The 220,742-nt window shown below is 64.7% G+C and carries 229 protein-coding genes, 1 tRNA gene, 1 other RNA gene and 2 pseudogenes (2 of these 233 running past the window's edge); 164 read left to right on the top strand and 69 right to left on the bottom strand.

The features are described from left to right. The 3 genes from speB to ACP150_RS11930 all read right to left on the bottom strand — a co-directional run. Positions 1-758, bottom strand: the 5' portion of a protein-coding gene (gene speB / locus ACP150_RS11940) for an agmatinase (RefSeq protein WP_424966861.1). It extends 202 nt beyond the left edge of the window; 758 of the gene's 960 nt are visible here — the first part of the coding sequence; the start codon lies at positions 756-758; its stop codon lies off the left edge, out of view. After that, positions 755-1,381, bottom strand: coding sequence for a LysE family translocator (locus ACP150_RS11935; protein ID WP_424966963.1), 627 nt, complete (start codon positions 1,379-1,381; stop codon positions 755-757). Before ACP150_RS11935 ends, speB begins: the two co-directional genes overlap by 4 nt. A gap of 78 nt (positions 1,382-1,459) precedes the next feature. Further along, entirely contained in the window at positions 1,460-2,026 is a 567-nt protein-coding gene (locus ACP150_RS11930; protein ID WP_424966860.1) for a carboxymuconolactone decarboxylase family protein, read from the bottom strand. Between the two features lie 159 nt (positions 2,027-2,185). Between ACP150_RS11930 and ACP150_RS11925 the strand changes: the two genes are divergently transcribed. Further along, a complete protein-coding gene (locus ACP150_RS11925) occupies positions 2,186-2,779 on the top strand; it encodes a TetR/AcrR family transcriptional regulator (RefSeq protein ID WP_424966859.1) in 594 nt (197 codons plus the stop codon). A 93-nt stretch (positions 2,780-2,872) separates the two neighbouring features. On the opposite strand, the gene ACP150_RS11920 is transcribed toward ACP150_RS11925, so the two are convergent. Continuing rightward, on the bottom strand, positions 2,873-3,487 hold the full coding sequence (locus ACP150_RS11920) for a hypothetical protein (RefSeq protein ID WP_424966857.1): 615 nt from the start codon (positions 3,485-3,487) through the stop codon (positions 2,873-2,875). Further along, a complete protein-coding gene (locus ACP150_RS11915) occupies positions 3,488-4,708 on the bottom strand; it encodes an acyl-CoA dehydrogenase (RefSeq protein WP_424966856.1) in 1,221 nt (406 codons plus the stop codon). Between the two features lie 157 nt (positions 4,709-4,865). Here ACP150_RS11915 and ACP150_RS11910 point away from each other — a divergent pair, with 157 nt between their 5' ends. Together ACP150_RS11910 and ACP150_RS11905 are read left to right on the top strand one after the other, a co-directional pair. Continuing rightward, a complete protein-coding gene (locus tag ACP150_RS11910) occupies positions 4,866-5,777 on the top strand; it encodes an AAA family ATPase (RefSeq protein ID WP_424966855.1) in 912 nt (303 codons plus the stop codon). A gap of 98 nt (positions 5,778-5,875) precedes the next feature. After that, positions 5,876-7,138, top strand: a complete 1,263-nt coding sequence (locus tag ACP150_RS11905; protein WP_424966854.1) for a vWA domain-containing protein — start codon at positions 5,876-5,878, stop codon at positions 7,136-7,138. On the opposite strand, the gene ACP150_RS11900 is transcribed toward ACP150_RS11905, so the two are convergent. From ACP150_RS11900 to ACP150_RS11890, 3 genes are all read right to left on the bottom strand, one after another. Then, entirely contained in the window at positions 7,135-8,277 is a 1,143-nt protein-coding gene (locus tag ACP150_RS11900) for an MFS transporter (protein WP_424966853.1), read from the bottom strand. The genes ACP150_RS11905 and ACP150_RS11900 overlap by 4 nt on opposite strands. Positions 8,278-8,366: 89 nt before the next feature. Beyond that, on the bottom strand, positions 8,367-9,536 hold the full coding sequence (locus tag ACP150_RS11895; RefSeq protein WP_424966852.1) for a DUF1501 domain-containing protein: 1,170 nt from the start codon (positions 9,534-9,536) through the stop codon (positions 8,367-8,369). Between the two features lie 18 nt (positions 9,537-9,554). Then, on the bottom strand, positions 9,555-10,901 hold the full coding sequence (locus ACP150_RS11890; protein ID WP_424966851.1) for a DUF1800 domain-containing protein: 1,347 nt from the start codon (positions 10,899-10,901) through the stop codon (positions 9,555-9,557). Positions 10,902-11,085: 184 nt separating this feature from the next. On the opposite strand from ACP150_RS11890, the gene ACP150_RS11885 reads away from it, so the two are divergent. Together ACP150_RS11885 and ACP150_RS11880 are read left to right on the top strand one after the other, a co-directional pair. Continuing rightward, positions 11,086-12,075, top strand: a complete 990-nt coding sequence (locus ACP150_RS11885) for an XdhC family protein (RefSeq protein WP_424966850.1) — start codon at positions 11,086-11,088, stop codon at positions 12,073-12,075. Beyond that, the gene (locus ACP150_RS11880) at positions 12,072-13,085 is read left to right on the top strand and encodes a molybdopterin-binding protein (RefSeq protein WP_424966849.1); all 1,014 of its coding nucleotides are present in this window, start codon (positions 12,072-12,074) and stop codon (positions 13,083-13,085) included. The genes ACP150_RS11885 and ACP150_RS11880 overlap by 4 nt, the downstream gene beginning before the upstream one ends. 9 nt (positions 13,086-13,094) lie before the next feature. On the opposite strand, the gene ACP150_RS11875 is transcribed toward ACP150_RS11880, so the two are convergent. From ACP150_RS11875 to ACP150_RS11865, 3 genes are all read right to left on the bottom strand, one after another. Continuing rightward, complete coding sequence (locus ACP150_RS11875; protein WP_424966848.1) at positions 13,095-13,460, bottom strand: HesB/IscA family protein; 366 nt, start codon at positions 13,458-13,460, stop codon at positions 13,095-13,097. Between the two features lie 76 nt (positions 13,461-13,536). After that, on the bottom strand, positions 13,537-13,899 hold the full coding sequence (locus tag ACP150_RS11870; protein ID WP_424966847.1) for an SUF system Fe-S cluster assembly protein: 363 nt from the start codon (positions 13,897-13,899) through the stop codon (positions 13,537-13,539). A gap of 63 nt (positions 13,900-13,962) precedes the next feature. Beyond that, positions 13,963-14,859 (bottom strand): LysR family transcriptional regulator, encoded by an 897-nt coding sequence (locus tag ACP150_RS11865; RefSeq protein ID WP_424966846.1) that lies wholly within the window; start codon positions 14,857-14,859, stop codon positions 13,963-13,965. Positions 14,860-15,136: 277 nt separating this feature from the next. Between ACP150_RS11865 and ACP150_RS11860 the strand changes: the two genes are divergently transcribed. Together ACP150_RS11860 and tgt are read left to right on the top strand one after the other, a co-directional pair. Then, a complete protein-coding gene (locus ACP150_RS11860) occupies positions 15,137-15,358 on the top strand; it encodes a hypothetical protein (protein ID WP_424966845.1) in 222 nt (73 codons plus the stop codon). 96 nt (positions 15,359-15,454) lie between these two features. Continuing rightward, a complete protein-coding gene (tgt, locus tag ACP150_RS11855) occupies positions 15,455-16,588 on the top strand; it encodes a tRNA guanosine(34) transglycosylase Tgt (RefSeq protein ID WP_424966844.1) in 1,134 nt (377 codons plus the stop codon). A gap of 61 nt (positions 16,589-16,649) precedes the next feature. On the opposite strand, the gene ACP150_RS11850 is transcribed toward tgt, so the two are convergent. Together ACP150_RS11850 and ACP150_RS11845 are read right to left on the bottom strand one after the other, a co-directional pair. Next, positions 16,650-17,306: a response regulator gene (locus tag ACP150_RS11850; protein WP_424966843.1), complete on the bottom strand. Its 657-nt coding sequence runs from the start codon at positions 17,304-17,306 to the stop codon at positions 16,650-16,652. Further along, complete coding sequence (locus tag ACP150_RS11845; RefSeq protein WP_424966842.1) at positions 17,303-18,763, bottom strand: cache domain-containing protein; 1,461 nt, start codon at positions 18,761-18,763, stop codon at positions 17,303-17,305. The genes ACP150_RS11850 and ACP150_RS11845 overlap by 4 nt, the downstream gene beginning before the upstream one ends. Before the next feature lie 210 nt (positions 18,764-18,973). On the opposite strand from ACP150_RS11845, the gene ACP150_RS11840 reads away from it, so the two are divergent. The 4 genes from ACP150_RS11840 to ACP150_RS11825 all read left to right on the top strand — a co-directional run bounded on the left by ACP150_RS11840 (position 18,974) and on the right by ACP150_RS11825 (position 27,313). Continuing rightward, positions 18,974-20,059: a TRAP transporter substrate-binding protein gene (locus ACP150_RS11840; protein WP_424966841.1), complete on the top strand. Its 1,086-nt coding sequence runs from the start codon at positions 18,974-18,976 to the stop codon at positions 20,057-20,059. Between the two features lie 115 nt (positions 20,060-20,174). Beyond that, a complete protein-coding gene (locus ACP150_RS11835; protein ID WP_424966840.1) occupies positions 20,175-21,128 on the top strand; it encodes a TRAP transporter small permease subunit in 954 nt (317 codons plus the stop codon). 18 nt (positions 21,129-21,146) lie between these two features. After that, positions 21,147-23,501 carry a TRAP transporter large permease gene (locus ACP150_RS11830; RefSeq protein WP_424966839.1) on the top strand — a complete coding sequence of 785 codons (2,355 nt, stop codon included), beginning with the start codon at positions 21,147-21,149 and terminating at the stop codon, positions 23,499-23,501. 515 nt (positions 23,502-24,016) lie between these two features. Further along, on the top strand, positions 24,017-27,313 hold the full coding sequence (locus ACP150_RS11825) for an Rne/Rng family ribonuclease (protein WP_424966838.1): 3,297 nt from the start codon (positions 24,017-24,019) through the stop codon (positions 27,311-27,313). A gap of 73 nt (positions 27,314-27,386) precedes the next feature. On the opposite strand, the gene ACP150_RS11820 is transcribed toward ACP150_RS11825, so the two are convergent. Then, complete coding sequence (locus ACP150_RS11820) at positions 27,387-27,614, bottom strand: sulfurtransferase TusA family protein (protein WP_424966837.1); 228 nt, start codon at positions 27,612-27,614, stop codon at positions 27,387-27,389. A gap of 133 nt (positions 27,615-27,747) precedes the next feature. Between ACP150_RS11820 and ACP150_RS11815 the strand changes: the two genes are divergently transcribed. Both ACP150_RS11815 and ACP150_RS11810 read left to right on the top strand, forming a co-directional pair. Next, positions 27,748-28,932 (top strand): hypothetical protein, encoded by a 1,185-nt coding sequence (locus tag ACP150_RS11815; RefSeq protein ID WP_424966836.1) that lies wholly within the window; start codon positions 27,748-27,750, stop codon positions 28,930-28,932. After that, on the top strand, positions 28,929-30,329 hold the full coding sequence (locus tag ACP150_RS11810; RefSeq protein ID WP_424966835.1) for a cytochrome P450: 1,401 nt from the start codon (positions 28,929-28,931) through the stop codon (positions 30,327-30,329). The genes ACP150_RS11815 and ACP150_RS11810 overlap by 4 nt, the downstream gene beginning before the upstream one ends. On the opposite strand, the gene ACP150_RS11805 is transcribed toward ACP150_RS11810, so the two are convergent. The 14 genes from ACP150_RS11805 to ACP150_RS11740 form a co-directional block, all read right to left on the bottom strand. Further along, complete coding sequence (locus ACP150_RS11805; protein ID WP_424966834.1) at positions 30,296-30,532, bottom strand: ribbon-helix-helix domain-containing protein; 237 nt, start codon at positions 30,530-30,532, stop codon at positions 30,296-30,298. The genes ACP150_RS11810 and ACP150_RS11805 overlap by 34 nt on opposite strands. Continuing rightward, the gene (locus ACP150_RS11800; RefSeq protein WP_424966833.1) at positions 30,525-30,704 is read right to left on the bottom strand and encodes a DUF4169 family protein; all 180 of its coding nucleotides are present in this window, start codon (positions 30,702-30,704) and stop codon (positions 30,525-30,527) included. The genes ACP150_RS11805 and ACP150_RS11800 overlap by 8 nt, the downstream gene beginning before the upstream one ends. A gap of 60 nt (positions 30,705-30,764) precedes the next feature. Further along, a complete protein-coding gene (locus tag ACP150_RS11795) occupies positions 30,765-31,364 on the bottom strand; it encodes a 2-hydroxychromene-2-carboxylate isomerase (RefSeq protein WP_424966832.1) in 600 nt (199 codons plus the stop codon). Between the two features lies 1 nt (position 31,365). Beyond that, positions 31,366-32,757, bottom strand: coding sequence for a class II fumarate hydratase (fumC, locus tag ACP150_RS11790; RefSeq protein ID WP_424966831.1), 1,392 nt, complete (start codon positions 32,755-32,757; stop codon positions 31,366-31,368). A 127-nt stretch (positions 32,758-32,884) separates the two neighbouring features. Then, the gene (locus ACP150_RS11785) at positions 32,885-33,415 is read right to left on the bottom strand and encodes an SspB family protein (protein ID WP_424966829.1); all 531 of its coding nucleotides are present in this window, start codon (positions 33,413-33,415) and stop codon (positions 32,885-32,887) included. 96 nt (positions 33,416-33,511) lie between these two features. Next, positions 33,512-34,771, bottom strand: coding sequence for a chromate efflux transporter (gene chrA / locus ACP150_RS11780; protein ID WP_424966828.1), 1,260 nt, complete (start codon positions 34,769-34,771; stop codon positions 33,512-33,514). A gap of 40 nt (positions 34,772-34,811) precedes the next feature. After that, positions 34,812-35,156 carry an antibiotic biosynthesis monooxygenase family protein gene (locus tag ACP150_RS11775; protein WP_424966827.1) on the bottom strand — a complete coding sequence of 115 codons (345 nt, stop codon included), beginning with the start codon at positions 35,154-35,156 and terminating at the stop codon, positions 34,812-34,814. Between the two features lie 24 nt (positions 35,157-35,180). Beyond that, positions 35,181-35,843 carry a DUF1194 domain-containing protein gene (locus tag ACP150_RS11770; protein ID WP_424966826.1) on the bottom strand — a complete coding sequence of 221 codons (663 nt, stop codon included), beginning with the start codon at positions 35,841-35,843 and terminating at the stop codon, positions 35,181-35,183. Between the two features lie 97 nt (positions 35,844-35,940). Next, positions 35,941-36,570 carry a phage tail protein gene (locus ACP150_RS11765; RefSeq protein ID WP_424966825.1) on the bottom strand — a complete coding sequence of 210 codons (630 nt, stop codon included), beginning with the start codon at positions 36,568-36,570 and terminating at the stop codon, positions 35,941-35,943. 90 nt (positions 36,571-36,660) lie between these two features. Then, positions 36,661-37,353, bottom strand: coding sequence for a VPLPA-CTERM sorting domain-containing protein (locus tag ACP150_RS11760; RefSeq protein ID WP_424966824.1), 693 nt, complete (start codon positions 37,351-37,353; stop codon positions 36,661-36,663). A 229-nt stretch (positions 37,354-37,582) separates the two neighbouring features. After that, positions 37,583-37,933, bottom strand: a transfer-messenger RNA (tmRNA) gene (ssrA, locus tag ACP150_RS11755). Between the two features lie 2 nt (positions 37,934-37,935). Next, positions 37,936-38,286 (bottom strand): DUF4345 family protein, encoded by a 351-nt coding sequence (locus ACP150_RS11750; RefSeq protein WP_424966823.1) that lies wholly within the window; start codon positions 38,284-38,286, stop codon positions 37,936-37,938. Positions 38,287-38,389: 103 nt separating this feature from the next. After that, the gene (locus ACP150_RS11745) at positions 38,390-39,436 is read right to left on the bottom strand and encodes an extracellular solute-binding protein (protein ID WP_424966822.1); all 1,047 of its coding nucleotides are present in this window, start codon (positions 39,434-39,436) and stop codon (positions 38,390-38,392) included. Positions 39,437-39,531: 95 nt separating this feature from the next. After that, on the bottom strand, positions 39,532-40,260 hold the full coding sequence (locus ACP150_RS11740; RefSeq protein WP_424966821.1) for a FadR/GntR family transcriptional regulator: 729 nt from the start codon (positions 40,258-40,260) through the stop codon (positions 39,532-39,534). A gap of 79 nt (positions 40,261-40,339) precedes the next feature. On the opposite strand from ACP150_RS11740, the gene ACP150_RS11735 reads away from it, so the two are divergent. From ACP150_RS11735 to ACP150_RS11685, 11 genes are all read left to right on the top strand, one after another. Further along, a complete protein-coding gene (locus tag ACP150_RS11735; protein ID WP_424966820.1) occupies positions 40,340-41,095 on the top strand; it encodes a DUF2182 domain-containing protein in 756 nt (251 codons plus the stop codon). Positions 41,096-41,133: 38 nt separating this feature from the next. Further along, positions 41,134-41,838, top strand: a complete 705-nt coding sequence (locus ACP150_RS11730; protein ID WP_424966819.1) for a DUF1326 domain-containing protein — start codon at positions 41,134-41,136, stop codon at positions 41,836-41,838. Next, positions 41,835-42,341, top strand: coding sequence for a DinB family protein (locus tag ACP150_RS11725; protein WP_424966818.1), 507 nt, complete (start codon positions 41,835-41,837; stop codon positions 42,339-42,341). Before ACP150_RS11730 ends, ACP150_RS11725 begins: the two co-directional genes overlap by 4 nt. Continuing rightward, positions 42,338-43,444, top strand: coding sequence for a dimethylsulfoniopropionate demethylase (locus tag ACP150_RS11720; protein ID WP_424966817.1), 1,107 nt, complete (start codon positions 42,338-42,340; stop codon positions 43,442-43,444). The genes ACP150_RS11725 and ACP150_RS11720 overlap by 4 nt, the downstream gene beginning before the upstream one ends. A gap of 48 nt (positions 43,445-43,492) precedes the next feature. Next, on the top strand, positions 43,493-44,479 hold the full coding sequence (gene acuI / locus ACP150_RS11715; RefSeq protein WP_424966816.1) for an acryloyl-CoA reductase: 987 nt from the start codon (positions 43,493-43,495) through the stop codon (positions 44,477-44,479). 193 nt (positions 44,480-44,672) lie between these two features. Then, complete coding sequence (locus ACP150_RS11710; protein WP_424966815.1) at positions 44,673-46,103, top strand: cryptochrome/photolyase family protein; 1,431 nt, start codon at positions 44,673-44,675, stop codon at positions 46,101-46,103. A 97-nt stretch (positions 46,104-46,200) separates the two neighbouring features. Then, complete coding sequence (locus tag ACP150_RS11705) at positions 46,201-47,445, top strand: class I SAM-dependent methyltransferase (protein WP_424966814.1); 1,245 nt, start codon at positions 46,201-46,203, stop codon at positions 47,443-47,445. A gap of 19 nt (positions 47,446-47,464) precedes the next feature. Further along, complete coding sequence (locus tag ACP150_RS11700; RefSeq protein WP_424966813.1) at positions 47,465-47,905, top strand: TrgA family protein; 441 nt, start codon at positions 47,465-47,467, stop codon at positions 47,903-47,905. Positions 47,906-47,918: 13 nt separating this feature from the next. Further along, positions 47,919-49,049 (top strand): gamma-glutamylcyclotransferase, encoded by a 1,131-nt coding sequence (locus ACP150_RS11695; protein ID WP_424966812.1) that lies wholly within the window; start codon positions 47,919-47,921, stop codon positions 49,047-49,049. 134 nt (positions 49,050-49,183) lie between these two features. Further along, complete coding sequence (locus tag ACP150_RS11690) at positions 49,184-50,221, top strand: cysteine synthase A (RefSeq protein WP_424966811.1); 1,038 nt, start codon at positions 49,184-49,186, stop codon at positions 50,219-50,221. A gap of 190 nt (positions 50,222-50,411) precedes the next feature. Beyond that, positions 50,412-50,501 (top strand) — tRNA-Ser (locus tag ACP150_RS11685). A gap of 120 nt (positions 50,502-50,621) precedes the next feature. On the opposite strand, the pseudogene ACP150_RS11680 reads toward ACP150_RS11685, so the two are convergent. Beyond that, positions 50,622-51,004 (bottom strand): annotated as a pseudogene (locus ACP150_RS11680) (transposase); the annotation flags it as partial. Between ACP150_RS11680 and ACP150_RS11675 the strand changes: the two are divergent. From ACP150_RS11675 to ACP150_RS11635, 9 genes and pseudogenes are all read left to right on the top strand, one after another. After that, on the top strand, positions 50,998-51,516 hold the full coding sequence (locus ACP150_RS11675) for a DUF2254 family protein (protein WP_424966962.1): 519 nt from the start codon (positions 50,998-51,000) through the stop codon (positions 51,514-51,516). The pseudogene ACP150_RS11680 and the gene ACP150_RS11675 overlap by 7 nt on opposite strands. Then, positions 51,429-52,070 (top strand): annotated as a pseudogene (locus ACP150_RS11670) (DUF2254 family protein); the annotation flags it as partial. The gene ACP150_RS11675 and the pseudogene ACP150_RS11670, both read left to right, overlap by 88 nt. A 662-nt stretch (positions 52,071-52,732) precedes the next feature. Beyond that, positions 52,733-53,038 (top strand): hypothetical protein, encoded by a 306-nt coding sequence (locus tag ACP150_RS11665; protein WP_424966810.1) that lies wholly within the window; start codon positions 52,733-52,735, stop codon positions 53,036-53,038. 584 nt (positions 53,039-53,622) lie between these two features. After that, the gene (locus ACP150_RS11660; RefSeq protein WP_424966809.1) at positions 53,623-53,997 is read left to right on the top strand and encodes a hypothetical protein; all 375 of its coding nucleotides are present in this window, start codon (positions 53,623-53,625) and stop codon (positions 53,995-53,997) included. After that, positions 53,990-56,557 carry an HWE histidine kinase domain-containing protein gene (locus ACP150_RS11655; protein ID WP_424966808.1) on the top strand — a complete coding sequence of 856 codons (2,568 nt, stop codon included), beginning with the start codon at positions 53,990-53,992 and terminating at the stop codon, positions 56,555-56,557. Before ACP150_RS11660 ends, ACP150_RS11655 begins: the two co-directional genes overlap by 8 nt. A 232-nt stretch (positions 56,558-56,789) precedes the next feature. Beyond that, entirely contained in the window at positions 56,790-58,454 is a 1,665-nt protein-coding gene (locus tag ACP150_RS11650) for a mechanosensitive ion channel family protein (RefSeq protein ID WP_424966807.1), read from the top strand. 86 nt (positions 58,455-58,540) lie between these two features. Then, positions 58,541-58,783: a hypothetical protein gene (locus ACP150_RS11645; RefSeq protein ID WP_424966805.1), complete on the top strand. Its 243-nt coding sequence runs from the start codon at positions 58,541-58,543 to the stop codon at positions 58,781-58,783. 5 nt (positions 58,784-58,788) lie between these two features. Then, a complete protein-coding gene (locus tag ACP150_RS11640) occupies positions 58,789-58,950 on the top strand; it encodes a hypothetical protein (RefSeq protein ID WP_424966804.1) in 162 nt (53 codons plus the stop codon). A gap of 341 nt (positions 58,951-59,291) precedes the next feature. Beyond that, the gene (locus ACP150_RS11635) at positions 59,292-60,167 is read left to right on the top strand and encodes a YihY/virulence factor BrkB family protein (RefSeq protein WP_424966803.1); all 876 of its coding nucleotides are present in this window, start codon (positions 59,292-59,294) and stop codon (positions 60,165-60,167) included. A 96-nt stretch (positions 60,168-60,263) separates the two neighbouring features. Here the strand turns inward: ACP150_RS11635 and ACP150_RS11630 are convergent, their stop codons facing one another. The 3 genes from ACP150_RS11630 to ACP150_RS11620 all read right to left on the bottom strand — a co-directional run bounded on the left by ACP150_RS11630 (position 60,264) and on the right by ACP150_RS11620 (position 62,107). After that, positions 60,264-60,461 carry a CsbD family protein gene (locus ACP150_RS11630; RefSeq protein WP_424966802.1) on the bottom strand — a complete coding sequence of 66 codons (198 nt, stop codon included), beginning with the start codon at positions 60,459-60,461 and terminating at the stop codon, positions 60,264-60,266. Positions 60,462-60,577: 116 nt separating this feature from the next. Further along, positions 60,578-61,531: a zinc-binding metallopeptidase family protein gene (locus tag ACP150_RS11625; RefSeq protein WP_424966801.1), complete on the bottom strand. Its 954-nt coding sequence runs from the start codon at positions 61,529-61,531 to the stop codon at positions 60,578-60,580. Between the two features lie 129 nt (positions 61,532-61,660). Then, positions 61,661-62,107, bottom strand: coding sequence for a hypothetical protein (locus ACP150_RS11620; protein ID WP_424966800.1), 447 nt, complete (start codon positions 62,105-62,107; stop codon positions 61,661-61,663). A gap of 422 nt (positions 62,108-62,529) precedes the next feature. Here ACP150_RS11620 and ACP150_RS11615 point away from each other — a divergent pair, with 422 nt between their 5' ends. From ACP150_RS11615 to ACP150_RS11600, 4 genes are all read left to right on the top strand, one after another. Beyond that, positions 62,530-62,922: a hypothetical protein gene (locus ACP150_RS11615; protein ID WP_424966799.1), complete on the top strand. Its 393-nt coding sequence runs from the start codon at positions 62,530-62,532 to the stop codon at positions 62,920-62,922. Beyond that, positions 62,919-63,317, top strand: a complete 399-nt coding sequence (locus ACP150_RS11610) for a phage holin family protein (RefSeq protein WP_424966798.1) — start codon at positions 62,919-62,921, stop codon at positions 63,315-63,317. Before ACP150_RS11615 ends, ACP150_RS11610 begins: the two co-directional genes overlap by 4 nt. Continuing rightward, the gene (locus ACP150_RS11605) at positions 63,310-64,083 is read left to right on the top strand and encodes a hypothetical protein (RefSeq protein ID WP_424966797.1); all 774 of its coding nucleotides are present in this window, start codon (positions 63,310-63,312) and stop codon (positions 64,081-64,083) included. Before ACP150_RS11610 ends, ACP150_RS11605 begins: the two co-directional genes overlap by 8 nt. A gap of 72 nt (positions 64,084-64,155) precedes the next feature. Continuing rightward, positions 64,156-65,118 (top strand): AI-2E family transporter, encoded by a 963-nt coding sequence (locus tag ACP150_RS11600; protein ID WP_424966796.1) that lies wholly within the window; start codon positions 64,156-64,158, stop codon positions 65,116-65,118. Between the two features lie 71 nt (positions 65,119-65,189). Here the strand turns inward: ACP150_RS11600 and ACP150_RS11595 are convergent, their stop codons facing one another. Further along, positions 65,190-65,351, bottom strand: a complete 162-nt coding sequence (locus tag ACP150_RS11595) for a DUF1328 domain-containing protein (protein WP_424966795.1) — start codon at positions 65,349-65,351, stop codon at positions 65,190-65,192. 157 nt (positions 65,352-65,508) lie between these two features. On the opposite strand from ACP150_RS11595, the gene ACP150_RS11590 reads away from it, so the two are divergent. The 7 genes from ACP150_RS11590 to ACP150_RS11560 all read left to right on the top strand — a co-directional run bounded on the left by ACP150_RS11590 (position 65,509) and on the right by ACP150_RS11560 (position 69,486). Next, positions 65,509-65,817, top strand: a complete 309-nt coding sequence (locus tag ACP150_RS11590) for a hypothetical protein (RefSeq protein ID WP_424966794.1) — start codon at positions 65,509-65,511, stop codon at positions 65,815-65,817. A 95-nt stretch (positions 65,818-65,912) separates the two neighbouring features. After that, positions 65,913-66,194, top strand: coding sequence for a hypothetical protein (locus ACP150_RS11585; RefSeq protein ID WP_424966793.1), 282 nt, complete (start codon positions 65,913-65,915; stop codon positions 66,192-66,194). 153 nt (positions 66,195-66,347) lie between these two features. Next, positions 66,348-67,199 (top strand): mechanosensitive ion channel family protein, encoded by an 852-nt coding sequence (locus tag ACP150_RS11580; RefSeq protein ID WP_424966961.1) that lies wholly within the window; start codon positions 66,348-66,350, stop codon positions 67,197-67,199. Positions 67,200-67,243: 44 nt separating this feature from the next. Further along, positions 67,244-68,200: an amidoligase family protein gene (locus ACP150_RS11575; protein WP_424966792.1), complete on the top strand. Its 957-nt coding sequence runs from the start codon at positions 67,244-67,246 to the stop codon at positions 68,198-68,200. Next, positions 68,197-68,919, top strand: coding sequence for a gamma-glutamyl-gamma-aminobutyrate hydrolase family protein (locus tag ACP150_RS11570; RefSeq protein WP_424966791.1), 723 nt, complete (start codon positions 68,197-68,199; stop codon positions 68,917-68,919). The genes ACP150_RS11575 and ACP150_RS11570 overlap by 4 nt, the downstream gene beginning before the upstream one ends. A 74-nt stretch (positions 68,920-68,993) precedes the next feature. Next, positions 68,994-69,188: a hypothetical protein gene (locus tag ACP150_RS11565; RefSeq protein ID WP_424966790.1), complete on the top strand. Its 195-nt coding sequence runs from the start codon at positions 68,994-68,996 to the stop codon at positions 69,186-69,188. A 124-nt stretch (positions 69,189-69,312) separates the two neighbouring features. Next, positions 69,313-69,486 carry a hypothetical protein gene (locus ACP150_RS11560; protein ID WP_424966789.1) on the top strand — a complete coding sequence of 58 codons (174 nt, stop codon included), beginning with the start codon at positions 69,313-69,315 and terminating at the stop codon, positions 69,484-69,486. Between the two features lie 82 nt (positions 69,487-69,568). Here ACP150_RS11560 and ACP150_RS11555 read toward each other — a convergent pair whose 3' ends face one another. Further along, positions 69,569-70,423 (bottom strand): formate/nitrite transporter family protein, encoded by an 855-nt coding sequence (locus tag ACP150_RS11555; protein WP_424966788.1) that lies wholly within the window; start codon positions 70,421-70,423, stop codon positions 69,569-69,571. Between the two features lie 152 nt (positions 70,424-70,575). On the opposite strand from ACP150_RS11555, the gene ACP150_RS11550 reads away from it, so the two are divergent. The 5 genes from ACP150_RS11550 (at position 70,576) to ACP150_RS11530 (ending at position 73,475) form a co-directional block, all read left to right on the top strand. Further along, positions 70,576-72,033, top strand: coding sequence for a TrkH family potassium uptake protein (locus tag ACP150_RS11550; RefSeq protein WP_424966787.1), 1,458 nt, complete (start codon positions 70,576-70,578; stop codon positions 72,031-72,033). 5 nt (positions 72,034-72,038) lie between these two features. Then, positions 72,039-72,689 (top strand): potassium channel family protein, encoded by a 651-nt coding sequence (locus ACP150_RS11545; protein WP_424966786.1) that lies wholly within the window; start codon positions 72,039-72,041, stop codon positions 72,687-72,689. 77 nt (positions 72,690-72,766) lie between these two features. Then, the gene (locus ACP150_RS11540; protein ID WP_424966785.1) at positions 72,767-73,039 is read left to right on the top strand and encodes a DUF7218 family protein; all 273 of its coding nucleotides are present in this window, start codon (positions 72,767-72,769) and stop codon (positions 73,037-73,039) included. Between the two features lie 7 nt (positions 73,040-73,046). Beyond that, positions 73,047-73,259, top strand: coding sequence for a DUF2945 domain-containing protein (locus ACP150_RS11535; protein ID WP_424966784.1), 213 nt, complete (start codon positions 73,047-73,049; stop codon positions 73,257-73,259). A 21-nt stretch (positions 73,260-73,280) separates the two neighbouring features. Beyond that, positions 73,281-73,475 carry a PLDc N-terminal domain-containing protein gene (locus ACP150_RS11530; RefSeq protein WP_424966783.1) on the top strand — a complete coding sequence of 65 codons (195 nt, stop codon included), beginning with the start codon at positions 73,281-73,283 and terminating at the stop codon, positions 73,473-73,475. 214 nt (positions 73,476-73,689) lie between these two features. Here the strand turns inward: ACP150_RS11530 and ACP150_RS11525 are convergent, their stop codons facing one another. Continuing rightward, complete coding sequence (locus tag ACP150_RS11525; RefSeq protein WP_424966782.1) at positions 73,690-74,418, bottom strand: Crp/Fnr family transcriptional regulator; 729 nt, start codon at positions 74,416-74,418, stop codon at positions 73,690-73,692. Between the two features lie 61 nt (positions 74,419-74,479). Here ACP150_RS11525 and ACP150_RS11520 point away from each other — a divergent pair, with 61 nt between their 5' ends. The 5 genes from ACP150_RS11520 to ACP150_RS11500 all read left to right on the top strand — a co-directional run bounded on the left by ACP150_RS11520 (position 74,480) and on the right by ACP150_RS11500 (position 78,235). Further along, positions 74,480-74,845, top strand: a complete 366-nt coding sequence (locus ACP150_RS11520; RefSeq protein ID WP_424966781.1) for a hypothetical protein — start codon at positions 74,480-74,482, stop codon at positions 74,843-74,845. A gap of 203 nt (positions 74,846-75,048) precedes the next feature. Then, entirely contained in the window at positions 75,049-75,267 is a 219-nt protein-coding gene (locus ACP150_RS11515) for a DUF1328 domain-containing protein (protein WP_424966960.1), read from the top strand. Further along, positions 75,264-76,028 carry a hypothetical protein gene (locus ACP150_RS11510; protein WP_424966780.1) on the top strand — a complete coding sequence of 255 codons (765 nt, stop codon included), beginning with the start codon at positions 75,264-75,266 and terminating at the stop codon, positions 76,026-76,028. The genes ACP150_RS11515 and ACP150_RS11510 overlap by 4 nt, the downstream gene beginning before the upstream one ends. After that, positions 76,028-77,683, top strand: coding sequence for an acetolactate synthase large subunit (locus tag ACP150_RS11505; protein ID WP_424966779.1), 1,656 nt, complete (start codon positions 76,028-76,030; stop codon positions 77,681-77,683). The genes ACP150_RS11510 and ACP150_RS11505 overlap by 1 nt, the downstream gene beginning before the upstream one ends. Positions 77,684-77,740: 57 nt before the next feature. Further along, positions 77,741-78,235, top strand: a complete 495-nt coding sequence (locus ACP150_RS11500) for a Dps family protein (protein WP_424966778.1) — start codon at positions 77,741-77,743, stop codon at positions 78,233-78,235. Positions 78,236-78,294: 59 nt separating this feature from the next. On the opposite strand, the gene ACP150_RS11495 is transcribed toward ACP150_RS11500, so the two are convergent. After that, complete coding sequence (locus tag ACP150_RS11495) at positions 78,295-79,110, bottom strand: response regulator (RefSeq protein ID WP_424966777.1); 816 nt, start codon at positions 79,108-79,110, stop codon at positions 78,295-78,297. Between the two features lie 68 nt (positions 79,111-79,178). On the opposite strand from ACP150_RS11495, the gene ACP150_RS11490 reads away from it, so the two are divergent. The 11 genes from ACP150_RS11490 to ACP150_RS11440 all read left to right on the top strand — a co-directional run bounded on the left by ACP150_RS11490 (position 79,179) and on the right by ACP150_RS11440 (position 89,564). Then, positions 79,179-79,403 carry a NepR family anti-sigma factor gene (locus tag ACP150_RS11490; protein WP_424966776.1) on the top strand — a complete coding sequence of 75 codons (225 nt, stop codon included), beginning with the start codon at positions 79,179-79,181 and terminating at the stop codon, positions 79,401-79,403. After that, complete coding sequence (locus tag ACP150_RS11485) at positions 79,400-79,963, top strand: RNA polymerase sigma factor (RefSeq protein ID WP_424966775.1); 564 nt, start codon at positions 79,400-79,402, stop codon at positions 79,961-79,963. Before ACP150_RS11490 ends, ACP150_RS11485 begins: the two co-directional genes overlap by 4 nt. Positions 79,964-80,014: 51 nt before the next feature. After that, positions 80,015-81,682 (top strand): histidine kinase dimerization/phosphoacceptor domain -containing protein, encoded by a 1,668-nt coding sequence (locus ACP150_RS11480; protein WP_424966774.1) that lies wholly within the window; start codon positions 80,015-80,017, stop codon positions 81,680-81,682. Continuing rightward, on the top strand, positions 81,672-83,102 hold the full coding sequence (locus ACP150_RS11475) for a phospholipase D family protein (RefSeq protein WP_424966773.1): 1,431 nt from the start codon (positions 81,672-81,674) through the stop codon (positions 83,100-83,102). Before ACP150_RS11480 ends, ACP150_RS11475 begins: the two co-directional genes overlap by 11 nt. A gap of 71 nt (positions 83,103-83,173) precedes the next feature. Continuing rightward, the gene (locus ACP150_RS11470) at positions 83,174-83,356 is read left to right on the top strand and encodes a hypothetical protein (RefSeq protein ID WP_424966772.1); all 183 of its coding nucleotides are present in this window, start codon (positions 83,174-83,176) and stop codon (positions 83,354-83,356) included. A gap of 3 nt (positions 83,357-83,359) precedes the next feature. Then, positions 83,360-83,875 carry a pyridoxamine 5'-phosphate oxidase family protein gene (locus tag ACP150_RS11465; RefSeq protein ID WP_424966771.1) on the top strand — a complete coding sequence of 172 codons (516 nt, stop codon included), beginning with the start codon at positions 83,360-83,362 and terminating at the stop codon, positions 83,873-83,875. A 179-nt stretch (positions 83,876-84,054) separates the two neighbouring features. After that, positions 84,055-84,231: a YqaE/Pmp3 family membrane protein gene (locus ACP150_RS11460; protein ID WP_424966770.1), complete on the top strand. Its 177-nt coding sequence runs from the start codon at positions 84,055-84,057 to the stop codon at positions 84,229-84,231. Then, positions 84,224-84,619, top strand: coding sequence for a DUF4112 domain-containing protein (locus ACP150_RS11455; RefSeq protein WP_424966769.1), 396 nt, complete (start codon positions 84,224-84,226; stop codon positions 84,617-84,619). Before ACP150_RS11460 ends, ACP150_RS11455 begins: the two co-directional genes overlap by 8 nt. 511 nt (positions 84,620-85,130) lie before the next feature. After that, on the top strand, positions 85,131-86,336 hold the full coding sequence (locus ACP150_RS11450) for a glycosyltransferase (protein WP_424966768.1): 1,206 nt from the start codon (positions 85,131-85,133) through the stop codon (positions 86,334-86,336). Positions 86,337-86,415: 79 nt separating this feature from the next. Beyond that, positions 86,416-87,813, top strand: coding sequence for a mechanosensitive ion channel domain-containing protein (locus ACP150_RS11445; RefSeq protein ID WP_424966767.1), 1,398 nt, complete (start codon positions 86,416-86,418; stop codon positions 87,811-87,813). A gap of 365 nt (positions 87,814-88,178) precedes the next feature. Beyond that, positions 88,179-89,564: a phosphomannomutase gene (locus ACP150_RS11440; protein ID WP_424966766.1), complete on the top strand. Its 1,386-nt coding sequence runs from the start codon at positions 88,179-88,181 to the stop codon at positions 89,562-89,564. Here ACP150_RS11440 and ACP150_RS11435 read toward each other — a convergent pair. Beyond that, positions 89,558-90,112 (bottom strand): helix-turn-helix domain-containing protein, encoded by a 555-nt coding sequence (locus ACP150_RS11435; protein WP_424966765.1) that lies wholly within the window; start codon positions 90,110-90,112, stop codon positions 89,558-89,560. The two genes, ACP150_RS11440 and ACP150_RS11435, sit on opposite strands and share 7 nt — an antisense overlap. Positions 90,113-90,490: 378 nt before the next feature. On the opposite strand from ACP150_RS11435, the gene ACP150_RS11430 reads away from it, so the two are divergent. From ACP150_RS11430 to ACP150_RS11385, 10 genes are all read left to right on the top strand, one after another. Continuing rightward, entirely contained in the window at positions 90,491-92,950 is a 2,460-nt protein-coding gene (locus ACP150_RS11430) for a GcvT family protein (protein ID WP_424966764.1), read from the top strand. 177 nt (positions 92,951-93,127) lie between these two features. Beyond that, entirely contained in the window at positions 93,128-94,450 is a 1,323-nt protein-coding gene (locus tag ACP150_RS11425; RefSeq protein WP_424966763.1) for an ABC transporter substrate-binding protein, read from the top strand. Between the two features lie 88 nt (positions 94,451-94,538). Beyond that, on the top strand, positions 94,539-95,411 hold the full coding sequence (locus ACP150_RS11420; RefSeq protein WP_424966762.1) for a carbohydrate ABC transporter permease: 873 nt from the start codon (positions 94,539-94,541) through the stop codon (positions 95,409-95,411). Positions 95,412-95,416: 5 nt separating this feature from the next. Next, positions 95,417-96,244, top strand: coding sequence for a carbohydrate ABC transporter permease (locus ACP150_RS11415; RefSeq protein WP_424966761.1), 828 nt, complete (start codon positions 95,417-95,419; stop codon positions 96,242-96,244). Next, positions 96,244-97,302 (top strand): ABC transporter ATP-binding protein, encoded by a 1,059-nt coding sequence (locus ACP150_RS11410; protein WP_424966760.1) that lies wholly within the window; start codon positions 96,244-96,246, stop codon positions 97,300-97,302. The genes ACP150_RS11415 and ACP150_RS11410 overlap by 1 nt, the downstream gene beginning before the upstream one ends. A 4-nt stretch (positions 97,303-97,306) precedes the next feature. Next, the gene (gene hisD, locus ACP150_RS11405; RefSeq protein WP_424966759.1) at positions 97,307-98,617 is read left to right on the top strand and encodes a histidinol dehydrogenase; all 1,311 of its coding nucleotides are present in this window, start codon (positions 97,307-97,309) and stop codon (positions 98,615-98,617) included. Positions 98,618-98,622: 5 nt separating this feature from the next. Beyond that, positions 98,623-99,717, top strand: coding sequence for a LacI family DNA-binding transcriptional regulator (locus ACP150_RS11400; protein ID WP_424966758.1), 1,095 nt, complete (start codon positions 98,623-98,625; stop codon positions 99,715-99,717). Between the two features lie 11 nt (positions 99,718-99,728). Continuing rightward, positions 99,729-100,700 (top strand): cupin, encoded by a 972-nt coding sequence (locus tag ACP150_RS11395; protein WP_424966757.1) that lies wholly within the window; start codon positions 99,729-99,731, stop codon positions 100,698-100,700. Beyond that, entirely contained in the window at positions 100,697-101,392 is a 696-nt protein-coding gene (locus tag ACP150_RS11390; protein ID WP_424966756.1) for an alpha/beta fold hydrolase, read from the top strand. The genes ACP150_RS11395 and ACP150_RS11390 overlap by 4 nt, the downstream gene beginning before the upstream one ends. Then, positions 101,377-102,087 (top strand): RraA family protein, encoded by a 711-nt coding sequence (locus tag ACP150_RS11385; protein WP_424966755.1) that lies wholly within the window; start codon positions 101,377-101,379, stop codon positions 102,085-102,087. Before ACP150_RS11390 ends, ACP150_RS11385 begins: the two co-directional genes overlap by 16 nt. Positions 102,088-102,229: 142 nt before the next feature. Here the strand turns inward: ACP150_RS11385 and ACP150_RS11380 are convergent, their stop codons facing one another. After that, on the bottom strand, positions 102,230-102,616 hold the full coding sequence (locus ACP150_RS11380) for a YciI family protein (protein WP_424966754.1): 387 nt from the start codon (positions 102,614-102,616) through the stop codon (positions 102,230-102,232). A 98-nt stretch (positions 102,617-102,714) separates the two neighbouring features. Here ACP150_RS11380 and ACP150_RS11375 point away from each other — a divergent pair, with 98 nt between their 5' ends. The 7 genes from ACP150_RS11375 to ACP150_RS11345 are packed head-to-tail and all read left to right on the top strand — an operon-like array spanning position 102,715 to position 108,567. Beyond that, the gene (locus tag ACP150_RS11375; protein ID WP_424966753.1) at positions 102,715-103,602 is read left to right on the top strand and encodes a fumarylacetoacetate hydrolase family protein; all 888 of its coding nucleotides are present in this window, start codon (positions 102,715-102,717) and stop codon (positions 103,600-103,602) included. Beyond that, the gene (locus tag ACP150_RS11370) at positions 103,599-104,264 is read left to right on the top strand and encodes a malonic semialdehyde reductase (RefSeq protein WP_424966752.1); all 666 of its coding nucleotides are present in this window, start codon (positions 103,599-103,601) and stop codon (positions 104,262-104,264) included. The genes ACP150_RS11375 and ACP150_RS11370 overlap by 4 nt, the downstream gene beginning before the upstream one ends. A gap of 3 nt (positions 104,265-104,267) precedes the next feature. Then, positions 104,268-104,723, top strand: a complete 456-nt coding sequence (locus ACP150_RS11365; protein WP_424966750.1) for an OsmC family protein — start codon at positions 104,268-104,270, stop codon at positions 104,721-104,723. Between the two features lie 26 nt (positions 104,724-104,749). After that, complete coding sequence (locus tag ACP150_RS11360; protein WP_424966749.1) at positions 104,750-105,838, top strand: C4-dicarboxylate TRAP transporter substrate-binding protein; 1,089 nt, start codon at positions 104,750-104,752, stop codon at positions 105,836-105,838. Positions 105,839-105,854: 16 nt separating this feature from the next. Then, on the top strand, positions 105,855-106,376 hold the full coding sequence (locus ACP150_RS11355) for a TRAP transporter small permease (protein ID WP_424966748.1): 522 nt from the start codon (positions 105,855-105,857) through the stop codon (positions 106,374-106,376). Next, on the top strand, positions 106,373-107,677 hold the full coding sequence (locus ACP150_RS11350) for a TRAP transporter large permease (protein WP_424966747.1): 1,305 nt from the start codon (positions 106,373-106,375) through the stop codon (positions 107,675-107,677). Before ACP150_RS11355 ends, ACP150_RS11350 begins: the two co-directional genes overlap by 4 nt. Positions 107,678-107,694: 17 nt before the next feature. Further along, positions 107,695-108,567 (top strand): dioxygenase, encoded by an 873-nt coding sequence (locus ACP150_RS11345; protein ID WP_424966746.1) that lies wholly within the window; start codon positions 107,695-107,697, stop codon positions 108,565-108,567. 4 nt (positions 108,568-108,571) lie between these two features. Here the strand turns inward: ACP150_RS11345 and ACP150_RS11340 are convergent, their stop codons facing one another. The 6 genes from ACP150_RS11340 to iolD all read right to left on the bottom strand — a co-directional run bounded on the left by ACP150_RS11340 (position 108,572) and on the right by iolD (position 115,028). Continuing rightward, entirely contained in the window at positions 108,572-109,276 is a 705-nt protein-coding gene (locus tag ACP150_RS11340; RefSeq protein WP_424966745.1) for a GntR family transcriptional regulator, read from the bottom strand. Positions 109,277-109,493: 217 nt separating this feature from the next. Next, positions 109,494-110,483: an inositol 2-dehydrogenase gene (gene iolG, locus ACP150_RS11335; protein WP_424966744.1), complete on the bottom strand. Its 990-nt coding sequence runs from the start codon at positions 110,481-110,483 to the stop codon at positions 109,494-109,496. Further along, a complete protein-coding gene (locus ACP150_RS11330) occupies positions 110,480-111,322 on the bottom strand; it encodes a class II fructose-bisphosphate aldolase (protein WP_424966743.1) in 843 nt (280 codons plus the stop codon). The genes iolG and ACP150_RS11330 overlap by 4 nt, the downstream gene beginning before the upstream one ends. Continuing rightward, complete coding sequence (locus tag ACP150_RS11325) at positions 111,319-112,161, bottom strand: 5-deoxy-glucuronate isomerase (protein WP_424966742.1); 843 nt, start codon at positions 112,159-112,161, stop codon at positions 111,319-111,321. The genes ACP150_RS11330 and ACP150_RS11325 overlap by 4 nt, the downstream gene beginning before the upstream one ends. A gap of 3 nt (positions 112,162-112,164) precedes the next feature. After that, a complete protein-coding gene (iolC, locus tag ACP150_RS11320) occupies positions 112,165-113,163 on the bottom strand; it encodes a 5-dehydro-2-deoxygluconokinase (RefSeq protein ID WP_424966741.1) in 999 nt (332 codons plus the stop codon). Then, complete coding sequence (iolD, locus tag ACP150_RS11315; protein WP_424966740.1) at positions 113,163-115,028, bottom strand: 3D-(3,5/4)-trihydroxycyclohexane-1,2-dione acylhydrolase (decyclizing); 1,866 nt, start codon at positions 115,026-115,028, stop codon at positions 113,163-113,165. The genes iolC and iolD overlap by 1 nt, the downstream gene beginning before the upstream one ends. A 125-nt stretch (positions 115,029-115,153) precedes the next feature. Here iolD and ACP150_RS11310 point away from each other — a divergent pair, with 125 nt between their 5' ends. The 6 genes from ACP150_RS11310 to ACP150_RS11285 all read left to right on the top strand — a co-directional run bounded on the left by ACP150_RS11310 (position 115,154) and on the right by ACP150_RS11285 (position 124,098). Further along, entirely contained in the window at positions 115,154-116,272 is a 1,119-nt protein-coding gene (locus tag ACP150_RS11310) for a Gfo/Idh/MocA family protein (RefSeq protein WP_424966739.1), read from the top strand. Continuing rightward, the gene (locus ACP150_RS11305; protein ID WP_424966738.1) at positions 116,269-117,165 is read left to right on the top strand and encodes a TIM barrel protein; all 897 of its coding nucleotides are present in this window, start codon (positions 116,269-116,271) and stop codon (positions 117,163-117,165) included. The genes ACP150_RS11310 and ACP150_RS11305 overlap by 4 nt, the downstream gene beginning before the upstream one ends. A gap of 10 nt (positions 117,166-117,175) precedes the next feature. Then, positions 117,176-118,312, top strand: coding sequence for a Gfo/Idh/MocA family protein (locus ACP150_RS11300; protein WP_424966737.1), 1,137 nt, complete (start codon positions 117,176-117,178; stop codon positions 118,310-118,312). 269 nt (positions 118,313-118,581) lie between these two features. After that, entirely contained in the window at positions 118,582-120,228 is a 1,647-nt protein-coding gene (locus ACP150_RS11295; RefSeq protein WP_424966736.1) for a hypothetical protein, read from the top strand. A 260-nt stretch (positions 120,229-120,488) separates the two neighbouring features. Then, on the top strand, positions 120,489-122,138 hold the full coding sequence (locus tag ACP150_RS11290; protein WP_424966735.1) for a hypothetical protein: 1,650 nt from the start codon (positions 120,489-120,491) through the stop codon (positions 122,136-122,138). Between the two features lie 283 nt (positions 122,139-122,421). Next, on the top strand, positions 122,422-124,098 hold the full coding sequence (locus tag ACP150_RS11285) for a hypothetical protein (RefSeq protein ID WP_424966734.1): 1,677 nt from the start codon (positions 122,422-122,424) through the stop codon (positions 124,096-124,098). 30 nt (positions 124,099-124,128) lie between these two features. On the opposite strand, the gene ACP150_RS11280 is transcribed toward ACP150_RS11285, so the two are convergent. After that, positions 124,129-125,136, bottom strand: a complete 1,008-nt coding sequence (locus ACP150_RS11280; RefSeq protein WP_424966732.1) for a LacI family DNA-binding transcriptional regulator — start codon at positions 125,134-125,136, stop codon at positions 124,129-124,131. Between the two features lie 279 nt (positions 125,137-125,415). Here ACP150_RS11280 and ACP150_RS11275 point away from each other — a divergent pair, with 279 nt between their 5' ends. From ACP150_RS11275 to iolB, 6 genes are all read left to right on the top strand, one after another. Continuing rightward, positions 125,416-126,366 (top strand): sugar ABC transporter substrate-binding protein, encoded by a 951-nt coding sequence (locus ACP150_RS11275; RefSeq protein ID WP_424966731.1) that lies wholly within the window; start codon positions 125,416-125,418, stop codon positions 126,364-126,366. A gap of 69 nt (positions 126,367-126,435) precedes the next feature. Beyond that, the gene (locus ACP150_RS11270; protein WP_424966730.1) at positions 126,436-127,563 is read left to right on the top strand and encodes an ABC transporter permease; all 1,128 of its coding nucleotides are present in this window, start codon (positions 126,436-126,438) and stop codon (positions 127,561-127,563) included. A gap of 1 nt (position 127,564) precedes the next feature. Then, entirely contained in the window at positions 127,565-128,359 is a 795-nt protein-coding gene (locus tag ACP150_RS11265) for an ATP-binding cassette domain-containing protein (protein ID WP_424966729.1), read from the top strand. Then, complete coding sequence (locus ACP150_RS11260; RefSeq protein ID WP_424966728.1) at positions 128,343-128,633, top strand: hypothetical protein; 291 nt, start codon at positions 128,343-128,345, stop codon at positions 128,631-128,633. Before ACP150_RS11265 ends, ACP150_RS11260 begins: the two co-directional genes overlap by 17 nt. Further along, on the top strand, positions 128,630-129,799 hold the full coding sequence (locus ACP150_RS11255) for a phytanoyl-CoA dioxygenase family protein (protein ID WP_424966727.1): 1,170 nt from the start codon (positions 128,630-128,632) through the stop codon (positions 129,797-129,799). The genes ACP150_RS11260 and ACP150_RS11255 overlap by 4 nt, the downstream gene beginning before the upstream one ends. Positions 129,800-129,809: 10 nt before the next feature. Beyond that, positions 129,810-130,616: a 5-deoxy-glucuronate isomerase gene (iolB, locus tag ACP150_RS11250; RefSeq protein WP_424966726.1), complete on the top strand. Its 807-nt coding sequence runs from the start codon at positions 129,810-129,812 to the stop codon at positions 130,614-130,616. A 175-nt stretch (positions 130,617-130,791) separates the two neighbouring features. On the opposite strand, the gene ACP150_RS11245 is transcribed toward iolB, so the two are convergent. Together ACP150_RS11245 and ACP150_RS11240 are read right to left on the bottom strand one after the other, a co-directional pair. Next, complete coding sequence (locus ACP150_RS11245; RefSeq protein WP_424966725.1) at positions 130,792-132,039, bottom strand: aminotransferase class V-fold PLP-dependent enzyme; 1,248 nt, start codon at positions 132,037-132,039, stop codon at positions 130,792-130,794. Then, entirely contained in the window at positions 132,039-132,515 is a 477-nt protein-coding gene (locus tag ACP150_RS11240) for a PaaI family thioesterase (protein WP_424966724.1), read from the bottom strand. The genes ACP150_RS11245 and ACP150_RS11240 overlap by 1 nt, the downstream gene beginning before the upstream one ends. A 344-nt stretch (positions 132,516-132,859) precedes the next feature. On the opposite strand from ACP150_RS11240, the gene ACP150_RS11235 reads away from it, so the two are divergent. The 12 genes from ACP150_RS11235 (at position 132,860) to ACP150_RS11180 (ending at position 145,689) form a co-directional block, all read left to right on the top strand. Further along, positions 132,860-134,557: an NAD(P)H-dependent oxidoreductase subunit E gene (locus ACP150_RS11235; RefSeq protein WP_424966723.1), complete on the top strand. Its 1,698-nt coding sequence runs from the start codon at positions 132,860-132,862 to the stop codon at positions 134,555-134,557. After that, the gene (locus ACP150_RS11230; RefSeq protein WP_424966722.1) at positions 134,554-134,925 is read left to right on the top strand and encodes a VOC family protein; all 372 of its coding nucleotides are present in this window, start codon (positions 134,554-134,556) and stop codon (positions 134,923-134,925) included. The genes ACP150_RS11235 and ACP150_RS11230 overlap by 4 nt, the downstream gene beginning before the upstream one ends. Before the next feature lie 45 nt (positions 134,926-134,970). Then, positions 134,971-137,766: a formate dehydrogenase subunit alpha gene (fdhF, locus tag ACP150_RS11225; protein WP_424966721.1), complete on the top strand. Its 2,796-nt coding sequence runs from the start codon at positions 134,971-134,973 to the stop codon at positions 137,764-137,766. A 363-nt stretch (positions 137,767-138,129) separates the two neighbouring features. Next, complete coding sequence (locus tag ACP150_RS11220; protein ID WP_424966720.1) at positions 138,130-139,797, top strand: formate--tetrahydrofolate ligase; 1,668 nt, start codon at positions 138,130-138,132, stop codon at positions 139,795-139,797. A gap of 91 nt (positions 139,798-139,888) precedes the next feature. Continuing rightward, positions 139,889-140,188 (top strand): chorismate mutase, encoded by a 300-nt coding sequence (locus tag ACP150_RS11215; RefSeq protein WP_424966719.1) that lies wholly within the window; start codon positions 139,889-139,891, stop codon positions 140,186-140,188. Next, positions 140,185-140,754, top strand: coding sequence for a hypothetical protein (locus ACP150_RS11210; RefSeq protein ID WP_424966718.1), 570 nt, complete (start codon positions 140,185-140,187; stop codon positions 140,752-140,754). Before ACP150_RS11215 ends, ACP150_RS11210 begins: the two co-directional genes overlap by 4 nt. After that, positions 140,751-141,644: a bifunctional methylenetetrahydrofolate dehydrogenase/methenyltetrahydrofolate cyclohydrolase FolD gene (gene folD / locus ACP150_RS11205; protein ID WP_424966717.1), complete on the top strand. Its 894-nt coding sequence runs from the start codon at positions 140,751-140,753 to the stop codon at positions 141,642-141,644. The genes ACP150_RS11210 and folD overlap by 4 nt, the downstream gene beginning before the upstream one ends. A gap of 88 nt (positions 141,645-141,732) precedes the next feature. Next, the gene (locus ACP150_RS11200; RefSeq protein WP_424966716.1) at positions 141,733-142,050 is read left to right on the top strand and encodes a hypothetical protein; all 318 of its coding nucleotides are present in this window, start codon (positions 141,733-141,735) and stop codon (positions 142,048-142,050) included. 3 nt (positions 142,051-142,053) lie between these two features. Further along, positions 142,054-142,737 carry a helix-turn-helix transcriptional regulator gene (locus ACP150_RS11195; protein ID WP_424966715.1) on the top strand — a complete coding sequence of 228 codons (684 nt, stop codon included), beginning with the start codon at positions 142,054-142,056 and terminating at the stop codon, positions 142,735-142,737. A 243-nt stretch (positions 142,738-142,980) separates the two neighbouring features. After that, positions 142,981-143,664, top strand: a complete 684-nt coding sequence (locus tag ACP150_RS11190; protein ID WP_424966714.1) for a GntR family transcriptional regulator — start codon at positions 142,981-142,983, stop codon at positions 143,662-143,664. Then, positions 143,657-144,502 (top strand): HpcH/HpaI aldolase/citrate lyase family protein, encoded by an 846-nt coding sequence (locus ACP150_RS11185; RefSeq protein ID WP_424966713.1) that lies wholly within the window; start codon positions 143,657-143,659, stop codon positions 144,500-144,502. Before ACP150_RS11190 ends, ACP150_RS11185 begins: the two co-directional genes overlap by 8 nt. After that, positions 144,499-145,689, top strand: a complete 1,191-nt coding sequence (locus tag ACP150_RS11180; protein WP_424966712.1) for an amidase family protein — start codon at positions 144,499-144,501, stop codon at positions 145,687-145,689. Before ACP150_RS11185 ends, ACP150_RS11180 begins: the two co-directional genes overlap by 4 nt. Here the strand turns inward: ACP150_RS11180 and ACP150_RS11175 are convergent. From ACP150_RS11175 to ACP150_RS11155, 5 genes are read right to left on the bottom strand one after another with little or no spacing between them, the layout of a single operon-like run. After that, entirely contained in the window at positions 145,686-146,528 is an 843-nt protein-coding gene (locus ACP150_RS11175; protein WP_424966711.1) for an FAS1-like dehydratase domain-containing protein, read from the bottom strand. The genes ACP150_RS11180 and ACP150_RS11175 overlap by 4 nt on opposite strands. After that, entirely contained in the window at positions 146,525-147,319 is a 795-nt protein-coding gene (locus tag ACP150_RS11170) for an enoyl-CoA hydratase (protein WP_424966710.1), read from the bottom strand. The genes ACP150_RS11175 and ACP150_RS11170 overlap by 4 nt, the downstream gene beginning before the upstream one ends. Beyond that, entirely contained in the window at positions 147,316-148,101 is a 786-nt protein-coding gene (locus ACP150_RS11165; protein WP_424966709.1) for a short-chain dehydrogenase/reductase, read from the bottom strand. Before ACP150_RS11165 ends, ACP150_RS11170 begins: the two co-directional genes overlap by 4 nt. 24 nt (positions 148,102-148,125) lie before the next feature. Then, positions 148,126-148,509 carry a cupin domain-containing protein gene (locus ACP150_RS11160; protein WP_424966708.1) on the bottom strand — a complete coding sequence of 128 codons (384 nt, stop codon included), beginning with the start codon at positions 148,507-148,509 and terminating at the stop codon, positions 148,126-148,128. Continuing rightward, positions 148,493-149,833, bottom strand: coding sequence for an MmgE/PrpD family protein (locus ACP150_RS11155; protein ID WP_424966707.1), 1,341 nt, complete (start codon positions 149,831-149,833; stop codon positions 148,493-148,495). The genes ACP150_RS11160 and ACP150_RS11155 overlap by 17 nt, the downstream gene beginning before the upstream one ends. Before the next feature lie 365 nt (positions 149,834-150,198). Here ACP150_RS11155 and ACP150_RS11150 point away from each other — a divergent pair, with 365 nt between their 5' ends. From ACP150_RS11150 to ACP150_RS11115, 8 genes are all read left to right on the top strand, one after another. Continuing rightward, on the top strand, positions 150,199-151,362 hold the full coding sequence (locus ACP150_RS11150; protein ID WP_424966706.1) for an ABC transporter substrate-binding protein: 1,164 nt from the start codon (positions 150,199-150,201) through the stop codon (positions 151,360-151,362). An 8-nt stretch (positions 151,363-151,370) separates the two neighbouring features. Beyond that, positions 151,371-152,285 (top strand): ABC transporter permease, encoded by a 915-nt coding sequence (locus tag ACP150_RS11145; protein WP_424966705.1) that lies wholly within the window; start codon positions 151,371-151,373, stop codon positions 152,283-152,285. A gap of 9 nt (positions 152,286-152,294) precedes the next feature. Then, positions 152,295-153,185: an ABC transporter permease gene (locus ACP150_RS11140; RefSeq protein WP_424966704.1), complete on the top strand. Its 891-nt coding sequence runs from the start codon at positions 152,295-152,297 to the stop codon at positions 153,183-153,185. 18 nt (positions 153,186-153,203) lie between these two features. Further along, a complete protein-coding gene (locus ACP150_RS11135) occupies positions 153,204-154,307 on the top strand; it encodes an ABC transporter ATP-binding protein (RefSeq protein WP_424966703.1) in 1,104 nt (367 codons plus the stop codon). Positions 154,308-154,315: 8 nt separating this feature from the next. Beyond that, positions 154,316-155,248, top strand: coding sequence for a polysaccharide deacetylase family protein (locus ACP150_RS11130; RefSeq protein WP_424966702.1), 933 nt, complete (start codon positions 154,316-154,318; stop codon positions 155,246-155,248). Further along, positions 155,245-156,420, top strand: coding sequence for a CaiB/BaiF CoA transferase family protein (locus ACP150_RS11125; RefSeq protein WP_424966701.1), 1,176 nt, complete (start codon positions 155,245-155,247; stop codon positions 156,418-156,420). The genes ACP150_RS11130 and ACP150_RS11125 overlap by 4 nt, the downstream gene beginning before the upstream one ends. A gap of 9 nt (positions 156,421-156,429) precedes the next feature. Then, complete coding sequence (locus tag ACP150_RS11120; RefSeq protein ID WP_424966700.1) at positions 156,430-157,620, top strand: acyl-CoA dehydrogenase family protein; 1,191 nt, start codon at positions 156,430-156,432, stop codon at positions 157,618-157,620. A 132-nt stretch (positions 157,621-157,752) separates the two neighbouring features. Next, positions 157,753-159,036 carry a DUF3422 family protein gene (locus ACP150_RS11115; protein ID WP_424966699.1) on the top strand — a complete coding sequence of 428 codons (1,284 nt, stop codon included), beginning with the start codon at positions 157,753-157,755 and terminating at the stop codon, positions 159,034-159,036. Here ACP150_RS11115 and ACP150_RS11110 read toward each other — a convergent pair. After that, entirely contained in the window at positions 158,969-160,066 is a 1,098-nt protein-coding gene (locus ACP150_RS11110; protein WP_424966698.1) for a YeeE/YedE family protein, read from the bottom strand. The genes ACP150_RS11115 and ACP150_RS11110 overlap by 68 nt on opposite strands. Before the next feature lie 344 nt (positions 160,067-160,410). Here ACP150_RS11110 and ACP150_RS11105 point away from each other — a divergent pair, with 344 nt between their 5' ends. Then, on the top strand, positions 160,411-161,577 hold the full coding sequence (locus ACP150_RS11105) for a M20 aminoacylase family protein (RefSeq protein WP_424966697.1): 1,167 nt from the start codon (positions 160,411-160,413) through the stop codon (positions 161,575-161,577). Between the two features lie 49 nt (positions 161,578-161,626). Next, positions 161,627-162,367, top strand: a complete 741-nt coding sequence (locus ACP150_RS11100; RefSeq protein WP_424966696.1) for a glutamine amidotransferase — start codon at positions 161,627-161,629, stop codon at positions 162,365-162,367. A 72-nt stretch (positions 162,368-162,439) separates the two neighbouring features. Here the strand turns inward: ACP150_RS11100 and moaA are convergent, their stop codons facing one another. The 6 genes from moaA to glmU form a co-directional block, all read right to left on the bottom strand. Next, the gene (moaA, locus tag ACP150_RS11095; protein WP_424966695.1) at positions 162,440-163,450 is read right to left on the bottom strand and encodes a GTP 3',8-cyclase MoaA; all 1,011 of its coding nucleotides are present in this window, start codon (positions 163,448-163,450) and stop codon (positions 162,440-162,442) included. Between the two features lie 154 nt (positions 163,451-163,604). After that, positions 163,605-164,300 carry a DNA alkylation repair protein gene (locus ACP150_RS11090; protein ID WP_424966959.1) on the bottom strand — a complete coding sequence of 232 codons (696 nt, stop codon included), beginning with the start codon at positions 164,298-164,300 and terminating at the stop codon, positions 163,605-163,607. Positions 164,301-164,308: 8 nt separating this feature from the next. Beyond that, complete coding sequence (locus ACP150_RS11085) at positions 164,309-164,899, bottom strand: GNAT family N-acetyltransferase (RefSeq protein ID WP_424966694.1); 591 nt, start codon at positions 164,897-164,899, stop codon at positions 164,309-164,311. Further along, positions 164,896-165,444 (bottom strand): pyridoxamine 5'-phosphate oxidase family protein, encoded by a 549-nt coding sequence (locus ACP150_RS11080; RefSeq protein WP_424966693.1) that lies wholly within the window; start codon positions 165,442-165,444, stop codon positions 164,896-164,898. The genes ACP150_RS11085 and ACP150_RS11080 overlap by 4 nt, the downstream gene beginning before the upstream one ends. A gap of 3 nt (positions 165,445-165,447) precedes the next feature. Beyond that, positions 165,448-167,268: a glutamine--fructose-6-phosphate transaminase (isomerizing) gene (gene glmS, locus ACP150_RS11075; RefSeq protein WP_424966692.1), complete on the bottom strand. Its 1,821-nt coding sequence runs from the start codon at positions 167,266-167,268 to the stop codon at positions 165,448-165,450. Beyond that, entirely contained in the window at positions 167,269-168,648 is a 1,380-nt protein-coding gene (gene glmU / locus ACP150_RS11070; protein WP_424966691.1) for a bifunctional UDP-N-acetylglucosamine diphosphorylase/glucosamine-1-phosphate N-acetyltransferase GlmU, read from the bottom strand. It abuts the gene before it with no gap. 126 nt (positions 168,649-168,774) lie between these two features. Between glmU and ACP150_RS11065 the strand changes: the two genes are divergently transcribed. The 4 genes from ACP150_RS11065 to ACP150_RS11050 all read left to right on the top strand — a co-directional run bounded on the left by ACP150_RS11065 (position 168,775) and on the right by ACP150_RS11050 (position 172,414). Next, positions 168,775-169,449, top strand: a complete 675-nt coding sequence (locus tag ACP150_RS11065) for an HAD-IA family hydrolase (protein ID WP_424966690.1) — start codon at positions 168,775-168,777, stop codon at positions 169,447-169,449. Between the two features lie 42 nt (positions 169,450-169,491). After that, positions 169,492-170,703: a DegT/DnrJ/EryC1/StrS family aminotransferase gene (locus tag ACP150_RS11060; protein WP_424966689.1), complete on the top strand. Its 1,212-nt coding sequence runs from the start codon at positions 169,492-169,494 to the stop codon at positions 170,701-170,703. 151 nt (positions 170,704-170,854) lie between these two features. Beyond that, positions 170,855-172,018, top strand: a complete 1,164-nt coding sequence (locus ACP150_RS11055) for an acyl-CoA dehydrogenase family protein (protein WP_424966688.1) — start codon at positions 170,855-170,857, stop codon at positions 172,016-172,018. A 57-nt stretch (positions 172,019-172,075) separates the two neighbouring features. Next, a complete protein-coding gene (locus ACP150_RS11050) occupies positions 172,076-172,414 on the top strand; it encodes a hypothetical protein (protein WP_424966687.1) in 339 nt (112 codons plus the stop codon). Positions 172,415-172,482: 68 nt separating this feature from the next. Here the strand turns inward: ACP150_RS11050 and ACP150_RS11045 are convergent, their stop codons facing one another. Beyond that, positions 172,483-173,097: an OmpW/AlkL family protein gene (locus ACP150_RS11045; protein ID WP_424966686.1), complete on the bottom strand. Its 615-nt coding sequence runs from the start codon at positions 173,095-173,097 to the stop codon at positions 172,483-172,485. Between the two features lie 149 nt (positions 173,098-173,246). On the opposite strand from ACP150_RS11045, the gene ACP150_RS11040 reads away from it, so the two are divergent. The 34 genes from ACP150_RS11040 to ACP150_RS10875 all read left to right on the top strand — a co-directional run bounded on the left by ACP150_RS11040 (position 173,247) and on the right by ACP150_RS10875 (position 204,257). After that, on the top strand, positions 173,247-174,851 hold the full coding sequence (locus tag ACP150_RS11040; RefSeq protein WP_424966685.1) for a carboxyl transferase domain-containing protein: 1,605 nt from the start codon (positions 173,247-173,249) through the stop codon (positions 174,849-174,851). Between the two features lie 117 nt (positions 174,852-174,968). Further along, complete coding sequence (locus tag ACP150_RS11035) at positions 174,969-175,637, top strand: hypothetical protein (RefSeq protein WP_424966684.1); 669 nt, start codon at positions 174,969-174,971, stop codon at positions 175,635-175,637. Continuing rightward, positions 175,619-177,571 carry a biotin carboxylase N-terminal domain-containing protein gene (locus tag ACP150_RS11030; RefSeq protein WP_424966683.1) on the top strand — a complete coding sequence of 651 codons (1,953 nt, stop codon included), beginning with the start codon at positions 175,619-175,621 and terminating at the stop codon, positions 177,569-177,571. Before ACP150_RS11035 ends, ACP150_RS11030 begins: the two co-directional genes overlap by 19 nt. Then, positions 177,568-178,263, top strand: coding sequence for a glutathione S-transferase family protein (locus ACP150_RS11025; RefSeq protein WP_424966682.1), 696 nt, complete (start codon positions 177,568-177,570; stop codon positions 178,261-178,263). Before ACP150_RS11030 ends, ACP150_RS11025 begins: the two co-directional genes overlap by 4 nt. After that, positions 178,260-179,108, top strand: coding sequence for a hydroxymethylglutaryl-CoA lyase (locus tag ACP150_RS11020; protein WP_424966681.1), 849 nt, complete (start codon positions 178,260-178,262; stop codon positions 179,106-179,108). Before ACP150_RS11025 ends, ACP150_RS11020 begins: the two co-directional genes overlap by 4 nt. Before the next feature lie 67 nt (positions 179,109-179,175). Further along, a complete protein-coding gene (locus tag ACP150_RS11015) occupies positions 179,176-179,589 on the top strand; it encodes a hypothetical protein (RefSeq protein ID WP_424966680.1) in 414 nt (137 codons plus the stop codon). Continuing rightward, positions 179,582-180,112, top strand: coding sequence for a DUF6653 family protein (locus ACP150_RS11010; protein WP_424966678.1), 531 nt, complete (start codon positions 179,582-179,584; stop codon positions 180,110-180,112). The genes ACP150_RS11015 and ACP150_RS11010 overlap by 8 nt, the downstream gene beginning before the upstream one ends. Continuing rightward, positions 180,099-180,893 (top strand): crotonase/enoyl-CoA hydratase family protein, encoded by a 795-nt coding sequence (locus ACP150_RS11005; RefSeq protein WP_424966677.1) that lies wholly within the window; start codon positions 180,099-180,101, stop codon positions 180,891-180,893. Before ACP150_RS11010 ends, ACP150_RS11005 begins: the two co-directional genes overlap by 14 nt. 676 nt (positions 180,894-181,569) lie before the next feature. Beyond that, positions 181,570-181,935, top strand: coding sequence for an NADH-quinone oxidoreductase subunit A (locus ACP150_RS11000; RefSeq protein ID WP_424966675.1), 366 nt, complete (start codon positions 181,570-181,572; stop codon positions 181,933-181,935). Beyond that, entirely contained in the window at positions 181,926-182,459 is a 534-nt protein-coding gene (locus tag ACP150_RS10995) for a NuoB/complex I 20 kDa subunit family protein (protein ID WP_424966674.1), read from the top strand. Before ACP150_RS11000 ends, ACP150_RS10995 begins: the two co-directional genes overlap by 10 nt. An 18-nt stretch (positions 182,460-182,477) precedes the next feature. Next, positions 182,478-183,086 carry an NADH-quinone oxidoreductase subunit C gene (locus ACP150_RS10990; protein ID WP_424966673.1) on the top strand — a complete coding sequence of 203 codons (609 nt, stop codon included), beginning with the start codon at positions 182,478-182,480 and terminating at the stop codon, positions 183,084-183,086. A gap of 3 nt (positions 183,087-183,089) precedes the next feature. After that, on the top strand, positions 183,090-183,968 hold the full coding sequence (locus ACP150_RS10985) for a sulfotransferase family protein (protein ID WP_424966672.1): 879 nt from the start codon (positions 183,090-183,092) through the stop codon (positions 183,966-183,968). A gap of 7 nt (positions 183,969-183,975) precedes the next feature. Continuing rightward, entirely contained in the window at positions 183,976-185,187 is a 1,212-nt protein-coding gene (locus ACP150_RS10980; protein ID WP_424966958.1) for an NADH-quinone oxidoreductase subunit D, read from the top strand. Continuing rightward, positions 185,187-185,453 carry a hypothetical protein gene (locus tag ACP150_RS10975; RefSeq protein WP_424966671.1) on the top strand — a complete coding sequence of 89 codons (267 nt, stop codon included), beginning with the start codon at positions 185,187-185,189 and terminating at the stop codon, positions 185,451-185,453. The genes ACP150_RS10980 and ACP150_RS10975 overlap by 1 nt, the downstream gene beginning before the upstream one ends. Continuing rightward, positions 185,453-186,655 (top strand): NADH-quinone oxidoreductase subunit E, encoded by a 1,203-nt coding sequence (locus ACP150_RS10970; protein ID WP_424966670.1) that lies wholly within the window; start codon positions 185,453-185,455, stop codon positions 186,653-186,655. Before ACP150_RS10975 ends, ACP150_RS10970 begins: the two co-directional genes overlap by 1 nt. Before the next feature lie 31 nt (positions 186,656-186,686). Beyond that, the gene (locus tag ACP150_RS10965; protein WP_424966669.1) at positions 186,687-187,397 is read left to right on the top strand and encodes an endonuclease; all 711 of its coding nucleotides are present in this window, start codon (positions 186,687-186,689) and stop codon (positions 187,395-187,397) included. Next, on the top strand, positions 187,394-187,624 hold the full coding sequence (locus ACP150_RS10960) for a DUF5337 family protein (RefSeq protein ID WP_424966668.1): 231 nt from the start codon (positions 187,394-187,396) through the stop codon (positions 187,622-187,624). The genes ACP150_RS10965 and ACP150_RS10960 overlap by 4 nt, the downstream gene beginning before the upstream one ends. Positions 187,625-187,627: 3 nt before the next feature. Further along, positions 187,628-188,929 carry an NADH-quinone oxidoreductase subunit NuoF gene (gene nuoF, locus ACP150_RS10955; RefSeq protein WP_424966667.1) on the top strand — a complete coding sequence of 434 codons (1,302 nt, stop codon included), beginning with the start codon at positions 187,628-187,630 and terminating at the stop codon, positions 188,927-188,929. A 27-nt stretch (positions 188,930-188,956) separates the two neighbouring features. Further along, positions 188,957-189,232, top strand: coding sequence for a hypothetical protein (locus ACP150_RS10950; RefSeq protein WP_424966666.1), 276 nt, complete (start codon positions 188,957-188,959; stop codon positions 189,230-189,232). A gap of 26 nt (positions 189,233-189,258) precedes the next feature. Beyond that, the gene (locus tag ACP150_RS10945; protein WP_424966665.1) at positions 189,259-189,630 is read left to right on the top strand and encodes a DUF5333 family protein; all 372 of its coding nucleotides are present in this window, start codon (positions 189,259-189,261) and stop codon (positions 189,628-189,630) included. Then, a complete protein-coding gene (locus ACP150_RS10940; protein ID WP_424966664.1) occupies positions 189,627-190,130 on the top strand; it encodes a DUF3291 domain-containing protein in 504 nt (167 codons plus the stop codon). Before ACP150_RS10945 ends, ACP150_RS10940 begins: the two co-directional genes overlap by 4 nt. Positions 190,131-190,133: 3 nt before the next feature. Then, a complete protein-coding gene (nuoG, locus tag ACP150_RS10935) occupies positions 190,134-192,152 on the top strand; it encodes an NADH-quinone oxidoreductase subunit NuoG (protein ID WP_424966663.1) in 2,019 nt (672 codons plus the stop codon). Positions 192,153-192,424: 272 nt separating this feature from the next. Further along, positions 192,425-193,462, top strand: a complete 1,038-nt coding sequence (nuoH, locus tag ACP150_RS10930) for an NADH-quinone oxidoreductase subunit NuoH (protein WP_424966662.1) — start codon at positions 192,425-192,427, stop codon at positions 193,460-193,462. 2 nt (positions 193,463-193,464) lie between these two features. Continuing rightward, a complete protein-coding gene (gene nuoI, locus ACP150_RS10925; RefSeq protein ID WP_424966661.1) occupies positions 193,465-193,959 on the top strand; it encodes an NADH-quinone oxidoreductase subunit NuoI in 495 nt (164 codons plus the stop codon). After that, positions 193,956-194,366 (top strand): carboxymuconolactone decarboxylase family protein, encoded by a 411-nt coding sequence (locus ACP150_RS10920; protein WP_424966660.1) that lies wholly within the window; start codon positions 193,956-193,958, stop codon positions 194,364-194,366. Before nuoI ends, ACP150_RS10920 begins: the two co-directional genes overlap by 4 nt. Continuing rightward, entirely contained in the window at positions 194,363-194,977 is a 615-nt protein-coding gene (locus tag ACP150_RS10915) for an NADH-quinone oxidoreductase subunit J (protein WP_424966659.1), read from the top strand. The genes ACP150_RS10920 and ACP150_RS10915 overlap by 4 nt, the downstream gene beginning before the upstream one ends. Positions 194,978-195,091: 114 nt before the next feature. Beyond that, a complete protein-coding gene (locus tag ACP150_RS10910) occupies positions 195,092-195,568 on the top strand; it encodes a hypothetical protein (protein WP_424966658.1) in 477 nt (158 codons plus the stop codon). Positions 195,569-195,650: 82 nt separating this feature from the next. Further along, entirely contained in the window at positions 195,651-195,956 is a 306-nt protein-coding gene (gene nuoK / locus ACP150_RS10905) for an NADH-quinone oxidoreductase subunit NuoK (protein ID WP_012177998.1), read from the top strand. A gap of 4 nt (positions 195,957-195,960) precedes the next feature. Further along, positions 195,961-198,054 (top strand): NADH-quinone oxidoreductase subunit L, encoded by a 2,094-nt coding sequence (nuoL, locus tag ACP150_RS10900; protein ID WP_424966657.1) that lies wholly within the window; start codon positions 195,961-195,963, stop codon positions 198,052-198,054. Further along, entirely contained in the window at positions 198,054-199,604 is a 1,551-nt protein-coding gene (locus tag ACP150_RS10895; protein ID WP_424966656.1) for an NADH-quinone oxidoreductase subunit M, read from the top strand. Before nuoL ends, ACP150_RS10895 begins: the two co-directional genes overlap by 1 nt. 11 nt (positions 199,605-199,615) lie before the next feature. Next, positions 199,616-201,055, top strand: coding sequence for an NADH-quinone oxidoreductase subunit NuoN (gene nuoN, locus ACP150_RS10890; RefSeq protein ID WP_424966655.1), 1,440 nt, complete (start codon positions 199,616-199,618; stop codon positions 201,053-201,055). After that, entirely contained in the window at positions 201,045-201,800 is a 756-nt protein-coding gene (locus ACP150_RS10885; RefSeq protein WP_424966654.1) for a biotin--[acetyl-CoA-carboxylase] ligase, read from the top strand. Before nuoN ends, ACP150_RS10885 begins: the two co-directional genes overlap by 11 nt. A gap of 16 nt (positions 201,801-201,816) precedes the next feature. Next, entirely contained in the window at positions 201,817-202,587 is a 771-nt protein-coding gene (locus ACP150_RS10880; protein ID WP_424966653.1) for a type III pantothenate kinase, read from the top strand. Next, positions 202,587-204,257 (top strand): ribonuclease J, encoded by a 1,671-nt coding sequence (locus tag ACP150_RS10875; RefSeq protein WP_424966652.1) that lies wholly within the window; start codon positions 202,587-202,589, stop codon positions 204,255-204,257. The genes ACP150_RS10880 and ACP150_RS10875 overlap by 1 nt, the downstream gene beginning before the upstream one ends. A gap of 197 nt (positions 204,258-204,454) precedes the next feature. Here ACP150_RS10875 and ACP150_RS10870 read toward each other — a convergent pair whose 3' ends face one another. Then, positions 204,455-205,927, bottom strand: a complete 1,473-nt coding sequence (locus ACP150_RS10870; RefSeq protein WP_424966651.1) for a DEAD/DEAH box helicase — start codon at positions 205,925-205,927, stop codon at positions 204,455-204,457. A 221-nt stretch (positions 205,928-206,148) separates the two neighbouring features. On the opposite strand from ACP150_RS10870, the gene ACP150_RS10865 reads away from it, so the two are divergent. Next, positions 206,149-207,474, top strand: a complete 1,326-nt coding sequence (locus ACP150_RS10865) for an esterase-like activity of phytase family protein (RefSeq protein WP_424966650.1) — start codon at positions 206,149-206,151, stop codon at positions 207,472-207,474. 6 nt (positions 207,475-207,480) lie between these two features. Here the strand turns inward: ACP150_RS10865 and ACP150_RS10860 are convergent, their stop codons facing one another. Genes ACP150_RS10860 through ACP150_RS10850 form a run of 3 tightly spaced genes read right to left on the bottom strand, consistent with a single transcriptional unit; the run spans position 207,481 to position 209,929 of the window. Then, positions 207,481-208,065, bottom strand: coding sequence for an exopolysaccharide biosynthesis protein (locus ACP150_RS10860; protein ID WP_424966649.1), 585 nt, complete (start codon positions 208,063-208,065; stop codon positions 207,481-207,483). A gap of 22 nt (positions 208,066-208,087) precedes the next feature. Further along, entirely contained in the window at positions 208,088-209,695 is a 1,608-nt protein-coding gene (locus ACP150_RS10855) for a peptide chain release factor 3 (RefSeq protein ID WP_424966957.1), read from the bottom strand. A gap of 42 nt (positions 209,696-209,737) precedes the next feature. After that, positions 209,738-209,929 carry a hypothetical protein gene (locus ACP150_RS10850; protein ID WP_424966648.1) on the bottom strand — a complete coding sequence of 64 codons (192 nt, stop codon included), beginning with the start codon at positions 209,927-209,929 and terminating at the stop codon, positions 209,738-209,740. A gap of 127 nt (positions 209,930-210,056) precedes the next feature. Between ACP150_RS10850 and ACP150_RS10845 the strand changes: the two genes are divergently transcribed. Continuing rightward, positions 210,057-210,428, top strand: coding sequence for a SnoaL-like domain-containing protein (locus tag ACP150_RS10845; protein WP_424966647.1), 372 nt, complete (start codon positions 210,057-210,059; stop codon positions 210,426-210,428). Positions 210,429-210,552: 124 nt separating this feature from the next. Here the strand turns inward: ACP150_RS10845 and ACP150_RS10840 are convergent, their stop codons facing one another. Continuing rightward, a complete protein-coding gene (locus ACP150_RS10840; protein WP_424966646.1) occupies positions 210,553-211,395 on the bottom strand; it encodes a universal stress protein in 843 nt (280 codons plus the stop codon). 138 nt (positions 211,396-211,533) lie between these two features. Between ACP150_RS10840 and ACP150_RS10835 the strand changes: the two genes are divergently transcribed. The 3 genes from ACP150_RS10835 to ACP150_RS10825 all read left to right on the top strand — a co-directional run bounded on the left by ACP150_RS10835 (position 211,534) and on the right by ACP150_RS10825 (position 214,954). Continuing rightward, positions 211,534-212,313 (top strand): SDR family oxidoreductase, encoded by a 780-nt coding sequence (locus tag ACP150_RS10835; RefSeq protein ID WP_424966956.1) that lies wholly within the window; start codon positions 211,534-211,536, stop codon positions 212,311-212,313. A 117-nt stretch (positions 212,314-212,430) separates the two neighbouring features. Beyond that, positions 212,431-213,813: a sodium:proline symporter gene (locus tag ACP150_RS10830; RefSeq protein WP_424966645.1), complete on the top strand. Its 1,383-nt coding sequence runs from the start codon at positions 212,431-212,433 to the stop codon at positions 213,811-213,813. A gap of 52 nt (positions 213,814-213,865) precedes the next feature. Further along, positions 213,866-214,954 (top strand): ABC transporter ATP-binding protein, encoded by a 1,089-nt coding sequence (locus ACP150_RS10825; protein WP_424966644.1) that lies wholly within the window; start codon positions 213,866-213,868, stop codon positions 214,952-214,954. Here ACP150_RS10825 and ACP150_RS10820 read toward each other — a convergent pair. After that, the gene (locus ACP150_RS10820; RefSeq protein ID WP_424966643.1) at positions 214,951-215,625 is read right to left on the bottom strand and encodes a helix-turn-helix transcriptional regulator; all 675 of its coding nucleotides are present in this window, start codon (positions 215,623-215,625) and stop codon (positions 214,951-214,953) included. The genes ACP150_RS10825 and ACP150_RS10820 overlap by 4 nt on opposite strands. Positions 215,626-215,807: 182 nt before the next feature. Here ACP150_RS10820 and ACP150_RS10815 point away from each other — a divergent pair, with 182 nt between their 5' ends. The 4 genes from ACP150_RS10815 to ACP150_RS10800 are packed head-to-tail and all read left to right on the top strand — an operon-like array spanning position 215,808 to position 218,352. Next, positions 215,808-216,026 (top strand): twin-arginine translocase TatA/TatE family subunit, encoded by a 219-nt coding sequence (locus ACP150_RS10815; RefSeq protein WP_424966641.1) that lies wholly within the window; start codon positions 215,808-215,810, stop codon positions 216,024-216,026. 18 nt (positions 216,027-216,044) lie between these two features. Continuing rightward, entirely contained in the window at positions 216,045-216,521 is a 477-nt protein-coding gene (tatB, locus tag ACP150_RS10810; RefSeq protein ID WP_424966640.1) for a Sec-independent protein translocase protein TatB, read from the top strand. An 8-nt stretch (positions 216,522-216,529) separates the two neighbouring features. After that, positions 216,530-217,507, top strand: a complete 978-nt coding sequence (tatC, locus tag ACP150_RS10805; RefSeq protein ID WP_424966639.1) for a twin-arginine translocase subunit TatC — start codon at positions 216,530-216,532, stop codon at positions 217,505-217,507. A gap of 11 nt (positions 217,508-217,518) precedes the next feature. Further along, positions 217,519-218,352 carry an ATP-binding protein gene (locus ACP150_RS10800; protein ID WP_424966955.1) on the top strand — a complete coding sequence of 278 codons (834 nt, stop codon included), beginning with the start codon at positions 217,519-217,521 and terminating at the stop codon, positions 218,350-218,352. 123 nt (positions 218,353-218,475) lie between these two features. Here ACP150_RS10800 and ACP150_RS10795 read toward each other — a convergent pair whose 3' ends face one another. Further along, positions 218,476-219,063 carry a retropepsin-like aspartic protease family protein gene (locus ACP150_RS10795; protein ID WP_424966638.1) on the bottom strand — a complete coding sequence of 196 codons (588 nt, stop codon included), beginning with the start codon at positions 219,061-219,063 and terminating at the stop codon, positions 218,476-218,478. Positions 219,064-219,105: 42 nt separating this feature from the next. Continuing rightward, entirely contained in the window at positions 219,106-219,732 is a 627-nt protein-coding gene (locus ACP150_RS10790) for a MarC family protein (protein WP_424966637.1), read from the bottom strand. Between the two features lie 133 nt (positions 219,733-219,865). Here ACP150_RS10790 and ACP150_RS10785 point away from each other — a divergent pair, with 133 nt between their 5' ends. After that, positions 219,866-220,543 carry a hypothetical protein gene (locus ACP150_RS10785; protein ID WP_424966636.1) on the top strand — a complete coding sequence of 226 codons (678 nt, stop codon included), beginning with the start codon at positions 219,866-219,868 and terminating at the stop codon, positions 220,541-220,543. 4 nt (positions 220,544-220,547) lie between these two features. On the opposite strand, the gene ACP150_RS10780 is transcribed toward ACP150_RS10785, so the two are convergent. Beyond that, on the bottom strand, positions 220,548-220,742 hold the final stretch of the coding sequence (locus tag ACP150_RS10780; protein ID WP_424966635.1) for an ABC-F family ATP-binding cassette domain-containing protein. Its footprint extends 1,662 nt past the window's final position; 195 of the gene's 1,857 nt are visible here — the last part of the coding sequence; its start codon lies beyond the right edge, outside the window; its stop codon occupies positions 220,548-220,550.

Raw genomic sequence — 220,742 nt, 5'->3', positions numbered from 1 at the left:
GCAAAGGCCGGGTCCACGAAATCAATGTCATAGGTGACATAGGTCGGGGCCGCGCCGACGATCTCGCGCGCCTCATCCATCACATGGGCAATGCCCCGCTCGAAAAACGCCTCGATCGGGATGATGGTGATCCCGACATCGCGGGCATAGTCGCGATCCTCGGTGCCATAGGCGGTGCCTCGGATCCCGATCTGCACCGTGCGCACCGGATCGATCAGCCCCTCTTCGATGGCGCGCCGGAACGGGGTGCCATGGGTGAATTTCGTCCCGCCGAAATACGTGTCGAAGAGATCCGTATGGCTGTCGAACTGGATCAGGCCCAGCGGACCCTCCGCCCCCAGCGCCCGCAGGATCGGCAGGGTGCACAGGTGATCGCCGCCCCCGGTCAGGGGGCGGATCCCGGCGGCCACAATATCACGGTAAAAGGCCGTGATCCGCGCCATGCTGTCTTCGAGCCCGGCGGGGTTCGGGGCCACATCCCCCAGATCGGCGCAATTCGCCAGACGGAACGGGGCCACGCCCGTCGCCCCGTGCTGGGCTCGGATCATCGTCGACATGTCGCGGATCTGTCGCGGCCCGTGTCGCGCGCCGGGCCGGTTCGTGGTGCCGCCATCCCAGGGCGTGCCGATCAGGCCGATCTCGACCTCGGCAAAGCGCGGATGATCCGGTGTCACCACCGGCAGGCGCATGAAGCTCGGTGCCCCGGCATAGCGCGGCAGCTCGGTCCCCGATACCGGATGAAAGAACGGATCGCTCATGCGGCACGCTGCGCGGTTGCCGTCAGCGCCCCCATCCCGATCAGCGTGCCACCCCCGGCACGGGTCAGCCAGCGCAGGGTCGAGGGGCGCCGGATCTGCGCCCGCAGCCGGTCAGCCAAAAGGGCATAGGCCAATGCGTTCAGCGTTGCGAGGGTCACGAATGTCCCGGTCAGCAGCGCGAATTGCGGCAGGAGCGGCGCCTGAGCATTCACGAATTGCGGCACGAAGGCGATGAAGAACGCGATGCTCTTGGGGTTCAGCGCGGTGACCGTGGTCGCGTGCAGGAAGGTCTCTCGCGGGCTGGCCTGCGCTGGCACCCCGGCCTCGAGCCCCGCGGAGGGCGGGCTGCGCAGAAGCTTGATCCCGAGCCAGACAAGATAGAGCGCGCCGACCCATTTCAGGGCCGTGAAGAGCGTGGCAGAGGTCATCACCAACGTGCCGAGCCCGGCGAGCGAGGCGCTCATGGCAATCAGATCGCCGAGGGCAACCCCGGCTGCGGTGCTCACGGCCACGCGGCGGCCCTGGCTCAGGGCATAGCTCAGCACCAGCAGGATGGTCGGGCCGGGGATCAGCAGCAGGAGGGTCGAGGCGACCACGAAGGCCAGCCAGGTTTCGACCGGCATGATAGAGAGGGACATGGGGGGCGGGTCTCCGAAAGTGTCTGCACACCCTAGGAGGCCCGCCCCGGCAGGATCAAGGGCTTAGGCGGCTTCGGGCGAGGCCTTGGTCCAAGCGAATTTCTGCATCACCTGATCCACCGGCGTGTCGGCCAGATGGTTGATGTAGTTGGACATCACCTTTTGCGCGATCCCCAGCACGACCTCGAGCACCTGCTCGCGGGTGAAGCCGGCATCGAGGAAGGCCTGCACCTCGGCCTCGGTCGCGTTGCCCCGGCTGCGCACCATGGTCAGGGTGAAATCCCGCAGCGCCTCGAGCCGCGGCGTCGGCAGGGGCGTCTCATTGCGCAGGGCCTCGGTGATCGCGTCATCGACCTTCATCATCTTCGCGATGCCCGTATGGGCGGGCACGCAGTAATGGCACGCATGCTCTACATTGATGCTCTGCCAGATCACCGTCAGCTCATCCGCGTCGAAGGTGGTCTCGGTGAAGAGCTTGTGGAGCAGCTGGTACGCTTCGAAGGTCTTGGGGCTTTCGGACATGACCGCGTGCAGGCCGGGGATCCGCCCGAAATTCTTCAGGGAGGTTTCCAGCAGGGGTTTGCTGGCATCCGGGGCGGTGTCCAGGTCGTGCAGAGTAAAATCGGTCATGGCAGCCTCTCTCGTGGCGGTATGGGTTGATGCGACAAGACATACCTTTCTTGAGTGATCGTTCAAGAATATATTTGAGCGATCACTCAAACGTCATCTGGCCTCGCCCCGAGGCTGGGCTAGAACGTAACCGGACCCGCTTTGCACAAAGGACCTGACATGGCCCGCCGCCCTTCCCATGACCGCGCCGCGACCCTTGACCGGGCGCGCGATCTTTTCTGGGCCAAGGGCTATCACGGGACCTCGCTCAAGGATCTTGAGGCCGCGCTGGATATGCGCCCGGGCTCGATCTATGCCGCGTTTCAGAACAAGGAGACCCTCTATGGGCTCACGCTGGAGCGGTATGCCGAGAGCGGGCAGGGCGGCTTTGCCGAGTTGCGCGCCGAGATGGGGCCGCTGGCCGCGCTCGAGACCCATATGCGCAACTTCGCGGATCTGTGCAGTCGCACGGGACCGGCCCGGGCCTGCATGCTGGTCAAGACGATCCTCGAGACCGCGGATGTGCCGGCCCTGCGCGCCCAGGCCGAGACGCTGATGGCCGAGACCGAGGCGATGTTCATCACCGCCTTTGCCGAGGCACGGGATCTGGGCGAGATCGCAGGCGAAAGCGATCCGACCACCCTCGGGCAACGCTATCAGGCCGAGATCGTGGGCCTGCGCGCCTATGCGCAGCGCTCTGACAGTGCCAAGGCGGTCGCGCAGCTTGCCCATGCCTTTGCCGACCGGATCGCCGAGTTGCGGGTGCGCGCCTGACCCCTTCGGGCACCTCGTGACGCGGGCTTGGCCGGTCCCGATCCGCTGGACCCGCGCCGCCTCAAAGCGTGGATCAGGGCCGGGCGGCGCGCGTCAGCCTTTCAGAACATCACGGGGGGATAGCATCTCGCGCCGCAGAAGGCCCTGCAGGCCGCGGGCGATGCATGTGGCGGTATCTGCGTCCGTCGGGGCCGGCGGCACATCGCAGAGCTCGGCGATTCCGCGCGGCTCGGTCCCATGGATCCGCTCCAGCGCAATCCCGGCCTTGTGCAGCAACGCGGCCGCGCTGCCGAACCGCCCCACCGGGATCGGAGGTTTGAACCCCGCCGCATAGCACCCGATGGCCATCAGGTGCAGCTCATCCTTGCCCCAGGACAAGAGCCGCCCGCCACCGCTCAGCCGGTCGAGGGCCAAGAGGGCCTCGGGCACATTCATGCTCTGACGGGCGATCATCGTCTCGGTGATCCCGGTGCGCGCAGTGAACTCCGGATCCAGCGCGATCGGCTGGCCCGTGCGGTCCAGCGGGCGCAGCAGGTACTGCGCACCCGTGCCCAGCTCGAAGGGCGATGTCAGAAAAAGCGGCACCGCCGTGATCCGCACCACGATCGGGTCCGGATCAAGGGGGCCCCGCCACAGGCGCGCGCGCGCCTCCTCGGTCTCGAGAAGCGCGCAGTCAAAAATGGTGACGTAACGGGCGTCCGGATCCACCTAGAAGAACGCCTGCAGGCCCGTCTGGGCCCGGCCGAGGATCAGCGCATGCACGTCATGGGTGCCTTCATAGGTGTTCACCGTCTCGAGGTTCACCATATGGCGCATGACCTGAAACTCTTCCGAGATCCCGTTGCCGCCATGCATGTCCCGGGCCATCCGCGCCATCTCCAGCGCCTTGCCGCAATTGTTGCGCTTCAGCAGGCTGATCATCTCGGGCGCGGCACGCCCCTCATCCATCAGGCGGCCGACGCGCAGGGCCGTTTGCAGGCCAAGGGCGATCTCGGTCTGCATATCGGCAAGCTTCTTCTGGAAAAGCTGGGTCTGGGCGAGGGGGCGTTTGAACTGGTGCCGGTCGAGCCCGTATTGCCGCGCCGCGTGCCAGCAGAATTCCGACGCGCCCATCACGCCCCAGCCGATGCCATAGCGCGCGCGGTTCAGACAGCCGAACGGACCTTTGAGCCCCTCAACCCCGGGCAGGAGCGCATCTTCGCCCAGCTCGACTCCGTCCATGACGATCTCGCCGGTCACCGAGGCGCGCAAGCTCAGCTTGCCGCCCACCTTGGGCGCGCTCAGCCCGGCCATGCCCTTGTCGAGCACGAAACCCCGGATCTTGCCGCCATGGGCCTCGGACTTGGCCCAGACTACGAAGACATCGGCGATGGGCGCGTTCGAGATCCACATCTTGGACCCGGTCAGCTTGTATCCCGTGGCGGTCTTTTCCGCGCGGGTCTTCATGCCCGCCGGGTCCGAGCCCGCATCGGGTTCGGTCAGCCCGAAGCAGCCGATCAGCGTCCCGGCCGCCAGCCCGGGCAGGTATTTCTGCCGCTGCTCTTCCGTTCCATAGGCATAGATCGGGTACATCACGAGCGAGGATTGCACGGACATCATCGAGCGATAGCCGCTGTCGATCCGTTCGATCTCGCGCGCGACAAGGCCGTAGGCCACATAGGACCCCCCGAGCCCGCCATAGGCCTCGGGCACGGTCACACCGAGCAGGCCCGCCGCGCCCATTTCGGCAAAAATCTCGGGCGCTACCGTGGCCTCGCGATAGGCGTCGATGATGCGCGGTGCGAGCTTGTCCGCCGCAAAGGCCGCGGCCCCGTCGCGCAGCATGCGCTCCTCTTCGCTGAGCTGATCTTCCAGCCGCAACGGGTCTGCCCAATCGAACCGCGACAGGTCCGGGGCGTCCTTCTGGGTGATCGGGGTCGTGACGTTCATTGCATCCTCCTGCGCCTCGGCGGGAACATAGCGCGCCGGGGCGCGGGCGTCCATCAAAGCGCGGCGCGGCGCCGCAGTGCGCGTCGGGCCGTCTCCGCCTTTAGGCGGGCTTGACCCCGGGGGGCGGCCATGCAGGGTGAGGGCAACGGAGGAGCCGATGAGCAAAGCATTCACCAGTATCGACCATGTGCAGGAGGTGCTGGGCACCCAGAACTATGTCTGTGGCCGCCCTCTCGCGACCGTGGTCTTTCTGGCCACCACCCTGGGCCGCCCGATCTTTCTCGAGGGCGAGGCGGGCGTGGGCAAGACCGAAATCGCCAAGGCCATGGCCGCAGCCCTCGGCAAGCGCCTGATCCGGCTGCAATGCTATGAGGGGCTCGATGCCTCCTCGGCGGTCTATGAATGGAACTTCCCGGCCCAGATGGTCGCGATCCGCACAGCGGAGGCTGCGGGCGGCGCGGACCGACAAGCGCTCCAGACCGAGCTCTTTTCCGACGAATACCTCATCGAGCGCCCGCTGCTCGAAGCCATGCGCCCGCAAGAGGGCGGCGCGCCGGTCCTGCTGATCGACGAGATCGACCGCACGGATGAACCCTTCGAGGCCTTCCTGCTCGAGGCGCTGTCGGATTACCAGGTGACCATCCCCGAACTGGGAACCGTCGCCGCCGCCGAGCCGCCCCTCGTGGTGCTCACCTCGAACCGCACGCGCGAGGTCCATGACGCCCTGAAGCGCCGCTGCCTCTATCACTGGGTCGATTACCCGGAATTCGAACGCGAGATCGCCATCCTGCAGGCCCGCGCCCCCGAGGCCGCCGAAGCGCTCAGCCGTGAAGTCGTGGCCTTTGTCCAGCGCCTGCGCACCGAGGATCTCTTCAAAAAACCAGGCGTGGCAGAAACCATCGACTGGGCGAAATGCCTGCTGGCCCTCGATGTGCTGGAGCTCAGCCCCGAGGTCATCGCAGACACGCTCGGTGCGATCCTGAAATACCAGGACGACATTCAGAAACTCGAAGGCTCGGCCGCAAAACAAATCCTTGAAGAGGTCCGCGCCGAATTGGCCCCCGCATGACAGACCTGCGCCCCGCCCATCTTAAGTCCGGAAATATCCCCGGGGGGCACGGGGGGCAGGCAGCCCCCCGCCGTGCCGCGCGGACGGACCCCTGATCCATGGCGGAATTCCTTGATCTCGACCTGCCCGATGATCCCAAGCTGGGCCATAACATCACCTATTTCGCCCGGGCCCTGCGGGCGGCGGGGCTCCCGGTAGGGCCGGGTCGGGTGATCGACGCTGTCAAGGCGGTGCAGGCGGCGGGTTTCACGAACCAGCGGGATTTCTACTTCACCCTGCAGGCCTGCTTCGTCTCGCGCCCCGAGCAGCGCGCGGTCTTCCACCAGGTCTTTCGGCTCTACTGGCGCGACCCGCGCTACATGGAACAGATGATGTCCTTCCTGACGCCCATGGTCCGCGGCGTCGCCGAGGAACGCAAGGCCAAGGCCGCCGAGAAACGCGCCGCCGAGGCGTTGCTCGATGGGGTGGATCGCGACCTGCCGGACATGCCCGAGATGGAGGATGAGGGCACCGAGATCGAGATCGACGCCTCCCGCACCATGTCGAGCCAGGAACGGCTCCAGACCCTCGATTTCGAGCAAATGTCGAATTCGGAAATGGCCGAGGCCAAGCGCCTGATCGCCCAGCTCAGCCTGCCGGTGAAACCCCTGCGGTCGCGCCGGACCAAGGCCGACCCGTTCGGGGCGCGCGCCGATTGGCAGCGCACCATGCGCGAGGCCATGCGCAAGGGCGGCGAGATCCACCATCTGGCCACCAAGGCCCCGCGTATCCGCTGGCCCAATCTGGTCTGTCTCTGCGATATCTCGGGCTCCATGTCCCAGTATTCCCGCGCCGTGCTCCACTTCCTGCATGCGGTCAGCAACGCCAAAGGGGCGGGCTGGGCCAAGGTCCATGCCTTCACCTTCGGCACACGGTTGACCAACATCACCCGCCACCTGCATCAGCGCGACGTGGATGCGGCCCTCGCTGCCGCCGGGGCCGAGGCGCAAGACTGGGAAGGGGGCACGCGGATCGGCGCCTGCCTCAAGGAGTTCAACCACGACTGGTCGCGCCGGGTGCTGGGCACGGGCTCGGTGGTGCTTCTGATCACCGATGGGCTCGACAGGGACGATCCGGGCGCGCTTGAATTCGAGATGACCCGCCTGCACCTCTCGGCGCGCAAGCTCATCTGGATCAACCCGCTCCTGCGCTGGGACGGGTTCGCGCCCAAGGCGGCGGGGATCATGGCGATGCTGCCCCATGTGGACAGCTTCCGCGCGGGCCACAACATCGCTTCGCTGCAGGCCCTCTCGGAAGCGATCTCGCGCGAGGATGATCAGGGCGAGAAGGCGCGCCTCATGGCGATGATGCGCGCGGCCTAAGCCGGGCGCAGCGCTGCCGCCCTAAGGGACAGGCCGAGAGCCACCAGTACCACCAGCCCGCCCACCAGCGGCAGCACGGCCAGCCCGCCCCAGGCCACCACGACCCCGCCCAGGGCCGCCCCGAGCGCTTGACCGGCAAAGAGGATCGAGGAATTCGCCGGCAGGATCACCGTCGCATAGTCCGGGGCCGCCTCCACCAGTCTGGCCTGCTGGGCCGTGTTGATGCCAAAGACCGTCGCCCCCCAGAGAATGATCGCCAGCCCCGCTGCCACGGGCTGACCCGCCGTGCCCATGAGCGCCAGCAGGCTCAGCGCCGTCAGCGCCACCGCCCCATGGGTCACGCGGCCCGCGCCGAACCGGTCCACCGCCCAGCCTGCGGCGAAATTCCCGATCAGGCTGGCCAGCCCGAAGACAAAGAGCATCCCGGCGATCCCCTCGGTCGCCAGCCCGGTCACCCCGCTCAGATAGGGTCCGAAAAAGGCAAAGAGCACGAAGCATCCCCCGATCTGGAAGGCGGTCACGCTAAGGAGCAGACCGACACTGGACTGGCGCAGCGCCGCGCCCCACCGCGCAAGGCTCGCCGGCGGCAGCATCAGGCCCTTGGGCACGCCCCACCACAGCGCCAGCACGGCCCCGAGGCTCGCAACGCTCAGCCCCGCAAGCATCTCGCGCCAGCCAAGCGCCAGCCCGACCCATGTGCCGAGGGGCACGCCAAAGACGCTGGCGATGGTCATGCCGCCAAAGACAAGCGCGATGGCGCGGCCGCGCTGTGCGGGCGGCACGAGACTTGCCGCGACGGCCACCGCCGTGGGCGAAAAGATCGCCGCCGCCAGCCCGCCCAGCATCCGAGCGGCCATAAGCACCTCGTAAGTCGGGGCCAGCGCGCTGAGAAGGCTCGCCACCGCAAAGAGCAGCAAGCCCGCGGCCAGCACCTTGGACCGGTCAAACCGCCCGGTCAGCGTTGCCATCACCGGCGCGCCGAGCGCGAAGGCAAGGGCATAGACCGTGGTGACCTGTCCGGCGGCGGAGACGGTGATCCCCAGATCCGCGGCGATCGGGTCGAGAATGCCGGACATCACCATCGTGCCGGTGCCGATCACCACATTGCCGAGGGTCAGGTAGAAAAGTCGGGGATCCATTGCGCCACTCGTTCCGGGGATCCGGCGATCATCTCCGCTTTCGCGCCCGGGGGGAAGGCGGCTATGGTCTTAGAGGCGCAGATCCCGGGTCAGGCGATCAGGCGGGGTGCCGCGCCCATGTCGAGCCCGGGAAAGACCAGCGTCTCCAGCGCCGAGCGCGGCAGGTTCATGTGATCGCGCAGAACCCAGGCGGCCATGGCCCGCAGGTCCCGCGTGGGCATCAGGTCGCGATCCTGAAAGAGCGCGCCTTCGCGCAGGCCGGGCCAGTCGCTCAGGACCCGTCCACCCGCCAGCGCCCCACCGGCAAAGAGCGCGGCCCCGCCCGTCCCGTGATCGGTCCCGCCGGACCCGTTGAGCCGGGCCGTGCGCCCGAACTCGGTCACCGCCATGACCACGGTCCGGGACCAATCCAGGCCGAGCGTGTCTCGCAGGACGGTGATCGCGGTGACCAGTTCGGACAGGGCCCGGGGCAGCGTGCGGTCCTGCCGGGCATGGGTGTCCCAGCCGCCGAGCGAAAAGGCCGCGATCCGGGTGTCCTCGCGCAGGCGCTGGGCGGTGAAACGGGCCAGCGCCTCGGCCCGCCGGGCCTTGTTGGCCGAGATCGGGCCGTCGCCTTCGAGGGCGGCGAGGGCCTCGGCCTCCGCATGGGCCTGGGCAAAGAGCGGGTCCTGAGCATAGATCCGCTCCAGCAGCAGATCCGCCTGCGGTGTCAGGTCGAGCGCGGCATCGGGGGCCCAGGTCGAGATCTCCTGCTGCCCCCGCAAAAGCATCAGCGTCGTGTAGCCCACGGCGAAAGCCGTCTCGGCCCGCGCGCCCTGCATCTGCGCCACGGCCCGGTTCAGCCAGCCGTCTCCGGCCGGGGTCAGCTGCCCCTCGGCATCATTGCCGCCGTTTTCCAGCACGTCCTGCCCGTCGAAATGGCTGCGCCGGTCGCGATACGGGGTCGAGACCGCATGGGCGGCGGCGAACTCGCCTGCCTGCCAGAGCGGCAGCAACGGCGCGAGCGCCGGGTGCAGGGCGAACATCCCGTCCAGGGCCAGACCCTCCTGCGCCAGATCGGGGCGCAGGGCCTTGAGCCCCGGATCGCCCAGAGGCCGTATCGCGTCGAGCCCGTCCATCCCCCCGCGCAGCACGATCACCACCAGCCGCGCGTCGCCGGGCGTCGCGGCAAAGGTCACCGGCGTCATCAACGGGGTCGCTGCGAGCGAGCAGCCCAGGGCAAGGCCAGAGCGCAGAACCTGTCGGCGATGGATCGTCATGGCATGCTCCTCAGCTTCTCAACGGCGGTTGAACTCGGGACTGGCCAGCACCAGCGTCAGCCCGTCCCGGCGGCTCTCGGCACCGGCGACGGCGCTGCGCAGCACCGCCGAGGCGCGCGGACCCAGAGCTGCGTTCAGAAAGGCACGGGGGTCATGGTCGCCCAAGTGGCGCGCGCTGAAATCCTGCGCCCATCGCAGCCGCGCGGCGAGCCCCACGGGCGTGATCCATGTCTCGGGATCCTCGGCCCAGCCATCGGGGCCATCGGGCCGCCAGGGCAGTTGCCCCATGCGCGCCTGCTGGTTCAGCAGATCCCGCGCGATCACACCGGGCCGTTGCGCCATGATCTGCGCGGCATCGAACCCCGCACTCCGGCAAGCCGCCGCGATCAACTCGAAGGGTTGGCGCACCTTGGCAAAGGCTGGGGTCCAGGCCCGCTTGTCCTGCAGCATCGCCTCGTAAAGCGCCATGAGCGATGTGTCCGCGCCGAGATAGGCCTCGGCCATGGCCCCCACCAGATCCGCAGGCGCAGGCGCGCCGATGAAATGCACCACCAGTTTGCGGGCCAGATGCCGGGCCGTGTCGGGATGGGCGGCCAGATCGTCCAGCGCCGCCAGAACCGGGGCGAGCTCTGCATCATCACCCCCATAGCGCTGACCCAGCACCGTTTCTGCGCCCGGCTCGGCCCGCAGGGGGCGAAAGCGGAACCCCTCCGCATCCCAGTGCAGCCCGGTGAGAAGCTCGGCAAACTCGCGCACATCGGCTTGGGCATAGCTGGCATCGACCCCCAGCGTGTGCAGCTCGAGGATCTCGCGGGCGAGGTTTTCGTTCAGCCCGAGCCCGCGCTGCCGGCCCGCGCGGCTATTGGGGCCGAAACTGCGGGTCTGATCCAGATAGAGCAGCATGGCGGGATGGGTGCTCGCCGCGCGCAGCATGTCGCGAAACCGCCCGGTGATATGGGGCGCGATGGCTTGAGTGTGAAAATGCGGCAGGAGGAGCTTGAGCGTCGCGTCCTGCGCCTGGATCGTGAAATGGTCGTCCCAGAACGCCCGCAGCCGCTGGTCGAACCCGACCGGGGCGCCAACCGCCGCGCTCAGCCGGATCTTGTGATCGCGCAGGCGCAGCTCCCGGTAGGCGGTGTTGATCTTGCGATTGCGGGCCTCGGCCCCCGCCACCTGCGCGCGGCGGTCCTTGCGTGCGGCGCGGCGCTCGCGCAGCAGGGCATGGCGGTCGTCCCAGTCATCCCGCGCCGCCGGGCCGATCTCGGCAAGCGAGGCCAGAAGCCCCGCCGCATCCCCGGGGCCCGCGCCATCGGGGGCAGGGCCATAGCCGAAACGAAAGGCAGCAAGGGTCGCGGGGGGGATCATCTCGGGCTCCGGCGGTCACGGCGTGGTCCTAGTCTACCACGTCAGATGGGGGTTGTCGGGCCGGGATGCCAGTCGCGCCGCGCGCCCGTGCAAGAATTCGCCCAGCCCGGGACCGCCCCGAGCCGCCCGCCGCCTCTGGTCCCCCGCACGGCTTTGGGTCATAGTCGGCACCGGGAGGAGTAACATGCCGATTTCACATGATGATATGCCGGAACAGGCGCTCGCATGGCACCGCGCGGGCAAGGGGGCCGTGATCGCCACCGTGGTCGAGACCTGGGGTTCGGCCCCGCGCCCCGTGGGCAGCCAGCTTGTGATCTCGGGCGAGGCGGAGCTTGCGGGCTCGGTCTCGGGCGGATGTGTCGAAGGGGCCGTGGTCGCCGAGGCGCTCGACGCGCTGGAGAGCGGCAAGGCCAGCTCCATGCGCTTTGGTGTCAGCGATGACGAAGCCTTTGCCGTGGGCCTCGCCTGCGGCGGGGAGATCCGGGTGATCGTGGAACCTGTGGGCCCCCATATCGACCCCGCGATGCTGGCCGAGCTGGTCGAGGCCCGCGCCGCGCGCGTGCCCATCGCCTTGGCCGTGGCCCCCGAGACATGGGAGCGACGTCTGGTGCGCCCGGGCACCGAAGACCCGCTGGCCGAGGCGCTGGCGGTCCGGGCGCGGGCCGACAAGTCGGGGTTCGAGGGCGCGTGGTTTCTGGGCCTGCACAACCCGCCCTTGCGCATGGTTGTGGTGGGGGCGGTGCATATCGCCCAACCGCTGCTGATCATGGCGCGGCTGGCGGGCTATGACCCGGTGCTGATCGACCCGCGCGCCGCCTTCGGATCCGAGAGCCGCTTTCCCGGCGAGACGATCCTCGATGACTGGCCCGATGCGGCGCTTGAGGCCCATGGGCTGGATGCACGCACGGCGGTCGTGACCCTGACCCATGACCCCAAGCTGGACGATCCGGCGATCCGCGTGGCGCTGGCGTCCGAGTGTTTCTACCTCGGCTGCCTCGGCTCGACCCGGACCCATGGCAAGCGGGTGACACGGCTGGAAGAGGCCGGGTTCTCCGAAGCTCAGATCGGGCGCATCCACGCGCCGGTGGGGCTGGATATCGGGGCGAAATCCCCCGCTGAGATCGCCATTTCGATCATGGCCGAGATCACCGATCGTCTGCGGAAAGCACCATGAAATTCGGATCCGTCCCGCTGTCGGACGCGGAGGGCGGGCTGCTCGCCCATGCCCAGAAATTGCCCTCCGGCAAGATCGCCAAGGGCACCGTGCTGAGCGCCGGGATGCTGGCGGACATGGCCGCTGCCGGGCTGAGCGAGGTGATCGTCGCCCGGATGGAGCCGGGGGATGTGGACGAGAACACTGCTGCGGCCGGGGTGGCCGATACCCTGCGCGCAGCGGATCAACAGGCCGCGCTGCGGCTGACCGCGCCCTTCACCGGGCGCGTGAATATCGTCGCGGAAGCCTCTGGTATTGTTGAGATAGATGTGAGTGCCATCGCGGCATTGAACTCGGTCAATCCGATGATCACCCTGGCGACGGTGCCGCAATATGCCCGTGTGACGCCCGGCATGCTGGTGGGGACGGTCAAGATCATCGCCTATGGCGTGGCCGAGGCGGATATGCTGGCTGCGGCGCGCGCCGGTACAGGGGCCCTGCGCCTGCGCCCTGCGGTCCATGGCAGCGCGGGGCTGGTACTGACCGAGCTCGGGCCCGAGGATGCGCGCCTGCGCGACAAGAGCATCGCGGCCATCGAGACGCGGCTGACCCAGCTTGGCATGACCCTAAGCGAGACCCGCAGCGTGCCCCATCGCGCCGACGAGATCGGCGCGGCCATGGCCGGGATTTCCGGGGACATGGCGCTGCTGCTCACGGCTTCGGCCACCTCGGACCCGGCGGATGTGGGGCCCGAGGGGGTGCGCGCGGCAGGCGGCACCGTGACCCGGTTCGGCATGCCGGTGGATCCGGGCAACCTGCTGTTTCTGGGGGAGATCGGGGCCCGGCCCGTGATCGGCCTGCCGGGCTGCGCGCGCTCGCCCGCGCTCAACGGGGCGGATTGGGTACTGGAACGGGTCGCCTGTGGCGTGCCCGTCAGCGGCGCGGATATCGCGGCAATGGGGGTCGGGGGGCTTCTGAAGGAGATCCCGTCGCGGCCGCAACCGCGCCGGGCGCAACGCCCGAAGGCCTAGCGCAAGGCGCTAGCGGTCGGCGGCGATGCTCTCATCGAACTTGATCGACTCGCCGCATCCGCAGGCATCGACCACATTCGGGTTGCGGAACTTGAAGCCACTCTCGAGCAGGGAGGTCTCGTAATCGATCTCGGTCCCGAACAGGAACATCTGCGCCATGGGCGCGATCAGAACGCGGGCCTCGCCAACCTCGACCACCTCGTCATTGGGATCGACCTCGTCCACGTAATCCATGGTGTATTCCATGCCCGCGCAGCCGCCTTTCTTGACCCCGATGCGCAGGCCCTGCTTGTCGCCCTTGGCCATCAGGCGGGCGATGTGACCGGCGGCGCGCTCGGTGATCGTGACAGGAGGTTGGCCCGGAATGCCGAACATGGCGAAGGTCCTTCTAGCGGTTCTATCCAGATGTAGGGGCGGCACGGCCTCGGCTCAAGCCACCCCGGATCGGCGGTTACATGAAGCCCAGCTCGAGACGGGCTTCGTCGGACATCATTTCCATGCCCCAGGGCGGCTCCCAGGTGAGCGCGACATTGACCTGCTTGACCCCGGGCAGGGGCTCGACCGCCTCGGCGATCCAGCCGGGCATCTCGCCCGCCACCGGACAGCCCGGTGCGGTCAGGGTCATGATGATATCGACTTCGGACGCCTCGTTGATCTCGATCGTGTAAACCAGCCCGAGGTCGTAGATGTTGACCGGAATTTCCGGGTCAAACACCGTGCGACAGGCCTCGACGATCTGCTCGTGCAGAGGATGGTCCGTGGAAGAGGGCCGGATCATCGGCGTCCCTTCCATGGGAGAGGTTTCAACACTCATTTCAGATCTCACAGTAATGTTGACCAAAGATATAAGGATTTAGCCGGTCGGCGTAAAGGTGTGCTAACGCGTCGAACGCACCACGCTGCGCAACCACTGGTTCCGGGCGGTGTTGTCGTTACGCACATGCCAGATCATGTCATGGGTGATTGCCGGCAGGGTGACCGGCGGCACGCTGTACTCAAACTCTTTGAACACAGTGGCATGGAGCCGTTGCGGCATGGTCGCCACGTAATCCGATCCGCGCATCAGCTCGGCCAGCGCATAGGAATTCGGCGCTGTCATGTAAATCCGCCGGATCACACCTTGTTTCTCAAGGGCGATCTCGACGGCGCTTTTCATGGAGGCGCCGAAATCGAGGGCCGCGTGCTTGGCCTCGGCAAAGGCCATCTCGGTCGTGACCGGGCCACGTTTGTCCGGGCTGTAATAGCAGACCGACCGATCCGCATAGAGCCGTTCGGCCATCAGGAGCGACGGGTAGTTCGCCATGCTCACCGCCAGCACCAGATCGGCCGCCCCCGAGGACAGCATCTCGGCCGAGTTGGAGCGCGAGCCCATGTCCAGAAAGTGGATGCTGGCATGGGGGGCCGCGGCGCGGATCCGGGTTTTGATGTCGCTGAGCTTGGGCATGATCTCGGTGACATTGGTGGCAATCCGGATCTCGCCCGTGTCCTGGGCGGGGTCGTATTTTGCCGAGGTGCGCAGCCCCTCAAGCCCGATCAGTACCGCGCGGACCCGCGGGGCGAGGTCCTTGGCGGCATCCGTGGGCGTGATTCCACGGCCCGATTTGACAAAAAGAGGATCACCCAAGGCCTTGCGCAACCGCTCCAGCCCGTGGCTCGCCGTCGATTGGGTGATGCCAAGCTGATCGGCGGCGCGACTGACCGACACCGTGTCGAACACCGATAGAAAAAGCTTTAGCTGTCGCCCATCGAGCCCGTAAATATCCTGTTCTTTCATAGCCCTAGCTCGCAAGCTCCCTCTCGCAGAGACACCTGATCCCAGCAAGGATCAAGCGTCAAAGGTTGATCTTGTTACCTGGGCGGTGCGTCCGTGAGTGTGTGATGGAACAGCGGAGCCCAATCAGTCGTATCGATGAATGCAATACATCTATGATCATGCATCAATTGATCTGATCTAACAAGAGTGAGAAGGTCAGGAACGAGGATTCTGCCAAAGCGCGTGCCCCAAGCGCACAACCCGGAACAATCGGGACGGCAGACAGGAGGAGAGACGGATGACACAGAACCATCACGCGTCCCAAGCCTATCGACGCGAAGTGGCCGAGCCCCCGGCGCCCCCGGGCGCGGATCTGAACTGGCTGCCCGATGAATTGCGCAATCTGCTCTATCTGGCGGAGCGGTCCGGCTTGCGCTCCACGGCGCGGGATCTGCGCTTTGCCGTGCGCAGCGCCGAGGTCGAGCTGCGCCAGACCGCCGGTCTGCCCCCGCTGGACTAGCGCACGGGCAAGGTTGGGCGGCGGATTGCGCCCTGCGGCGGCACGGGATGTCAGTTTTCGCGTGACGCCCCCGCGGCGGGGTCGTAACAGCAGCCCATGACCACTGACCGTTTTCGCTATACCAAACTGGCCCAGGATGGCCGTGCCCGGCTCGGGCGGATCGACACGCCGCGCGGTGAGATCCGCACACCGGCTTTCATGCCCGTGGGCACCGCTGCCACCGTCAAGGCCATGCGCCCCGAGAGCGTGCGCGAGACCGGGGCGGACATCCTGCTGGGCAATACCTATCACCTGATGCTGCGCCCCACGGCGGAGCGGATCGACCGGCTGGGCGGGTTGCATGCCTTCATGAACTGGGACCGTCCGATCCTGACGGATTCCGGCGGGTTTCAGGTCATGAGCCTTACAGGGCTGCGCAAGCTCACCGAAGAGGGCGTGACCTTCAAGAGCCATATCGATGGCTCCAAGCATATGCTGAGCCCGGAACGCTCCATGGAGATCCAGAAGCTGCTCGGCTCGGATATCGTCATGTGTTTCGATGAATGCCCGGCACTGCCCGCGGATCGCAAGCGCATCAATGAGAGCATGCAGCTCTCCATGCGGTGGGCGGCGCGGTCGCGGGACGCGTTCGGGGACCGGCCTGGCCATGCGCTGTTCGGGATCCAGCAGGGTGGGCTCGAGGAAGACCTGCGCGGTGAGAGCGCCGAAGCCCTGCGCGCCATCGAGTTTGATGGCTACGCGGTGGGCGGGCTCGCGGTGGGCGAGGGGCAGGAGGCGATGTTCGGCGTGCTCGATTACGCGCCCGGCATGTTGCCCGAGGACAAGCCGCGCTACCTGATGGGCGTGGGCAAGCCCGATGATCTGGTGGGCGGGGTGAAGCGCGGGATCGACATGTTCGACTGCGTGCTGCCATCCCGGTCCGGGCGGACGGGACAGGTTTTTACCCGCAACGGCGTGGTGAACATCAAGAATGCCCGCCATGCGGATGATCCGCGCCCGCTGGACGAAGCCTGCAGCTGTCCGGCCTGCACGCGCTATAGCCGGGCCTATCTGCACCATGTGTTCCGGGCGGGCGAGATCCTGTCCTCAATGCTGCTGACCTGGCACAACCTGCACTATTATCAGGAGCTGATGGCGGAGATGCGGGCCGCGATCGAGGCCGGGGATTTCGACGGGTTCGAGGCCCGGTTTCACGCGCAGCGCGCCGATGGGGACATCCCGCCGCTGTGAGGTCCTGGGGCGCTGCCCCAGACCCCGGAGTATTTGAGGAACAATGAGGCGGGGAGGGGCGCTAGAAGTTCACGCCCGTGCCCTGCAGCACCCCGTGTTCCATCGCGTAGCGGGTCAGCCCGGCGGTGGAGGAGATCCCGAGCTTGCGCTTGATGTTCTTGCGGTGTGTTTCCACCGTGCGCACCGAGATATCGAGGGCCGCGGCGACCTCCTTGTTTGATTTGCCCGAGGCCAGTTGCAGCAGCACGGTCTGTTCGCGGGAGGTCAGGGGTTCGCGCCCATCGGCGGTGTCCGGGGTGATCGAGGCCGTGGCCCCGGTGCAGAGATAGGTCTCGCCGCGCATGACCGCATCGATGGCCAGACGGATTTCCTCGGTCGGCACATCCTTGAGGATATAGCCGCGCGCCCCGTGGTTCATCGCGCTGGAGATGTATTCCGGGCTGTCATGCATGGACAGCACGAGGATCCGCGTGTCGGGGCGTTTTTCCAGCACCATCTCGGTCGCGCTCAGCCCGTTGATCTCGGGCATGTTCAGGTCGAGCAGGATCACGTCCGGGTTCAGGCGTTCCACCTGCTCGATCAACTCGCGCCCGTTGCAGAGGCGGCCGACCACCTGCAGGTCGTCATAGGTTTCGAGGATCGCTTCAATGCCTTCGGCCACCATCGGGTGGTCATCGACGATCACGACACGGGTGCGGGGCGGGGTCTGGGTCGTCATGCGCGCGCCTTTCGCGGTTGCGGTTGCGGCTGGGGGCCGGCGGCCCGGTCCGGGTCGGGCGGCAGGATATGGCTGAGCGGCACGGTGGCGTCGATCCGCGTGCCGCGTTCGGAGGAGAACACCCGCAGGGTGCCATCCAACTGTTCCACGCGTTCTTGCATATTGCGCAGGCCGAGACCACCGGCCGCCGGGCCGAGATCCAGGCTGCTGGCGAGGCCGCGCCCGTTATCGGCCACGCGCAGGGTGGCGCCGGTCTTGTGGCCGAACAGATCCACATGGACCTCGGTGGCCTGGGCGTGGCGCTCGATATTGGTCAGCGCCTCCTGGGCGATGCGGTAGAGCGCGATCTTGGCATCAGGCGCGAGCCGGTTGCGGAAGACCACGGTTTTCAGATCGGCCTTGATCCCCGTGCGCTTGGTGAACTCTTCGGTCAGGGCGTGGATCGCCGGGCCGAGACCCAGATCGTCGAGTTGACCGGGGCGCAGGTCGCGGCTGATCCGGCGCACCTCCTGGATTGCGCCGTTCAGCCCGTCGATCCCCTTGCCGATATTGTCCTCGGCGCGGGGGTCCCCGGCCTGGACACGGCGGCGGGCCAGCTCCAGCGCGTAGCGGATCCCCACGAGAAGCTGGCTGATACTGTCATGGAGCTCGCGCGCCACGCGGCCGCGCTCTTCTTCCTGGGTGTCGAGGACCCGCTGGGTCAGGGCTTTGAGCTTGGCATCCGCCAGCCGTCGTTCGCGGATATTGATGATCAGGCCCGAGCCGAACACCGCCAGCAGGGCGGCCAGCGTGATCGCTCCGATCCAGAAGAAGGTCCGGGCCACCCGTTCCTCGGTCACCGCACGGGCCGCGGCCACATTGGCCAGCACGTCATCGATGAAAATCCCCGTGCCGAGCGCCCATTGCCAGTCCTGCAGGCCCACCACATAGGTGATCATGCGCTCTGCCTCGCCGGTCGAAGGCTTTTCCCAGTCATAGGTGTGATACCCGCCGCCCGAGCGGGCGATGCGGATCAGCTCATCGACCACCGGCACCCCGTTGCGGTCCAGACGCCCGGCCCAGTTCCGCCCGATCAGATCGGTCTGGCGCGGGCTCACCAGATTGGTGCCATCGTAATGATAGACAAAGAAAAACCCGTCCCGGTCATAGATCATCGCCGCGAGGATCTGGGTCACCCGCTCCTTGGCGACGGCGTCATCCGGGGCGGCCCTGCCATACTCGGCAAAGAACGCCGTGCGGGCGAGTTGAATATAGTTGTTGAGCTCGCGCTTCTTGGCTTCGATCAGCTGGGTTTCGAGCACCGAGATCTCGCGTTCGGCCAGTTGCCGCGCCTGATTGGCCACCACCAGCGAGATCGCTGCCACCGCAAGGACCAGCGGAATGGTCGCCAGAAAGAAGAGTTTCTGGGCATAGTTCAGCTGCGAGCGCGCGCGCAGGAAGGCGAAAAGCCGGGCCATGCCCTGTGTTAGCGCCTTCGATGGCTGCAAGCCAAGCCGGGTGGTGAAATGGGTGACGTAACGGAAACGCGGTGTCCTGTTATTATTTTCCTGAATACGTAGTGGTGGGTATTCCGCCGCGCCCGACCTGCGGCTAGGGTCCGCGCACTCTTAACGATCCGCCCGTCACGTAATGGGATGGGCAATTAGACACTCTAGGGGAGGATATTTATGGATCGTCGTTCTTTCTTGCGGAACTCGGCGCTGGGTGGGACAGCCGCCGTTGCGAGCGCGGGCCTTGCGGCCCCGGCCATCGCGCAAGGGTCCCGCACACTGACCATGGTGACATCCTGGCCGCGCGGCTTCGCGGTTCTCGATGACGCGGCAACCTATTTCAACGAAGCGGTCAACGCGATGTCCGGCGGCAGCCTGATCATCGAGAAGAAGGCCCCGGGCGAGCTTGTGGGCGCGTTCGAGGTGTTCGATGCCGTGACCTCCGGTCAGGCCGACCTCTACCATTCCGCCGACTACTATTTCGGGGGCCAGCACCCGGGCTACAACTTCTTCACGGCTGTGCCCTTTGGCGCCACCGCGCAGGAGCTGACCAACTGGTACTACCATGATGGTGGTCAGGACCTGCATAACGAGCTGGGCGAGATCTTTGGCCTGCACTCCATGCAGTGCGGCAACTCCGGCTCCCAGTCCGGTGGCTGGTTCCGCAACGAGATCACCTCGGCCGAAGACTTCAACGGCCTGCGCTTCCGCATGCCTGGCCTTGGCGGTCAGGTGCTCGGCAAGCTCGGCGCGTCGGTTCAGAACATCCCGGGCGGCGAGCTCTATCAGGCGCTGTCCTCGGGCGCGCTGGATGGTCTGGAGTGGGTTGGCCCCGCGGCGGACGAGAAGGCCGGTTTCCAGGAAGTGGCAAAGGTCTACTACACGGCGGGCTTCCACGAGCCGGGCTCGGGCCTGATCGCGGCCATGAACCTTGATGTGTGGAACGAGCTGTCCCCGGCCCACCAGGCCATCGTCAGCAACGCCGCCATCGCCACCACCCAGTATCAGCTGAGCCAGACTCTCGCCATGAACGGCGCGGCCCTGGCCCGTCTGCAGGCGCAAGGCGTGCGCGCGCTGCAATTCCCGGATGATGTCTGGGATGCGTTCGGCGCGGCCTCGAAAGAGGTGCTCGACGAGAACATGGATGACGAGCTCTACGCCCGCATCCGCAACAGCTTCGACGCCTCGCTCGCCAAGTCCTCGGACTGGCTGCTCAAGTCGGACGCCAATTTCGTCGCACAGCGCAACCGCGTTCTGGGCTGACACAACCCGATACGATCTGCAAAGGCCCCCCGGTGGGGCCTTTGCCACATAGACAGCACCGCGCAGCAGATCGGATAACCGACAGACGCGCAGCATGACGACCGGGGGACCGCCGATGGAGACCGAAGCAGATCCGAACCTTCTTGCCAGTCTTGCCGGGGGCATCTGGTGGGTGATCCAGAATATAGGCCAGGCCATCGTGAACACGGGCTGGGCCATCGCGAACCCAAGCCAGTGGCTGGGCTGGATCGGCGGGCTGGAGACGACCGAGGACAAGCAGGCGCTCATGCGTTTTGCCTATTACGGCGCCTCGGTGGAGTTCTTCTTCTTCATCTTCACGCTCTTCCTGATCGCCATCGGGATCGGCATCGCCAAGCCGCGCGCCATGTGGGGCATGGTCATCGGGCTCGAAGGGTTTGCCAATATCGTCGGGCGCTTCGCGGCCTGGGCCGGGCTTTTGATGGTGCTGCAGCAGATCCTGATCGTGCTTTTGCAGCGCTTCTTTCTGGTCAGCCAGATCTCGATCGGGCCCTTCGGCTATACCTTTACCAAGGATCTGAGCTGGTTCGGCGAAGAGCTGAAGCTTTATAACGCCATCGTCGTATGCCTGTGTTGCGCCTATACCTTCGTGCAGGGCGGGCATGTGCGCGTGGATCTGGTCTATTCCGTGGTCCGCCACCGCACCAAGAAGATCATCGACATGGTCGGCAGCGTCATCTTCATGATGCCCGCCATGGTGCTGATCTGGCTCTATTCATGGTTCTTCATGTGGCGCCACCTGATTACGCCGAAAATCTCGGCCTCCGACCCGTTCGACCGGATGCTGCTCAAGGCGCGGGCTGTGCGCTGGAATGTCGAAACCGTCGGCTTCAGCCCCCAGGGCTTCAACGGCTATTTCCTGTTCAAGATCCTGATCTGCCTCTTCGTGGCCATGGTCTTTTTGCAGGCGGTCGCGTTCTTCCTGCGTTCCTTCATGGAGCTGCGCGAGGGCGAGAAGAGCCTGGGCAAATATCACGACAAGGATGCCTTGGGTGATGAAGACGCCGAGCGCGTCGCAGAAATCCACTAGGGCACGGGACATCACATCATGATTTTTGGACTGGATGGCATCGAAGTTGGCCTGATCATCGTGTTCCTGTGCCTGTTTGGCGGGATCATGTCGGGCTTCCCCGTGGCCTTTGCAATCGGCGGGGCGGGGGTGATCTCCTTCGGGATCATCGCCGCGCTCGACAGTGCGGGCCTGCTGATACATCAGGCGATCAACACCCAGAGCCCGGAATACGCAGCCCTGATTGCCGAGGGCGTGGCGCGCGAGGCGATCAGCGTCTTCAGGTACCCCGAACTCCCACGGATCGAGGAACATCTCTTCCCGGGGGGCTGGGAACAGGCGATGGACCGCAACCTGTCCTTCATCGTGAACCGGCTGAACGAGCGGGTGATCGCGGGCCAGAGCATCGAGACCCTGCTCGCCGTGCTGATGTTCGTGATGATGGGCATCACGCTGGAACGCTCGAAAATCGCCAATGACCTGCTGACCACCATGGCGCGTGTCTTTGGCCCGCTGCCCGGCGGTCTGGCGGTGTCGATTGTAGTGGTGGGCGCGTTCCTCGCGGCCTCCACCGGGATCGTGGGCGCGACCGTGGTGACCATGGGCCTGCTGGCCCTGCCGACCATGCTGCGCAATGGCTATTCCAAGGAGCTTTCGACCGGGGTCATCGCGGCCTCGGGCACGCTGGGGCAGATCATTCCGCCCTCCATCGTGATCGTTCTGCTCGGCACGCTTGCGGGCGACATGTACGCCACGGGGCAGGAGAAACGCGCCCAGATCGCGGGCTGTACCGATGCGCTGACCTTCCTCGGGGAGCCTGCGGTGCTCTCGGTCGGCACACTCTTTCAGGCGGCGGTGCTGCCGGGGGTGATGCTGGCGCTGCTCTATGCGCTCTATGCCTTCGGCTTTGCCGCCTTCAACCCGTCCAAGGCGCCGCCGGTGATCAGTGACCGTCCGACGGGCGAGATCATCACCCGCAACGAGGCGCTGACCTGGTTCCTCTTTGCGCCCTTCGGCCTGATCGCGGCGATCCTGCTGGCGATGAATGTCGGGCTGATCGGGTCGCAATCGACCACGGTCTCGACCGTAACCGAGGTCGGCGCTTCGGCCGAGCTGCGCACCAATGTCAGCCCCATCTGTCAGGCCTCGATGATCGAGCTGCACGGACAAGAGAAATGGGATCGCGCCGTGGCCCAGGCCGAAGAGATCGCCAGCTCCGGCGGGGCGACCGAGCGGCGCGACCTGACGCCCGAGGAGCTTGAGGCCGCCAAGGCCGAGCGTCTGGCCAATATCGCGCCCATCGGCAGCGGCATGACCATCTTCTTCCTGCTCTTTGCCCTGACGCTGATCGTGGCGCGGGGTGTGGCCCCCTCGGCCAATCCGCTGCCGCTGATCATTGGCGGGGCCGGGGTGGTTCTGGCCTTTGCGGTAGATGCGGTGCTGATCCCGGCGACCATGTCCGCCGGGGGCAGTTTCATGCTGATGGCGATTCCGTTCCTGATGGTGCTCTATGGCTGTCGCACGGCGGTGGCGCGGCTCGGCAAGAACGATCTGATCCGCGTGGTCTTTCCGCCGCTCGTCCTGATCGTGGCGGTGCTGGGCTCGATCCTGGGCGGGATCACCAACCCGACCCCGGCCGCCGCGCTTGGGGCAGGGGGGGCGATCATGCTCGCGGCCTATCGCAAGCTGCGCGAGGACGAGAAATCGGCCAAGCTGATCATCGGTGCTTCTTTTGCGCTGGTCATCATGATCGTGATCGGCATCAATTTCGACCTGCGCACGGGGGTGGCGAATGTCGCCTTTGAGGACTGGGTCGCGATCATCATCGCCCAAGCCGCTTATCACGTGGCGGTGCTCGGCCTGCTCTATTCCTGCTGGGTGCTCTTCACCCGGGGCGTGCTGAGCCCGGTGGTGCGCGAGACCGCCAAGGTCACGAGCATGGTCTTCACGATCCTCATCGGTTCGCAGCTGCTGAACCTCGTGGTGATCTCCTTTGGTGGTGAGCACTACATCCAGCAATTCCTGCGCAGCTTCGACAACGAGCTCGTGGTGTTCCTGATCGTGATGCTGGTGCTGTTCATCCTCGGCTTCGTGCTCGACTTCCTCGAGATCATCTACATCGTCATCCCGATCGTGGGGCCGGTGATCTATGGCGGCACGATGGACCCGAAATGGGTGACGATCATGATCGCCGTGAACCTGCAGACCTCGTTCCTGACCCCGCCCTTCGGATTCGCGCTCTTCTACCTGCGCGGGGTGGCGCCACCCTCAGTGACCACGGGCCATATCTATCGCGGTGTTTTGCCCTTCGTGGTGATCCAGGTGGCGGCACTGGCGATGCTCTGGCTGTTCCCCGGTGTGGTGACGATTGTCCCCAACCTTCTCGGAAATTGAGGACAAAATTGTTAACGCGAACATGGGGCGGCCTTCGGGTCGCCCTCTTGCGTCTCATTGCCCGGTGGATCGCGCAAAACAATCATTGTGTTTTGGTGCCTACTGGACTTATCTAGGCGAACGGGCGCCCGCCGACAGTGTGGCGGTGCCGTCCGGTTTCAGGTTTACCTGCACCCTCGTCCAGATCGCGGCAACCAAGCCGATTTGCACAAGGCGCAGTGTTTTCAGGGGTCTGGCACATGCGCGCACCCATGCCGCAGTAGCCGGTCCCGGTTCATGCCGCATGACGTACCGTGCGGAGTTAGATTGGCCCGCAAGGGCCGGAGAAACGCGATGTACCGCGACGAGGCGAGCAGACCGGCTTTGCAATTCGATTTGCAACCACAAGCCAAGGTGAACGGGACACTCCCCGTTGCTGCCCTGCGCCGCGCGGCCCCCATTGCACAACGATCCACGAACAGCATGTCATCGGGCCTCGCGCCCCCTGGCGCGAGGCGTTCGTGCAGAAAGACACCATGGCTAAGAAGATGCTTATCGACGCCACCCACGCGGAGGAGACCCGCGTCGTGGTGGTTGACGGAACGAAGGTCGAGGAATTCGACTTTGAATCCGTAAACAAACGGCAGCTCGCCGGAAATATCTATCTCGCAAAAGTCACACGGGTGGAGCCGTCTTTGCAGGCGGCCTTCGTGGACTATGGCGGCAACCGCCACGGCTTCCTCGCCTTTTCCGAGATCCACCCGGACTACTACCAGATCCCGGTCGCGGATCGCGAGGCCCTTCTGGCCGAGGAAATGGCCTTTGCCGAGGCCGACGCGGAAGAAGAGGAAAAGCCCAAGAAGCGCCGCTCCCGCCGCCGTAAGAAATCCGACACCGCCGCCGAGGCCGCGACCGAGGAGGCCAAGGCCGACACCGCGGCAGCTGAGGACGCCGCTGAGGCCGAGACAGACACTGCTGCGGAAGACACCTCTGCAGAACCCGAGACGGCCGAGACCGAGGCCGCCCCGTCTGAGGCCGTAGCCGAGGACGCAGCCCCCGCCGAGGAGGCTGCGGCTGAGGAGGCCGTCGCGGACGAGGCCGAAGCACCTGCTGCTGAGGAGGCAGAATCTGCCCCGGCAGAGGATGCCGAAGCCGACGCCGCAGCGCCAGAAGACGAAACCGCCGAGGCCGCCGCAGAGGGCGAGACCACCGAGGGCGATGACAGCGACGAAGGTGATGACACCCCGCGTGCCCCCATGGCCCATGCCATCGAGGGCGAAGACCCGGTCGTAACCTCCGACGCCGAGGTCAAGGACCCCGACGAGGCGGAGGCTGACGCTGCATCCGACGCGCCCGCAGACGCGGCGCCGGAGGCCGTGGCCGAGGACGCACCGGTCGAAGAGACGCCGGTCGCGGAGCCCGCTGCAGAAGAGGCCGCCGCCGAAGAGGCGCCCGCCACAGACGCCGAAGCAGATGCGCCGGCCGCGCCGGTTGCCGAAGACGCCGCCGAGAACCGCTCGATCCCCGGTATGGACCTGGTGGATTCCTCTGAGGAGGATGGCCCGCTGCCCTTTCTGGGCAGTGGATCCGACGATGACGAGACCGCCGAAGACCCGGCGCCCGAGGAAAAGCCCAAGCGTCGCCGTTCGCGGCGCCGGAGCAAGTCGAAGGCCGCCGAGACCGAGAGCGATGCCGAGACCGAAACCTCGGCGGACAGCGCCGAGAGAGAGGGCGATGACGGCATCGAAGATGTCGCCGACGAGGATGTGGCCGAGGAAATCCGCCGCCCCCGTCAGCGCCGCGAACGCCGCTACAAGATCCAGGAAGTCATCAAGGTCCGTCAGGTCCTTCTGGTGCAGGTCGTTAAGGAAGAGCGTGGCAACAAGGGCGCGGCCCTGACCACCTATCTGAGCCTTGCGGGCCGCTACTGCGTGCTCATGCCCAACACCGCGCGCGGGGGCGGGATCAGCCGCAAGATCACCAATGCCGCCGACCGCAAGAAGCTCAAGGAGATCGCGTCCGAGATCGAAGTGCCGCGCGGCGCGGGTCTCATCGTGCGGACAGCCGGCGCCAAGCGCACCAAGACCGAGATCAAGCGCGACTATGACTACCTCAAACGCTTGTGGGAACAGATCCGCGATCTGACCCTGAAATCCATCGCGCCCGCGCCGATCTATGAAGAGGGCAACCTCGTCAAGCGCTCGATCCGCGACCTCTACAGCCGCGATATCGACGAGGTGCTGGTCGAGGGCGAGGCGGGCTACCGCGTGGCCAAGGACTTCATGAAGATGCTCATGCCGTCCCACGCCAAGAACGTGAAGCTCTACGAGGACAACCTGCCGCTTTTCGCCCGCTACCAGGTCGAAAGCTATCTCGCGGGGATGTTCAACCCGACCGTTCAGCTCAAGTCCGGCGGCTATCTGGTGATCGGCGTGACCGAAGCGCTGGTGGCGATCGACGTGAACTCGGGACGGGCGACGAAAGAGGGCTCCATCGAAGAGACCGCGCTCAAGACCAATCTCGAGGCCGCCGAGGAAGTCGCCCGTCAGGTCCGCCTGCGCGACCTGGCCGGTCTGATCGTGATCGATTTCATCGACATGGAAGAGCGGCGCAACAACACCGCGGTCGAGAAGCGTCTCAAGGACAAGCTCAAGACCGACCGCGCCCGCATTCAGGTGGGCCGGATCTCGGGCTTTGGCCTGTTGGAGATGTCGCGTCAGCGTCTGCGCCCGGGCATGCTCGAGATCACCACGCAGCCCTGCAACCATTGCCATGGCACCGGCCTGATCCGGTCGGACAACTCGCTGGCCCTGTCGATCATCCGCGCGCTCGAAGAAGAGGGCATGCGCCGCCGGGTCCGCGAAGTGCTGGTCAAGGCGCCGATCAATGTCATCAACTACCTCTTCAACGAGAAGCGCGAGCATATCGCGCTGATCGAGGGGCGTTACGGCATGGCCGTGCGGCTCGAGGCGTCCACGGATCTTTCCGGGGCGGATTTCACCATCGACAAGTTCAAGACCGCCACCCGCAAGGTGGTCGAGATCGAAGCGCCCGTGATTTCCATCGATACCTCCGCCGCCGATGAGGTCGAAGAGGCCGAGATCGTCGAAGAGGCCGAGGTCGAGGCGGAGGCTGAAGCCGCCCCCGCACCCGAAGAGGCCTCGGAGGATGGCGCGCCGCGCAAGCGTCGTCGTCGCCGGCGTCGGCGTCGGGGCAATGGCGGTGAAGGATCGGACGGCTCGTCCACATCGGATGAGGCCGCCAATTCGGATGACGCACCGTCCGAGGCAGCCGCTGCCGAGATCGAGACCCCTGCGGATCCCGAGGCCGACACGGACAGCACCGAAGAGGCCAAGCCCAAGCGGCGGCGTCGTCGCCGTCGGAAATCCGCGAGCGCCGAGGCCGAAAACGCGACCGAGGCACCGACAGAAGAAGCCGAGGCCGCACCGGAGACCAAATCCGCCGCGCCCGAAGCGCCTGCGGAAGATGCACCGGTCCCAGTAGATGCGGCTGCCGAAGAGGCGCCTGCGGCAGAAGCAGAGCCCGAGGTTGCAGACACCGAGGTGGAGGAGGCTGTCGCCGAGCCCGCCGAGGAGACAGCCGCGCCGGTCGCAGAGGAATTGGTCGCGGAAGCGCCCGTGGCGGAGGACACTCCCGAGCCTGAGCCCGCGCCCGAACCCGAGGCCGAGCCTGAGGCGGAAACGGCATCTGATGTCGCGCCGGAACCCGAAGCCGAACCTGCACCCGTGGCAGAAGACGTTGCCGCCGCACCCGAGCCGGAACCCGCCTCGGACAAGCCGAAACGCCGGGGCTGGTGGTCCATGTCCCGCTGATCTTGAGAACGCGCCTTCGGGCGCGTTTTTCAATTGAGGGGCATGCTCGCAGGGGGGATTTGGTTCTCGGGGATCAGGACTTCCGGATCACGTAGAGCTGCGCGTCGCCCTCATCGCTCTGGCGGAGCAGGGCATGCCCGCTCTCGGCGCAGTAATGGGGCACATCCACGATGGCCGCCGGATCATCCGCCAAAAGATGCAGCTCCGTCCCGCTGGGCAGGGATTTCAGCCGCTTGCGGACCTTGAGCACGGGGAGGGGGCATAGCAGCCCCCGGGCGTCGAGTTCAATTGGATTGCTCATGGCCCTGTTCTAGCCAAGCCCGCCGGGAACCGCACGCGAAAAGCTGTGCCGCGGCTATGTGTTAATCTGCCGTTTACCTGTTCAAAGGATAGTCCGGCGGCTAGTCTCAGGACAGACGCGGAACAGGCAGAGCATGACGGACCCAAACCCCGGCCCCCCGGTGCGACGGCGCAAGGTGTTCTACCTGCCGGGCTATGACCCGTTTCCGCCCCGGCGCTACCGCGAGCTCTATCGTCGCGAAGGGGCCGCACAAGCCAGGATCAGCGGCTATGAACTCAGCCTGCAGGGGCAACCGGGCGGCACGGGCTGGACCGTGCAGTTTGCCGAAGGCGGCGCCGAGGTTCACAGCACGGTCACTGTGCTTGTCTGGTCCGATCTGGTGCAGGCCTCGATGCAGGGCGGTGTGACCGCGTCATATCTTGCACTTCTCCGCACGGCCTGGATCTATCTCGGCTCCGGTGCGCTCTGGCGACTGGCGCGATTGCGCAAGGGGCCTGTGATCGCGGCGCTCTACCCGGTGGTGGCCTTGCTTGGGCAGCTCGCTGTGGCTCTGGGGCTGGGCTTCGCCCTCTGGGGGGCGATTGGCGGTGTATTCGGCGGGCTGAGCGGGCTCGTTCTGGGGCTTGCGGTGCTGCAGGGGGGCTACCGGGCGGATCGCTGGCTCTATGCCCATTACCTGATGCGCGACTATGCCTATTCCGCACGCGATGGCGGGGCATATCCGGCACCGCTTGCCGCCCGTTTGACCGAGTTCGCCGAGACCATTGCGGCCGCAGCAGAGGAGGGGGCGGATGAGGTGCTCGTCGTGGGGCATTCCTCCGGCGCGTATCTGGCGATCAGCGTGCTGGCGGAGTTGAACCGGCAGAACCGGGTGGCGGTGACGGTGCCCCTCGGATTGCTGACCCTGGGGCAGGTGGTGCCCATGGTCTCGGCCCTGCCGCGCGCTAATCAACTGCGCGCGGATCTGGCCGAAATGGGCGCGCAGGACCGGATCTTCTGGCTGGATGTGACCGCGCCGGGGGATGGCTGCGCCTTTGCGCTCTGCGATCCCGTGGCCGTGAGCGGTGTGGCGGGGGCGGATCAACGCGCGCCCGTGGTCATCTCGGCCCGCTTCACCCAAACCCTCGCGCCCGAGACCTGGGCCCGGCTGCGCTGGCGCTTCTTTCAGCTGCATTTCCAGTATCTCTGCGCTTTCGACCGGCCCGGAGACTATGACTATTTTCGCATCACAGCAGGTCCGCTGAGCCTGCGCGACCGCTTCGCGGACCGGGCGTCCTCGCCCAGCGTATTGCGCCGCAACGTGGCGCCGCGCCCGTGACCCTGCAGGCCCCGAAACCGGCCGCACGGGCTGAGAAGGTCTCGCTCCGGCGCCACCTGCAACTCTTTCGCCGCGACATCCTCTCGGCGCAGCCCGCGCGGCTCTACCGGGCGTGGATGGCGGAGTTTCGCACACCCTTTTTCCGCTCCTACCTCGTCAATGACCCCGAGATCCTGCGCGAGGTCCTGTCGGACCGCCCGGAAGACTTCCCGAAATCGGATCGGATCGGCGAGGGGCTGCGCCCCCTTCTGGGCGACAGCGTGTTTCTGACCAACGGCGCGGACTGGGCGCGGCAACGCCGGATCATCGATCCGGCCTTCGAGCGCGGGCGGGTCAAGGACAGCTTTGCCGATATGCAAGCCGCCGCCGGGACCGCGCTCGCGCGGCTCGCCCCCCGTGCCGCCGCCGATCTGGTCGAGATCGAGGAGGTCTGCGCCCATGCCGCCGCCGACGTGATCTTTCGGACGCTCTTCTCCGTGCCGATCGAGGACGAGATCGCGGGGCAGGTCTTTGCCGCCTTTCGCGCCCATCAACGCAGCCAGCCGATCCTCAATCTCGGGGCGTTCCTGCCCCTGCCGCGCTGGCTGCCCCGGGGGCACCAGCGCGCCACGCAAGACACCGCGCGCCACCTGCGCCGCCTGATCACCGAGCTGACGGAGGCCCGCGCGGCCGAGATCGCCGCCGGGCGGGCCTCCCGGGATCTGGCGACCAAGATCATGACCACGCCGGACCCGGAAACCGGCGCGCGCTTTTCCACCGACGAGATGGTCGATCAGGTCGCGATCTTCTTTCTGGCGGGCCATGAGACGAGCGCCAGTGCGCTGGCCTGGGCGCTCTATCTGTTGGCCGCCGCGCCGGAGGTGCAGGACCGGGTGCGCGCCGAGCTGGCCGATCTCGACCCTTGCACCATGGCCTTCGCGGATCTGTCGCGGCTGCGCCTGACGCGGGATGTCTATCGCGAGGCGCTGCGGCTCTATCCGCCGGTGCCGATGATGGTGCGCGAGGCGCAAAAATCGCGGCGCTGGCGGGACCGGGCGATCCGAAAGGGGGCGCAGGTCGTGCTCAGCCCCTGGCATCTGCATCGGCATACGCGGCTCTGGTCGGATCCGGATGGGTTCGACCCCGACCGTTGGCAGCGGGACGAAACGCGTGAGAGCCAGCGTCAGGCCTATATGCCCTTTTCCGCCGGGCCGCGCGTCTGCCCGGGGGCGGGGTTCGCGATGGCGGAGGGGACGCTGCTCCTCGCGGCGCTGGTCAAGCGGTTTGCCTTCACCGCCGACCCGGCCCATGTGCCGGTGCCCGAGGCGCATCTGACCGTGCGGGCGCGCCATGGGATCTGGCTGCGGGTGGAGGACCGCGCGGCTCAGCCGGGCGCGGGGCCGGACCCGTCCCGGTAGTGGCGCAGCACGGCGAGGCGGATGGCCGAGGCGAGCCCCATGTCCGTGCCGCGCGCCGTGTCGATCTCGGCGGCCAGGGCGTTGATCGGCAGACCGCGTGCCGCGGCCATCTCGCGGAAGCCCGCCCAGAACTCATCTTCGAGCGAGACGCTGGTGCGATGCCCGCGCAGAGTCAGCGAGCGTTTGACGGGCCGCTTACTCATCCTCGGTATAGTGTTGATCCAGATGGCGTTTTTCCTGCGCGTCCCGGGTCAGGCGCAACAGGCGATCCGCCTTGGTTTCCCCGTGAACAGCGGCGGTTTGCGCGCTCGCGCTGCGCTTGTCGTCGCGGGCTTTCTGCTTGCGATGCGTGCGGAGATTCGTGATCTGGGCCATGGTGACAGGATGCGCTCTGCGCTGCAGCGAAGCAAGCGCGGATCGCGGGTTCCGCGGCCTTTACGCGGGCTGCGCGGCGGCAAAGTCCAGCGCTTCGGCGAGCCGGTCATCGCCCCAGTAAAGCTCATCGCCGACGGTGAAGCTCGGCGCCCCGAAAAGCCCGAGCTCTGCTGCCGCGTCGCTGCAGGCCTTGAGCTCGGCCTTGCGGGCGGGATCGGCGGCGGCCTCGACCATGTCCACCGGCAAGCCGACACCGCGCAGCGCCGCCTCGAGGGTCGCGCGCTCGGCGATATTCGCCCCACCGGCGAATTGCGCGGTGTAGAGCGCCTTGCAAAACGCGCGGCCCTGCGGCGTCTCAAGCGCGGCCAGCGCCACGCGCGCGGCGTGGATCGAGTTTTGCGGGAACGGGTCGGGCTTGGCAAAGGGCAGGCCGCGCGCGGTGCAGAGCCGCTCCATATCGCGCCACATATAGCGCCCCTTGGCCGGGTAGATGGTGAATGGAGACGTGTCCCAGCCCTGGCTGCCAAAGATCGGGCCGAGGGGGACCGGGCGCCAGATTACCTGCACGCCCGCCGCCTCGGCCATGGCGTCGACCCGCATGGCCGAGAGGTAGGAATAGGTGGAGGCAAGCTCGAACCAGAAGGTCAGCTTGCCCGCCATCTTACTTGGGGCCGATCATCTGCTCGGGACGAACGACCTTTTCGAAGGTCTCTTCGTCCACGAAGCCCAGCTTGATCGCCTCTTCCTTGAGGGTCGTGCCGTTCTTATGGGCGGTCTTGGCCACGGTCGTCGCGTTGTCATAGCCGATGGTCGGTGCGAGGGCGGTGACCAGCATCAGGCTCTCGCGCATCAGCTTCTCGATCCGGTCGGTGTTGGCCTGAATGCCCACGACACAATTGTCGGTGAAGGCCACGCAGGCATCGCCAATGAGCTGCATGGATTGCAGCACGTTATAGGCCATCATCGGCTTGTAGACGTTCAGCTCGAAATGCCCCTGCGTGCCGGCGAACCCGACGGCGGCGTCGTTCCCGATCACATGGGCGCAGACCTGGGTCATGGCTTCGCATTGGGTCGGGTTGACCTTGCCCGGCATGATCGACGAGCCGGGCTCGTTTTCCGGCAGCATCAGCTCACCCAGACCGCAGCGCGGGCCGGAGCCCAGCAGGCGGATATCATTGGCGATCTTGAAGAGGCTTCCCGCCACGGTCTTCAGCGCGCCGGACATCTCGACCATGGCGTCATGGGCGGCGAGCGCTTCGAACTTGTTCGGGGCGGTGACGAAGGGCAGGCCGGTGATCTCGGCCATGTTCGCCGCGACCTGTTCGCCCCAGCCCTTGGGCGTGTTGAGCCCGGTGCCCACGGCGGTGCCGCCTTGCGCCAGTTCATAGATCCGGCCAAGCGCGCCCTCGACCCGGGCGATGCCCATGGCGACCTGATGGCTGTAGCCCGAGAATTCCTGCGCGAGCGTCAGGGGCGTGGCGTCCATGGTGTGGGTGCGGCCGATCTTGATGATGCCGTCGAACTCGGCGACTTTCGCTTCCAGCGCGGCGTGCAGCTTTTTCAGGCCGGGCAGGGTGACGTCCCGGGCGGTCATCGCGGTGGCGATATGCATGGCCGTGGGGAAGGTGTCGTTGGACGACTGGCCCATGTTGCAGTGGTCGTTCGGGTGCACCGGCTCCTTGGATCCGATCACCCCGCCGAGGATCTCGATCGCGCGGTTGGCGATCACCTCGTTGGAATTCATGTTCGACTGGGTGCCGGAGCCGGTCTGCCAGACCACCAGCGGGAAGTTGTCGTCGAACTTGCCCTCGACCACTTCGCCCGCCGCCTGGATGATCGCCGGGGCAATATCATCGCCGAGCTTGCCATTGGCGTGGTTGGCCTGGGCGCAGGCCTTCTTGATCACGCCAAGCGCGCGCACAATCGCGATGGGCTGCTTTTCCCAGCCAATCGGGAAGTTCATGATCGAGCGCTGCGTCTGCGCGCCCCAATACTTGTCTGAGGGGACCTCAAGCGGGCCAAAGCTATCGGTTTCGGTGCGGGTCTCGGTCATGGGGCGCTCCCTTCCGTATACGTTCGCATGCCGTTTACCGGGCGCATGCTTGCGGGGCAATCGGTGATTGCGCAAACAGGTCAGGGCCAATTGGCGCAGGGATCACGCCGGGCCGGGTAGCGGCCCGTTACTTGCGGAAGGAATCGAGGCTGACGATCTCGGCCTCGCCGGTCTTGGCAGGCTTTTCGGCGTCTTCGGAGGCGTCGCTGGGCGGGGTGCTCCGGCTTTCGGCGGCGGGGACGAGGGTGCGGACCTCGTGGGGGCCGTCCTCAGTGGTGTCCTCCTCGGCCTCGTCATCGCTGTCCTCGTGGTTCTCAAACCGCAGGCCGAACTCGACCGAGGGGTCCACGAAAGTGCGGATCGCGTCCAGCGGCACGGTCAGCGCTTCGGGCTGGTCGCCGAAATTCAGGATCACCGAGAAATCGGCGTCGCGCACTTCGAGCCCGTCGAACCAGTGCTGCAGCACGATGGTCATCTCATCGGGATAGCGCTCGCGCAGCCAATCCGACAGCTCGACCTCCGGATGCTGGGTGTCGAAGGTGATGAAGAAGTGGTGATCCCCCGGCAATCCGCCATCCGCGACTTCGCGCAGGACGTCCTGTATCAGGGACCGCATGGCGCGGTGCATCATGTTTCCATAGTCCAGGCGGTCAGCCATCCATGGGCTCCTCATCATCTGCGGGGTCAGGGTAAGTTGAGTCGCAGACAATGGAAAGGTCCGCTCTGGAAAAAGGGTGTTTCTGCGAAGCCCGGCTCAGATCAGCGCGAGCCCCCCGGCGAGAACCGCGCAATAGCCGAGCACCCAGGGCAGGGAAAGGCGCAGCCGCAGCGAGAGATAGGCCGCAACCAGCGTCAGGGCCACCGCGCGCCCGTCGACACTGCCAAGCTCGGGCAGGATCAGCGCCAGACCGGGCAGGGGCACTTGGTAAAGCTCGGCAAAAAGCACATGGAGCGCGAACCACAGTGCCAGGTTCAGGATCACCCCGACCACCGCCGCGGTGATCCCCTGCAGCGCGCCGGTCAGACGGGGCCGCGTGGCGATCCAGTCCACGTAAGGTGCGAAGGTGAAGATCCACAGGAAGCAGGGCACGAAGGTCACCCAAAGCGTGACCAGAGCCGCCGCCAATGCAAGGCCAGGCCCGCCTTGCAGGAACCCGGCGAGAAAGCCCACGAATTGGGTCACGAGGATCAGCGGTCCGGGCGTGGTCTCGGCCAGCCCCAGCGCGTCGATCATCTGGGCCGGGTCGAGCCAGCCGCGCTCGGCGACGACCTCCTGGGTCATATAGGCGAGCACCGCATAAGCCCCACCAAAGGTCACAACCGCCAACTTGGCAAAAAAGAGCGCGATCTGGGTGAGAAAGCTCGCCCCCATGGCCCAGAGCAGGGCGATCGGCGCCAGCCATGCGGTCAGCCACAGGGCGATCCGTCCCCAGGCCGGGCGCGGTGGACGGGCGGCAGGGTCGGGCGGCTCCAGCGGCGTGACGCGGATCCGCAGCGCGCCATAGCCCGCCGCCAGCGCAATGATCAGCGGAAAGGGCAGGCCAAGAACGAAGATCGCGGCAAAGCTCAGCCCGGCCAGCGCCCAGCGATCCGGCGCGGTCAGGGTGCGTCGGGCCAGACCGAGCAGCGCCTTGAGCACGATCACCACCACTGCTGCCTGCACGCCGAGAAACACCGCCTGTACCAAGGGCACGGTGCCGAGCAGGGCATAGGCAAAGGCCAGCGCCAGGATCACGCAGGCCCCGGGCAGCACGAAAAGCGCGCCCGCGATCAGCCCGCCCGCCGTGCCGCGCAGCCGCCAGCCCGCATAGGTCGCAAGCTGCATCGCCTCGGGCCCCGGCAAAAGCATGCAAAAGGACAGCGCGTTGAGGAATTGCGGCTGGGTCAGCCAGGGGCGGGCCTCGACCAGCTCCTCCTGCATCAGGGCGATCTGGGCGGCGGGTCCGCCAAAGGACAGAAAACCGATCCGTCCGAAGACGCGGGTCAGCTCGGCGAGAGAGGGGGCAGGGGCCATGGGCCGGATCTAGCGCCGCAGGGTCACGGGCGCATGAGGGTCAGCCATGGAGCGCGACACTGTCATCCGGGGCCTCGTCCCGCTCGGTCATCCCGTAATCGCGCAGCACATGGGCCACGCGCAGGCGGTAATCGCTGAACATGGTCTCGCGCCCGGCCTTCTGGGCCTGCCGGTGCTTGGTCAGGCGGCGCCAATCGGCCAGCGCCTCTTCATCCCGAAAGAACGACACGGACAGGAGCTTGCCCGGCGTGGTCAGGCTCTCGAACCGTTCGACCGAAAGAAAGCCGTCGATCTCCTCGACGAGCGGGCGCATCTCGGCGGCCATGGCAAGATAGGCGTCGGTCTTCCCTTCGGCGGGATAGACCTCAAAAATCACTGCGATCATCGGAGCTCCTGTAAGGTGGCGGGCCTAGAACATGATCTGCGCGGTCTCGCGGCGGATCTTCTCGCGCAGGGTTCGGGCATAGTCGCGATAGCCCCGCGCGGTCATCACGAAACCGCCCCGGGTGATGACCGAGCGCTTGAAATAGGTGGTGATCGACAGGCCGAGGGATTCGATGGCCAGCCCGTTGATCTCGATGCCGGCGCGCTCGGCGGCGCGACGGGCGCCGCGCGGATCCGTGCCCGCATTGTCCGGCCCGTCGCCAGAGACATCGATCACCTTGCGCGCGCAATCGGGCACCTGCGCGAATTGGGCCATGGCGGTGCTGAGCGCCTCGCCCACGGCGGTGTTCGACATGATATAAGCGCGGGGCATCATCCGGGCCTGTTGGGCGAACCGTTCGAGATCCGACTTGGTCTGCATCCGGGTCCACGGGATCGAGATCTGCTGGGCACCGCGGCCCGACCATTGCATGACCGCCAGCGCCATCTGCCCCTGAACCAGCGCGTCGGCAATCTCGGCATCGCCAAGAGCGTCGGCCAGCCCCTCGGTCTGGAACCGGTATTCGGCGGCATCGATGGATTGCGAGACGTCGATGGCCAGCAGCAGCGCGGTCTGACAGGCGCGCACCGGAAGGGCGACGGCAAGCAGGATCGAGGCGAAGGCAAGTGGGCGCAGAAAAGCGATCATGGCCCCAGACTGCACGCCGCGCGGGCAACGTGCAATCATGCAGTGATCCGGGCTGCGCCGGGCAACGTGGGTCCCGTTGCGCGACGCGCGGCCGCAATCAGTTGCGGGACGGAAAAATACCCTGCAGCGCCACGCAGTAGCGCAGCACAAGTGTCGGCTGCATGTTGTTCACGGCTGTCCCGCTGCCCACGGTGGTCTCGGTCACACTCGCCATGTCACTGTTCATCAGCGTGTTCGGCGCCGTGCTATAGATGGGGGCGTTCGTGGACAGGGCCGGCACCCCGCCCGCAGGAGACGGCGACGAGCCCGGAGCCGCGTTGCCTTGAATGGCGACGGCGACCCCATGGTTGTGAGCCGGCATATTGTCTGTGGTCAAGGTGTTGGTTTCGATTCCGATTTTCTGACCCAGGGCACGGTAGCTCAGGCCAGGGCTTTGGCCAAGGGACACCGGCACGCGGCCCCGCAGATCCGGCAGTCCAAAGGTGGTGCGGCCATCGCCGCCATAGATCGTGCCATAGAGCGCGAACAGCGCGGAGAATCGCGAGACCTCGAGCAACTTTCCGTCGGCTTCGGTCCATCCACGGGGGCAGAAGTTGTAACCCACGAGCATGATCTCTCCGATGAACGGTTCCGCGCCGGCATTGGCCTTGCTCGCGGGCATGGGGCCGATCAGGGCTGCGGTGAGTACTGCAAGCAGCGAGGCTTTGAGTGATTTAGAAGTGGACATGGTTTCTCCCGAACAGGTTTTGAAATGCCTGTCGCGCTGTGCGACAGGCGGGTTGGTAATGGGGCGAGTTAGGGTTTCGGCGGGGCCGGATCAGGTCTTTCTGTGCCTGGCATACCCAAGCAGTCCGAGCGCGCCCAGCAAGAGCGGCAGTCCGGCCGGCAGGGGAACCGGCGGCGGGGGCGGAGCTGTTGCTTCGGTCTCGAATGTCAGGCTCACGAAGTCGATGGCGTAAGCATCTTGTCCAGAGAATCCCGGCGCGGCGAACTGAAGAAAATCCTGTTCCGGTATAATGGTCAGGGTGTTCGTTCCGTCCAGAATCAGGTCGGTGGCCACGTCGAACATCACCGTCTCGATCCGGTTCGGCCCGTTCCCATCCGGGGTAGCTGCAGAGAAATACGTGCCGACATCCGTACCATTGACCTGGAACCGGGCCCCTTCGAACGCATCGCCGAACAGGCCGCCATTTGCCGGGCTGTCTGCCTTCAGATCGAGCCCCCAGACCTTTGCAGTGAATGTCGCACTGGTGACCGTGGTTCCGGTTAGATCGATGACCGCCGAGAACGAAGCTGTCCCGATTTCGCCAAAAACATCCGTATTCAGCGGATCCAAGGCGGTGCTGTTGTCCTGCGGCAGCACTGTCGGGGCGGTCTGTACGCCTGGGCAGGCGCCGCCGAGCCCGAAGCAGTCGTCATCTCCGAATTGTATCGATGTGGTCGCGGCCAGCGCCGGGCTGGTGGTCACAGCGAGCGCCGTGACCAATCGTAAAATGAATCTGCGTCGCATTGAGAGCGCTCCCAAACTGGATAAGTTGAAAAAACAACGAGGAAAAATCCGTTAGGGGGTCATTGTTGACGATTTTGAATTATTTGGGAACGAAAATCTGCTGGCGCGTGCGTCACGCCTCGGACGGATTTGCGGATCAACGCAGTCCGGATATTGGTTCCGCACGCAACTGAGGACCCTGAGCGGGGGGCTCGTTTGGGCCGAAAAGACTGCTATGATTTGTGGGTGAAATGCAGGCTTCTGTTGCCAGGTGCCTGCGAACCCCGCCTTACGCGGCTAGGCGCAAGGGCTTAAGTTTCGGTGTCGTTACTGCTTACGCAGCAACGGCCACCGGAGCACGGTTGTCGTTTGCAACTGTACAATTTAGGCCGATAACGGTGGCACCCAGCCGAGACAAAGCTAACCCCTTTAGACGTTCGTCGATCCTGTTTCGGCCCCATCTGCCCGCAAACGACGGGGATGTTGGTGGAGCCGCCGGGTACCGCCCCCGGGTCCGATCCGCTTATTACGAGCGCGTTTATGTCCATAGTCCCGAAGGACAGATCTCAACATAAGCACAGCGGCGGGAAGTTGAAAGAGGGATCAGAGGTTGATCGCAAGGGCGAGGACCGCCACGACCGCCTCGGTCGCGAAAAAGCCCCAGGTCCGGCGCGTCGGGGCCTCGTCCCGCAAGAGCGATGTGAGGCGCCCGATGGCGGCCCCGCCCCAGGCAAAGCCCACCATGGCATAGGCGGTGGGGCTGCCAAGGATCAGCGCGCCGACCCCCAGACCGACGAAGAGTGCGCCTGCCGAGGCGCGGATCTCGGAGACACCCATGGTGGTCTCGCCGCGCTGCAGGTCGAGTGTCTCCATAGTGAATTTCGGGGCGAGCCAGCCGAAGCAGCCAAGGCCGATGCTCACGAGGGCGATGAGGATGTTGAGAATGTCGATCATTGGGCTCGGGTCTCTCTGATGTCTCTGGGGCAGCTAGGGCGCACTGAAACGAAAACACCGCGCCGAGGCGCGGTGTTCCCGAAAAATCTCGTGAGCGCCCGGATCAGAACCCGGCCTTGATCCGCTCGAAGGTTTCGGATTGCTTTTGGCGCAGCTCCATATCCATGGGCAGTTGGGCCAGCACCGGGGCATTCACCACGCCCAGACCCACCTCGGCCAGCGCATCCGCCCCGACCTCGGTCATGGCAGCGGCGTTGGAATGCCCATAGCCCGCCTCGAGCAGGGGTTGGGTCGAACTGGGGTCGAGCACCGCGTTGAGGAAATCATAGGCCTTGTCCTCGGACCCCTGACCCTCGGCCAGGTTCACATAGCCACAGAGCCACAGGGACGAGCCCTCGGTCGCCTCCTGCTGATAGCCGATGGGGAAGCCCTCTTCGGCCATGGTGGGCAGGGTCTCGTTCCACGCCCAGGCCGCCACGACCTCGCCCGTGGCCAGAAGCTGCGCCAGCTCACCGGGATCGGTCCAGTAGGTGCGCAGGTTCGGATGCACCTCGCGCAGCCAGGCAGAGGCGGCGTCGAACTCCGCGTCGGTGGCGGTGGTCCAGTTCGTGGTGCCCGTGGCCAGATAGGCCAACGCGTAGGCGTCATCCACATTGTCCGGTAGGGTCAGCATCTGGCTATAGGCCGGATTGCGAAAGATCTCGAGCGTGGCGACATCTTCGGCGGGCACCTTTTCGGTGTTATAGGCGATGGCCGTGGAGCCGAAATCGACCGGGATGAAATAGACATCGCTGATGCCCTCGGTCACGTCCTGTCCGGTGAGGTTCGCGTTCAGATCGCCGTAAGCGGGGATGCGCGAGATGTCCCAGGGCTCCAGAATGCCGCTCTCGACCCATTTGGTCACCGAGCCGGCGCAGACATGGCTGACATCGGGTTTGAAGCCCGAGACGATCTTCTGGAATGCTTCTTCCTCGTCGCCGAAGAAGGTGAATTCCGGGCTCGCCCCATGGGCAGCTGTATAGCTCGTGTGAAAGGCGGGGTCTTCGAACCCGGCATAGTCAAAGACGATCAGATCACCATCGGCGGCCCCGACCGGGGCAGCGAGCGCAACAAGCGCGGTGGTGGCGGTCAGGCGAAAGGCTGCGGTCATCAGGGTCCCAAGCTCCAAGGTCAACACTACGGGCGCGACGTTAGAAAGAACCCCGCGCAGGTGCAATACGCCGCGTTCCGGACGCGGCGGGGTGGTCAGCGCGCCGCCCGTTTCGCGCGCATCTGGCTGCCGAGATCGGCGGTATAGTCGGCAAGATCCGACAAGGCCGCTGTGACGCCCGCGCCATCGCGCGCCGCCATGGCGTCATGGATCCGCTGGTGCAGCGTGGCGATCCGTGCGCGCGAGCGTTCGGTATAGGTGATCATGTTCATCAGGGGCTGCATGCCTTCGACCGCGCCCGCCAGTTGGTAACTCAGCACCGGATTGCCCGCCGCCTCCACCAGCACCCGGTGAAAGGCCACATCGGAGGCGCAGAAATCCGTGTCGCTCAATCCCGGGTCCGCCTGTCGCGTGACCTCGGCGCTCATGGCCGCGAGATGCGCGTCTTCGCGCCGGGCCGCGGCCAGGGGGGCCACGGCCCGTTCAAGGGCAAAGCGTGCCTCGCAGGCGGTCTCGAAATCCACGGCGTTCATGCTCAGCACAAGCGTGGCGGTCGTTTCCTGCTGCGCGGCAGCCTCGGCAAAGCTCAGCCGGTTCACAAAGGCCCCGCCCGTCGCCCCGCGCTGGGTCCGGATCAGGTTCTGGGCGGCCAGCCGTTTCAGCGCCTCGCGCACCGTGGGACGCGAGACCTCGAACCGCTCGGCCAGCTCTGCCTCCGAGGGCAGGCGATCATCCACAAGAAGGTCCTCGCGCAAGATCGCATCCTTGATCGCGTCGGCGATCTGAACGGCGAGATCCCGCCCCGGGTCGAGTTGATAGTCCATGCCCGCTCCATATGTCAGACATTAATTGTTTGACATTTAGTCTGCGCCGATAAATCCTTCGCTGCAAGAGGGAGGATTCATGACATATCTGCGCGCATCCATGCGGAGCCTGTCCTGGCTCACGGTGTTCGTCATCATCCTTCTGGCGTGGTGGGTCATGTTCGACATGGCCCGGATGAGCGGCGTCGATGTCTGGGGCCGCCCGGTGGGCATGAACATGATGCCTATGGAAAGCTTCGGCACGCTCTTTGCCATGTGGGCGATCATGATGGCGGCGATGATGCTGCCCACCATGGTGCCGACCATGGGCACCTATGACGCGCTGATCAAATCCGCCGATGGCACGCGGCTCGGCTGGGTCGGGGTGCTGCTTGGGTATTTCGCGGTCTGGATCGGGATGGCCGCCGCGCTGGCGGGGCTGCAACTGGTGGCGCTGCGGGTCGGGCTTGTGGACGGGCTCGGCGCGTTCCACTCGCTCTGGGCCGCGGGCGCGCTTCTGCTGGTTGTCGGTGCCTTTCAGTTCAGCCGCCTCAAGGCGACCTGCCACGGGGTCTGTCATGCGCCGATGCAGTATTTCCTCGGCCATTGGCGCACGGGTTTTGTCGGCGGGCTGCGCATGGGGGCGGGACTGGGCGTCTTCTGTGCCGTCTGCTGCTGGGGCCTGATGGCGCTGGGCTTTGTCGGGGGCACCATGAGCCTCGTGTGGATGGGCCTCGCGACCCTGTTCATGGTGCTCGAGAAACTGCCCCAGATCGGGGATTACGTGATCCGCCCCATGGGTGCGGCACTCATCGTGGCCGGGCTGGCCGTCATCGGCCTCGCGGCTGTCGGATAAACGTCGGGTCTGAGACCCGGCAACAGGGAGGGAGAGGCATGGCAGTGAAGAAAGCGCGCAAGAGCGACCGGCTGCAGGTGATGGAGCGGATCGACGCCCGCATGAACCCGCGACGGCGCAGGATGGAGCCAACGAACTGGGCGCTCAAGGGGGAGCTGTTCATGAACTGCTCCTGTACGGTCTTCTGCCCTTGTGTTGTGAGCTTGGGCAAGCACCCGCCGACCAATGGCTATTGTCAAACCTGGTTCGGTGTTTCCATCGATAGCGGACATTTCGAAGGTGAACCTCTGGACGGCATAAACGCGGCCCTTCTCGTGGATATCCCAGGCAAAATGGCCGAGGGCGGTTGGAAGGTGGCGGTCTATATCGATGAGAGCGCGACCCAAAAAGCGTATAACGGTTTGCTGAAGATCTTCTCGGGCGCTGCGGGTGGGACCACGGGGGTCTTTCACTTCCTCGTCTCCGAGATCCTCGGCGCCGAGCGCGAGCGCGTGATTATCGAGAAGGATGGCGGGCGTCGGAAAATCACCGTTGGGCGCAAGATCCAGGGCGAGATCGAGTTGATCGGGGGCAAGGATACGAACCATCCGGTGATGGTCTCGAACTCAAAATACTGGATGGGTCCGGACGTTCTGGTGGCCCAAGGGCTGCGTTCGAAGGTTCGCGATTACGGTCGGGTTTGGGATTTTGACGGGAAATCGGCGGATATCACCCCGATCGACTGGAAAGGACCCAAGCCGTGATCACCCCTGAGTTCTGCCGCACCATGGCGCGTTACAACGCCTGGCAGAACGGCGCGCTGATCGCGGCGGCCGATGGTCTGAGCGAGGCGGAGCTGGTCAAGTATCGCGGCAGTTTCTTCGGCTCGATCCTGCAGACGTTTTCCCACCTGCTCTGGGGGGATACGCTCTGGATGAGCCGGTTCGACGGGTGGGACACGCCCAAGGGCGGGATCACCGAGAGTGTCCGTTTCGTCGAGGACTGGGGCAGGCTGGCCGATCTGCGCGCGGATGCGGATGCGATGATCCGCGACTGGGCGGACGGGCTGGACGAGGCCGCGCTGGGCGGCAGCCTGAGCTGGTATTCCGGCGCGCTGAAGGCGGATGTGACACGTCCGCTCGCGCTCTGTGTGGCTCATTTCTTCAACCATCAGACTCACCACCGGGGTCAAATCCACGCCATGCTGACAGCAGCCGGCGCGCGCCCCGGGGACACGGATCTCTTTGTCATGCCGGAGGGGATATGACGCATCTTCTTTCGCCGTCACGCCGGTTGCGGCGCACGCCGTTTTCCGACGGGGTCGAGGCCGCCGGGGTGCGGGCCTATACGATCTACAATCACATGCTGCTGCCCACGGTGTTCGAGAGCGTCGAGGCGGATTACCACCACCTGAAATCCAAGGTGCAGCTCTGGGATGTGTCCTGCGAGCGTCAGGTGGAGCTGCGCGGCCCGGATGCGGGCAAGCTGATGCAGCTGCTCACGCCGCGCGACCTGCGGGGCATGTTGCCGGGGCAATGCCTCTATGTGCCGATGGTCGACGAGACCGGCGGGATGCTCAACGACCCGGTGGCGCTGAAGCTGGCCGAGGACCGGTTCTGGATCTCGATTGCCGACAGCGATCTGCTGCTCTGGGTCAAGGCGCTGGCCAATGCGCGTCAGCTCGAAGTGCTGGTCGAAGAGCCCGATGTCTCGCCCCTGGCCTTACAGGGACCGCTGGCCGATACGCTGATCTCGCGGGTCTTTGGCCCCGATGCCGTGGCGCTGCGCTTCTTCCGCTTCGGATTTTTCCAGTTCGAGGGGCGCGATCTCGTGGTCGCGCGTTCGGGCTATTCCCGTCAGGGCGGGTTCGAGATCTACGTCGAAGGCAGCGATCTGGGCATGCCCCTTTGGCAGGCCTTCATGGAGGCGGGCGAGGATCTGGGCGTGCGCGCGGGCTGTCCCAACGGGATCGAGCGGATCGAGGGCGGGTTGCTGAGCTATGGCAATGACATGACCCGCGCCAACACCCCCTATGAATGCGGGCTGGAGCGGTTCTGCAACGTGCAGACGGCCATTGGCTGCCTCGGGCGTGATGCGCTCCTGCGGGTGGCCATGGATGGCCCCAACCGCCAGATCCGTCCGATCGAGATCCGCGGCGAGGCAGTGCCGCTCTGCGACCGGGCCTGGCCGATCCTCGCGCAGGGGCGGCCCGTGGGGCAGGTGACCTCGGCGGCCTGGTCCCCGGATTTCTCGACCAACGTGGCGATTGGCATGGTGCGGATGACCCATTGGGATCCGGGCACCGAGTTGATCGTTGAAACCCAGGACGGGGCCCGCGAGGCCATCGTCCATGACACATTCTGGCACTAGGCGACGCCCGCTCGGGACGCGTCGCGGAACGACTCAAGGAGAGTTCAGATGAAAGCATTGGTGGTCCGCAAGGAGGGCGACGAGAAACCCGTCGCCGCCGTCGAGGAGATCGGGATCGACGATCTGCCCGCGGGCGAGGTGACGGTGGATGTCGAGTATTCCACGGTGAACTACAAGGACGGGCTCTGCATCGGGCCGGGCGGCGGGCTGGTGCGCAAGTACCCCCATGTGCCGGGGATCGACTTTGCCGGGACCGTCTCGGCCTCTGATGATGACCGCTACAAGCCGGGCGACAAGGTCGTGCTGACAGGCTGGCGCGTGGGCGAGGCCTATTGGGGCGGCTATGCGGAAAAGGCGCGGGTCAAGGCCGATTGGCTGGTGCCGCTGCCTGAGGGGCTGAGCACCAAGCAGGCCATGGCCGTTGGCACGGCGGGCTTCACCTCGATGCTGGCGGTCATGGCGCTGGAGGATCACGGGCTCGTCCCCGGGCAGGGGCCGGTGCTGGTCACGGGCGCTGCGGGCGGTGTGGGCTCGGTCGCCACGGCGATCCTTGCAGCCAAGGGCTATGAGGTGGCGGGTGTCACGGGCCGTCCCGAGACCGCCGATTACCTCAAGAGCCTCGGCGCGACCCAGATCGTCGCCCGCGAGGATGTCGCCGAAACGGTCAATCGTCCGCTGGAATCCGAAACCTGGTCGGGCTGCGTCGATGCCGTGGGCGGGGCCATGCTTGCGCGGGTGCTCGGCCAGATGAATTACGGGGCCTCTGTGGCCGCTGTGGGTCTCGCCGGGGGCGCGGGCCTGCCGGCGACGGTCATTCCCTTCCTTCTGCGCGGGGTGAACCTGCTGGGGATCGACAGCGTCATGCAGCCCTATGACAACCGCGTCCGCGCCTGGGGCGAGATCGCGGCACATCTGCCCATGGACAAGCTCGAAGCGATGGTCAATCCGGCGACCCTGTCGGATCTGCCGCAGCTTGGGCGCGATATCCTCAAGGGGCAGGTCAAGGGTCGTGTGGTCGTGGATGTGCGTGCCTGATCCACGCGCATCAGCGTGATTTAATCCTTGCAAGCCCGGGCCTTGAGGTCCGGGCTTCATCTTTTACGCGAGCGTTGGTCTGCGCCACCGGCCCCTGGTGCGACGGCTCAGCCCCCTTCGCGCGCGGCAATGCTTGACCTCCGTTCGCGCCGCGCCATGTCACGCTCAGGGCGGATGGCGCGTGAGGGGCGATATGAGCGATACGGACAAGACGGCACCGGTTCTGTGGTGGGTGCGGCGGGATCTGCGCCTGTCGGACAATGCCGCGTTGCTGGCGGCCTGTGCCACGGGCGCGTCGGTGATCCCCGTCTTCCTCTGCGATGACCTGATCGACGGCCTGGGGGCCGCGCCGAAATGGCGGTTCGGGCTCGGCATCGCGGCCTTGCAGACGCGGCTGCGCGCGCTGGGATCGGAGCTGATCCTGCGCCGGGGTCCCGCGCTGGAGGGGCTGCGCGCGCTCTGCGCCGAGACAGGCGCGCAGGCCGTCCATTGGAGCCGCGCCTATGACCCCGCCCAGGTCGCCCGCGATACCGAGGTGAAGGCCGGTCTGAAATCCGACGGGATCGATGGTCAGAGCCATGGAGGCCACCTGTTGATCGAGCCCTGGACAGTCGAGACCGGGACGGGCGGGTTCTACAAGGTCTACACGCCCTTCTGGAAATCCGTGCGGACCCGCGAGATGCATGTGCCGCGCCCGCAGCCCAAGGCGATCCCGGCCCCGGACCAGTGGCCCGAGAGCGACAGCCTTGCGACGTGGGATCTGGGTGCCGCCATGAACCGCGGTGCCGAGGTCGTCGCGCCGCATCTGGCGGTGGGCGAAGAGGGCGCGCGCGACCGTCTGGACCGCTTCATCGAGGATCGCGTTGCCGCGTATGGCACGGCCCGGGACATTCCCGGGATCGAGGGCACCTCGCGCCTGTCCGAGAACCTGACCTATGGCGAGATCAGCCCCGCCACCTGCTGGCAGGCCGGGCAGCGCGCGCTCCATGACGGCAAGCCGGGGGCTGAGATCTTCCTCAAGGAGCTGGTCTGGCGCGAGTTCGCCTATCACCTTGTCTGGCACACGCCGCGCCTTTTGGATCGCAACTGGCGCGAGGACTGGGATGGCTTCCCCTGGCGGGACGACAACCCGGAGGCCGAGGCCTGGCGGCAGGGTCGTACGGGCATCCGCTTTGTCGATGCGGCCATGCGCGAGATGTATGTGACCGGGACCATGCACAATCGCGGACGGATGATCGTGGCTTCGTACCTGACCAAGCACCTGATGACCCATTGGCGGGTCGGGCAGCTTTGGTTCGAAGACTGTCTGGTGGACTGGGACCCGGCGTCGAACGCCATGGGCTGGCAATGGGCGGCGGGCTCGGGCCCCGATGCCGCGCCCTATTTCCGCGTCTTCAATCCCGACACGCAGCTCGACAAGTTCGACCGGGACCAGAGCTATCAGCGTCGCTTCATCGCCGAGGGGCAGGGCTCGCCGGAGCCCGATGCGCTGTCCTTCTTTGCGGCGGTGCCGCGCAGCTGGGGCCTGTCGCCCAATCACCCCTATCCCGACCCCATTGTCGCCCTGGACGCAGGGCGCAAACGCGCCCTCGATGCGTATCAGGCGCGCAAGGACGCCGCATAATTGACACCGTTGGTGTAAACCCCCTACGACAAGGGAACACGTCCTTGAATCAGGGGCGTTTTTGACTGCCCCGCTCGGGCCATAGCCGAGGACACGAATGACACTGCTTGCCGGAACCAAAGGCGCTGCCGACACGATCCTGACCAGCCCCAAGGGGCAAACCAATCTGCCGCGCTATTTCCAGGCGGCCTTCGACACGGCGTCGAAAATCGAGCATGGCAGGCTGGATTTCATCCTGTCCGACGGCCGGCGGTTTCGGGTCGAGGGGCCCCATCCCGGCCCTGTGGGCGAACTGGTGATCCATAATGACGATGTCTTCGGACGTCTGATCCGCGAGGGCGAGCTGGGCTTTTGCGACGCCTATCTCGATGGCTGGTGGAGCACGCCGGACCTGCAGGCGTTCATGGACCTGATCAGCGCCGATAATGAGGCGCTGTTTGACGGCTATACCGGCTTTGCCGTGGTGCGCGCGGTGGAAAAGCTGCGCTTCTGGCTGCAATCGAACAGCAAGAAACAGGCCAAGAAGAACATCTCGGCCCATTACGATCTGGGCAACGAGTTCTACGGGCTCTGGCTCGACGACACGATGACCTATTCCTCGGCTATGTTCGAAACCGGACAGGAAAGCACCGAGGCCGCTCAGCAGCGCAAATACGCCTCCATGGTGGATGAGATGGGCGCCCAGCCCGGCGATCATGTGCTCGAGATCGGCTGCGGCTGGGGCGGGTTCGCGGAATATGCCGCCAAGGAGCGGGGGCTCAAGGTCACGGGTCTGACCATCAGTCAGGCGCAATATGACTACGCGGTCGCCCGGATCGCCAAGGCGGGCCTGTCCGATCAGGTCGAGATCAAGCTGCAGGATTACCGCGACGAGCGCGGGCTCTATGATGGCATCGCCTCGATCGAGATGTTCGAGGCCGTGGGCGAGAAGTATTGGCCGGTCTATTTCGACACCCTGCGGGACCGTCTGCGCCCTGGCCGTCACGCGACGCTTCAGATCATCACCGTCAAGGACGCGAAGTTCGAAACCTATCGCAAGGGCGTGGATTTCATCCAGAAATACATCTTCCCTGGCGGGATGCTGCCGGGGCCGACCGTCCTGCGCGAGCAGATCCGTCGCGCGGGGCTCGAGGTCAAGCGGTCCATCGAGTTCGGCGAAAGCTACAGCCAGACCCTGCGCCGCTGGCACGAAACCTTCAACGAACGTTGGGACGATGTCGCGTCCCTGGGCTTCGATGACAGATTTCGCCGCATGTGGAACTTTTATCTGACATCTTGTGCTGCCACCTTCCATTACGGGAACTGCGATGTGACGCAGATTACCGTGACCAAACCGGGGTAAGGGCAGACAAGAGGGCGTCATGCCGACAGGCGCAAAACTGATCGGGGCAATCATTTTCGGACTGACCGGCGCGCTGGCCGCGTGGATCGGCATCCCGGGCCTGCCTGACGGACGGCAAGCCGGGGCGCTGATGCCGCTCGCGACCCTGTCGGGGATCTGGTTCGGCTGGCGATTGGCGGGCACCCATGTGGGATCGACCCTGCGGCAGGCCTTCGTGCTGTCGGTGCGGACAGTGGCGATGATGCTGGTGGCGACGCTCTTTCTGATCGCCGGCGAAGAGGCCTATCAACGCTCCATCAAGCTGCGCTATGACGGGCCCATCGAGGCGGTGACGGATGTGGCGAACCTGATGCTTTATTTCGGTCAGATGGCCATTCAGGGGCCCGTGCTGACGGTGCTGGCCCTGGGCATCGTCACCGGCGCGGTCTTTGTCCGCTGGGCGGGATACGCGTTTGAATGAGGCGTCCTTCTGAATGACCCGACTGTTCGTGTTCGGCACCCTGCGCGATCCGGCGCTGCTTGCGCTGGTTCTGGGGCGGCACCCCGTGACCCGGCCCGCCTTTCTGCCCGGCGCGGCGGTGTGGCAGGCCGCGGGACATGACTTCCCGATCTGCCTGCCTGCCGATCCCGAGGCGCGGGCCGAGGGTCTGGTGATCGAGGGGCTTTCCGAAGCGGATCTGTCGCGTCTGGATTTCTATGAACTGGGGTTCGGCTATGCCCGCGAGACCGCCGAGCTGCATCTGGCGGACGGGGGCAGGGTGGCGGCCGCGCTCTACCGTCCGAGCGGGCCAGCCCTTGCCCCGGGCGGGGCCTGGGATCTGGCGGCGTGGCAGCATGCCTATGGTGCGATCACCCGCGAGACCGCCATCGAGGCCATGAGCTATCACGGCAGCCTGTCACCGGACGAGATGGCGGCGCTCTGGCCGGTGATGGAGGCGCGCGCGCAATCCCGCATCGCCGCCCGGGACCGCCCTGCGCCTGTGCGCGGCGGCCTGCCGGACCGGGCCGGGATCCGGACCGAGCGGGTCGAGATTGGCTATAACGGCTTTTTCCGCCTCGAAGAGCATCACCTGAGCTATCCCAGCTTCAAGGGTGGGCAGAGCCCGGTGGTCAGCCGCGTGGCCTTCGTGTCGGTCGATGCGGTCACGCTGTTGCCCTATGACCCGGTGCGCGACCGCGTGTTGCTGGTCGATCAGTTCCGGGTCGGGCCTTTTGTCCGGGGCGATGCGCAGCCCTGGACGCTGGAGGCCGTGGCGGGCCGGGTCGACGGCAATGAGACCTGGGAAGAGGCCGTCCATCGCGAGGCGCGGGAGGAGGCGGGGCTGACCCTCTGGCATCTGGCTCATATCGGCTCCTACTACCCGTCGCCCGGTGCGGTGACCGAATACCTGGCCTCCTATATTGGCCTGACGGATCTGCCGGACAGTGCGGCGGGTCTCTTCGGTATGGCCGAAGAGGCCGAAGATATCCGCGCGATCCTGGTCGAATTCGAGGATCTGATGGCGATGACCCGGGATGGCCGGATCCAGAATGGCCCGCTGATGATCTCGGCGCTGCGGCTCGCGGCGGATCGCGAGGTCCTGCGCGCCATTCCGCGCCCCTGAGGGCCTTCCGAAACGGACCCGCACGGGCGCTCGGGATGCGTCCGACCGGGGGCGGTCGCCCGCAGGCGCGCGCACCCTTGAGGTCCGCCCGGCCCGGGCGTATCACTCGGGCACCGCGCGAAAGGGAGATCGCCATGCAGACCTACAAGGACCTTGCGGAGGCCATTGGCCACACACCGCTGATCCGGCTGAATGCCGCAAGCGCCGCGACCGGCTGCGAGATCTTGGGCAAGGCGGAATTCCTCAATCCGGGCCAGTCCGTCAAGGACCGGGCTGCGCTGTATATCATCCGCGATGCGGTGGCGCGGGGCGCGTTGAAGCCGGGCGGCACGATCGTCGAGGGGACGGCGGGCAATACCGGGATCGGGCTGGCACTGGTCGGGGCCTCCATGGGGTTCAAGACCGTGATCGTGATCCCCGAGACCCAGTCCGAAGAGAAAAAGGACATGCTGCGTCTGGCGGGCGCGGAGCTGGTGCAGGTGCCGGCGGCGCCGTATCGGAACCCCAATAATTACGTGCATTACTCGCGCCGTCTGGCCGAGCAGCTGGCCAAGACCGAGCCCAATGGGGCGGTTTGGGCAAACCAGTTCGACAACACGGCCAACCGGCAGGCCCATGTGGAGACTACCGGCCCCGAGATCTGGGAACAGACGGGCGGCAAGGTGGATGGCTTCATCTGCGCGGCGGGCTCTGGCGGCACGGTCGCCGGTGTCGGCATGGCGCTGCAACCCAAGGGCGTGAAGGTCGGGCTGGCCGATCCCGATGGCGCAGCGCTCTATCACTATTACGCCCATGGATCGCTCAAATCCGAAGGCTCGTCGATTTCCGAGGGGATCGGGCAGGGGCGGATCACCGCGAATCTCGAGGGGTTCACTCCGGATTACAGCTATAACATCCCCGATAGCGAGGCGCTGCCGCTGGTCTTTGACCTGCTGCGGGAGGAGGGGATCTGCCTTGGCGGATCCTCGGGCATCAACATCGCGGGCGCGATCCGGATGGCCCGGGATATGGGGCCGGGTCATACGATCGTGACAATCCTGTGCGATTACGGCACACGCTACCAGTCCAAGCTCTACAATCCCGAGTTCCTGCGGGACAAAGGCCTGCCCGTGCCCGATTGGCTCGACGCGCTGCCCCGCAGCCTGCCGGCGGTCTTCGAAGAGGTCTCCTGACGGGATCGGAGGCGGCATCGCCCAAGGACGATGCCGCGGACCCGCGCCGCCCGGGCCGCTGGAATATCGGCGCGCGGGCGGGCGTCCGGCAGCACGGGCGAGGGGAACCCCGAGGCGCGACATGCTGGCCCAAATCCCCCCATTTCTGCCCTTGCAACCGCCCCAACTTTGGCGCTAAGACGCCCCTCACGGAGAGGTGGCCGAGTGGTCGAAGGCGCACGCCTGGAAAGTGTGTAGGCGGGAAACCGTCTCCAGGGTTCGAATCCCTGTCTCTCCGCCACTCCTTCCCTATCCGCGTTACGTTGCTCTCTCTCGTAGGGCGTCGTTGCCCTTGGGGCTCCAATCAACGAACACGCGGCTTCGTTTTGGTTGACTTTGCCCCAACATCACCCCGGTCGTTTCTTTGCTTGGATCGGCGCTGTCTCAGAACACGACATGCCCTGCGTTCCGCGACCTTCAACTCACCGCGAACACGATCAGTGCAAGCGCGGCGGCGAGTGGGGCTCAGAAGTTTCCCTTTGCAGCTTCGGCCGAGATCAGTTTGTCCAGCGCCAGATCTGAAACAGCCTTTCGAAGCCGTTCGTTCTCTTTCTGGAGGCGCCTGAGCTCCTTCAATTGATCCGTGCCCGTTCCACCGTACTTCTTCTTCCAACGGTAGTAGGTCTGTTCAGTCACGCCAATCTGCCGGATCGCGTCCAGACGCGGCATAGCTTGCCCCGTCAGGACCTCAACCTGCCGTAACGTCGTGACAATCTCCTCGGGCTTTGGCCGCTTCTGTGCCATGTGTTTCCTCCGTTTTCCCAAACATAGCGGAGGATAACTTCAGTGGGGGAGGACCACATGGACGACGTCTCAAACGGTCCGGCTTGTGCGAGGAGTGGGACGCTTGTGACGAAACTGAAGTAGATAAAACTCGTGTTCCTTCACTACTATCGACGCATGGGGTTGCGCGTCTTTCTGTATGCGCTCTTGTCCGTTGGTGCGACTTTCGTAAGCCCTCTCTCAAGCGCGGCAATCGGTTCCGAGGTTGCCACGGATTTCTATCTCTTTCGGTCACACCGGTGCTCACGATTTTTGCGAGTAGCATGCTGGCCGCCTCTACGTTTTCGTTGAGCATCGTGGTTTCGGCCCACCGCACTATAGCCGAAACCGCGACACCAAGGATGCACCGAATTCCGCTTGAAGACATGACGCCCAGTCGACGCTCTCGGTATTCATTGGGGCATTTGCCTACTCTCTTGGTTCGCTGGTGCTCAACAGGGTGGGTTTCTACCCAAAGGGTGCGGCCCATCTGATGATAGGTGAAGCTGCTTTCGTTGTGGTGGCCGTGGTTTTCTCGCAGCTGGGGTGGAGCAACCACCTGACGGCCTTGGGAAGCCTTAACGACAGCCTGAGGACAGCACAGCTTCGCGCGACAGAGGCTCTGCTTGCCCATGGGCGGCACCCCCTTTTCGGCGCGTCTGAGCTGACGGAAGACAGCGTTATGCCGTTTGAAACACGGGCATTGCGTGCGTCGCTAGCTGGGTATCTGCAGTTGATGGACATGGCTCACCTGCAAACCTGTCTTGCCGGAGAATCGACACTTCATCTGACTGCGCGACCGGGAAAACACATACTCACCGGAGATATCACAGAGCACGTGTCCGGTCCCGTTGATGCTCAGTGTGCGACAAGCTTGAGAGCGCCTTCACCTCGGCCCCATAAGGACCCATGGGCATGCCGCCGAATTTGGTCTCATGGTAACTTAAGAGATCGCATCCAAGACGTTTTCCCCGGGATTGAACGATCCCGGAACGGCGGTCGAAGTGCTCATGGTGCTGAAAACGCCTCTTTGGCGACGTGCTTTTGAATAGTCGACTGACGATGTGCCCGAGGCCTAAAATGACGCCGTGCATCTTCCGGGCGCGACGGAATTCGTCGAGGCCTCCTTTGCAAAACTCTTGCGCGATTGCAGCGGCAATTTTGAGGTCTTGCGAAAGCTGGTACAGCGCTTGGCGGGCTTGTAGACCGCCGACCATCAGGAGCTGTCACAAGCCGCACGTGATCTGGCCGATCAATCCATCTTGATGGCAGGGACCTCCGGCTTGTCGGAACAGGACCTTGCACAATTGAGATCAGAGGCGGTCGCTGCGTCTGCGTCTGCGCCCGTGGATAGCGTGCCTCCTGCTCTGATGGTTCACAACAGAGGAAGGCAGGTCTGGTGCGCGGGGACCTCTTCGCTGTGCGATATGGGGAGGGGGTAGTCTCTCTCTCGCAACTGCAATAATCGTCGGAACTAGGCTCGCGGTAGCTCAATCCGTAGCGGGCGACAGCCATGGAAGCGATGCCATAGCGATGTGATCGCCCATCCAAGCCAGCGATCCTTTACACGGCCGCCGGATAGCACTTCAGTGCGAGGCTGTGTGATAGATTAAGACCTCCCACGAGTGTCTGGCCCCCTGTTTCTGGGCCATTGATTTGGGCTTTCTCTAATTTGGTTTTTGGCACAGGCAGGCGCATGCTGAGGGCTTGATGCGGGAGCGGGTGTTGTCGACCGGGATTGTCGACACCATTCGCGATGCTTTGGTGATCCTGTACCAGCGCCTCGCTGTGATTTCGGCAAGCCCTGCGTTCTTCGATACTTTTCTCGGGAAAGAGCGAGAGACCTTTGGGCGGCGTCTGGATGAATGCAGAAATGGTCGATGGGCGATCCCAGACCTTCTGGCGCTTCTTGTCCAAGGCGTTCCTAAGAATACCTCAGTTGAGGATTTCGAGGTACACCACGTCTTTCCGAAGATCGGGGAGCGGACGAACCTTCTTCACGCGCGCAAGAGGTGATCCTTCTCAACGCGCGCGAGATGTATTGGCTTAGAAACCAAACTTATACGCTTCTCCTTGCGATGCGGGGGCTCACAGGTTGGCGGCGGCCTGAGGCAGAGCGCGAACAGACTTGCATGCAAATCGCTTGCTCGAAGCTGATCTGTAATTCCTGACAATCCTGCCTCGGGCGGATGCGGCGATGAGGACGTCTCTGGGGGTCACGTGATGCGCGGGGTCACTGCGCATCCGGGCGTATGCGATTGTATACCGATTTGCCTGATTTCACCGCCGCTCAGCCAAAACGCGAAGCCATGGATATTTTCCGGGGCGAACTATGTCCTAGTTTATAGCGACACGCGGATGTTCGCCTATAGAGAGAACTACCTACCGACGGACCGACTGGAGCAATGGGGCGTCCTTCATCTGAAAATCTACGAGAGCGGCTCCGCCGGGAGACGCTCCGGTCACATATTGCGCTCGACGTGATCGTATCTGAATTCGATCTACGGAGTCGCGACGGCCTTGCCGGCTTTCTCGGTATGCAAACCGCTGCCCTGAGCGTACTCACGGGGTTTGAGAGCTCACAGGACTGCCGGCGCGTGATGGATGACATCTTGGCGCGCGCAAAATCGGACCTGCGTGTTCTCGGGGTTCGACCCAATCACATGCCGTTCGACGCGTCCCAAGCCCTGCATCCGCTCGCGCTGGATTACGTGATCGCAGGATCACGGCTCGGAACGCAGGTTTTGAAGCGGCGCTGGACTGCTGCGACCGACCCGTTGACGCAGAGCGCGAGCGCGTATTTTTCAGCACCGACCTATATCGAGTTCTGGCGCGGGTTCTGTCAGCAGACCGAGACTATCCTCGGCACGGACCCTGTTGCGAAGGTTGTCCTGAAAGATGCAGACCGTATCTTCGAATTCTACAACGCATGCGCGAGGTCCGCGCGAAAGTCGCTTGGAGTCCTTCATGTCTGACACTCAGAACGCCCGCCAAGAACCCACCTACGACCTGACGAATTGTGACCGGGAACCGATTCACATCCTCGGCAACGTTCAGAGCTATGGGTGTCTCATTGCTGTGTCGTCGGATTGGATGATCACCCATGCATCGGAGAACTGTGGCGATCTCATTGGGTATGATGCGCGCATGTTGGTGGGTGCGCGGTTCATCGATATTCTCCCGGAAGAGACGGTTCATTTTCTGCGGACGAAGATGCAGGTCCTTAGCTATCAAAACGGGGCGGCCCGAGTTTTTGCCCATGCTGCCTTCGGGGATTCTCGGCTCTTTGATATCTCAATCAGTCAGAACGACCACAATCTCATCTTTGAGTTTGAGCCCCGTTCAGAACACCCAAAGCCGCAGGATGACGGGGCGACGGTCCAGGCCTTGATTGCACGCGTGCAGCGGCACTCCACGATCGACAAGATGGCCAAAGAGGCGGTGCGGGCGATCAAGATCCTTTCCGGGTTCGATCGGGTCATGGCCTATCGGTTCAACGAAGATGACAGCGGAACCGTGATTGCCGAAGAGCGAGAGCCGCAGCAGGAACCCTTTCTGGGTTTGCGATACCCGGCGAGCGATATTCCAAAGCAGGCGCGCGCGCTCTACGTTCGCAATCCTCTTCGGATCATCTCGGATGTGAATGCGCCGGTTTACGGAATCTATCCCAGCACAGATCCGAATGGCCGTCCGCTCGATCTGTCACTGGCCGTCACCCGCGCGGTGTCGCCGATCCATCTGGAATACCTGCGCAACATGGGCGTGGCCGCGTCCATGTCGGTGTCTATCTTGCGCAACGGGAAGCTCTGGGGACTCTTTGCGTGTCATCACAGGTCCGCGCATCACGTCGGCTACGACTTGCGAAGCGCGATCGAGCTTTTTGCGCAGCTGTTCAACTATGAGCTGGCGCAAGTGGAGCTGAGCACCGAGCTTGAGGAAATTGATCGGGCGCGGTCTTTACATGACAGGCTCATGTCGCAGCTTTCGGGGGGCAAAAGCGTTTCCGAAACCTTCGAAGTTTTCTCGGAGAGCATCAATGAAGTGGTCCCGTTTGATGGCGCTGCGATTTACACCGAAGGCACCTACAAAGCGCGTGGATCCGCGCCGACCGCTGAAGAGTTCGCAGGGCTCGCGAGGTTTTTGAACACCACGCCACCCGGGCAGGTTTACCAGACCCATGCTTTGATAGAGCGCTACCCCGAGGCCGAAGGGCTTTCGGACCGGGTCGCGGGAATCCTTGTCCTGCCGATCTCCCGTACGCCGCGAGATTACCTCGTCCTGTTCCGTCGGGAGATTGCAACATCCGTCAACTGGGCGGGCAATCCGGACAAACCGGTCGAGGCGGGGCCGAACGGGATCCGGTTGACCCCGCGAAAAAGCTTCGAGGCGTGGCAACAGGTCGTGCGCGGGCAATGTGCCCCGTGGCGGGGCTCAGAGCTGCGCGCGGCGGATGCGTTGCGCGTGACGCTTCTCGAGGTTGTCCTGAAAATGGCGGATGAGCGCAACGTCATGCGCAAGCAGGCGCAGGACCAACAGGAACTGCTTATTGCCGAACTCAACCACCGGGTCAGAAACATCCTGAACCTGATCCGGGGTCTGGTCTCGCAGGGGCAGGAAGAGGCGCAGACGGTGGACGATTACCGAACCGTTCTGGATGCCCGGGTCTTTGCGCTGGCGCGGGCCCATGACCAACTCACGGAGACCGAGTGGGGGTGGGTGCCACTGCGCAATCTGGTGGACACCGAGGTGAAGGCGTTTCTGACCGGCAAGGAGCAGCGCGTCCGGATCACCGGGGACGAGATCGCATTGTCGCCGACGGCCTTTACCACCCTCGCACTGGTTCTGCACGAGATGGTGACGAATTCCGCCAAGTACGGGGCGCTCAACGACTCGTCGGGATCGGTGTCGATCGATGTCGCCCTGCAGAAAGACGGCGTCGCCAAGCTTTCATGGCGCGAGATGGATGGTCCGGCGGTTCAGGCGCCCACCCGGCGCGGGTTCGGCACGACCATCATCGAACGCTCCATTCCCTTCGAATTGAAGGGGCAGGCGGAGGTGCGATATCGGATGACCGGCCTCGAAGCGGATTTTGTTCTGCCCTCGGCTCATGTGCGCAAGGCCGAGATCACGCCGGTGTCGTCGGACGCGCCCGAGGTTGAACACGTCGCCAAGGTGCAGGTCGCCGGACATTGCCTCGTGCTCGAGGACAACATGGTGATCGCATTGGACGCGTCGGACATGCTCTCCGATCTCGGGGCGGATTACGTGCACACGAGCGGCTCCGTGGCGGGCGGGCTGGAAATCATCGAGAAGAACGCGATTGCCTTGGCCGTTCTCGACGTGAATCTCGGCGATGAAACCTCGCTGCCCGTTCTCAGGAAATGTCTGGAGCTCGAGATCCCGGTCATGCTCGCCACGGGCTATGGCGCCAATGAGGACCTGGTCAGCAAGTTCCCGAATGTCCCGATCCTGAAGAAGCCGTACAATTCGGATAGCCTCAAGCGGAAATTGGCCGAGCTGGGAGCCATCGGTTGAGCACGCGATCCCAAGGGCGGGCCCGGCGTCCTGTTTGCGATCAGGCAGGAATCATGCCGGGTTTGCCCGCCGCGCGTGGCAGGGCCGCAATCCCCCGGCACATCCGAGCCTGAGCTTCTAAGACGCGTGGAGCCCGAGCCGGGCGCGCGCCCGAGTAGTGCGTTTTCGCGCCAGCGGATGCTCGGGTAACAACAAAAGCGGAACAAATACGCGGTTTGCGCGTTCTTTCGGCATGACTTTGATTTTTCGCTGTTTGCTGCTGACTTTTATTCTAATCTCCGGCGTCGCCTCGGCGCAGGTGTCGTCGAGCGCTTGCGACAGCGAGGCGGTTTATTGCATCGACGAGCTGAACATTGGTCTCGCGCCTTCGGGGCCGGAGGTGGATCGCGCCACGCCGCGCGCCACGTTGGAGACATTTCTCTTTCATGCGCGTCAGGAAAACTGGGCAACGGCGGCGCAAACGCTGAACGTCAACGGTTTCGATACGAGTGTGCAGCCGCAGGTCGGCGCGGATCTGGCGCGCAAGCTCTATACCGTGATTTCCCGCAAGGCGGTGATCGACTGGGACCGGGTAATCGATCGCCCTGACGCGATGCAGACCGTGGGCAGCTCCTCGGAACCCATGCTCGGACAACCCCGAAAATCCATCCTGCTCTGGACCTTGGAAGTGCAGGGGCATCCGGCCTCGATACGGCTGGATCGCGTGCAGGTGCCCGGGACAGATGCGGTCTGGATCTTCTCGCGCCGGACGGTCGGCGATGTGCCGGCCCTCTATGCCGCCTATGGTCCGACGCAGCTTGAGCGCATGCTGCCCGATCCTCTCAAACAGAATGCCGGGTTCGGGTTCATGTGGTGGGAGATCCTGGGCCTTCCGATGCTTCTCGGGCTGGCGCTGGCGTGTGCAATGCTGGTCTGGCGCGGGCTAGGGCGCGTCCGGGATCGGATGGATAGCGAGCTTACCCGACGCGCCGTGTCGGCCGCGCGGGGGCCTGCGGCGACGGCCGTGGCAACCGGCGTTGCCCTGTTCTCGGGGGTCAACCTGTTGGTGTTTTCGGGTCAGATCAGTACGATCCTGACCCCGATTGCGTGGCTGGGCCTCTTGGCGTCCGGGCTGTGGCTTGTGGTGAATGTGGCGGATGTCGTCCTCGATGGCCTGACCCGGTTTGATGAGACGGACCTGACCCAACGGCAACAGATGCACATGCGTTCGATGGCGACCCGTGTCGCGGCGGCCCGGCGCGCCTTCACGGTCGCGATCGTTCTGATCGGGGGCGGTGTCTTTCTGTCGCAAACCAACCTCTTTCAGAACCTCGGACTGACCCTGCTCGGCACGGCCGGGGCGCTGACACTTGTGTTGGGTTTCGCGGCGCGCCGCGTTCTGGGCAACATCATGGCCAGCCTGCAGATTGCACTGAACCAATCCGCCCGTATCGGGGACCGGATCGTTTTCAACGAGGCGCTCTGCCACGTGGAGCGGATCAATTTCACCTATGTCCAACTGAAGGACTGGGATGGCACCCGGCTCATTGTGCCGGTCGAAGAATTCGTGTCCACGCCGTTCGAGAATTGGACCATGAAGGATCCCGAGATGCTCCGGGTCATCAAGATCAAATGTGCCCATGACGCCGATGTGGATCGACTACGCACCGTGTTCGAAAGGGTCGTTGACGAGCTGGAAGATGATGATCTCGGGTCTCTGGACAAGATGACCGTGCGTGTGGCCGAGCAGGATGTGTTCGGCAAGGAGGTCTGGTTCGGTCTGCCGTGTGCGGATCCCAACACATCTTGGGACATTGCCTGCATGGCGCGCGAGAAAATCCTCGCCGAGATCGCCCAGCTCGAGCGCGCCGAAAAGGTCGAGATCCTGCCCGTGCCGCCTGCCGCCGAGGCGGCGTGATGCGGCGCGGGGCCGGGCGCCTGCCCAAGTGAACCTTGGACCTCGCAACGCGTTTTAGCGTCACGCGCACCACAGGGCGGGCCCAGATGACCCAGTTCCAAACCAGTACGATCACCCAGAGAGACATCATCTCGCCGGAGCTCTACGCGGTCCGGGTTGCCGGGCATGTGGAGAATGATGCCGCCGAGGCGCTGGTGGAGTTCATGCGCGCAGCCTTTAACCGTCATGATGAGAAGATCGACATGCGGCTCGATCTGACCGCATTCACCGGAAACGACTGGGACAGCCTGTTTGACGGTGATGTGATCATTTCCGCTTCCGCGCCCTGACCGAGTTGAATCGCTATGTGGTCATCGCCGCGCTGGCCAAGGCCGAGAAGATCATCGACCTTATGGACAAGGTCATCCTGGTCGATGCCAGAACGGTCTCCACCGACGAGGCGGCAAAGGCATGGGCCTGTCTTGGTGAAGTGCCCCCGGCGGCCCGAACCGTCTGATACCCGAAAATCCCGAGGTGGCGTTCGCGCTGCCTTTGTTGCCGTTTGGGCGTGTCTGTTCGACTTGCGCGGCACGTCAACCGCACCTGATATGCCCGGATCTCCGCCGCTCGCAACGCGGTCGCAAACCCGGACGGGAACAGAGTCCCCCTGTCGCGCGTTGTCACGTCAGAAGTTTGTTTCTTTTTGTTGCGTGAGGCTCCCTGTGACCGCGGTGTCGGGTGATGTCGCCTTCCGCACAAGGACCCGAAATCGCCCAGAAAACGGAGAACACTGTGACCAGAGGTAGAGACGCCAGACGCCCATCAGACATTCCCGTGGCGGGGTGGTACGACATTGCAATGCGGATCAAGACCCGCGTGGCCGAAGAGCGATTGAGCCTCGTGGCCGCCGGGGTGGCCTTCTTTTCGATGCTTGCGCTCTTTCCGGCGGTCACGGCCATGCTCGCCATTGGTGGACTTCTTCTCGAGCCGGGAACGATCCTGGCACAGATGGAACAGTTGCGCGGGATCGTACCGCCAGAGGTTCTCGATATCGTCATCGGTCAGGCGACCGAAGTGTCGACATCCGACGGTCTGGGCTGGGCTCTGCTCATTTCCATCGGGCTGGCATTGTGGTCTGCATCGCGCGGGGTCAACACGCTGTTTGTCGGGTTGAACATTGCCTATGACGAGGAGGAGAAGCGCGGGTTTGCCATCAAGACCCTTCAGGTGATCGGCGTCACCGTGCTTGCGATCATCGGCGCGATCCTGGCCAGTCTGGTGCTCGCCATCCTGCCAGCGGTGCTGACCATCTTCTCGAAGGGCGGTGTTGCGTTCTGGGGCACACAGATTCTCGCGTGGATGGTCATGTTGGGGAGCCTTACCCTGGGCCTCGCCATCGTCTACAGGTTCGGTCCGTCGCGCACCAATGCTCAATGGCGCTGGCTGTCGCCGGGCTCGATCTTCGCCAGTATCGGATGGGTGCTCGCATCCATCGGGTTCACGCTCTACGTGGCCAATTTTGCCAGCTACAACGAAAGTTTCGGGGCGCTCGCCGGCGTGATCATCCTGTTGCTGTGGCTATGGTTGACCTCCTTCGTCATTCTGGTGGGCGGCCAGCTCAACGCAGAGATCGAACATCAAACGAAGGTGGACACCACTGTCGGAGATCCCAAGCCGATGGGCGAGCGGGGCGCGACCATGGCCGACACGCTTGGCGAGGCACAGGCCTCCTGACGAAAAAACCCGTGGAGACATCTGGTCTCCACGGGCTTATCACACGGGTCGAAAAAAGAGCCGGATCTTGCGATCCGGCTTTTTTGATGTGACGGATCAGGCGTCTTCGAGCCAGCGATCCACCTCTTCCTTCGCTTCTTCCTTGGTCTTGCCGTATTTGGACTGGATCGTCCCTTCGAGACGGGTGCGGTTGCCCTCGATCTGGTCGATCTCGTCATCGGTGAGCTCGCCCCATTTGTCCTGGACCTTGCCCTTGAACTGCTTCCATTCGCCTTCGATTTGATCCCAATTCATCGTGATCTCCTTCTCTGCGTTCGTTGCGTTTCGAACCGCGTTGCGGCTGAAAGGTTAACGCACAACCCGGGTCGTTGTTCCGCGTCGTGCATGGCTTCGGCGCGCATCAGCCTGTTTCAGCCCGGCACTGCGGGGCCTTCTGTCAGAAGAGCGTCCGCCACGCGCAGCTTGGCCCGCACCGCCGGGGTCACAACAAACGGGTAGAGGTCGCCGAGCCCCATGGCACGGTTCACGTGGTTCAGCGCCATGGTCAGCTCCAGAGATGCGCTCAGCGCCTCTCCGGCATCATCGGGCACCTCGGCGGGGGCAAGTCCGACTGCGCGCGCGCTTTCGGTCACGTCCCGCAGGTGCAGGGCATGCGCCGCCGTCTCGGCCCAATCCTCGTGGGGGTGGCTGGAGGCGTAGGCGGTGATATGCGCCGCGCGCCAACCGGGGTCCGCACCCGCATCATGATACTGCGCGAGCGCCGCGCCGTAATCCGTGCGCTCATCGCCGAAGGCGCTACGGAACTGGTCTGCGAACCCGGGATTCTCGGCGAGGCGCAAGAACAGAAAATGCGCAATCTCGTGACGGAAATGTCCGATCATGGTGCGATAGGGTTCATCCATCTGCTCGCGGCGGGCGATGATCTCGGCCGGATCGGCCTCCGCGACGTTGATGGTGATATGGCCGTCCAGATGTCCCATCATCGGCTGCACCGGGCCGCGTCGGGTCTGCTCGCTGAGCAGATCGAAACTTGGCCGCGCGCCGGGATCGTCCGTAGAAAACCAACCAAGCCCCATCAGTTGCGCAAACACCCAACGCTTGGCAGCTTCGGCCCGGCGCCAGAGCGCGGCGTTGCCCTCGACCGCCAGATCCGGATGGGTCCGGGTGGTTTCACATGCCGCACAGGCGGCACCTGCCTCGGAGGCCTGCCAGTTGCAGCCGATCTCGTCGCGAAAGGCGCAAGGGCGGGCGAGCCGCGTCATCGTGCCGAGGTCGGCATCAAAGCCGAGCTCGACGCCGCAGCCGCATTGCAGATTTTCGAAATAGACTTGTTCGCCGCAACTGGGGCATTGGAACACGCGCATGGTTGTCCTTTCGGGGACGGGTCATTCTTCACAAAAAGAAGGGGCGCCCCAATGGGACGCCCCCGCGTACTGAATTTGAAACTCGCACGCTTTCCGGGGGCCACACACTACACTCCCCCGAACATCGGTTTACCCGAAGACGATCTGCTCAAGACGTTCCTTGGTGAAGTTCTCTTCACTGGTGTCCAGTGCAAGGATCTCGGCTTTCTTCTCGTTGGACAGGCTGTCGGCGTCCACGGCAATGTCGTACTCGTCAAGAATACCCTGGACCACGTCGCTTTCCGGGATGTTCACTTCGAGCTCGACGTCGGGCGTCGCCACATAACCGTCAACGGCGGTGTCGGACGCACTCACACCCACGATCTGCTCCAGACGCTGCTGCGTAAAGTTCTCTTCGGTCAGGTCGAGAGCTTTGATCTCGGCCAGCTGCTCCATGCTCAGGGCGTCGGCATCAAAGGCAATGTTGTACTCATTCAGGGTCGTCTGCGCCTCGCGCACCAGGTCCATCTTGGCGTCGGCGAGAACCGGAGCGGCCAGAAGGGTCAGGGCGGTGGTGTAGGTCAGAATGCGTTTCACGGTGAAACTCCTATGGTAGTTACGTTTATGTGGCGCGGTCTCACCGTGCCACTTGCATCCACAACACGCCCCCCCGACCGATAGTTCCGAGAAAGTTCGAACCTTTTCGCAAAAGACCGGCGCCAGCGCGCCTCGCCGGCTCGGGGCATACTTCTGTTATAGGGGCACCTGAATCGCATCTGAATTTCTGCGATTTTTGTCGGAGCCAGGACTGTCGTCCCGGTTGTTTCGACGGGTCATGGAACCGGCTGGTGCGGCGCGGCGTTACCTCTCCAACTGTCAAACCGCAGGAGGATGCGATGGCGCATTGTGATACAGATACGTCCAAGACACTTTCCGAAACCGCTCGCGAGCAGGTTCGCCGGACCGCTGACGACGCAAAGGACACGGTCAAGCGTGAACTGAAGAGCCACGCGGAGGACATGCGTGACAACGCTGCGACCGAGACGCAGAAAGTGGCGAATGCAGCCGATGCGGCGGCTCAGGAGTTCGATGCGGGCACGTTGCAGGCACAGGCCGCCAGCCAGGTGGCCGACGCGCTGGAGCAGGTCGCCGCCCAGGTTCGCACCACTGACCTCGACCGTCTTGCTCGGACAGCCAGCGGGTTCGCCCGTGAAAACCCGGCGCTGTTTGTCGGTGGTGCTGCCTTGCTTGGTCTGGCGGCCACGCGGTTCCTCAAGGCCCGCGCGCCCCAGGCGGAGCGTCCGGTCGCCGCTGCGGCGCGCGCGTATCATGATGCGTCCACATGGCAGGATGACGATGATCCCTGGGGTGCCCACGGATCTGCGAACCTGACGGGGCGGGGTGCGGTATGAGCCATCCTGATGATATCAAGCAGGCGCCGTCGCATTTCGTGAATGCGCTTCGCCAGTTCACGACGCTGGTTCAGGACGAGATCGCCCTGATGCGCGTCGAGCTGTCCACGTCACTGTCGAAGGCGGGTACCGGCCTTGCCATGATCGGCGTGGCCGCGCTGACCGCGCTGGTTGCGCTCAACACGCTGGCCGCGGCCCTCGTCGACTACCTTGCCATGTCGGGCATGAGCATCGGCACGGCGGCCCTTATTGTAGCGGGTGTTTTGTTCACTGTGGCGATCGGGCTCGTGATGGTCGGCAAATCGCGGCTGAAGCCCGAGGCGCTGATGCCCGAGCGGACGGCAGAGAACATCAAGCGCGATGTCGCGCATATCAAGGAGGCCACCGATGTCTGAAGAACGACTTGATCATATCGAACGTCGCGTGGCGCGGGACCGGGCCGCACTGACCCAGTCGCTGGACGCCCTCGCCAACACCTTTGCGCCCGAGCGCATGTCGCAAACAGCCGAGGGCTACGCCGTGGAAATCGGTCAGCAGGTCTGGGGTGAGGCGAAGAAGAACCCGGCCGCCTTTGCACTGGTCGGGGCAGGGCTCGCTCTGCTGTTGAGTGGTGCCGGGAGCCGCGACCGCGTTGCGTCTCCGACGCCTGCGGCGGATCCGGTGGATGCCATGGACGGCTTCGATGCGCGCGTTGCCGCCGCCGATGCGCAGATCCGGCAGGATGCGACGGGCGAACGACGCCCGAAAGTCTCGTCGCGCCGGTTGCGTGCTGCGGTGAATAGCGGGCTTGAGCGTCTCAACCCCGAAACCCGGGCGCGTGTTCTGAAGCTGCGCCATCAGGCGATCGCCACCCAGATGGAGATCGAGTCCCGAGCCGAACGCACGGCGCGCAAAGCAGGGGCCGCCTATGGCCGCCAACCGCTGGCCTTCGGGGCCGCCGCGTTCGGGATTGGCGCATTGATCGCCTCGGCTCTGCCGAGCTCGCGGCGCGAAGATGAGCTGCTCGGCGCGCATCGCGACCGCCTGATGGGGGCTGCGTCCGACATGTTGCAGTCAGAGCTTGCCGCCCTCCGTGCAACTGACGCCACGGCTCCGACGGCGCCTGCAGCCACGAGCGCCGATGCGAGCCATGTGACGGGCAATGCCTATGCGCGTCACTGATCTTACGACCCGTTTTCGGTTGCACGGCCTCTGATGTTGTCCGTGCTTTTATCCGAGCGAAGTGCTCGGCTCATGCTGCTCCTCCTGACGATTATCGGAGGGGCAGCTGCCCTGTATCTGGCCAAGCCCATTCTCGCCCCCGTTGTTCTGGGGCTGGTGGTCGGGGTCGTGGTTTCCCCGATTGCCGATCGGCTGAGCCGATATGGTGTGCCCCGCGTGATCGTTGCCGTATCGGCCTTGATAACGGCCTGTCTGGGCATCACCGGTTTTTTCCTGATGCTCGAGCCATTGATCTCGGCCCTGGTGTCGAAACTTCCCAAAATTCGCGCCGAAATTCAGAACTGGGCAGAGACCATGTCGAATGCCCTGCGTGGGATCGAGGAGCTGAGCGCCGAAATCGAACGCACGGTCGGCAGCGATGCCGAGGTGGATTTGGGCGAAAGCATTCCCACGGTCATGGACGCCCTGCTGCTCGCGCCGAATTTCGGAGCGCAGATCCTGATCTTCGTGGGAACCCTGTTTTTCTTCATTCTCGCGCGCAATGACATCTACAACCAGGCCGGCGCATTTCGGAACAATCTCTTTCGCGCGGATCGGGCTGTCTCGCGGTATTTCGCGATGGTGATGCTGGTCAATGCCGGGCTGGGCTTGGCAACTGCGGTGGTTCTGACCGTAGTCGGGGTCAACAACGCCATACTCTGGGGGTTCACGGCGGCTGTCTTGAACTTCGTGATCTACCTGGGGCCGATCATTGTGATGTTCGGGTTGCTGGTTGCGGGGCTGATGCAGTTTTCCGGGGCGATGACCCTGTTGCCGGTTGTCGCGTTTCTGTGCCTCAACCTCGTGGAGGCGCAGTTCGTCACGCCGGCTTTCGTTGGCCAGCAATTGCAGATAAGCCCGCTGGTCATCTTTATCGCGATTGTCTTCGGGCTCTGGCTCTGGGGGCCGATCGGGGCGATCGTGGCGCTTCCGGCCTTGCTCTGGATGTATGCCGCGATGTCGGCGGAGCGTGAATCGCAGCTCATTACCACATAAAAAAAGCCCCATCTGGTTCAACCAAATGGGGCTTTTAATCAGACCGCCCTGCGGTCTCGGGTCGTTCCATGTCAGCTCCGTACGGCGCGCAGCACCAGAGTGGCAATCGCGAGCACAACGAAGACGATGAAGAGAACCTGAGCGATGCCGGCACTGGCAGACGCGATACCGCCAAAGCCGAAAACGGCGGCGATGATGGCGACGACGAAGAAGGTAACAGCCCAACCTAACATGATTTATTCCTTTCAGACGATTTCAGACTTGTATCCCCCCAACGCTGCGCTAGCGAAAAAGGTTCCATCCTGAACCGGCAGGGTTGTGACGGGAAAAGGGGAACAAAAACTGCGGGAGCGACGTTGATCCACGGAATGCAATCCAAAGGAGCACACGATGTCCTTCGCCGAGTACAATACAGACGCGACACCCGAATCCGCGACCCCCGAGACCAAGGCGCAGGAGATCCGGGCAGAAGCTGCAGAGCAGATTTCCGAGATGACCGAGCGCACCAAGGCGCAGGTCGATGCCGGTCTGCAGGACCTGCAACGTATGAGCGACGAGTTGAGCACCGAAGTGTCCCGTGCCGTAACCTCGGCCACCGAAGAGGGGACGCGTTTCGTGCGCGAGCATCCGGGTGCCGCACTTGCCGGCGCTGTCGGTCTCGGCGTGCTCGTCGGTCTCGCGCTGCGTCCGCGCAGCTGATCCGCCGCGCGCTTCGATCTAAGATCCCGAAAAGTTGGGAACAATTTCCGAAGCGCCGCGTTGACACCCCAGAACACAAGTAAAGGAATTCAACCATGAAAACCCCGTATATTGTCGTCGCCGCCGTGGCCGCTGTCATCCTGATCGCCGGGACCACCTATATGGTCGATGTCGAGCAGACCGAAGAAGCAGCCCTGCCTGAAGTGTCCATCGAAGGCGGCAACATGCCCGAGTTTGACGCCGAAGTGGGTGATGTCTCTGTGGGTGAAACCACTGTGACCGTGCCGACCCTCGAAATCGAGAGCCCTGAGGAAGAGCGTCGCGCGGAATCCGGTTTTGCCGACACGGATAGCAGCAATACCGTGACCGCGAACTGATCCACGCCAGGATCCTTTGCCAAGAGCCCGGACCTTGTGTCCGGGCTTTTTCATGTCCGCTCTGTCAAGGCGGAACCCGGATGCGGGGACGGGCGTTTTGACCGTATGGAAGATCTCATGCAGACACTGCCCGACGACGCCCTTGCCCCCCTCATGGACCAGCTTCAAAGCTGGGCCGAAGCCAGCCTCGCCGCGCTGCCCCGGCTGGGCATTGCCCTTCTCCTCCTCCTGTTCACGGCCCTGGCGGTCAAGATCGCCCATAGCCTTGTGCGCCGGATCGGAGGGCGCGCAAGAATGCGGCGCAATCTGATCGACGTCCTGCAGCTGCTGAGCTCGGTCACCTTCTGGCTGATCGGCGGGTTGATCGCACTGACGGTTGTCTTCCCGACGGTGACGCCCGCGCGGGCTTTGACCACGCTCGGTCTCGGGTCGGTTGCGATCGGCTTCGCCTTCAAAGACACGTTCGAGAACTTCCTCGCCGGGATCCTGATCCTTCTGCGTGAACCGTTCCAGATCGAGGATTACATTGAATGTGATGGTGTCGAAGGTCAGGTCGAGGCGATCACCATCCGCGACACCCATATCCGTCAGACCGACGGTCAACTGGTGGTCGTCCCGAATGCCGAGCTGTTTCACAACCCGGTCACCGTGCGCACGGATCGCGATGTGCGCCGCGCGACGCTCATCTGCGGGGTGGCCTATGGCGAGAATGTCGACGAGGCGCGCGAAGTGATCGAAAAGGCCGTGCGCAAGGTCGATCTGGTGCGCGATGATGTGCGGGACATCCAGGTATTTGCCCAGGCCTTTGGCGCAAGTTCGATCGACTTCGAGATCACTTGGTGGACAGGCTCTCGGCCGGTCGATATCCGCGCGAGCCGAGATCAGGTCGTGGCATCGGTGAAAGCGGCGCTGGACGAGGCCGGGATCGAAATCCCGTTCCCCTATCGCACGCTGACGGTTAACGGGCCGATCCCGGTCGAGCCCGTATCGCCCTCATCCGGATAAGCCGCCGCAAGGGAACCTTTTCCGCATGTGGGCGTTGAGCGATCATGACCCATTTCATTCCGCTCCCGTTTCCCGACCTCGCCAGTGGCAGGCCGCGCCGTTGTGGCGTCGAGATTGAATTTGCCGGCCTGACCGAAGCGCAGGTCGTGGCCCTGATCCTCAACGAGTTGGGGGGGGAGCTGGGACAACATTCGCGCCACGCGGCGACGGTCACCGGAACCGAACTGGGCGATATCCGGGTGGAGCTCGATTTCTCGCTCGCCCATGACCATCCGTCCGAATTGCTGGAGACGGGGATCGGACTGGCACGTCCCCTGATCCCCGTGGAGGTGATCACCGAGCCGCTGGATCCGGCCCAGTTGCCCATTCTCGACGCGCTTTGCGCGGCCTTGCGGCGCGAAGGGGGCGAGGGGACCGGCCAAAGCATGTTGCGCGGATTTGGCGTCCATTTGAATGTGGAGGCGCATGACCCGGACGAGGCGTTTACCCGCCGTACCATTCTCGCCTTTGCACTGCTGGAGCCCTGGCTGCGTGCGACCCTCCCGCCGGATAACACCCGTCGGGTGCTGCCCTTCGTGAACCCCTGGCCGGTTGGGCTGGTCGACGCATTGGTTGCCGACCCGGATGCGCCGTTCTCGATCCAATGCGCGCATTACGCAGCCCATGTTAAGACGCGCAACCATGGGCTCGATCTTTTGCCCCTGTTCAAGTTTCACGCGCCGCAGGCCTATGCGCGCGCCTTCCCCGATGCATTCAAAGTGGCCGCACGCCCGGCATTCCATTTCCGGCTGCCCGATTGCCGCCTGAATGATGCGGATTGGTCTCTGTCCGAGGCATGGAGCATGTGGCGCGCGGTGGAAACCCTGGCTGCAGCGCCGGACTTGCTGACGACCCTGTGTTCCGCCTGGACGCAGCATCGAAAGCAACTGTTTGGTGGGGCGCGCAAATGGGCGCGGACGGTCTCTGATCTCACGATCCCGCAATCCCGGGAAGCGTCATGACACGCCCTGTCATTGGCGTGACCACGTCCAACCGCTCCGGCTGGCGTGTCTTTCCCATCATCAATTTGAACCTCTGGGTGACCGGTGGGCGTGGCCTGCGCTGGGGCGCCGGGCGACCGGCGGATCTCGACGCGGTTGATGGCATCGTCATTGGCGGCGGGGATGACATCTCGCCGGAGCTTTACGGCATGGACATCAAGACGACCGCACGGCTCGACCCCGCGCGGGACGCTCTTGAACATGAGTTGGCGCAGGACGCCCTCTCCCGGCATATCCCGGTGCTTGGCATTTGCCGGGGCGCGCAGATGCTGAACGTCGCTGCCGGGGGATCGCTGCATCAGGATGCGTGGACAGTCTATCCGGACGCCAAGCCGATCACGACGGTGATGCCCAAACGCAAGGTTCAGATCTGCGACAAGACTCGGCTGAGTTTCATCGCCGGTACAGACACCATGCGTGTCAACGCGCTGCATAGCCAGTCGGTCGACCGCGTGGGGCAGGGGATGCGCATCGCCGCGCAAGATAGCGCCGGAATGGTGCAGGCCATCGAGGGGGTGACCGATCCGTTCACGCTCGGCGTTCAATGGCATCCGGAGTATCTCATCTATGCCAAGCGACAACGCGCCCTGTTTCGCGCGCTCGTCGTGGCGGCGCGCGCACGCGCCGCGCAGCGGTTGCAGACGCCGGAGGTGACGCAGGACGCGCTCGCGTCTTTCTGAGCCTTCCCGGGCGGAACCCGGCGGCCATCCGCGCGTTGGGCCTGTAACTACATGCAGTTTGCAAAGGAGACATCATGTCCGCGCCGAACACGAACCTCGAAACGCAGAGAAAACGCCATATCGGGCCCCTCGTCGGGATTGCCTTGGCCGTGGGCTTCGCCGCGTTTCTGTTTCTGGCGTATCTCTTCTTTCTGGCGGATGAGGGCACGCCGCCGGTGGAACCCGAAACCCAGATCGATGGACGAACGGGCGCCGTGATCGAGAACTGACGCCCCCAACAGGTGAGATCGCAAAGGCCGGAGCACAGCGCTCCGGCCTTTTTTCGTGGCGGAAAGGAACCGGTCTGAGGACGGGGCGTTAACCTTTCATCTTCCAAACACAAGGAAACGTCCCATGGATATGACCCAGCTCGTTGTCATTCTGTTTCTGGTCACCGCCTTTGCTGTGATCGCCTTCGCGCTCTCCAGCAAGTACAAGGTTGAAAAGCGCATGGAGGACCCCAATGCGCCGAAATCTAGCCTCGCCAAGGATGGTCCGGATCATCGCAACGCGGAAACGACAAACTGACGTCCGGCCAAGATCGCCGCGCAAGGAAAAACCCTCCCGCCGCAAGGCAGGAGGGTTTTTTTGTTCGTCAGAGTTCAGTTTGCTAGTCGGCAGGCTTGGCAACTTCGGCGCGGGTCTGGGCCCAGGCGAGCATCGTGAAGACGACTGTTCCGCCCACGACATTGCCGAGCAGGACCGGCAGGAAGAACCAGAACACCGCCCGCAGGACCCCGAGATCACCGCCGAGCATGGCATAGGCCATTTCGACCGAGCCCGCGATGATGTGCGTGAAGTCCCCGAGCGCGATGAGCCATGTGATCAGCAGGATCAGCCACAATTCACCACCGCGGGCCATCGGCATCATCCACACCAGAGCGGCGATCAGAACACCGGCGGGAATACCGCGGGCGAAGCCTTCGATCATGCCCATCCCAGTCGCGTGGGCGCTGAGCTCTGCCACGGCGGTCGCCACCTCGTCGCTCAGGACAGGGGCCACCTGCAGAAAACCCCCTGCGATGAACGCGCCGACCACATTCGCCAGCAGAACGATGCCCCAGAGTTCCGCCGTGCGCTTGTAAAGGTTGTCGCAAGGATTGATGAGCACCGGCACGACCGTCGTGATCGTGTTCTCGGTGAACAGCTGCATCCGTCCCAGAATAACCAGCACAAAGCCCAGCGAATAGCCGAAATTCTCGATGATATAGGCCCATTCCGCATCCGGCAGATGGGACCGGAGCAGCGCCTCCCCCAACACGGAAAACGAGATCAGGATGCCGGCGGCGATCCCGGAAAACCACAGCGCCACATTGGGGCGGCTCAACTCCTCCTCGCCGCTTTGCCGGATCGTTTCGAACAAAAGCCGCGAGGGCATCGCAGAGGCTTCTTCCACCAGCCGCTGCTCGTGCGGTGTTTCCGTCAGTGGCTCGGCCGTCGTGGTCGGGTCAACGCTTTGGGACATATACGTGGCTCCTGCATGGTGGATGTCACAAGACAAACCAACCAAAGCGCCACTTCGTTCCAAGATATAGGGAACCCGGGGTAACCGCCGCGCGTTGCAGGTGCAATGCTGAACCCCCCTTTCCCTGTTTCACCGGCCCGCGAGGCCCGGTCATGAGCACGATCACCCGCGACGGTTCCTCGGGGAGCGACACGCTCATTCAGCGCGCGCGCCCGGCGATTGTCCTCATCACGATTTCCAAGCATGCCCCGGCCTGCGCTGTCGTGTTCCTCCCACCCGCGATCTGGGCGGGGGTCGAAGGGTCATGGGACCTCGCGGCTTGGATGTTGCTGGCCGCGACCCTTTCGATGCTGGGCTGGATTGCCAGCTATGGCCGCGCGTTGCCGCGTGATCTGCGCAAGGTGGAAGCGATGGTCAGTGTCGCGCTCTTGTTCGCGCTGGTGCCGGTCTTGGCTGTCCCGTCCTTCATGACGCTTGGAATGCCCCCGGTGGACGCCCTGTTCGAAGGCATGAGCGCGATCACGACCACGGGCCTGTCCGTCGCGCGCGACCCGGACAGCTGGCCGTTTTCGGCTCATGTCCTGCGATCCTGGATGCAGTGGTGCGGGGGGCTGGCCATGGCCACGGCGGTACTGGCGCTGCTGGTCTCGCCGGGGCTTCCGGCGCGAAAACTGGGCGATGCGGGGATGGACAGCGACGATCGGATTGCCTCCACCCGGACGCAGGCGCGCCAACTCCTCGGGGTGTATTTCGGTCTGACCCTGGTCCTGAGCGCCCTGACCGCACTTGTGATCCCCGACGCCAAGGAGGCGTTGGTCCTGACCTTGTCGGCGATTTCAACCGGCGGGTTCGCCCCCCGATCCGACAGTCTGGCAAGTTACAGCCTGTTGGGGCAATCGATGGTCATTCTGTCCTGCACTGTGGGGGCGGTCTCGCTTCTGTTCTACGTCTATCTTCTGCGTGGACGTGTTGGTGAGGCGTGGCGTCTGGGCGCGGCGCAACGGATGCTGCGCGCGCTTCTCTTTCTGGGTGCCTCGGCACTCGTTCTGCAGCTGCCATGGGGCGGGGCGATATCGGCCGATGCCTTCCTCGATCTGGTGTCCGGGGCCACGACGGCGGGATTTTCGACCGGACCCATGCCTACGGGCGGGCCTTTCCTGATCTTGCTGCTCATCGCGATGGTTATGGGGGGGGACGTGGGCTCGACCGGCGGCGGGATAAAGCTGATGCGCGTCGGTCTGTTGCTGCGCGGCGTGCGCCACAGTCTGAGCACCGCACGGCTTCCGGATCGGGCGGTGGCGCCCCTGCGGCGCCGGGGGAGGCCAGTATCGGATGCTGTGCTGATCAGCCTGCTCGCGCTGCTCGTCCTCTATTTCGGGACGATGCTGGCGGTGTGGAGCCTGTTTCTCGCGCATGGTCACCCCGGCTTGCCCGCCTTGTTCGACACGATCTCGACCCTGTCCACGGTTGGCCTGTCCACCGGGATCGTCGGGGCGGATCTCAGCCCGGATCTCAAACTTGCCCTGACCCTGGCCATGTGGCTCGGGCGGCTCGAATTCATCGCGGTGCTCGTCCTCGTTCTGCCGCGCACCTGGTTCAGAAAGAGGTAGTCATCATGCGTATCGTCATCGTCGGCGGCTCCAAGTTCGGGGTCGCCACCGCCGAAAGACTGATCGAGCTCAACCACGAGGTTGTGCTGATCGACCGCGACCGGGAACGGCTCGAACGCCTGGCCGAGCGGCTCGATTGCGGGATGATCGAAGGGGACGGTACCCTGCCGACCACCCTGCGGGAGGCGTTTTCCAGCGAGAAGGACAATCTGATCGCGCTGACCAACGCCTCGGACGATAACATCCTCGCGTCACTGGTGGCACGGTCCATCGGATATGGTCGGGTCGTCCCGCAGATCGTCTCGCCCGAACTGCTCGATGTGTGCCACGAATTGCAGCTCGATGATGTGATTACCCCCCATGCGACCGTGGCGGAGAGCATCTGCCACGGGCTGGAGGAACGCGCCGAGATCGTCGAGGAGACCAGCCTGCAGGCCGAGTTGCGCTTGCGGCGGATGACCCTGCCGGACAGGACGGAGGACACGATCCTCGCGGACCTGCCCCTTCCGGAGGACGTGAGGGCCGTGGCGCGGATCCGGGAGGGACACGAAAAACTGGCATCGGCAGAAACGGCCCTGACTGCGGGCGATTGCCTCCTTCTGGCGGGTCCGCCGGTCACGCTGGATACCCTTGCGGACAGTATTTTTGCTCCCTGACCGGGAACCCTCGCGTTAATGGCGCGTTCATCTTTCAACACACCGAAGTTCCGCCCATAGCCGAAAGCTGAGACCCGATGCCCGATCATGGCAGCCAGATCAAGGATGATGACACCTACGACGCGCTCCGGCGCGAGGGTGCCTCCAAAGAGAAGGCCGCGCGGATCGCGAATGCACAGGCCGCCAGTCGGCAGGGCGACACGGAAAACCCCGCGTCCAAAGGCGGGAAGGCCCCTCCCTATGAGGAGTGGCATAAAACCGAGCTCTATGACCGGGCAAAGGCGCTCGGCATTCCAGGCCGCTCGGACATGTCCAAGGCAGAGCTGATCGACGCCCTGCGCAACCATTGAGGAGACAATGAGTTTTCAAGTCGGACAGAAAGTCGCCTGGGACTGGGGGAATGGCACTGCCGAAGGCAAGGTCACCCAGATCTTTACCCGCAAGGTCAAGCGAACGATCAAGGGCACCGAGGTTACGCGCAACGGCTCCTCGGATGACCCGGCCTTGCTTATCAAGCAATCCGACGGCGACGAGGTGCTCAAGAGCAGCGCCGAAGTGCGCGCAGCCTGAATTCAGCGAAAGGAGGCCCCCATGGGCATCGAAATTACCGGACTCGGAGGACTGATCCTCCTTGCACTCAACATCTGGGCGTTTGTCTCGATCATCGGCTCTACCGCGAGCACGGGGTCCAAGGTGCTGTGGTGCCTGCTGGTGCTGGTTCTACCGCTGCTCGGCTTCCTTATCTGGCTGTTTTTCGGCCCCCGCAACGCCCGGGGTCCTGCCTGACACCTGAGGTTCTCGCGCCAGAGCTGCCCATCGCGCGCGAGCCGGCAAGCCGACGTCCCCTTCCTGTTGCTTGCCAAATACCTGACCTCCCCTTCGGGGGAGGTTTTTTTATGCGATCTGGTTGGGAGCAGGTCGGGTCGAGGCGCACACCGTCGGAGCCTGGCCGCAGAATGGCCCGCCACGTGGTTGCGGCGGGCCGTCTCGTTCCGTGGTGTCAGATCAGCGGTCGTCGCTGGACTTCCGGCTCGTCGACCATGCCGCACGCGGCCAGCGCCTCGGCATCCTGGATCTTCAACAGACCATCGCGCCAATCAGCGAGCCCGCGTTGGCGCAGGACGGCAAGCGTCTTGTTCGTATGCACCAGAGACAGACCCAGCGCATCCGCGAGATCCTGCTGCTTGTAGGGCAGGGGGCATTCATGTTCCTTCGCGAGCCCAATCGCCTTGGCCCGCGAGAAGAAGCGGTAAAGCGCCCAGGCAATCTTCTCCAACGCACCCTTCTGGCCCACACTGGCCAGAGCTTCGCCCAGGAACCGCTCTTCGACGGCGGCGAGGAAGGTGAGATCATAGGCCCGCTCGGGATGAGATTTGAACAGGTTCCAGATCTCGGTGCGATTGAAGACGCACAGGGTCATGTCCGTGGTGCTCTCCACGGAGTGGTGCATCTGGCCCATGACGCTGGCCTGAAGACCGATAAAGTCCCCGGGCAGAACGAAACTTACGACCTGCCGGCTGCCATCGGCCAATGTCTTGTAGCGTAGCCCGTGGCCCGAGAGACATGTATAAAGCTGTGCCGCGTTCGACCCCTCGATCAGAAGTTGAGTCCCTGCGGAAACCTTCATCTCACCCGTCTTGAACTTGCGCATGAAGGCGATTTCGTCATCGTTGATCTGCGTGAACAGAGGTTTCTTGCGCAACGGGCATGCGGAGCAATCAACTGTCATTTTCGTGTTCCTGTATGTCGTAGATTAATGCGCGGTCGAGTGGGGCATGCGATGGTGTCACGTGTCGGCGATCTGGAGAGTCTATATGCAACCTGCGCCGCGCGCTTTGATTTTGTCGACCAATGCGGTCGAAGCTCAGGACCTGGCGGAGATGCTGGACACATTCTTCGGAATGACCAGTGCCGTATGCCGCTCCTTGGATGCAGCACATGACATTGCGCGGACCCATCTGGCGACGCTCGAAGTCGCCTTTGTCGCCGCGTCGCTCAGGGCCGCAGATCAGGGCAACCTGGTGGCCAAACTGAAGGCGGCGCAAAGCAAGGTGGTCCTGATCGATGCCGATCCCGGACTGGCTGACATGCTGGGCTTCAACGCGCTGTTGCGCCCCTTTCTCGCCGAGGATGTACGCGCCGCCCTGGAAGACTAGGCGCATAGGCTTGCTCGGGGCCCCGAACGGCGCGCGAACTGTTCGGCGGAGCGTCCGCGCTCTTGCGAGCGACGTCGGGATGAACGACGATCATATCTATCTCCTTTAAAGATACTACGCGTAGTCCGGATGAGAGTTCCCGGAACCTTTCCGTTTTTCGGACGTTTCGTCGTCGGAGACACGAGGGTGTGAAAGGAACTGTGATGTCAGCTTGGGCCCTTGTGTTTTTCTGTGCGGCGACTGTCTCCGCAGTTTTCGGATTTACGGAAATCGCCGAAGCCTCTACCGGGATCGCCAGGATCTTGTTCGGCGCGTTCGCGGTGCTCTGCGTGCTGTCGCTGGTCGCACATGTCCTTGTCGGGGATCAGAAAAAGCGACCGAGGGCCGGAAACCGGCTCCTTTCCAAACAGGAGAAACCATGAACCGCAGAGATGCGCTGACAGACGTGTTCATGACTGGGATCCACCGACCGACCGACGAGACATCGAATTTTCGACAGGCGGTTGAAGGCGTCGCGCGGGACGTGTTGACGATCAAGAAGAACGACGGCGCCTTCGCGTCGGCGCGGGTTCTATCGCGTCTGGCTGAGCCCGATCAGGTTCTGTCCTGTCGCGTCACCTGGGAGGGAGACACGGGCGGGACCCTTCATGCGCCCGATGGCCTGTCCGCCGAGGCGGTGGGCTGGGAACAGGCGCGCAAGGCGGCTGGCGAGGATATGGCTTCGCCGCCCCCGGGCTTTGGCGCCAGCTATCGGGAGGGAGCCTCCCCCTGGGAGATCGAAGCCGACATCGCGCTGCCGTGTGCCACGCAAAACGAGATCGATGCCGCCGAGGCGCAGACCCTTTTGGCCTCGGGCGTCGCACTGATCGCGGAGGACGCGAACATGCCCTTGACCCATGAGGCCGAGGAGGTGTTGAGCGCCAAGGGCCCTTCGGTCGCGCCCGGCAAGGCCGCAAATGCGGGAGGGGTCGCCGTCAGTGGCCTCGAGATGAGCCAGAACGCCATCCAGCGCAGCTGGACAGCAGAGCGGGTCGACCGAGACCTGCGAGACATCATGCAAAGCATTCACGATCAGATTGCCGCGGAAGGCCGCTCTGGCGCGGTGATCGATCACAGGCGCGGTGCAAGTATCGCCGGCTATTGCAGGCTGGCCAAAGCCATGTCGGCACAAGGAGTTATCTGATGGAAACAACCGCGCAACAGACCCGCCAGGGGGCCGAGCTCCTGATCGACGCGCTTGAGGCCGCGGGGATCGACACTGTGTTCGGTGTTCCGGGCGAGGAAACCACGGCGCTGATGAGCGCTGTGTCGGCCAGTGACCTGAACTTCGTGCTGTGCCGGCACGAGCAAGCCGCTGCCTTCATGGCGGGCGTCCATGGCCGCCTGACAGGGCAGCCAGCCGTCTGCCTCGCCACACTCGGGCCGGGCGCGACCAATCTCGTGACCGGCGTTGCTGATGCGACGCTCGATTTCGTGCCGATGATCGTGATCACCGGACAGGGGGCGTTGGACCGGCTGGGCCGCGAAAGCCACCAGATCATCGATCTCGAGGCCTTGTTCGCGCCCGTCACGAAGCAGAGCAAGACCCTGCTGAATGCAGAGAGTATTCCCGGCGCGGTTGCCGAGGCCGTTCGGATTGCGCGGGCGGAGAAGCCCGGCGCCGTGCATCTGTGCCTGCCCGAAGACGTCGCCAGCGCGCAGAGCTCGGCCCCCATTGTGATGACGCCGCCGCCTGGCTCCCCGTTGCCGGACGAGACCGCGCTGCAACAGGCGTGTGATCGGATCCGTCAGGCGGACCGGCCGGTACTGCTTGTCGGGGCAGGGGCGCTGCGGGCGCAGGCCGCCGCAGCCACGCGCCAGTTTGCCGAGGCGACCGGGATTGCCGTGGTCACAAGTTTCATGGCGAAAGGTATCCTGCCGCCGGATCATCCGCTTTCCCTGTTCTCTGTGGGACAGCCCGAGGGCGATTATATCGACATGGGGCTCGAGGCCGCGGATCTGATCCTGTCGGTCGGGTTTGACCCCGTCGAGTACCCCTTGTCGGACCTCACGCGAGACGGGGTGACGCCCGTGGTCCATCTGGGCGAGACCGACGCCCCGGCCGATGCAGGATGGCAGGTGACCGCGCAGGCAACCGGGTCTCTGACCGCAAGCCTGGAGGCGCTCTGTGATCTGCTGGACGGGCACCGCTGGGAGATGCCGAGCACCTTTGCGGCGGTGCGGGACGGCATGCAGAAAACCATGGCCCGCTCTCATACGGTCTCGCCGAAGGGTCCCATCGCTCCGCAGGATATCTGTGCCGAGATCACCGCACAGCTGTCGCCCGATGATACGGTTCTGTCCGGGGTCGGGTTGCACAAGCTCTGGGTGGCGCGGCACCTGCTGCCCAAACGGCCGGGTCAGGTCATCATTCCCAACGGCTTGGCCGGCATGGGGCTGGCCCTCCCCGGCGCAATGGCTGCCGCGCGCCTGCAGTCCAAGGGGCGGGTGCTGGCAATTTGTGGCGATGGCGATGTTCTGATGAATGTGCAGGACATGGAAACCGCCGCGCGTCTCGGACTCGATCTGACCGTGTTGGTCTGGGAAGATGGCGGTTACGCCCTGATCGACGAACATCAGGACAAAGAGGAGGGCGAGACACCCGAATTCCGGTTCGGCAGTCCCGATTGGGGACGGCTTGCCAAAGCGTTCGGCTGGAGCCACGGCGCGGTCACTGGATTGGCGGATCTGGCGGAGGTCTTGCGTGCGGCACAGGACTGCGCGGGACCTACGCTGATCTCGTTGCAGGTCGATTACGACGCGGGGGGTGGCCTTCCCGGGATCAGAAAGGCGGCCTGATGGGGAACTCGTTCCGGGTTCGGACGTTGGTTTTCTGAACAAATAAAGGAGACACCCATGTCCGAAGCGTTGAAAGTCATTCCCTCTAGCGATGATGTCTCGACCGGTGTGCGCGACACGCAAACCATTGCGAGTGGTCTCGCGGATGTCCTGTCGGACACCTACCGACTGATCTTCAAGACCCATGCAATCCACTGGAATGTCGAAGGCCCGCTCTTCTATTCTGTCCACAAGCTGACCGAAGAGCAGTATGAGAACATGTTCTCGGCCGCCGATGAACTGGCGGAGCGGATGCGGTCGCTGGGCGAGTTCGCCCCGATGCAATTGGATGCTTTGATGGAGCGTTCGCGCGTCAAGGACGCTCATCAGGAGATGTCGGCCCAGCAGATGGTCGAAAGCCTGGCTGCGGATCACGAGCTGATCGCGCACCGCCTGCACGCGCTGATCCAGTTGGTCGGCGAGCGCCAAGACCCGGTGACGGAAGACCTCGCCACCGAGCGGAGCGCCTTCCACGAGCAGGCCGCCTGGATGCTGCGCGCGCTCAGCAAGTAACAGAGCCAACGAAAAAAGCCCCGCTTAATGGCGGGGCTTTTAACGATCTTGGGCGAGGATCAGGCTTTCAGGGTCTCTGTCGAGGCAAAGAACATCGCCTGACTGACCGCAGAGCGCACCTGCTCTTCGGAGTATGGTTTGGAGATGAGAAATGCTGGCTCCGGGCCTTCGCCGGTCAAGAGCCGCTCAGGGAAGGCGGTGATGAAGATCACAGGCATATCGCCGTCGCGTTCAAGGATGCGGTTGACCGCGTCGATGCCACTGGATTTGTCCGCGAGTTGGATGTCGGACAGGATGAGATCGGGTTTGTCTTCGGCCGCCAGATCAAGCGCACGACTCTCGGTCCGCGCAACGCCCGTGACCTGGTGCCCCATCTCAGAGACGATCCCTTCGAGATCTGTAGAGATGATGACCTCGTCCTCGATGATCATGACCTTGCCACTGATCAGCTTGGCCATTTCGGCATAGGCGATATTGACCAGTTCACTGACTTCGCCTTCCGAGCGGCCCATGATGGAGGCAAGCTCGGGCATGTCGAACCCTTCTACCGTGTGCAACAACAGCGCTTCACGCGTGTTTGGTGTCAGATGCGTCAAATGCGCCGAAGCGGTTCCGGCTGGTCCGCTGTCCAGGGTGGGGTCTTCGATCTGAGCGCTGCTGCTCGACCAAATGGCGTGAAACACTCTGAACAGGCCCGCCTTGGCGCCATGACCGGCGTCATAGAGCGTTGGGTCCGTCAGAATTGTCTCGAGTGTCACTGCCGCATAGGTATCCCCGGAGTTTGTGCTTCCTGTCAAAGCGCGGGCATAGCGTCGCAAGTAAGGCAAGTTTGCACCGATTTGTTCTGACAGCGAAGTGTCTGCGGTTTGAGACATTGATCCCTCTTATTTTGAAAGCGCACGGTCACGTGCTATTTTTTTGACGTGAGTCGGGAACCAAACGCGTGGTCCAGCGTTTAGGTTCCACACAAACGCGCATGGGCCTAATAAAAGTGACACATCCAAATCTGATGCCAAAACGAAATTCAACACTCGACGACCAGATCGATGAGAACCTCAAAAAAGCATACAGCGATGTGCTGAATGAAGAGGTCCCTGACCGGTTGATGCAATTGCTTGAACAGCTCAAGTCGCAGGACAAGAAGACGCCCTCCGGAGACGTCTCATGAGCGGGGCGCCGGAGATGGACCCGCGCGACGAGCTCGTCGAACATCTTTCCGCCATGCGCGCCTTCGCTTACAGCCTGACGCGAAACTCGGCGACGGCGGATGACCTGGTGCAGGATACGCTCGTGAAGGCGTGGACGAATATCGAAAAATTTCAGGTCGGGACGAACATGCGCGCGTGGCTCTTCACGATCCTTCGGAATACGTTTTATTCGATGCGCCGCAAGCGCAAGCGCGAGGTCGAAGATGGCGAAGGCGAACTGGCTGGTGCACTGGCGCAAAAGCCTGACCATGACGGGCGACTGCAAATGCGCGAGTTCAACCGGGCATTTGCGAAACTTCCCGACGAGCAGCGCGAGGTTCTGATCCTCGTAGGGGCCGGGGGCTTTTCCTACGAAGAAGCCGCCGATATGTGCGGGGTCCGGGTGGGCACCGTGAAAAGCCGGGTCAACCGTGCACGCAATCGCCTCGCCGAGATGCTGGACATCTCGGAAACCGACGCAATGGAAATGACCGACAGCGTCACCCATGGCATCGTGGCGGAGAACCAAAGCGCAGCCTGAATGTCACTGTCCTCTTTTTTCGGCGCTCTGCCCACGCGTTTGATCGCGCTCATGACGCTTGCGTTGTTCCCACTCGGAATGATCTCGCTCTACCAGACACGCAGTGTGGTGGAGCGGGCCGACGACCTTGCCCGCTCGGCCCTGATCGCCGAGACCGAGCGGGCCGTCGATGCAGAGCGACGGATCCTGCTTCAGGCAGTCGGGGCGGGGGCCGGGTTGGGCGCCGCGATCGGACCTTTGTCGGAAGACCCCGCGCGGTGCAGCGAAATCCTGAGTGACTTCATCGTGCAAAACCCCCACGTGGCCTTTGTCGGCTACCTGCCGCTGGATGGTTTCATGGAGTGCTCCAGCACGGGGGATCCCTTCGACTTCTCCGAGTTTCCGGGCTTCGCGACGGCGATTTCGAGCCAGAGGCTGAATTTTGAGGTCAACGAATCCGGCGCTGTGAGCGGACAATCCGTGATGATCGCCAACGTCCCGGTCTATTGGGCTGGTGCGTTCAGTGGGTTCATTTCAATGTCGATCCCGCACAAGATCGTCGACAACGAGCCTTCCAGCGCCGCGAGCCAGGAAGATGCGCGCACCTTGGTACTCAACCGCGATGACGAGATCATTTCCGCCAGCGGTGGTCTGGATGGCGCGGAGAGGTACTTGCCCGTGGGCTACTCGTTGACGGAACTGCGGTCCAAGGCTGGAACGACATTTCGCGCGGACACGGTCGAGGGCGATCCACGAGTGTTTGCCACCTTTACGGTTCTCGAGGACGAAGTCGTCGTGCTGGGGAGCTGGCCGGAGGAGGCGCTGGGTGTTGGGCAAGGCGCGAACCAAGGGCTTTTGACCATTCTGTTCCCCATTCTGATGTGGTGCGCGGGCATCGTGGTCGCCTTCTTTGGCTTGCACCGGATGGTGATCCGAAACATTCACGCCCTGCGGGATGCGACGCGTCGGTTTGCCTTGGGCGAGCGGGGGCGGAATTTGCTCAAGATGGAAAACCCGTCTCAGGAGTTCGAAGAGGTGCAGCGCGCCTTTAACCGGATGACGCGCATTATCGGCGATGCCGAAGCGCGCCGGGAGCAAGATCTCCATGACAAGGAAGTACTGCTGCGCGAGGTGCATCATCGCGTGAAGAACAACCTGCAACTGATTGCATCCATGATGAATATGCAGACCCGTACGGTGAAGACCGCCGAGGCCAAGCGCGTGTTGCAGGGGCTGCAGCGGCGGGTGCAGGGGCTCGCAGCGATCCACCGGACCCTCTACACGACGCCCGATATGACAACGGTCGATGTGGCCAGCCTGGCAGAGGAGATGGTGACCGAGGTCACAGGGCTCGCCGGGGCAAGCAATGAGCGGCTGAAGATTACCCGCAATCTCGAACCCATGCAGCTCTACCCGGATCAGGCTGTGCCTTTGTCGATGGTGCTGTCAGAGATGCTGACCAATGCGGTGAAATATACCGGGTCCAAAGAAGGACAGCATCCGGAGATCGAAATCGGTCTGGCGCGGGATCCTGTGGGCGACGTCATCCTCTCCGTGGAAAACACCAAGGGGGACCGCTTTGACGCGGAAGATCCCAGCGAGAATACTGGTATCGGGTCCCGCCTCATGCGGGCTTTCGTGACCCAGCTTGAGGGGAAACAGGACGTCACCGAAGACGACACGCGGTACTGCATGACGGTGCGGTTCCACCCGACGGGGTTTGCTCAGGATGCCGCCTAGCCCGGAGGCGAATCCCGCCCCATTTCAGGTTCTCATTACCGCCGCGCAGGCGTGGCCGGCCTTCGAGCAGGCGATCCTGTCCGCCGAGCGCGAGATCCTGATGGGGTTTCGGATCTTCGATCTTGCTACCAAACTGCGGAGCGACGCAGCCCGGGCCATCGGCGAGGACTGGTTCGATCTGCTGGCGCATAAGCTGGGCCAAGGGGTGCGCATCCGTCTGGTCGTCAGCGATTTCGATCCGGTGATGGGGGAAGAGCTTCACCACCTGTCGATGTCCACGCTGCGGCAGGGCGCGGCCCTGCGGGAGGTGGCTGGGCCAGCGGCAGACCTGCATGTAGCGGCCGCGCTTCACCCCGCGCGTGCGGGGCAAATCTGGCGCTCGGTCCTCGGTCCTCTGGCGCGGAAGCAACGCAAGAAAACGCCTCCCTTTGCCACCGTGACCCAGCACCAGAAGCTCGCGACCATTGATCGCGAGTGGCTCTATATCGGCGGTCTCGATCTCAACGAGCGGCGCTTCGACACGCAGGCCCATGACCGACCATCCGACGAGACCTGGACGGATGTGCAGCTCTTGTTGCGGGGGCCAGAAGCCATCGAGGCGGCGGAGCATCTGGAAAGCTTCGTGGCGCAAACCCATGGAGCCCCGCCGCAGCGCGAGATGCAGTATCTCCGGCGAACGCTGTCCCGGCCCCGCGACCTGCAAACCTTTCACCTGTCGCCCAAGACGGTTCTGAGCGAGATCGAAACCGCGCATCTGGAGGGGATCCGCGACGCGCAGCATCTGATCTATATCGAGACGCAATTCCTGCGCTCGAGCCGCATCGCGCGCGCACTGGCCCGTGCGGCCATGGAAAAGCCGCTGCTGCGTTTGATTCTGGTCTTGCCGGCCATGCCCGACGATGTGGCGTTCGAGCATAATCGGGATCTGGATGCCCGCTATGGGCTCTGGCTAAGCCATCAGGCGCTCAAAAGGGTGAAGGAAGCCTTCGGCCCCCGGCTCAGCATTCTCAGCCCGGTCCGACCGCGCACAGCGCCGGGGGAGGGGCTCAACACATTGGCAGATGCCCCGATCATCTACGTGCATTCCAAGGTGTTCATCGCCGATGACAGGTTCGCCCTGGTCGGGTCGGCCAACCTCAATGGACGGTCCCTGCGTTGGGATACGGAGGCCGCGGTTGCCGTGCGGGATCCTGCCCGTGTGGACATGCTGCGCAGCGCGATTTGCGCGCATTGGTGGCGGGGGGCTGCCCCGGCGGAGGCACTGGATCTGCACGCGGCGCAGGGCTGGTGGCGGGACGCGGCGCATGACAATTTGCGCACCGCTCCGAGCCAGCGATACGGGTTTCTCGTACCCCATGATCGCGACCGCGCACCGGACCTCCGCGTACCGCTGCCCGGGATCACCGAAGACATCGTCTAGCACGGGCGACGGAACCGACCACGCTCCGCACCCGTTAACACTCTGACGCGTGCAACGAAGAGGAGCTTATGATGAATTGGGACCAGATCCAGGGCAATTGGCAAAAGATCAAGAACCGCATCAACGCCGGGACACAGGATGCAACGGGCCAGACGCCTGATCGCAACCAGTTGCAAACCCTGCTTGAGCCGGAGTACGGCGCGGGAAAGCCCGCAGCGGAAGCCACGCTGCAGGCGTGGAAAGACAAGGCCTGAGCCATGTCAGAGAGTTATGAAACATCCCATGAAGCCATGACCGAGCTTTGGTCCGAGCTGGACGCCTGTCGCATCGGTATGCTCTGGATGCCCGATAGCGGGCAGCATCCTCAACCCATGACCCATTTCGCGGATCCCGAGGCCCAGGCGCTCTGGTTCATCACGTCGGCAGACACGGATCTGGTGGCCGCGGTCAGTCACGGCGGACAGGCGCGCTATACGATGCAATCCGGCAAGGGCAATTACCACGCGAGCCTCACAGGCAGCCTCGTCGTCTATGACAGCGACGAGAAGATCGATGCGCTGTGGTCCATCGCCATGGCCGCGCGCTTTGAGCAGGGGCGCGAGGATCCGAAGGTCACGCTGCTGAAGTTCAGCCCGCGCGAAGCCGCAATCTGGGCGAGCGACGCCAACCCGGTCGTGGTCGGTGCCAGAATGGTGCAGGCGGCATTTTCGACCGATTGCGCCAGCCCGGAGATCGGACATCACCGTGTTCTGGATCTAGTCGTCCCGGCCTGATCCCGTCGCGATCGCTTGCACGCAGACAACGGCTTGGGCGGGCAGGAGGCCTCTGCTCACCACAAAGCAGCCCTCTTGCAAGCGTGGAAACACTGCCCGGTCACGGCGCGCTGCGGTGGAACGTTTTAACGGTTCCGGACGTTGAGCTTTCAACGAAACCAATCACCGAAGGAGTTACCATGGACATCATCCGCATCATCCTCGCCCTGCTCTTGCCGCCTCTGGGCGTGTTCATGCAGGTGGGACTGGGTAAGCACTTCTGGTTGAATATCCTGCTGACGCTGCTGGGCTACATCCCCGGCATCGTGCATGCCGTCTGGATCATCGCCCGAACCGGTGAGCGTGGCCGTGCCTGATCTTACCGCAGACCAGATCGCCCGCCTCGACCGGCTGGCCCATGGGCTGGATGCCCGGTTCCGGCTTCCGGTGCTGGGCTGGCGGTTCGGCTGGGACAGTGTGGTCGGGCTCATCCCCGGCCTCGGCGATATCGTGACCTTCGGCCCGGCGCTGTACCTCATCTATCAGGGGCACAAGCTGGGCGCGCAGAAGTCGACACTTGTCCGTATGGGGGTCAACAGCGGTCTCGATTTCGTCGTAGGGGGCGTGCCGATTTTCGGCGACATTTTCGATGCGAGCTTCAAGGCCAATATGCGGAATGTCAGGCTCCTGAAAGAAGACCTGTCGGAGCAATTGCAAGCGCAGGAACGACGCGAGGCCCTGTACCCGTCCTCGGTCCGGGCCTGAGAAATCTGGCGACGCGCGCCCCGACTGGACGCGAAGGCCTCGACGGCGCGGGAGCTTCGCCAAGCGGCCCTTGGTTGTCGCAGCGCGCTACTCGCGTTCGCATAGGGCGGCTCGCGCCTGTCCTTGCGTCCCGGGCTTACCGTATGTGGTCCCGTGCGACGCGCATCTCGGCAAGGCAGCTGGACTGCCAGCCGCCGCGACCGACCTTCAAAAAAATTTTCTTGTCTCGGGAACCATCCCCGGCACCTTGAGCGTTGTCTTTTCACAACAATCGGAGGCGCGGTCGGTGTCATCCGGTGGATCACGGGAGCCAGTTTCATGCCTAGCCTGACCAACATGCGTGATAGATCATGAGCGACGGAATGCGCACCGAGCGCCGGGGCGCTCACGCGGACGTCGCGCACGTTCTAAGTGCCGCCGTCGGCCGTTCAGTTGCGACGCTTCGAGATCATCGGTCCCCGACACTACCCCACCTCCCATCAGTTTCAGGTTCTAGCGGCGGAGCATAATCATGCGCGATCTTCATCTCGAACTGGAGGAGTATGGCGCCTCCGACATGCGGCCCATCGGCTTTTTTGTTCAAGACGGTCTGTCCGACCATGCCTTGCGTGTCACGCGCATCATCGACGCGCTTCCCCCGAGCCGCCCCGTGACCGTCTTCTGCCCCGACCCGGCGCTGATGGCCGAGGTTGAGGGGCGCGCAGAGGTGATAGCCCTTCCATCGTTTTCAATCAGCACTGGCAAGCACGTCGGTCATGCCGTTATGCCGGGGGTCGATGCGGGGTTCTCACTGGGGCAGGGGCCGATGATGGCATCGCTCATTCGCGCCGACTTGAATGCCCTGACCCGCTGGTTCGACCGGGCAAATCCTGCCCTTTTGATGATCGATGAGAGCGCCGAGATCGCCCGGCTTGCCCGCCGATGCGACGTCCCGCATGTGGTGGCTTTAAAGCACGGGATGCGGCAGGATGAGGCCCATGACGAGATGTTCTCGGGGGCCGAAGGACTGCTGGCGCCGTTCCACAAGACCCTTGCGCAACCGGATTGGTCCCATGACTGGACCGGCAAGACCCATTTCGCGGCAGGTCTGGAGCGTCTGCAACGCGTGCCAGAGCGGCAAGCCGCTCGGCGCAGCCTGAACCTGCCGCAGGATGCAACGGTCATTCTCGCCCTGACAGACCCGACCACGCAGCCGATGCAGTACGCAGCGGTGATTGCGGGTGCAAGGGCAGTGTCCGACTGTGTGTGGCTGCTGGCCGGTGGTGGGGCTGCGGCGGGCGATCCGTCCAATCTGCGCCGGATGTCCGGAGATGTGACGCATGAGACGCAGATCGCTGCGGCAGATCTGGTTATCTCCAATGCTGGTGATGTGATTTCGGCAGAGATCCTGTCGGCGCGGAGGCCATGGATCGTGGTCCCGGAATGGAGCCTTTGTGATGTGCAGATCGAAAAGGCGCGCGCCCTGTCGAAGGTCGGCGCGGCGCATATGCGGCATCAACTCCCAGGCTATGAGGCCGGCTGGCGGCAGACGCTCGACATCGCCACGCAGCTCCACGATCCCGCACGGCAAGCCGCATTGGACCATGCCGGTGCCGCGGCGGGCGTCGCCGCCTGGCTGGAGGGGCGGGCCGCCGAGCGAAATGCACCAGTGCATCCCATGCTGCCCGCGATCGATCACATGATCCCGGTGCGGCAGGTCGCGGACGCGCTTGCCTGAGACCGACAGCGCGCCCCTTGGCGCCCCGTGGCAGCTTATCCCCGCACGGCGGGGCTGCCCATAGAATGAAAGTTTACCCATGATCCGCGTTGTCTTTGGCGCACTGCTCGCCCTGCTTGTCGCCACGTTCGCCCATACGGCCGCAGCCCAGGCCGTGCCCGAGACCGAACAGACCGGCAGCACAATCGAGGTCGGGGAAACCGCACCAAGCGACGGCGAGATCCGGACACGGATCATCAACCTGCTCGCGCAGATCGACGCGTTCGAGAATGTGCGCGTGAATGTGACCGAAGGGGTCGTACGCCTGAACGGTGACGTCATCGACAACGCAGCACAGGACCAGCTGACATCGCTGGTCAATCGCGTGTCCGGTGTTGTTGCCATCGAGAACCGGGTGACCGTCAGCGGCTCGCTGGAAGAGCGGCTGGCGCCGGCTGCGGAACGGATCATCGAGCGTAGCCAGAACCTGTTGGCATCGGCACCGATCTTTCTCGTCGCGGTAACGGCCTTTCTGGTCGTGGCTGCGGGCGGTTGGCTGCTGACAACGCGCATTCCGATCTGGACCTGGCTTGCGCCGAACCGCTTCATCGCAGATGTGTACCGGGCCGTTGCGCGGATCGGCTTCATCCTGTTGGGGGTGGTGCTGGCGCTCGACATTTTGAATGCCACGGCGCTGATCGGGGCGGTGCTCGGCGCGGCGGGTGTGGTTGGGCTCGCGCTGGGTTTTGCCGTGCGCGACACGGTGGAGAACTTCATCGCTTCGATCCTGCTGAGCCTGCGCCAGCCGTTTCGCCCGAACGATTTTGTGGATATTCAGGGGGATATGGGCACTGTCGCGCGGCTTACCTCCCGGGCGACGATCCTGATCTCGCCGGAGGGCAACCATATCCGCATTCCCAACGCGACCGTGTTCAAGGGGCGGATCGTGAACTTCACGCGTGATCCGCAACGGCGGTTCAGCTTCGATCTCGGGGTGGATGCGGATGCAGATCAGGCCGGCGCGCTTGCAACCGCCGTCGGGGCGCTCCAGGGGCTACCCTTCATCCTGCGCGATCCGGAGGTCAGCGCCTGGGTGAGCGAAGTGGGCGACTCAAACGTGATCCTCACCTTCACCGGCTGGGTCGATCAGAACGCCGTCAGCTTCGCCAAAGCGCGCGGCGAGGCGATCCGCACGGCCAAGTCCGCCCTGGAATCCGCGGGCTTCGGTCTGCCGGAGCCGATCTACCGCGTGCGTCTTGACGGTGCCGGACAGCTTGGCGGCGCGCTTGCCGAAGAGTCGCGCGAGGTTGGCACCCCAGCGCCCGCAACAGACAGAGGTTCGCCCGCCCGAGCCACACCAGCCACAACGCCAGCGCAGCTTCCGCAAGCGGCAGATCCCACACGCAAGGAGGATGCCAGCACCGAGGCGGCAGAGCGCGAACGGGCTGGCCAGAAGACCGAAGACAACCTTCTGGATGCATCGCGGCAAGCCGAATAGCGGTCCCTGGCCTTGCTCCCTTCGAAGGAAATGTGACGCAACAACTGAGTTTGCCCCTGCTTCGGGGCTGACCCGTGGGGACCATCTGGGCAGCGACAGGCCATTGTTGCGAGTGAACCAACAGAAGTCTTCCTCGGCAGTGGCTGACATCCGGTACAATCGGAAGATACTTATTTGTAATCGTCGAGAGTCAGAGTCTGTGCATGGATATGAAGGCCGGCTGTCTCTCCGCCATCCACCCCTCCATCCCCCAGCTTCATTTTTTGTTACCGCCCTGTTGCGGGGCAGGCTTCCGCGCGCGCGGGCTCTTGCGCTGGTTCTGTCGCTCGGCGCACCATGACCGCTCCGGAGCAGGAGCGTGCCGCGTGGGCCGACTGAAGTTTTTCAAGGCGTATGATATTCGGGGGCAGGTCGGAGAGGATCTGACCGAGGCGTTTGCCTATGGGCTGGGCCGGGCCGCGGCGGCGGAGCTGTCGGCGGCGCAGGTTGTGATCGGACGCGACGTGCGCGCCTCTTCGCCCGCCTTGTCCGAGGCGCTGGCCCGGGGTCTGCAAAGTGCGGGATGCAGTGTGCTCGATCTCGGGCTCTGCGGCACGGAAGAGGTCTATTTCGCCACGGACCACTACCGGGCCCAGGGCGGGATCATGGTCACGGCGTCCCATAATCCGATTGGTGATAACGGGTTCAAGCTGGTCGGGGCGGGTGCCGCCCCGCTGCCCGAGGCGCAGTTCCGCGCCATCGAGGCCAAGCTTGGCGAGGGGAGGGGCCGGGCTGCGAGCGCGCCCGGGTCCTACCGCGCCGTGGACTGCCGCGCGGCCTATGTCGCCCGTATTCTGTCCTTTGTCGAGCCTGCGACGCTTGCCCCGCTGCACCTCTTTGCCAATGGCGGGCATGGGGCGGCGGGCCCGACCTTTGACGCGGTGGTGGCGGGGCTGGAGGTGCAGGGCGCGCCCTTGCGTGTCACGCGCGGCCATCACGCGCCTGACCCGGCCTTTCCGGCGGGGATTCCGAACCCGATGCTGCCGGAGAACCAGCCGCTGACCGGGGCACCGACCCGCGCCGCCGGGGCGGATCTGGGCGTGTCCTGGGACGGAGATTTCGACCGGTGCTTCTTCTTTGACCACACCGGGGCCTTCGTGCCCGGGGAGTATGTCGTGGCCGTGCTTGCCCAAGCCATGCTGGCCCGGACGCCCGGGGCGCGGATCGTCCATGATGCGCGGGTCGCGTGGAACACCCAGCGCGTCGTGCGGACCGCCGGGGGGGTGCCCGTGATGGGGCAGACGGGTCATGCCCTGATGAAGGCATTGATGCGGGCGGAGGGGGCGGTCTATGGCGGGGAGCTGTCGGCGCATCACTATTTCCGCGACTTCATGTATTGCGACAGCGGCATGATCCCCTGGCTTTTGATGCTGGCGCAGATCTCGGCCTCGGGTCAGAGCCTGCAACAGAGCTGCGCCGAGATGCGCGCGCGGCACCCGTCCTCGGGCGAGCTCAATTTTCGCGTCGCCGATGCGGATCGGGCGATGGCAGAGGTGCTGGCGCGGCTCGGCCCGGACGCGGTCGGGATCGACCATACGGACGGGCTGAGCCTGAGCTTTGCAGAGTGGCGCGCCAATCTGCGCCGGTCAAACACCGAGGCGCTGTTGCGGCTGAACGTCGAGGCGCGGGATGACGCGGATCTCGTGGCCGCGCAGGTGGCCCGGATCACCGAGATCCTGCGCCCCTTTGCGGCGCAAGATGCGGCTCAGTAGACCGGCGGCGAGACGATCCAGATCACCGTGGCCGGGGCGTCATAGGGGTTGCGCCAGAGATAGGCGTCATCGGAGAACTGAAAGCTGTCGCCCGTCGCGAGGGTGAACCACGCGCCCCCCAGTTGCAGGTCGAGCTGACCGTCGATCACCACGCCGCCATCCTCGCGGCCCTTGGTGCTGATCAGGGTTTCGCAGGCGGAATGGGCCGAGAAGGTTGAGTGGATCATCTCGAAATTGCCATTCAGGTTCGGCGAGAGCAGCCGTTCGCGCAGCCCGCTTTCCTCGGATCCGATGGGCTCGGCCATGTCGCCCCGCACGATCAGGCCGCGCTCTTCCTCGGATTGCGAGGCCGAGCGGAAGAAGAAGCTGATCGGAACCTCAAACTCTGCCGCCAGTGCCGAGAGATCCTGAATCGACGGGGCGGTCTGTCCGCGTTCCACCTGGCTGAGCCAACCGACGGAGCGCCCGACCGCATTGCACAGCGCCTGAAGGGTCCAGTTCCGGGATTTCCGCAGGGCGCGGATGTCTTCTCCGATATGCAGTGTCATGCTGAGGACCGGTTCCGTGTCTGGATGAAATTTGGGCTTTAGAGGGTCTCTAGCGCAGGCGCAGTGAAGGAATCCAGAATTTTCCACGCCGATGTGAAAAAATGATTTGAAATTTCATTTCGGTCTGTGGCAACGAATGCGCAAGCAACGGGCATTTGCACCGCAGAGCGCAGTGCAGGACCCGGCACACCGATTGGGAGATCGCCTCGTGCACAGAGCACCGCATCTGACAGCCTCGCCGCCCGGCGCCGCGCCAGCCCCGGCCCAGCCTCAGGGCAGGGCGGCGCACGCCGGGGCGATCTCCCGCTTCCGGACTTTCCATCGGCCCAAGACCCCAGCCTGCGCGGCGGGGCTTCTGAAAACAGGATTGCTGCTGTCATGACCCAATTACCTACGTCCGCGCGCGTCGTCATTATCGGTGGGGGTGTCTCCGGGTGTTCGGTCGCCTACCACCTCGCAAAGCTTGGCTGGACCGATATCGTCCTGCTGGAGCGCAAGCAGCTGACCTGCGGCACCACATGGCATGCCGCGGGCCTGATCGGTCAGCTCCGTCCGAGCCAGAACCTGACCCGTCTGGCGAAATACTCCACCGAGCTCTATGGCCAGCTCGAGGCTGAGACCGGCGTGTCCACCGGCTTTCGCGAAACGGGCTCGATCACCGTGGCACTGACCGAGCACCGCAAGGAAGAGATCCTGCGTCAGGCCGGTCTGGCGCGGGTCTTTGGGGTCGAGGTCGAGGAGCTGTCCCCGACCGAAGTGCTCCAGAGGTATCCGCATCTGAACATCGATGGCGTGACCGCCGGCGTGTATCTGCCCCATGATGGCCAGTCCGACCCGAGCAACGTGGCCCTGTCCCTGGCCAAGGGCGCGCGGAACCGCGGCGCCAGGATCGTCGAGGGCGTCAAGGTCACCGAAGTCACCCAGGCGGGCGGCCGCGTCACGGGCGTCAGCTGGCAGCAGGGCGAAGAGCAGGGCCATATCGCCGCCGATATGGTGGTGAACTGCGCGGGCATGTGGGCGCGCGAGCTCGGCAAGATGTCCGGGGTGAACGTGCCGCTCCATGCCTGCGAGCATTTCTACATCGTCACCGAGGGCATTGACGGGCTCAAGCCGCAGCCGGTGCTGCGCGTGCCGGATGAATGCGCCTATTACAAGGAAGACGCGGGCAAGATCCTGCTCGGCGCGTTCGAGCCCAAGGCCAAGCCCTGGGGCATGAACGGGATCTCCGAGGATTTCTGTTTTGACCAGTTGCCCGAGGATTTCGACCATTTCGAGCCGATCCTCGAGGCGGCGGTGAACCGTCTGCCGATGCTGGCCGAGGCGGGGATCCATACCTTCTTCAACGGCCCCGAGAGCTTCACCCCCGACGACCGCTACTATCTCGGTGAGGCACCGGAGCTGGGCGGGTACTGGGTCGCGGCGGGGTATAACTCCATCGGGATCGTGTCGTCCGGGGGCGCAGGCATGGCGCTGGCCCAGTGGATGAATGATGGCGAGCCGCCCTTTGATCTCTGGGATGTGGATATTCGCCGGACCCAGCCCTTCCAGGGCAATCGCCACTACCTGCAGGAGCGGGTCTCGGAAAGCCTCGGCTGGCTCTTTGCCGACCATTACCCGTTCCGCCAGCCGGTAACCGCGCGCGGCATCCGGCGCTCGCCCCTGCATGAACACCTCAAGGCCAAGGGCGCTGTCTTCGGCGAGACCGCCGGCTGGGAGCGCGCGAACTGGTTCGCCAATGAGGGGCAGGAGCGCGACTACAAATACGACTGGGCCGGTCAGAACTGGTTCGAGAACCGCGCAGCCGAGCATATGGCGATCCGCGAGGGGGTGGGCATGCTCGACATGTCCTCCTTCGGCAAGATCCGGGTCGAGGGGCGCGATGCCTGTGCCTTCCTGCAGAAGATGTGCGGCGCGCAGATGGACGTGCCCGCAGGCAAGATCGTCTATACCCAGATGCTCAACCAGCGCGGCGGGATCGAGTGCGACCTGACCGTGACGCGCCTGTCCGAGACGGCCTATTTCCTCGTGGTGCCCGCCGCTACGGTGCAGCGCGATCTGGCCTGGCTGCGCCGTCATGTGGGCGACCAATTCGTGATCATCACCGATGTCACCACCTCCGAAGCGGTGCTGCCGCTCATGGGGCCGAAGGCCCGCGATGTGCTCATGGCCTGCTCGCCCAATGACTTCTCGAACGCGCACCACCCGTTCGGCATGGCGCGCGAGATCGAGATCGGAATGGGCATCGCAAGGGCGCACCGGGTGACCTATGTGGGCGAGCTCGGCTGGGAAATCTACATCTCCACCGATATGGCCGCCCATGTCTGGGAAACCCTCGTGGAGGCCGGGGCCGAGCACGGACTGAAGCTCTGCGGGCTTCATGCGATGGACACGTTGCGACTCGAAAAGGCGTTCCGCCATTACGGCCATGACATCACCGATGAGGATCACGTACTGGAGGCCGGGCTCGGCTTTGCGGTCAAGACCGACCTGCCGGGCAAGGAGGACTTCCTTGGGCGCGAGGCCGTGCTCCGCAAGCGCGAGACCGGACTCGAACGCCGCCTTATGCAGTTCAAGCTGGAGGATCCCAGCGCCCATCTGCACCACAACGAACCGCTGGTGCGGGACGGCAAGATCGTCGGCTTCCTGACCTCGGGCGGCTATGGCCATGCTCTGGGCGGGGCGATGGGGCTGGGCTATGTGCCCTGCGCCTATGAGCGCGAGCCTGCGGCCGAGATGAAAGCGGCGCGGTACGAGATCGAGATCGCCGGGCGGCGTTACGCGGCGCAGGCCAGCCTCGCGCCCATGTACGACCCGAAATCCGAGCGCACCAAGGCGTAAGCCGGGGCAGGGCCTTGCGCCCGCCATTGCACGGAACGAGGCCGGGTCGCCACCAGCGCCCGGCCTTTTTCTTGCGCTGCCTGAAGATCGCGAATACGCATTCACGATAATCCTTGAATACGCATTCAGCCTCGCCTAGGGTGACGCCACACGTTGCCATTGACCTGGGAGGAGTACATGCGCAAACGGACTTTCCTGAAAGCCGGGGTCGCTGCGTCGAGCCTGATGCTGGCCCCGCTGACCGCTGCGGCAGAGGACATGCCCTATAACCTGCTGGAGGGGAAACCCTTTGACGGCACCAAGCTGAACATCCTCAGCGTCGTGACCCCGCAATTCGACGGGCTGCGCCTGCGCGACGGGGAATTCACCGAGCTGACGGGCATCGAAACCGAGTGGACTTTCATTCCCTTCGGCTCGCTGCAAGAGAAGATCAACGCCGAGGGGATCGCCGCAAATGGCACCTTCGACGTGGTCAACTACCTCGACAGCTGGGGCCCGCCCAACGCCCATTGGCTGATGGCGATTGACGAGATGATGGCGCGCGACGGGATCTCGATGGATCGCTACCCGGCGGCCTTTGCCCGTTCGGCCCAGTTCGAGGGCCAGACCCTGGGCTTCCCGCTGCGGGCCCATCCGCAGCTGATGTTCTATCGCAAGGACCTGATCCCCGAGCCGCCCGAGAGCTGGGAAGACGTGGTGCGCATCGGCAAGGAGCTGAAAGAGAGCAACCCGGACATCGCGCCGCTTGCGCTTTACTACAACAATGACGGCAACCGTCAGAACCTGTTCATCTGGATCAACTTCCTCTGGGCGGCCGGGGCCGACATCTTCAACGAGGATGGCACGGCGGCCTGGGCGTCCGAAGCCGGTATCCAGGCGACGAAGGATTACATCGCGCTCCATACCGAGCACGAGGTGACCAATCCGAACTCGCTGGCCTTTGTCGAGCAGGATGCGCGCCAGTCCTTCATGCAGGGCAATTCCGCGATGATCCCGGTCTGGTGGTGGGCCTATTCGGGCTTCTACAACCCCGACAGCTCGACCCTGACCAAGGATCAGGTGGGGTTTGTCGGCATGCCCTCCTATCAGGGGCAAACCAAGACCTACGCGATCTCCATGCCCTTCTCGATCTCGCAATATTCCGAGAATCAGGGCGCGGCCTGGGAGTTCCTGAAATGGCTGTCGAACCCGGAGATGGACAAGGCCAACGCCACCGAGCGTGAGGTGGGTGGCAAGCCCATTGTCAACAATGTGGTGACCCATATCGCCTCGTTGCAGGACCCGGATGTGAATGCCGCGAATGACGGGATCCAGGCGGCGGCCTGGGAAAGCCTGAAGCAGTCCGACATCATGCCGCAAATCCCGGAATGGCCGGAAGTGGGCGATATTCTCTCGGCCGCGATTGCCGAAGCGGCCGCAGGCGGCGATGTCGCCGAACTAATGACCGCCGCGGCGGAGCGGTCCGACAAGGTGCTGCGCCGCGCAGGCCGCATCCAGTAACGCGCGACATGGATCGGGGCGCGCTGCGTGCCGCGCCCCGATCCAGACCCCATGTGACCCTGCTGCCCGAGGGCTCCGGATCTGACTGATGCGAGATAACACACTCAAATACCTGCTCGTTCTGCCGGCCATCATCGTGGTGTTCGCCACGGCGATCTGGCCGCTGCTCGAGAGCTTTCGGCTGTCCTTCACCGTGGGCCGCCTGAACCGCCCGGGCTCGCTGGAGCAATATCTGGGCTGGGAGAATTACAGCTGGGCCTTCCTCGAAGAGCCTGCCTTCTGGAACTCGGTGCAGGTCACCGCGATCTACACGGTGCTGACCGTGGCGCTGACCACGGTCCTTGCGCTCGGGCTCGCGATGTTGCTCGCGCCGGGGGGGCGGTTGCGCTCGGGGGTGCAGACCCTGCTGATCCTGCCCTTTGCCATGTCGCCCGCGCTGATCGGGGTGTCGTTCCGGTTCATGTTCAACCCGGAATTTGGCCTGTTCGATGCGTTTTTCGGGGTGATGATCCCGCCGCTGGCGGATGTCTCCTGGCTGGCCGATCCGGTACTGGCCTTTGCGGTCTGCGTGATGGCCGATGTCTGGGGCTGGATCCCGTTCCTGACGCTGGTTCTGATCGGCGGTCTGGCCAGCGTGCCGCAAGATACGATCGAGGCGGCGCAGGTGGACGGCGCCTCGGGCTGGCGGGTGTTTCGCGACGTGACCCTGCCGCAGCTCGCGCCGGTGCTCGCCGTGGTGGTGATCCTGAAATCGATCTTCAGCCTCAAGACCTTCGACCAGATCTTCATGCTGACCAATGGCGGGCCGGGCACGGCGACCCAGACCCTGTCCCATTACATCTACTTCAACGGCATGAAATACGGGCAGATCGGCTACGCCGCCTCGGTCGCCTGGCTGATGGTGATCCCGATGATCTTCCTCACCTATGCCTATGCCAAATACGTGTTCCAGAAGCGGTGAGCGCGATGACCGGGAAACAAAGAAAACAGATCGTCAACGGCATTCAGATCATCCTGATCCTGATGGCGACCTTCGTGATGCTGGTCCCGATCCTCTGGATCTTTCTGGCCGCCTTCAAAACCCATCTCGACGTGTTCCAGCTCAAGCTGTTCTTCACGCCTACGCTGGAGAATTTCGCCACAGTCTTCGAGCCGCCCTATGATCTGGGCGAGAAGCTCGTGAACTCGACGCTGGTGGCCTTTGTCACGGTCCTGTTCGCGATCCCGATTGCGACCATGGCGGCCTATTCGTTCAGCCGGTTCAGCCTGCGGGGCGAGACCACCATGCTGGTGATCATTCTGGCCACGCAATTTGTGCCGGCGGTGGTGATCATCCTGCCGTTTTTCGTGATGTTCCGGGATGTGGGGCTGCTGGACACGCGGGTCGGGCTGATCCTCGTGAACCTCGCCATCGTGATGCCCTTCGCGATCTGGATGATCAAAGGCTTCATCGACGGGATCCCCATGGACACCGAAGAGGCCGCCATGGTCGATGGCTCGTCCCGGGTGCAGGTGATGCGCAATATCGTGCTGCCCATGGCGGCGCCGGGGCTTCTGACGGCGGGGATCTTCTGTTTCATCATCGCGTGGAACGAGTTCCTGTTCGCGCTGATCCTGACCAACAAGGATGCGGTGACGCTGCCCATCGGGCTCGCGCTCTTCAAGGCGGAGGAGGGGGATCTGTGGAACCTCCTGAGCGCCGCCGGGATCATCATCATGCTGCCGATGTTCGTGCTGGCGCTGCTGATCCGGAAGTATTTCGTACAAGGCATGACCATGGGAGCGGTACGCTGATGGCTGAGGTGGTTCTCAAGGATTTGACCAAGCGCTGGGGCGACTTCATCGGGGTCGACAACCAGTCCCTGACCGTGGCCGACAAGGAGTTCCTCGTGTTGCTGGGGCCCTCGGGCTGCGGCAAGACCACGACCATGCGGATGATCGCGGGGCTTGAGGATCCGACCGATGGCGAGATCTGGATCGGCGACCGGATGGTCAATGACGACCTGCCCAAGGATCGCGACGTGGCCATGGTGTTCCAGAATTACGGCCTCTACCCGCATATGACGATCCACGACAATATCGCCTATCCGCTGAAGGTCCGGGGCACGCCCAAGGACGAGATCGGTCCCAAGGTCCGCCGCGCCGCCGAGCAGGTGGAGCTGACCGAGTTTCTCGACCGCAAGCCCAAGGCGCTCTCGGGCGGCCAAAGGCAGCGCGTGGCGCTCGCGCGGGCCATCGTGCGCACGCCCAAGGTCTTTTTGATGGATGAGCCGCTGTCGAATCTCGACGCCAAGCTGCGCGTGACCATGCGCGCCGAGCTCAAGCATCTGAGCCGCGAGCTCAAGATCACGACGGTCTATGTCACCCATGACCAGATCGAGGCGATGACGCTGGCGGACCGGGTGGCGGTGATGAAGCATGGCGTGATCCAGCAGCTCGGCACCCCGGACGAGATCTATAACGATCCGGCGAATATCTTTGTGGCGGGCTTCATCGGCTCGCCGGCGATGAACCTGATCAACGGCTCGATCTCGGACGGCATGTTTGTCACCACGGGCGGCACGCGCCTCGTTGCGGTCCCCGCCGCTGATCGGGCCAGCGTGATCCTTGGGGTGCGGGCCGATGACATGGCCGTGGCCGAGGAAGGGCAGGGCGAGATCGATGTGCGCATCTACGCCTTCGAGAATACGGGCGAGGCGACGCTTCTGACCGTGCAATGGGGCCAGCAACGGGTCATCGCCAAGGGCGACCGGCACCTGCGTAAGGAACAGGACGACATGGTCAGCATCTCGCTCAACCCCGACCACCTCTATCTTTTTGACCCCGAAACCGGAAACCGGATCAGGACTTAGACCCATGACCATCGAGTATCTCAAGCGCTCCAAGCCCGAGGCGGAGCGTGCCGAAGACGACGCCAAGGTCCGCAAGGTCGTCGAGACGACGCTGGCCGATATTCAGACCCGCGGTGACGCGGCCATTCGTGATCTCAGCCAGAAATTCGACGGCTATGCGCCCGAACGCTTTCGCTTGAACACCTCCGAGATCGAGGCCGCCATGCAAAAGGTCTCAACCCGGGATATGGAGGATATCCGTTTCGCGCAGGACCAGATCCGCGCCTTTGCCGAGGCGCAGCGGGCGTCGATGACGGATATCGAGGTCGAGACCCGGCCCGGGGTCATCCTCGGGCATCGCAACATCCCGGTGCAATCCGTGGGCTGCTATGTGCCCGGCGGCAAGTTTCCCATGGTCGCCTCGGCCCATATGTCCGTGCTGACGGCTGCGGTGGCGGGCGTGCCGCGGATCGTGGCCTCGGCCCCGCCGGTGGATGGCGCACCCCATCCGGCGATTGTCGCGGCGATGCATCTGGGCGGTGCCCATGAGATCTATGTGCTCGGCGGCATCCAGGCCGTGGGCGCCATGGCCATCGGGACCGAAACCATCGAGCCGGTGCATATGCTGGTGGGCCCGGGCAACGCCTTTGTCGCCGAGGCCAAGCGGCAGCTTTACGGCCGGGTGGGGATCGACCTCTTTGCCGGGCCGACCGAGACAATGGTCATTGCCGATGACACGGTGGATGCCGAGATGTGCGCCACGGATCTGCTGGGACAGGCCGAACATGGCTATAACTCACCCGCCTGCCTGATCACCAATTCGCGCAAGCTCGCCGAGGACACCCTGACCGAGATCGACCGGATCCTCGCGATCCTGCCCACCGCCGAGACCGCCGCCACAAGCTGGCGTGATTATGGCGATGTGATCCTCTGCGAGAGTTATGACGAGATGCTGCAGGTCGCCAATGACATGGCCTATGAGCATGTGCAGGTGATGACCGACCGGGATGACTGGTTCCTGGCCGAGATGCATTCCTATGGCGCGCTCTTCCTCGGGCCGCGCACCAATGTGGCCAATGGCGACAAGGTGATCGGCACGAACCACACCCTGCCCACCAAGAAGGCCGGGCGGTATACGGGCGGGCTCTGGGTCGGCAAGTTCCTCAAGACCCATTCCTACCAGAAGATCACCAGCGACGCGGCGGCAGCCGAGATCGGCGCCTATGGCTCGCGGCTCTGCATGCTCGAGGGCTTTGTCGGCCATGCCGAGCAGTGCAACGTTCGGGTCCGCCGCTATGGCGGGCGCAACGTGCCCTACGGGGAAGCGGCGGAGTAGGCCCCATGCCCGAGGCGCGGATCACGGCGGCGGATGTGGCACGGCGGGCGGGCGTAAGCCAGCCCACGGTCAGCCGTGTCTTTACGCCGGGCTCCCGCGTCTCGCCCGACAAGATCCAGCGCGTGCAGGAGGCCGCCCGCGAGCTGGGCTACCGGCCCAATACGCTCGCGCGCTCGCTCAATACCGGGCGCAGCTACACGATCGGAATCGTGCTCGCCTATCTCACCAATCCCTTCTACCCCGAAGCGCTGCAGATCCTGTCGGAACGCTTCAGCGCACGCGGCTACCACATGATGGTGATCTTCGCCCAGAACCTCGAGGAGGAGGTGGACGGTGTGGTCGAGAACCTGATGGCCCATCAGGTGGACGGCATCATCCTCGCCTCGGTCAGCATGTCGAACTCTCTGACCGAGCGGTTGCGCGACCTGAACATGCCCTTCGTGCTGTTCAACCGCGGGCAGGAGGATCGCACCCTGCCATCGGTGACGGCGGCGAATTACGCGGGCGGCTATCTGGCCGGGCAGTTCCTGGTGGCCGGCGGGCACAGGCGCATCGCCCACGTGGCGGGCTGGCGCAAATCACTGAACGGGCGGGACCGGCAGGCGGGCTTCGTGGCAGCCCTGGCCGAGGCCGGGCAGGCGCCCGTGGCCACCATCGACAGCCATTTCCGCCGCGAGGTGGCGGCGGAGGCAACGCGGAGCCTCTTTGCGCGGCCCGACCCGCCCGACGCGATTTTCGTGGGCAATGACCATATGGCCTTTGCCGTGCTCGAAACCCTGCGGACCGAGCTGGGCCGCGCGGTCCCCGAGGATGTCTCGGTGGTGGGCTATGACGATGTCGCCATGGCCGCCTGGCCGACCTATGACCTCACCACCATGCGCCAGCCCGCGCGGCGTATGGCGGACGAGACGGTCACGATGCTGCTCGGCATGATCGAGGATGGCGTGACCCCCATGGGGCGGCTCGAGATCGAGAGCCCGCTGATCCTGCGCGGCTCGGCCCGCATTCCCGAAAGCTGGCCCCGGACAGACCCGCCTTCGGACCAGAGCCCCGACATAGTCCCGACCCCAACCCCAGACCCGACCCGCGGTCAGACCTAAGGAGACCCCCCATGACATCGCCCGATCTGGAGCCCCGCATCGTGCGCTATGGCGAGCTTGTGCCCTGCAAGACCGCCTTTATCGACGCCCATACGCCGGGGTCCGACCAGAAGGAAAACTTCACCATCATCGGCGGCGGCGTGTCGGAAAGCCCGGACCAGCATGTTCATCTGCGCGACGCGATCGGCTTCAATATCGGGGCTGCGGGGCAGCCGCCGAAATGCCGCAACTCGCTGCATGACCACAACACCGCCGAGGTCTTCTTCGTGCTCAAGGGGCGCTGGCGGTTCTTCTGGGGGCGACATGGCGATGCGGGTGAGGTCGTGCTGGAGGAGGGGGATATCTTCAACATCCCCACGGGGATCTTTCGCGGGTTCGAGAATATCGGGCTCGATTACGGGATGATCATGGCCGTGCTCGGGGGCGATGATGCAGGGGGCGGCGTGCATTGGGCCCCGCAGGTCGTCGAGGATGCCGGCTCCCACGGGCTGGTTCTGGGCGACAATGGCAAGCTCTATGACAGCGCCAAGGGCGAGCGTCTGCCCGAGGGGGTCACGCCAATGCCGCTTATGCCCGCCGACGAGCTCGCCAAGCGCGGCGAGCCCAGCACGGCGGATGTGGTGCCCCATTACGTGGCCCGCTACTGGGATCTGATGGCGCTCGCGGACAGGGCGCCGGTGAGCGTGATTGGTGCCGAGGCAGTGATCCGGGACCGGCCCGGTTTCGAGGTCGAGTTCCTGACCCGGGGCTCTGCCACATCGGATGAGCACGCCAGCGACATGCCCGAGGTTCTGATGCCCGTGCGCGGGCATTGGCGGCTCGGCTGGGCCGGTGGAGAGACCGTGCTCAACCCGGGTGATACCTGTCTGATCCCGGCCGGACTGTCCCATACGCTGTCCCCGGCCATGACGGGTGAGGTCAGCCTCTACCGCGTGCGCCGCACCAGTGATCCGGCGGGCAAGACCCTGCCGCTGGCCGGATGAGGGAGCCTCTCGTCCTTCTGCCGGGGATGATGTGCGATGCGCGGCTCTTTGCGCCGCAGATCGCGGATCTGTCCCATGCGCGACCCATTCTCGTAGCCCCCCTGATCGGGGCCGACAGCATGGCGGCGCTAGCGGCGTCGGTGCTGAAGATCGCGCCACCGCGGTTTGCGCTGGCCGGGCTCTCCATGGGGGGGATCGTCGCGATGGAGGTGATCCGGCAGGCCCCCGAGCGGGTCACGCGGCTCGCACTGCTCGACACGAACCCCAAGGCGGATCCGCCCGGCAAGGCACCCGATCGCGCGGCGCAGGTCGCGCGCGTGCTGGATGGCGGGCTCGCGCAGGTGATGCGCGAGGAGGTGATGCCCTATTACATCGCCTCCGACGATCCGGCGAATCCGATCCTCGATCTGTGCCAGGTCATGGCCGAGGATCTCGGCCCGCAGGTCTTTGCCGCGCAGTCGCATGCGGTCCAGACCCGGCCCGACCAGCAAGAGAGCCTTGGCCGCGTGCAAGTGCCGACGCTCGTGCTCTGCGGGGCCGAGGACCGGATGTGCCCGCCCGCGCGCCACGAGTTGATGCGGGATCTGATCCCCGGCGCGCGGCTGGCGCAGATCCCGAGGGCCGGGCATCTGCCGACGCTGGAGACCCCAGAGGCCGTAACCAGGGAGCTTGCCCAATGGCTGAACGTATGATCGATCCGTCCCTTCTGGCGCTGTTGCGCACCGTGGACACGCCGACCGTCTGCAACGCGATCGAGGTCGCCCAGGGACAGCGCGGGTTCGACCGCTATACCCGCGGCACGATGCAGCATTCGCGTCCCGGGGATCCGGCGATTGTCGGGTTTGCGCGCACGGCCAGGATCTCGGGACTGGCACCGCCGACCGAGCCGCCCGAGGTTATTCGGGCGCGGCGGATGGAGTACTTCCGCTCCATGGCTGCGGGGCCGTCGCCCAGTGCCGCGGTGATCGAGGATGTGGATGCGCCCGATTGCGTGGCCGGCTGGTGGGGCGAGGTTCATGTGGCGGTCCATAAGGGGCTCGGGCTCGCAGGGGCGGTCACCAATGGGGTGATGCGCGATCTCGATGTGATGGATGAGGGGTTTCCCGTGCTCGCCGGCAGCATCGGGGTCAGCCATGCCTTCGTGCGTGTGACCGAGATCGGGACCCCGGTGACGGTGCATGGCCTCCGCGTGGCCCAAGGCGAGTTGATCCATGCAGATCGCCACGGGGCGCTGGTCATCCCGACCGAGGTGTTCGACACGCTCGAGGCCGCGATCCAGACCGTGATGGCGAGCGAGGCGATCGTGTTGGGTCCCGCACGCGCGCCGGGGTTTGACATCGCCAAGCTGGAAGAGGTCTGGGCGGCTTTCGAAGCCGCACGTACCTGAGCCCGGGCACCCGCGATCCGTGGCTCTGTCCGGTCCCCGGACAGAGCGGACCCGCGTCGCCCCGGCCGGGGGCGGAGAAGAGAGAGCCGGCCCTGACGCCGACACGCAGCGACCGCCTTGGCGGGCGCTGCCACGCCTCGCCCTAGCTGAACAAGACGGTCTTGCCCGACAGGCCCACAGACAGGGTCAGCGACCCTTCATTGATCAGCCATTTGCGCAGCACGTAGCTGCGCGCGCCGCATTTATGCATCGGATCGGCCTCGGCCAGGGCATGCGCCTCTTCAAAGGATGCGGCACGATAGACGATCATGCCGATCCCCTCCATCAACGCCCCGGTTTCATCCGACATCGGTCCGGCAAAGGCGAGCGCGCCGCGCGCCTCCAGCTCGGCCTGGTAGGCCAGATGGTCGGGCAGGGCGGCCTTCACCGCCTCGGGGGCACCGCTGGGTGTGGACTGGGCCACGTACAACTCCAGCGCGAGCGCACCCCGTGCCTTGGCCTCGGCCTTGTAGCTCTCCCATGGCGGCATCAGACCCCTCCCTCTTTCCGTGATTTAAAAATATCGATTTTATTTGACTTGAGGTTTTTTTATCGCCAAAAATGCCCGCAAGCAAGAGGGAGGCTCGGATGCGATTTCTAGTTGGGCGCGTCGAAGGCGCACAAAGCGTATTTGCCGTCAGCGGCGATCAGGCGATCAATCTGAGCGCGGCCGTGCCGGGCATCGGGACGGACCTGTCCGCCTTGATTGAGGACGCGGATCTGCGCGCGGCGGCCGAGGCAGCCCTGGCCGCGGCCGGGCCCTCGGTGCCGGTGTCCGACATCGCGCCGGCACTGCCCGTCACAGCACCGCCGACGATCATCTGCCTTGGCCTGAACTACGTGGAGCATATCAAGGAGGGCGGCTACGACATCCCCGATTATCCCGCGCTCTTCATGCGGGGACGCAAGTCGATCATGGCCGCAGGCGCGCCCATGGTGCGGCCCAGCTGTTCGGAGCAGCTTGACTACGAGGCCGAGCTGATGGTGGTGATCGGCAAGGAGGGGCGTCACATTTCCGAGGCCGACGCCCTGTCGCATGTCTTTGGCTATACGGTCTTCAATGACGGGTCGGTGCGGGATTATCAGCGCAAGACCCATCAATGGACGCCGGGCAAGAATTTTGACGCGACCGGCGCGATCGGTCCTGTCGTGGTCACGCCCGACGAGCTCCCCGAGGGGGCCACGGGGCTCAAGATCGAGAGCCGTGTGGGCGACGAGATCCTGCAATCCTCGAACACCTCCAACATGCTCTGGGGGGCGGCCAAGGCGATCTCGATTATCTCGGGCTACACGACCCTGATGCCCGGCGATCACATCGCCCTCGGCACCCCGCCCGGTGTGGGCCACGCCAAGAAGCCCAACCCGCGCTGGCTGCGCCCGGGTGAAACCGTCGAAATCGAGATCGAAGGCATCGGCATCTGCGCCAGCCCGATCCTCGATGAGGCGGATCTGTCCCAGAAGACGGCGGCCGAATGATGGGGGAGGGCGATCAATCCCTCGACGCGCTGCGGGCGCAGGCGCAGGAGGCCGTGCGGTCCCTGCGCGCGCGCAAACCACGGCTCGATGATGACGCGATCGACCTGATTCTGCGCGACGCGCGCTCGCATTACGCCTGGACCGACAAGCCGGTCAGCGAAGAGATGCTGCGTACGCTCTACGAGATCACGATCAACGGCCCGACCAGCATGAACACCTGCCCGGCACGGTTCATTTTCGTGACGACCGATGCGGCGAAGACCCGGCTGGCCAAGTCGCTCAAGCCCAAGAATGTCGAGAAGATGCGCGCGGCTCCGGTCACGGCGATCATCGCCTGGGATCCGGATTACTGGCGCAAGCTCGACTTTCTGTTCCCTCACGAAGATCGCAAGCCGCTCTTTGATGGCAAGCCGGACTATGCCCATGACACGGCCTATCGCAATTCCACCCTGCAGGGCGCGTATTTCATGATCGCGGCCCGGGCCATGGGGCTGGATGTGGGGGCGATGTCGGGCTTCTCGAATGCCATCGTGGATGAGGAGTTCTTTGCCGAGAACGGTTGGAAGTCCAATTTCCTGTGCAATATCGGCTATGCGGATGAAACCGCCCTGTTCCAGAAACTGCCGCGCTTTGGCTTTGACGATATCTGCGAGATCATCTGAGCGATGGCGCTGCGTCCGAAACCCACGGTCACGCTCAAGGCCGATGCGCAGTGCCCCAGCCACTCACGGGCGGATGTCACCATCCGCGATCTGGCCTTCGCGATCGACGAGCCGACCGAGCGGGGCGGGACCAATGCAGGGCCCACGCCCACGGACACGGCCCTTGGCGCGCTGATCGGCTGTACCAATGTGATCGGGCACAAATGCGCGACACGGCTCGGGGTGGATATCGGCCATCTGGCCATCAGCGTCACCTGCCGCTTTGACCGCCGGGGCGTGACGCTCGCCGAAGAGATCGATGTGCCTTTCGAGGCCATCACCCAGACCGTCCTCAGCGATGGCACTGCAACGGACCAAGAATTGCAGACCGTCGCCCGCGAGGTCGAGAAATTTTGTCCCCTCGCCAAGCTGTTTGCCGGGGCGGGAACAGAACTGACAACGATTTGGAGGAAGGCCTGACCAAAGGGCCATCAAGGGAGGATACCATGTTCAGCAAACTGACACGCCGCGCCACGTTGGCGGCACTTCTGATCGGGGCCACCGCGCTTCCGACCATGGCACAGGAAAAGATCCGCGTGAGCGTGATCGACGGCTACCCGGCCCGTGCGCTCTGGGTGAAGGAGTTCACCAACTTCTTCATCCCCGAGGTCGACAAGCGCCTCGCCATGTCCGGCAATTACGAGATGGACTGGATGGAGAGCTATGGCGGCACCATCGTCAAGCCGAAGGGCGTGCTCGAAGGCGTGAAGCTGGGCCTGGGCGATATCGGCATCGTCACCACCATCTTCCACAGCTCGAAACTGCCGAGCCAGGGGCTCGCGGCGGTCACGCCCTTCGTGTCCTCCGATGCGCGTGCCGTGGCCAAGGCGGTGGATGAGATCGCCAAGGAATATCCGGCGATGCAGGCCGAGTTCGACGCGCAGAACCAGGTCTATCTGGCCACGGGCGTGGTGCTCGACACCTATCAGGTCTTCTCGCGCGAGCCGGTGAATGCGCTGTCGGATCTCGAAGGGACCAAGGTCGCCGGCGCGGGGATGAACCTGCGCTATCTGGAGGGGATCGAGAATGCCGCCGGCGTGCGGGGCGGTCTGACCGATTTCTACAACATGGTGCAGACCGGTCTGGCCGACAGCGCGATGCTCTGGCCCGAGGCCGCCGCGACCTTCAAGATCGCCGAGGTGGCGCCCTATATGCTCAAGGCCGATCTGGGCGCGGTGAACTCCAAGACGATCACCGTGAACAAGGATTACTGGGAGAAGCTCCCGGATGAGGTCAAGGAGGTCCTGCAGGAGGTCGCCGTGGCCTATCGCGACCATGTGGCAGGCATCGCCATGGACCGCGCGCAGGCCAGCCGCGACGCCTATGTCGCCGCAGGGGGCACCATCGTCGAGATGGACCCGGAGCAGCGCGCCGCCTGGGCCAACGCCATGCCGAATATCGCGGCCGAATGGGCGGCGAGCCTCGACGCGGCCGGGCAGCCGGGCACGCAGATGCTCAACACCTACATGGGCAAGTTGCAGGCGGCGGGCTTCACCCCGGTGCGCGACTGGTCCGATGACGACGCCGTCAACTGAGCTCTGACGGCCCCGGATGAGCTTGTTCGCCAAAATCGCCAGCGGCGTGGCCATGGCCGCCAATGCCGCTGGCACCTTCGTGGTCATCGCCCTGATCGCCGTGGTCAATTACGACATCATCGCGCGCGGGGTCTTCTCGCAGCCCTTTCTGGGCGCGGTGGAGGTCGTGCAGTTCTCCATGGTGCTGATCGTGTTCCTGCAATTGCCGGACGTGATCCGCGTGGGGCGGCTGACCCGGTCGGACGGGTTCCTGATGCTCATGCGGCGGCGCAAGCCCCGGGTGGGCCGGGCCCTGAGCCGGGTGATCGATGGGATCAGCGCGCTTTTCATGGTGCTGGTCGCCATCGCGATCTGGCCCGAATTCCTCGAGATGTGGAACACCAAGGACTTCTTTGGCGTGCCCGGCGTGTTCACCGCGCCCTGGTGGCCGGTGAAGCTGGTGATCTTCCTGAGCGCCTGCCTCTGCACGGTGCATTTCATCCTGCACATCTTCACGCAGACCGGGGATAACGCCCCGCATCAGGAAAGCGGCTCATGACCCCCGTCGATATCGGTCTCATCTCGATCGGCGCGATCATCGTGCTGATCTATCTGGGGATGTATATTCCCATCGCGCTCGGCCTCGTGAGCTTCCTTGCGATCTGGATCATGCGCGACAATATGGATTTGTCCTTCGCGCTGCTGAAGATCGCCATCGGCGACAGCGCGATGGAATACACCTTTGCCACGATCCCGCTCTTCACCTTCATGGGGTTGATCGTATCCAAGGCCGGGCTGGGCGCAGATATCTACTCGGTCATGAACCAGGGCTTCCGGCGCATCACCGGCGGGATCGGCATGGCCACTGTCGGTGCCAACGCGGTCTTTGCCGCTGTGACGGGGTCGTCCATCGCCTCGGCCTCGGTCTTTTCCAAGATGTCCGTCCCCGAGATGCTGCGCCACAAGTACAACCCGCGCTTTGCCGTGGGGGTCGTCGCGGGCAGCTCGGTTCTCGGCATGATCATTCCGCCCTCGGCGATGCTGATCATCTACTCCTTCGTGGCCGAGCAATCGGTGGGCGAGATGTTCCTCGCCGGTGTGATCCCGGGTCTCTTGCTGGCCGTGGCCTATGTGGCGGCGATCTGGTTCATGGGGCGCTTTACCCCCGGCTTTGTCGGCGGCGAGATGGTGGAGGAAGGCGACCTGATGCCCTGGTCCGAGATCGCCGTGAAGACCCTGCCGATCCTCGGCCTGATCATCGTGGTGCTGGGTGGGATCTATACGGGCTGGACCACGCCGGTGGAGGCGGGGGCGGCGGGCTCGCTTTTGGGGATCATCATTGCGGCTGTCCGAGGCCGGATCAATCTGCGCAGTTTCTGGGAGACGGTGATCGAGACCGGGCATATCACGGCGGCGATCCTCTTCCTGATCACCGCGGCCTCGATGTATGCCCGGATGCTGGGGCTCGCGGGGCTGCCCAACGAGCTGCAGAATATCCTGGCGGCCAACGACTTCTCGTTCTTCTGGATCATGGTTCTGTTGGTGGTGCTGATGCTGTTTCTCGGCACCATTCTTGACACGGCCTCGATCATCCTGATCGTCGTACCGCTTTTCCTGCCGCTGATCGACGACATGGGGCTGAGCCTTGTGTGGTTCGGGATCGTGGCCGTGGTCGCCGCCGAGATCGGGCTGCTGACGCCGCCATTGGGGCTCAGTTGCTTTGTCATCAAGGCCACGCTCGATGATGACCGGATCAAGCTCAAGGATGTGTTCCTGGGTGCGCTGCCCTTTGCCTTCGTGATGCTGCTGGTGCTGATCCTGCTGATCCGCTTCCCCGGCCTCAGCCTCGCCCTTCTCTGACGACAGGAGACCGCCCCATGCGGAATGTGACCAAAGACAATATCACCGATGTGTTCATGGGCTATCTGGGCGCCGACACGGATCCGCGCCTGCGCGAGGTGATGGGCAGCCTTGTCCGGCACCTGCATGCCTTTGCCCGCGAGACGAACCTGACCCATGCGGAGTGGAACACGGGCATCCAGTTCCTCGAGCGCGCGGGCGAGATCTCGGACAAGGAGCGGCATGAGTTCGTGTTGCTCTCGGATGTGCTGGGGCTCTCATCGCTGGTGGATATGCTGCACAACTCCTCGGAGGGGACATCGTCCTCGGTGCTGGGGCCGTTCCACATCACCGGATCGCCGCCGCTCGCCGTGGGTGGGGATATGCGCAAGGATTTCGATGCGCCGGTCCTCTTGGCCGAGGGCGTTGTGCGCGCGCCCGATGGCACGCCCATCCCGGGGGCCACGCTCGACATCTGGCAGACCGCGCCCAACGGGCTCTATTCCAGCCAGGATCCGGATCAGGACACTTATTCCTTCCACGGGTTGCAGACCGTGGGCGAAGACGGCCGCTATGCCTTCACCACCGTGCGGCCCGTTGAATACACCGTGCCGTCGGACGGGCCGGTGGGGGATATCCTGCGCGCCTGCGGGCGTCACCCGTGGCGGCCCTCGCACCTGCATTACATCGTCGAGGCCGAGGGCTACAAACCGCTCGTGACCGAGGTCTTCCCCGAGGATGACCCCTATCTCGATCAGGATACGGTGTTCGGGGTGCGCGAGGATCTCGTCATGCGCTACGAGACCCGGCCCGCGGGCAGCTTCCCGCGCGAGGGGTTCGCCTTGTCCGGCAAGGTGGCCGATGCGTATCTGGCCGTCACCTTCGACCTGACCCTCGTGCCGCTGGCCTGAGGGGCTACTCGGCGACCTTGGGGGCGGCACTGTCCCCAAGGCTCTCGGCGAGAAATGCGCCGGTATTGCGATAGTGATCCAGAAGCCGCGTGCTCGCCGCCTCCACATCCCGCGCGACCACGGCGGCCAGAATGCCCGCATGTTCGTCGCCCACATCGCGCCGCCCGTAGCTGAGCGCGCTGCCCGCCAGATAGCGGTAGCGAATGTTCAGGTCGTAGAGCTGAGAACAGAATTTCAGTAGGATCGGCGAGCGCGCATTGGACAGCAGCGCCATGTGAAACCCCTTGTGGAAGGATTCGTAATCCGGGTCCTGCGCCGCCTTGGCGCGCTTCATCCGGTGATGGGCCAGAACCACCTCTTCCTCCCAGGCCTCGCTGGCCTCGGCGAGGCTTTCGCGCAGAGCCAGATCCTCCAGCGTGCAGCGCAGGGTCAGGATCTCGTCGAAATTCTCGGCGCTGACATCGGCGGTGCGAAAGCCGCGCTGGTCGATCCGCTCCACGAGGTAGTCCGAGGTCAGCAGGCTGAGGGCCTCGCGGATCGGCGAGGCGCCGGTATCAAGCCGCTTGCGCAGCCCGTCGATCTTGAGCTTCTCGCCCGGCTGCAAAGCGCCGGTCACGATCATCTTGCGCAAGGTGTGATAGGCGCGCTGCGTGGCCGAGCCATCGCCCGGAGACGGAACCGAAGCCGAAAGAGGATCTTGCGCGTGCATCTGGTGGTCTCCGCAAACATGCATAGGTGAGTCAGCTTAACCGTCCGGCCAGCGTGCCCCAAGGGAAACCGCCCGCCAGGGCCCCGCATCACGAAGATGGTGGCCCGATAGCGGCATTTTTGCCGATATAGGCCAGATATTCAACATAAAATCGACAAAATGGCCCGGGGGACGTTCGGATGCGAAGGGCGCGCGCGGCGCGCCCCCGCCTGAGCGTCTACGCCGTGAGCCGGATCGGCGCGCCGGAGGCCATGGCGCGGGCCGCGCTGTCGGCGAGCCTTTGGGCCGCCACCCCATCTTCGATCGTGGCACTGAGGGGCGCGCCCGAGCTCACCGCCTCGACGAAATGGGTCATCTCGGCGAGATAGGCGGCCTCATACCGTTCGAGGAAGAAATCCATGGTTGGTGCGCCTGTGAACCCATCGCCCCCGGCGCGGGTCACGAGATGGCTCGGCTGGTTCGCGGCCTGCAGCATACCCTCCGCGCCATGGACCTCGATCCGCTGGTCATAGCCATAGGTCGCCCGGCGCGAATTGGTGATCTGACAGATCTTGCCACTCGCCGTGGTCAGGGTCACGGCGGCGGTGTCCACATCGCCCGCCGCGCCGATCTCGGGATCCACAAGGCAAGAGCCCACGGCATAGAGCTCCACCGGCTCTTCGCCCAGAAGAAAGCGCGCCATGTCGAGGTCATGGACCATCATGTCTCGAAACAGCCCGCCCGAGCTCTCGATATACGAGATCGGGGGCGGGGCGGGGTCGCGCGAGGTGATGATCACCTGCTCGATAGTGCCGATGGCCCCGGCGCGGAGCTGGGCCTGCAGATGGGCAAAGCTCGGATCGAACCGCCGGTTGAACGCGGTCAGAAACGGCACGCCTGCGGCGGCCACGGCCTCGCGGCACTCGGCGGCGCGCTCCGCGCTCAGATCGATGGGCTTCTCGCAAAAGATCGCCTTGCCCGCCGCGGCACAGGCGTGGATCTGATCGTAATGCAAGGTCGTGGGCGTGGCGATGATCACCGCGTCGATATCCGCGCCGGCGATGATGGCCTCTGGCGCACGAATCTCGGCCCCGCTGGACGCGGCCAGCGCCTCGGCGGCGGCGGGCATCGCGTCGGCCACGGCCACAAGATCCGCCCCGGCCATACGTGACAGGCTGCGGGCATGGACCTGTCCGATCCGGCCACATCCCAAAAGTCCCAGTTTCATGCGATTTCCTTTTCTGGCGCGAGGGCGCGAAGGGCGCTCCGCGCGGCGGCCTCAAGAGGGGCTTCGACCTCGCGCAGGATCTGCACCCGGTCGAACCGGTCCGGGTCGGCGGCCACGGCGCTGCGCAGGGCGCTGCCGAAGGCCATGCGCAGCTCGGTTCCGATATTGAACTTGCAGATGGACGTCCCGCGCGCGAGCCGGGCGCGCTGCTCAATCGGCACGCCGGAGCCGCCATGGATCACCAGGGGCACTTCGGTCCGGGCGTCGATCTCGGCGATCCGCGCTTCGTCCAGCCCGCCCTCGCGGTTCTGCTGCAAGTGGACATTGCCCACGGAGATCGCCATGGCATCCACCCCGGTCTCAAAGGCAAAGCGTTCAGCCTCGGCCGGGTGCGTGCCCTGGCTGGCGGCGCCGTCGGAATAGCCGACAAAGCCGATCTCGCCCTCGCAAGAGACCCCGGCCCGATGCGCCATCTCGGCGATCAGCGCGGTCTGGGCGATATTCTCGCTCAGCGGCAGTTTCGAGCCATCGAACATCAGCGAGGTAAAACCGCTATCGAGCGCCTCGCGGCATTCGTCAAAGCTGTAACCGTGGTCGAGATGGGCCACCACGGGGACCGAAACGCTCTCGGCGAGGTGGCGGAACATGCGGCCCAGAACGGGCAGGGGCGTATGGGCCCGGCAGGAGGGCCCAGCCTGCAGGATCACCGGCAGGCGCTCGGCCTCGGCGGCGGCCACATAGGCGCGCATATCCTCCCAGCCGAGACAGACGAGCCCGCCCACCGCATAGCCGCCCTTGAGCGCGGGTTGCAGAACATCGGAAAGCGTCGCGAGGGTCATTTGAACTTCGCCACCATGTCCATGATGCCCGGGATCGTGTGCAGCTGTTCTGCGTGGGTCGGCTGGAAATACTGCTTCAGGCTGCGCTGGCTGAGCCCGCCGAGGATGGTGAAGTAATACATCTCGTAGCCCGGCAGGGCGGCACAGGGGTGATAGCCCTTGTCGATGCAGATCGTGGAGCCATCCATGATGTGATAGGCGTCGCCGGGCTTGTTGTCCTCGCGCTGGAGCATCTGCAGCCCCGAGCCGTAATTCGGCTTGAACCGGAAATTGTAGGTCTCGTCATGGCGGGTCTCGTCCGGCAGACGATCCGTGTCATGCTTGTGGCTCGGAAAGCCTGACCAACCGCCCGCACCCACGGTGAAGAGCTCGGACACCAGCAACCGCCCGACGCGCTCATGCTGGTTGGCCCCGAGGATATGTTTGATCTTGCGGTGGGTCTTGGTGTCATCCGAGCCGTATTGCACCAGATCGAGCTCGTCGGCGCGCACGGCAAAGGGCTCGAGCACCTTGTCGAACTTGGCCCCGGCGATGAAGACCTCGGCGCTGTCCGAGAGGCAGGTGAAGCGCGCCTCCATCCCGGTGGGGACATAGACGCCCTCGGGCTCACCATCCCAGACATCGACGCCGCGCCCGCCGAGCTTGGCGGCGGAAAACCCGCCCGCGCTCACATCGATCAGGCCGGTGGCCGGGACGATGCAGGTCTCGTAGCCCGGGACCGCATAGCCGAAGCTTTCGCTCTTCTTGAGCTTGACGATGTTGAAGTAGTTCAGCGGAACCAATGCATCATCTACGTCGACGATCGGTTTGTTTTCATTGTCAAATGGTGCGATATGCATAGCTTATCCTTCCGCGCGGCTCTGGGGCGCGCTTGGTCCGGGATGGCGTGCGAGAAACGCCTCCAATTCGTCCGTATCGGGCATGGCGGGGGCGCAGCCGGGCTTGGCCACGACGATGGCTGCACAGGCCGAGCCGCGCAGGACGGCCTCATCCATGGGGCGGCCCTCGGCGAGACTGGCGAGGAACCCCGCCATGAAGCTGTCGCCTGCGCCCGTGGGTTTCAGCGCCTCGACCTCGTAGATGCCGGTGCGGGTCTCGGTGCCGTTTGCGAAGGTGATCGCGCCCAGATGGCCCATCTTGTAGACGACGATGCTGGCGCTGGTTTCGGCGAGCGCGCGGGCCTTGGCGAGGCCCTTGTCGATGCCGCCCGCCATGAAGCCGAACTCCTCGTCATTGGCGACGATGACATCCGAGAGCGCACCGGCCCGGGACAGGACGTCCTCGGCGACGGCGGGGCTGGGCCAGCTATAGGGGCGGTAGTCCACGTCGAAGATCACCGGCAGCCCGGCGGCGCGGGCCAGCTCGAACGCTCGAAAGGCCGCGCTGCGCGAGGGTTCGGCGGCAAAGACCGTCCCCGCGGTGATCAGCGCGCCGTATTGGCTGTAGTCCACGGCCTCCACATCGGCGATGGACATCTGAAAATCCGCGGCCCCGTTGCGATAGATCACCGAGTTATGATCTTCGACCCGGGTCTCATAGAGCGCGAGCGAATTGCGATACTCCCCCGCGATGGGGTGCACATGGCGGGCATCGACGCCATAAGCGCCAAGCTGCGCGACGCAGTAGCGCCCGACCGCATCATCCGAGACCCGCGTGACCAGCGCCGCCTCGGCGCCGAATTTCACCAGACCGGCGGCGATATTGGCCGAGGAGCCGCCCATGGCGACCATCATGCTGGTCGATTGCTCGATCCCGGTGCCCGGTGGTTCGGGCGACAGGTCCATGCCCACACGCCCGATCACGAGGAACCGCTTTTGCGCGATGCCGCTGAGAACGTCCATCAGACGCCCTTCCGCTGGCGGGCGCGGGCCGCTTCGATTTCTTCATGGGCGGCGCGGACCTTGGGGTTGTCGGTGATATGGGGCGTGCCCACCTCCCACCAGGTGTGACCCTCGGTGGTCCAGCCCTCATAGGCGTCCACGTTCATCACGATCACGCTGGTCTTGTCCGAGGCTTTGGCGGCCTTGAAGGCCTCGGCCAGATCCTCGGCATTCTCCGCATAGACCGCATTCGCCCCCATGGAGGCCGCATGGGCCACGAAGTCGACGCCAAAGGCCTCGGGCACGGTGGGGGTGTCGGCGATCAGGTTGTTGAAGCTCTCGTTCCCGGTGTTGTTCTGCAGCTTGTTGATGACTGCGAAGCCGCCATTGTCGAGCACCAGAACGATCATCTTCTTGTGGGTCAGGACCGAGGAATAGATGTCGGAATTCAGCAGCAGATAGCTGCCATCCCCGGCGAAAACGATAGTGTCGGCCTCGGGCTCGACCTCGGCCTGCGCGATGCGCGCGCCCCAGCCACCGGCGATCTCGTAGCCCATGCAGGAAAAGCCGAATTCAACATCAACCGTGCCGATATCTAGCGTGCGCCAATTCGCGGTCACCTCCGCCGGAAGGCCGCCCGCTGCGGCCACAACCCGGTCGCGCGGATCGCAGAGCGCGTTCACCACGCCGATCGCCTGCGCGTAGGAGTTCGGGCGGTTCCCCGGGCGCACATTCTCGGCCACATAGCCCATCCAGTTGCGGCGTTCTTCCTGGGCATAGGCGGTCCATTGGTCCGGGCAGCGATAGTTGGTCATCTCGGCGGCCAGCGCCTCCAGCCCGAGCTTGGCATCGCCGACAATCGGCAGGGCGCGGTGCTTGCCCGCATCGTGCCGCGCGGCGTTGAGCGAGATGAACTGCGCCTCCTTGGCGAAGGCCGTCCAGGAGCCGGTGGTGAAATCCTGCAACCGGCAGCCCACCGACAGGATCACATCCGCCTGTTCGGCCACCGCATTGGCGCTGTCCGAGCCGGTCACGCCCACGGGGCCGATATTCAGCGCGTGGTCGTTGAGCAGGTTGGCCCGCCCAGCGATGGTCTCGATCACCGGGATGTTGTGGTCCTCGGCAAAGGCCGTCAGCTCGGCCACCGCGTCGGAATATTGCACACCGCCCCCGGCAATGATCACGGGCCGCTCGGCGTCGCGCAGCAGGGCGGCGGCATCGGCGACCTCGCGGGCATCGGGCGTGATCCGGCGAATGCGGTGGGTCTTTTCCTCAAACATCTCAATCGGATAGTCAAAGGTCCAGCCCTGCACATCCTGCGGCAGCGCGATGAAGGCCGGGCCGCAATCGGCCGGATCCAGCATGGTCGCGAGGGCTGCGGGCAGGGATTGGATGATCTGGGCGGGATGGGTGATCCGGTCCCAATAGCGCGTGACCGCCTGAAACGCATCGTTCAGCCCGAGCGCGGGATTGCCGTAATGCTCCAGCTGCTGCAGCACCGGATCGGGCAGGCGGGTCAGGAAGGCATCCCCGCAGAGCATCAGCATAGGCAGGCGGTTCGCATGGGCCAGTGCCGCCGCCGTCAGCAGGTTCGCCGTGCCGGGGCCCGCACTCGCCGTGCAGAACATGAACCGGCGGCGCAGGTGATACTTGGCATAGGCCGCGGCGGCGAATCCCATGCTCTGCTCGTTCTGCCCACGATAGAGCGGCAGCGTCTCGCGGTGATCATAGAGCGCTTCGCCGAGACAGGTCACATTGCCATGCCCGAAGATCCCGAAACCGCCGCCGCAGACCCTCTGTCGTGTGCCGTCAATCTCGATGAATTGTGCGTTCAGATAGCGAATAATCGCCTGAGCCGTCGTCAGACGGACCGTGTCCCCAGCCATCTCTCGTGTCTCCTCCCAGAGCGCGCGACTGTCGCGCAGATCTGCGATCAGGTTCGGACTTGACCGCGTTCTGAGTTAGACGATACTCACGTTGCAACCGGTTGCAAGGGTTTTTGGGAGGGCTCATGTCGGAGATCGGAATCGGCATCATCGGCGGTGGCTATATGGGCAAGGCCCATGCGGTCGCCTATGCCTGCGTGGGGGCCTTGTTTGACACCCGCCTGAAACCGCGACTCGAAATGGTGGCGGCCTCGTCGCCCGCCTCTGCCGAGCGGTATCGCAAGGCGTTCGGCTTTGCCCGGGCGGCGCAGGACTGGACTGAGCTTGTGGCGGATCCAAAGGTCGAGGCGGTGGTGATCGCCTCGCCGCAGGAGACCCACCGCGCCATCGTCGAGGCGGCGGCGGCCTTGGGCAAACCCGTCTTCTGCGAGAAGCCTCTGGGCGCTTCGCTGGCAGAGGCGCAGGCGATCACGGCGGCAGCCGAATCGGCGGGTATCGTCAACATGATCGGCTTCAACTACATCCGCACGCCGGCCTCGCAATATGCCCGGCGGCTGGTGGAGGAGGGTGAGATCGGCGATGTCACCTGGTTCCGCGGCGAGCATACGGAGGATTTCTATGCGGATCCCGAGATGCCTGCGAGCTGGCGGACCGAAGGCGAGGCGAATGGCACCATGGGGGATCTGGCGCCCCATATGATCAACGCGGCACTCGCGCTGATCGGGCCGATCACGTCGCTGATGGCCGAGATCGAGACCGTGCATCCTGACCGGGGCGGGGTAGCCGTGACCAATGATGACCACGCCCAGATGATGTGTCGCTTTGCGGGCGGGGCCATGGGGCATCTCTATTTCAGCCGCATCGCGACTGGTCGCAAGATGGGCTATATCTATGAAATCACGGGGACAAAGGGCGCGATCCGCTTCAACCAGGAAGACCAGAACAGCCTCTGGCTCTACCGGGCCGAGGGGCCCGAGGCCGAGCGCGGGTTCCGGCAGATCCTGACGGGGCCGGCCCATCCTGACTATCTGCCCTTTTGCCAGGGTCCGGGCCACGGGACCGGCTACCAGGATCAGATCGCGATCGAGGCGCGGGATTTCCTCGAGGCCATCGCCGATGGCGCGCCGCGCTGGCCCACCTTCCGTGACGGGCTCTCCGTCAGCCTGGTGGTGGCTGCCGCGCAGAAATCTCAGGCCACGCGACAGTGGCAGGATGTGGTTCAAGTGAAGGACATGCCCCAATGACCATCCGTATCGGCAATGCCCCCTGTTCCTGGGGGGTGGAATTCGCAGGTGATCCCCGCAACCCGGGCTGGCGCGACGTGCTGCGCGAGAACGCAGAGGCGGGCTATACGGGGATCGAGCTGGGGCCCGTGGGCTTCATGCCCGAGGACCCGCCGCAGGTGGCCGAGGCGCTGGACGAGCATGGGCTCGAGCTGATCGGGGGCGTTGTCTTTCGTCCGTTCCATGATGCGGGCGCATGGGATGAGGTGCTGGATGCCTCGGTGCGCACCTGCCAGGCGCTGACCGCCCATGGGGCGCAGCACCTTGTGCTGATCGACTCGATCTCGCCCCGTCGGGCCCCCACCGCCGGACGCGCCGATGCCGCCGAGCAGATGGATGCCGCCGAGTGGACTGCCTATCGCGACCGCATCGCCCATGTGGCCAAGATGGGGGCCGAGGAGTACGGGCTGACGGTCGGGATCCACGCCCATGCGGCGGGTTTCATGGATTTCGAGCCCGAGCTTGAGCGGTTGCTGAGCGAGGTCGATGAGAGCATCCTCAAGATCTGTTTCGACACCGGGCATCATTCCTATGCCGGGTTCGACCCGGTGGCCTTCATGGAACGCCATCTGCCGCGCATCAGCTACATGCATTTCAAGGATATCGATCCAGTGGTGAAGGCCGATGTCATCGCCAAGCGCACCGGCTTCTATGATGCTTGCGGGCAGGGGATCTTCTGCAATCTCGGCGATGGCGACGTGGATTTCCCGCGCGTGCGCCAATTGCTCGAAGAGGGCGGCTTTACCGGCTGGTGCACGGTGGAGCAGGATTGTGACCCGACCTTGCCGGACACGGACCCGCTGGGCGATGCCAAGCTGAACCGCGCCTATCTGCGCTCCATCGGATTTGAGTGAGGATCCCGCGATGAACAGACTGACCTGGGGGATGATCGGGGGCGGCGAAGGCAGCCAGATCGGACCGGCCCACCGTCTCGGCGCCATGGCCGATGGCAATTTCACCCTGACCGCCGGGGCGCTCGACGTGGATGCTGCCAAGGGCAAGGCCTATGCCGAGCGGCTCGGCGTGGCACCAGACCGGGCCTATGGCAACTGGCAGGAGATGCTGGAGGGCGAGAAGGGCCGCGCCGACAAGCTCGATCTCGTGACAGTGGCCACGCCGAACAACACCCATTTCGAGATCACCAAGGCGTTTCTCGAGGCCGGGTTCCATGTGCTCTGCGAAAAGCCCATGACCATGACCGTGGAGGAGGGCGAGGAAATCGTCCGCATCGCCGAGGCGACGGGCAAGATCTGTGCGGTGAATTACTGCTATTCGGCCTATCCCATGGTCCGCGAGATGCGCGAGATGGTCCGGCGCGGGGATCTGGGCAAGATCCGCACGGTGGTCACCAATTTCTCCCACGGGCATCACGCTACGGGGGATGACGCGGACAATCCCCGGGTGCGGTGGCGGTATGATCCCAAGATGGCCGGAGTGTCGGGCCAGATGGCCGATTGCGGCATCCATGCCCTGCATCTGGCCTCGTTCATCACCGGCGACGAGGTCCGGACACTCTCGGCGGACTTCGCCTCCACGGTCTCGGCGCGGGTGCTCGAAGACGACGCCATGGTGAACTTCAGGATGGAAGGCGGCACGGTCGGGCGGCTCTGGTCCTCGACCATCGCGATCGGGCGGATGCACGGGCTCGACATTCAGGTCTTCGGCGAGCTGGGTGGAATGCGGTGGGCCTCGGAACAGCCGAACCAGATCCACTACACGCGCCTGAATGGCCGGACGGAGATCATCGAAAAGGGCGAGGCGGGTCTCTCGGATGAGGCCGGTCGGCTGAGCCGCGTGGCCATTGCCCATCCCGAGGGCTTTCCGCTGGCGGTGGCGAATATCTACGTGGATCTGGCGGCACGCATTCGCGGCGCGGCGGCCGGGGACCTGCCCCTCGCGGTGGACGGGCTGCGCTCCATGGCGGCGGTTTACGCGGCGGTGGATTCGGCGTCGAAGGACGGCGCCTGGGTCGATGCGCGCCCGCCCTCACTGCGAGGCTGAGCGCGCGCCGAGATCCATGGAGTGCCATCTGACGGGCCGTCCCTTTCGGGGGGCGGCCCGTGTCGCGTTTGGCGCAGACCCAACAGGCCCTGCACATGCTCCTCTGGCGCATCAAAGGTGGCCGCGGGGCAAGATTATTGACGTAAGGATAACGGCTGGGGAATAGTTCTGGTCGAACCAACCGTGGCCCTGGGTTGCTCTTTTTACCGTCACTGGCGGCCCAAGGCATTTTCAGCCGAGGCATGACCCTTGGGTAAAGGATTAAAATCATGAGAGATTCTTCCTATCTCCGCCTGCTGGGCGGCGACCGTTCCGTAGATATCGAGATTGAAGCCGCCGGGAAGCCGGGGGATCTGGGCACCGTCAAAATCATTGGCGATCTGGTGAAGTTCGAAGCCGGGAGCGGCCTTACGAGCAAACCGTTCGGCCAGGTCACGGAGTTTGTGCTGCCCATTCGTGCGGTGATCGACGAGACGCAAACCGTGGCGTTCCGGGTGCCGATCTCGGCGGTCAACACGCCGGACGGTGTGGAACTGACCCTGCCTGGCGGGCGCACTGTCACGGACACCGCCTATGTTTCGCCGATCTCGGTTGCCGATCAGCTCGACACTCCGCTGAGCTTTTCCAGCCCGGGTTTCGCGCCGATCACCGTGGACGACTCGATCATCGTCGACATCTTCAACACGCAGAATCCGCAGTTTCTTGCCGCGATCAGTCAGGCCGAGGGGCGGGTGAACGCCGCGCAATCGAATGTGGAGGACGCCCAGGACCGGCTCTTTGAGCTGGAGGATGCGGCCTTTGTCCTCGGCGAGGCGTTTCTGGCTCGCGAGGGGGCAACGGCGCTGCGCCAGCTTGCCAATATCGCCGAGGATGCGGTCGTCGGCGCGGCCTCGGCCGTGAACGCGGCAACATCCGCGTTCAACGCGGCGCTGTTCGACCTCAACATCGCCCAGACCGCGGTGTCCGTCGCACAATCCACGGCCAATTCAGCCTCGGCGGTCGTCAACAGTCTCAACAGCGCGCTTTCAAGCGCCTTGAGCGATCTGAATGGCTTTCTGAATGACGCCTTCGGCTTCCTTGCGGATTTCGGGTTCGCTGCGAGCCGCGCCGTTCTTGAGACCGTGCTGAATGTGCCGATCCTCGGGGGGCTGGTGCGTCCGCTCTACGATGAAATCGTTGATCTGGAGGATGAGGTCGACGACCTCCGGATCGACCTTTCTGCAGCGGATGCCGCGCTGAGCAATGCCCTGAATGCGCTCAGCACCGAGCTGGCGCAACTCGGACAGGCGCAGGTGGATTTTGCAGCGGCGGAGCAGGCACTCAACGATGCGCTCTCCATCGATATCGACGCCTTGGAAGACGCGTTTGACGAGGCCGATGTCCTCGCGCGTCAGGCAGAGGCCGACGCCGAGCGACTGGAAAAACAGGTTGAGGAGCTGGGCTATTCCACGCCGGTGAAACTGGGCGATCTCGATGATGTGGCCTTTGATGTGGCCGAGGCGCTGGCCGCGCTTGGCCTGGCCGAAGGGGCGAAGCTGCTGGCCGAGGGCGAGCTGCTGGCCGCGAACCTGGCCTATGAGGCACAGCTTGCCCTGCTGCCGGATGCGGATTTCGAATTCACCCTCTCCGATCTGGGCTTCGATGTGGATTTGCAGGCGGGTTTGGAGTTCAACTGGAACCGGGCCACGGATGATGCGCCGCGCGAGAGCCTTCTGTCGCTGGTCTATGAGGTTGAGATCGCCTTGGCGGTCGACGCCACCAGCGAGGTCAATGGCGAGGTCACTACCATCGATATCGACCGCGGCTTCGAGCTGTCTGGCCGTGTGCCCTTCGAAGGGGGCGGGCGGGATCGGGCCGACCGCTTCGAACCCGGAGAACGCTGGGCCGAGTTCACGGACAGTTTCGACTTCGTCTGAACCGCCACCTCCTGACTGCGGCGTCACCCGCACCACCACCACGCCGCCCCCATGTTGGGCGGCGTTTTAGGTAAATAAGTCAGGTATTTAAGGTATCTCGCGCACCGGCGAGCCGTGCGGCACAGCTTGACCAAACGTAAACAACTGCTTAAAATTTGGCGTCATTATGTGTGTCCTTGGAAGGGCAGGCGTGGAGACAGGCCTTCGGAGACGCATGAACATATTGGTCATGACGGACCTGTTTCCCGGAGGATCCCAATATGCGCAACTCATTGTACTTTCCGCTGCTCGGCGGTGATCGCGCGCTGGAATACGAGATCGAGGCGCTTGGCAATGCCAGCGGTCTCGGGTCCGTCAAGCTGGTGGGCAATCTGGTCAAGTTCGAAGCCGGCAACGGCCTGAAGACCAAGCCGTTTGGTGAGACGACCGAGTTTCTGATCCCCGTTCGCGCGATCGTGGATGGCGAGACAACCGTCGCGGCTCGTATACCGATCAGTGCTGTGAACACGCCGGACGGGGTTGAGCTGACCTTGCCGGGTGGGCGGGTCGTGACCGACACGGCTTATATCTCGCCGGTCTCTGTCGCCGATCAACTCGATGATCCGCTAAGCTTTTCCTCTCCGGACATCACACCGGTCTCGGTGGACGAGTCCATCCTTGTAGACCGGTTCAATGAAGAGAACCCGGAGTTTCTGGCAGCGGTCACTGCGGCTCAATCCGATGTGGATGCCGCGCAGCAGTCCTTTGCAGCAGCACAAGAGGCTCTGGAGGACGCCGAGGCGCTGGTCGCTCTGGTCTACGAGACCGCTCCCGCGCGCGCTGCTGCCGATGCGGCCAACGAGGCTGCACTCTTGTTGGAAGCCGCGGCGCGCGGGGCCGTCGCCGCGGTGAATGCAGCATCTGAGCTCGTTCAGGGGACAGCCGCGGCCATTGCGACCGCGCAAGACCTGGTGAACAGTACGCAGGCTGCGGCTGCATCTGCCTCCAGCGCGGTCACGGCGGCCTCCAATGCTGTGGCAGTCGCCGCAAATGCGGCGGAGGATTTTCTCAACGACGCGTTCAAGATCCTGCGGGATGGCGGGTTTGACGCCACGCGGTCGGTTCTGGAATTTGCCCTGGACATCCCTGGCATCGGCGCGCTGTTGCAGCCGGTTTATGACGACCTTGTGGATGCCGAGGATGATCTCGCCGATGCAAGGGTCGATCTGAGCGGGGCGCAAGCGGCGCTGACCTCGGCGCTCAACGCTGTTTCGGACGCATTGGACGATCTCAGCCAGGCTGAGATCGATTTCTCCGACGCGGAAGAGGCGCTCAGCAATGCACAATTCGAATTGCCCTTCGCGCTGGAGGCTGCAAGCGAGGCGCGGCAGGTGGCAGACGCGGCCGAAGCAGCAGCGCGCGCTCTGGAGGCAGAGGTGTCGCAAAACGGGTTGACGGTGCCGGTAGACCTGCTGAGTTTTGAGGTTTTAGCGCTTGAAATCGGCGTCACTGCGGCAGCGGGCGGAGTGGGCTTGGCAGCGACCGAGTTGGGCGCGGCAGAGGCGGCGCTTCTGGCCGCAACCACAGCTTACGAGGCGCAGCTTGCGTTCTTGCCGGATGTGGAGTTCGAATTCGAGCTGTCCGATATCAGCCTCGATCTGGATCTGCAGGCCGGGTTGGAGTTCAACTGGAACCGCGCAACTGACGACGCCCCGCGTGAGAGCCTGTTGTCGCTGGTCTATGAGGTCGAGCTCGCCCTGGCGGTGGATGCGTCCAGCGAGGTCAATGGCGAGGTCAACGTCATCGATATTGACCGTGGCGTCGAGCTTTCGGGCCGTGTGCCCTTCGAGGGGGGCGGTCGGGATCGGGCCGAACGGTTCGAGCCGGGCGAGCGATGGGCGGAGTTTGCCGACGGTTTCGACTTCCTCTGACCGGCTGCGGCGCGGGGGGCGGACCTCGCCCCTTGCGTGAGCAATCGCTGCATCTTTCATCACCGTACCACCTGAGCGGTTTTCTGTAAGCGAAACAATCGCTTGCGAAGTCTGGAATCCTCCCTGCGCAGCTCAGCAAAGAGTTGACCAAAGGTAAACACCCTCCCTAGAGTAACCTTGTTGTGCAAAAATGAATTTTCGAGCCGAGGGACGGGAACACCCCTGCGGTACCGCACATCAGGAACACCACATAGGCCACAGCATTTCTGCGGAGGATCCCCCCATGCGCAACTCTTTTTATCTGCCTCTCCTGGGCGGGCCTCGCCGTGAGGATATCGAGATCATCGATGTCTCGGTGCCCGATGGGCAGGGGAGTGTCGAGATCATCGGCGATGTGTTCCGCTTCACGGCCGGGCCGGAGCTGCAGCAGTTTCCAATCGGTGTCCCGCTGCCTGTTATCGTCTCTGCGCGCTATCTGGATGGCGATGGCAAGGACGTCACGACGGCAATTCCAGTCATTGCGATCAACACCCCTGTGGGCGTGTCCCTGCAGCTGCCCGGTGGGCAGCAGGTGCTCGACTCGGGCCTTATGTCTCCGATCGCGCCGAACCAGATGTTCGACGCGCCCTTTACCACCGGAACTCCCAACATCAGCACGACCCTGGACGAGTCCATTTTTGTCGACATCTTCAACGCGGCCAATCCCCAGTTTCTGGAGGCCTTTCTCGCGGCACAGGACGGAGTGGTTGCCAAGACGACCGCCTTTACCGAAGCTGTCGCCGCGTTCGAAGAGGCGGAAAATGCGCTGGAGCTGGTTCAAGGCGCACGGGACAGCCGTTTGGCGACGGACGCGCTCCAGCTGCAGGCCGATACCTTCGCGCAAGTCCTTCAGGATGCTCTGGACGAGTTCGCGGCAGCACAGATGGCCTTCACCAATGCCGCCCTTGCCGTGGCACAGGCGGACGCCGAAATTAATTCCCTTGCCGATCAGGTCAATGCGCTGAACGCACAAGTTGAGATCTTCTCGGTCCAGTTCGCTTCGTTCAACACAAGTTTCGTACAAAAGACGGCCGAAATCTCAATTCTTCTGGCGCAATTGGGGCTGCCCGCCCCGGTGGAACAGCACCTGGACACGCCCGTCGGGGCCGTCCTGCAGCCGTTGGTCGATCAGCGCGACGCGTTCAAAAACCTGTCCGATACGGCGCTCGCCTCTTTCGAACAGGCAGAGCAGCAGCTTGAGCAGGTGGCCGCGGCGTTTACCGAGGCGCAAAACGACTTTGTCGAGGCAACGCTCGCGCAGGCTCAGGCGCAGGCCCGTCTGGAGGAGGCCGGTGAGGTCGACTTTCAGGCGCTGGAGGATGCCGTCGATCAGCTCGAAGCGCAGGTCCTGGCCAATGACTCGGTTGCCACGCAGCTTGAGACCGTTGTGAAGAACGAGTTTGGTGTCGAGGTCCCGGTCAGCCAGAACACGGTCCAAGAGTTCGAAGCCGCGTTCGTCGAAGCGGTGAACGGCAAGGTCTCTGCGGAGCTTGAGCTGGCACAGGCCCAAGCGACCTTTCAGGTCGCGGCCGCGAGCTACCAAGCGCAGCTGGATGAGTTGCCGGATGTGGAATTCACCTGGGATATCTTCTCGGCCAAGCTGTCGCTCGGGGCCAATCTGGGCTTCGAGTTCAGCTTCAACCGGGCAACCGATGACGACCCGTTCGAGGCCGCTCTCGCGCTGGTCTATGATGTCGAGATCGGACTGGCGCTCGACAGCCGGCTTACGATCAAGGACTTGTTCCTCGGGATCGATGAGGATGTCGATGTGGACGTGAATGACAGCATCACCATCGCCGGGCGCTATGAGTTCGACGGTGCCAACCGGCCTTCGGGCGAACGGTTCGCGGATCTGGGGGATCGGTTCTCGGAGAGAGGCGAGCGTCTGGCCGACTGGTCCGACAGCTTCGACTTCCTCTGAACGTGACCAGAGTCGGGATCAGGACCGAATTCAGGACTGGGGCAGGGCGCGCAAGGTGCCCCGCTCGACAATCTCGCAGTCGAACAGGCGCGCCTCGGGCGCGCGGGTCGGGTCCTCGAGCATGGCCACGACCAGCTCGATCGAGCTGCGGATGATCGCATCGATGGGCTGACGGATGGTGGTCAGGTCGATCGTGTCCCAACCTGCCATCTGCATGTCGTTCAACCCGATCAGGCCGACATCGCCGGGCACGGTGCGGCCAGCCCGGTGCAAGGCTGCCAGCGCCCCGATGGACAGCACGTCATCGCCGCAGAAATACGCCTCGGCCATGTCGCCCTCCTGCAGAAGCCGGACCATCTCGGCCTTGCCTGCGGCAAAGGAATAGGCGTCGGCAAAGCTCTCGGTGAGGGTGATCCCCTGACGACGGGCCATGACCTGCAGGAAACCGGCGCGCCGGTCGATGGTCGAGGTGGCTTCGCGCGGTCCTCCGAGGAACCCGATTTTCGTATAGCCCCGCGCCAGCAGAGTGCGCGCCGCCATGCGCCCGCATTCGATATTGTCGATCCCGACCACGTCCACATCCGGCGCGCTGGCAAAGCGCCCGAAGGAGTGGACCACCGGGATATGGGCCTGCCGAAACGCTTTGGAAAACTCCGGCGGCAGGGTCGAGGAGGCCACGATCACCCCATCCACTGAGTATTGCCGGAGCATCTGCAACGAGCTCTCGGGATCGTCCTCATCGCTGAGATTGACCAGCAGCGGACGCAGCCCCCGATCCTGCAGAGAGCGGGTGAAGAGGTCAAAGACCTCGAGAAAGAGAGGGTTGTGAAAGTTGTTGGAAATCAGCCCGATAAGCTTGGTTCTTCCGGTAGTGAGCGAAGAAGCGAGCGCATTCGGGCGATAGCCCAGTTCGCTCGCAGCCGCCTCGACCTTCTGGCGGGTTTTGGGCGAGACCGACGCGCCTTCGGTGAAGGTGCGCGAGACCGCAGACCGGGACACCCCGGCGCGCTCAGCAACTTCTCGTAGCGTTATCGGCATTCTCTCTCCTGACGGGCAGACATGTAGGACATGACGCTCAAAAAGTGAACATGGCAACCGGAAATCGCGCAGGGGACGCCGGGGCAGTCCGGTGCGATATCCCGATGCGCCGCGCCCGCCAGAGCGGGATGCGCGGGGCGCGGGGCAAAAACCGCATCCGGGTTTTGCAACCGGTTGCATTGTGGGTTGGCATATGCTTCTCTGAGTCGCGAGACGGGACAACCGTCTGACATGATCTGCGCGCTCGAGACGCGCTGTGACATAGTCTGGGAGGACGACATGAAAACCATCCTACAGTCGGTGGCGCTCGGTGCGGCACTGGTAACTTCCCCGTTCGCGGCCCAAGCAGACGGCCACGGTCAGGATCTGAGCTATGTTCTGGTCAGCCACGCACCGGACAGCGACACGTGGTGGAACACGATCAAGAACGGCATCGCGCTCGCCGGCGAGCAGATGGGCGTCAACGTCGAGTATCGCAACCCGCCCACCGGTGACATCGCCGACATGGCGCGCATCATCGAGCAGGCCGCGGCCTCCAGCCCCGATGGCATCATCACCACGCTGGCGGACTTCGACGTGCTCAAGGGCCCGATCTCCAACGCGGTGGATCAGGGCATCGACGTCATCATCATGAACACCGGCACCCCGGATCAGGCCCGCGAGATCGGCGCCCTGATGTATGTGGGCCAGCCCGAGTATGACGCAGGCTTTGCAGCCGGTGTCCGCGCCAAGGGCGAGGGGGTCACGAACTTCCTCTGCGTGAACCACGCGATCCAGCAGCCCACCGTGGGCGAGCGCTGCCGTGGCTACGCGGATGGTCTGGGCATCGAGCTTGGCGACGCGATGTTGGACAGCGGCACCGACCCGGCCGAAGTCAAGAACAAGGTCATGGCCTTCCTGTCCGCCAATGAGGACGTGGACGGCATCCTGACCCTCGGCCCGGTCTCCGCCGATCCGACCATCGCGGCCCTCAACGAGATGGGTCTGGCTGGTGAGCTGCATTTCGGCACCTTCGATCTTGGCGAAGAGATCGTGAAGGGCATCAAGGACGGCACCATCAACTGGGGGATCGACCAGCAGCCCTTCCTGCAGGCCTATATGCCGGTCGTCATCCTGACCAACTGGGACCGTTACGGCGTGCTTCCGGGCAACAACATCAACTCCGGCCCGGGCTTCGTGACCGCCTCCGGACTTGAGAAGGTCGAGGCCTTCGCGGGCGAGTTCCGCTAATCCACATCTAGGGCGGTAAGGAAACTTGCCGCCCTTTTTGTCTCTAGAGCAGACCATGGGGGGGAAATCATGTCTGAGGCAACGTCATCACCGCCACCCGCAGCGGACGAGCGGATCAAGGAAACGTCGAAACTCCGACAGGCCCTGATCCGACCCGAACTGGGCGGGATTTGCGGCACCATTATCGTCTTTGTCTTCTTTTTACTTTTTGCATTCGACAGCGGCATGTTCGCCCCGCAGGGGATCATGAACTGGACCGTCGTGTCGGCGCAATTCATGATCATCGCCGTGGGCGCCTGCCTTCTGATGATCGCCGGAGAGTTCGACCTGAGCGTCGGCTCGATGATCGGCTTCGCGGGCATGATGATCGCCGTATTCGGCGTCGTGCTGGGCTGGCCCATGTGGATCGCCATCATCGTGACCTTTGCCATCTGCATCGCGATTGGCGCCCTGAACGGCATCATCGTGATCCGCACGGGCCTGCCGAGCTTCATCGTGACACTCGCTTTCCTCTTCATCCTGCGCGGCTTCACGATCTTCATTCCGCAGACACTGGAGAGCAAGACCATCATCGGCGGGATCCGCGACGCGGCCGAAGGCGATTGGCTTGCGCCGATCTTCGGCAGCAAGATCGGGGCTCCGGTCTTTCAGATGCTTGCGGATATCGGCCTGATCGAGACCTTCTCGCGCGGCAACCGTGCCGGTCAGCCGGTGGTTGACGGTCTGCCAATGCTGGTGGTCTGGGCCATCGTGATCATCATCTTCGGCCATGTCCTGCTGACGCGCACACGGTTCGGCAACTGGATCTTCGCCTCTGGTGGCGACGCCGAGGCTGCGCGCAACTCCGGTGTGCCCGTGAACAAGGTCAAGATCCTGATGTTCATGTTCACCGCCTTCTGCGCGACGGTCTTCGCGCTGTGTCAGGTGATGGAGTTCGGCTCGGCGGGCGCGGATCGCGGCCTTCTGAAAGAGTTCGAGGCCATCATCGCCGTGGTGATCGGCGGCGCGCTTCTGACCGGGGGCTATGGCTCGGTGATCGGGGCTGCGCTGGGGGCACTGATCTTCGGGGTGGTCCAGCAGGGCCTCTTCTTTGCTGGTGTGGAAAGCTCGCTCTTCCGGGTCTTCCTCGGTCTGATCCTGCTCGGGGCTGTGATCCTGAACACCTATATTCGCCGCATGATCACGGGGGAACGTTGAGATGACCACGCAAACCAACCAGACCCCGATCATTCAGATGAAGAATATCGAGAAGCATTTCGGCGCGGTCATCGCGCTGGCCGGGGTGTCCATCGATGTCTTCCCGGGGGAATGCCACTGCCTTCTGGGCGATAACGGTGCGGGCAAGTCGACCTTCATCAAGACCATGTCCGGGGTGCATAAACCCACCAAGGGCGAGATCGTCTTCGAGGGTCAGCCGATGAATTTCGAGGACCCGCGCGACGCCATGGAGGCGGGCATCGCCACCGTTCACCAGCATCTCGCGATGATCCCGATGATGTCGGTCGCGCGCAACTTCTTCATGGGCAACGAGCCGGTGAAGAAGGTCGCGGGCATCAACTTTCTGGATCGCGGTTTTGCAGACCGCGTCACCATGGAGGAGATGCGCAAGATGGGCATCAACCTGCGCGGCCCGGATCAGGCCGTGGGCACCCTGTCGGGCGGGGAGCGTCAGACCGTTGCGATTTCCCGGGCCGTCTATTTCGGGGCGAAGGTCCTGATCCTCGACGAGCCGACTTCGGCGCTCGGCGTGCGCCAGACCTCCAACGTGCTGGCCACCATCGACAAGGTGCGCAAGCAGGGGGTCGCGGTGGTCTTCATCACCCATAATGTGCGCCATGCGCTGGCGGTCGGGGACCGGTTCACGGTGCTCAACCGGGGCCGGACGCTGGGCACGGCTGTGCGCGGCGAAATCACGCCTGACGAGTTGCAGGACATGATGGCTGGCGGGCAAGAGCTTGCCACCCTCGACGGTGCGCTTGGTGGCACCGTCTGATCCCAAACCCGCACGGGGACGGCGCAAGGCCGTCCTCGAGCTGCGGGTGCCGTTCTTCCGGCCCATGTGGCGACGGGTGGCCACGGTGATCGTGATCGCGCTCTGGACCGGGGTCGAAATCGCCATGGGCAACCCCTATTGGGCGCTGCTTGCGGGCGGGATCGGGGTCTACTCGGCCTATGTCTTCTTCTTTGCCTTCGATCTGCCTGAGCCCGCCGGGACCTCTGAGGCCCCCGAGGCCCCCGCTGCCAAGGATCCGGAGGCCGGGGCATGACACGGCCGGGCGTCTATCTCGATCGCAGCGATTGTGATCTGGCGGCCTTCGAGGCGCTGATCGCACAGCCGCTCCTGCCAGGGGCGGTGCCGCGCGCGGCGGAGGTTCTGGGCAAGGTGCCGGTCTATGACATGGCGGTGTGCGGAGCGGATCTCGAGGATCCGGTTGCGCGCCGGGGGCTGCTCGCGGAATGGGCCTGGGTGCTGGGCGATGGGCCCGGTGTCTTCGTCCAACGCGCTGCGGTGCCGGAGCCCGAGGTCATCGACGCGGTCACCGCGCTCTACCTGCGCGTCATCGAACAGGAGCGCGCGGCAGGGGCGGGTGGTGCGGATCATTTCGCGGCCTCCGGGGCCAATGACCGGATCTGGAATTCCCTGCAGAAGCTTTGCCTCGCGGAGCCTGCGCTCTTTGTTCGGTACTTTGGCGCGCCGGCCATCGCCGGCGCGGCAGAGGCCTGGCTCGGCCCGGGCTTTCAGATGACCGCGCAGGTCAATCTGGTGCGGCCCGGTGGTGCTGCGCAGGAGGCCCATCGCGACTACCATCTCGGCTTCCAGACCGAAGAGAGCGCGCTGCGCTACCCGGTCCATGTTCACACCCTCTCGCCCTATCTCACGCTGCAGGGCGGGATCGCCCATGGGCCCACCCCGGTGGAGAGCGGGCCGACCCAGCTTTTGCCCTGGTCCCAGCAGTTTGCAGCGGGCTATCTCGCCTATCGCGATCCGGCCTTCCGCGCGGTGTTCGAGGCGTCCTGTGTGCAAATCCCGCTGGAAAAGGGCGACGCGCTCTTTTTCAATCCGGCTCTGTTTCACGCCGCCGGGGCCAATCGCTGCGCGGATATCCAGCGGCTCGTGAACCTGATGCAGGTCTCCTCGGCGTTTGGCCGCGCGATGGAGGCGCTGGACCGGGACGCCATGGCCCGCGCGGTCTATCCGCATCTGCAGCGCATGGCGGCCGAGGGCCAGCTGCGCCCGGCGCAGGTCGCCGCCGCAATTGCGTGCACGGCCGAAGGCTATCCCTTTCCGAGCAATCTCGACACCGATCCGCCTCTGGGTGGGCTGGCCCCGGAGAGCCAGGCGGCCCTGATGACCCGCGCGCTGGCCGAAGGGCAGTCGCTCGAGGCCTTTGCCGCCGCCCTTGATGCCCATGGCGCGCGCCGCGCCCCCTGAAGGAGAGCCAATGCCCGATCTTCTGCGCCGTCCCACCGCCCGACAGGGCAAGGTTCACGCGATCACCCCCGAGAGCGCGGGATGGTCCTATGTGGGGTTCGATCTCTACCATCTGGCTCCGGGTGAGGCGGCGACCGAAACCACCGGGGACCGCGAGGCGATCCTCGTGCTGGTGGAGGGCAAGGCCGAGGTGACGGCGGCCGGGCAGGGCTTTGGCGAGATGGGCGACCGGATGAACGTGTTCGACAAACGCCCGCCCCATTGCCTCTATGTGCCGGGAGGGGCCGATTGGGCGGCGGTGGCAACGACGGCGTGTACGCTTGCGGTCTGTACGGCACCAGCCATGGGGACCTACCCGGTGCAGCGGCTCGGGCCCGAGGGCATCCGGATGGTGCCGCGCGGGCAAGGGAGCAATCTGCGCCATATTCACAACATCGCCATGGAAGCGCGGGACGTGGCAGGCTCGCTTCTGGTGACCGAGGTCTATACCCCCGCGGGGAACTGGTCGTCCTATCCCAGCCACCGGCATGACGAGGATGACTTTCCGCGCATCACCTATCTGGAAGAGACCTATTATCACCGGCTCAACCCGGCCAATGGGTTCGGGATGCAGCGGGTCTATACCGATGACCTGTCACTGGATGCGCCCATGGCGGTGCAGGATGGCGATGTGGTGCTGGTGCCGCGGGGCCACCATCCTTGTGCCGCGCCCTACGGGGTGGAGATGTATTACCTCAACGTGATGGCGGGGCCGCGCCGGAACTGGCGGTTCGAGATGGATCCCAATCTCGCCTGGATCGCCGAGCGCGACGCCTGAGGTGCGGACCGGTGGCGCTGAGGACATGTCCTCAGCGCGCGACGCGCCCTGTTGAACCGCCGGGAAAGACTTGCAACGCATGAGTTTTCAGAGCGTCCGCGCGGTGCACATGTGCACCGCGCCCGGTGCCCTGCCGCAGGCAGGGCATGTCCTCCGAGCCCATGGCGCGGCGCTTCTAGATGCACGCACCCAAAGCCGAGAGGAACTGCGCCACCTCCGCATGCGTGTTGTAGTGACATAGCGATACCCGCACGCTGGTCGTGATCCCCAACGGGTCGAGGACCGTCCCGGAATAGTGGTCCGCCTTGCGCAGATGCGTCCGGATCCCGGCTGCGTTGAGCGCGGCCACGATCTCGGCGTTGTCACGCCCGGCCTGGGCAAAGGTCACGAGCCCCTCGCGATGGGCATTCGCCTCGCCACCGACGACTGTGATCCCGGGCATCTCGGCCACACCCCGTAGCCCGTCCACCCCCTGCAACATCGCTTTGCACAAGGCCGCTTCATGGGATCGGATCGCCTCTGCCGCGGCGCTGATCCGCGCCCGTCGCGCGGTCTCGGCGCTGACCTGCGCCCCGAGCCAGTCCAGATAGGCCACCACATCCGAGAAGGTCGCGTAGGCCGCCGTGTCCCGCGTGCCCATCTCCCAGGGTGCGCCGGGCGCGCCGCGCAGATGCTCATGGGGCAGGGTGGCCAGCCTGTCCGACAGCCAGGCCACGCCATAGCCATGGCGGGCAAACATCTTGTAGGCCGAGACCACATAGCCATCGACCCGCGCCGCCGCCACATCCACGCCCCCATGGGCTGCGTGCTGGATTCCGTCGACGATGATCAGACAGTCCGGCGCCACTTCGCGGATCGCGGCGGCAATCCCGGGCAGGTCCATGCCGATCCCGCTGACCGGTGAGGTATGGACCACGGTCGCCACCCGTGTCGTCGCCGTCACCGCCTCACCATAAGCGCGGGCCTCGATGCGTCCGGTATCGGGATCATGGGGGATCAGCACGTGATCCATTCCGGCCATTTCAGCCCAATGGGCCGCTGCACTCCGGCTCGCGGGATGCTCCAGCGTGCTGCCCAGCACCACGCCCGTCCCCGTCCCGAGACAGGCAGCCCGGATCAGCCGGAAGAGGAGCTCGGTCCCGCTCTCTCCGACGATCACCTCTCCCTCTGCTGCGTTGAAGAACACGCGCATATCCGCACGGCCTTGGGCGATCATCGCCACCAGCGCTTCGGATGCGCCATTGGCGCGCCCCTGATTGTCGGGGATCGCCGCCAGCCGCGCCGAGGTCTCGACCACCGAATTCAGGGTCAGTGCACCGCCGGCATTCTCGAAAAACACCCTCGGTCCGGTGAAAGGGCAGCTGTCCACATGGGCAAACCGCGCGCGGATCGCCTCCATCAGGCCCGGGATATCCTCCAGCATCACGCGGCCCCCGTGGGCATCTTCCAGGTCGCGCTGGCCTGAGCGACCAGCCGCTCCCGCGCGTCAAAGACCCGGCTCTCCATGAAGGACAGGGACCGCCCGCGCTTGGTGAAGGATCCGATGCAGCGCGCGGGCCCGTCGGTCAGGGGGCGCATATACTGCACCTTCATCTCGATGGTCGCCGCGGGCCCGGCGACCTTGGCCACCAGATGCCCCATGGAGATGTCCATCACCGTCGCGAGGACCCCGCCATGGACGACGCCCTGCGGGTTCATGATCCGGTCGGTGACGGGAAAGCGGATCTCGCAGCCGGTCTTGTCCGCCGCGCCTGCCGTCTCGGGCAGGTAGGTGAAGCCGAGGTCGAGAAACCGGGCAAGGAAGAAGCGCTCGAACGCCTGTTCATGGTCGTCAAAGACCTGCTCCAGATGGGCGCGGGCCTCGGCGATATCGATCTTGGGAGGTTTGGGGTCTGTCATCGCGTCCTGAGCTGTCGGGCGAAAGGTGTCCCGCGATTAGAGGGGGCTTTCGGAGCGAAGACAAGCCGCGCGCTGCGACGGGAAACCCGGGCGCGGGCCCGTGGGTGAGTCGCCGCGCAGGGGCGCGCAATTGGGCTCAGTCCCTCCGCGCAGAGCCGCCCAAGCCAGAGGACCGATACCTAAGTATCGGCGCGGGTTTCCTTTCGGCAACCTGCGAACATCTTTGGCGTGCTGCCGCCCGTTCGAAGTTTGCGCAGTGTTCGGAATACGACGTAGAGTGACGATTATGGCGTTGCAAACGGTTTCAAAAAGCGGACCCTGCGCCATAACGGAGGCATGTGCACATGGCGCTTGATGACAAAACCGATCACGACAAAGGCGTATGGAAATCCGCCAAGGGCAAGGGGCGCAAGACGCCCAAGGGCCGTCAGGTCGAGGACCAGCCCTGGGCCGAGATACGCGCATTGCTGGGCGAGCGCCCGCGGGACCGGGACCTGCTGATCGAGTTTCTGCACCTCATTCAGGACGCCCATGGTCATCTCTCGGCGGCCCATTTGCGGGCCCTGGCCGAGGAGATGCGCCTGTCCCAGGCCGAGGTGTATGAGGTGGCAAGCTTCTATGCGCATTTCGACATCGTGAAGGAAGGCGAGACGCCGCCGCCCGCGTTGACGATCCGGGTCTGTGACAGCCTGTCTTGCGAGATGGCCGGGGCGCAGGCGCTCAAATCCGCGCTGGAGGACGGGCTCGATCCGGCAGAGGTCCGCGTGCTGCGCGCGCCCTGCATGGGCCGCTGCGCCACGGCGCCGGTGCTGGAGCTGGGCCATAACCATATCGACCATGCGACGCCGGAAAAGGTCCACGCGGCCATCGCGGCGGATCACACCCATCCCACCATTCCCGTTTACGAGGATCTGGCGGCCTACCGGGCCGAGGGCGGTTATTGCGCCCTGAACGATCTGCGCGAGAGCGGCGATTGGGAAGAGGTGCAGGGAAAGATCAAGGAGAGCGGTCTGCGCGGTCTGGGCGGTGCGGGCTTTCCGTCGGGCACCAAATGGGGCTTCGTGCGGGGCAATCCCGGTCCGCGCTATCTGGCCGTGAACGGCGATGAGGGCGAGCCCGGGACCTTCAAGGACCGCTACTATCTGGAGCGGACGCCCCATCTCTTTCTCGAGGGGATGCTGATCGCCGCCTGGGCGGTCGAGGCGGATCGCTGCTACATCTATATGCGCGACGAATACCCCGCCGTGCTCGAAATCCTGCGCCGCGAGATCGCCGCGCTTGAGGATGCCAAGCTGGTCGCGCCGGGCTATATCGATCTGCGCCGCGGGGCGGGGGCCTATATCTGCGGCGAAGAAAGCGCGATGATCGAGAGCATCGAGGGCAAGCGCGGCATGCCCCGGCACCGCCCGCCTTACGTGGCGCAGGTGGGGATCTTTGGTCAGCCGACCCTCGTCCATAACGTCGAGACCCTGCACTGGATCGCCAAGATCTGTCGCGAGGGGCCCGAAGTGCTCAACACCACGACCCATAACGGCCGCACTGGCCTGCGCAGCTACTCGGTCTCGGGCCGTGTGGCGGAACCGGGCGTCTACCTGCTGCCGGCCGGCTCGACCATTCTCGACATCATCGAGGCGGCGGGCGGTATGGCCGAGGGCCATGTGTTCAAGGCCTACCAGCCGGGCGGTCCGTCCTCGGGCCTGCTGCCGGCTTCGACGGCAGATGTGCCGCTCGATTTCGACACGTTGCAGCCGCTGGGGACCTTCATCGGCTCGGCGGCGGTGGTGATCCTGTCCGATCAGGACCGCGCCCGGGATGCCGCGCTCAACATGCTGCGGTTCTTTGAAGATGAGAGCTGCGGGCAATGCACGCCTTGCCGGGTCGGCTGCGAGAAAGCGGTCAAGCTGATGCAGGACGAGAGCTGGGATGCGGATCTTCTGACCGAGCTTTGCACCGCCATGGCCGATGCCTCGATCTGTGGGCTGGGGCAGGCGGCTCCGAACCCGATCCTGTCAACGCTCAAGCATTTCCCGGAGGAGATATGAGCAGCGACCTTGGCGCCTTCTCCATCAGCCTCGCGGTCAAGGACCTCGACGCCTCGATCGCCTTCTATGAAAAGCTCGGCTTTGAGGCGATGGGCGGCGGCGAGGGCTGGCGGATGATGAAGATGGGCGACAAAGTGATCGGCCTCTTTCAGGGCATGTTCGAAAAGAACATGCTGACCTTCAATCCCGGCTGGACCCAGGACGCCGCGCCCCTTGAGCAGTTCACCGATATCCGCGCGCTGCAAGCCGCCCTGAAGGTACGCGGGCTGACACCCAAGACCGAGATCGACCCCGAGAGCACTGGCCCGGCCTCGATCATGCTGGAGGATCCGGATGGCAATCCCATCCTGATCGACCAACACCGATGACCACCCCTTTCGCAACGCCCCCACGCATCTGCAAGGATCTGACCCATGGCTGACGGCACCCAACTTCAGACCGTGACGTTTACGCTTGATGGCGAAACCGTCACGGCCGAGGCAGGCACCACCATCTGGGAGGTCGCCCATGGGCGCGGCCTCAAGATCCCGCATCTGTGCCACAAGCCTGCGCCGGGCTACCGGCCCGATGGCAATTGCCGGGCCTGCATGGTCGAGATCGAGGGCGAGCGCGTGCTGGCAGCCTCCTGCATCCGCGAACCCTCGGACGGGATGGTTGTGACGACCAACTCGGCGCGGGCCGAGAACGCGCGCAAGATGGTGGTCGAGATGCTGGTCACGGACCAGCCCGCCCGGGACGCGGCCCATGACAAGTCCTCGCATCTTTGGGACATGGCCGATGCAACCGGCGTTGCCGACAGCCGCTTTCCCAAGCTGGAAACCCCGCGCATTCCCCTGCTGGATGACAGCCATGTGGCGATGTCGGTCAATCTGGATGCCTGTATCCAATGCGGTCTCTGCGTGCGCGCCTGCCGCGAGGTGCAGGTCAATGACGTGATCGGCATGGCCGGGCGCGGACATGACGCCTATCCGGTCTTCGATCTGAACGATCCCATGGGCGGAAGTTCCTGCGTGGCTTGCGGCGAATGCGTGCAGGCCTGCCCCACGGGCGCGCTGATGGAATCCAAGCTGCTCGATGACGCGCAGCAAGGCGACAGCAAGGCCCATGATGACGAGGTCACCTCGGTCTGCCCGTTCTGTGGTGTGGGCTGCCAGGTCTCGCTCAAGGTCAAGGATGGCAAGATCATCAAGGCCGACGGGATCAACGGTCCGGCCAATGAAGGGCGGCTCTGCGTCAAGGGACGGTTCGGCTTCGACTATATCCACCACCCGCACCGGCTGACCAAGCCGCTGATCCGCCGGGACGATGCGCCGGAAAAGGGGCTGAACGTGGATCCGGCCAACCCCTGGACCCATTTCCGCGAAGCCACCTGGGAAGAGGCGCTGGACAAGGCCGCCCATGGCCTCGTGGATCTGCGCAGCTTCTATGGCGGCAAGTCCATCGCCGGGTTCGGTTCGGCAAAATGCACCAATGAAGAGGCCTATCTTTTTCAGAAGCTGATCCGTCAGGGCTTTGGCCACAACAACGTGGATCACTGCACGCGGCTTTGCCACGCATCCTCGGTCGCGGCACTGATGGAGAATGTGGGCTCCGGCGCCGTGACAGCGACCTTCAACGAGATCGAGAATGCGGATCTGGCGATCGTCATCGGCTCGAACCCGACCGAGAACCATCCGGTCGCCGCGACCTTCTTCAAGCAATTTGCCAAGCGCGGCGGCGAGCTGATCGTGATGGACCCGCGTGGTCAGGCGCTCAAGCGGCATGCCTCGCATATGATGCAATTCCGCCCGGGCACAGATGTGGCGCTGCTCAACGGGATCATGAATGTGATTGTCGAAGAGAAGCTTTATGACCGGCAGTATATCGAGGGCTTCACCGAGGGGTTCTTTGAATTCCGCGAGCATATCCGGGCCTTTACGCCCGAGCGTATGGCCGAGCTTTGTGGCATCGAGGCCGAGACGATCCGCACCGTGGCGCGCAAGTTTGCCGATGCCAAGGCGGCGATGATTTTCTGGGGAATGGGCGTCAGCCAGCATATCCACGGCACCGACAATGCACGCTGTCTGATCTCGCTGGCGCTGCTTTGCGGTCAGGTGGGGCGCCCGGGCTCGGGGCTGCATCCGCTGCGCGGTCAGAACAATGTGCAGGGGGCCTCGGATGCTGGGCTCATCCCGCAGGTCCTGCCGGATTACCAGAGCGTGACCGACCCGGAGGTGCGCGAGCTTTTCCGGCATATCTGGAAAGGCACCCAGATCGAGGAGGCGCCCGGCCTCACGGTGGTCGAGATCATGGACCGCGTCTATCGTGGTGAGATCCGGGGGATGTATATCCTCGGCGAGAACCCGGCCATGTCCGACCCGGATGTGGAACACGCGCGCAAGGCGCTGGCCCATCTCGACCATCTGGTCGTGCAGGACATCTTCCTGACCGAGACCGCGAATTATGCGGATGTGATCCTGCCCGCCAGTGCCTTTCCGGAAAAGGACGGCACCGTCACCAACACCAACCGTCAGGTGCAGATGGGCCGCAAGGCCGTGGACGCGCCGGGCGAGGCGCGCGAGGACTGGAAGGTCATCGTGGATCTGGCCAACCGCATCGGGCTCGACTGGGATTACGACACGCCGCGCATGGTCTTCAACGAGATGAAGATGTCCATGCGGTCGCTCCACCACATCACCTGGTCGCGGCTGGAGGATGAGGGGGCGGTGACCTATCCGTCGCTGTCCAACACCGATCCGGGGCAGTCCATCGTCTTCGGTGACGGATTCCCACGCCGGGCCGGGCGCGCCATGTTCACGCCAGCGCGGGTGACCCCGCCCGCCGAAGTACCGGACGAGCGCTATCCGATGATCCTGACCACGGGCCGACAGCTCGAACATTGGCATACGGGCTCCATGACCCGGCGCGCCACGGTGCTCGACGCGGTGGAGCCGGAGGCGAACTGTTCCCTGCACCCCAAGACCCTGCGCAAGCTGGGGGTGGAGCCGGGAGGGCATGTCCGCCTGACCACGCGGCGCGGCTCGATCGAGGTGATGGCCCGCGCGGATCGCGCGGTGGCCGAGGACATGGTGTTCCTGCCCTTCGCCTATGTGGAGGCGGCGGCGAACATCCTGACCAACGCGGCACTCGATCCTTATGGCAAGATCCCGGAGTTCAAATTCTCCGCCGTGCGGGTCGAAAACCCCGCGCAGGTCGTCGCCGCGGAATAGGGCCAGCGGCGGGGGACACCCCGCGCTTTTGCCCCCGCGCAGAGACACAGCCGCCCCGGGGCAGACCCTGGGGCGGCTGCGCTGTTTTTGACGGATTTGCCAAGTATTGAGACGTGTGGTCTCACTTTTCCGGCCAAAATGCTGCACTGCCGCAAAATGCGACTCACTGTTTTCGCCCAGACACCCCAATCCGGTCTCGGCCATCACCCAACAGGTCGCGCTGACGCGGATCGGAAACGCAGGTGCGCAAGCGGTCCGTTTCCGCCGTAGAAGAGAGAGAAAATGTCGGCCTGAGAACATTGCGGGAAGCGTATCCAAGGTGCATTCAGGACAGAGACCTTTTGTTGAGAAAGACCGCCGACCATGTCCGACATCGAGATCGCCCGCGCCGCCACCAAGAAGCCGATCCAGGAGATCGGCGCCACGCTTGGCATCAGCAGCGATGACCTGCTGCCCTATGGCCATGACAAGGCCAAGGTCAGCCAGAGCTTTATCAACTCGGTGCAGGACCGCCCCGATGGCAAGCTGATCCTCGTGACCGCGATCAACCCGACCCCGGCGGGTGAGGGCAAGACCACCACCACCGTGGGCCTTGGCGACGGTCTGAACCGGATCGGCAAGAAGGCTTGCGTCTGTATCCGAGAAGCCTCCCTCGGGCCGAATTTCGGGATGAAGGGTGGCGCCGCCGGAGGTGGCTACGCGCAGGTTGTGCCGATGGAGGACATGAACCTCCATTTCACCGGCGACTTCCATGCGATCACCTCGGCGCACTCGCTGCTCTCGGCGATGATCGACAACCACATCTATTGGGGCAACGCGCTGGAGATCGACATCCGCCGCGTCACCTGGCGCCGCGTCGTCGACATGAATGACCGCGCCCTGCGCCAGATCACGGCCTCGCTTGGCGGGGTGGCCAATGGCTTCCCGCGTGAAGCCGGGTTTGACATCACCGTGGCCTCCGAGGTCATGGCGATCCTGTGTCTCGCCAAGGATCTGCAGGATCTTGAGAAGCGTCTGGGCGATATGATCGTCGCCTATCGCCGCGACCGCTCGCCGGTCTTCTGCCGCGATATCAAGGCCGAGGGCGCGATGACGGTCCTCTTGAAGGACGCGATGCAGCCGAACCTCGTGCAGACGCTCGAGAACAACCCGGCCTTCGTCCATGGCGGGCCCTTCGCGAATATTGCCCATGGCTGCAACTCGGTGATTGCGACCACCACCGCGCTCAAGGTCGCCGATTACGTGGTGACCGAGGCGGGCTTCGGCGCGGATTTGGGCGCCGAGAAGTTCATGAACATCAAGTGCCGCAAGGCGGGCCTTGCCCCCGATTGCGTGGTGCTGGTGGCGACCGTGCGCGCCATGAAGATGAATGGCGGTGTGGCCAAGGCCGATCTTGGGGCCGAGAATGTCGCGGCGGTCGAGGCGGGCTGCGCGAACCTCGGACGCCATATCGGCAACCTCAAGAGCTTTGGCGTGCCTGTGGTCGTGGCGATCAACCATTTCGTCACCGATACCGAGGCCGAGATCCAGGCGGTCAAGGATTACGTGGCCGGGCAGGGCGCCGAGGCGATCCTGTCGCGCCACTGGGAGCTGGGCTCCGAAGGCTCCGCCGAGCTGGCCACCCGCGTGGCCGAAATCGCCGAGAGCGGCAGCTCGCAATTCTCGCCGATCTACCGGGATGAGATGCCGCTGCTGGAGAAGATCGAGACCATCTCCAAGCGGATCTACCGGGCCGACAAGGTCATCGCCGACAAGAAGATCGTCGATCAGCTCAAGCTCTGGGAAGAGCAGGGCTATGGCCATCTGCCGGTCTGCATGGCCAAGACCCAGTATTCCTTCTCGACCGATCCGAACGAGCGCGGCGCACCCGTGGGCCATTCGATCCCGGTGCGCGAAGTGCGGTTGTCGGCGGGGGCGGGCTTCATCGTCGTGGTCTGCGGCGAGATCATGACCATGCCCGGTCTGCCGCGCGTCCCCTCGGCCGAGCATATCCGGCTGAATGACGCAGGGGAGGTCGAAGGCCTGTTCTAGGACTGGCCGCAGCCCCGCCGCCGCGCTAGGCAGGCGGGGCAACAGCCCGGGAAAGGAAGAGATGATGCGCGCGCCCCAAGAGTGTCAGAGCATGCAGGAGCTTCGCGTCGAGATTGACGCGCTGGATACCGAACTGGTCACCCTGCTGGCCCGGCGCGCGGGCTATATCGACCGGGCGATCACCCTCAAGCAGCGCGAGAACCTGCCCGCCCGCACCAAGGATCGGGTGGCCGAGGTGCTCGACAATGTGCGCGCGCTGGCCGCGTCCCGCGATCTCGACCCGGAGCTGGCGGCGGGTCTCTGGCATCAGCTTATCGAGTGGTCCATTGCCCGCGAGGAGGTCGTGCTCGGCGATGCCGAGACCCTGCGCGGAGCCGAGGCGCGCCCATGAGCCGGGCGCGGGCCCTGACCCTCGCACTCGCGACGGGGCTCGCGGTGGTGCCGTTTGCCCCGGCGCTGGCCGATCTCGACTGGTTTCAGCATCCGTTCGGCGAACGCCGGGCCTATGTGCAGGACTGGCTCGCGGTCTGCGCGGATAGTGGCGCGGGGCCGTGCCGGCTTGTGCGGTCGAACCAGGACTCCCGGGGGCCGGCCTTTGACAGCCGTGTCTCGCTGCATCTCGCGCCCGGTGGCTGGACAATGGAGGTCATGGATCGCGGCATGCCCTCCGAGACCCTGAGCGAATTGCGCTTTTTCTTCGACGAGACCTTGCTGATCGTCGCAACCCGGCAGGATTTTATCCCCGGCGAGCGCGATTTTCCGAATATCCTTGAAACCGTGACGCTCACCAATCCCGACCTGACCGACCGCTTGCTGTCGGCCATGCGGGCAGGGGGGGAGCTCGTCATTACCTATCGCCCCGAGGGCTCGGGCGATGCCACGGTGATCATTCCCCTGCGGGGCGTGACCGCGGGGCTCGATGCCCTGACCCAGATCGAAACGGAAAGACAACCATGACCGCCACCCGTATCGACGGCAAAGCCTTTGCCGCCACTGTTCGTGCCAAAGTTGCCACCCATGTCTCGCACCTGAGGGAGACCCATGACCTGACCCCGGGACTGGCCGTGGTGCTGGTTGGCGAGGATCCTGCGAGCCAGGTCTATGTCCGCTCCAAGGGCAAGCAGACGGTCGAGGTTGGCATGCATAGCGTCGAGCACAAGCTCGACGCGGACACGCCCGAAGCCGATTTGCTCGCCCTGGTCGAGACGATGAACCAGGACCCCGCGATCCATGGGATCCTCGTGCAGCTGCCGCTGCCCGACCATGTGAATGCGGATAAGGTCATCAATGCCATCGATCCCGCCAAGGACGTGGACGGCTTCCATATCTCGAATGTGGGCCTTCTGGGGACCGGGCAGAAATCCATGGTGCCCTGCACGCCGCTCGGCTGTCTGATGATGCTGCGCGACCACCATGGCAGCCTCTCCGGGCTGAACGCCGTTGTGCTCGGGCGGTCGAACATCGTCGGTAAGCCCATGGCGCAGCTGCTGCTCGGGGATAGCTGCACCGTCACCATCGCCCATTCCCGCACCAAGGACCTGCCGGAGGTCGTGCGCGGCGCGGATATCGTCGTCGCCGCCGTGGGCCGCCCGCAGATGGTGCCCGGAGACTGGATCAAGCCCGGTGCCACGGTGATCGATGTGGGCATCAACCGCATCGAGAAACCCGAGGGCGGCACGCGGCTGGTGGGCGATTGCGATTTCGACAGTTGCGCCAAGGTGGCTGGCGCCATCACGCCCGTGCCCGGCGGGGTCGGGCCGATGACCATCGCATGTCTTCTGGCCAACACCCTGACCGCCTGTTGCCGGGCCCATGGCCTGCCGGAGCCCGAGGGGCTCACGGCCTGATCCGTCCGGGCCGGCGTCTCTCCCGACAGTCTTTGTCAGGAGGGCGGTGTTACGACCAGGCTCCATGTCGTAACAGGAAAGATGACCCATGACGGACACCCCGACCTCCCGCACCGTTGAAACCGTGCTCTTCAAGCTCGTGCCCGGCGCCGATCCGCAGGCGTTTCGCGACGCCTCCGCAGGTGTGACCCGCTTTGTCCAGCAGCGCCCGGGCTTCATCGCCCGGCGCCTGTCCCATACCGAGGATGGCACCTGGATCGAGCATATTGAATGGGCCGGCCTCGCCGAGGCGCAGGCCGCCGCGGCGGAGATCGGCAAGGACCCATCCCTTGCGGAGTTCATGAAGGCGATTGACGGGCCCAGTGTTCAGCTCTTTCACAGCACGCTCGCCATCTCGGTGAACTAGCCCATGCGGCGCAGCGAACGTCTGGCCGAAATCATCGAGATCCTGCGCGACGGGCGGCTGCACCGGGCGCAGGACATGGCCGAGAGGTTGGAGGTGTCGCTGCGCACCATCTACCGCGATCTGGAGACCCTGATCGCCACGGGGATCCCGGTCGAAGGGGCGCGGGGGCTGGGCTACATGCTGCGCGAGCCGGTGCTGTTCTCGGCCCTGAACCTGTCCCTGACCGAGCTCGAAGCGCAGCATCTGGGGATGGCGATCGTCGCCGAGGGCGCGGATCCCGAACTGCAGGAGGCCGCCCAGAGCCTTGCGCGCAAGGTCGCGCAGGCCGCCCCCATCGCGCGGGAGGCGCCGCCACGTTGGGGCCACGGGGTCTATCCCTTCTCCCGCGCGCGGGCGGGCTTTGCCCATATGCCGCTGTTGCGGCGGGCGATCCGGGGGCGCGAGCTGGTCGAGATCACCTATCATGCGCTGGAGGGCAGCGTCACCACGCGCGAGGTCCAGCCCTTGCAGATGGAATACTGGGGCGCGGTCTGGACCCTGACCGCATGGTGCACGCTGCGCACCGGATTTCGCGTCTTTCGCACCGACCGGATTGTGGCCTGCCGGGGCACGGGCCAGCACTTTGAGGTCGTGGCCGGGCAAAGCCTTGCCGATTACCTCGCGAGGCATCCCGAAGAGTCCCCTTAGGGTTTTCCCTGAAAACAAGGCCCTGCTGCGCTCTGCACTCAGCTGCGTGGTGGGTGGCGCATATCGCCTCCGCTCGCGATCCCGCTGTGACGCCCCGCGTGGCCATGGCGTTTTCCGCCGTGCCGGGGGTGTACCTGCGCGGCTCCATCCAGCTTCTCCATCACAAAACCGTCGCCGGATTGCTGGATTTGGTATACAAAAAACATAGATACAGCGTAACGCCCGACCATTCAGGACACCGCCATGAACGACGCCTCGCCGCGGATCAATGCCGCCGAACACGCCTATCGCACGATCCGCGCGAATATCGTGTCCGGGCTGTTGCAGGAGGGCGAGCGTCTGACGGAAAAGCGCCTGAGCGAGGATCTCGGCCTCAGCCGCACGCCCGTGCGTGAGGCGATCGGGCGTCTCATCCTCGAGGGCTTCGTCGAGCGGCAATCGGGCTACACCACGCGGGTCGCGAAATTCCCCGAGGACGAGATCGAACAGATCTTTCAGATCCGCAAACTGCTGGAGACCTATTCCGCCCAGCGGGCCGCGCGCCATGCCAGCGACGAGGATATCGCCGCCCTCAAGGAGATCCTGACGGATATGCGCGCGCATACGCCGCCGCGCACGGATGAGGATTACCATATCCTGACCGAGGCGAATGAACGCTTCCACAGGCGGATCGTCATGGCCGCGCGCTCGCCCCGGCTGACGGCGTTGATGACCATGGCCTTCGATGTGGGCATGGTGACCCGGACCTACCGGATCTATTCGGACGCGGACCTCATCCGCAGCCTGCATCACCATGCGGAGCTGATCGATGCCATCGAGGCGCGCGCCCCGGAATGGGCCGAGAGCCTGATGGCGACCCATCTGCTGGCCGGGGCGTCGAAGGTGTTCGAGATGACCAAGGCCTTGGGGCGCAAAGCCGATGAGTGATCCGGCGCGGCCTGTCCGGCGCGCCTTGCTCTTCACCCCGGCCACCCGGATCTCTGCGGTGCCCAAGGGGCTGGCCAGCGGTGTCGATTGCCTCTGCCTCGATCTTGAGGATGCCGTGCCCCCGGATCAGAAGGCTGCGGCGCGCCCCGATGCGATCGGGTTTCTCGATGGCGATCCGCGCAAGGCGCTACGGATCAACGGTTTGCGCACCCGCGCGGGGCTGGAGGATCTTGTGGCGCTGGCCCGGGCCGCGCCCCAAGGGGGGATGCTTTTGTTGCCCAAGGTGGAATCTGCGGCCGAGATTGCGCAGGCCGATGCCGTGCTAGGCGAGGCCGGCGCACGGATGGCGCTTGGCGCGCTGATCGAAAGCGCGGCAGGGCTCGAAGAGGTTTTCGCCATTGCCCGCGCCACGCCCCGGCTTGAGATGCTGCTCTTCGGCGCGGTAGATCTTGCGGCGGATCTGGGGCTGGGTTCCGGCGAAGCGCCGCTGGCCTATGCGCGCGCCCGGGTGGTCCATGCGGGCAAGGGGGCGGGGCTGCAGGTGCTCGACGTGCCGGAACTGGCCTTTCGCGATCTCGATCATGTGGCCGCGCGCGCCCGAACGGCCCGAGACCTCGGGTTCACGGGCAAGGCCGCGATCCATCCGTCGAATGTCGCGCCCATTCAATCGGCCTTCACGCCCAGTGCCGCCGAGATCGCCGAGGCGCGCGCGGTGATGGCCGCCCATGCGGCGGCGCCTTCGGGCCTTGTGGTGATCGATGGACGGCTGATCGAAGCGCCGGTGATCCGCGCCATGCAGGCCCGGCTGGAGGTGGCCGCGGCTGCGGGCGTGCTGTGACGGATTCGTGGGACCAGATCGCCCGCGCGGATGCGACGTACCGCTTTCTCGAGGCCGGGGCGCGGTCGCTGCCGCGCGACCGGGAGCAGGCGGGCGGGGCGGGCCTCCTGGCGGGCCAGATTATCGGAGTCAAATCGAACATCGCCGTGGCGGGGCAGGCCTGGACGGCCGGAATTGCCGCCCGCAGGGATCGCCTCGCGCCGCAGGACGCGCCGGTCGTGGCACAGTTGCGGGCCGCCGGGGCGCAGATCCTGTCGCGGCTGATCATGGACGAGGCGGCCCTTGGGGCGGCCAGTGACAACCCCTATTTCGGCCGGGTCGAGAACCCCGCGCAACCGGGCCAAAGCGCGGGGGGCAGCTCCGGTGGTTCTGCGGCGGCAGTGGCGAGCGGTGCGCTCCGCCTGGCCTTGGGCAGTGATACGCTGGGATCTGTGCGGATCCCGGCCGCCTATTGCGGCATCGTTGGGCTGAAGCCCGCGCCGGGGGCCATGCCGCTGGACGGTGTTCTTCCGCTGGCGCCGGGTTTCGATGCGCTCGGCCTTCTGGGGGCAACGCTGCCGGAGGTCTCGGCGCTCTATGCCCTGTTCGACCAGACCCCGGCAAAGGGGGGATTGCGGGTGATGATCCCGGATCAGCTGGCCGGGATCCCCTGCGCGCCCGGGGCGCTGTCGGCAGTGACCCGGGTCGCGGCGGCGGCCGACCGTCTCGGTCTGCGCGCGCACGCAGGTCTGGTGCGCGGCTGGCAGCCGGAAGAGACCCGTCGGGCCGCGTTTTCCGAGCTCTGCGCCCGGGCATCCGAGACCTTGGCGGCAGAGCCGGGGCTAAGCCAATCCGTGCGGCGCAGTCTCGATTTCGGCGCACAGCTCCCGCCGGATCAAAGGGCCGCGGGCGCGCGACATCTGACGGACCTGAGGGATGGCTTGGGGGCGTGTTTCGATGCGGGGCTTGTCCTGCTGACGCCGACCACGCCTTCGGGATCTTTCCCCCATGGCACGCGCCCGCCCCGGGATCAGGCGAGCTTCACCGCGCTGGCCAATATCGCCGGGGGGGCGTCTTTGTCGGTGCCGTTGCCCGATGATCGGCTCAGCTCGGTGATGCTGACGGGGGCTGCGGGGACAGAGACCGCGTTGCTCGCTCTGGCGCGGGACCTGATGGACGCGCTGATGGCCCCCGAGACGAGCCCCTAGTCGCCCAGAAACAGGGTCACCTTCATCGCACAGCCCCCGGCCCCGGTCCGGGCCCAGAGCGACAGGGTCTCCCCCTCGGCCCGGCCTTCGAGCCAGAAGGGCGCGGGGGCAAAGAGGGGGCTCATGGCGCGGATCTCGTATCGGCGCAGGACGCGCCCGCCGGCCTGTTCCATCCCGAAGGCGATCAGGAGTGTGGCCGTCAGCGGCCCGTGCACGATCAGACCGGGATACCCCTCAACCTCGCGCGTATACTCCGCGTCGTAATGGATCCGGTGCCCGTAGAAGATCAGCGCCGAGTATCGAAAGAGCAGCACCGGGTCGGGCGTGATCTTGCGCGAGAACGTCGCGCCATCGGGGGCGGGCGGCGGCGCGGACGGGGTGCTCCCCGGGGCTGGGGGCGCGCGGTAGACGATGTTCTGCACCTCGGTCAGGCAATGCTGTCCGCCATGGGAAAAGTCATGGGCCACGGTGACAAAGCCGAGCGCGCCCGATCGACCGTTCTTGCGGCTCACGTCGCGGATCGTGGTGGTCTTGGTGACCTCCGCCCCGAGGGGGAGCGGCGCGTGGAGCGTCACGCTGCCCCCGGCCCACATGCGCCGGGGCAGGCCGAGATCGGGCAGGAAGCGGCCCAGACGCTCATGCCCGTCGGGCGCGAGGTCCGAGGCTTTGATCTGCGGGTTGAAATAGAGGTAGTGCCAGAAGGGCGGCAGCGGGTCACCGGGGCCGAGGGTCGGGTCCTGATCCAGCGTGAGCTGCATGTGCCGGGCCTGTCGCAGGTCGAGCGTGTCGGTCACGGTCTCGCTGCGGCCAATGGCGGGGTGAAGGGCGGTCATCGTCATGTCCCTGTAAACACCGGTGCGCGCTTTTCGGCAAAGGCGGCCTGACCTTCGGCGTAATCTGCGCTGGCAAAGCAGGCGGCGACCTGGGCCTCCACAGCGGCGCGGGTCGCCATGTCCGGGTCGGGACCCGCCCTCAGCGCGGCCTTCACCGCGCGCAGGGTGAGGGGGGCATTGCGGGCGATCTGGGTGGCGAGCTCGTCGGTGGCTGCCTCCAGCGACGCGCCGGGGACCAGCCGCGCGATCAGGCCCCAGCGCAGGGCCTCCTCCGCCGGAACCTGCCGCGCGGTAAAGAGCAAGTCTGCCGTGGCCGCAGGGCCAATCAGGCGCGCCAGCGCGTTGACCTCATCCGCCGCCACCGCAAGGCCCAGCTTGGCCGGGGTGAAGGCAAACCGCGCGTCGTCTGAGGCGAGGCGCAGATCGCAGCGCGTCGCGATTTCCAGCCCGCCCCCGATGCAATAGCCACGGATCTGCGCGATCACCGGCATGGGCAGATCCGCCACCGCGCTCAGCGCCCTGTGCACCGTGGCGTTGTAGGCTGCGACCTGCTTCGGCGTGCGGCGGAGGGTCGGAAACTCCGAGATATCCGCGCCCGAGACGAAGGCTTTGTCGCCCGTTCCAGTCAGCACCACGACCCGCGTGTGCGCGGGCAGATCGCGCGCCACATCGCCGAGCGCCTGCCACATGGCTAGCGTCATCGCGTTGCGCCGCGCGGGGTTGTTGAACCGGATCCTGGCGATCCCGTCATCCTGGCTCAGGACAAGCTGGCCGTCCGCAAGCGGGGTCTCGGTCATGACCTGCCGCTCCACTGGCCGCCGCCATCCATGTCGACCACGGTGCCGTTGAGATAGGCAATGCGGGGCGAGGCCATCATGACCGCGAGATCGGCCACTTCCTCCGGCGCGGCCGGGCGGCCGAACGGGAAGGCATCCGGTGCGATCAGCTCCTGCCAGCGGCTTTCATCGCCGAATTCCGCCTGCGCCTTGCCCTTGAAGAAGGTGGTCATGCGGTCGGTCAAAGTGGGTGAGGGGTTGATGCCGAGCACGCGCACGCCCGCGCTCTGGGCTTCGGCCCCCAGCGCCTGAGTGAAGCCGATCAGGGCCGCATTCCCCGCCGCGCCGCAGATATAGGCGGGCCGGACCGCGCGTCCGCCCATGCCGATAATGTTGAGGATCACACCGCTGCCGCGCGCGGCCATCTCGAGGTAGAGCCTCTGGCAGAGATGGATATAGCCGAAGACCTTGAGCTCCCAGCCGCTGCGCCAGTCCTCCATGCTCAGGTCGCGCAGGCCCCCGGCCTTGATCGCCCCGGCATTGTTCACGAGGATATCGGGTGTCTCGATCTGGTCGCACAGGGCGGCGCGCCCGGCATCGGAGCCGAGATCGGCCGCGATCACCGCAGGGCGTGCCCCGGTGGCTTCGGCCACGGCGCTTTGGGCCTCGGTCAGGGCGGCTTCGTCCCGCGCCACGAGCGTGACCGCGACCCCCTGGGCGGCGAGCGCCGTTCCGATCGCAAGGCCGATCCCCTTGGAGCCGCCCGTGACCAGCGCCGTTTTTCCGTTCAGTTTCATGTCCATCTGCGGGGATCCTCTGGTCTGTGCTCAGACATAGTATTGTATTTCGAAAAACACACAGCCCTCGGGCGCGGCGAAGGGGCCATGGACGGTGCCGGGCGGGCGGCAGGCATAGGCGGGCGCGGCTTGCGCGCTGCCGCCCGCGCCGCTGGGATCGCAGCCCGAGATCAGGGTGCCGGAGAGAAGATAGACCTCCTCCCAATAGTCATGGACGAACTCCATGGGCGCGACCGTCCCCGGCTCGAACCGGATCAGGCGGGTGCGCACGCCGATTTTGGCCTCTTCGTCCAGCGCGCCGGACAGAAGTTTCTGGCACACACCGGGGGCCCCGCCAGGCACCTGGGTCCAGCCGGTGGTGAGGTCGACGCCGTCAAAGGGAAGGGCGGGTTTCATGTCAGCAAAGGGGGGCATCGGCAGCTCCGTGGGTGAGGGCGCGGGTCAGCGCCCGGCGCAGGGGTGTCAGGTCGCGCGCCTCGGGCAGCGCGTGACAGGCCTCGATCAGACCCGTCGCCGCTTCGGGCGACGCGCCGCCATGGCAGAGGTTGCGATGGGCCTTGGCATTGATCGCCGCAGTGGACAACGGATCTTCCGGGTCGCCCGGCGCGGTGGCCCGGCTGCGACTGCGCGCGGCGCCATCGGGGGACCAGAGGGTCAGCCGGGCGCCCATCTGGCGGGGAAAGGCTGCGGTCATGCCCGCGTCTTCGCACAAGGTGATCCGCGCGCGCAGATCGGCGAGGACCGGATCGGCACGGGCCGCTGCCTCGAAATCCGCAAGCCCGGGCGCGCCGCGGGTCAGGGCGACGGCCAGACAATGCTGCAGGCTGAACCGCGCCTCATGGGCGGTCTCGGGGGCCGGGTTGTCGCAAAAGGTCAGGGCCGCGCCATAGGTCGCGACCTCAACCCGCGCGGGCGGCGGTCCGGCGAGATCCAGTGCGGCGGCGATGGCCGCATGGGTGTGGCGGCAGGCGGGATAGGGCTTGAAACTCACCTCATGGATCGCGAAATCCGCGTCAGGTTGCGCGGTCACCACGTGGGGATCTGCGTCCGGGTAATAGGTCGCGAAGAACCCAAGCTCCCCCTCGAGAATGCGGTTTGGGCCGGTGAACCCGGCCTCCACGAGCTGGGCTGCGACGAGGCCGCTGCGGGCGGCCTGAGCCGTGGCGAGCTGCTTGCCGGTGCCGGGATCCAGCCGGCATTGCCAGATCCCGCTGGCGCCCATCCCGGCTTGGGCGAGTGCGTCGGCCGGGTGGGCGAGCCCCGCGATCTCGGCACTGGCCATGGCCGCGCCGAACACGCCGCATGTGGCCGAGTTGTACCAGGGCGCATAGCCCTGCGCCGCCGCAGCAGAGCCGATCCGGATCGCAACCTCATAGCCCGAGACCAGCGCCGAGAGCAGTGCAGGGCCCGAGACGCCCCGCGCCAGCGCGGCCGCCAGCGTGGCGGCACAGACAACATCGCCCACATGCAGGAGCGATGCGCGATGCAGATCATCCATCTCCAGCACATTGCCCAGAGCGCCCATGACAAAGGCAGTTTCTTCGGCGCGTGCATCGGGTGAAACGCCCTCTGCAAGCTGCGACAAGCCTGCAAATCGCAGCGCAGATTGCCCCGCCGGACTGCCCTGTGCGGCGGCGATACAGCCTAGCCAATCCAGCAGATGCAGCGCCGCGCGCGCCAGATCCGCCTCGGATTTGGGGCGTTGCGCGATCTCTACAAGCTGCTCTGCGAGGGTCAAACCCGCTCTCCTCCGGTCGTTTCGTATACATTTATATCGGTTTTTGGCGCGCAAAGACGACCGGAAAAGCGCGAATACTCTGAGAATTTCATGGCCGGAGCGGACTTTTGTCTAAGAGCTGTGTGTTTAATGGTATTAAAAACAATGGTCTAGCCGTACCGTGCGTCAGTCAGTCCGCTCGAACCTCGGGAATCTCGATTTTGTCGACGAAAATCACCTTTTCTTTTTGGAATGCAAATCTACCTCGTGTCAGGTGGGAATGGGATGTGAGGAGACGTGCGCGCGGGCGCACCGGGGTCACGCAGAATTTTCACGAAAAAAAACGACGCCGCCGCGATGTGGCTTCAACAGGAGAGTGTTCTGCAATGCGACAGACGGAATTCAATCGCCGCCAGATGATGGCACTGATGGGGGCGGGGGCTGCCGCCTCGGCCATGGGCACGCGCGCCACGGCCATGGAGGCCCTGAAGCTTTGGGCGCCGGGTATCGCCAAGGTGGGCGGAAGCGACTGGACGGCCATGGAATCGCAATCGGGGATCGCGATTGCCAATATCGCCAAGAGCGCCCGGGCCGATGAAGCCATCCAGAAGATGGTCGTGGGCGATGGCAATGCGCTTTATGATGCGATGACCGACAATGGCGGCGGCATGGAAGATGCGCTAGCCTCCCAGGGCGCGATTGTCGAGCTCGACCCGAGCCGCATCCCGAACTGGTCCAACATGCTCGCTACCTATCAGGACGGCGGCGACAACGCCTCGACGATCCGCCATGACGGCAAGGTCGTGGCGGTGCCCTACATTTCGAACGCCGACAGCCTCGCGTTCAACCATGGTGTGATCGGCGAAGAGCTGACCTCGTGGGAGGCGCTGTTTGACAGCCAGTTCCGCGGCCGCGCGGCCATGCAGAACGACTATGGCCCGACCCTGACCAACACGGCGATCTACCTCAAGCAATCCGGCAAGGGCAGCATCGACAACCCGTCGGACATGTCCGAGGACGAGGTGCGTCAGGTCGCCGAGTTCCTGATCGACCTCAAGAAGAAGGGCCATTTCCGCACCTTCTGGGACGGGGTTCAGAACGGCTCGGACCTGCTGAGTTCCGAAGAAGTGCTGGTCTCCTCCTGCTGGGAGGTCATCCAGATCTTCGCCGCGCGCAAGAATGGCGATGACATCCGCTATGGCTCCATGAAAGAGGGGCACCAGTCCTGGAACAACGTGGTGATGCTGACCAAGGGCGGTCAGGATCGCGGCATGGAGGATGCGTTCTACAAGCTTGCGAACCTCTATCTCGACCCGTGGTTCGGATCGCGCACCTTGGCCGGGCTCGGCTTCACGCCGCAGATGAACGGTGTGGGCGAGTATATCGAAGCCAATCCCGGCGATTTCGACGATGACACCAAGGCGGTGCTGGCCGAGCGACTGATGCGCAAGGAAGAGCGTCTGGCGAACCCGGGCAATGCTTGGCAGAACGTCTTCCCGACCAATATTCGCGCCTACCAGGACTGGTGGGCCCGGGTTCAGGCCGCCTGAGGCGCGCCATGAGCGTGATGTCCCCGCAGGGCTTTGACGGGGTCGCCCCCGTCAAGGCCACATCCCCCCCGCTGCGCGAGCGTCTCGCGCGCGGGGTGTTTTACCTGCCCATTGTCTTCATGGTTCTGTTTTTCGCCTTGCCCATGGCCCTGACGGTCGTGTTCTCGGTGTTCGAGCGGACCATGTTCTGGATGGAGCCGGGCTTCACGCTCTTTTCCTACGAGAACTTTTTCTTCTCGGCGCGGCTGACGAATTTCCTCGATTCGATGAAGTACTCTGCCATCGCCGTGGCGATCTGTTTCGTGCTGGGCTTTCCGATCGCGGTGTTCATCCGCAAATCCCTGCCGCAGGTGGCGCAGCACCGGGTGATCCTGCTGTTCATCCTGCCCTTCATGGTGTCCGAGATCATCCGGGTCTTTGCCCTGCGCCCCGTGCTGCAGCGGAACGGTTTGATCAACACCACCTTGCAGGATTGGGGGATCATCAACGAGCCCATCACGGCGCTTCTCTATACTCATACCGGCGTCGTCATTGGCGAGGTCCTCAGCTTCCTGCCCTTCATCGTCTTCTCGGGCTTCCTCGCGATGGAGGCCGTGCCCAAGCACATCTTCGAGATCTGCGATGATCTGGGCGTCGGGACTTGGCGCAAGTTCCGCGATGTCATCCTGCCGCTGGCGGCCCCGGGGATCTTTGCCGGCAGCGTGTTCATCTTCGTCAACGGGCTGGGCGTGGCACTCTTGCCGAACATCCTTGGCGGGGCGGGGGCGGTGAATGCCGGGCTGATCGCGACCCAGGCGATCACGGCGCTCGACTTCCCGCTCGCCATGGCGGTGAGCGCGATCATGATGGCGACACTGATGGGGCTGCTCTATCTCGGGCACCGGCTCTTCGACCTCACCAAGATCCTAACACCGCTGAATTGAGGGCGCGCCATGACCGATGATTTCGCCAATCCGTGGCTCTATCGCCTGAAATGGGCCTACATGTTGCTGATCGTTCTGACGCTGATGGCGCCGGTGATGTATGTCATGTATATCTCGTTCAATGCCAATGGCTTCGGCGCGAATGAGTATGTCTTTACGTGGGAGTGGTATGGCCTGATCTTTCAGGATCAGCTCCTGCTGGGGGCCCTGCGCTGGACCCTGTCGCTGGCCCTGGTGGTGACGCTGATTGCGGTGCCGATGGCGCTGATCTCGGCCAAGCTCTACAAGCAGAGCACCAACAAGCTGCCCATCGTGTTCCTGATGCTGGCCCCTTTGTTCGTACCGCCGGATATTCTCGGCTCGGCCCTGCTAGTGTTTTTCAAGAACCTCAACCTGACCTTTGTCTGGCTCGGCGATCTGATCGGTGTCAGCTTCATGGATGGCTGGGGCCAGCTTGGCTTTTCCACCGCCGTGATCGGACTGATCATCTATACGATTCCCTATTCCTTCATCGTGATCCTGATCACCATGGGGCGCTACCGATCCGAACAGACCGAGGCGGCGCGGGCCTGCGGCGCCGATGGCTGGCGCGCGTTTTGGGATATCGAGTTTCCGCAGATCCGCGCGGGCGTGTTCAGTGCGTGTTCCTTTACGGTGATCCTGTGCTTCAACGAATACACCCGCACCAGCCTGCTCAAGGGCGGGTTCGACACCTTCACCACCGTTCTGATCAGTCAGATGCTCAACACCGGCATGTCCCCGCAAAGCTATGCCATGTCGAGCATGGTGAGCTTCATCGCCATCGCCGTGATCGGCTCCATCATCGTTTTCACCATGATCCGCTCCGACAGCCTATCGCGTACCGCGCGCGCCAAGGCCGCGCCGGTCATGTCCACTTAAAGCCACGGGAGCTTGACCATGACGTCTCAGCCCAAACCGCCCGCCGTCGAAGTCCGGAACCTGTGCAAGAATTACGGCTCCGTGCAGGCGTTGAAGAATGTGGATCTGACCATCGAGGCCGGGGAGTATTTCGTGCTGCTCGGGCCGTCTGGCGGGGGTAAGACCACGCTCCTGCGGACCATCGGGGGCTTTCACAAGGCGACCTCGGGCGATGTCCTGCTCAATGGGCGCGATGTGGGGCATCTGCCCCCGGATCAGCGGTCCACGACCATGGTGTTTCAGGCCTATGCGCTGTTTCCGCATATGACCGTGCTGGCCAATGTGGGTTACGGGTTGACGGTGGCCGGGTTGCCCAAGGCGCAGGTGGCCGAGAAATCGGCCGCAATGCTCGATATGGTCGGGCTGACCGGGTTCGCGGACCGCAAACCCCATGAGCTGAGCGGTGGGCAGCAGCAGCGGGTGCAGCTGGCGCGCGCCATGGTGCTCGACCGGGATATCCTGCTCCTGGATGAGCCTCTGGCCGCGCTCGACGCGCAGTTGCGTAAGGATATGTGCCTTGAGCTCAAGCACCTTCAGGAAAAGGTGGGCATCACCTTCATCCACGTCACCCACAACCAGGAAGAGGCCATGACCGTCGCTGACCGCATCGCGCTGGTCGCCGAGGGGGAGCTGGTCGAGCATGGCCGCGCGCGCGACATTTACCGCGCGCCCGAGCGGCGCTTCACCGCGAGCTTTGTAGGGGAAAACAACCTGCTGACCGGGCATGTGTCCGATGTGAACGGGGTCAGCTGCACCGTTGATGTGGCGGGCGCGCAATTGCAGGTGCCCAAGCGCGGCAAGGAGGTTAGCGGCGGCCAATGCGTGGATCTGTCGATCCGCTCCGAGCTGGTCGGGCTCAGCCGCGCCAGCGATGCCAATGCGGGCATGGACGGGCATTCGATCCTCGGCAGCTATGACGAGAGCGTTTATCTTGGCCTGACCACATCGCATCTGGTGCGCCTGCCGAACGGGATCGAGATGATCTCGCGTTCGATCTCGGATCAGCTCGACGATCTGCCCGAGCCCGGCGAGCCCGTGCGCCTGCACTGGCAGCCCGAGGCGATCCGCCTGCATGTGAACTGAGCGCTCCCATGCTGCCCAACTGGTCCAACCCCCGGATCCCCTATCAGATGGCCTCGGCGCGCAAGCCGCTTTCCCCGCTGCGGGGCAAGCCGCTGATCGTGCATGTTGTCATGAATATCGAATATTGGCCCTTTGACCGGCCCATGCCGCGCGGGATCATTCCGGCGCCCCACGGGGCCACGCCTGCGCCGCCTGATGTGCCGAATTACGCCTGGGTCGAGTATGGCATGCGCTGCGGCATGCCCCGGATCATGGATATGCTGGCCCAGCGGAACCTGCCGGCCTCGGCCTTTCTCAATGCCCAGGTGGGCGAGATCTATCCCGACCTGACCGATGCGGTGATCGCCGCCGGGTGGGAGCTGGTGGGCCATGGCTGGTTCCAGCAGAGCCTCAAGGCGGTCGAGGATGAGCGCGCGGTGATCCGTCAGAGCCTCGCCAAGCTCGAAGAGCTTGGTGGCCGACGCGCCCGGGCCTGGCTGGGTTGCGGGCTGGGCGAGACCTATCAGACGCCGGATATCCTCGCCGAGGAGGGGGTCGAGTTCCTCCATGACTGGGCGCTGGATGACCTGCCGTGCTGGATGCGCACCAGTGCCGGGCCCATGGTGGCGCTGCCCTATACCTTCGAGCTCAACGATGTGCCGGTCTACGCGATCCAGTCCGGCAGTTCGGACGAATACCTCAAGCGGGTGGAGGCAACGCTGGCGGTCTATGAGCGCGAGATGGACCGCACCGGTCAGCCGCGCATCGTGACCCTTGCCCTGCATCCCCATATCATCGGCGTGCCACATATCGCCTATCACTTTGAAAAGGCGCTCGATCTGCTGGCTGCGCGGGAGGACACGGTGTTCGTCACCTCCAGCGAGATGGGCGATTGGTTCGTCGCCGCGGATGGCACGGGCGGGCGCGATCTGGAACCTTTCATCGGAGGAACCCCGCGATGACGGCCCTGTCCCATCTCAAGGTGCTGGACCTGACCCGGGTGCGCGCCGGTCCGACCTGCTGCCGGGTGCTGGCGGATTTCGGTGCGGATGTCATCAAGATCGAAGCGCCCCAGGGGGTCGATCCCAATGCCGGGATCAGCGGCGCGCGCCACGGCTATGACATGCTGAACCTGCACCGGAACAAGCGCTCACTGACCCTGAACCTGAAAAAGCCCGAGGGGCTCGCCGTGTTCCGCAAGATGGTCGAGACGGCGGATGTGGTGGTCGAGAATTTCCGGCCCGATGTGAAAGACCGGCTCGGCATCGGCTATGCGGCGCTGGCGGAGATCAATCCGCGGATCATCCTCGCCTCGATCTCGGGGTTTGGACAGGACGGACCCTATGCGCGCCGCGCCGGGTTCGACCAGATCGCCCAGGGCATGGGCGGGATGATGGGCGTCACCGGCATGCCCGGCGAAGGTCCCATGCGCGCCGGGGCCGCCGTGGCCGACAGCACCTCCGGCATCTATGCCGCGACCGGTATCCTCGTGGCGCTGGCCGAGCGTGAACGCTCGGGGCGCGGGCAATGGGTGGCGACCTCGCTGCTGGAGGCGCAGATCGCGCTGATGGATTTTCAGGCCGCCCGCTATCTGGTGGAGGGCGAAGTGCCGCCGCAATCGGGCAATGACCACCCTTATGTGACGCCCATGGGGGTGATCGCCACGGCCGATGGGTACCTCAATCTCGGGGTGGGCGGCGACAGCCAGTGGCGCGCCTTTTGCACGGCGATCGGGTGCCCGGACTGGGCGGACCATCCAGACTACGCGACATCCGAGGCGCGGTTCGACCACCGTCCGCAGCTTTGGGCGGCGCTGAAGCCGATCTTTGCGGAAAGGGCCACGACCGAGTGGGTTGACTTGTTGGAGGGGGCCGGGGTGCCCGCCGGGCCGATCTATACGATGGACGAGGTCTTTGCCGACCCGCAGGTGCAGCATCTGGGCATGGCCGCCCCGGTCGATCACCCGGTGCGCGGCGAGACCAGGCTGGTGGCGCAACCCGTGACCCTGTCACGAACCCCGGCTGCGGTGACCAGCAGCGCACCTGATGCGGGCGCCCATACGGATGAAATTCTCGGTGAATACGGGCTGAGCGCGGCGGAGATTTCCGACCTGCGCGCCTGCAACGCCGTCTAGGAGGACGAGATGAACCAGATCGACACCGACGCCATTGCCATGCCCGTGGGCCCGCAATGGGGCGATATCCGCGAAGCGGTCGCCCGGCTCTGCGAGGATTTCCCGGACGCCTATTGGAATGATCTCGACGCGCGGGACGCGTACCCGAAAGACTTCGTGCGCACCCTGACCGAGAGCGGGTTTCTCGGCGCGCTGATCCCCGAAAGCTTTGGCGGGTCCGGCCTGCCGCTGGCGGCGGCGGGGGCGGTGCTCGAGACGATCCACGAGCGGGGCGCGAATGCCGCGGCCTGCCATGCGCAGATGTATACCATGGGCACGCTGCTCAAGCATGGCTCGGACGCGCAAAAGGCCCGCTACCTGCCGGGGATCGCCAGCGGTGAGCTGCGCTTGCAGGCCTTTGGCGTGACCGAGCCGACGACGGGCTCGGACACGACGCAGCTCAAGACACGCGCCGAGAAGACCGACCGGGGCACCTACGTGATCAACGGTCAGAAGGTCTGGACCTCCCGCGCGATGGAAAGCGACCTGATGCTTCTGCTCGCGCGCACCACGCCTGCGGATCAATGCGCCAAGCGCAGCGACGGGATGTCGGTGTTTCTGGTGGATATGCGCGCGGCCTTGGGCAATGGCCTGAGCCTCAGCAAGATCGACGCGATGATCAATCACAACACCTGCGAGGTGTTCTTCGACAATCTGGAGATCCCCGCCGACACCCTGATCGGCGAGGAGGGACGGGGGTTCAAATACATCGTTGACAGCATGAATGCCGAGCGGATCCTGATCGCCTATGAGTGTATCGGGGATGCCAAGTATTTCATCCGCCGCGCCACCGAATACGCCAATGACCGCGTGGTCTTCGGCAAGCCCATCGGAACCAATCAGGGCATCCAGTTTCCCATCGCCCAGGCCTATGCCCAGGCGCAGGCGGCAGAGCTGATGGTGAACAAGGCCGCGACCCTCTTCGACAGTGGCGCGAAGGCCGCCGAAGAGGCGAATATGGCCAAGCTTCTCGCGGCGGATGCCAGCTGGGCGGCGGCGGAAACCTGCATGCAGGTCTTCGGCGGCTTTGCCTTTGCCAAAGAGTACGGGATCGAGCGGAAATGGCGCGAGGCGCGGCTCTATCAGACGGCGCCGATCTCGAAGAACATGATTTTTGCCTATTTGGGTCAACATGTTCTGGGACTTCCGCGCAGCTACTAGCACCCGACATACGGGTTTCCGATGGGCGGCACCGCATACACAGGTGTACCGCTAAACCGTTCAACGCAGGGGTTTTTCCCTTTTCTCTGCGCTGCAGCGGCCCTATCTTGCGGGCAAAGAAGGAATGCCCGCATGACCGCCATCCAAGATCACCCGCTGCGCTATGCGCTGGCCAACGAGCTGCATGCGCGCCCGTTTCCCGAGCTTTCCGCGCCCTGCCATGCGGTGTTTCTGGCCATCAAGCAGCCCAAGGAGGCCGCCGCCCGCGACCGGGGGCTGGACCGCGCGCATCTGCTGGAACTTCTGGATCGCTACGGCGCGCCCCACCCGTCGCCCGGGGCCACGCATTTCTTCGGCAAGATCGGCAAGCACACCCTGAAATGGGAAAGCCATACGGAGTTCGTGACTTTCACGATCTTTGCCGAGGGCGTGGCCGAGAAACCCTTTGATCCCGACAGCTTCGATGTCTTCCCCGAGGACTGGCTCAAGCGCGCGCCGGGCGTGCGGATGGTCTCGTCCCTGATCCGGGTCGAGGCGCGTCCCAGCGTTGAGGAGATCCAGACCAAGCTTGAGGACTGGTTTGTTCCCGAAAGTCTGGCGGTCAGCTCGGTTCTGGACGATTCCGCCGTGGTGGCCGGGGATTTCCGGATCGACGCGGCGGGGCATACGCGCTTTGCGCTGTTCATTTCCGACGGGATCGGCAAGCGTCGGGTGGGCCGTGTTCTGCAACGCGTGACCGAGATCGAAACCTACAAGACCATCTCGATGCTGGGCCTCGCCCGGGTGCGCGGGCTCAGCAAGGAGCTGGGCGAGATCGACGGCAAGCTTTCCAGCATGGTCGGCGACATGGGCGGTGATGGCACCGAGGCCGAAGAGACGCTGAAGGCGCTGCTCGAAGTGTCGGCGGATCTCGAGAACCTCATGGCGCAAAGCTCCTTCCGCTTTGGCGCGACCGGGGCCTATGAGGCGCTGGTGAACCAGCGGATCGAGGTGCTGCGCGAGGAACGGTTTGACGGGCGTCAGACCTTCGCCGAGTTCATGATGCGCCGCTTCGACCCGGCCATGCGCACGGTCAAGGCCACGGAACGTCGGCTACAGCAGTTGGCGGGGCGGGCAACGCGGGCCGCGGAATTGCTCCGGACCCGCGTGGATGTGGAACGCCAGACCCAGAACCAGGCCCTCTTGGAAAGCATGGACCGGCGCGCGGATCTGCAGCTACGTCTCCAGAAGACGGTCGAGGGGCTCTCGGTCGTCGCGATCAGCTATTATGCCGTGAACCTGGCGATCTATCTGATCGGACCGCTGGCCTATACCTCGGGGATCTCCAAGACCGTGCTGACGGCTGCGGCTACTCCGCTGGTAGTGCTTGGGGTTTGGATGCTTGTGCACCGGATCCGCCAAGGGATGGAGAAGTAGCGCCGCCCTCGGGCAAGAGCCGCCCGGTCAGCGCACCGCCCACCGCGATCGACACCAGCGCCAGCGTTGCCGCGAAGCTCAGCGTCGGGATGCCTGCAAGACCTGCACCCACGGTGCAGCCCCCGGCCAGCACGCCGCCCACGCCCATCATCGCCGCACCGGCCATGTACCGCCCGGTTTGGGTTGGGCTGTCAAAGCTAGCCCATTTGAACTCGCGCGAGATCAGGGACGCCACCAGCGCCCCCAGCAACGTGCCGCCCACAAGCCCCGTGCCAAAGCCCGCCGGGATGGCCGAGGAGGCGATCACGAAGAACAGGCTTTCGGATGCGGGGGAGGTGAAAGACAGGCTTTCGAGTGCGATCGGGTCGAAATCGTCATACAGCACATAGCCCGTCCCGGCCCAGCCGAGCGGCACCAGCGCGCCGAGCAAAGCGGCGAGCGCCAGCGTGCCGGGCGTGTTGCCCGAGCGGATGACCACGGCACCGGCCACGATCACCAGAACCGCCGTCCAGCCCCAGGCCCCGCCGGGCAGAGCGGCAAAGCCGGTTAGATCACCCAGATTGACGGTCGCACTCCCGAGAGAGGTGCGCAGAGGCGCCAGCACGCCCTTGAGCGTCGCATGGGCCACCACGGCAAAGACCAGAAGGACTGTCAGGGCGCGCAGGTTGCCCGACGCCCCCAGCACGGTCAGCCGCGAGACACAGCCGCGCGTCAGCACCATGCCCGCGCCGAACAGAAGCCCGCCCGCGACGATCGCCAACACCGGCAGATCCGCCACGAAGAAGCGATGCTCCGAGAAATCCACGTAGCCAAGCGCAATCACCGTCTGGGTGCCGAGAACGGCCACGGCCAGCGCGGTCAGCCAGACCCCGGCAGCACTGCGCCGTTCCTCGGGCGCACCCGCCACCGACCGGCGCAGACAGAACCGCGTGCGCTGCGCGAGCACGCCGAAGAGCACGCCAAGCGCCAGGCCAAACAGGGCCGAGGCCAGCCGCACATCGAGAAAGTCCAATCCAAGGTCAGCGTACATGTCGCCCTCCGGGGTCACGGTTAACCCGTCGCAAATAGGGGAGGGGGCAGGCCGAAATCAAGGGAATGTGAGGTGGCCGCACGCCCCGTGGGCGAAACGTAAATCCAGCATCCACCCACCGTTTGGACCAGAACTGTGGGTTTTGGTCTGAGACGGGTCTCTGTTCTGCGAATATCGGGTCTGGCAGTCATTTCTTCCCTTTCTGCAGGTCTGCGCGCTCAGTCGCGAAACGTGCGTTCCTGTGGCGCCATGGGCGCGCTTGGTGAAAAAACAGCCCGGACTTGACCCCTTGCCCCTTTCGGCGCACCTAACAGGGCAAAGCCGGACCCCGTCGGGAGAGAGACATGCCGATCAAGAACCGTTTTGCCGAATTGCTGCCCGAGATCACCGCCTGGCGCCGGGATCTGCACGAGAACCCCGAGCTGTTGTTCGACACCCATCGGACCGCTGCCATGGTGGCGGAGAAACTGCGCGCCTTCGGCTGTGACGAGGTGGTCGAGGGGCTCGGGCGCACGGGCGTGGTCGGCGTGATCAAGGGGCGGGGCACGGGATCGGGCCGGGTGATCGGGTTGCGGGCTGATATGGATGCGTTGCCCATCGCCGAGGCGACCGGGCTGCCCTATGCCTCCCGGACACCGGGCAAGATGCATGCCTGCGGCCATGACGGGCATACGGCCATGCTGCTCGGCGCAGCGCGCTACCTGACCGAGACCCGCAATTTCGACGGCACCTGCGTGGTAATCTTCCAACCCGCCGAAGAGGGCGGCGGCGGCGGGCGCGAGATGGTCGAGGACGGTTTGATGGAGCGGTTCGGGATCGAAGAGGTCTACGGCATGCATAACTGGCCCGGCGTGCCCACCGGCACCTTCGCGATCCGCCCGGGCGCGTTCTTTGCCGCCACGGATCAGTTCGAGATCACCGTGGCCGGGCGCGGTGGCCACGCGGCCAAACCCCACGAGACCATCGACCCGACCGTGATCGCCAGTCAGATCGTCCTCGCCCTGCAGACCATCGCCAGCCGCAATGCTAACCCGGTGGAGCAGATCGTCGTCTCCGTCACCTCGTTCCAGACCGCGAGCACGGCCTTCAACGTCATCCCGCCCGAGGTGACGCTTAAGGGCACGATCCGCACGCTGGACGAGGATATCCGCGCTCTGGCCGAAACGCGCCTGACCGAGATCGCGTCGGGTGTGGCCACGGCCATGGGGGCCGCGGCGCAGGTCAATTACTACAAGGGCTATCCGGTCATGGTGAATTCCGAGGCGGAGACCGCCTTTGCTGCCGATGTGGCCCGCTCGGTGGCGGGGGATTGCGCCGATGCGCCCCTGGTCATGGGGGGCGAGGATTTCGCCTATCTGCTCAACGCGCGCCCCGGGGCCTATATCCTTGTGGGCAATGGCGACACCGCCGACGTTCACCACCCGGAATACGACTTCAATGATGAGGCGATCCCCGCAGGCTGCTCCTGGTGGGCCGAGATCGTGGAACAGCGCCTGCCGCTGGCCTCCTGAGACGGCGCGCTGTCTTGCGCGACGGCGCGGCCTTCGCTAACCCGCCCCCATGAAACCGTTCCTGATCCTGCAGCTGCGTCCCGAACGGGACGTCTCCGATGATGAATACGCGGCGATCCTCGCGAAATCCGGGCTCGCCGAGGGCGACGCAATCCGGGTATGCCTCGATCATCAGGACCTGCCCGAGGGGCTCGATCTCAGCCAGCTTTCCGGCGTGATTGTCGGTGGCGGACCGGGCTGTTTCAGCGACGCGCCCGAGACGAAATCCCCGGTCGAGGCGCGGATCGAGGCGTCCATCCTCGCGCTGATGCCCGAGGTGACAGCGCGCGACATCCCCTTCATGGGCTGCTGCTATGGCATGGGTGCGCTGGGACAGCATCTGGGCGCCGAGGTCTCGAAACGCCGCTATGGCGAAAGCGTCGCCGCCGTGCCCTGCACCAAGACCGAGGCCGGGCGCGCGGACCCGCTGCTTGCGGACCTGCCGGAGAGGTTCGACGCCTTTGTGGGCCACAAGGAAGCGCTGCAGGCACTGCCCGAGGGCGCGGTGCACCTGATGTCCGGCGAGGCCTGCCCGTTTCAGATGATCCGCTACGGTGCCAATGTCTACGCGACCCAGTTCCACCCCGAGGCCGATGGCGATGGCGTCGCCGTGCGCATCCGCGCCTATCGCGAAAAGGGCTACTTCCCGCCCGAGGAAGCCGACAGCCTGATCGCCGAGGTCGCGAAGGCCGATGTGGATGACAGCGCCCGGATCCTCGCCAATTTCGTGCGGCATTACGCGCGGGACTGATCCAGCCTCATTGTTCGCGAAATACTCCGGGGGGCGGCCCCGCAGGGCCGCGGGGGCAGCGCCCCCTCCGACCTATCCGCCCGTATGGCTCATATGCCGGGGCATCTGCCCGTCGAGCTTCTGCCGGGAATAGTCGAAATCATGGCCCTTGGGCTTGAGCGCGATCGCCGCCCGGATCGCGTTCTCCAGCGCCCGGTCATCCTCGGGGTAATCGCGCAGAGGCTTGCGCAGATCGGCCATATCCTCCTGCCCGAGGCACATATAGAGCTCTCCGGTGCAGGTCAGGCGCACCCGGTTGCAGCTTTCGCAGAAATTATGGGTCAGCGGCGTGATGAAGCCGAGCTTCTGGCCCGTCTCCTCCAGCCGCACATAGCGCGCGGGCCCGCCCGTGCGCTCGGCCAGATCCGTCAGCGTGAACCGTTCGCGCAAGCTATCGCGCAGATCCGAGAGCGCCCAATACTGGCCCAGCCGGTTTTCATTGCCGATATCGCCCATGGGCATGACCTCGATGAAGGTCAGGTCCATATCACGCTCGGCGCACCAGTCGACCATGGTAAAGAGCTCATCTTCGTTGAACCCCTTCAGGGCGACCGCATTGATCTTGATCCGCAGCCCGGCCTTCTGTGCCGCATCGATCCCGCGCATCACTTGGGGCAGGCGGCCCCAGCGGGTGATGTCGGCGAACTTCTGGTCATCCAGCGTATCCAGCGACACGTTGATCCGCCGGACCCCCGCCGCATAAAGGTCGTCGGCATATTTCTCAAGCTGGGAGCCATTGGTCGTCAGCGTCAGCTCGCGCAGCGCACCGCTGTCCAGATGGCGGGACATGCGCTGGAAAAACGTCATGATATCGCGCCGCACCAGAGGCTCGCCGCCCGTGATCCGCAGCTTCTTCACGCCGAGCCCGACAAAGGTCGAGCACATGCGGTCCAGCTCCTCCAGCGTCAGCAACTCTTTCTTCGGCAGAAAGGTCATGTTCTCGGACATGCAATAGACGCAGCGGAAATCGCAGCGGTCGGTGACCGACACACGCAGATAGTCGATGGTGCGCTGGAACGGGTCGATGAGTGGCGTGGCTGTCATGGCTTCTCCCCCAATGGGAGGAGGGTATCGGCGGCGCGGCAGAGGCGCAAGGGCAGGGCTGCCACGCTAAGCTCATGATCTCGTGATGTTTTCCCGCTATGCTTCACTTTGCCGAAGCGCGGGGCGCCGCTCAAAGGTGATTCTGCGCTGCGGGTTATCCCGCGGCATCCTCCGACGGCAGAAGCCGCGCGGCCTCTTTCCGGGCAAAGGGTTTCATCCCGGCCCCGTGTTCCGCCAGAAAGGCGCGCACCCGGTCCGGGTCACGCCGGGACAGGTCCCGCAGCCACCAGGCGATGGCCTTCTGGATGAACCAACCCCGATCGGGGACATAGCCTGCGGCCCAGCCCAGCACCCGGTCGCGGATCGCAAGTTCATCGGGTTTCGGATCCCGCTGCTTGGTCCAGGGCAGGGTGATCACCAGCGCCGCGCGCCGGGTCCAGAGGTGATCGCTCCGGGTCCAGTTCTCGACCGTGTCGATGCGCGACGGATCCGCGATCAGCCGTTTCTGCCCCGCGATACAGGCATGATCCGCGATGGCCCAGGCGTCGAATTCTGGCACCCAGCTCTGGATCCGGTCCCATGTGGCCGCGTCGTCCTTCTGGCGCGCTTGGGTCAGCAGCTTGGCGGCCGCGATCCGCGCCTCGTGGATATTGCTGTCCCACAGCGCCCCGGCCAGATCCGCGCGCGCCGGAGCCTCCAGCGCGCGCCGCCAGTCTCGCGCCAGCGCGTCCAGATCCCCGTTCGCGACCCCGAGATAAGGCCGATCAACCTTGTGATAGGCGGCCATCTGAGCGGCCTTCCCGGCGGTCCCGAGGGCGCGCAAAGCCTCCAGCGCGGCCTCGGCAGTCAGGCTGTCGGTCACCTTGGACGCTCCAACTGCCAGTCGAGATGGGCGCGGATCGCGGGCCATTCCGGCGCGGTGATCGAGTAAACCGCCGTATCCCGGATCGTGCCATTGGGCATGATGCGATGGGCCCGGCGTATCCCGTCGAGCTTGGCGCCCAGCCGTTCGATCGCCCGGCGGCTCGGCGTGTTCAGCACATGGGTGCAGAACTCTACCGCGATGCAGTCCAGCGTCTCGAAGGCGTGACCGAGCAGCATCCGCTTGCAGGCGGTGTTGACCGCACTGCGCTGCACCCGCTTGGCGTACCAGGTATAGCCGATCTCGACCCGGCGGTTCTCGGCATCCGGGCTGCAATAGGTCGTGCTACCGGCGGGGCGTCCCTCGGCATCCAGCACGCAGAACGGGGTCATCTCGCCCTGCGCCTGCTTGGCCAGATGGCTCTCGATGCCGGCGACCATTTCCTCGGGGGCGGGCACATAGGTGAACCACAGCTTGCTGAGCCCGCCCACCGCGCTCTCGGCGGCCAGGGCTCCGGCATGGTCGCGGCTCAGGGGCACGAGCGCGGCCTCCTCACGGTGCAGCGAGATCGGGGCGGGCCAGCTCATAGGTTGTCTTCGATCCCCGTGGGCGCGCCGTCGATGGTCGTGCGGTTGCGCTCGGACCAATAGGCGCGGATCCCGTCCTCGCCCTTGTCCGCGGCCCAGTCCTTGAGCACCGGACGCTCGGTCATGCCGTCGGCGGTGGGCACCGCATAGCCGCAGGAGGTCTGGACCATCTCGACGCTCAGATCATAGACCTGCCGTTTCTCGGGCCCACCGGGAAAGAGGTCGGCCAGCTCTGCCCAATCAGCGCTGTCGCGCTGCACGGTCCGTGCGGTGCCATAGGCGCGCAGGATCATGGGCGTCGCATCGAAGCTGCACCACATGAGCGTCATGCGCGGCGATTGCTTCAGATGCCCTGCGGTTTCATTGCCCGACCCGGTGACATTGAGCCAGGCGATCCGGTTGGGGCCGAGCACGCGCAGGCTGTCCATCCCCTTGGGGCTGAGATTGACGCGGCCTTCCGGGGCGGCGGTCGCGACGAAGAAGATCTGCTGCGCTTCGATGAAATTCTGATGGCCGAGGCCGATCCGGGGGAATTGCTTGGCCATGTCTCACTCCACGGTGACGGATTTCGCAAGGTTGCGCGGCTGGTCCACATCCGTGCCCTTGGCCACCGCCGTATGGTACGCCAAAAGCTGCGCGGGCACAGCGTAAAGGATGGGCGCGAAGGCGGGCGCGATCTTGGGCATCTGGACCTGCGCCCAGGTGCCCTCGGCCGCCGTGGCCAGACCGGCGCTGTCACTGACCAGAAGGACCTTGCCCTGGCGTGCCATGACCTCCTGCATGTTCGATACGGTCTTGTCGAAGAGCCGGTCATTGGGGGCAAAGACGATCACCGGAACCGCCGGATCCACCAGGGCGATGGGGCCGTGTTTCAGCTCGCCCGACGCGTAACCTTCGGCGTGTATGTAGCTGATTTCCTTGAGCTTCAGAGCGCCCTCCAGGGCGATCGGGTACATTGGGCCGCGCCCCAGGAACAGAATATCGCGCGCCTCGGCCAGCTCGCGCGAGACCGCTTCGATCTCGGGCTCCCGGCTCAGGGCGAGGTTCATGACGCTGGGCAGGCTGCGCAGCTCGTCGATCAGGGTCTGGTGTTCGCCATCGGTTTGCGCGCCGCGCTGCCGGGCCGCGTGCAGGGCCAGCACCGCCAGCACCGCAAGCTGGCAGGTAAACGCCTTGGTCGAGGCCACGCCGATCTCGACTCCGGCCAGCGTCGGCAGCGCCACCGCACTTTCCCGCGCGATGGAGCTTTCGGGCACGTTGCAGATCGACAGGATATGCTCGGCCTTGCCCGCGCAATAACGCAGCGCCGCCAGCGTATCGGCGGTCTCGCCCGACTGGCTGACAAAGAGCGCGGCGGTGCGCGGCCCGATGGGCGGCTCGCGATAGCGGAATTCCGAGGCGATATCGATCTCGACCGGCAGGCCCGCGATCTGCTCAAACCAGTATTTCGCGGTCTGGCAGGCATAGAAGGCCGTGCCGCAGGCCACGAGGATCAGCCGGTCGATCTGTGCGAAATCGGGCAGGGCCCCGGGCATCCGGATCTCGCCCGAGCTGCCGATGTAATGGGCGAGGCAATCGGCCAGCACCGTGGGCTGCTCGGCGATTTCCTTAGCCATGAAATGCCGGTGCCCGCCCTTGCCGACCTGCGCCCCGTCGATCCGGGCGCGGGTTTCGGGGCGCTGCACCGGATGTCCCATGGCATCCGTGATCTCCAGCGATGTCCGGGTCACCACCGCCATATCACCCTCTTCGAGATAGGTAATCCGGTCGGTCATGGGATGCAGAGCAATGGCGTCGGAGCCGACGAACATCTCGCCATCCCCATGCCCGATGGCCAGCGGCGAGCCCTTGCGGGCGGCCACGATCAGATCATCCTCGCCCTCGAAGAGAAAGCAGAGCGCGAAAGCCCCTTCGAGCTGGGCGATGGTCTGGCGCGCGGCTTCGGCGGGGCCAGCGCCCTTGGCCAATGCCTGCGCGCAGAGCTGTGCGACGGTCTCGGTATCGGTCTCGGATTCGAACTCGGCCCCGTGCGATTGCAGGGCGGCGCGCAGCTCGCGGAAATTCTCGATGATCCCGTTATGGACCACGGCCACAGCCCCCGTGCGATGGGGGTGGGCATTGGCCACCGAGGGCACGCCATGGGTGGCCCAGCGGGTATGGCCGATGCCGGATTTGCCCGCGAGCGGCTGTTCCACCAGCAGATCGCTCAGGTTCACCAGCTTGCCGAGCGCGCGGCGGCGGTCCAGCGCGCCGTCCTGCACCGTGGCAATGCCCGCGCTGTCATAGCCGCGATATTCCAGCCGCTTCAGGGCCTCGACCATCAGGGGGGCGGCCTGGTTCCGCCCCAAGACACCTACGATCCCGCACATCTATTTCGCCCCCTGTTTGGTATCGCCCGCATCGCCCGCCAGCACCGCCTTGCGGGTGCGCAGCATATCCATGAAGCGGCGGGCAAAGCCCGGCTTGTTGGTCTGGCGCGAGCGCGCCACGGCCAGCGCGCCCTCGGGCACATCGCTGGTCACAATGGTGCCCGTCGCGGTCATCGCCTCGTCGCCGACCTTCACCGGGGCCACGAGACAGGTGTTCGAGCCAACAAAGACCCGCGCGCCAATCTCCGTGTGATGCTTGAAGACCCCGTCGTAATTGCAGGTGATCGTGCCCGCGCCGATATTGCTCGCCGCGCCAATGCTGGCATCACCGATATAGCTGAGATGGTTGACCTTCGCGCCCTCATCGAGCGTGGCGTTCTTGATCTCGACGAAATTGCCCACATGGGTGTGTTCGGCGAGTTCTGCGCCCGGGCGTAGCCGGGCAAAGGGCCCGACCAGGGCGCCGCGGCTCACATGACAGCCCTCCAGATGGCAGAAGGCCCGGATCTCGGCGCCGGATTCCACGGTCACGCCGGGGCCAAAGACGACCTGCGGCCCGATCAGCGCATCGCGCCCAATCACCGTGTCGAGCGCGAAATAGGTGGTGTCCGGATCGGCCAGCGACACGCCTTCTTCCAGTGCGGTGGCGCGGGCGCGGGCCTGGAAGGCCTGTTCGGCGGCGGCGAGTTCCGCACGGGTGTTGATGCCCAGCGTTTCCGCCTCCGGGCAGGTCACGACCCGGGCCGACAGCCCCTCAGCCGCCCCGAGCGCCACCACATCCGTCAGGTAGTACTCGCCCGCCGCGTTGTCGTTGCCAAGCCCGGCGACCAGGCGCAACAGGGTGCTGGCATCGGCCATCATTACCCCGGAATTGCAGAGTTTGACCGCGAGCTCTTCGGCACTGGCATCCTTGGCCTCGACGATCCGGGTCAGCCGGTCATCCGCCGTCAGCAAACGTCCATAGCGTCCGGGATCTGCGGCCTCAAAGCCCAGCACCACCAGATCCGCCCCCGCGGCGCGCTTGTCCTGCATGGCCTCGAGCGTTTCGGGCGAGATGAACGGCGTGTCGCCATAGAGCACCACCGCATCGCCCTCAAACCCCTTCAGCGCCGCGCCGGCGTGGGCCACCGCATGGCCCGTGCCAAGCTGTTCGGTCTGGCGCGCGCAGACAGCCTCGGGGTCGAGACCGGCCAGCGCCGCCTCGACCGCGTCGGCCCCATGCCCGGTCACCACCACCGTGCGGTCCGGGTCGAGACGCGCGCCCGCGCGCAGGGCATGGGCCAGCAGCGGCGCACCCGCCAGCCGGTGCAGCACCTTGGGCAGGTCCGAGTTCATCCGCGAGCCCTGGCCCGCCGCCAATACGATCAACGCAACCGACATGCATCATCCCTTCACCTTGCGCCCTCGTTCTATTACGCATCGGCGCAGGCCCCGCAACCGGGCCCGCTGTCACTTGGTGTTTCGGCCCTTTTCACCCCCTCACGCCCATTGGCGGAAAGATGCGCAATGACGGTTACGGTGATCTTCGATCTCGACGGCACGCTTGCCGATACCAGCGCCGACCTGATCGCGGCCGCCAATGCCTGTTTCGAGGCGCGCGGGCAGGGCGCGCCGCTCGACCCGGTGGCCGATGCCGCCACGGCCTTTGCGGGCGGGCGCGCCATGCTGCGGCTGGGCATGACCCGGCGTGGTCTCGACTGGACCGAGGCGGAGGTGGATCGCGACTATCCCGTGCTGCTCGCGGCCTATGCCGAGAAGATCGATGTGCATACCCGGCTCTATCCCGGTGCGCTGGCGGCGGTCGAACGGCTGCGCGCGCGCGGCTGCCCGGTGGGTATCTGCACCAACAAGCCCGAGGGGCTGGCCGAGACCCTGATGACCCGGCTGGGCGTGCGCGACCGGTTCGGTGCGCTGATCGGGGCCGATACGCTGCCCGTGCGAAAGCCCGATCCCGCGCCGCTTCTGGAAACCATCGCCCGGGTCGGCGGCGACCCGGCGCGCGCGGTGCTGGTGGGCGACACGGTGACCGATCGCGAAACCGCGCGGGCTGCGGGGATCCCCGCCATGCTGGTGACCTTTGGCCCCGAAGGCGAGGGCGTCTCGCGCCTCGCCCCCGAGGCGCTGCTGCCCCATTACGACCAGTTCGACGCGGTTCTGCGGAGCCTCTTTCCCGACCATTGACCTGCGCCTTGCAAGGCGGCACATCTATCGCAGGAGGCGCTCATGACTGACGAGATCTTCACCGGAACATTCACCCAGCAGGAGCCGATCCCCGAGGCCGCCATCGCCGCCGCGGTCGAGGTCATGCGCTCGGGCCGTCTGCATCGCTACAATCTCGATCCGGGTGAGCTGGGCGAGGTCGGCGCGCTGGAACAGGAATTCGCGGCCCAAACCGGGGCGCGGTACTGCGTGGCCGTGGCCTCGGGCGGCTATGCCATGGGCACGGCGATGCGGGCTCTGGGGATCGGCGCCGGTGACAAGGTGCTGAGCAATGCCTTCACGCTCGCGCCCGTGCCCGGGGCCATCGCCGCCGTCGGGGCCGAGCCGGTGCTGGTCGAGGTGACCGAAGATCTGACCCTTGATCTCGATGACTTGGCCGCCAAGGCCGAGACCAGCGGCGCGCGGGTGCTGCTGCTCAGCCATATGCGCGGGCATATCTGCGACATGGATGCGCTCAGCGCGATCTGCGATGCCCATGACCTGACCCTGATCGAGGATTGTGCCCATACGATGGGCGCGTCCTGGGGGGATACGCCCACGGGCCGGTTCGGGGCCTTCGGCTGCTTCTCGACCCAGACCTACAAGCATATCAATTCCGGCGAGGGCGGGTTGCTGATCTCTGACGATGCAGAGCTCATGGCCCGTGCGATCCTGCTCTCGGGCAGCTACATGCTCTATGCCCGGCACGGAGCCGCCCCGGAGGCCGAGGTGTTCGAGCGCGTGAAATACGACACGCCCAATGTCTCGGGCCGGATGGACCATCTGCGCGCCGCGATCCTGCGCCCGCAACTGGCCGATCTTCCGCGTCAAGCGGCCCGCTGGAACGCGCTCTACCGGGTGCTTGAGGCCGGGCTCGCCGGCGCGCCGGGCATCGCCCTGACCCACCGCCCGGAGCAGGAGCATTTCGTCGCCTCCTCTTTCCAGCTGCGCCTGCCCGAGGCTGATCCCGGGGCGGTCGCGGCCTATGTGGCGCGCTGCGCGGCCCGCGGGGTCGAGCTGAAATGGTTTGGTGCGCCCGAACCCCATGGCTTCACCTCGCGCTATGACAGCTGGCGCTATGCCCCGACGCCAGTGCTGCCGCAAACCGACCGCGTGCTTGCGACGCTGCTCGATCTGCGCCTGCCGCTCACCTTCTCCGAGGTCGATTGCGCCCAGATCGCCCGCATCCTGCGCGCCGAGGCCGAGGCGCTTCCCCAGTCGATGGCCGCCGAATAGCCCCTCCCTTAAGTCCCGAAATATCCCGGGGGAGGCGGCCGCAGGGCCGCCGGGGGCAGCGCCCCCACTCCGCGCGCGAAATCTCTGGACAGGGACGACGCGCGCGCCTATAAATGAACAAGCGTTCAATTTTTGGGAGGAGGGAGCGCCCATGTTCACCGCATCCATGCGGTTCGATCTCGGCGAAGAGGTCGAAGCCCTGCGCGAGATGGTCCATCGCTGGGCGCAGGAACGGGTCAAGCCGCTGGCGGCGGCGACCGATTCCGACAATCTCTTTCCGGCCGAGCTCTGGAGCGAGATGGGGGAGCTGGGCCTTCTTGGCATCACCGTGGACGAGGAAGATGGCGGTGCGGGCATGGGCTATCTCGCCCATACGGTCGCGGTCGAGGAAATCTCCCGCGTGTCGGCCTCCATCGGGCTCAGCTACGGCGCGCATTCCAATCTTTGCGTCAACCAGATCAAGCTCAACGGCACGCCGGAGCAAAAGGCTCGCTACCTGCCGGGCCTGATCGACGGCACCCATGTGGGCGCGCTGGCCATGTCCGAAGCCTCCGCCGGGTCCGACGTGGTGGGCATGAAACTGCGCGCGGAAAAGCGCAACGATCACTACCGCCTGAACGGCACGAAATACTGGATCACCAACGGCCCGGACGCCGAAACCCTTGTTGTCTATGCCAAGACCGACCCGGAGGCAGGCTCCAAGGGCATCACCGCCTTCATCATCGAGAAATCCATGACCGGATTCTCGACCTCGCCCCATTTCGACAAGCTCGGCATGCGCGGCTCGAACACCGCGGAGCTGATCTTCGAGGATGTCGAAGTGCCCTTCGAGAACGTGCTCGGAGAAGAGGGGCGCGGGGTTGCGGTCCTGATGAGCGGTCTCGATTACGAGCGTGTCGTCCTCTCGGGCGTCAATATCGGCATCATGGCGGGCTGCCTCGACGAGATCATGCCGTATATGGTCGAGCGCAAGCAATTCGGCCAAAGCATCGGAAACTTCCAGCTCATGCAGGGCAAGATCGCTGATATGTATGCGGGGCTGAACACGTCGCGCGCCTATGCTTATGAGGTCGCCAAGGCCTGCGATCGCGGCGAGGTCACGCGGCAGGATGCAGCGGCCTGTGTGCTTTACGCCTCGGAAGAGGGCATGAAAGTCGCCCATCAGGCGGTGCAGGCCATGGGTGGCGCGGGCTTTCTGAACGATGCGCCCGTGGCCCGGATGTTCCGCGATGCCAAGCTGATGGAGATTGGCGCGGGCACCTCCGAGATCCGGCGCATGCTGGTCGGGCGCGAGCTGATGGCGGCCATGGCATGACCCGGCCCGCTGTCACCGAGCGCTCTGTCGCCTCTCTGGGCAAAGGGGGATGAGCCCATGGCCTGGCCGCGCTGGCTCTGGTTTTTGCCCTTGGGCATCATCGTGCTGATCCTCGCAGCCAATGGCGTGCGGCTGGGCTCGCAACGGGCGGCGCTGGATGAGAGCGCGGTGATCGACCATTACGCGGCGCAATATCTCAAGGATCATGCGGCCCTCGATGGCACGGGCTCGGCGGCCCTGACCGATTGCGCGGCGGTGCCCGGGACGGATCCCGGCATCTGGGTCGTGGTGCGCTGCCGACCCGAAGGGGCGGCGCAGGGCTGGGACTACTATGTGCGGCGCGATGGCGGGCTGGCCTTCACCGGGCGCGACCGGGATCAGAGGCCCGAGACATGAGCGCGGCCCTGCATAGGCAAAAGGCGCGCCACTCGGGCGCGCCTCGCTTGGCTGCGATGGATCGCGGTTCAGAAGGTCATCACGTACGCGATGCCCAGAACCACCGGATCGATCTCGGCTGTGCCGATCTTGTCGCCGTTCAGCTTCACGTCGGTATCGATGTCGATATAGCGCGCATTCAGGCGCAGCGCCCCGGTCTCGGTGACCGGAATGTCCACGCCGATTTGGGCGGCAAGGCCGAAGCTGTCCTCCAGCTCCAACTTGCCGAGCGGCGAGCTCTCCTGGAAGAAGTTGGTGTAGTTCAGGCCGACCCCGATATAGGGCTTGAAGCCCTCGAAATTGGTGAAGTGGTAGTTCACCGAGATGGTGGGCGGCAGGTGCTTGGTGTCACCGGCATCCCCAACCCCGTCAATCGAGATGTCATGGCTGAAGGGCGTCGCGGCGAGGATTTCGAGACCGATATTCGGCGTGAAGAAATACTCGGCGGTGAAGGACAGCTGCGTGTCCGAGTCGACGTCGATGCCGGCGCCCGGGACGATGGCATCCAGTTCGCCATTGCCGGATTTCGGGTTCACATTGGCGATCCCGATGCCGATGGTCCAGTCTCCTGCCTCCTGGGCGAAAGCCGGGGCCGCGGCCGTGGCCGCCAGAACAGCGAGTGCGGACAGGGTGATATGTTTCATGGGTCGTTCCCTCGTTTGGTCTCCGCCGCTGTCATCGCGCAGACCGATTGTACCAGCTTTGATACAGGTCAACCGGAGGCTGCGCTGCCCTGCGGCATAACGGCCCTTGGCCCGGCAGGGGCATGTCCATCAGGCAGGAGGCAGGCCGCGTGAAGCTGATATCTCAATGGGATAGCGGATCGGAGGCGGCGAAGGCCAATCGCGCCGCGCATCTGGCCGCGCTCGAACACGTTGCGGATGCAGCATCGCAGGCCGCTGCAGGGGGCGGCGACGCCGCACGGGACCGCCATCTGAGTCGCGGCAAGATGCTGCCGCGGGACCGTGTGGCCAATCTGCTCGACCCCGGCAGTCCGTTTCTCGAGGTCGGGGCGACGGCGGGCCATGGCCTCTATGGGGGGGCGGCACCCTGTGGCGGAGCGATTGCGGGCGTGGGCCAGATCCACGGGCAGGACGTGATGGTCATCTGCAATGATGCCACCGTGAAGGGCGGCACCTATTACCCGATCACCGTCAAGAAACACCTGCGCGCGCAAGAGATTGCCGCGGAATGTCATTTGCCCTGCATCTACCTTGTGGATAGCGGCGGGGCGAACCTGCCCAATCAGGACGAGGTCTTTCCCGACCGGGATCATTTCGGGCGGATCTTTTACAATCAGGCGCAGATGTCGGCGGCGGGTATCCCGCAGATCGCCGTGGTCATGGGCTCCTGCACGGCAGGGGGGGCCTATGTGCCCGCCATGTCCGATGTGACGATCATCGTGAAGGAGCAGGGCACGATCTTTCTCGCGGGCCCGCCGCTGGTCAAGGCTGCCACGGGCGAAGTGGTCAGCGCCGAGGATCTCGGCGGGGGCGATGTGCACACACGCCTCTCGGGCGTGGCGGATTATCTGGCCGAGGACGATGCCCATGCGCTGGCGCTCGCGCGCCGCGCGGTGGCGGGGCTGAACCGGCGCGTGTCGGTCTCGGTGGCGATGCAGGCCCCTGAGCCGCCCGCCTATGACCCCGAAGAGCTGCTGGATCTGGTTCCGGCGAGCCTTTCGGTGCCCTACGACATCACCGAAGTCATTGCCCGGATCGTCGACGGCTCGCGCTTTGACGCGTTCAAGCCGCGCTTTGGCGAGACGCTGGTGACGGGGTTCGCTCATATCGAGGGCTGTCCGGTGGGGATCATCGCCAATAATGGCGTCCTGTTCTCCGAGGCGGCCCAGAAGGGCGCCCATTTCGTCGAGCTTTGCAGCCAGCGCAAGATCCCGCTTGTGTTTCTGCAGAACATCACGGGCTTCATGGTGGGCCGGAAATACGAGAATGAGGGGATCGCGCGGCACGGGGCCAAAATGGTGACGGCGGTGGCGACGACCTCGGTGCCCAAGGTGACCATGGTGATGGGCGGATCCTTCGGGGCGGGGAATTACGGCATGGCCGGGCGGGCCTATCAGCCGCGCTTCATGTGGTCCTGGCCCAATTCCCGGATCTCGGTCATGGGCGGCGCGCAAGCCGCCGGGGTGCTCGCCACGGTCAAGCGCGACGCGATTGAGCGCAAGGGCGGCAGCTGGTCGCCCGAAGAGGAGGCCGCCTTCAAACAGCCAACGATCGACATGTTCGAGGAACAGTCCCACCCGCTTTATGCCTCGGCCCGGCTCTGGGATGACGGGATCATCGACCCGCGTAAAAGCCGCGCTGTGCTCAGCCTCTCCCTGCGCGCCGCCCTGAACGCCCCCATAGAGGAGACACGCTTCGGCGTGTTCCGGATGTGATTTGAGCGCTTACTGCTCCTTTTGGGTTGCCTGGTCACGATGGGAGGCAAGGTTATGACGTCTGACTGGATGGATCCACGCGTGGCCAGATACCTGCTAGACGCATTTCCAAAGGTCATGCAAATCGCGCGCGACCATGGACTTCCTAACGAATTCGAGAAGGGTCATCGGCCACGCCACTTCGCTGGCGCGTTAGATCGACCTGACAGCGTTGAAGTTCTGCTGTTGTTGGCCGAGCCCGGTAGCAACCCGGGTCATTGGGAAATTGGTCGAAAGATTGAAGATTGGCTTTACGAAGTGTGCTCGGACGGACTCGGTAAGAAAGGTGGCCATCCCTTTATCTATGATCCGATACATCCATACACGCCCGATTGCCCAGATCGCTTTGCGCGATGGCCAGCGGAGTTTTTCGAGAAGGTTTTTCCAGATCTCTCTGTAGAGGATCGTATGGGGCGCGTGGTTATCGCCAACTCGTTTTGGGTACAGGCGAAAGCTTCCGGAGGAAGGATCGGAAGACGCGCAGAGCGGGATTTTGCACCCATCTTGGGTGGATTCGTGCGTTTGTTCCCCTCTGCGATTGTTGTTGCAGCCGGTGGCAAAGCACGCGCGCGCCTCGACCTGGCTGGCGTTCGCGACCGCGTTGAGATGCGTGCTCTGACCCTTCCTGAGGCCAACAAACCCGAAGCTCGTCAGAGCAGGGAGGCCGCCGCAAAGACGCTTCGAGAAAGACTGTTGGCCAACACTGGCGACGGGGGAAAAGGCACGAAATGTTCAACAGGATCCTGATTGCCAATCGCGGCGAGATTGCCTGCCGGGTAATCGAGACGTGCCGTCGCCTCGGGGTGCAGACCGTGGCGGTCTATTCCGAGGTCGATGCCGGCGCGCGCCATGTCGCCATGGCCGATGCCGCATGCGCCATCGGCGGACCCGCGCCGCGGGACAGTTATCTGCGCGGCGATGCGATCATCGAAGCAGCGCTCGCCACGGGGGCGCAGGCCATTCACCCGGGCTATGGCTTTCTGTCGGAGAACCCGGATTTCGTCGAAGCGGTCGAGGCCGCCGGTCTGGTCTTCATCGGTCCCTCGGCCGAGGCGATCCGCGCCATGGGGCTCAAAGATGCGGCCAAGACCCTTATGTCCGAGGCCGGTGTCCCCGTGGTGCCCGGCTATCAGGGCGCGGATCAGGATCCCGCCCATCTGGCCGCGCAAGCCGGGACCATCGGATACCCGGTCCTGATCAAGGCCGTGGCCGGGGGCGGCGGCAAGGGAATGCGCCGGGTCGATGCGCCCGAGGCCTTCCTGCCTGCGCTCGAGGCGGCCAAGGCCGAGGCGCTTGGGGCGTTCGGAAACGACGCCGTTCTGATCGAGAAATACGTGGCCACGCCGCGGCATATCGAGGTTCAGGTCTTTGGCGACGGCACCCGCGCGGTGCATCTGTTCGAGCGGGATTGTTCCCTCCAGCGTCGCCATCAGAAGGTGATTGAAGAGGCCCCGGCACCGGGCATGACGCCCGAGATGCGCGCCGCCATGGGGGCCGCCGCCGTGCGCGCCGCCGAGGCGATCGGCTATGCGGGCGCAGGCACCGTGGAATTCATCGTCGATGCCAGTGACGGTTTGCGCGCGGACGGGTTCTGGTTCATGGAAATGAACACCCGCCTGCAGGTCGAACATCCGGTGACCGAGGCCGTCACCGGCTTCGATCTGGTGGAATGGCAGCTGCGCGTCGCCGCGGGGGAGGACCTGCCCGCTGCACAGCAGGACCTGTCGATCACGGGCCATGCCTTCGAAGCGCGGCTCTATGCCGAGGACGTGCCCAAGGGCTTCCTGCCCGCCACCGGGACCCTGACCCATCTGGCCTTCCCCGATGGCGCGCGGATCGAGACCGGCGTGCGCGCGGGCGACACGATCAGCCCCTGGTACGATCCGATGATCGCCAAGCTGGTGGTCGCCGGGCCCACGCGGCAGGCGGCCCTGCGCAAGCTCGACCGGGTGCTCGCGACCACGCAGGTGGCGGGCAGCGTCACCAACCTTGCCTTTCTGCGAGCTTTGGCGCGCCATGAGGGCTTTTTCGCCGGAGAGGTGGATACCGGCCTGATCGACCGGGAGGTCGCGACGCTCTCGCCCGCGCCCGTCCCCTGTACGCGGGCGCGCTCGCTGGCAGGGCTCGGTGCGGCGGGGCTGCATTTGGGGGCGCCGGATCACGCGGGGCTCACGCTCTGGGCGCCGCTGGCACAAAGCCAGATGCTGCTCTTTGGCGAGGAGGAGGTCGCCACCCGGATCGAAACGCTTGGCGCGGACCGGTTCCGCGTCCGGATCGGCGAGGCGACCCATGAGATCGCGCGCCATGACGGCGTCTGGTGGGTGGATGGCGCGCCGACCCCGGCCGAGATCGTCGCCCACGCGGCGGGTGTCAGCGTGTTCTGGTCGAACAATTACCATTTCACAGTGCCCGATCCGCTGCAGCGAGGAGCCGCGGCGGGCCCGGGGGCAGGACATGTCGAGGCGCCCATGCCGGGGCTCGTCAAGGCGGTCTTTGTGTCTACCGGGGAGCGGGTGCGCCAGGGCGCGCGGCTCGCCATCCTCGAGGCGATGAAGATGGAGCATACCCTGACCGCCGGGCGGGATGGGACCGTGTCCGAGATCCGCGTGCAAACCGGGGATCAGGTCACGGCAGGGGCACCGCTCATCCTGCTGGAGCCGGATGAAGAGGCACCGACATGAACGCACCGGCACCCGCCCGCACACCGGCGATCCGTCTGCATCACTGTCCGCAGACCCGGTCCATGCGCACACTCTGGCTGATCCGCGAGCTGGGGCTCGAGGCTGAGGTGATCACGCACCCGTTCGACCGCGCCCTGCGCGATCCGGCCTATCTGGCTCTGTCTCCGGCGGGGCGGGTGCCCGCGCTGGAGCTTGACGGGGAGACCCTGTTCGAGACGGGCGCGATCACGGAACTGCTCTGCGAGCGGTTCTCGCCCGACGGACTGGGGCGGGGGCCGGGCCATCCGGAGCGCGGGGCCTTCCTCGTCTGGATCCATTTCGCCGAGACCCTGAGCCAGCATGTGGCGGCGCTCACCCAGCAGCATGTGATGCTCTACGAGGATGCCATGCGCTCGCCGGTCGTGATGCGGCTCGAGGCGAAGCGGCTCGCCAAGTGCTACGAGGCGATCGAGGCGCGGCTGCGCGAAACCGGCTGCGACAGCCTGCTGGCGGGTGGCTTCTCGGCGGCGGATATCAGTGTCGGGCAGGCGGTCTATATGGGGCAGTATTTCGTGACGCTGGACGGGTATCCACGTAGCGCGGCCTGGTATGCCGCCATCTCCGCGCGCCCGGGCTTTCAGGCGGCACTGCCCGCGCCGGGCGAGGGGATCTACGACCGGGCGTTCTATCCCCCCTGGGAGGCCACGCCATGAGCCAGACGGTCGAGATCGTCGAGGTCGGCCCCCGCGACGGGCTGCAGAATGAAAAGCGGCAGATCCCAACGGCCCAGAAGATCGCCCTGATCTCGGCGCTGGCCGAGGTCGGCTTCGCCCGGATCGAAGTCGCCAGCTTCGTCAGCCCGAAATGGGTGCCGCAAATGGCCGATGGGGCCGAGGTGCTGGCGGGGATCCCGCGCCGGGACGGGCTGCGCTATGCCGCGCTGACCCCGAACATGCGCGGGTTCCAAGGGGCGCTGGCGGCGCGCGCCGACGAGATCGCGATTTTCGGGGCGGCCAGCGAGGGGTTCAGCAAAGCCAATCTCAATTGCACCATCGAAGAAAGCTTCGACCGCTTCGCACCGATCTGCGCGGCGGCGGCAGAGGCGGGGCTGCCCGTGCGGGGCTATGTCTCCTGCGTGACCGATTGCCCGTTTGATGGCGCCACCCCGCCCGAGGCCGTGGCGCGTGTCGCCGCGCGTCTGGCCGATCTGGGCTGCTACGAGATTTCCCTGGGCGAGACCTTGGGGCGGGGCGAGCCCGTCCGCGTGGCGCGGATGCTGGAGGCCGTGCGCGCCGAGGTCCCGGTGACGCAGCTCGCCGGGCATTTCCACGATACGGGCGGGCGGGCGCTCAACAATATCGATGTGGCGCTGGATCAGGGGCTGCGGGTGTTCGATGCCTCCGCCGGAGGGCTGGGGGGCTGTCCCTATGCCCCGGGTGCTGCGGGCAATGTGGCCACCGAGGCCGTGGCCGATCATCTCGCCGCTCTGGGCTATGAGACCGGGCTTGATCGCGCGGCGCTGGCCGTGGCGGCCTCCATGGCCCGGGGCCTGCGCTAGTCCGGTGCCCTGGCGCGTTTGTCTGAGCGGGGTGTCCGGCATCGGCAAACGCACGAGCCCCTGCGTTTTGGCGACAGAGACCGGGGCGCTTTGGCTGCGCGAAAGCCTTGTGGAGACAGGCGACCCCGCCGATGGGGGCTATGAGGTGTCGGCCATGGCGCGGGAACAGGGGTTTGACATGGCCGCCAACAGTGCGAACCCGATCCCGCGCTCTCGCTGGGCGTGGCATCCCGCGAGCGCTAAGGGGGGACTGCACTTGGATGTAGAGTTGAGCTGCGCGGACCGTGCGGCCCACTGTCACCCGGTCTGGACCCGCGCGCCGAGGGCTACGTGGCTCGTGCTGCCGGATTGGGAGGCCCTCTGCGCCCGGCGCTCCGAGGCCTTCCCCGAGGCAGACCTGGATCTGGATACGGGCGCGCTGTCGGTCCCCGAAGCCGTTGGTGCGATCCCTGACACCCTGGGGGCGCGGCCCCATGGCTGATCTCTTTGACCGGGCCGAGCGCCTCATGGGGATGGATGACCGGGTCTGGCGACGCCATGCCAACCCGCTCTCGGTGGCGACCCGGTTTTCGGTGCTGCCGCTTCTGGCGCTCGCGATCTGGAGCCGGGTCTGGCTCGGCTGGGGCGCGCTGATCCCGGTGGCGCTCGTGCTGGTCTGGACATGGGCCAACCCGCGCGCCTTTGCCGAGCCGCGCAGCTTTGCCGCCTGGGGCAGTCGCGCCGTGCTGGGGGAGCGGATCTTTCTGACCCACCGCGCCGAGCTCCCGGCCCATCACCGTCGGGTTGCCCTGTGTCTCGGGTATGCCGCGGCACCCGGGGCGCTGGTGCTGGGGCTGGGCCTGTGGATGCTTTGGGCCGATTGGGTGGTGTTCGGGATTGTCCTGACGGCGCTGCCGAAGACGTGGTTTTGCGACCGGATGGTCTGGATACATGATGATTGGGTGCGCGCGGGCAAGGCCGTGCCCGGGCTGACAGCGAAGGAGATCGCCCATGACCGCCTATGACACGCTCGATCTGGCGCAGGATACGCGCGGCGTGGTGACCGTGACCCTGAACCGGCCGGACAAGCACAACGCCATGGACGCCGCAATGATCGGTGAACTCAAGGCCTGCGCCGAGACACTCGGCGCGGATCCAAAGGTGCGCGCGGTGATCCTGACCGGTCAGGGGCGGAGCTTCTGCGCCGGGGGGGATCTGGGCTGGATGCGGGCGCAAATGACCGCCGATGCGGCGACCCGCGCCCGGGAGGCACGCGCGCTGGCCGAGATGCTCGGGGTCTGGAACCAGCTGCCCAAGCCGGTGATCGGGCGCATCCAGGGGCAGGCCCTCGGCGGCGGTGTCGGTCTGATGTCGGTCTGCGACGTGGCCATCGCAAGCGCGTCCGCGCGGTTCGGCTTGACCGAAACGCGCCTGGGCCTGATCCCGGCGACCATCGGCCCCTACGTGATCGCCCGCATGGGCGCGGCCTGCGCGCGCCGGGTTTTCATGTCCGCGCGGATCTTCGGGGCCGAGGAGGCCGTCGCGCTTGGCCTTGCGGCGCGCACCGTGGCCCCGGAGGATCTGGATGCCGCCGTCGAGGCCGAGGTGGTGCCCTATCTCGCCACGGCCCCGGGCGCTGTGGCCGAAGCCAAGGCCCTCGCGCTGCGCCTCGGCGGAGCCGTCAGCGAGGCCGAGATCGACAGCACGATCGACGCGCTCATTGCCCGCTGGGAAAGCGACGAGGCCGCAGAAGGGATCGACGCGTTCTTCGCCAAGCGACCCGCCCCCTGGGTTTCCGAGACCTGACCACCTGAATCGCATAGGGCGGGGTCGGGGCGCGGGACGCCGGCCATCCCGACACGCCCGCGCGAAACCGGCACCGGAGTTCCGGGACAGGCGCGGCGCGCAGTGATACGCGTGCTCCCACGCGCTATACCTGCCCACCGCGCCTGTGACATGCGTCCCCCAAAAGCGTGTCGACTATGGGGCTCCGAGCCCGGCATCGGTTTTGTCCGGGTGGCTCGGCATGCCACGGCCTCCCTGACATGGAGGGCCGCTGTCCAGCGACGGTCACGCGAGAGGGTCGCCGAGCCGAGTGTTGCCGCGCTGGACCTGCCTAAAGGCCGTTCTGCGCCCTCGGCCTGGAGCGCTCTGCGTCACAGGCGGCCGACCCGGCCTTGGCCGAGGGCCCCATGAAATTCGGGCGCGGGGTGCAAAACCTGCTCAGGAGTTAAACCTGTATTCAATATGTGGTTAGATGCTATGCTGGTTATGCGGGAAAACCGGGGGCGGATCATGCCCTGCGTCACACCGCCTCTGGCAGAGCCCCGGGACACGCGTACACTGCGCGCGTTGGGGCGTGTTTGCCGCAGGCGGCTCGGTTGACCACCTTGGTATGCAAAGGTAGACCCGCCACGACCGGACCGACACTATCGGGACCGCGCTGAGCTGGTCCCCGGTACCACGCAGGAAGGAGCCCCACGTGGAAGATTTGCTTCGAGAATACCTTCCGATCCTAGTATTTTTGGCAATTGCCATTGGCCTTGGCCTGGTGCTCATCCTGGCTGCGGTGATCCTGGCGGTGCGCAATCCGGATCCGGAAAAAGTCTCGGCCTATGAGTGTGGCTTCAACGCCTTCGACGATGCCCGGATGAAGTTCGATGTGCGCTTCTACCTGGTATCGATTCTCTTCATCATCTTCGATCTCGAGGTCGCGTTCCTCTTCCCCTGGGCGGTTGCCTTCAAGGATGTGGGGATCGTGGGCTTCTGGAGCATGATGATCTTCCTTGCGATCCTGACCATCGGGTTCGCCTATGAGTGGAAAAAAGGAGCCCTCGAATGGGAGTGAGCACCGCCGCCTATGACGCGGGTCCCGACAAGGAACACGCGACACAGCTCCTCAATGCCGAGTTGCAGGACAAGGGCTTTCTGCTGACCTCGACCGAGGACATCATCAACTGGGCCCGCACCGGCTCGCTGCACTGGATGACCTTTGGTCTGGCCTGCTGCGCGGTCGAGATGATGCACACCTCCATGCCGCGCTACGATGCCGAACGGTTCGGGATCGCGCCGCGCGCGTCTCCGCGCCAGTCCGATGTGATGATCGTGGCCGGCACGCTGACCAACAAGATGGCGCCCGCCCTGCGCAAGGTCTATGACCAGATGCCCGAGCCGCGCTACGTGATCTCGATGGGGTCATGCGCCAATGGCGGCGGGTACTACCATTACAGCTATTCCGTTGTGCGCGGTTGCGACCGCGTGGTGCCCGTGGACATCTATGTCCCCGGCTGCCCGCCCACGGCCGAGGCGCTGCTCTATGGCCTGTTGCAGCTGCAACGCAAGATCCGCCGGACGGGAACGATTGTGCGCTAAGGCGCAGGAGACACACCAATGACCGCAGCCCTTCAGGAACTGGCCGCCCATATCGAGCTCAAGCGCCCGGATTGCGTGATTTCGACCGAGATCGCCCATGACGAGCTGACCGTTGTGGCCACGCCGCAATCGATCGTCGGCCTCGTGGCCTTCCTCAAGACCGACGCGACCTGCAAGTTCTCGACCCTGATCGACATCACGGCCGTGGACTACCCCGAGCGGGCGCAGCGGTTCGACGTGGTCTATCACTTCCTGTCCATGTACCAGAACCACCGGATCCGCCTGCGGGTTCCGGTGCGGGCCGATGACATCGTGCCCTCGATCATCTCGGAACACCCCTCGGCCAACTGGTTCGAGCGTGAGGTGTTCGACATGTTCGGCATCCTGTTCTCGGGCCACCCGGATCTGCGCCGGATCCTCACGGATTACGGCTTCCGGGGCTATCCGCTGCGCAAGGACTTCCCGACCACGGGCTATACCGAGGTGCGCTATGACGACGAGAAGAAGCGCGTCGTTTATGAGCCGGTGAAGCTCGTGCAGGAATACCGGCAGTTCGACTTCATGTCCCCTTGGGAAGGTGCCGAGTACATCCTGCCCGGCGACGAGAAAGAAGAGGCCAAGGGCTGAGCCATGGCCGACGTCACGCTCCTTTTCGGGATCGGTGCCACGAAGGCGGGCACGAGCTGGCTCCAGTACTACCTGGATCGCCACCCGGAGGTGCATCTCTGGACCCACAAGGAGCTGCATTACTTCGACGCGCTGGATCGCGGGCAGGTGATGGAGCAGATCGACGGGCTCTGCGAGAAACGCATGGGGCTGCGCGCGAAGATGCGCGAGGCCGAGGGCGCGGCGCGCGAGAAACTGCGCTTCGAGGTAGCCGAGATCGACCGCTATCTGGGGCTGCTGGGGCAAGGGGTCGAACGGCCCGGCGCCTATGTCAGCTTCCTCAAGAAGGGCCGCAAGGGCGCGCGCGTCGTGGGCGATATCACCCCGGCCTATGCGCTGCTCAGCGAGGACCGTCTGCGCAAGATGGCCGGGCTCGGTCCCGTGACCAAGTTCATCTACCTGCTGCGCGACCCGATTGACCGGCTCTGGTCCAATATCCGCATGATGGCGGGCTGGAAGGGTGGCTCCGACAAGGACATCGCCGACCGCGCCAACTGGATCTTCGACCGCTGGACCCGGGGCGAAGAGGGTGCTCTGGCCGAGCGCTGCGATTACGAGGGCCCGCTCAGCCGGATCCGCGCTGCGATCCCCGAAGGGGACAGGTTTCTGGGCTTCTACGAAGAGCTGTTCCGGGCCGAGACCGTCTCGCGCCTCTGCGCCTTTCTCGGCATCAAGGACCATGCAGCCCCGCTGGATACCCGCGTCCACCAGAGCGCGCCTATCGAGATGGAACCGGGCCGCCGCGCCCAGGCCGCCAAAGCGCTGGCCCCGCAATATGACCATGTACACCGCCTGATGGGCCGCATTCCTGCGGGCTGGCACGCGGCAGAAGTTGGAGTTTGAGACCATGATGGACGGCACGAATTTCGACGACGCCCTCACCGGCGAACAGAAGATCCGCAATTTCAACATCAATTTCGGGCCCCAGCATCCGGCCGCCCACGGCGTGCTGCGACTGGTGCTGGAACTGGATGGCGAGATTGTCGAGCGCTGCGATCCCCATATCGGCCTGCTGCATCGCGGGACGGAAAAGCTCATGGAGAGCCGGACCTACCTGCAGAACCTGCCTTATTTCGACCGGCTCGACTACGTGGCCCCGATGAACCAGGAACATGCCTGGTGCCTCGCGATCGAGAAGCTGACCGGGACCGAAGTGCCCCGGCGCGGGTCCCTGATCCGGGTGCTCTATTCCGAGATCGGGCGGATCCTGAACCACCTGTTGAACGTCACGACCCAGGCCATGGATGTGGGCGCGCTGACGCCGCCGCTCTGGGGCTTTGAAGAGCGTGAAAAGCTCATGGTCTTCTACGAGCGGGCTTGCGGGGCGCGTCTCCACGCGGCCTATTTCCGACCCGGAGGCGTGCATCAGGATCTGCCGCCCGAGCTGCTCGATGATATCGAGACCTGGACCCACGAATTCCCCGCCGTGCTCGACGATATTGACGGGCTGCTGACCGAGAACCGGATCTTCAAGCAGCGCAATTGCGATATCGGCGTGGTCACCGAAGAAGAGATCCTCGAATGGGGCTATTCCGGCGTGATGGTGCGGGGCTCGGGCCTGGCATGGGATCTGCGCCGCGCGCAGCCCTATGAATGCTACGATGAGTTCGATTTCCAGATCCCCATTGGCAAGAATGGCGACTGCTATGACCGCTATCTCTGCCGGATGCAGGAGATGCGCGAGAGCCTCGGGATCATCCAGCAGGCCATCGTCAAACTGCGCGAATGCCCCGGCGATGTCCTCGCGCGCGGCAAGCTGACCCCGCCCAAGCGCGGCGACATGAAAACCTCGATGGAGAGCCTGATCCACCACTTCAAGCTCTATACCGAAGGCTTCCACGTGCCCGAGGGCGAGGTCTATGCCGCGGTCGAGGCGCCCAAGGGCGAGTTTGGCGTCTTCCTGAAATCGGATGGCACGAACAAGCCTTACCGCTCCAAGATCCGCGCACCGGGCTATCTGCACCTGCAGAGCATGGATCACGTGGCCAAGGGTCACCAGCTGGCCGATGTGGCCGCGATCATTGGGACCATGGACGTGGTGTTCGGAGAGATTGACCGCTGATGCTGTGGGTTGCGATCGGGTTCGGGGCGGTCTTCGTGCTGTCCTTCTGGCTGAGCGCCGGGATGGGGAAGGCCTCGCGGTCCTCCCTTGTCGGGCTGTTCGCCGGGCTGATCGCCTTTGCCGGTCTGATGGCCGCTTATCTGGCCGGACTGGCCATCTGGCTGCGCGCCACGCTGCGCAGCTTTGTCGAGACGTATTTGCCGCAACTGCTGGAGCAGCTTCTGCTGATCCTTGAACAGGTTGCGCCACTGAGGGAAACGATCTGATGCTGCGTCGTCTTCACGCTGACCAACCCGCAAGCTTTGCCTTCACGCCCGAGAACGAGGCCTGGGCGCTGACGCAGATGACCAAGTATCCTGAGGGTCGTCAGGCGTCCGCGATCATTCCGATCCTGTGGCGCGCGCAGGAACAAGAGGGCTGGCTGACCCGCCCGGCCATCGAATACGTGGCCGAGATGCTGGATATGGCCTATATCCGGGCACTCGAAGTCGCGACGTTCTACTTCATGTTTCAACTGCAACCTGTTGGTTCCGTTGCGCATATCCAGATTTGCGGGACGACATCCTGCATGATCTGCGGGGCCGAGGATCTGGTCGCGGTTTGCAAGGACAAGATCGCGCCCAAGGCCCATCAGCTCAGCGCCGACGGCAAGTTCAGCTGGGAAGAGGTCGAATGCCTCGGCTCCTGCGCGAACGCGCCCATGGCCCAGATCGGCAAGGATTACTACGAGGACCTGACGGTTGAGGGCTTCTCGGCGCTGCTGGACAAGATGGCGGCGGGTGAGGTGCCCGTGCCCGGTCCGCAGAACGGGCGCTACACGTCGGAGCCTGCAGGCGGGTTGACCAGCCTCACCGAATACGAAGCGGGCAAGGATGCCTATAACGCCTCAGCGCGGCTCGCGGTGGATCTTGGCGACACGATCAAGCGTATCGACGGGACCGAAGTCCCCCTGACGGCGCCGTGGCTCGGCAAGGATGCCGAACTGCCCAAGCCTGCAAACACCGCGAAAGCTCCGACACCCGAGGCACCGGCAACGACGGCGGAGCTTGCGCCGGAGCCGGTCGTCGCGCCTGCGCCCACCGAGACAACGAAGGTCAAGCCAAGTGCCGCACTGCCCGGACAGGCGGAATTGGCCTCGCGGAAGGGCACGTGGAAATACGGAGCGGCTTCGACGCAAACAGGGTCCAAGCCCGCCATGCTGAGTGCGGCGCGCGATGAGGGCGCCGATGATCTCAAGAAGATCAAGGGCGTCGGGCCCAAGCTCGAGACCATGCTGAACGGCATGGGCATCTACCATTTCGACCAGATCGCCGGCTGGTCCGAGGCCGAGTTGGCTTGGGTGGATGACAATCTCGAAGGCTTCAAGGGACGTGCTTCCCGCGATGAATGGGTGGCCCAGGCCAAGACCCTCGCATCAGGAGGCGAGACAGAATTTTCTTCCCGCGTTACAAAAGGGGACGTTTACTAACGAACGGCTCTGAAAAAGGGGGAGAACTGGAATGACGACACAAAACAAAGACATGACCTGCACCATCATCTGCTGGGCGATCGGCATACTACTGGGCGCGCTGACGGCGGCTGGGCTGATGGTTGTAGGCTGGTCATTCCTGCAAGGCGCATTCATGGGCGCGATTGCCTGGCTCATTGTCGGCGGCGCGCTGAGCATCATGGTCTGCGGCCAGGGCGGACGCCCGCAAGGTCGGGTCGAGGCGCTGCAAGCCGAGATGGACGCGGCGCGCGCCCGTGTTCAGGGCGGTGCGCCGACCCCGAGCGCGGAGCCCGCGCCGACCGTGCCCGCCATGGCAACCGGCGTCGTGAAACCGTCGACCCCGCTGGCGGGGGAGGCTGAACTGGCCAGCCGCAAGGGCTCCTGGACCTATTCCAATGGGGCCACCGAGACTGCGTCGGCCGAGGCGGAGGGCAAGCCTGCAACCCTATCGGCAGCCCGAGACGGCAAGGCGGATGACCTCAAGAAGATCAAGGGCGTCGGACCCAAGCTTGAAGGCGTGCTGAATTCCATGGGCTTCTACCATTTTGACCAGATCGCCGGCTGGTCCGAGGCCGAGCTGGCCTGGGTGGATGAGAACCTCGAAGGCTTCAAGGGGCGCGCCTCGCGTGATGAATGGGTGGCGCAGGCCAAACTGCTCGCCGGTGGCGGCGAGACGGAGTTTTCCAAACGGGTCGATGAGGGCGACGTGTACGACACATGACCCAACGCCCGGATCCCGAAGAGCAGGCCCGCGTCATGCAGGCCCGCACCGCCGCCATCGTGGTCGCTGCCACGATGGTGCTGTGGATCGGGGCGAACTTTGCGGGAAGGGAATTGGGCCTGCCGGTCCGGTTTGTCTTCCTATTCGATTTTGCCGCACTGGCAGCGTTCTTCTGGGCGCTGGTGGTGGGGTTCAGGCTCTGGCGATCGCGCCAGGCGAAGGAGTGACAGATGCTGCAAGATCAGGACCGGATCTTCACCAATATCTACGGAATGCATGACCGCACTCTGGCCGGTGCCCGCAAGCGCGGGCATTGGGACGGCACGGACAAGCTGGTTCAGATGGGTCGCGATGACATCATCAAGATCATGAAGGATAGCGGGCTGCGCGGTCGCGGCGGCGCGGGCTTTCCGACGGGTCTGAAATGGTCCTTCATGCCCAAGGGCAGTGACGGGCGGCCCCATTACCTTGTGGTAAACGCCGACGAATCCGAGCCGGGCACCTGCAAGGACCGGGAGATCATGCGCCATGATCCCCACACCCTGATCGAGGGCTGCCTGATCGCGAGCTTCGCGATGGGCGCCCATGCCTCCTATATCTATATCCGCGGTGAGTATATCCGCGAGCGCGAGGCGCTGCAGGCGGCGATCGACGAGGCCTATGACGCGGGCCTTCTGGGCAAGAATGCCGCCGGGTCCGGCTGGGATTTCGACCTCTATCTCGCCCATGGGGCGGGGGCCTACATCTGTGGCGAGGAAACCGCGCTGATCGAGAGCCTCGAAGGCAAGAAGGGCATGCCCCGGATGAAGCCGCCCTTCCCGGCGGGCGCGGGTCTCTATGGCTGCCCGACCACGGTGAATAACGTGGAATCCATCGCCGTTGTGCCGACCATCCTGCGCCGTGGCGCGGACTGGTTCGCGCAGTTCGGCCGTCCGAACAATGCGGGCACCAAGCTCTTTGCGATCTCGGGCCATGTGAACAACCCCTGTGTGGTCGAGGAGGCCATGTCGATTTCCTTTGAGGAGCTGATCGACAAGCATTGCGGCGGGATCCGTGGCGGCTGGGACAACCTCAAGGCGGTGATCCCGGGCGGATCCTCGGTGCCCTGCGTGCGTGGTGAGAACATGCGCGACGCGATCATGGATTTCGACTACCTGCGCGGCGAGCTGGGCTCCGGCCTCGGCACGGCGGCGGTGATCGTGATGGACAAGGATACCGACATCATCAAGGCGATCTGGCGCCTGTCGAAGTTCTACAAGCACGAGAGCTGCGGCCAGTGCACGCCCTGCCGCGAGGGCACGGGCTGGATGATGCGCGTGATGGACCGTCTGGTGCGCGGCGAGGCGGAGGTCGAAGAGATCGACATGCTGTTCGACGTCACCAAGCAGGTCGAGGGCCACACCATCTGCGCGCTTGGCGATGCTGCGGCCTGGCCGATCCAGGGTCTCATCCGCAACTTCCGCGACGAGATCGAAGACCGCATCAAGGCCCAGAAATCCGGGCGCGTCTCTGCAGCAATGGCGGCGGAGTAAGGTCGCGGATGTGTTCCGTCATTCAACATGTATGGGCTCGGTGGCCTCGACCCGAATGGCGGGCTTTGCCATCTGTGCGGCGCGCGGAACACACCCGGGTTCGGCGTGATGACCTGCGCGCAATGCGGAACGGAACTGGCTCCGGACCGGCAGCGGGACCTGAAACACCCGAAACCGTGGCACTGGAAGGTGTTCTGGGGGCTCTCCGCTCTGATCCTCTGCGCGGCCATGGTCTCCAACCCGGCGGTTCGACAGGCCGTCAAGGAGTTCCGCATTCCTCTGTCGAAAAGCTCCGGACCGTGATCCGTGTCGGTCTGATATCGGCTTTGATGGCGGGCCCTGCAGTCGCGGAAACGCTGCGTCCGGCGCCGAGCTATTACACCAATACGGTCTTTGCCGTGACCATGGCCGAGGCTCTGGCCCAGGGGTGTGGCGCGTTGGGCCTGAACTTCTTTGCCGTTCAAAGCCAGCTCGAAATTCTCGAGGCGCGGCTGGGCGAGGATGGGTTCGACACGGATGAACCCTTTGACCAGATGATCGATCCGACCCCGATCTTTACCAGCATGCAGCAGGATTTCCTGACCCAGTATCCGATCGAAGGGGCCTCGCAGGCGGAGGTCTGTGCAGCGGGTCGGACCGAGATCGGCGAAGACACCCTGATCGGGATGCTTCTGATCGATGAAAAGGCGCTGTCCGAATGACCGCGCCCGCCGGATATCACCTGGCGCAGGTCAATGTCGGTCGGCTCAGGACCGACACGGATGATCCGCGTGTGGCCGAGTTCATGGCCAATCTCGACCGGGTGAACGGGTTGGGCAAGCGGATGCCGGGCTTTGTCTGGATGATGGAAGGCTCGGGCGAGCCGGGCACGGGCAACACCGAAGCCAAGATCGATGGCGATCCGCGTTTCGTGTCCAACCTGACCGTCTGGGAGGATGTGGAAAGCCTCGAACGCTTTGTCTGGGGCACGATCCACAAGCAATTCTACGAAAAGCGCGCCGAGTGGTTCGAAACCCTCGGTGAGATGCATTTCGCAATGTGGTGGGTCCCAGAAGGTCACCGCCCGAGCCTGGATGAGGCTCTGGCGCGGCTCGACCATCTCAAGACCCATGGAGACAGCGACCACGCCTTTGGCTGGTCTTATCTGAAAGAGGCGCGCATGTGGCAGACCCATGCTTGCGCGCCCGTAGCGGCGGAGTAACCCATGTCTGACCTGCGCAAGATCGAGATCGACGGGATTGAGATTGAAGTGGACGGGGCGATGACCCTGATCCAGGCCTGCGAGGAAGCGGGGATCGAGATCCCGCGCTTTTGCTATCACGAGCGCCTGACCATCGCCGGCAACTGCCGGATGTGCCTTGTCGAAGTTGTCGGCGGCCCGCCCAAACCCGCGGCCTCCTGTGCGATGCAGGTCAAGGACCTGCGCCCGGGGCCCGAGGGTCAGCCGCCGGTGGTCAAGACGAACTCCCCCATGGTCAAGAAGGCCCGCGAGGGGGTGATGGAGTTCCTGCTCATCAACCACCCGCTGGATTGCCCGATCTGCGATCAGGGCGGCGAATGCGACCTGCAGGATCAGGCGATGGCTTACGGTGTGGATTTCAGCCGCTTCCGCGAGGCCAAGCGCGCGGTCGATGATCTGGATCTCGGCCCGCTCGTGGGCACCGCGATGACGCGCTGCATCTCCTGCACGCGCTGCGTGCGTTTCACGACCGAGGTCGCGGGCATCACCCAGATGGGCCAGATCGGCCGGGGCGAAGATGCCGAGATTACCAGCTATCTCAACCAGACGCTCGACAGCAATTTGCAGGGCAATATCATCGACTTGTGCCCGGTGGGCGCGCTGACTTCCAAGCCCTATGCCTTCACCGCCCGCCCGTGGGAGCTGACCAAGACCGAGACCATCGACGTGATGGACGCGCTTGGCTCGAACATCCGCGTGGACACCAAGGGCCGCGAAGTGATGCGGATCATGCCGCGCAACCATGACGGCGTGAATGAGGAGTGGATCTCCGACAAGACGCGTTTCATCTGGGATGGCCTGCGTCGGCAGCGGCTTGATACGCCCTATATCCGCGAGAATGGCAAGCTGCGCCGGGCGAGCTGGCCCGAGGCGCTCTCGGCGGCAGCGGCGGCCATGAAGGGCAAAAAGGTTGCGGGGATCGTCGGCGATCTCGTCTCGGTTGAGGCGGCCTACGCGCTCAAGCAACTGGTCGAGGGGCAGGGCGGCGTGGTCGAGTGCCGGACCGATGGCGCCAAGCTGCCGGCGGATAATCGTGCGGCCTATGCCGGGACCGCCACCATCGAAGATATCGACACGGCAGAGATGATCCTGCTCGTGGGCACCAATCCGCGGCTCGAAGCGCCGGTGCTAAACGCACGGATCCGCAAGGCCTGGGCAGCCGGGGCCGATGTGGGCCTGATCGGCGAAGCCGTTGATCTGACGTATGATTACGTCCATATGGGCACGGATCGCGCGACGCTTTCCGCCGCTCTGGAGAAGGGGGTTTCCGAGGACACCCGCGAGAAGGACTCCATCGTCATCATCGGGCAAGGCGCCCTGAACGAGGCCGATGGGGCCGCAGTTCTCGGTCACGCCATGGCCTTCGCCGAGGCATCAAATTCCAAGCTGCTCGTTCTGCACACGGCGGCCGGTCGGGTGGGCGCGCTGGATGCGGGCTGCGCCAATGACCGGGGTATGGAGGCCGTGTCCGAGGCCGAGGTGATCTACAATCTCGGGGCCGATGAGGTGGAAATCGCACCGGGTGCTTTCGTGATCTATCAGGGCAGCCATGGCGATCGGGGCGCGCATCGCGCGGATCTCATTCTGCCCGGCGCCGCCTATACCGAGGAGCAGGGGCTCTTCGTGAACACAGAGGGCCGTCCGCAACTGGCCCTGCGCGCGAATTTCGCACCGGGTGACGCGAAAGAGAACTGGGCGATCCTGCGCGCACTGTCGGCGGAGCTGGGCGCGACCTTGCCCTTCGACAGCCTGGCGCAACTGCGCAAGGCACTGATCGCTGATGTGCCCCACTTGGCGCAGATCGACGAAGTGCCGGAAAACACCTGGCAGGCTCTGCCCACGGGCACGCTCGGCAAGGCCGAGTTCCGCAACGTGATCCGCGATTTCTATCTGACGAACCCGATTGCGCGCGCCAGCGCCCTGATGGGCGAATTGACGGCCATGGCCAAGGCCCGCGCCGAGGCCCCGATGGCCGCAGAATAAGGGCGTTGGCCGGGCTCGGACCCGGCCACGCAGGCCCCCGGGATCCTTTGTGATCACAGGGCAAACCATCTCGGCGGAAAAGTGCGCGACAAGTCCGCACAACCCGGGTCTGAGGGATGGTCAAGGCAGGCGGGATACGGTTTACACCCGTATACCGACGCTGCACCGCAACGAGGGATTTTGGCCGGTTCGACCGTCCTGATCCGACGCAATGAAGGGGATCAGGCGGGGCCCCGAACCCCGTCCGGACCAAAAGGGCGATGTGAGGAAACATGGCTGATTTCTTTTCCACTGGACCGGGCATTGCCGTGCTCATAATTGCACAATGCCTTGCTGTGCTGGGCTTTGTGATGGTCTCGCTGCTGTTCCTCGTCTATGGCGACCGCAAGATCTGGGCGGCTGTCCAGATGCGCAAGGGCCCGAACGTGGTCGGCGCTTTCGGCCTGTTGCAGACCGTGGCGGATGCGCTGAAATACGTGGTCAAGGAAGTGGTCGTGCCCGCGGGGGCCGACAAGCCGGTCTTCATGCTGGCGCCGATGACCTCCTTCGTGCTGGCGATGATCGCATGGGCGGTGATCCCGTTCAACGACGGTTGGGTGCTGGCGGATATCAACGTCGCGATCCTCTATGTCTTCGCCGTCTCCTCGCTTGAGGTGTACGGCGTGATCATGGGCGGCTGGGCGTCGAACTCGAAATACCCGTTCCTCGGCTCCCTGCGCTCGGCGGCGCAGATGATCTCGTACGAGGTGTCGATCGGCCTGATCATCATCGGCGTGATCCTCTCGACCGGGTCGCTGAATTTCGGCGATATCGTCGCGGCGCAGGATGGCTCCTTCGGGTTCTTCAGCTGGTACTGGCTGCCGCATCTGCCGATGGTCTTCCTGTTCTTCATCTCGGCGCTGGCCGAAACCAACCGCCCGCCCTTTGACCTTCCCGAAGCGGAATCCGAGCTCGTGGCCGGCTATCAGGTGGAATATTCCTCGACGCCCTTCCTGCTCTTCATGGCGGGCGAGTACATTGCGATCTTCCTGATGTGCGCGCTGATGACGCTGCTCTTCTTCGGCGGCTGGCTGTCCCCGATCCCGTTCCTGCCGGACGGTCCGATCTGGATGGTGGGCAAGATGGCGATCTTCTTCTTCCTCTTCGCGATGGTGAAGGCCATCGTCCCGCGCTACCGCTACGACCAGCTGATGCGGCTGGGCTGGAAGGTCTTCCTGCCTTTCTCCCTCGCATGGGTCGTGTTCGTGGCCTTCGCGGCACAGTTTGAACTCTTCGGCGGGGCCTATGCCCGCTGGGCAATCGGAGGCTGACCATGGCGCAGATGGACTACACCCGCGCGGCCAAGTACTTCCTGCTGATGGACATTTTCGCGGGCTTCAAGCTCGGGTTTAAGTACTTCTTCAAACCCAAGGCGACGCTTGCCTATCCGCATGAAAAAGGCCCGCTCAGCCCGCGGTTCCGCGGCGAGCATGCCCTGCGCCGCTATCCGAACGGGGAAGAGCGCTGCATTGCCTGCAAACTGTGCGAGGCGATCTGCCCGGCCCAGGCGATCACCATCGATGCCGAGCCACGCGATGACGGATCCCGCCGCACGACCCGCTACGACATCGACATGACCAAGTGCATCTATTGCGGCTTCTGTCAGGAAGCCTGCCCGGTGGATGCGATTGTCGAGGGCCCGAATTTCGAATTCGCCACCGAGACCCGCGAAGAGCTGTTCTACGACAAGGACAAGCTGCTGGAGAACGGCGCCCGGTGGGAAGCCGAGATCGCCCGTAACCTAGAAATGGATGCGCCCTACCGATGACCGATAGTTCAAATCCATTCGCGGCGCTCATGGAACAGTCCCAGGCCTGGGCCAAGGCCATGAACCCGGCCCTCGAAAGCTTCACCCCCAAAGGGTTCGAAAAGCTCTGGCCGACCGTGCCGGCCGAGGTCATGGAAGCCATGATGGGCCAGACCTTCAATCCTGGTGGGCTCGACAGCAAGACCCGTCTGCTGCTGACCCTGGGCGGGCTGACCGTCCATGGCGCGCAGGCCGAGGCACAGATCCGCATGACCGTGCGCCATGCCGTCGAGGCGGGCGCCACCAAGCAGGAGATCGCCGAGACCATTGGCCAGATGGCCATGTTCAGCGGCATTCCCGCCATGACCAAGGCCATGGAGCTTGCGACCGAGGTTCTGGACGAGACCAGCGAGGAGGAGCAGGAATGACCATCGCGGATATCACCTTTTATCTCTTTGCGCTGACCGTTGTGACCGCCGGGCTTCTTGTGACGCTCGCGCGCAACCCGGTGCATTCGGTGCTCTGGCTGATCCTCGCCTTCCTGTCTTCCGCAGGGCTGTTCGTGCTTCTGGGCGCGGAATTTGTCGCGATGCTGTTGATCATTGTCTATGTGGGCGCAGTCGCGGTGCTGTTCCTCTTTGTCGTGATGATGCTCGACGTGGACTTCGCCGAGCTCAAGGCCGAGATGGCCAATTACATTCCCATGGCGGCCTTGATCGGGATCATCCTGCTCATGCAGTTGGTCATGGTCTTCGGAAACTGGACCTTCTCGCCCGAGGCGCTGGCCCAGCGGGGCGCTGTGGCGCCGGACCTCAACGAGGTGCAGAATACCGCCGCCCTCGGTCAGCTGATCTATGACGATTACATCCTTCTCTTTCAGGCTTCGGGTCTGATCCTGCTGGTGGCGATGGTGGGGGCGATCGTGCTGACCCTGCGCCACCGGGTGGACGTCAAGCGCCAGAACGTGATTGCCCAGATGCACCGCGATCCGGCCAAGGCGATGGAGCTCAAGGATGTGAAGCCGGGGCAGGGGCTCTAACCCGCCCAAAGGACTTGCGCTGATCCCGGCCAACCGGGGCGGCGCGCGAGACGAACGGGGCCGAACCGGCCCAGAGAGCAACGACCGAGGGACAGAATGGTCGAAGGACACCAGATGCTGCGCCAAGCCGGGGCCGCCATGGCCCTGTTCGGAGCCAGCGTTCCCATGGCGAACGCGCTCGATCTGGCCGCGTGCACCCGGACAACGCATATCTCCCATGGGGGCGAGGACGGGCACCGGGATCTGGGCGCGGGCCGGGTGATGTACCGGATCTGGTGGTCCCAGGAAGGGACCTTCTCGGATTACGTCGTCGCCGAATGCGACACCGGCCGGTCCCTGGTGACCCGCGCAGCCGAGGAAAGCATGAGCGCCCGCGCGCCCTTTGACCGGACCCCGGCCGTGACCCGCGTGCTCGACACCCATACACGCCGCGACCCGATCTTCTTCGATCTGGACCGGCTCGCAGGCGCGCTGCGCCACACCGGACGAGATACCCGGATCGAGACCCTGAGCGACGAGCCCTGCGCCTGCGCAGCGGCCTACCCGCAGGCCCGGTCCGGCTGGGCGCCGTTTTCGGAGGGCGCGCAATGAGCGACAGAATTTGGATGCAAACGGCGCGCCCGGCGCGCCATCGGACCGGGGCACCGCATGTCCGCGGGACGGGAGAGAAGATATGATCGGACTTGAGCATTACCTGACGGTGGCCGCAGCGCTGTTCGTCATCGGCATTTTCGGCATTTTCCTGAACCGCAAGAACGTCATCGTCATCCTGATGTCGATCGAACTCATGCTTCTGGCGGTGAACATCAACCTCGTGGCCTTCTCGGCCTTTCTCGGGGATCTGGTGGGGCAGGTCTTCACCCTGTTCGTGCTGACCGTTGCCGCTGCGGAGGCCGCGATCGGCCTCGCCATCCTCGTCTGCTTCTTCCGCAACCGCGGAACGATCGCGGTCGAAGACGTTTCGAACATGAAGGGCTGAGCACATGGAAACGATTATCCTCTTTGCCCCTCTGGTCGGCGCGCTGATCTGCGGGTTCGGCTGGAAGTTCATCGGCGAGAAACCGGCGATGATGGTCTCGACCGGCTTCGTCTTTCTCTCGGCGCTGCTGAGCTGGGTCGTCTTTCTCACCTTTGACGGCACGACCGAACAGGTGCAGATCCTGCGCTGGATCGACAGTGGCTCGTTGGCTGCGGATTGGTCCATCCGGCTCGACCGGCTGACGGCGATCATGCTGATTGTGGTCAACACGGTCTCAGCGCTCGTGCATCTCTATTCCTTCGGCTACATGGATCACGACCCGCAATGGCGCGAGGGCGAGACCTATAAGCCGCGTTTCTTCGCCTATCTGAGCTTCTTCACCTTCGCGATGCTGATGCTCGTGACCTCCGACAACCTGGTGCAGATGTTCTTCGGATGGGAGGGCGTGGGCGTCGCCTCTTACCTCCTGATCGGGTTCTACTGGCGCAAGCCTTCGGCCGGGGCCGCGGCGATGAAGGCCTTCATCGTCAACCGGGTCGGGGATTTTGGCTTCGCGCTTGGCATCTTCGGGTTGTTCTACCTGACCGACAGCGTGAACTTCTCGGATATCTTTGCCGCCGCGCCGGAACTGGCCGAGACGCAGATCCACTTCCTGTGGACCGAGTGGAACGCGGCGAACCTGCTGGCCTTCCTGCTGTTTGTCGGGGCCATGGGGAAATCGGCTCAGCTCTTCCTGCACACCTGGCTGCCGGACGCGATGGAAGGCCCGACGCCCGTGTCGGCTCTGATCCACGCGGCGACAATGGTGACCGCGGGCGTCTTCCTGGTCTGCCGCATGTCGCCGGTGATGGAATTCGCGCCCCAGGCCATGACCTTCGTCACCTTCATCGGCGCCACCACCGCCTTTTTCGCGGCGACCGTGGGCCTCGTGCAGAACGACATCAAGCGCGTGATCGCCTATTCGACCTGTTCGCAGCTGGGCTACATGTTCGTGGCGGCCGGTGTGGGGGCCTATTCGGTGGCGATGTTCCACCTGTTCACCCACGCGTTCTTCAAGGCGATGCTCTTCCTCGGCGCGGGCTCGGTGATCCATGCCATGCACCACGAGCAGGACATGCGGAACTATGGCGGTCTGCGTAAGAAGATCCCCTATACCTTCGCGGCGATGATGATCGGCACGCTGGCGATCACCGGCGTCGGCATTCCGCTCACGGGCTGGATCGGGTTCGCGGGCTTTGCCTCCAAAGATGCCGTGATCGAGAGCGCGTTTGCGGGCACCAACCCAGCGCATATGTACGCCTTCTGGATGCTGGTGATCGCGGCCCTCATGACCAGTTTCTACAGCTGGCGTCTGATCTTCCTGACCTTCTACGGCACGCCGCGCGGGGACAAGCACACCCACGAGCATGCCCATGAGAGCCCCAAGGTCATGCTGATCCCGCTGGGCGTTCTGGCCCTCGGGGCGGTGTTTGCCGGGGCGATCTGGTATGGCAGCTTCTTTGGCCACACGGATCAGGTCGGCAAGTTCTACGGCGTGCCTTACGCCGAGGAGCAGAGCGAAGAGGGTCATGGGGACAGCCACGGCGAAGACCATGCCGAGGACCACGGCCATGGCGAGCATCACTATGTGTTTGCGGGCCAGCCGGGTGAGGGCGCGCTCTATATGGGCCCCGAGAACACGGTCATGGCCGATGCCCATGAGGTGCCGAAATGGGTCAAGCTGAGCCCCTTCGTGGCCATGCTGATCGGTCTCGGGTTGAGCTTCCTGTTCTACATCCACAAGCCGAGCCTGCCCAAGACCTTCGCGGAGGCGCTCTGGCCGGTCTACAACTTCATCTACAACAAGTGGTATTTCGACGAGATCTATGACGCGGTCTTCGTGAAACCCGCCAAGGCCATCGGCCGGTTCCTTTGGACCAAGGGCGATGGGGCCACCATCGATGGTGGGATCAACGGGCTGGCGATGGGGATCATTCCCTTCATCACGCGGCTCGCGGGCCGGGCGCAGTCGGGCTACCTCTTTCACTATGCCTTCGCCATGGTGCTGGGCATCACGATCCTGGTCACCTGGATGATGATCGGGGGCGGAGCAGAGTAATGGACAACCTCCTTTCCATCATCACCTTCATTCCGGCGGTCGCGGCCCTGATCCTTGCGGTCTTCCTGCGCGGCAATGACGCCGCCGCACAGCGCAACGCCAAGTGGCTCGCGCTGATCGCGACCTCGGCGACCTTCGTGCTGTCGCTCTTCCTGCTGGCCGGGTTCGATCCCCAGAACACCGGTTTCCAATTCGTCGAAGAGCGTCCCTGGGTGCTCGGCCTGACCTACAAGATGGGCGTCGACGGGATCTCGATCCTTTTCGTGATGCTCACCACCTTCCTGATGCCGATCACCATCGCGTCCTGCTGGACCGTCGAGACGCGGGTGAAGGAATACATGATCGCCTTCCTCGTGCTCGAGACGCTGATGATCGGCGTGTTCTGCGCGCTGGACATGGTGCTCTTTTACCTCTTCTTCGAGGCGGGCCTGATCCCGATGTTCCTGATCATCGGCATCTGGGGCGGGGCGAACCGGATCTATGCCAGCTTCAAGTTCTTCCTCTACACGCTGCTCGGCTCGGTGCTGATGCTGGTCGCGATGATTGCGATGTATGTGGATGCCGGTACGACGGATATTCCCACCCTGCTGAACCACCAGTTCTCGACCGGGACGATCGACGTGCTGGGCGTCCATGTCATCGGCGGGATGCAGGTGCTGCTCTGGCTGGCCTTCTTTGCGAGCTTCGCGGTGAAGATGCCCATGTGGCCGGTCCATACCTGGCTGCCGGATGCCCACGTGCAGGCCCCGACCGCGGGCTCCGTGGTGCTGGCGGCGATCCTGCTGAAGATGGGGGGCTACGGCTTCCTGCGCTTCTCGCTGCCGATGTTCCCGGTCGGCTCGGACATCATGGGGCCGCTGGTGCTTTGGATGTCGGCCATCGCGATTGTCTACACCTCGCTCGTGGCGCTGGTGCAGTCGGACATGAAAAAGCTGATCGCCTATTCCTCGGTCGCCCATATGGGTTTCGTGACTATGGGGATCTTCGCGGCGAACCAGCAGGGCGTGGATGGCGCGATCTTCCAGATGATCAGCCACGGCTTTATCTCCGGCGCGCTCTTTCTCTGTGTCGGCGTGATCTATGACCGGATGCACACCCGCGAGATCGACGCCTATGGCGGCCTCGTGAACCGGATGCCCGCCTATGCGCTGGTCTTCATGCTCTTCACCATGGCCAATGTGGGCCTTCCGGGCACCTCGGGCTTCGTGGGTGAATTCCTGACCCTGGTTGGCGTGTTCCAGGTCAACACCTGGGTGGCCTTCGTGGCGACCTCGGGCGTGATCCTGTCGGCGGGCTATGCCCTGTGGCTCTACCGTCGGGTGGTCTTTGGCGACCTGATCAAGGAGAGCCTCAAAACGATCTCCGACATGACCCTGCGGGAGCGGGCGATCTTTGCTCCGCTGATCGTGATGACGATCCTGCTGGGGGTCTATCCGAGCCTGGTCACCGACATCATCGGCCCCTCCGTCGAGGGGATGCTGACCCAATACACCGCGCAGGTGGAGGCGTTCGAGCCGGCCACCATGGTCGCGGGCAGTGCTGCACATTGAGGATCTGAGCCATGATTTCCCAAGATATCTCGGTCGTCATGCCGGAAATTGCCCTGGCGATCTTCGCCATGGGGGCGCTGATGTTCGGCGTCTACACGGGCAAGGACCGCACGGCACCCTTCCTGACCTGGCTCACCTCGGCGGTCTTCGTCGCACTTGCCTTCTGGATCGCGCTCTCGGGGGCGGGGGACCGGACGGCCTTTGGCGGCATGTTCGTGGATGACAGCTTTGCGCGCTTTGCCAAGGTGACGATCCTGCTCTCGGCCGCGGCCATTCTGCTCATGAGCCAGGACCACATGACCAAGCTCGGAATCCTCAAGTTCGAGTATCCGATCCTGATTGCCCTGTCGGTCATCGGGATGATGATGATGGTCTCGGCGGGCGATCTGATGGCGCTCTATATGGGGCTCGAGCTGCAATCGCTCTCGCTCTATGTGGTGGCCTCGCTGCATCGCGACGACACGCGCTCCACCGAGGCGGGTCTGAAGTACTTCGTGCTGGGCGCGCTCAGCTCGGGGATGCTGCTCTATGGGGCGAGCCTGACTTACGGCTATGCGGGCACGACGCTCTTCTCTGGCATCATCGCCACGGCGGGCGAGGACGGGATCTCTCTCGGGCTGCTCTTTGGCCTCGTCTTCCTGACGGCGGGTCTCGCCTTCAAGGTCTCTGCCGCGCCGTTCCACATGTGGACCCCAGACGTCTATGAGGGCTCGCCCACACCGATCACCGCGCTCTTTGCCACTGCGCCCAAAGTTGCGGCCATGGCGCTCTTTGCGCGAGTCGTGCATGACGCCTTTGGCGGCTATGTGGGCGACTGGCAGCAGATCGTGGCCTTCCTCGCGGTGATCTCCATGTTCCTCGGCGCGATTGCCGCGATCGGACAAACGGATATCAAGCGCCTGATGGCCTATTCCTCGATCGCCCATATGGGCTTTGCGCTGATGGGGCTCGCGGCGGGTACCGTCGAGGGCGTGCAGGCGATGCTGATCTACATGGCGATCTACGTGACCATGAATATCGGCACCTTCGCCTTCATCCTGTCCATGGAGAAAGACGGCGTCGCGGTCACTTCCATTGCCTCTCTAAACCAGTTCGCCAGCCAGGAGCCGACCAAGGCGATGGCGCTCCTGCTGCTGATGTTCAGCCTCGCGGGGATCCCGCCGTTGCTGGGCTTTTTCGGCAAGTATACCGTGCTGCTCGCGGCTGTGGATGGGGGCCTGACATGGCTGGCCATTGCCGGTGTGATCGCCTCGGTGATCGGGGCGTTCTACTACCTGCGGATCGTCTACTTCATGTATTTCGGCAAGGAGACCGACGCGCTGGAGGGCGGGATGCCCATGGTGCAATACGGGTTCCTGATGGCCTCGGCGATCATCATGCTTGCGGGCATCGTGAACTTCTTCGGGGTCGAAGGCATGGCGCTGGCGGCAGCGGAATCGCTTGTCCGCTGACCTGAGCTGGCCGCACGGGGTCGCCAAGCGCGTCCTCGAGGAGGTCGACAGCACAAACGCCGAAGCGATGCGGATCGCTTCGGAGATCACTGGTCCGACCTGGATCCTCGCCAAGCGTCAGACAGCGGCACGCGGGCGGCGCGGCCGGGCCTGGGCCAATCCCGAAGGCAATTTTGCCGGCACGCTGGTGATGCGCCCGATCGAGAGCCCCGATCAGGTCGCCCTGCGGTCCTTCGTGACGGCGCTGGCCCTGCGCGACGCGCTGGTGCTGGCCACCGGACGGCCCGAGGCCTTTGCCCTGAAATGGCCCAATGACGTGCTGCTGAATGGTGGCAAACTCGCCGGTATCCTGCTCGAGACGACGGGGCAGGTCGGGGCGCTGACCCTCGTCATCGGGATCGGCGTCAACCTGGCCGAAGCCCCGCCGCCCGGGGATGTGGAGCCGGGCGCGCTCGCCCCGGTTTCGGTCGCCGGCGAAACCGGTGTCCGCATCGCCCCCGAAGAGTTCCTCGACCTGCTCGCCGCCTGTTACGCCACGCGCGAGGCAAGCTTCACCACCCATGGTTTCGCACCCATCCGCACCGCCTGGCTTGCCTCGGCGGCCCATCTCGGCGCGCCGATCCGCGCGCGCACGCTGACGGATGAGTATCACGGCACATTCGAAGGGATCGGCCCCGATGGCGCCTTGATCCTGACCACAGGCTCCGGCCCGCTGCACCTGCCAGCGGCGGATGTCTATTTCTGAGACAAGGGGGCAGCCCATGCTTCTGGCAATCGATTGCGGCAATACCAACACGGTGTTTGCCATCCATGACGGCACCGAGTTCATCGCGGTCTGGCGGACGGCCACTGAACACCAGCGCACCGCCGATCAGTATTACGTCTGGCTCTCCAGCCTGATGCAGATGCAAAAGCTTGAGGTGGAGATCACCGAGGTGATCATCTCGTCAACCGTGCCACGGGTGGTGTTCAACCTGCGGGTCCTGTGTGATCGCTATTTCAACTGCCGCCCGCTGGTGGTGGGCAAGGCCGGCTGCACCTTGCCGGTGGATGTGCGCGTCGATGAGGGCACGCAGGTGGGGCCGGACCGGCTGGTCAACACCGTGGCGGGCTACACGCAGTTCGGCGGCGACCTGATCGTGGTGGATTTCGGCACGGCCACGACCTTTGACGTGGTGGCCAAAGATGGCGCCTATATCGGCGGGGTGATCGCGCCCGGGGTCAATCTGAGCCTCGAAGCGCTGCATAATGCGGCGGCGGCGCTGCCCCATGTGGATGTCTCCAAGCCCGAGAGCGTGATTGGCACGAATACGGTTGCATGTATGCAATCGGGTGTGTTCTGGGGCTATGTGGGGTTGGTTCGCGAGATCTGTGCGCAGATCCGGGCCGAGCGGGATCGTCCGATGCGGGTCATCTCGACCGGCGGGCTCGCCCCGCTCTTTGCGCAGGGCGCAGATTTGTTTGATGCGTGGGTGGATGATCTGACGATGCAAGGGCTCGTCACGATCAACGCCCACAATAGAGAGGCGTAATGGCAGAGCGATTGATCTATCTCCCCCTCGGTGGCGCGGGTGAGATCGGGATGAATGCCTATGTGTATGGGTATGGTGAAGCGGGGCGCGAGCGGCTGATCCTGGTGGATATTGGCGTCGCGTTCCCGGATATGGACAGCACGCCCGGCGTGGATCTGATCACGGCGGATGTGTCCTGGCTGGCCGAGCGGGCCGATCAGCTCGAAGCGATCTTCATCACCCACGCCCATGAAGACCATGTGGGCGGCCTTGGCCTGTTGCATCCCAAGCTCAAGGCGCCGGTCTATGCGCGTCCCTTCACCGGCGCGATTGCGCAGCGCAAGATGGACGAGAAAGGGCTCGACCCCGAGCTCGTCAAGATCGTCGGCGCCTATCCGGAGGTGGTCGAGGCCGGACCCTTCAAGGTGTCCTATCTGCCCGTGTCGCACTCGATCCCCGAGGCGGCGGGCCTCGTGATCGACAGCCCGGCGGGCCGCGTGATCCATACGGGCGATTTCAAGCTCGACCCGACGCCGATTGTCGGCGAGGCCTTTGACCCGGAGCTCTGGGGCGATGTCTCCAAGGATGGGGTGCTGGCGCTGATCTGCGACAGCACGAATGTCTTCTCGCCCAAGCCGGGCCGCTCCGAAGCGGATGTGGCGCCCGAGCTCAAGCCGCTTGTCGCCGAGGCCGGGGGCATGGTCGTGGCAACGACTTTCGCGTCCAATATCGCGCGTCTGCAATCCCTGGCCGAGGCCGGGCGCGATGCGGGCCGCTCGGTGGTTCTGCTGGGCCGGGCCATGAAGCGCATGGTCACCGCCGGGGTCGAGAGCGGTGTGCTCACCGATTTCCCGCCCACAGTCGCGCCCGAGGCGGCCTCCGAGATCCCGCGCGAGAACCTGATGCTGATCGTCACCGGCAGCCAGGGGGAGCGGCGTGCGGCCTCGGCCCAGCTGGCGCGTGGCAAGTATCTGGGCTTTGAGCTGGCCGAGGGGGATCTCTTCGTATTCTCGTCCAAGACGATCCCGGGCAATGAAAAGGGCGTGGCGCGGATCATGAACGCGCTCAGCGAGAAGGGTGTGGATCTTGTCGATGACGAGGGCGGGCGCTACCACGTCTCGGGCCATGCGAACCGGCCCGACCTGTTGGAGCTGCACCGCATCGTGAACCCGAAACTGGTCGTGCCCATGCATGGCGAGCATCGGCACCTGCGCGCCCATGCGCGTCTGGCCGAGGGCAATGGCCGCACGGGGATCCTAGCGCCCAACGGCTCGATGGTCGTGCTGAGCGGCAACAAGCCCGGCGTGACGGAGTATGTCGATACGGGCCGGACCTATCTCGACGGGTCGGTGCTGGTCGGGGCGTTTGACGGCGTGGTGCGCGACCGGATCAAGCTCGCGCTCAACGGGCATGTGGTCGTGGCGATCATCATCGATGAGGGCGATGACCCGATCGAGGATGCCTGGGCCGAACTGCGCGGCTTGCCCGAGGTCGGGGCGAGTAAGGCGGATATGCAGGAGCTTGTCGAATACGAGGTCGGGCAAACCCTGATCCGCGCCAACCGCAAGACCCTCGATGATGACGGCAAACTCGAAGAGGCGGTCACCCGTGCGGTCCGGCAGATTTGCCAGACCGAGCTGGGCCGTCGGCCAGAGGTGAGCGTTCTCATCTCGCGCCTGATGGCGGAGTAATCCGGTTGCGTGGCGCAGGTGACGGGGATCTCCCGGCGCCTGCGCGCGCCCCGCGCCAGACCAAGCCGACACTGGCATGAAACTCCGCGTGACTGGCGCAGCGTAACCCAACCAACATGAAGAAAAACCGCGCGCCGCGATCCGCGCGCGCACCGGTCATGCGGGATCAAAAAAGGGCTCCCGAAGGAGCCCTTTGATCAACTGCCGCTGCGTTCGCTGAAACTGCGGAGCAGGAAATCCGGAACGTGATCGCCCATGCCCACCTGGCCCGGGCCTGTGTCGCGCCCACGGCCCTTGCGGCCACGGCGGGGCGCGTCGGCGGGTTTGGCCGCCGGCAGAACCGCGTCCGGGATGGGCGGTTCGATGATTTCGACTTCCTCTGCGACGGCGGTCTCGACCACCTCCGGCGCGGGCTTGGCCCGGCTGCGCGAGCGGCGGGGACGCTTGGGCGCCTCGTCGGTATTCGCGCTTTCGCTGTCACTCGAGCGGCGACGGCTCGTCGGTTCGCGGCGCTCGATCTCGGGGGCTTCAACCCGCGGGATTTCCAGCTTCACCAGATCCTCGATCGCCGTCAGCAACTTGTCATCCGCCGGCACTGCCAGCATCAGGGCCGTGCCCTTGCGGCCCGCGCGGCCCGTGCGCCCGATCCGGTGCACGTAATCTTCGGAATGGCTGGGCACGTCGAAGTTGAACACGTGGCTCACATTGGGAATGTCGAGCCCGCGTGCGGCCACATCCGAGGCCACCAGGAAACGCAGGGAGCCATCGCGGAACCCGTCCAGGGTCCGCATCCGCTGGCTCTGTTCCAGATCGCCATGGATCGGCGCGGCGTTATAGCCATGCTTGATCAGCGACTTGGCGACCACATCCACATCCATCTTGCGATTGCAGAAGATGATCGCGTTCCGGCACTCTTCGCCCTCGCGCTCGATCAGCGCCCGCAGCATGTCGCGCTTTTCCTTGAAGGCCGTGGCCCGGTCGCGGCGCGACGGTTTGAACTGCACGAGCCCCTGGGTGATCGTGTCCGAGGTCGTGGATTGCCGCGCCACCTCGACCCGGGCCGGGTTGCTGAGGAAGGTGTTGGTGATCCGCTCGATCTCGGGCGCCATGGTGGCGGAGAAGAACAGGGTCTGCCGGGTGAACGGGGTGAGCTGAAAGATTTTCTCGATATCGGGGATAAAGCCCATGTCGAGCATCCGGTCCGCCTCATCGACAACCATGACCTTCACATCCGTGAGGATCAGCTTGCCGCGCTCGAAATGGTCGAGCAGCCGCCCGGGCGTCGCGATCAGGACGTCCACGCCCTTGTCGATCAGCAGGTCCTGCTCCTTGAAGGAGACCCCCCCGATCAGCAGCGCCTTGGTCAGCTTGGTATGCTTGGCATAGATGTCGAAATTCTCGGCCACCTGCGCGGCCAGCTCCCGGGTCGGGGCCAGCACGAGGCTGCGCGGCATGCGCGCCCGGGCCCGGCCCTTACGCAGCATGGTGATCATCGGCAGCGTGAAGCTCGCCGTCTTGCCGGTCCCGGTCTGGGCAATTCCCAGAACGTCACGGCCCACCAGCGCGGGCGGGATCGCCTCGGCCTGGATCGGGGTCGGGGTGTCGTACCCGGCTTCGGATATGGCTTTGAGTACCTTAGGATCGAGGTCCAGGTCAGAAAATTTCGTCATGTGCGTCCATGGTTTACGGCATCGGACCGTAGGGGGTGAGGACGCAATCTCTGAGCGTCCGCGGGCGGTTATCCACAAGGATGACGGGGACATAGCTCAATTCGGCGGGGGGGTCAAATGCTGCGCTGCCGCAGGGTGTCGTGCAAGTGTTACCGGAACGACAAGGGAGTGTCGCAGAGCGCCGGCAGGGTGCCGTCATCTCGCCATAGGGAGACACGAGAATGACACGCTTCACGACCTCAGCCGCCTTTGCCGCCCTGATCGCGGCCACGCCTGCCGTTGCGCAGGACATGGTGGGCGCAACCCTTGCCGGACATGCGGTTCTGCCGGCCTTCACCTTTTCCGCGCCACCTGCGGATGCCCCGGCCGAGACTTGGATCTCGGGGCGCTATACGGCCGGTGCCACGCCGGTGCGCGCGCCGCAAAGCCTCGCGCCGCGCAACGGGCTGGCACGGCCCTTTTTCGGCCAGCCGGTGCAGGGATTCTCGGGCTATGCCCAGACCCGCGCCGAGGATGGCAGCCTCTATGCGCTGATCGACAATGGCTATGGGTCCAAGGCCAACAGCGCGGACATCCTGCTGTCCTTTACCCGCATCGCCCCGGATTTCGAAAGCGGCGAGATCGCCCTGTTGGAGCGCGTCTGGCTGCGCGACCCTGAGGGCCGCGTGCCGGTCCGGATCATCCATGAGGCGACCGAGGAACGCTATCTGACCGGCGCGGATTTCGACCTCGAAGGGATGCAGGTCGTCGGCGACCGGGTCTATATCGGCGAGGAGTTCGGGCCCTATCTGCTCGAGGCGACCCTGGACGGCGTCGTGACCGGCGTGTTCCCGACGATGCTGGAGGGGCAGGAGGTCCGCTCTCCGGATCATCCGGCTCTGCGCATTCCGGCGCAGGCGGGGGTCGATTGGACCCTGCCGCGCTCGGGCGGTTACGAAGGGCTGGCGCTTGCGCCCGACGGCACGCTCTGGGGCATGCTGGAGAAGCCGCTTCTGGCCGAGACCGGCGAGAGCGAGGGGGATTTCCTCCGGGTGCTGGCCTTCGATCCCGAGGCCCGCGACTGGACCGGGCGGAGCTTCAAGTTTGCCCTGACCGAAGGGGCCGTCGCGATTGGGGATTTCAACTTCATCGACGAGACCCGCGCGCTGGTGATCGAGCGCGATGGCGGGCAGGGGCATCCGAGCTTGGCTTGCGCCGAGGGGCAGAGCGAGGGCTGTTTCGCCCGCCCGGCCGGGGTCAAGCGCATCACGCTGATCGACACGTCCGAGATTGGCGATGACGGCTTCGTCGCCCGGATTGCCCAGATCGACCTGATGGACATCGCGGATCCGGATGAGTTGGCGCGGCTCGAGACCGATGGCGACATCCCAGAGGGCCGGTTTGCCTTCCCCTTCGTGACCATCGAGAGCGTGATCCGCGACGGCGACGAGCACATCCTTGTCTCCAACGACAACAACTTGCCCTTCTCGGCGGGGCGCAAGCTCGGCGTGGCCGACAGCAACGAGATCATCCGCCTGCACGTGCCTGAACTGCTCTCGGCGCGCTAGGTCCCGCTACCAGATCACGCTGGCCGCGGTCCCAAGGATCGCGGCCACCGCAAGGGCCGTGACCCAGCCATCCCCGGCGGTCATCCCCAGCCCGAGCAACAGAACGGGCAGGCAGAGCACGAACGGCAGCCCCGGGATCGCGCCAAAGACGATGATGACCCCGCCGACCAGCGCCAGACAGAGCGCGATGGCAAATTCCACTAACCAAATCTCGAGGATCCACAGCCCCCGGGGCCGGATGATCCGGGACAGACGGTCAGCCGCGCGCCGCAGGGCGGGCAGGGCCTTGAGGACAGGACCAGGAGGCAGGCGCACCCGTCGCAACCAGCCGGGCAGAGAGACGCGCGCGTCCCCGATGGCCAGCGCAAAGCCCGACAGGGCCAGCGCGACCCCGGCGACGGCAGGCAAGAACGGGATCATCCCCAAGGGCAGGATCATGAGTGTCGCAAGTAGCGCGATGATCGGTCCGTGACCGCGCACGCCTAGGACATCGACGATGGTCCCGACCGTCGGAGCCTCCTGCCCGAGCGCATGTTCAAGCGCGTCGAGCAGGCTCAGGAAGGGCGCGTCCTGCGCCGGGCGGTCGCTCATCTCGGCGGCCCGCCCGCCGGGATCACACCATCATTTCCTTGGTCGCCGTCAGGGTCAGGTCCGGGTAGTCGCGTTCGATCCGGTCGATATCCCATTGCAAACGCGTCAGAAAGACCGGGTCGCCGTCATGGTCGAAGGCGATATGCTGGGTGTTGGCGGCCTGCACCTTGTCCACCGCATCCTTGTCGCCATTGATCCAGCGGGCCGAGGTGAATTGCGACGGCTCGAACCGCACGGGCAGGCCGTATTCCAGCTCGATCCGGCTGGCGAGGACTTCGAACTGCAACTGTCCCACCACGCCCACGATGAAGCCCGAGCCGATGGCGGGCTTGAACACCTTGGCAGCACCTTCCTCGGCAAACTGCATGAGCGCCTTTTCCAGATGCTTGGCCTTGAGCGGATCGCCCGCGCGCGCGGTCTGCAACAGCTCTGGCGCGAAGGAGGGGATGCCGGTGATCCGGATCGCCTCGCCCTCGGTCAGGGCATCGCCGATCCGCAACTGGCCGTGGTTCGGGATGCCGATGATATCGCCCGCCCAGGCCTCTTCGGCGAGCTCGCGGTCCGAGGCGAGAAACAGCACCGGGTTCGAGATCGCCATGGGCTTTTTCGAGCGCACATGGGTCAGCTTCATGCCCCGCTTGAAATGCCCCGAGACCATGCGGACGAAGGCCACCCGGTCCCGGTGCTTGGGATCCATATTTGCCTGCACCTTGAAGACAAAGCCCGTGACTTTCTTTTCGTCCGGGCTGACCTGCCGGGGCTCGGCGGGCTGGATCTGCGGCTCGGGACCGTACTCGCCGATCCCGTCCATCAGCTCCTTGACGCCGAAAGAGTTAATCGCCGAGCCGAACCAGATCGGCGTCAGCGTCCCGTCGCGCAGCGCCTGCGCATCCAGCGGCGGCAGCAGCTCGCGCGCCATCTCGACCTCTTCGAGGAACTTCTCGAGCAGTTCGGGCGGCACGTTTTCGGCGAGTTTCGGGTCGTCCAGCCCGTTGATCTCGATGCTTTCGGCGACCTTGTTGCGGTCGGCCCGGTCCATCAGCTCCAACCGGTCATTGATAAGGTCATAACAGCCGAGAAACTCGCGGCCCATCCCGATGGGCCAGCTGGCCGGGGTGACGTCAATCGCGAGGTTTTCTTGAATCTCGTCGATGATGTCGAACACGTCCCGGCTCTCCCGGTCCATCTTGTTACAGAAGGTCAGGATCGGCAGGTCCCGCAACCGGCAGACCTCGAACAGCTTCTGGGTCTGGCTCTCGACGCCCTTGGCGCCATCGATCACCATCACGGCGGCGTCCACCGCCGTCAGGGTGCGATAGGTGTCTTCGGAGAAATCCGAGTGGCCCGGCGTGTCCACCAGATTGAACCGGAAGTCCTTGTAATCAAAAGACATCGCCGAGGCCGAGACCGAGATGCCCCGGTCTTTTTCCATGGCGAGGAAGTCCGAGCGCGTGCGCCGGGCCTCGCCCTTGGCGCGGACCTGTCCGGCCATCTGGATCGCGCCCCCATAAAGGAGGAACTTCTCCGTCAGCGTGGTCTTGCCCGCATCCGGGTGCGAGATGATCGCAAAGGTGCGGCGGCGCCCGATCTCGGGCGGCAGGTCGGGGGCGTTATGGGTGCGGTCGAGCATGGGGCGGATATAGCGAGCCGCCCGCATGAAGGGAAGACGCGCCTAGCAGGAGTTGCCAGTATTGCGCCAGCGCCCGTCCAGACACTGGTAGACCCGGCCATTGCGGCAGGTCTTGTACCATTCGGGATAGGTCTGGCCATTCCATGTGCAGCTTGAGGTGACGACCTCGTCCACGATCGGGCTGGTGGTGGCGGGGTCGGGCGCATCGGCCTGCGGCAGTGTATCATCCGTCATTTCAGTCCTCCTCCAGATCAGCCTAGCGCAGGACCGCTGATCCGAGAAGAAGGTTAATGGCGACCTTGACCGGGCACGGCGACTCGGGTCATGTTGAGAACATTAATAGAACATGAGGGGTTTTCAAATGGACCTGAAAGAGATTGCCATGGCCGTCAAAACGGCCAACGAAACGAATGAGACGGGTGCATTGCTGGACAACCACTACGCCGAGGATTGCGTCTCGGTTGAGGCGGCTACGATGCCCGGTACGGACAGCCCCGAGACCGTGGGGCTCGACGGGATCCGCGCCAAGCACGCCTGGTGGGAATCGGAGATGGAGTTCATTTCCGGCACGATCGAGGGGCCGCATCTGCATGGGGAGGATCGCTTTGCACTGGTGTTCAAATCCCTGATCCGGGAAAAGGCCAGCGGCAACGAGATCCCCATGGAAGAGGTCGCGATCTACACGGTCACCGACGGCAAGATCTCGCGCGAAGAGTTCTTCTACACGATGTGAACGCGCCCCGGGCGCGCTTTGCACCTTTCGGGTGTGTGCCCTTGTCATGCAGATTCACACCCAGCGTCCCGATTGTGAGCGGCGCTGAGTGTTCTGCGCTGTGTAGGCCCTCGGCAGCCCGGGCCTAGCCCGCCGCGGGCGCGATCAGCAGATCACAGGGCGGCTTGCGGATCATATCAGCGGTGAAACTGCCGAGCATCCGATCCAGAATGCCTTGCTTTGTATGCCCCCCGAGGCAGATCAGGTCTGCCGGTTGTGCAGCCATGGCCAGCTCCACAAGACGGGGCAGGGCGACCGTGTCGGGCTCTGGCGCGCTCAGCCCCCGCAGGGCGGGGTTGGCCGCCAGCCAGTCCTGCGCCTGGGTCACGGCATCATCGACGAAGGGTTTTGGATCGACCATTTGGGTGATTTCCCCCACCGCGCCCGGGGCGGCGACCACGGTCTGATAGGGGACCCCCACCGCATGGAGAAGCCGGATCTCGGCCGTTGGGGCCAATGCGCGCGCGGCCGTGACGGCGGCGGCGCAGGCCTCGGAGAAATCCACGGGGGCGAGGACCTCGCGGTACTCCGCCTCGACCGGTGCGGTCACCAGAAGGACCGGTCGCGGGGCCGCCTGCACCAGTTTCTCCAGAGTGGTCAGGCGCATGCTGTCCAGCAACCCGCCCTGGTGATGCGGCCCGACCACCACCAGATCCGCATCGCAGCGCGTGGCGGCGTGGTGCACCTCGCTCACCGGATCACCGCAGGCCACCACGATCTCGACCGTCAGGGACGGGTATTCCGGGCGCTGGCTGATCATCGCCTTCAGCGTGGCCTCCCGCGCCGAGATCTCCGCATCCTGCGCCGTGCCCGGCAGCACCGAGACCACGCAGAGCCGCGCCCCATGCCGTTGGGCCAGCCGCGCCGCCCGGGCCAGGGCCCGGTCCGCATCGCCATGCAGGTCTGTTGCAACACAGATGGAATCCATCGCGTCCTCCGCTGTTTTGGATGTCATCATTCTAACCCGGTTCCCGCCCTCTGAGGTTGACCGGGATCAAAACCGCGCTTGGCTAGATCGCTTTTGGCGGCTAGGTCTGCGACAGAAATGGCCGAGGGAGGGCACGAGATGGATCTGGGGTTGAAGGGCAAGCGGGCACTGGTCTGTGCGGCTTCCAAGGGCTTGGGGCGCGGCTGTGCCGAAGCGCTGGCCGAGGCCGGTGTGGCCCTGACGATCAATGCGCGTGGGGTCGACGCGCTGGAGGCGACGGCCCAGCACTTGCGCGACACCTATGGCGCTCCGGTGACGGCCGCGGCCGGGGATATCACCGACGAGGCCGCGCGGGCAGAAGTTCTGGCCGCCGCAGGGAAGGTGGACATCCTCGTGACGAATGCGGGCGGCCCCCCTCCGGGGCTCTGGTCCGATTGGGACCGGGAACATTTCATCGCAGCACTCGACGCCAACATGTTGACCCCGATCGCGCTGATGAAGGCGCTCTTGCCGGGGATGATGGACCGGGGCTGGGGCCGGGTGGTCAACATCACCTCCTCCTCGGTGAAATCGCCGATCCCGCAACTGGGCCTATCCAATGCGGCGCGCACCGGGCTGACCGGCTATGTGGCCGGCACCTCCCGGCAGGTCGCGTCCAAGGGCGTGACGATCAACAATCTCTGCCCGGGGATCCACGCCACGGACCGCGCTGACGCGCTCGATACGGCTGTTACCCAAAGCACCGGCGTCACGCTGGACGAGGCCCGTGCGACGCGCGCGGCGACTATCCCGGCGCGCCGCTACGGCACGAGTGCGGAGTTCGGCGCAACCTGCGCGTTTCTCTGCTCGCAGCATGCGGGGTACATCGTCGGTCAGAACATCGTGCTGGATGGCGGGGCGATCGTCGCAACGATCTGACCCGCGGCCCTGTCACGTGTGGCTCACATTCCCGTGGCCGCCCGCGCTTGACACTTTTGTCCGGGCGCGGGCGCTGCTAGCCCTGAGACAAGGACTGACAGACAGGGAACATCCGGAATGATGACAATCTATGTGGCGCTCGCCTTCGTGCTGGTTGCGGCGGCGAGCGTGGCGGTCGCCCCGCGGCGCGCCAGTGTCGAGGGCTTTTTCGGCGGGGCCAGTGCCACGGGCACGGCGCCGGGCCTCTGGACCCTCGTGCTGAGCCAGGTGACCACCTGGATTTTCGCGCGCTCGCTGATGAACGCGGCGATCCTGGGCTATTTCTACGGCATGCCCGGCACTCTGGCCTACGCCGCCTATTACGGCTCTTTCCTGTCGGGGGGCTTTATCGTGGCGCGGATCCGCGCGCGGGGCGGGCGGTCGATCCAGGACTGGCTCGGCCAGCGCTTCGGGCGCACCGGGCAAGGCACCTATAACGTCGTGATCGCGCTGCGGCTTCTGTCCGAGGTGTTCGCCAACCTTCTGGTGGTCGGTCTGATCTTTGACGCGCTCCTGCCCGAGGCGGGGGCGGGAACCGTGGCGGTGATCGCAGTGGCGGTGCTGGGTCTGGCCTATTCCGCCTGGGGCGGGCTGTCGGCGGCGCTGCGGACGGATGTGGTGCAGATGGTGCTGTTCCTCGTGGTCTTCGGCATCGCCTTCCTGGCGCTGGTGATGAGCCCGGACTTCTCGTTCGGTGCGGTGATGGCCGCCGAGGGCACGTCCGGCGCGCGGCAGGGCTGGATCCTGCTGGCGGTGGCAGCGTTGCAGGTCTTTTCCTACCCGGCCCATGATCCGGTGATGATGGATCGCGGGTTTCTGGCCGATGAGAAGACGACCAAATGGTCCTTTCTCCATGCCTTCTGGATCTCGGTGCTGTGCATTCTGGGCTTCGGCATGTTCGGCATTCAGGCCAGCCTCGTCGGGGCGGAATATGACGGCCAGCTGCTGGACACTTGGGCGACCATGTTCCCGGGCTGGGTCTGGGCGGCGCTGATGCTGTCGCTGCTGATCTCGGCGCTGAGCACGCTCGATTCCGCGCTCAGCTCGGCAGCCCGCGTCACCGTCGAAGAGCTGGGCCTCCTGCCGCGCAGCCTGACCGGCGGGCGTATCGCCATGGTGGCCTTCATGGTGCTGGGCGCGGGGCTGACCCTTTGGGGCAACAGCTCGCTCTTTGATGCGGTGGCGGTCAGCGGCACGGCCTCGATGTTCCTGACGCCGGTGCTGGTGGTCGGGCTCGTGATGCAACGGCAGATCCCGCTCTGGTCCTATCTCGTGGCCTTTGGCGCGGCGATCCTCGGGGCGGCGGCCTATTTCCTGCGCGCGACCGAGTTTTTCGCAGCGCTCCTGCCCGAGGCCCATAAATACGACCAGCTGCTGGTGATCTGCATCGCCGTGTTGGTCGTCGGCTTTGCCGCGGTGCTGTACGGCGCGCGCGTCCGCCCGCTTGCGGCGGCGGAGTAACGCTGTTACGCCTCAATCCCGATAAAAATCTTCGGGATTGAGGCGCCCCCCTTTGCAAAACGATACTGTCCCCAGGCTGCAGGTCTCGAACCTTGTGCGGGAGTTCCAAGGTCAGCGCGTCGTGGATGACGTCTCGCTGGAGGTCATGCCGGGGCAGGTGACCTGCCTCCTGGGTCCGTCCGGATGCGGCAAATCCACCACATTGCGGATCATCGCCGGGGTCGACCGGCAGACCGAAGGCACGCTGGTGGTGGATGGCGAGACGGTCTCCTCCGACCGGATCCATCTGCCCCCGGAAGAACGCTCCATCGGGCTGATGTTTCAGGATTTCGCGCTTTTTCCCCATCTTAGCGTTGTGGACAATGTGGGCTTCGGGCTGCAGGGCAGCCGCAAGGCCAAGCGGGCCCGCGCACTGGAATTGCTGGAGCGGGTCGGACTGGCGCCCGATGCCGAGAAATACCCCCATCAGCTTTCGGGCGGTGAACAGCAGCGCGTGGCACTTGCCCGCTCGCTGGCACCGCGTCCTCGGGTGATGCTGATGGACGAGCCGTTCTCGGGGCTCGACAACCGGCTGCGCGACGGGATCCGGGACGACACGCTCGAGGTGCTCAAGGACGAGGGGACCGCCGTGCTGCTCGTCACCCATGAGCCCGAAGAGGCCATGCGCATGGCCGATAGCATCGCGCTGATGCGCGGCGGGCGGATCGTGCAGCAGGGCGCGCCCTATAACGTCTACAACGCGCCGGTGGACAAGGCGGCGGCGGCGTTCTTCAGCGATATCAATGTGATCTCTGGCGTTGTGGAAGGCGCGCTGACCGCGACGCCCTTTGGTCAGTTCCTCGCGCCGGGTGTGCCCAATGGCCAGCGCGTCGAGATCGCGATCCGGCCCCAGCATCTGCGCATCGATTTCGACCGCAGCGGCAAGGGCCCGCTGCCCACGCCGCAGGATGGCACACCGGCACGCGGCACTGTGCAGCGTTCGCGCTTCATGGGGGCCGAGAGCCTCGTGGAGTTCCGCATGGATTTCGACGATGTCATGCTCAAGGCCAAGGTGCCGGGGGTGTTCATGCCCAAGCCGGGCACGGTGCTGTGGCTCTCGCTGCGGCGGGATCGCTGCTTCGTGTTTCCGGCGGTGGATTAACGGGCCGCGCGCAGGGCGGCGACATCCTTGCCCGGCTCTTCGACGAAGAGCGCGCGCAGCACCTCCACCTCGGTGATCTCGTCGAGCCGGATGTCGTGGAACCGGTTGCAGGTCTCGCACCAGGCACCACAAACCCAGATCCGCCCCCAATACTCCAGGGCCAGGGGCCGGATTCGGTGAGGCATCCCGTCCCGGACGACCGAGAGCTTCTGCCGCCCGCGCAAGGCCGCGCGCAGGGTGGGCAGAAACTCCAGATGTCGGGCCTGCATGCCTGTGGGGGTCGGGGTGAAGCCCCAGACCGCCCCGGCGGTGCGACCATCCTCGGGCAGCACCGCATCGAGCCGCTGAGACAGGCTTTCGGCGGCGGCGCGCAGGGCCGGGTCGCCGGCCTCGCCGATGATCGACAAACCGAGATGGAGCGCTTCGAGCTCGCTGCGCGACAGGGCCAGCGGGGGCAGGGTGATCTCGGCGGTCATGGCATAGCCCTTGCCCGGACGGCCCGCCACCGGCACGCCTTCGGCCTGCAACCGTTCCATATCCCGATAGATTGTCCGCTCGGTCACGCCGAACCGCGCGGCGAGATCCGTCGCCACATGGGTGCGACCATCCCGGAGCGTCAGGATCAGGTCCTGGAGCCGGGACGCGCGGGACGAAGGGGCAGGATCGGGCATATCCTGACATTAACCTGTCAGGGTACATGCGGCAATGCCCGTTGCCCGGATCTCTGGCCCGCAAATCACGGGCCTTGTCCGGGCCGCAGGCATTTGGCGCTTTTCATCCCCGGCGGGCTTGCCTAGCTCTGGGGATAACAGGCGGCCCGGTCCCGGGGCGCGACGCTAACGGAGTCAGACACATGCTCAACAATATCGGTCTTCCCGGCCTTCTCCTCATCGCTGTCGTGGTGCTCGTGCTTTTCGGGCGCGGCAAGATCAGCTCGCTCATGGGCGAGGTCGGCAAGGGCATCACCTCCTTCAAGAAGGGCGTGGCCGAGGGCAAGGAAGAGCTGGAAGACACGGCCGAAGTGGCGCGCGATGTGACGCCCGAGACCGAGACCGAAAAAGACAAAGTCTGATCCGGATCGGATCGCAGGATGTTTGACCTCGGCTGGACTGAGCTGTTGGTGGTTGGCGTTGTCGCGCTGATCGTCGTGGGGCCCAAGGATTTGCCCAAGCTGTTCCGCACGCTCGGGCGGTTCACGGGCAAGATGCGGGGCATGGCGCGCGAATTCAGCCGGGCCATGGATGACGCGGCCAACGAGTCCGGCGTCAAGGACATGGCCCAGGACCTGAAGGATGCGGCGAACCCCAAGAAGATGGGGATCGACCGGCTGGAGGACGCGGCCTCGTCCTTCGAGAAATGGCAGCCTGGCTCGAACACCTCGAAACTTTCCAAGGACCGGGCCGAAGCCGCGCGCAAGATCCACGAGGTCAGCGCCAAGCACGCGCAGGAGCGGCTCGACAAGGAGGCCGCCGCCAAGGCTGCCGACACAGCCGCGACCGCAGCCGCCGAGCCGGCCGAGAGCCCGGCCCCGGCGCCCTCTGCGCCGCCCACAACTGACAAAGCCTGAGCGCCCCCATGTCCAAATCCGATGACGATATCGAAGAGTCCAGCGCCCCGCTGATCGAGCATCTGGCCGAGCTGCGCACGCGGCTGATCCGCTCGGTTGCAGCCTTCATCGTGGGGATCGTGCTGGCCTTCACCGTGGCCGAGCCGATCCTGCAATTCCTGCTGGTGCCGATCGAGGAAACCCTGCGCGAGCTGGGCGACCCGTCGCCGACCTTGCAGTATACCTCGCCTCAGGAATATCTGTTCACGCTGTTCCGGATCTCGATGGTCTTTGGCTTTGCGCTGGCCTTCCCGGTCATCGCGCATCAGCTCTGGCGTTTCGTGGCGCCGGGCCTCTATCGCACGGAAAAAGCGGCGTTTTTGCCCTTCATCATCGCCTCACCCTTCATGTTCCTGCTCGGTGCGTCTTTCGCGCATTTCGTCGTGACACCGCTGGCGATGGCATTCTTTCTGGGCTTTGCCGATGTCAGCTCGATTTTCGCCAACCTGATGTCCCGCGCGGTCACCGAGGTCGAGATCCCGGTGGACACGCTGGTTGTGCCGGAAACAGCAGAGGGCGTGCGCATCACCTTCTTTGGCAAGGTGAACGAGAGCCTTGATATCACGCTGAAATTCATCATGGCCTTTGGCTTGTGTTTTCAGTTGCCGGTGATGCTGACGCTCATGGGCAAGGCGGGACTTGTCTCTGCGCCCGGGCTCGCCTCGGTGCGCAAATACGCGATGGTGGGCATCCTGCTGTTGGCCGCGCTGGTGACACCGCCGGATGTGGTGACCCAGCTCATTCTCTTCGTGGTGGTTTACGGCCTCTACGAGGTGTCGATCTTCCTGGTGCGGCGCGTTGAGAAAAAGCGCGAGAAGGAGCTGCGGGCGCAGGGCCTTTGGGACGAGGATGACGCGGAGCCGGATCTCGAGAACGATCCTCTTTATGACGAGTTTCGGGACGAGGACGACCCGACCACCCCGACCACCGGAGGCGGCAAGGCGTGAGTGACGACGTGATGCTGCGGATTGCCGAGGCGCTGGAGCGCCTCGCCCCGCCGCCCCTGGCCGCGCCGGATTTCACCGCCGCCGATGCCTTTCTGTGGCAGGAGCGGCCCGAAGCGGTCCTGCCGGTGGAGAATGTGAACCGGGTGGATATCGCGCTGCTGGTCGGGATCGCCCGGGCGCGGGATACGCTGCTGGAGAACACGCTGCAGTTTGCGCGCGGGATGGCGGCGAATAATGCGCTGCTCTGGGGCTCGCGCGGGATGGGGAAGTCCTCGCTGGTCAAGGCCGTCCATGCGGAGGTGCTGCGCCAGGGCTTGCCGTTGAAGCTGGTGGAGGTCCCGCGCGAGGATCTGGCCAGTATCGGACGGCTGCTTGATCATCTGCGGGCCGCGCCGGACCATCGCTTCGTGCTCTATTGCGATGATCTGAGCTTCAGCCATGACGATCAGCATTACAAATCGCTGAAGGCGGTGCTCGATGGCGGGATCGCCGGGCGGCCGGAGAATGTGGTGTTCTATGCCACGTCGAACCGGCGCCACCTGATGCCGCGGGACATGATCGAGAATGAACGCTCGAGCGCCATCAACCCCTCCGAAGCGGTGGAAGAGAAGGTGTCCCTATCGGACCGGTTCGGGCTTTGGCTGGGCTTCCATGCCTGCGATCAGGACCAGTATCTGAGCATGATCGACGGCTATTGTGCGGCCTATGGTGTCAAGATTCCGCCGGAAACCCTGCGCGCCGAGGCTATCGAATGGCAGGCGACACGGGGCGGTCGGTCCGGGCGTGTGGCGTGGCAGTTCTTCACGGATTTGGCTGGCCGGCACGGCGTGTCCCTCAGTGGCTGATGCCCGGCCATGGCGTCATCCGCATGCGGATGACGCGGACCCGCGTCGCATGGACGGGTCGTCTCATGTCAGAGGAGGGACGGTGCGACCGCGCTGTCCGCATGCGGACAGCGCCCGGGCACCTTACGCGCCGCGTTCGAGGATCAGGCGGCCTTCGTTGATCTCGATCCGGTCGAAACTGTTGAGATAGCTCATCCCCAGAAGCGATTTCCGCATCTCGCCGCCATTGACCACGGCGCGCACATTCTCGTCCTCGATCGCACCGAGCCGGACCTCTCGCAGCCTGACCGGCGCTGTTTCCACGCGGCCATTGGCGGTTTGTGCAAGCCCCGAGAACATCAGGTTCTCCGGGTTGATGCCGGCCCGCAGAGCATCTGCGCGGCTCAGGACGACCTCGCTCGCGCCCGTATCCACGATGAACTCGATCGGTGTGCCATTCACGTCCAGCACCACATGGTAATGGCCATCGCGGCTGCGCGGGATCTCGACCCGTCCGGCCTCAGCAAACACTGCCTGCTGCGGCAGACCGATGCTGCGCTGGTCGTTGAACATGCCATAGCCGATCACCACCAGGGCAAAGAGCAACGCCCAGACCCCTACGGTACGCAGCATCGCCCCCAACTGCCCGCGAAACGCCATCAGCGTCCCGCCGCCCACCAGGGCCAGCAGTAGAAGAAGGTAGATCACATTGCCAATCGCGTTTTCATCCATGCCCTATATATAGGACAGCCTGACGCAGGGGGGAGGGGGAGGTTACAAAACTCCCAGATCGATCATCCCGTTGAGCACGAATTGCACCGACAGGGCCGCCAAAAGCATCCCCAGCAGGCGGGTGATGACATTGATCCCGACCTGACCTAACAGCCGCTCCAGCACCCCGGCCAGAAGAAACATGCCCAGAACGCAGAACAGGACCACCGCCATGACCCCATGGACCGCCGCACTGTGAACCCAATCGGCCTCGGCCTCTCCGGTCAGCAGGATCATCGTTGCGATGGAACCCGGGCCCGCGATCAGCGGCGTGGCGAGCGGAAAGACCGACGGATCATCCGTGGCGCTGTCCTCTTTGCTGGCCGCCTGATCCTCGCGTCGCTTCGTACGGCGCTCGAACAGCATGTCGAGAGCGGTCAGAAACAGCAAAATTCCCCCGGCGATCCGGAATGCCGGCATGGAGATGCCCAGAAAACCCAGCACGGCTTCGCCGGCAACACCGAACAGGGTCAAGAGACCGAGTGCGACCCCGCAGGATCGCAGCGCGATGGCCCGTCTTGCCTTGGCGTCCATGCCCTGGGTCAAGGCCACGAAGAGCGGCGCGAGACCGATGGGATCGATTACGACGAACAGGGCAACAAAGGCAGTGATGGCTTCGGGGCTGGTCATAGCCGGAGCGATAGGCGCTTCGGGCTGATCCCGCAACCCCAGCCTTGCGCTCTGGATGTGGCGGGGCCAGTCTGGCCCGGATCATGCGGTGGAGCAGGGCGTCATGTCGGACTGTCGGTTCTGTAAACATCCCTTGCGGGACAAGGCCCGCGTCTGTGCCGAGTGCGGGCGCCACCAGAAATGGGGGACCCTGCAATCGGCCAACGCGCTGGTGGCGCTGCTTGTGGCGCTCCTTTCGGTGGCCACGCTGGCCTGGGACCGGATCTATCCGGTGCTCTATCCTGATCGCGCCGTTCTGCAGATCGAGATCCGGGATCAACCGGCGCCCGAAACCCTTACCTTTGATCTGACAAACCTGTCCTCGGTGCTCGCGGCGGTGCCCCGCTTTGCCTGGTGTCGACCGGTTGCGCCGGTGCGGTTTGTCCAAAGCCTCGGCTATGTGTCCAGCGACGGATATGTCGCCCTGGAGCTCACGCCGCAGGCGCCACGCTCGCTCGGGCTCGGGGATGCGGTCGTCACGATGGCCTTGGCGCAGGATCTCTTTCCCGAGGCTGCGGTGATGCCGGGCCTCAAAGGGGCGTTTGACTGTGCCATCACGCCCTCGGATGCCCATGACAGCGTCGCCCCCCTCGAAAGCTTCCACTTTCGGCTCTTTTTCCAATATGTGCGCGGTCTACGACTTGTCAGCGCCCGCGAAGGGACGCCGGACACGTTCGGAACAAGCCTCGACCCCAATCTGTTTTTCGCAAGGGCGCAGTTCTTCGGCTGCGGCCCGGTCAATCCTGATCCCGCGCAGCCCGCCTGCGAATAGCCGCTCAGGCCGCCTTTTCGGCTTTCTCGAGTTTTTCGAGCGCGGCCATCCACATGGCCTCCGCCCGGTCGAGCCCATCCATGACCTCGGCGTATTTCTTGTTCCAGGTTTCGAGCTCCCCGGCCTTGGCATCCTCATAGAGCGCGGGATCGGCGAGCTTGGTCGACAGCTTCTCCTGCATCGCCGTGATCTTTTGCAC

The organism is Dinoroseobacter sp. S375, from assembly GCF_049800775.1.
GTDB lineage: Bacteria > Pseudomonadota > Alphaproteobacteria > Rhodobacterales > Rhodobacteraceae > Dinoroseobacter.
Note: the sequence above shows the minus strand (reverse complement) of the source record. Positions and strands in the feature narration are given on the sequence as shown.

Bases quoted from the DNA above. Each gene is read 5' to 3' on its own strand.
- ACP150_RS11215 (WP_424966719.1), top strand. From the start codon at position 139,889: ATGCAGGAGCTTCGCGTCGAGATTGACGCGCTGGATACCGAACTGGTC.
- ACP150_RS11165 (WP_424966709.1), bottom strand. From the start codon at position 148,101: ATGGACATGAAACTGAACGGAAAAACGGCGCTGGTCACGGGCGGCTCC.
- ACP150_RS11615 (WP_424966799.1), top strand. From the start codon at position 62,530: ATGCGTGACAACGCTGCGACCGAGACGCAGAAAGTGGCGAATGCAGCC.
- ACP150_RS11765 (WP_424966825.1), bottom strand. From the start codon at position 36,570: ATGTCCACTTCTAAATCACTCAAAGCCTCGCTGCTTGCAGTACTCACC.
- ACP150_RS10975 (WP_424966671.1), top strand. From the start codon at position 185,187: ATGCTGTGGGTTGCGATCGGGTTCGGGGCGGTCTTCGTGCTGTCCTTC.
- ACP150_RS10965 (WP_424966669.1), top strand. From the start codon at position 186,687: ATGACGACACAAAACAAAGACATGACCTGCACCATCATCTGCTGGGCG.
- ACP150_RS11310 (WP_424966739.1), top strand. From the start codon at position 115,154: ATGTCGGAGATCGGAATCGGCATCATCGGCGGTGGCTATATGGGCAAG.
- ACP150_RS11005 (WP_424966677.1), top strand. From the start codon at position 180,099: ATGACCGCCTATGACACGCTCGATCTGGCGCAGGATACGCGCGGCGTG.
- ACP150_RS11890 (WP_424966851.1), bottom strand. From the start codon at position 10,901: ATGATCCCCCCCGCGACCCTTGCTGCCTTTCGTTTCGGCTATGGCCCT.
- ACP150_RS11010 (WP_424966678.1), top strand. From the start codon at position 179,582: ATGGCTGATCTCTTTGACCGGGCCGAGCGCCTCATGGGGATGGATGAC.
- ACP150_RS11835 (WP_424966840.1), top strand. From the start codon at position 20,175: ATGGAGACCGAAGCAGATCCGAACCTTCTTGCCAGTCTTGCCGGGGGC.
- ACP150_RS11410 (WP_424966760.1), top strand. From the start codon at position 96,244: ATGGCTGAGGTGGTTCTCAAGGATTTGACCAAGCGCTGGGGCGACTTC.
- ACP150_RS11770 (WP_424966826.1), bottom strand. From the start codon at position 35,843: ATGATCGCTTTTCTGCGCCCACTTGCCTTCGCCTCGATCCTGCTTGCC.
- ACP150_RS11380 (WP_424966754.1), bottom strand. From the start codon at position 102,616: ATGCCGCCATGGGAGAGCTACAAGGCCGAGGCCAAGGCACGGGGTGCG.
- ACP150_RS11900 (WP_424966853.1), bottom strand. From the start codon at position 8,277: ATGGATCCCCGACTTTTCTACCTGACCCTCGGCAATGTGGTGATCGGC.
- ACP150_RS11525 (WP_424966782.1), bottom strand. From the start codon at position 74,418: ATGACAGTTGATTGCTCCGCATGCCCGTTGCGCAAGAAACCTCTGTTC.
- folD (WP_424966717.1), top strand. From the start codon at position 140,751: ATGACCGCCACCCGTATCGACGGCAAAGCCTTTGCCGCCACTGTTCGT.
- ACP150_RS11870 (WP_424966847.1), bottom strand. From the start codon at position 13,899: ATGAGTGTTGAAACCTCTCCCATGGAAGGGACGCCGATGATCCGGCCC.
- ACP150_RS11720 (WP_424966817.1), top strand. From the start codon at position 42,338: ATGACGCATCTTCTTTCGCCGTCACGCCGGTTGCGGCGCACGCCGTTT.
- ACP150_RS10950 (WP_424966666.1), top strand. From the start codon at position 188,957: ATGTATGGGCTCGGTGGCCTCGACCCGAATGGCGGGCTTTGCCATCTG.
- ACP150_RS10920 (WP_424966660.1), top strand. From the start codon at position 193,956: ATGACCGATAGTTCAAATCCATTCGCGGCGCTCATGGAACAGTCCCAG.
- ACP150_RS11030 (WP_424966683.1), top strand. From the start codon at position 175,619: ATGTTCAACAGGATCCTGATTGCCAATCGCGGCGAGATTGCCTGCCGG.
- ACP150_RS11905 (WP_424966854.1), top strand. From the start codon at position 5,876: ATGGCGGAATTCCTTGATCTCGACCTGCCCGATGATCCCAAGCTGGGC.
- ACP150_RS11415 (WP_424966761.1), top strand. From the start codon at position 95,417: ATGACCGGGAAACAAAGAAAACAGATCGTCAACGGCATTCAGATCATC.
- ACP150_RS11175 (WP_424966711.1), bottom strand. From the start codon at position 146,528: ATGACGATGACCGCCCTTCACCCCGCCATTGGCCGCAGCGAGACCGTG.
- ACP150_RS11235 (WP_424966723.1), top strand. From the start codon at position 132,860: ATGGCGCTTGATGACAAAACCGATCACGACAAAGGCGTATGGAAATCC.
- ACP150_RS10790 (WP_424966637.1), bottom strand. From the start codon at position 219,732: ATGACCAGCCCCGAAGCCATCACTGCCTTTGTTGCCCTGTTCGTCGTA.
- ACP150_RS11815 (WP_424966836.1), top strand. From the start codon at position 27,748: ATGACGGACCCAAACCCCGGCCCCCCGGTGCGACGGCGCAAGGTGTTC.
- ACP150_RS11400 (WP_424966758.1), top strand. From the start codon at position 98,623: ATGCCCGAGGCGCGGATCACGGCGGCGGATGTGGCACGGCGGGCGGGC.
- ACP150_RS11340 (WP_424966745.1), bottom strand. From the start codon at position 109,276: ATGCACGCGCAAGATCCTCTTTCGGCTTCGGTTCCGTCTCCGGGCGAT.
- ACP150_RS11280 (WP_424966732.1), bottom strand. From the start codon at position 125,136: ATGCCGATAACGCTACGAGAAGTTGCTGAGCGCGCCGGGGTGTCCCGG.
- ACP150_RS11575 (WP_424966792.1), top strand. From the start codon at position 67,244: ATGACCCATTTCATTCCGCTCCCGTTTCCCGACCTCGCCAGTGGCAGG.
- ACP150_RS11200 (WP_424966716.1), top strand. From the start codon at position 141,733: ATGACGGACACCCCGACCTCCCGCACCGTTGAAACCGTGCTCTTCAAG.
- ACP150_RS11750 (WP_424966823.1), bottom strand. From the start codon at position 38,286: ATGATCGACATTCTCAACATCCTCATCGCCCTCGTGAGCATCGGCCTT.
- ACP150_RS11085 (WP_424966694.1), bottom strand. From the start codon at position 164,899: ATGAGCTGGCCCGCCCCGATCTCGCTGCACCGTGAGGAGGCCGCGCTC.
- ACP150_RS11130 (WP_424966702.1), top strand. From the start codon at position 154,316: ATGCTGCCCAACTGGTCCAACCCCCGGATCCCCTATCAGATGGCCTCG.
- ACP150_RS11885 (WP_424966850.1), top strand. From the start codon at position 11,086: ATGCCGATTTCACATGATGATATGCCGGAACAGGCGCTCGCATGGCAC.
- ACP150_RS11430 (WP_424966764.1), top strand. From the start codon at position 90,491: ATGACCCAATTACCTACGTCCGCGCGCGTCGTCATTATCGGTGGGGGT.
- ACP150_RS11100 (WP_424966696.1), top strand. From the start codon at position 161,627: ATGAAACCGTTCCTGATCCTGCAGCTGCGTCCCGAACGGGACGTCTCC.
- ACP150_RS11420 (WP_424966762.1), top strand. From the start codon at position 94,539: ATGCGAGATAACACACTCAAATACCTGCTCGTTCTGCCGGCCATCATC.
- ACP150_RS11475 (WP_424966773.1), top strand. From the start codon at position 81,672: ATGCCGCCTAGCCCGGAGGCGAATCCCGCCCCATTTCAGGTTCTCATT.
- ACP150_RS11185 (WP_424966713.1), top strand. From the start codon at position 143,657: ATGAGTGATCCGGCGCGGCCTGTCCGGCGCGCCTTGCTCTTCACCCCG.
- ACP150_RS11385 (WP_424966755.1), top strand. From the start codon at position 101,377: ATGGCTGAACGTATGATCGATCCGTCCCTTCTGGCGCTGTTGCGCACC.
- ACP150_RS11830 (WP_424966839.1), top strand. From the start codon at position 21,147: ATGATTTTTGGACTGGATGGCATCGAAGTTGGCCTGATCATCGTGTTC.
- ACP150_RS11140 (WP_424966704.1), top strand. From the start codon at position 152,295: ATGACCGATGATTTCGCCAATCCGTGGCTCTATCGCCTGAAATGGGCC.
- ACP150_RS11350 (WP_424966747.1), top strand. From the start codon at position 106,373: ATGACCCCCGTCGATATCGGTCTCATCTCGATCGGCGCGATCATCGTG.
- nuoL (WP_424966657.1), top strand. From the start codon at position 195,961: ATGGAAACGATTATCCTCTTTGCCCCTCTGGTCGGCGCGCTGATCTGC.
- glmU (WP_424966691.1), bottom strand. From the start codon at position 168,648: ATGTCGGTTGCGTTGATCGTATTGGCGGCGGGCCAGGGCTCGCGGATG.
- fumC (WP_424966831.1), bottom strand. From the start codon at position 32,757: ATGACCGAGACCCGCACCGAAACCGATAGCTTTGGCCCGCTTGAGGTC.
- ACP150_RS11210 (WP_424966718.1), top strand. From the start codon at position 140,185: ATGAGCCGGGCGCGGGCCCTGACCCTCGCACTCGCGACGGGGCTCGCG.
- ACP150_RS11875 (WP_424966848.1), bottom strand. From the start codon at position 13,460: ATGTTCGGCATTCCGGGCCAACCTCCTGTCACGATCACCGAGCGCGCC.
- ACP150_RS11480 (WP_424966774.1), top strand. From the start codon at position 80,015: ATGACGCTTGCGTTGTTCCCACTCGGAATGATCTCGCTCTACCAGACA.
- ACP150_RS11560 (WP_424966789.1), top strand. From the start codon at position 69,313: ATGGATATGACCCAGCTCGTTGTCATTCTGTTTCTGGTCACCGCCTTT.
- ACP150_RS10845 (WP_424966647.1), top strand. From the start codon at position 210,057: ATGGACCTGAAAGAGATTGCCATGGCCGTCAAAACGGCCAACGAAACG.
- ACP150_RS11775 (WP_424966827.1), bottom strand. From the start codon at position 35,156: ATGATCGCAGTGATTTTTGAGGTCTATCCCGCCGAAGGGAAGACCGAC.
- ACP150_RS11300 (WP_424966737.1), top strand. From the start codon at position 117,176: ATGAACAGACTGACCTGGGGGATGATCGGGGGCGGCGAAGGCAGCCAG.
- ACP150_RS11460 (WP_424966770.1), top strand. From the start codon at position 84,055: ATGGACATCATCCGCATCATCCTCGCCCTGCTCTTGCCGCCTCTGGGC.
- ACP150_RS11710 (WP_424966815.1), top strand. From the start codon at position 44,673: ATGAGCGATACGGACAAGACGGCACCGGTTCTGTGGTGGGTGCGGCGG.
- ACP150_RS11195 (WP_424966715.1), top strand. From the start codon at position 142,054: ATGCGGCGCAGCGAACGTCTGGCCGAAATCATCGAGATCCTGCGCGAC.
- ACP150_RS11590 (WP_424966794.1), top strand. From the start codon at position 65,509: ATGTCCTTCGCCGAGTACAATACAGACGCGACACCCGAATCCGCGACC.
- ACP150_RS11530 (WP_424966783.1), top strand. From the start codon at position 73,281: ATGGGCATCGAAATTACCGGACTCGGAGGACTGATCCTCCTTGCACTC.
- ACP150_RS11390 (WP_424966756.1), top strand. From the start codon at position 100,697: ATGAGGGAGCCTCTCGTCCTTCTGCCGGGGATGATGTGCGATGCGCGG.
- ACP150_RS11935 (WP_424966963.1), bottom strand. From the start codon at position 1,381: ATGCCGGTCGAAACCTGGCTGGCCTTCGTGGTCGCCTCGACCCTCCTG.
- ACP150_RS10835 (WP_424966956.1), top strand. From the start codon at position 211,534: ATGGATCTGGGGTTGAAGGGCAAGCGGGCACTGGTCTGTGCGGCTTCC.
- ACP150_RS10840 (WP_424966646.1), bottom strand. From the start codon at position 211,395: ATGGATTCCATCTGTGTTGCAACAGACCTGCATGGCGATGCGGACCGG.
- ACP150_RS11450 (WP_424966768.1), top strand. From the start codon at position 85,131: ATGCGCGATCTTCATCTCGAACTGGAGGAGTATGGCGCCTCCGACATG.
- ACP150_RS11110 (WP_424966698.1), bottom strand. From the start codon at position 160,066: ATGTACGCTGACCTTGGATTGGACTTTCTCGATGTGCGGCTGGCCTCG.
- ACP150_RS11240 (WP_424966724.1), bottom strand. From the start codon at position 132,515: ATGACAGACCCCAAACCTCCCAAGATCGATATCGCCGAGGCCCGCGCC.
- ACP150_RS11160 (WP_424966708.1), bottom strand. From the start codon at position 148,509: ATGCCCCCCTTTGCTGACATGAAACCCGCCCTTCCCTTTGACGGCGTC.
- ACP150_RS11655 (WP_424966808.1), top strand. From the start codon at position 53,990: ATGTCTGACACTCAGAACGCCCGCCAAGAACCCACCTACGACCTGACG.
- ACP150_RS11345 (WP_424966746.1), top strand. From the start codon at position 107,695: ATGCGGAATGTGACCAAAGACAATATCACCGATGTGTTCATGGGCTAT.
- ACP150_RS11505 (WP_424966779.1), top strand. From the start codon at position 76,028: ATGGAAACAACCGCGCAACAGACCCGCCAGGGGGCCGAGCTCCTGATC.
- ACP150_RS11540 (WP_424966785.1), top strand. From the start codon at position 72,767: ATGCCCGATCATGGCAGCCAGATCAAGGATGATGACACCTACGACGCG.
- ACP150_RS11275 (WP_424966731.1), top strand. From the start codon at position 125,416: ATGAAAACCATCCTACAGTCGGTGGCGCTCGGTGCGGCACTGGTAACT.
- ACP150_RS11305 (WP_424966738.1), top strand. From the start codon at position 116,269: ATGACCATCCGTATCGGCAATGCCCCCTGTTCCTGGGGGGTGGAATTC.
- ACP150_RS11220 (WP_424966720.1), top strand. From the start codon at position 138,130: ATGTCCGACATCGAGATCGCCCGCGCCGCCACCAAGAAGCCGATCCAG.
- ACP150_RS11465 (WP_424966771.1), top strand. From the start codon at position 83,360: ATGTCAGAGAGTTATGAAACATCCCATGAAGCCATGACCGAGCTTTGG.
- ACP150_RS11585 (WP_424966793.1), top strand. From the start codon at position 65,913: ATGAAAACCCCGTATATTGTCGTCGCCGCCGTGGCCGCTGTCATCCTG.
- ACP150_RS11105 (WP_424966697.1), top strand. From the start codon at position 160,411: ATGCCGATCAAGAACCGTTTTGCCGAATTGCTGCCCGAGATCACCGCC.
- ACP150_RS11805 (WP_424966834.1), bottom strand. From the start codon at position 30,532: ATGAGTAAGCGGCCCGTCAAACGCTCGCTGACTCTGCGCGGGCATCGC.
- ACP150_RS11055 (WP_424966688.1), top strand. From the start codon at position 170,855: ATGTTCACCGCATCCATGCGGTTCGATCTCGGCGAAGAGGTCGAAGCC.
- ACP150_RS11035 (WP_424966684.1), top strand. From the start codon at position 174,969: ATGCAAATCGCGCGCGACCATGGACTTCCTAACGAATTCGAGAAGGGT.
- nuoI (WP_424966661.1), top strand. From the start codon at position 193,465: ATGGCGCAGATGGACTACACCCGCGCGGCCAAGTACTTCCTGCTGATG.
- ACP150_RS11840 (WP_424966841.1), top strand. From the start codon at position 18,974: ATGGATCGTCGTTCTTTCTTGCGGAACTCGGCGCTGGGTGGGACAGCC.
- ACP150_RS10820 (WP_424966643.1), bottom strand. From the start codon at position 215,625: ATGCCCGATCCTGCCCCTTCGTCCCGCGCGTCCCGGCTCCAGGACCTG.
- ACP150_RS10800 (WP_424966955.1), top strand. From the start codon at position 217,519: ATGCTGCGGATTGCCGAGGCGCTGGAGCGCCTCGCCCCGCCGCCCCTG.
- ACP150_RS10980 (WP_424966958.1), top strand. From the start codon at position 183,976: ATGGACGGCACGAATTTCGACGACGCCCTCACCGGCGAACAGAAGATC.
- fdhF (WP_424966721.1), top strand. From the start codon at position 134,971: ATGGCTGACGGCACCCAACTTCAGACCGTGACGTTTACGCTTGATGGC.
- ACP150_RS11485 (WP_424966775.1), top strand. From the start codon at position 79,400: ATGAGCGGGGCGCCGGAGATGGACCCGCGCGACGAGCTCGTCGAACAT.
- ACP150_RS10865 (WP_424966650.1), top strand. From the start codon at position 206,149: ATGACACGCTTCACGACCTCAGCCGCCTTTGCCGCCCTGATCGCGGCC.
- nuoF (WP_424966667.1), top strand. From the start codon at position 187,628: ATGCTGCAAGATCAGGACCGGATCTTCACCAATATCTACGGAATGCAT.
- ACP150_RS10830 (WP_424966645.1), top strand. From the start codon at position 212,431: ATGATGACAATCTATGTGGCGCTCGCCTTCGTGCTGGTTGCGGCGGCG.
- ACP150_RS11695 (WP_424966812.1), top strand. From the start codon at position 47,919: ATGACCCGACTGTTCGTGTTCGGCACCCTGCGCGATCCGGCGCTGCTT.
- ACP150_RS10945 (WP_424966665.1), top strand. From the start codon at position 189,259: ATGGCGGGCCCTGCAGTCGCGGAAACGCTGCGTCCGGCGCCGAGCTAT.
- ACP150_RS11745 (WP_424966822.1), bottom strand. From the start codon at position 39,436: ATGACCGCAGCCTTTCGCCTGACCGCCACCACCGCGCTTGTTGCGCTC.
- ACP150_RS11660 (WP_424966809.1), top strand. From the start codon at position 53,623: ATGGATGACATCTTGGCGCGCGCAAAATCGGACCTGCGTGTTCTCGGG.
- ACP150_RS11355 (WP_424966748.1), top strand. From the start codon at position 105,855: ATGAGCTTGTTCGCCAAAATCGCCAGCGGCGTGGCCATGGCCGCCAAT.
- ACP150_RS10855 (WP_424966957.1), bottom strand. From the start codon at position 209,695: ATGCTCGACCGCACCCATAACGCCCCCGACCTGCCGCCCGAGATCGGG.
- ACP150_RS11115 (WP_424966699.1), top strand. From the start codon at position 157,753: ATGACCGCCATCCAAGATCACCCGCTGCGCTATGCGCTGGCCAACGAG.
- chrA (WP_424966828.1), bottom strand. From the start codon at position 34,771: ATGGCCCCTGCCCCCTCTCTCGCCGAGCTGACCCGCGTCTTCGGACGG.
- ACP150_RS11605 (WP_424966797.1), top strand. From the start codon at position 63,310: ATGTCTGAAGAACGACTTGATCATATCGAACGTCGCGTGGCGCGGGAC.
- ACP150_RS10985 (WP_424966672.1), top strand. From the start codon at position 183,090: ATGGCCGACGTCACGCTCCTTTTCGGGATCGGTGCCACGAAGGCGGGC.
- iolB (WP_424966726.1), top strand. From the start codon at position 129,810: ATGCCCGATCTTCTGCGCCGTCCCACCGCCCGACAGGGCAAGGTTCAC.
- tatC (WP_424966639.1), top strand. From the start codon at position 216,530: ATGTCCAAATCCGATGACGATATCGAAGAGTCCAGCGCCCCGCTGATC.
- ACP150_RS11535 (WP_424966784.1), top strand. From the start codon at position 73,047: ATGAGTTTTCAAGTCGGACAGAAAGTCGCCTGGGACTGGGGGAATGGC.
- ACP150_RS11495 (WP_424966777.1), bottom strand. From the start codon at position 79,110: ATGTCTCAAACCGCAGACACTTCGCTGTCAGAACAAATCGGTGCAAAC.
- ACP150_RS11145 (WP_424966705.1), top strand. From the start codon at position 151,371: ATGAGCGTGATGTCCCCGCAGGGCTTTGACGGGGTCGCCCCCGTCAAG.
- moaA (WP_424966695.1), bottom strand. From the start codon at position 163,450: ATGACAGCCACGCCACTCATCGACCCGTTCCAGCGCACCATCGACTAT.
- nuoH (WP_424966662.1), top strand. From the start codon at position 192,425: ATGGCTGATTTCTTTTCCACTGGACCGGGCATTGCCGTGCTCATAATT.
- ACP150_RS11365 (WP_424966750.1), top strand. From the start codon at position 104,268: ATGGCGCTGCGTCCGAAACCCACGGTCACGCTCAAGGCCGATGCGCAG.
- ACP150_RS10870 (WP_424966651.1), bottom strand. From the start codon at position 205,927: ATGACGAAATTTTCTGACCTGGACCTCGATCCTAAGGTACTCAAAGCC.
- ACP150_RS10875 (WP_424966652.1), top strand. From the start codon at position 202,587: ATGGCAGAGCGATTGATCTATCTCCCCCTCGGTGGCGCGGGTGAGATC.
- ACP150_RS10910 (WP_424966658.1), top strand. From the start codon at position 195,092: ATGCTGCGCCAAGCCGGGGCCGCCATGGCCCTGTTCGGAGCCAGCGTT.
- ACP150_RS11080 (WP_424966693.1), bottom strand. From the start codon at position 165,444: ATGGCCAAGCAATTCCCCCGGATCGGCCTCGGCCATCAGAATTTCATC.
- ACP150_RS11580 (WP_424966961.1), top strand. From the start codon at position 66,348: ATGGACCAGCTTCAAAGCTGGGCCGAAGCCAGCCTCGCCGCGCTGCCC.
- tatB (WP_424966640.1), top strand. From the start codon at position 216,045: ATGTTTGACCTCGGCTGGACTGAGCTGTTGGTGGTTGGCGTTGTCGCG.
- ACP150_RS11285 (WP_424966734.1), top strand. From the start codon at position 122,422: ATGCGCAACTCTTTTTATCTGCCTCTCCTGGGCGGGCCTCGCCGTGAG.
- ACP150_RS11910 (WP_424966855.1), top strand. From the start codon at position 4,866: ATGAGCAAAGCATTCACCAGTATCGACCATGTGCAGGAGGTGCTGGGC.
- ACP150_RS11170 (WP_424966710.1), bottom strand. From the start codon at position 147,319: ATGACCGAGACCCCGCTTGCGGACGGCCAGCTTGTCCTGAGCCAGGAT.
- ACP150_RS11930 (WP_424966860.1), bottom strand. From the start codon at position 2,026: ATGACCGATTTTACTCTGCACGACCTGGACACCGCCCCGGATGCCAGC.
- ACP150_RS11510 (WP_424966780.1), top strand. From the start codon at position 75,264: ATGAACCGCAGAGATGCGCTGACAGACGTGTTCATGACTGGGATCCAC.
- nuoK (WP_012177998.1), top strand. From the start codon at position 195,651: ATGATCGGACTTGAGCATTACCTGACGGTGGCCGCAGCGCTGTTCGTC.
- ACP150_RS11795 (WP_424966832.1), bottom strand. From the start codon at position 31,364: ATGGCGGGCAAGCTGACCTTCTGGTTCGAGCTTGCCTCCACCTATTCC.
- ACP150_RS11545 (WP_424966786.1), top strand. From the start codon at position 72,039: ATGCGTATCGTCATCGTCGGCGGCTCCAAGTTCGGGGTCGCCACCGCC.
- ACP150_RS11395 (WP_424966757.1), top strand. From the start codon at position 99,729: ATGACATCGCCCGATCTGGAGCCCCGCATCGTGCGCTATGGCGAGCTT.
- ACP150_RS11635 (WP_424966803.1), top strand. From the start codon at position 59,292: ATGCGGATCAAGACCCGCGTGGCCGAAGAGCGATTGAGCCTCGTGGCC.
- ACP150_RS11735 (WP_424966820.1), top strand. From the start codon at position 40,340: ATGACATATCTGCGCGCATCCATGCGGAGCCTGTCCTGGCTCACGGTG.
- ACP150_RS11860 (WP_424966845.1), top strand. From the start codon at position 15,137: ATGACACAGAACCATCACGCGTCCCAAGCCTATCGACGCGAAGTGGCC.
- ACP150_RS11565 (WP_424966790.1), top strand. From the start codon at position 68,994: ATGTCCGCGCCGAACACGAACCTCGAAACGCAGAGAAAACGCCATATC.
- ACP150_RS11330 (WP_424966743.1), bottom strand. From the start codon at position 111,322: ATGACCCTCGCGACGCTTTCCGATGTTCTGCAACCCGCGCTCAAGGGC.
- ACP150_RS11705 (WP_424966814.1), top strand. From the start codon at position 46,201: ATGACACTGCTTGCCGGAACCAAAGGCGCTGCCGACACGATCCTGACC.
- ACP150_RS11375 (WP_424966753.1), top strand. From the start codon at position 102,715: ATGCGATTTCTAGTTGGGCGCGTCGAAGGCGCACAAAGCGTATTTGCC.
- ACP150_RS11245 (WP_424966725.1), bottom strand. From the start codon at position 132,039: ATGCTGGAGGATATCCCGGGCCTGATGGAGGCGATCCGCGCGCGGTTT.
- ACP150_RS11600 (WP_424966796.1), top strand. From the start codon at position 64,156: ATGCTGCTCCTCCTGACGATTATCGGAGGGGCAGCTGCCCTGTATCTG.
- nuoG (WP_424966663.1), top strand. From the start codon at position 190,134: ATGTCTGACCTGCGCAAGATCGAGATCGACGGGATTGAGATTGAAGTG.
- ACP150_RS11630 (WP_424966802.1), bottom strand. From the start codon at position 60,461: ATGAATTGGGATCAAATCGAAGGCGAATGGAAGCAGTTCAAGGGCAAG.
- iolG (WP_424966744.1), bottom strand. From the start codon at position 110,483: ATGAAACTGGGACTTTTGGGATGTGGCCGGATCGGACAGGTCCATGCC.
- ACP150_RS11020 (WP_424966681.1), top strand. From the start codon at position 178,260: ATGAGCCAGACGGTCGAGATCGTCGAGGTCGGCCCCCGCGACGGGCTG.
- ACP150_RS11270 (WP_424966730.1), top strand. From the start codon at position 126,436: ATGTCTGAGGCAACGTCATCACCGCCACCCGCAGCGGACGAGCGGATC.
- ACP150_RS11190 (WP_424966714.1), top strand. From the start codon at position 142,981: ATGAACGACGCCTCGCCGCGGATCAATGCCGCCGAACACGCCTATCGC.
- ACP150_RS11120 (WP_424966700.1), top strand. From the start codon at position 156,430: ATGAACCAGATCGACACCGACGCCATTGCCATGCCCGTGGGCCCGCAA.
- ACP150_RS10815 (WP_424966641.1), top strand. From the start codon at position 215,808: ATGCTCAACAATATCGGTCTTCCCGGCCTTCTCCTCATCGCTGTCGTG.
- ACP150_RS11515 (WP_424966960.1), top strand. From the start codon at position 75,049: ATGTCAGCTTGGGCCCTTGTGTTTTTCTGTGCGGCGACTGTCTCCGCA.
- ACP150_RS10860 (WP_424966649.1), bottom strand. From the start codon at position 208,065: ATGAGCGACCGCCCGGCGCAGGACGCGCCCTTCCTGAGCCTGCTCGAC.
- ACP150_RS11290 (WP_424966735.1), top strand. From the start codon at position 120,489: ATGCGCAACTCATTGTACTTTCCGCTGCTCGGCGGTGATCGCGCGCTG.
- ACP150_RS11470 (WP_424966772.1), top strand. From the start codon at position 83,174: ATGAATTGGGACCAGATCCAGGGCAATTGGCAAAAGATCAAGAACCGC.
- ACP150_RS11045 (WP_424966686.1), bottom strand. From the start codon at position 173,097: ATGAAACATATCACCCTGTCCGCACTCGCTGTTCTGGCGGCCACGGCC.
- ACP150_RS11800 (WP_424966833.1), bottom strand. From the start codon at position 30,704: ATGGCCCAGATCACGAATCTCCGCACGCATCGCAAGCAGAAAGCCCGC.
- iolC (WP_424966741.1), bottom strand. From the start codon at position 113,163: ATGGACGTTCTCAGCGGCATCGCGCAAAAGCGGTTCCTCGTGATCGGG.
- ACP150_RS11610 (WP_424966798.1), top strand. From the start codon at position 62,919: ATGAGCCATCCTGATGATATCAAGCAGGCGCCGTCGCATTTCGTGAAT.
- hisD (WP_424966759.1), top strand. From the start codon at position 97,307: ATGACCATCGAGTATCTCAAGCGCTCCAAGCCCGAGGCGGAGCGTGCC.
- ACP150_RS11570 (WP_424966791.1), top strand. From the start codon at position 68,197: ATGACACGCCCTGTCATTGGCGTGACCACGTCCAACCGCTCCGGCTGG.
- ACP150_RS11625 (WP_424966801.1), bottom strand. From the start codon at position 61,531: ATGCGCGTGTTCCAATGCCCCAGTTGCGGCGAACAAGTCTATTTCGAA.
- ACP150_RS11820 (WP_424966837.1), bottom strand. From the start codon at position 27,614: ATGAGCAATCCAATTGAACTCGACGCCCGGGGGCTGCTATGCCCCCTC.
- ACP150_RS11925 (WP_424966859.1), top strand. From the start codon at position 2,186: ATGGCCCGCCGCCCTTCCCATGACCGCGCCGCGACCCTTGACCGGGCG.
- iolD (WP_424966740.1), bottom strand. From the start codon at position 115,028: ATGGCTGGGGACACGGTCCGTCTGACGACGGCTCAGGCGATTATTCGC.
- tgt (WP_424966844.1), top strand. From the start codon at position 15,455: ATGACCACTGACCGTTTTCGCTATACCAAACTGGCCCAGGATGGCCGT.
- ACP150_RS10970 (WP_424966670.1), top strand. From the start codon at position 185,453: ATGCTGCGTCGTCTTCACGCTGACCAACCCGCAAGCTTTGCCTTCACG.
- ACP150_RS11595 (WP_424966795.1), bottom strand. From the start codon at position 65,351: ATGTTAGGTTGGGCTGTTACCTTCTTCGTCGTCGCCATCATCGCCGCC.
- ACP150_RS11150 (WP_424966706.1), top strand. From the start codon at position 150,199: ATGCGACAGACGGAATTCAATCGCCGCCAGATGATGGCACTGATGGGG.
- glmS (WP_424966692.1), bottom strand. From the start codon at position 167,268: ATGTGCGGGATCGTAGGTGTCTTGGGGCGGAACCAGGCCGCCCCCCTG.
- ACP150_RS11740 (WP_424966821.1), bottom strand. From the start codon at position 40,260: ATGGACTATCAACTCGACCCGGGGCGGGATCTCGCCGTTCAGATCGCC.
- ACP150_RS11665 (WP_424966810.1), top strand. From the start codon at position 52,733: ATGCGGGAGCGGGTGTTGTCGACCGGGATTGTCGACACCATTCGCGAT.
- ACP150_RS11125 (WP_424966701.1), top strand. From the start codon at position 155,245: ATGACGGCCCTGTCCCATCTCAAGGTGCTGGACCTGACCCGGGTGCGC.
- ACP150_RS11445 (WP_424966767.1), top strand. From the start codon at position 86,416: ATGATCCGCGTTGTCTTTGGCGCACTGCTCGCCCTGCTTGTCGCCACG.
- ACP150_RS11060 (WP_424966689.1), top strand. From the start codon at position 169,492: ATGACTGACGAGATCTTCACCGGAACATTCACCCAGCAGGAGCCGATC.
- ACP150_RS11265 (WP_424966729.1), top strand. From the start codon at position 127,565: ATGACCACGCAAACCAACCAGACCCCGATCATTCAGATGAAGAATATC.
- ACP150_RS11370 (WP_424966752.1), top strand. From the start codon at position 103,599: ATGATGGGGGAGGGCGATCAATCCCTCGACGCGCTGCGGGCGCAGGCG.
- ACP150_RS11650 (WP_424966807.1), top strand. From the start codon at position 56,790: ATGACTTTGATTTTTCGCTGTTTGCTGCTGACTTTTATTCTAATCTCC.
- ACP150_RS11050 (WP_424966687.1), top strand. From the start codon at position 172,076: ATGGCCTGGCCGCGCTGGCTCTGGTTTTTGCCCTTGGGCATCATCGTG.
- ACP150_RS11230 (WP_424966722.1), top strand. From the start codon at position 134,554: ATGAGCAGCGACCTTGGCGCCTTCTCCATCAGCCTCGCGGTCAAGGAC.
- ACP150_RS10895 (WP_424966656.1), top strand. From the start codon at position 198,054: ATGGACAACCTCCTTTCCATCATCACCTTCATTCCGGCGGTCGCGGCC.
- ACP150_RS10990 (WP_424966673.1), top strand. From the start codon at position 182,478: ATGACCGCAGCCCTTCAGGAACTGGCCGCCCATATCGAGCTCAAGCGC.
- ACP150_RS11850 (WP_424966843.1), bottom strand. From the start codon at position 17,306: ATGACGACCCAGACCCCGCCCCGCACCCGTGTCGTGATCGTCGATGAC.
- ACP150_RS11690 (WP_424966811.1), top strand. From the start codon at position 49,184: ATGCAGACCTACAAGGACCTTGCGGAGGCCATTGGCCACACACCGCTG.
- ACP150_RS11760 (WP_424966824.1), bottom strand. From the start codon at position 37,353: ATGCGACGCAGATTCATTTTACGATTGGTCACGGCGCTCGCTGTGACC.
- ACP150_RS11865 (WP_424966846.1), bottom strand. From the start codon at position 14,859: ATGAAAGAACAGGATATTTACGGGCTCGATGGGCGACAGCTAAAGCTT.
- ACP150_RS11825 (WP_424966838.1), top strand. From the start codon at position 24,017: ATGGCTAAGAAGATGCTTATCGACGCCACCCACGCGGAGGAGACCCGC.
- ACP150_RS11550 (WP_424966787.1), top strand. From the start codon at position 70,576: ATGAGCACGATCACCCGCGACGGTTCCTCGGGGAGCGACACGCTCATT.
- ACP150_RS11135 (WP_424966703.1), top strand. From the start codon at position 153,204: ATGACGTCTCAGCCCAAACCGCCCGCCGTCGAAGTCCGGAACCTGTGC.
- ACP150_RS11915 (WP_424966856.1), bottom strand. From the start codon at position 4,708: ATGAACGTCACGACCCCGATCACCCAGAAGGACGCCCCGGACCTGTCG.
- nuoN (WP_424966655.1), top strand. From the start codon at position 199,616: ATGATTTCCCAAGATATCTCGGTCGTCATGCCGGAAATTGCCCTGGCG.
- ACP150_RS11295 (WP_424966736.1), top strand. From the start codon at position 118,582: ATGAGAGATTCTTCCTATCTCCGCCTGCTGGGCGGCGACCGTTCCGTA.
- ACP150_RS10940 (WP_424966664.1), top strand. From the start codon at position 189,627: ATGACCGCGCCCGCCGGATATCACCTGGCGCAGGTCAATGTCGGTCGG.
- ACP150_RS11895 (WP_424966852.1), bottom strand. From the start codon at position 9,536: ATGACGATCCATCGCCGACAGGTTCTGCGCTCTGGCCTTGCCCTGGGC.
- ACP150_RS10915 (WP_424966659.1), top strand. From the start codon at position 194,363: ATGACCATCGCGGATATCACCTTTTATCTCTTTGCGCTGACCGTTGTG.
- ACP150_RS11500 (WP_424966778.1), top strand. From the start codon at position 77,741: ATGTCCGAAGCGTTGAAAGTCATTCCCTCTAGCGATGATGTCTCGACC.
- ACP150_RS11785 (WP_424966829.1), bottom strand. From the start codon at position 33,415: ATGGCTGACCGCCTGGACTATGGAAACATGATGCACCGCGCCATGCGG.
- ACP150_RS11425 (WP_424966763.1), top strand. From the start codon at position 93,128: ATGCGCAAACGGACTTTCCTGAAAGCCGGGGTCGCTGCGTCGAGCCTG.
- ACP150_RS10795 (WP_424966638.1), bottom strand. From the start codon at position 219,063: ATGGATGAAAACGCGATTGGCAATGTGATCTACCTTCTTCTACTGCTG.
- ACP150_RS11325 (WP_424966742.1), bottom strand. From the start codon at position 112,161: ATGCATATCGCACCATTTGACAATGAAAACAAACCGATCGTCGACGTA.
- ACP150_RS11065 (WP_424966690.1), top strand. From the start codon at position 168,775: ATGACGGTTACGGTGATCTTCGATCTCGACGGCACGCTTGCCGATACC.
- ACP150_RS11730 (WP_424966819.1), top strand. From the start codon at position 41,134: ATGGCAGTGAAGAAAGCGCGCAAGAGCGACCGGCTGCAGGTGATGGAG.
- ACP150_RS11555 (WP_424966788.1), bottom strand. From the start codon at position 70,423: ATGTCCCAAAGCGTTGACCCGACCACGACGGCCGAGCCACTGACGGAA.
- ACP150_RS11435 (WP_424966765.1), bottom strand. From the start codon at position 90,112: ATGACACTGCATATCGGAGAAGACATCCGCGCCCTGCGGAAATCCCGG.
- ACP150_RS11880 (WP_424966849.1), top strand. From the start codon at position 12,072: ATGAAATTCGGATCCGTCCCGCTGTCGGACGCGGAGGGCGGGCTGCTC.
- ACP150_RS11255 (WP_424966727.1), top strand. From the start codon at position 128,630: ATGACACGGCCGGGCGTCTATCTCGATCGCAGCGATTGTGATCTGGCG.
- acuI (WP_424966816.1), top strand. From the start codon at position 43,493: ATGAAAGCATTGGTGGTCCGCAAGGAGGGCGACGAGAAACCCGTCGCC.
- ACP150_RS10995 (WP_424966674.1), top strand. From the start codon at position 181,926: ATGGGAGTGAGCACCGCCGCCTATGACGCGGGTCCCGACAAGGAACAC.
- ACP150_RS11025 (WP_424966682.1), top strand. From the start codon at position 177,568: ATGAACGCACCGGCACCCGCCCGCACACCGGCGATCCGTCTGCATCAC.
- ACP150_RS11360 (WP_424966749.1), top strand. From the start codon at position 104,750: ATGTTCAGCAAACTGACACGCCGCGCCACGTTGGCGGCACTTCTGATC.
- ACP150_RS11645 (WP_424966805.1), top strand. From the start codon at position 58,541: ATGACCCAGTTCCAAACCAGTACGATCACCCAGAGAGACATCATCTCG.
- ACP150_RS11700 (WP_424966813.1), top strand. From the start codon at position 47,465: ATGCCGACAGGCGCAAAACTGATCGGGGCAATCATTTTCGGACTGACC.
- ACP150_RS10880 (WP_424966653.1), top strand. From the start codon at position 201,817: ATGCTTCTGGCAATCGATTGCGGCAATACCAACACGGTGTTTGCCATC.
- ACP150_RS10960 (WP_424966668.1), top strand. From the start codon at position 187,394: ATGACCCAACGCCCGGATCCCGAAGAGCAGGCCCGCGTCATGCAGGCC.
- ACP150_RS11845 (WP_424966842.1), bottom strand. From the start codon at position 18,763: ATGGCCCGGCTTTTCGCCTTCCTGCGCGCGCGCTCGCAGCTGAACTAT.
- ACP150_RS10850 (WP_424966648.1), bottom strand. From the start codon at position 209,929: ATGACGGATGATACACTGCCGCAGGCCGATGCGCCCGACCCCGCCACC.